This is a genomic window from Janthinobacterium sp. 64, assembly GCF_002813325.1.
GTDB lineage: Bacteria > Pseudomonadota > Gammaproteobacteria > Burkholderiales > Burkholderiaceae_D > Janthinobacterium.
On the sequence record NZ_PHUG01000001.1, the window covers coordinates 4,683,780 to 4,914,465 of the forward strand.

At 62.1% G+C, this 230,686-nt stretch carries 197 protein-coding genes, 3 tRNA genes, 3 rRNA genes, 1 other RNA gene, 4 pseudogenes and 1 riboswitch (2 of these 209 only partly in view); of the genes and pseudogenes, 117 read left to right on the forward strand and 91 right to left on the reverse strand.

Annotation, left to right across the window (positions count from 1 at the left end; genetic code table 11):
* Both ftsY and CLU91_RS20665 read right to left on the reverse strand, forming a co-directional pair.
* Positions 1–506, reverse strand: the beginning of a protein-coding gene (gene ftsY / locus CLU91_RS20660) for a signal recognition particle-docking protein FtsY (protein ID WP_100875624.1). 553 nt of this gene lie to the left of the window's left edge; 506 of the gene's 1,059 nt are visible here — the first part of the coding sequence; it begins with the start codon at positions 504–506; its stop codon lies off the left edge, out of view.
* A 164-nt stretch (positions 507–670) separates the two neighbouring features.
* A complete protein-coding gene (locus tag CLU91_RS20665) occupies positions 671–1,651 on the reverse strand; it encodes a MerR family transcriptional regulator (RefSeq protein WP_232730818.1) in 981 nt (326 codons plus the stop codon).
* 164 nt (positions 1,652–1,815) lie between these two features.
* Here CLU91_RS20665 and CLU91_RS20670 point away from each other — a divergent pair, with 164 nt between their 5' ends.
* The 10 genes from CLU91_RS20670 (at position 1,816) to CLU91_RS20715 (ending at position 11,460) form a co-directional block, all read left to right on the forward strand.
* Complete coding sequence (locus CLU91_RS20670; RefSeq protein WP_100875626.1) at positions 1,816–3,126, forward strand: NAD(P)/FAD-dependent oxidoreductase; 1,311 nt, start codon at positions 1,816–1,818, stop codon at positions 3,124–3,126.
* The gene (locus tag CLU91_RS20675) at positions 3,116–3,913 is read left to right on the forward strand and encodes a DUF1365 domain-containing protein (protein WP_100875627.1); all 798 of its coding nucleotides are present in this window, start codon (positions 3,116–3,118) and stop codon (positions 3,911–3,913) included. The genes CLU91_RS20670 and CLU91_RS20675 overlap by 11 nt, the downstream gene beginning before the upstream one ends.
* Complete coding sequence (locus CLU91_RS20680) at positions 3,910–5,145, forward strand: class I SAM-dependent methyltransferase (RefSeq protein WP_442906576.1); 1,236 nt, start codon at positions 3,910–3,912, stop codon at positions 5,143–5,145. The genes CLU91_RS20675 and CLU91_RS20680 overlap by 4 nt, the downstream gene beginning before the upstream one ends.
* A 2-nt stretch (positions 5,146–5,147) precedes the next feature.
* A complete protein-coding gene (locus CLU91_RS20685; RefSeq protein ID WP_100875628.1) occupies positions 5,148–5,696 on the forward strand; it encodes a chalcone isomerase family protein in 549 nt (182 codons plus the stop codon).
* The gene (locus tag CLU91_RS20690; protein WP_100875629.1) at positions 5,693–6,973 is read left to right on the forward strand and encodes an MFS transporter; all 1,281 of its coding nucleotides are present in this window, start codon (positions 5,693–5,695) and stop codon (positions 6,971–6,973) included. The genes CLU91_RS20685 and CLU91_RS20690 overlap by 4 nt, the downstream gene beginning before the upstream one ends.
* Positions 6,961–7,518, forward strand: a complete 558-nt coding sequence (locus tag CLU91_RS20695) for a DUF3833 domain-containing protein (RefSeq protein WP_100875630.1) — start codon at positions 6,961–6,963, stop codon at positions 7,516–7,518. Before CLU91_RS20690 ends, CLU91_RS20695 begins: the two co-directional genes overlap by 13 nt.
* The gene (locus tag CLU91_RS20700; protein WP_100875631.1) at positions 7,515–8,282 is read left to right on the forward strand and encodes an SDR family NAD(P)-dependent oxidoreductase; all 768 of its coding nucleotides are present in this window, start codon (positions 7,515–7,517) and stop codon (positions 8,280–8,282) included. Before CLU91_RS20695 ends, CLU91_RS20700 begins: the two co-directional genes overlap by 4 nt.
* Positions 8,279–8,737 carry a nuclear transport factor 2 family protein gene (locus CLU91_RS20705; RefSeq protein WP_100875632.1) on the forward strand — a complete coding sequence of 153 codons (459 nt, stop codon included), beginning with the start codon at positions 8,279–8,281 and terminating at the stop codon, positions 8,735–8,737. The genes CLU91_RS20700 and CLU91_RS20705 overlap by 4 nt, the downstream gene beginning before the upstream one ends.
* A 974-nt stretch (positions 8,738–9,711) precedes the next feature.
* Complete coding sequence (locus CLU91_RS20710; protein ID WP_100875633.1) at positions 9,712–10,782, forward strand: porin; 1,071 nt, start codon at positions 9,712–9,714, stop codon at positions 10,780–10,782.
* A 150-nt stretch (positions 10,783–10,932) separates the two neighbouring features.
* A complete protein-coding gene (locus tag CLU91_RS20715; RefSeq protein WP_100875634.1) occupies positions 10,933–11,460 on the forward strand; it encodes a hypothetical protein in 528 nt (175 codons plus the stop codon).
* A gap of 73 nt (positions 11,461–11,533) precedes the next feature.
* Here the strand turns inward: CLU91_RS20715 and CLU91_RS20720 are convergent, their stop codons facing one another.
* The gene (locus tag CLU91_RS20720; RefSeq protein ID WP_100875635.1) at positions 11,534–13,237 is read right to left on the reverse strand and encodes a thiamine pyrophosphate-binding protein; all 1,704 of its coding nucleotides are present in this window, start codon (positions 13,235–13,237) and stop codon (positions 11,534–11,536) included.
* A 208-nt stretch (positions 13,238–13,445) separates the two neighbouring features.
* Between CLU91_RS20720 and rnpB the strand changes: the two genes are divergently transcribed.
* From rnpB to CLU91_RS20805, 17 genes are all read left to right on the forward strand, one after another.
* Positions 13,446–13,807, forward strand: an RNA gene (gene rnpB / locus CLU91_RS20725) — RNase P RNA component class A.
* Between the two features lie 660 nt (positions 13,808–14,467).
* Positions 14,468–14,896: a division/cell wall cluster transcriptional repressor MraZ gene (gene mraZ, locus CLU91_RS20730; protein WP_100875636.1), complete on the forward strand. Its 429-nt coding sequence runs from the start codon at positions 14,468–14,470 to the stop codon at positions 14,894–14,896.
* A gap of 9 nt (positions 14,897–14,905) precedes the next feature.
* Complete coding sequence (gene rsmH / locus CLU91_RS20735) at positions 14,906–15,877, forward strand: 16S rRNA (cytosine(1402)-N(4))-methyltransferase RsmH (protein WP_100875637.1); 972 nt, start codon at positions 14,906–14,908, stop codon at positions 15,875–15,877.
* Positions 15,874–16,143, forward strand: a complete 270-nt coding sequence (gene ftsL / locus CLU91_RS20740; protein WP_034748894.1) for a cell division protein FtsL — start codon at positions 15,874–15,876, stop codon at positions 16,141–16,143. The genes rsmH and ftsL overlap by 4 nt, the downstream gene beginning before the upstream one ends.
* Complete coding sequence (locus CLU91_RS20745; protein WP_096233896.1) at positions 16,143–17,921, forward strand: peptidoglycan D,D-transpeptidase FtsI family protein; 1,779 nt, start codon at positions 16,143–16,145, stop codon at positions 17,919–17,921. The genes ftsL and CLU91_RS20745 overlap by 1 nt, the downstream gene beginning before the upstream one ends.
* 8 nt (positions 17,922–17,929) lie before the next feature.
* Positions 17,930–19,438, forward strand: a complete 1,509-nt coding sequence (locus tag CLU91_RS20750; protein ID WP_100875638.1) for a UDP-N-acetylmuramoyl-L-alanyl-D-glutamate--2,6-diaminopimelate ligase — start codon at positions 17,930–17,932, stop codon at positions 19,436–19,438.
* Positions 19,438–20,868: a UDP-N-acetylmuramoyl-tripeptide--D-alanyl-D-alanine ligase gene (locus CLU91_RS20755; protein ID WP_100875639.1), complete on the forward strand. Its 1,431-nt coding sequence runs from the start codon at positions 19,438–19,440 to the stop codon at positions 20,866–20,868. The genes CLU91_RS20750 and CLU91_RS20755 overlap by 1 nt, the downstream gene beginning before the upstream one ends.
* Before the next feature lie 2 nt (positions 20,869–20,870).
* Complete coding sequence (gene mraY / locus CLU91_RS20760) at positions 20,871–22,046, forward strand: phospho-N-acetylmuramoyl-pentapeptide-transferase (protein WP_071079386.1); 1,176 nt, start codon at positions 20,871–20,873, stop codon at positions 22,044–22,046.
* On the forward strand, positions 22,046–23,602 hold the full coding sequence (gene murD, locus CLU91_RS20765) for a UDP-N-acetylmuramoyl-L-alanine--D-glutamate ligase (protein WP_100875640.1): 1,557 nt from the start codon (positions 22,046–22,048) through the stop codon (positions 23,600–23,602). Before mraY ends, murD begins: the two co-directional genes overlap by 1 nt.
* Positions 23,602–24,813, forward strand: coding sequence for a putative lipid II flippase FtsW (gene ftsW, locus CLU91_RS20770; protein WP_100875641.1), 1,212 nt, complete (start codon positions 23,602–23,604; stop codon positions 24,811–24,813). Before murD ends, ftsW begins: the two co-directional genes overlap by 1 nt.
* The gene (murG, locus tag CLU91_RS20775) at positions 24,810–25,904 is read left to right on the forward strand and encodes an undecaprenyldiphospho-muramoylpentapeptide beta-N-acetylglucosaminyltransferase (RefSeq protein ID WP_100875642.1); all 1,095 of its coding nucleotides are present in this window, start codon (positions 24,810–24,812) and stop codon (positions 25,902–25,904) included. Before ftsW ends, murG begins: the two co-directional genes overlap by 4 nt.
* A gap of 10 nt (positions 25,905–25,914) precedes the next feature.
* Positions 25,915–27,318: a UDP-N-acetylmuramate--L-alanine ligase gene (gene murC / locus CLU91_RS20780; RefSeq protein ID WP_100875643.1), complete on the forward strand. Its 1,404-nt coding sequence runs from the start codon at positions 25,915–25,917 to the stop codon at positions 27,316–27,318.
* A 1-nt stretch (position 27,319) separates the two neighbouring features.
* Positions 27,320–28,288: a D-alanine--D-alanine ligase gene (locus CLU91_RS20785; RefSeq protein ID WP_232730819.1), complete on the forward strand. Its 969-nt coding sequence runs from the start codon at positions 27,320–27,322 to the stop codon at positions 28,286–28,288.
* A gap of 1 nt (position 28,289) precedes the next feature.
* The gene (locus CLU91_RS20790) at positions 28,290–29,102 is read left to right on the forward strand and encodes a cell division protein FtsQ/DivIB (protein WP_100875645.1); all 813 of its coding nucleotides are present in this window, start codon (positions 28,290–28,292) and stop codon (positions 29,100–29,102) included.
* 34 nt (positions 29,103–29,136) lie between these two features.
* On the forward strand, positions 29,137–30,369 hold the full coding sequence (gene ftsA / locus CLU91_RS20795; RefSeq protein WP_010394955.1) for a cell division protein FtsA: 1,233 nt from the start codon (positions 29,137–29,139) through the stop codon (positions 30,367–30,369).
* Positions 30,370–30,523: 154 nt separating this feature from the next.
* Positions 30,524–31,732, forward strand: a complete 1,209-nt coding sequence (gene ftsZ, locus CLU91_RS20800; RefSeq protein WP_100875646.1) for a cell division protein FtsZ — start codon at positions 30,524–30,526, stop codon at positions 31,730–31,732.
* 182 nt (positions 31,733–31,914) lie between these two features.
* Entirely contained in the window at positions 31,915–32,421 is a 507-nt protein-coding gene (locus CLU91_RS20805; RefSeq protein ID WP_100875647.1) for a peroxiredoxin, read from the forward strand.
* Positions 32,422–32,542: 121 nt separating this feature from the next.
* Here the strand turns inward: CLU91_RS20805 and CLU91_RS20810 are convergent, their stop codons facing one another.
* On the reverse strand, positions 32,543–33,310 hold the full coding sequence (locus tag CLU91_RS20810) for a class I SAM-dependent methyltransferase (RefSeq protein WP_100875648.1): 768 nt from the start codon (positions 33,308–33,310) through the stop codon (positions 32,543–32,545).
* 104 nt (positions 33,311–33,414) lie between these two features.
* Here CLU91_RS20810 and CLU91_RS20815 point away from each other — a divergent pair, with 104 nt between their 5' ends.
* Positions 33,415–34,188: a helix-turn-helix transcriptional regulator gene (locus CLU91_RS20815; RefSeq protein ID WP_100875649.1), complete on the forward strand. Its 774-nt coding sequence runs from the start codon at positions 33,415–33,417 to the stop codon at positions 34,186–34,188.
* 3 nt (positions 34,189–34,191) lie between these two features.
* On the opposite strand, the gene CLU91_RS20820 is transcribed toward CLU91_RS20815, so the two are convergent.
* The 8 genes from CLU91_RS20820 to nosZ all read right to left on the reverse strand — a co-directional run bounded on the left by CLU91_RS20820 (position 34,192) and on the right by nosZ (position 43,385).
* On the reverse strand, positions 34,192–35,232 hold the full coding sequence (locus CLU91_RS20820) for an FAD:protein FMN transferase (protein WP_100875650.1): 1,041 nt from the start codon (positions 35,230–35,232) through the stop codon (positions 34,192–34,194).
* A gap of 48 nt (positions 35,233–35,280) precedes the next feature.
* A complete protein-coding gene (locus CLU91_RS20825) occupies positions 35,281–35,598 on the reverse strand; it encodes a c-type cytochrome (protein WP_034748852.1) in 318 nt (105 codons plus the stop codon).
* Positions 35,599–35,694: 96 nt separating this feature from the next.
* Positions 35,695–36,216, reverse strand: coding sequence for a nitrous oxide reductase accessory protein NosL (locus CLU91_RS20830; protein WP_070305655.1), 522 nt, complete (start codon positions 36,214–36,216; stop codon positions 35,695–35,697).
* Positions 36,213–37,037 (reverse strand): ABC transporter permease, encoded by an 825-nt coding sequence (locus CLU91_RS20835; RefSeq protein ID WP_232730820.1) that lies wholly within the window; start codon positions 37,035–37,037, stop codon positions 36,213–36,215. Before CLU91_RS20835 ends, CLU91_RS20830 begins: the two co-directional genes overlap by 4 nt.
* A complete protein-coding gene (locus CLU91_RS20840; protein ID WP_100875651.1) occupies positions 37,021–37,974 on the reverse strand; it encodes an ABC transporter ATP-binding protein in 954 nt (317 codons plus the stop codon). Before CLU91_RS20840 ends, CLU91_RS20835 begins: the two co-directional genes overlap by 17 nt.
* Complete coding sequence (locus CLU91_RS20845; protein ID WP_100875652.1) at positions 37,943–39,244, reverse strand: nitrous oxide reductase family maturation protein NosD; 1,302 nt, start codon at positions 39,242–39,244, stop codon at positions 37,943–37,945. The genes CLU91_RS20840 and CLU91_RS20845 overlap by 32 nt, the downstream gene beginning before the upstream one ends.
* Complete coding sequence (locus CLU91_RS20850; protein WP_100875653.1) at positions 39,241–41,418, reverse strand: NosR/NirI family protein; 2,178 nt, start codon at positions 41,416–41,418, stop codon at positions 39,241–39,243. The genes CLU91_RS20845 and CLU91_RS20850 overlap by 4 nt, the downstream gene beginning before the upstream one ends.
* A 53-nt stretch (positions 41,419–41,471) precedes the next feature.
* Complete coding sequence (nosZ, locus tag CLU91_RS20855) at positions 41,472–43,385, reverse strand: TAT-dependent nitrous-oxide reductase (protein WP_100875654.1); 1,914 nt, start codon at positions 43,383–43,385, stop codon at positions 41,472–41,474.
* A 303-nt stretch (positions 43,386–43,688) separates the two neighbouring features.
* Here nosZ and CLU91_RS20860 point away from each other — a divergent pair, with 303 nt between their 5' ends.
* Complete coding sequence (locus tag CLU91_RS20860; protein ID WP_100875655.1) at positions 43,689–44,531, forward strand: DMT family transporter; 843 nt, start codon at positions 43,689–43,691, stop codon at positions 44,529–44,531.
* Between the two features lie 50 nt (positions 44,532–44,581).
* Positions 44,582–45,517 carry a UDP-3-O-acyl-N-acetylglucosamine deacetylase gene (gene lpxC, locus CLU91_RS20865; protein ID WP_100875656.1) on the forward strand — a complete coding sequence of 312 codons (936 nt, stop codon included), beginning with the start codon at positions 44,582–44,584 and terminating at the stop codon, positions 45,515–45,517.
* A 22-nt stretch (positions 45,518–45,539) separates the two neighbouring features.
* Here the strand turns inward: lpxC and CLU91_RS20870 are convergent, their stop codons facing one another.
* Positions 45,540–46,049, reverse strand: a complete 510-nt coding sequence (locus CLU91_RS20870) for a DciA family protein (protein WP_100875657.1) — start codon at positions 46,047–46,049, stop codon at positions 45,540–45,542.
* Positions 46,050–46,328: 279 nt separating this feature from the next.
* Between CLU91_RS20870 and secA the strand changes: the two genes are divergently transcribed.
* From secA to CLU91_RS20900, 6 genes are all read left to right on the forward strand, one after another.
* The gene (secA, locus tag CLU91_RS20875; RefSeq protein ID WP_100875658.1) at positions 46,329–49,097 is read left to right on the forward strand and encodes a preprotein translocase subunit SecA; all 2,769 of its coding nucleotides are present in this window, start codon (positions 46,329–46,331) and stop codon (positions 49,095–49,097) included.
* A gap of 154 nt (positions 49,098–49,251) precedes the next feature.
* Positions 49,252–50,490 carry a bifunctional glutamate N-acetyltransferase/amino-acid acetyltransferase ArgJ gene (gene argJ, locus CLU91_RS20880; RefSeq protein WP_100875659.1) on the forward strand — a complete coding sequence of 413 codons (1,239 nt, stop codon included), beginning with the start codon at positions 49,252–49,254 and terminating at the stop codon, positions 50,488–50,490.
* Positions 50,487–51,368, forward strand: coding sequence for an ATP-binding protein (locus CLU91_RS20885; protein WP_100875660.1), 882 nt, complete (start codon positions 50,487–50,489; stop codon positions 51,366–51,368). The genes argJ and CLU91_RS20885 overlap by 4 nt, the downstream gene beginning before the upstream one ends.
* Complete coding sequence (locus tag CLU91_RS20890) at positions 51,365–51,787, forward strand: NUDIX domain-containing protein (protein ID WP_100875661.1); 423 nt, start codon at positions 51,365–51,367, stop codon at positions 51,785–51,787. Before CLU91_RS20885 ends, CLU91_RS20890 begins: the two co-directional genes overlap by 4 nt.
* A 120-nt stretch (positions 51,788–51,907) precedes the next feature.
* Positions 51,908–52,117, forward strand: a complete 210-nt coding sequence (locus CLU91_RS20895; RefSeq protein ID WP_100875662.1) for a FitA-like ribbon-helix-helix domain-containing protein — start codon at positions 51,908–51,910, stop codon at positions 52,115–52,117.
* A gap of 3 nt (positions 52,118–52,120) precedes the next feature.
* Entirely contained in the window at positions 52,121–52,543 is a 423-nt protein-coding gene (locus CLU91_RS20900) for a VapC toxin family PIN domain ribonuclease (RefSeq protein WP_100875663.1), read from the forward strand.
* A gap of 18 nt (positions 52,544–52,561) precedes the next feature.
* Here CLU91_RS20900 and yacG read toward each other — a convergent pair whose 3' ends face one another.
* From yacG to CLU91_RS20940, 8 genes are all read right to left on the reverse strand, one after another.
* Entirely contained in the window at positions 52,562–52,753 is a 192-nt protein-coding gene (gene yacG / locus CLU91_RS20905; protein WP_034748814.1) for a DNA gyrase inhibitor YacG, read from the reverse strand.
* A gap of 18 nt (positions 52,754–52,771) precedes the next feature.
* Positions 52,772–53,527 (reverse strand): cell division protein ZapD, encoded by a 756-nt coding sequence (gene zapD, locus CLU91_RS20910; RefSeq protein WP_100875664.1) that lies wholly within the window; start codon positions 53,525–53,527, stop codon positions 52,772–52,774.
* A 62-nt stretch (positions 53,528–53,589) separates the two neighbouring features.
* Positions 53,590–54,237, reverse strand: a complete 648-nt coding sequence (gene coaE, locus CLU91_RS20915) for a dephospho-CoA kinase (RefSeq protein WP_100875665.1) — start codon at positions 54,235–54,237, stop codon at positions 53,590–53,592.
* A 22-nt stretch (positions 54,238–54,259) separates the two neighbouring features.
* Positions 54,260–55,129 (reverse strand): prepilin peptidase, encoded by an 870-nt coding sequence (locus tag CLU91_RS20920; protein WP_100876838.1) that lies wholly within the window; start codon positions 55,127–55,129, stop codon positions 54,260–54,262.
* A 106-nt stretch (positions 55,130–55,235) separates the two neighbouring features.
* Entirely contained in the window at positions 55,236–55,568 is a 333-nt protein-coding gene (locus tag CLU91_RS20925; RefSeq protein ID WP_100875666.1) for a helix-turn-helix domain-containing protein, read from the reverse strand.
* Complete coding sequence (locus tag CLU91_RS20930) at positions 55,565–55,912, reverse strand: type II toxin-antitoxin system RelE/ParE family toxin (protein ID WP_100875667.1); 348 nt, start codon at positions 55,910–55,912, stop codon at positions 55,565–55,567. Before CLU91_RS20930 ends, CLU91_RS20925 begins: the two co-directional genes overlap by 4 nt.
* Before the next feature lie 36 nt (positions 55,913–55,948).
* Complete coding sequence (locus CLU91_RS20935) at positions 55,949–57,145, reverse strand: type II secretion system F family protein (RefSeq protein WP_100875668.1); 1,197 nt, start codon at positions 57,143–57,145, stop codon at positions 55,949–55,951.
* A 73-nt stretch (positions 57,146–57,218) separates the two neighbouring features.
* A complete protein-coding gene (locus tag CLU91_RS20940) occupies positions 57,219–58,691 on the reverse strand; it encodes a DHA2 family efflux MFS transporter permease subunit (protein WP_232730821.1) in 1,473 nt (490 codons plus the stop codon).
* Positions 58,692–58,861: 170 nt separating this feature from the next.
* Between CLU91_RS20940 and CLU91_RS20945 the strand changes: the two genes are divergently transcribed.
* The gene (locus CLU91_RS20945) at positions 58,862–59,833 is read left to right on the forward strand and encodes a helix-turn-helix domain-containing protein (RefSeq protein ID WP_100875670.1); all 972 of its coding nucleotides are present in this window, start codon (positions 58,862–58,864) and stop codon (positions 59,831–59,833) included.
* A 114-nt stretch (positions 59,834–59,947) separates the two neighbouring features.
* The gene (locus CLU91_RS20950) at positions 59,948–61,111 is read left to right on the forward strand and encodes a hypothetical protein (protein WP_100875671.1); all 1,164 of its coding nucleotides are present in this window, start codon (positions 59,948–59,950) and stop codon (positions 61,109–61,111) included.
* Here the strand turns inward: CLU91_RS20950 and CLU91_RS20955 are convergent, their stop codons facing one another.
* From CLU91_RS20955 to cobT, 12 genes are all read right to left on the reverse strand, one after another.
* Positions 61,112–62,572, reverse strand: a complete 1,461-nt coding sequence (locus CLU91_RS20955; RefSeq protein WP_232730822.1) for a cobyric acid synthase — start codon at positions 62,570–62,572, stop codon at positions 61,112–61,114.
* Entirely contained in the window at positions 62,569–63,468 is a 900-nt protein-coding gene (locus tag CLU91_RS20960; RefSeq protein WP_100875672.1) for a cobalamin-binding protein, read from the reverse strand. The genes CLU91_RS20955 and CLU91_RS20960 overlap by 4 nt, the downstream gene beginning before the upstream one ends.
* Positions 63,465–64,451: a threonine-phosphate decarboxylase CobD gene (gene cobD / locus CLU91_RS20965; protein ID WP_100875673.1), complete on the reverse strand. Its 987-nt coding sequence runs from the start codon at positions 64,449–64,451 to the stop codon at positions 63,465–63,467. Before cobD ends, CLU91_RS20960 begins: the two co-directional genes overlap by 4 nt.
* A complete protein-coding gene (gene cbiB, locus CLU91_RS20970) occupies positions 64,444–65,397 on the reverse strand; it encodes an adenosylcobinamide-phosphate synthase CbiB (RefSeq protein WP_100875674.1) in 954 nt (317 codons plus the stop codon). Before cbiB ends, cobD begins: the two co-directional genes overlap by 8 nt.
* A complete protein-coding gene (gene cobU, locus CLU91_RS20975) occupies positions 65,391–65,957 on the reverse strand; it encodes a bifunctional adenosylcobinamide kinase/adenosylcobinamide-phosphate guanylyltransferase (RefSeq protein WP_100875675.1) in 567 nt (188 codons plus the stop codon). Before cobU ends, cbiB begins: the two co-directional genes overlap by 7 nt.
* A gap of 7 nt (positions 65,958–65,964) precedes the next feature.
* Entirely contained in the window at positions 65,965–66,591 is a 627-nt protein-coding gene (gene cobO, locus CLU91_RS20980) for a cob(I)yrinic acid a,c-diamide adenosyltransferase (protein WP_100875676.1), read from the reverse strand.
* Positions 66,588–67,361 carry an ABC transporter ATP-binding protein gene (locus CLU91_RS20985; protein WP_100875677.1) on the reverse strand — a complete coding sequence of 258 codons (774 nt, stop codon included), beginning with the start codon at positions 67,359–67,361 and terminating at the stop codon, positions 66,588–66,590. The genes cobO and CLU91_RS20985 overlap by 4 nt, the downstream gene beginning before the upstream one ends.
* 7 nt (positions 67,362–67,368) lie before the next feature.
* Positions 67,369–68,394 (reverse strand): FecCD family ABC transporter permease, encoded by a 1,026-nt coding sequence (locus CLU91_RS20990; protein ID WP_100875678.1) that lies wholly within the window; start codon positions 68,392–68,394, stop codon positions 67,369–67,371.
* Between the two features lie 131 nt (positions 68,395–68,525).
* Positions 68,526–70,517, reverse strand: coding sequence for a TonB-dependent receptor (locus CLU91_RS20995; protein WP_198521374.1), 1,992 nt, complete (start codon positions 70,515–70,517; stop codon positions 68,526–68,528).
* Between the two features lie 83 nt (positions 70,518–70,600).
* A riboswitch (cobalamin riboswitch) is annotated at positions 70,601–70,842 on the reverse strand.
* A 44-nt stretch (positions 70,843–70,886) separates the two neighbouring features.
* The gene (locus CLU91_RS21000) at positions 70,887–71,441 is read right to left on the reverse strand and encodes a histidine phosphatase family protein (protein WP_100875680.1); all 555 of its coding nucleotides are present in this window, start codon (positions 71,439–71,441) and stop codon (positions 70,887–70,889) included.
* Positions 71,442–71,447: 6 nt separating this feature from the next.
* Positions 71,448–72,254 carry an adenosylcobinamide-GDP ribazoletransferase gene (locus CLU91_RS21005; RefSeq protein WP_100875681.1) on the reverse strand — a complete coding sequence of 269 codons (807 nt, stop codon included), beginning with the start codon at positions 72,252–72,254 and terminating at the stop codon, positions 71,448–71,450.
* A 4-nt stretch (positions 72,255–72,258) separates the two neighbouring features.
* Entirely contained in the window at positions 72,259–73,299 is a 1,041-nt protein-coding gene (gene cobT / locus CLU91_RS21010) for a nicotinate-nucleotide--dimethylbenzimidazole phosphoribosyltransferase (RefSeq protein ID WP_100875682.1), read from the reverse strand.
* Between the two features lie 484 nt (positions 73,300–73,783).
* On the opposite strand from cobT, the gene CLU91_RS21015 reads away from it, so the two are divergent.
* The 5 genes from CLU91_RS21015 to rrf all read left to right on the forward strand — a co-directional run bounded on the left by CLU91_RS21015 (position 73,784) and on the right by rrf (position 78,954).
* Positions 73,784–75,314: ribosomal RNA gene (locus CLU91_RS21015) — 16S ribosomal RNA — on the forward strand.
* A 79-nt stretch (positions 75,315–75,393) separates the two neighbouring features.
* Positions 75,394–75,470: transfer RNA gene (locus CLU91_RS21020), tRNA-Ile, on the forward strand.
* Positions 75,471–75,495: 25 nt separating this feature from the next.
* Positions 75,496–75,571, forward strand: a tRNA-Ala gene (locus tag CLU91_RS21025).
* A 242-nt stretch (positions 75,572–75,813) separates the two neighbouring features.
* A 23S ribosomal RNA gene (locus CLU91_RS21030) occupies positions 75,814–78,703 on the forward strand.
* Positions 78,704–78,841: 138 nt separating this feature from the next.
* Positions 78,842–78,954: ribosomal RNA gene (gene rrf / locus CLU91_RS21035) — 5S ribosomal RNA — on the forward strand.
* Together the 16S, 23S and 5S rRNA genes with 2 tRNA genes alongside form the textbook arrangement of a ribosomal RNA operon.
* 357 nt (positions 78,955–79,311) lie before the next feature.
* On the opposite strand, the gene uraH is transcribed toward rrf, so the two are convergent.
* Positions 79,312–79,665: a hydroxyisourate hydrolase gene (gene uraH, locus CLU91_RS21040; protein WP_034754489.1), complete on the reverse strand. Its 354-nt coding sequence runs from the start codon at positions 79,663–79,665 to the stop codon at positions 79,312–79,314.
* Positions 79,666–79,786: 121 nt separating this feature from the next.
* Between uraH and puuE the strand changes: the two genes are divergently transcribed.
* The 10 genes from puuE to CLU91_RS21090 all read left to right on the forward strand — a co-directional run bounded on the left by puuE (position 79,787) and on the right by CLU91_RS21090 (position 95,737).
* Positions 79,787–80,740 (forward strand): allantoinase PuuE, encoded by a 954-nt coding sequence (gene puuE, locus CLU91_RS21045; RefSeq protein ID WP_100875683.1) that lies wholly within the window; start codon positions 79,787–79,789, stop codon positions 80,738–80,740.
* Between the two features lie 99 nt (positions 80,741–80,839).
* Positions 80,840–82,306 (forward strand): xanthine dehydrogenase small subunit, encoded by a 1,467-nt coding sequence (gene xdhA / locus CLU91_RS21050; protein ID WP_100875684.1) that lies wholly within the window; start codon positions 80,840–80,842, stop codon positions 82,304–82,306.
* 10 nt (positions 82,307–82,316) lie between these two features.
* On the forward strand, positions 82,317–84,662 hold the full coding sequence (gene xdhB, locus CLU91_RS21055; protein WP_100875685.1) for a xanthine dehydrogenase molybdopterin binding subunit: 2,346 nt from the start codon (positions 82,317–82,319) through the stop codon (positions 84,660–84,662).
* A gap of 9 nt (positions 84,663–84,671) precedes the next feature.
* Entirely contained in the window at positions 84,672–85,739 is a 1,068-nt protein-coding gene (xdhC, locus tag CLU91_RS21060; protein ID WP_100875686.1) for a xanthine dehydrogenase accessory protein XdhC, read from the forward strand.
* Between the two features lie 9 nt (positions 85,740–85,748).
* A complete protein-coding gene (guaD, locus tag CLU91_RS21065) occupies positions 85,749–87,065 on the forward strand; it encodes a guanine deaminase (protein ID WP_100875687.1) in 1,317 nt (438 codons plus the stop codon).
* A gap of 43 nt (positions 87,066–87,108) precedes the next feature.
* The gene (locus CLU91_RS21070) at positions 87,109–88,596 is read left to right on the forward strand and encodes an adenosine deaminase family protein (protein WP_100875688.1); all 1,488 of its coding nucleotides are present in this window, start codon (positions 87,109–87,111) and stop codon (positions 88,594–88,596) included.
* A gap of 531 nt (positions 88,597–89,127) precedes the next feature.
* Complete coding sequence (locus tag CLU91_RS21075; protein ID WP_100875689.1) at positions 89,128–91,551, forward strand: TonB-dependent receptor; 2,424 nt, start codon at positions 89,128–89,130, stop codon at positions 91,549–91,551.
* Between the two features lie 211 nt (positions 91,552–91,762).
* Positions 91,763–93,415 carry a bifunctional metallophosphatase/5'-nucleotidase gene (locus tag CLU91_RS21080; protein WP_232730823.1) on the forward strand — a complete coding sequence of 551 codons (1,653 nt, stop codon included), beginning with the start codon at positions 91,763–91,765 and terminating at the stop codon, positions 93,413–93,415.
* Between the two features lie 16 nt (positions 93,416–93,431).
* Positions 93,432–94,661 (forward strand): phospholipase D-like domain-containing protein, encoded by a 1,230-nt coding sequence (locus tag CLU91_RS21085; RefSeq protein WP_100875690.1) that lies wholly within the window; start codon positions 93,432–93,434, stop codon positions 94,659–94,661.
* Positions 94,662–94,669: 8 nt separating this feature from the next.
* A complete protein-coding gene (locus tag CLU91_RS21090) occupies positions 94,670–95,737 on the forward strand; it encodes a S1/P1 nuclease (protein ID WP_100876841.1) in 1,068 nt (355 codons plus the stop codon).
* A 26-nt stretch (positions 95,738–95,763) separates the two neighbouring features.
* On the opposite strand, the gene CLU91_RS21095 is transcribed toward CLU91_RS21090, so the two are convergent.
* Entirely contained in the window at positions 95,764–96,528 is a 765-nt protein-coding gene (locus tag CLU91_RS21095; RefSeq protein ID WP_100875691.1) for a DeoR/GlpR family DNA-binding transcription regulator, read from the reverse strand.
* Between the two features lie 85 nt (positions 96,529–96,613).
* On the opposite strand from CLU91_RS21095, the pseudogene CLU91_RS28550 reads away from it, so the two are divergent.
* Positions 96,614–97,198: pseudogene (locus CLU91_RS28550) on the forward strand (NUDIX domain-containing protein); the annotation flags it as partial.
* Between the two features lie 431 nt (positions 97,199–97,629).
* Here the strand turns inward: CLU91_RS28550 and CLU91_RS21105 are convergent.
* The 7 genes from CLU91_RS21105 to CLU91_RS21135 form a co-directional block, all read right to left on the reverse strand.
* Entirely contained in the window at positions 97,630–98,601 is a 972-nt protein-coding gene (locus CLU91_RS21105) for an ABC transporter permease (RefSeq protein ID WP_086145100.1), read from the reverse strand.
* A 4-nt stretch (positions 98,602–98,605) separates the two neighbouring features.
* Complete coding sequence (locus CLU91_RS21110) at positions 98,606–99,685, reverse strand: ABC transporter permease (protein WP_034754518.1); 1,080 nt, start codon at positions 99,683–99,685, stop codon at positions 98,606–98,608.
* Positions 99,682–101,211, reverse strand: a complete 1,530-nt coding sequence (locus tag CLU91_RS21115) for an ABC transporter ATP-binding protein (RefSeq protein ID WP_100875693.1) — start codon at positions 101,209–101,211, stop codon at positions 99,682–99,684. The genes CLU91_RS21110 and CLU91_RS21115 overlap by 4 nt, the downstream gene beginning before the upstream one ends.
* A gap of 81 nt (positions 101,212–101,292) precedes the next feature.
* Entirely contained in the window at positions 101,293–102,288 is a 996-nt protein-coding gene (locus CLU91_RS21120; RefSeq protein WP_100875694.1) for a BMP family lipoprotein, read from the reverse strand.
* 384 nt (positions 102,289–102,672) lie between these two features.
* The gene (locus CLU91_RS21125; RefSeq protein WP_100875695.1) at positions 102,673–103,575 is read right to left on the reverse strand and encodes a LysR family transcriptional regulator; all 903 of its coding nucleotides are present in this window, start codon (positions 103,573–103,575) and stop codon (positions 102,673–102,675) included.
* Positions 103,576–103,660: 85 nt separating this feature from the next.
* The gene (locus CLU91_RS21130) at positions 103,661–104,590 is read right to left on the reverse strand and encodes a pseudouridine-5'-phosphate glycosidase (RefSeq protein ID WP_100875696.1); all 930 of its coding nucleotides are present in this window, start codon (positions 104,588–104,590) and stop codon (positions 103,661–103,663) included.
* 1 nt (position 104,591) lies between these two features.
* Complete coding sequence (locus CLU91_RS21135; protein ID WP_100876842.1) at positions 104,592–105,749, reverse strand: carbohydrate kinase; 1,158 nt, start codon at positions 105,747–105,749, stop codon at positions 104,592–104,594.
* Positions 105,750–106,111: 362 nt separating this feature from the next.
* On the opposite strand from CLU91_RS21135, the gene xapA reads away from it, so the two are divergent.
* From xapA to CLU91_RS21170, 7 genes are all read left to right on the forward strand, one after another.
* Positions 106,112–106,951: a xanthosine phosphorylase gene (xapA, locus tag CLU91_RS21140; RefSeq protein WP_099760536.1), complete on the forward strand. Its 840-nt coding sequence runs from the start codon at positions 106,112–106,114 to the stop codon at positions 106,949–106,951.
* A 119-nt stretch (positions 106,952–107,070) separates the two neighbouring features.
* Entirely contained in the window at positions 107,071–108,264 is a 1,194-nt protein-coding gene (locus CLU91_RS21145; RefSeq protein WP_096233956.1) for a phosphopentomutase, read from the forward strand.
* On the forward strand, positions 108,261–109,220 hold the full coding sequence (gene deoC / locus CLU91_RS21150; protein WP_046685481.1) for a deoxyribose-phosphate aldolase: 960 nt from the start codon (positions 108,261–108,263) through the stop codon (positions 109,218–109,220). The genes CLU91_RS21145 and deoC overlap by 4 nt, the downstream gene beginning before the upstream one ends.
* A gap of 12 nt (positions 109,221–109,232) precedes the next feature.
* On the forward strand, positions 109,233–111,614 hold the full coding sequence (locus CLU91_RS21155) for an aldehyde dehydrogenase family protein (protein WP_442906578.1): 2,382 nt from the start codon (positions 109,233–109,235) through the stop codon (positions 111,612–111,614).
* 76 nt (positions 111,615–111,690) lie between these two features.
* Positions 111,691–113,013 carry a thymidine phosphorylase gene (deoA, locus tag CLU91_RS21160; protein ID WP_100875698.1) on the forward strand — a complete coding sequence of 441 codons (1,323 nt, stop codon included), beginning with the start codon at positions 111,691–111,693 and terminating at the stop codon, positions 113,011–113,013.
* Between the two features lie 82 nt (positions 113,014–113,095).
* Entirely contained in the window at positions 113,096–113,503 is a 408-nt protein-coding gene (locus CLU91_RS21165; RefSeq protein WP_100875699.1) for a cytidine deaminase, read from the forward strand.
* 19 nt (positions 113,504–113,522) lie between these two features.
* Positions 113,523–114,734: a nucleoside deaminase gene (locus CLU91_RS21170; protein WP_100875700.1), complete on the forward strand. Its 1,212-nt coding sequence runs from the start codon at positions 113,523–113,525 to the stop codon at positions 114,732–114,734.
* On the opposite strand, the gene CLU91_RS21175 is transcribed toward CLU91_RS21170, so the two are convergent.
* The 6 genes from CLU91_RS21175 to CLU91_RS21200 form a co-directional block, all read right to left on the reverse strand.
* Entirely contained in the window at positions 114,731–115,894 is a 1,164-nt protein-coding gene (locus tag CLU91_RS21175; protein WP_100875701.1) for a dipeptidase, read from the reverse strand. The two genes, CLU91_RS21170 and CLU91_RS21175, sit on opposite strands and share 4 nt — an antisense overlap.
* An 11-nt stretch (positions 115,895–115,905) precedes the next feature.
* The gene (locus CLU91_RS21180; protein ID WP_100875702.1) at positions 115,906–116,328 is read right to left on the reverse strand and encodes a VOC family protein; all 423 of its coding nucleotides are present in this window, start codon (positions 116,326–116,328) and stop codon (positions 115,906–115,908) included.
* A 160-nt stretch (positions 116,329–116,488) separates the two neighbouring features.
* Positions 116,489–116,758, reverse strand: coding sequence for a hypothetical protein (locus CLU91_RS21185; protein WP_100875703.1), 270 nt, complete (start codon positions 116,756–116,758; stop codon positions 116,489–116,491).
* A gap of 137 nt (positions 116,759–116,895) precedes the next feature.
* Positions 116,896–117,411, reverse strand: coding sequence for a hypothetical protein (locus tag CLU91_RS21190; RefSeq protein ID WP_096233963.1), 516 nt, complete (start codon positions 117,409–117,411; stop codon positions 116,896–116,898).
* A 91-nt stretch (positions 117,412–117,502) separates the two neighbouring features.
* A complete protein-coding gene (locus tag CLU91_RS21195) occupies positions 117,503–118,180 on the reverse strand; it encodes a TetR/AcrR family transcriptional regulator (protein ID WP_100875704.1) in 678 nt (225 codons plus the stop codon).
* A gap of 10 nt (positions 118,181–118,190) precedes the next feature.
* On the reverse strand, positions 118,191–119,648 hold the full coding sequence (locus CLU91_RS21200; RefSeq protein WP_100875705.1) for an aminotransferase-like domain-containing protein: 1,458 nt from the start codon (positions 119,646–119,648) through the stop codon (positions 118,191–118,193).
* A 199-nt stretch (positions 119,649–119,847) separates the two neighbouring features.
* Here CLU91_RS21200 and CLU91_RS21205 point away from each other — a divergent pair, with 199 nt between their 5' ends.
* From CLU91_RS21205 to CLU91_RS21240, 8 genes are all read left to right on the forward strand, one after another.
* On the forward strand, positions 119,848–121,164 hold the full coding sequence (locus CLU91_RS21205) for an aspartate aminotransferase family protein (protein WP_100875706.1): 1,317 nt from the start codon (positions 119,848–119,850) through the stop codon (positions 121,162–121,164).
* 84 nt (positions 121,165–121,248) lie between these two features.
* A complete protein-coding gene (locus CLU91_RS21210) occupies positions 121,249–122,751 on the forward strand; it encodes a CoA-acylating methylmalonate-semialdehyde dehydrogenase (RefSeq protein ID WP_100875707.1) in 1,503 nt (500 codons plus the stop codon).
* Between the two features lie 46 nt (positions 122,752–122,797).
* Complete coding sequence (locus CLU91_RS21215) at positions 122,798–124,165, forward strand: NAD(P)-dependent oxidoreductase (RefSeq protein ID WP_100875708.1); 1,368 nt, start codon at positions 122,798–122,800, stop codon at positions 124,163–124,165.
* The gene (preA, locus tag CLU91_RS21220; RefSeq protein ID WP_198521375.1) at positions 124,165–125,445 is read left to right on the forward strand and encodes an NAD-dependent dihydropyrimidine dehydrogenase subunit PreA; all 1,281 of its coding nucleotides are present in this window, start codon (positions 124,165–124,167) and stop codon (positions 125,443–125,445) included. Before CLU91_RS21215 ends, preA begins: the two co-directional genes overlap by 1 nt.
* A 134-nt stretch (positions 125,446–125,579) precedes the next feature.
* Entirely contained in the window at positions 125,580–127,064 is a 1,485-nt protein-coding gene (locus CLU91_RS21225) for an NCS1 family nucleobase:cation symporter-1 (RefSeq protein ID WP_100875710.1), read from the forward strand.
* A 21-nt stretch (positions 127,065–127,085) separates the two neighbouring features.
* Positions 127,086–128,477 carry a dihydropyrimidinase gene (hydA, locus tag CLU91_RS21230; RefSeq protein WP_100875711.1) on the forward strand — a complete coding sequence of 464 codons (1,392 nt, stop codon included), beginning with the start codon at positions 127,086–127,088 and terminating at the stop codon, positions 128,475–128,477.
* A 15-nt stretch (positions 128,478–128,492) separates the two neighbouring features.
* The gene (locus CLU91_RS21235) at positions 128,493–129,728 is read left to right on the forward strand and encodes a Zn-dependent hydrolase (RefSeq protein ID WP_100875712.1); all 1,236 of its coding nucleotides are present in this window, start codon (positions 128,493–128,495) and stop codon (positions 129,726–129,728) included.
* Positions 129,729–129,788: 60 nt separating this feature from the next.
* The gene (locus CLU91_RS21240; RefSeq protein WP_157814750.1) at positions 129,789–131,171 is read left to right on the forward strand and encodes a tetratricopeptide repeat protein; all 1,383 of its coding nucleotides are present in this window, start codon (positions 129,789–129,791) and stop codon (positions 131,169–131,171) included.
* Here CLU91_RS21240 and CLU91_RS21245 read toward each other — a convergent pair.
* Both CLU91_RS21245 and CLU91_RS21250 read right to left on the reverse strand, forming a co-directional pair.
* Positions 131,168–132,922, reverse strand: a complete 1,755-nt coding sequence (locus CLU91_RS21245; RefSeq protein ID WP_100875713.1) for an allantoate amidohydrolase — start codon at positions 132,920–132,922, stop codon at positions 131,168–131,170. The two genes, CLU91_RS21240 and CLU91_RS21245, sit on opposite strands and share 4 nt — an antisense overlap.
* A 73-nt stretch (positions 132,923–132,995) precedes the next feature.
* Positions 132,996–133,934 carry a LysR substrate-binding domain-containing protein gene (locus CLU91_RS21250; RefSeq protein WP_100875714.1) on the reverse strand — a complete coding sequence of 313 codons (939 nt, stop codon included), beginning with the start codon at positions 133,932–133,934 and terminating at the stop codon, positions 132,996–132,998.
* 131 nt (positions 133,935–134,065) lie between these two features.
* On the opposite strand from CLU91_RS21250, the gene CLU91_RS21255 reads away from it, so the two are divergent.
* The 10 genes from CLU91_RS21255 to CLU91_RS21300 all read left to right on the forward strand — a co-directional run bounded on the left by CLU91_RS21255 (position 134,066) and on the right by CLU91_RS21300 (position 146,031).
* Entirely contained in the window at positions 134,066–135,298 is a 1,233-nt protein-coding gene (locus CLU91_RS21255) for a urate hydroxylase PuuD (protein WP_100875715.1), read from the forward strand.
* Entirely contained in the window at positions 135,295–136,527 is a 1,233-nt protein-coding gene (locus CLU91_RS21260; RefSeq protein WP_100875716.1) for a M20/M25/M40 family metallo-hydrolase, read from the forward strand. Before CLU91_RS21255 ends, CLU91_RS21260 begins: the two co-directional genes overlap by 4 nt.
* A 63-nt stretch (positions 136,528–136,590) precedes the next feature.
* Complete coding sequence (locus CLU91_RS21265; RefSeq protein ID WP_100875717.1) at positions 136,591–137,952, forward strand: amidase; 1,362 nt, start codon at positions 136,591–136,593, stop codon at positions 137,950–137,952.
* 49 nt (positions 137,953–138,001) lie between these two features.
* Positions 138,002–139,372, forward strand: coding sequence for a paraquat-inducible protein A (locus CLU91_RS21270; protein WP_100876844.1), 1,371 nt, complete (start codon positions 138,002–138,004; stop codon positions 139,370–139,372).
* Complete coding sequence (locus tag CLU91_RS21275) at positions 139,365–140,996, forward strand: PqiB family protein (RefSeq protein ID WP_100875718.1); 1,632 nt, start codon at positions 139,365–139,367, stop codon at positions 140,994–140,996. The genes CLU91_RS21270 and CLU91_RS21275 overlap by 8 nt, the downstream gene beginning before the upstream one ends.
* A complete protein-coding gene (locus CLU91_RS21280; protein WP_232730825.1) occupies positions 140,993–141,589 on the forward strand; it encodes a PqiC family protein in 597 nt (198 codons plus the stop codon). The genes CLU91_RS21275 and CLU91_RS21280 overlap by 4 nt, the downstream gene beginning before the upstream one ends.
* Positions 141,590–141,636: 47 nt before the next feature.
* Positions 141,637–142,044, forward strand: coding sequence for a DUF2946 domain-containing protein (locus CLU91_RS21285; protein WP_232730826.1), 408 nt, complete (start codon positions 141,637–141,639; stop codon positions 142,042–142,044).
* 77 nt (positions 142,045–142,121) lie between these two features.
* Positions 142,122–144,245 (forward strand): TonB-dependent receptor family protein, encoded by a 2,124-nt coding sequence (locus tag CLU91_RS21290; RefSeq protein ID WP_232730827.1) that lies wholly within the window; start codon positions 142,122–142,124, stop codon positions 144,243–144,245.
* An 8-nt stretch (positions 144,246–144,253) separates the two neighbouring features.
* Positions 144,254–145,591 (forward strand): PepSY-associated TM helix domain-containing protein, encoded by a 1,338-nt coding sequence (locus tag CLU91_RS21295; protein ID WP_100876846.1) that lies wholly within the window; start codon positions 144,254–144,256, stop codon positions 145,589–145,591.
* A 56-nt stretch (positions 145,592–145,647) separates the two neighbouring features.
* Positions 145,648–146,031, forward strand: coding sequence for a hypothetical protein (locus tag CLU91_RS21300; RefSeq protein WP_100875721.1), 384 nt, complete (start codon positions 145,648–145,650; stop codon positions 146,029–146,031).
* Positions 146,032–146,044: 13 nt separating this feature from the next.
* Here CLU91_RS21300 and pcaD read toward each other — a convergent pair whose 3' ends face one another.
* From pcaD to CLU91_RS21340, 8 genes are read right to left on the reverse strand one after another with little or no spacing between them, the layout of a single operon-like run.
* Positions 146,045–146,827: a 3-oxoadipate enol-lactonase gene (pcaD, locus tag CLU91_RS21305; RefSeq protein WP_100875722.1), complete on the reverse strand. Its 783-nt coding sequence runs from the start codon at positions 146,825–146,827 to the stop codon at positions 146,045–146,047.
* 9 nt (positions 146,828–146,836) lie between these two features.
* A complete protein-coding gene (locus CLU91_RS21310; protein WP_100875723.1) occupies positions 146,837–147,622 on the reverse strand; it encodes a 1,6-dihydroxycyclohexa-2,4-diene-1-carboxylate dehydrogenase in 786 nt (261 codons plus the stop codon).
* Positions 147,623–147,625: 3 nt separating this feature from the next.
* Positions 147,626–148,645 (reverse strand): benzoate 1,2-dioxygenase electron transfer component BenC, encoded by a 1,020-nt coding sequence (gene benC / locus CLU91_RS21315; RefSeq protein ID WP_100875724.1) that lies wholly within the window; start codon positions 148,643–148,645, stop codon positions 147,626–147,628.
* A gap of 27 nt (positions 148,646–148,672) precedes the next feature.
* A complete protein-coding gene (gene benB, locus CLU91_RS21320) occupies positions 148,673–149,164 on the reverse strand; it encodes a benzoate 1,2-dioxygenase small subunit (protein ID WP_100875725.1) in 492 nt (163 codons plus the stop codon).
* Positions 149,161–150,537, reverse strand: coding sequence for a benzoate 1,2-dioxygenase large subunit (gene benA / locus CLU91_RS21325; RefSeq protein ID WP_100875726.1), 1,377 nt, complete (start codon positions 150,535–150,537; stop codon positions 149,161–149,163). The genes benB and benA overlap by 4 nt, the downstream gene beginning before the upstream one ends.
* A gap of 10 nt (positions 150,538–150,547) precedes the next feature.
* Entirely contained in the window at positions 150,548–151,468 is a 921-nt protein-coding gene (catA, locus tag CLU91_RS21330; RefSeq protein WP_100875727.1) for a catechol 1,2-dioxygenase, read from the reverse strand.
* Between the two features lie 35 nt (positions 151,469–151,503).
* A complete protein-coding gene (catC, locus tag CLU91_RS21335) occupies positions 151,504–151,794 on the reverse strand; it encodes a muconolactone Delta-isomerase (protein ID WP_198521376.1) in 291 nt (96 codons plus the stop codon).
* A gap of 10 nt (positions 151,795–151,804) precedes the next feature.
* Complete coding sequence (locus tag CLU91_RS21340; protein WP_100875729.1) at positions 151,805–152,914, reverse strand: muconate/chloromuconate family cycloisomerase; 1,110 nt, start codon at positions 152,912–152,914, stop codon at positions 151,805–151,807.
* A gap of 100 nt (positions 152,915–153,014) precedes the next feature.
* Between CLU91_RS21340 and CLU91_RS21345 the strand changes: the two genes are divergently transcribed.
* Positions 153,015–153,929, forward strand: a complete 915-nt coding sequence (locus CLU91_RS21345; RefSeq protein ID WP_100875730.1) for a LysR family transcriptional regulator — start codon at positions 153,015–153,017, stop codon at positions 153,927–153,929.
* A 13-nt stretch (positions 153,930–153,942) separates the two neighbouring features.
* Here CLU91_RS21345 and CLU91_RS21350 read toward each other — a convergent pair whose 3' ends face one another.
* The 3 genes from CLU91_RS21350 to CLU91_RS21360 all read right to left on the reverse strand — a co-directional run bounded on the left by CLU91_RS21350 (position 153,943) and on the right by CLU91_RS21360 (position 157,739).
* Positions 153,943–155,028 (reverse strand): porin, encoded by a 1,086-nt coding sequence (locus CLU91_RS21350; protein WP_100875731.1) that lies wholly within the window; start codon positions 155,026–155,028, stop codon positions 153,943–153,945.
* Between the two features lie 38 nt (positions 155,029–155,066).
* The gene (locus CLU91_RS21355; RefSeq protein WP_100875732.1) at positions 155,067–156,419 is read right to left on the reverse strand and encodes an MFS transporter; all 1,353 of its coding nucleotides are present in this window, start codon (positions 156,417–156,419) and stop codon (positions 155,067–155,069) included.
* 96 nt (positions 156,420–156,515) lie between these two features.
* On the reverse strand, positions 156,516–157,739 hold the full coding sequence (locus tag CLU91_RS21360) for a benzoate/H(+) symporter BenE family transporter (RefSeq protein ID WP_442906610.1): 1,224 nt from the start codon (positions 157,737–157,739) through the stop codon (positions 156,516–156,518).
* Positions 157,740–158,026: 287 nt separating this feature from the next.
* Here CLU91_RS21360 and CLU91_RS21365 point away from each other — a divergent pair, with 287 nt between their 5' ends.
* On the forward strand, positions 158,027–159,424 hold the full coding sequence (locus tag CLU91_RS21365; RefSeq protein WP_100876847.1) for a GntP family permease: 1,398 nt from the start codon (positions 158,027–158,029) through the stop codon (positions 159,422–159,424).
* A gap of 35 nt (positions 159,425–159,459) precedes the next feature.
* On the opposite strand, the gene CLU91_RS21370 is transcribed toward CLU91_RS21365, so the two are convergent.
* The 10 genes and pseudogenes from CLU91_RS21370 to CLU91_RS21410 form a co-directional block, all read right to left on the reverse strand.
* Positions 159,460–160,374 (reverse strand): hypothetical protein, encoded by a 915-nt coding sequence (locus tag CLU91_RS21370; RefSeq protein WP_157814751.1) that lies wholly within the window; start codon positions 160,372–160,374, stop codon positions 159,460–159,462.
* A 238-nt stretch (positions 160,375–160,612) separates the two neighbouring features.
* Positions 160,613–161,533 carry a fatty acid desaturase family protein gene (locus CLU91_RS21375; RefSeq protein ID WP_100875735.1) on the reverse strand — a complete coding sequence of 307 codons (921 nt, stop codon included), beginning with the start codon at positions 161,531–161,533 and terminating at the stop codon, positions 160,613–160,615.
* A gap of 10 nt (positions 161,534–161,543) precedes the next feature.
* Positions 161,544–162,662, reverse strand: a complete 1,119-nt coding sequence (locus CLU91_RS21380) for a hypothetical protein (protein ID WP_100875736.1) — start codon at positions 162,660–162,662, stop codon at positions 161,544–161,546.
* Entirely contained in the window at positions 162,659–163,318 is a 660-nt protein-coding gene (locus tag CLU91_RS21385) for a hypothetical protein (RefSeq protein ID WP_332870897.1), read from the reverse strand. The genes CLU91_RS21380 and CLU91_RS21385 overlap by 4 nt, the downstream gene beginning before the upstream one ends.
* A 55-nt stretch (positions 163,319–163,373) precedes the next feature.
* The gene (locus tag CLU91_RS21390; protein WP_100875738.1) at positions 163,374–164,366 is read right to left on the reverse strand and encodes a hypothetical protein; all 993 of its coding nucleotides are present in this window, start codon (positions 164,364–164,366) and stop codon (positions 163,374–163,376) included.
* Between the two features lie 17 nt (positions 164,367–164,383).
* Entirely contained in the window at positions 164,384–165,406 is a 1,023-nt protein-coding gene (locus CLU91_RS21395) for a glycosyltransferase (protein ID WP_232730828.1), read from the reverse strand.
* A gap of 235 nt (positions 165,407–165,641) precedes the next feature.
* Positions 165,642–165,902 (reverse strand): hypothetical protein, encoded by a 261-nt coding sequence (locus CLU91_RS21400; protein WP_442906611.1) that lies wholly within the window; start codon positions 165,900–165,902, stop codon positions 165,642–165,644.
* 22 nt (positions 165,903–165,924) lie between these two features.
* Positions 165,925–166,188: a hypothetical protein gene (locus tag CLU91_RS28295; RefSeq protein WP_198521377.1), complete on the reverse strand. Its 264-nt coding sequence runs from the start codon at positions 166,186–166,188 to the stop codon at positions 165,925–165,927.
* 182 nt (positions 166,189–166,370) lie between these two features.
* Positions 166,371–166,877 carry a hypothetical protein gene (locus tag CLU91_RS27955; protein ID WP_157814752.1) on the reverse strand — a complete coding sequence of 169 codons (507 nt, stop codon included), beginning with the start codon at positions 166,875–166,877 and terminating at the stop codon, positions 166,371–166,373.
* Between the two features lie 64 nt (positions 166,878–166,941).
* Positions 166,942–167,345: pseudogene (locus tag CLU91_RS21410) on the reverse strand (type VI secretion system baseplate subunit TssF).
* A 283-nt stretch (positions 167,346–167,628) separates the two neighbouring features.
* Here CLU91_RS21410 and tssK point away from each other — a divergent pair.
* Complete coding sequence (gene tssK / locus CLU91_RS21415) at positions 167,629–168,282, forward strand: type VI secretion system baseplate subunit TssK (protein ID WP_100875741.1); 654 nt, start codon at positions 167,629–167,631, stop codon at positions 168,280–168,282.
* A gap of 633 nt (positions 168,283–168,915) precedes the next feature.
* On the opposite strand, the gene CLU91_RS21420 is transcribed toward tssK, so the two are convergent.
* Positions 168,916–169,968 (reverse strand): hypothetical protein, encoded by a 1,053-nt coding sequence (locus CLU91_RS21420; protein WP_100875742.1) that lies wholly within the window; start codon positions 169,966–169,968, stop codon positions 168,916–168,918.
* 103 nt (positions 169,969–170,071) lie between these two features.
* Between CLU91_RS21420 and CLU91_RS21425 the strand changes: the two genes are divergently transcribed.
* Both CLU91_RS21425 and CLU91_RS21430 read left to right on the forward strand, forming a co-directional pair.
* Positions 170,072–170,500: a PGDYG domain-containing protein gene (locus CLU91_RS21425; RefSeq protein ID WP_157814753.1), complete on the forward strand. Its 429-nt coding sequence runs from the start codon at positions 170,072–170,074 to the stop codon at positions 170,498–170,500.
* Between the two features lie 69 nt (positions 170,501–170,569).
* Positions 170,570–174,460: a DUF4062 domain-containing protein gene (locus tag CLU91_RS21430; RefSeq protein WP_100875744.1), complete on the forward strand. Its 3,891-nt coding sequence runs from the start codon at positions 170,570–170,572 to the stop codon at positions 174,458–174,460.
* A gap of 216 nt (positions 174,461–174,676) precedes the next feature.
* Here the strand turns inward: CLU91_RS21430 and CLU91_RS21435 are convergent.
* Both CLU91_RS21435 and CLU91_RS21440 read right to left on the reverse strand, forming a co-directional pair.
* Positions 174,677–174,753 (reverse strand) — tRNA-Pro (locus CLU91_RS21435).
* A gap of 74 nt (positions 174,754–174,827) precedes the next feature.
* Positions 174,828–176,921 (reverse strand): AsmA family protein, encoded by a 2,094-nt coding sequence (locus CLU91_RS21440; RefSeq protein ID WP_100875745.1) that lies wholly within the window; start codon positions 176,919–176,921, stop codon positions 174,828–174,830.
* Positions 176,922–177,062: 141 nt separating this feature from the next.
* Between CLU91_RS21440 and CLU91_RS21445 the strand changes: the two genes are divergently transcribed.
* The 3 genes from CLU91_RS21445 to arsH are packed head-to-tail and all read left to right on the forward strand — an operon-like array spanning position 177,063 to position 178,574.
* On the forward strand, positions 177,063–177,416 hold the full coding sequence (locus tag CLU91_RS21445) for an ArsR/SmtB family transcription factor (RefSeq protein ID WP_232730829.1): 354 nt from the start codon (positions 177,063–177,065) through the stop codon (positions 177,414–177,416).
* Positions 177,413–177,835, forward strand: coding sequence for an arsenate reductase (glutaredoxin) (arsC, locus tag CLU91_RS21450; protein WP_100875746.1), 423 nt, complete (start codon positions 177,413–177,415; stop codon positions 177,833–177,835). The genes CLU91_RS21445 and arsC overlap by 4 nt, the downstream gene beginning before the upstream one ends.
* Before the next feature lie 10 nt (positions 177,836–177,845).
* Complete coding sequence (arsH, locus tag CLU91_RS21455; protein WP_100876849.1) at positions 177,846–178,574, forward strand: arsenical resistance protein ArsH; 729 nt, start codon at positions 177,846–177,848, stop codon at positions 178,572–178,574.
* A 50-nt stretch (positions 178,575–178,624) separates the two neighbouring features.
* Here the strand turns inward: arsH and ispB are convergent, their stop codons facing one another.
* A complete protein-coding gene (ispB, locus tag CLU91_RS21460) occupies positions 178,625–179,614 on the reverse strand; it encodes an octaprenyl diphosphate synthase (RefSeq protein ID WP_096234007.1) in 990 nt (329 codons plus the stop codon).
* 304 nt (positions 179,615–179,918) lie between these two features.
* Between ispB and rplU the strand changes: the two genes are divergently transcribed.
* From rplU to proB, 5 genes are all read left to right on the forward strand, one after another.
* On the forward strand, positions 179,919–180,230 hold the full coding sequence (gene rplU / locus CLU91_RS21465; RefSeq protein ID WP_038500602.1) for a 50S ribosomal protein L21: 312 nt from the start codon (positions 179,919–179,921) through the stop codon (positions 180,228–180,230).
* A gap of 53 nt (positions 180,231–180,283) precedes the next feature.
* The gene (rpmA, locus tag CLU91_RS21470; RefSeq protein WP_010395157.1) at positions 180,284–180,556 is read left to right on the forward strand and encodes a 50S ribosomal protein L27; all 273 of its coding nucleotides are present in this window, start codon (positions 180,284–180,286) and stop codon (positions 180,554–180,556) included.
* Between the two features lie 113 nt (positions 180,557–180,669).
* Positions 180,670–181,779, forward strand: a complete 1,110-nt coding sequence (gene obgE, locus CLU91_RS21475; protein WP_100875747.1) for a GTPase ObgE — start codon at positions 180,670–180,672, stop codon at positions 181,777–181,779.
* 12 nt (positions 181,780–181,791) lie between these two features.
* Entirely contained in the window at positions 181,792–182,202 is a 411-nt protein-coding gene (locus tag CLU91_RS21480) for a hypothetical protein (RefSeq protein WP_100875748.1), read from the forward strand.
* 27 nt (positions 182,203–182,229) lie between these two features.
* Positions 182,230–183,348: a glutamate 5-kinase gene (proB, locus tag CLU91_RS21485; RefSeq protein WP_100875749.1), complete on the forward strand. Its 1,119-nt coding sequence runs from the start codon at positions 182,230–182,232 to the stop codon at positions 183,346–183,348.
* A 58-nt stretch (positions 183,349–183,406) separates the two neighbouring features.
* On the opposite strand, the gene nth is transcribed toward proB, so the two are convergent.
* Genes nth through CLU91_RS27960 form a run of 3 tightly spaced genes read right to left on the reverse strand, consistent with a single transcriptional unit; the run spans position 183,407 to position 185,105 of the window.
* Complete coding sequence (gene nth / locus CLU91_RS21490) at positions 183,407–184,054, reverse strand: endonuclease III (protein ID WP_100875750.1); 648 nt, start codon at positions 184,052–184,054, stop codon at positions 183,407–183,409.
* Positions 184,051–184,785, reverse strand: coding sequence for an electron transport complex subunit RsxB (gene rsxB, locus CLU91_RS21495; protein ID WP_100875751.1), 735 nt, complete (start codon positions 184,783–184,785; stop codon positions 184,051–184,053). Before rsxB ends, nth begins: the two co-directional genes overlap by 4 nt.
* Positions 184,782–185,105: a hypothetical protein gene (locus tag CLU91_RS27960; RefSeq protein ID WP_157814754.1), complete on the reverse strand. Its 324-nt coding sequence runs from the start codon at positions 185,103–185,105 to the stop codon at positions 184,782–184,784. The genes rsxB and CLU91_RS27960 overlap by 4 nt, the downstream gene beginning before the upstream one ends.
* 43 nt (positions 185,106–185,148) lie before the next feature.
* Here CLU91_RS27960 and CLU91_RS21500 point away from each other — a divergent pair, with 43 nt between their 5' ends.
* The 3 genes from CLU91_RS21500 to CLU91_RS21510 all read left to right on the forward strand — a co-directional run bounded on the left by CLU91_RS21500 (position 185,149) and on the right by CLU91_RS21510 (position 189,310).
* On the forward strand, positions 185,149–185,889 hold the full coding sequence (locus tag CLU91_RS21500; protein ID WP_100875752.1) for a substrate-binding periplasmic protein: 741 nt from the start codon (positions 185,149–185,151) through the stop codon (positions 185,887–185,889).
* A gap of 126 nt (positions 185,890–186,015) precedes the next feature.
* Positions 186,016–188,580, forward strand: coding sequence for a TonB-dependent receptor plug domain-containing protein (locus tag CLU91_RS21505; RefSeq protein WP_100875753.1), 2,565 nt, complete (start codon positions 186,016–186,018; stop codon positions 188,578–188,580).
* 46 nt (positions 188,581–188,626) lie between these two features.
* The gene (locus CLU91_RS21510) at positions 188,627–189,310 is read left to right on the forward strand and encodes a DOPA 4,5-dioxygenase family protein (RefSeq protein ID WP_100875754.1); all 684 of its coding nucleotides are present in this window, start codon (positions 188,627–188,629) and stop codon (positions 189,308–189,310) included.
* Between the two features lie 64 nt (positions 189,311–189,374).
* On the opposite strand, the gene CLU91_RS21515 is transcribed toward CLU91_RS21510, so the two are convergent.
* The 4 genes from CLU91_RS21515 to CLU91_RS21530 all read right to left on the reverse strand — a co-directional run bounded on the left by CLU91_RS21515 (position 189,375) and on the right by CLU91_RS21530 (position 193,318).
* Positions 189,375–190,595, reverse strand: a complete 1,221-nt coding sequence (locus tag CLU91_RS21515; RefSeq protein WP_100875755.1) for a polyhydroxyalkanoate depolymerase — start codon at positions 190,593–190,595, stop codon at positions 189,375–189,377.
* Positions 190,596–190,869: 274 nt separating this feature from the next.
* Entirely contained in the window at positions 190,870–191,193 is a 324-nt protein-coding gene (gene fdxA / locus CLU91_RS21520) for a ferredoxin FdxA (RefSeq protein WP_010395176.1), read from the reverse strand.
* Between the two features lie 334 nt (positions 191,194–191,527).
* Positions 191,528–191,815, reverse strand: a complete 288-nt coding sequence (locus tag CLU91_RS21525) for a protealysin inhibitor emfourin (RefSeq protein ID WP_071079214.1) — start codon at positions 191,813–191,815, stop codon at positions 191,528–191,530.
* A 105-nt stretch (positions 191,816–191,920) separates the two neighbouring features.
* Entirely contained in the window at positions 191,921–193,318 is a 1,398-nt protein-coding gene (locus tag CLU91_RS21530; protein ID WP_100875756.1) for a hypothetical protein, read from the reverse strand.
* Between the two features lie 199 nt (positions 193,319–193,517).
* Here CLU91_RS21530 and CLU91_RS21535 point away from each other — a divergent pair, with 199 nt between their 5' ends.
* From CLU91_RS21535 to proX, 4 genes are all read left to right on the forward strand, one after another.
* The gene (locus CLU91_RS21535; RefSeq protein ID WP_100875757.1) at positions 193,518–193,802 is read left to right on the forward strand and encodes a polyhydroxyalkanoic acid system family protein; all 285 of its coding nucleotides are present in this window, start codon (positions 193,518–193,520) and stop codon (positions 193,800–193,802) included.
* Between the two features lie 572 nt (positions 193,803–194,374).
* Positions 194,375–195,607, forward strand: coding sequence for a glycine betaine/L-proline ABC transporter ATP-binding protein ProV (gene proV, locus CLU91_RS21540; protein WP_100876850.1), 1,233 nt, complete (start codon positions 194,375–194,377; stop codon positions 195,605–195,607).
* Complete coding sequence (gene proW / locus CLU91_RS21545) at positions 195,604–196,710, forward strand: glycine betaine/L-proline ABC transporter permease ProW (protein ID WP_100875758.1); 1,107 nt, start codon at positions 195,604–195,606, stop codon at positions 196,708–196,710. Before proV ends, proW begins: the two co-directional genes overlap by 4 nt.
* Before the next feature lie 9 nt (positions 196,711–196,719).
* Positions 196,720–197,778, forward strand: coding sequence for a glycine betaine/L-proline ABC transporter substrate-binding protein ProX (gene proX / locus CLU91_RS21550; protein WP_100875759.1), 1,059 nt, complete (start codon positions 196,720–196,722; stop codon positions 197,776–197,778).
* A 150-nt stretch (positions 197,779–197,928) separates the two neighbouring features.
* On the opposite strand, the gene CLU91_RS21555 is transcribed toward proX, so the two are convergent.
* On the reverse strand, positions 197,929–198,183 hold the full coding sequence (locus tag CLU91_RS21555; protein ID WP_034760268.1) for an acyl-CoA-binding protein: 255 nt from the start codon (positions 198,181–198,183) through the stop codon (positions 197,929–197,931).
* Positions 198,184–198,381: 198 nt separating this feature from the next.
* Positions 198,382–198,738: an FKBP-type peptidyl-prolyl cis-trans isomerase gene (locus CLU91_RS21560; RefSeq protein WP_010395194.1), complete on the reverse strand. Its 357-nt coding sequence runs from the start codon at positions 198,736–198,738 to the stop codon at positions 198,382–198,384.
* A gap of 196 nt (positions 198,739–198,934) precedes the next feature.
* On the opposite strand from CLU91_RS21560, the gene CLU91_RS21565 reads away from it, so the two are divergent.
* The 6 genes from CLU91_RS21565 to CLU91_RS21590 all read left to right on the forward strand — a co-directional run bounded on the left by CLU91_RS21565 (position 198,935) and on the right by CLU91_RS21590 (position 207,092).
* Entirely contained in the window at positions 198,935–199,906 is a 972-nt protein-coding gene (locus CLU91_RS21565; protein ID WP_034760259.1) for a YVTN family beta-propeller repeat protein, read from the forward strand.
* 2 nt (positions 199,907–199,908) lie between these two features.
* Complete coding sequence (locus tag CLU91_RS21570) at positions 199,909–200,757, forward strand: polysaccharide deacetylase family protein (protein ID WP_442906580.1); 849 nt, start codon at positions 199,909–199,911, stop codon at positions 200,755–200,757.
* A complete protein-coding gene (locus CLU91_RS21575; protein WP_100875760.1) occupies positions 200,754–201,794 on the forward strand; it encodes a sterol desaturase family protein in 1,041 nt (346 codons plus the stop codon). The genes CLU91_RS21570 and CLU91_RS21575 overlap by 4 nt, the downstream gene beginning before the upstream one ends.
* Positions 201,794–202,621: an EI24 domain-containing protein gene (locus CLU91_RS21580; RefSeq protein ID WP_100875761.1), complete on the forward strand. Its 828-nt coding sequence runs from the start codon at positions 201,794–201,796 to the stop codon at positions 202,619–202,621. Before CLU91_RS21575 ends, CLU91_RS21580 begins: the two co-directional genes overlap by 1 nt.
* A gap of 31 nt (positions 202,622–202,652) precedes the next feature.
* Entirely contained in the window at positions 202,653–203,438 is a 786-nt protein-coding gene (locus tag CLU91_RS21585; protein ID WP_100875762.1) for a competence/damage-inducible protein A, read from the forward strand.
* 525 nt (positions 203,439–203,963) lie between these two features.
* Positions 203,964–207,092 carry a transglycosylase domain-containing protein gene (locus CLU91_RS21590; RefSeq protein WP_100875763.1) on the forward strand — a complete coding sequence of 1,043 codons (3,129 nt, stop codon included), beginning with the start codon at positions 203,964–203,966 and terminating at the stop codon, positions 207,090–207,092.
* Between the two features lie 51 nt (positions 207,093–207,143).
* On the opposite strand, the gene CLU91_RS21595 is transcribed toward CLU91_RS21590, so the two are convergent.
* Positions 207,144–207,749 (reverse strand): glutathione S-transferase family protein, encoded by a 606-nt coding sequence (locus tag CLU91_RS21595; protein WP_100876852.1) that lies wholly within the window; start codon positions 207,747–207,749, stop codon positions 207,144–207,146.
* Positions 207,750–207,879: 130 nt separating this feature from the next.
* On the opposite strand from CLU91_RS21595, the gene CLU91_RS21600 reads away from it, so the two are divergent.
* Positions 207,880–209,223: a TAXI family TRAP transporter solute-binding subunit gene (locus CLU91_RS21600; RefSeq protein ID WP_100876853.1), complete on the forward strand. Its 1,344-nt coding sequence runs from the start codon at positions 207,880–207,882 to the stop codon at positions 209,221–209,223.
* A gap of 1 nt (position 209,224) precedes the next feature.
* Here the strand turns inward: CLU91_RS21600 and CLU91_RS21605 are convergent, their stop codons facing one another.
* From CLU91_RS21605 to CLU91_RS21615, 3 genes are all read right to left on the reverse strand, one after another.
* A complete protein-coding gene (locus tag CLU91_RS21605; protein ID WP_100875764.1) occupies positions 209,225–209,509 on the reverse strand; it encodes an XRE family transcriptional regulator in 285 nt (94 codons plus the stop codon).
* Positions 209,506–209,856 (reverse strand): type II toxin-antitoxin system RelE/ParE family toxin, encoded by a 351-nt coding sequence (locus CLU91_RS21610; protein ID WP_100875765.1) that lies wholly within the window; start codon positions 209,854–209,856, stop codon positions 209,506–209,508. The genes CLU91_RS21605 and CLU91_RS21610 overlap by 4 nt, the downstream gene beginning before the upstream one ends.
* A 143-nt stretch (positions 209,857–209,999) precedes the next feature.
* Positions 210,000–210,461, reverse strand: coding sequence for a rhodanese-like domain-containing protein (locus CLU91_RS21615; protein ID WP_100875766.1), 462 nt, complete (start codon positions 210,459–210,461; stop codon positions 210,000–210,002).
* Positions 210,462–210,846: 385 nt separating this feature from the next.
* Here CLU91_RS21615 and glnA point away from each other — a divergent pair, with 385 nt between their 5' ends.
* The 6 genes from glnA (at position 210,847) to CLU91_RS21645 (ending at position 218,166) form a co-directional block, all read left to right on the forward strand.
* Positions 210,847–212,262, forward strand: a complete 1,416-nt coding sequence (glnA, locus tag CLU91_RS21620; protein WP_071079202.1) for a type I glutamate--ammonia ligase — start codon at positions 210,847–210,849, stop codon at positions 212,260–212,262.
* A gap of 145 nt (positions 212,263–212,407) precedes the next feature.
* On the forward strand, positions 212,408–212,917 hold the full coding sequence (locus tag CLU91_RS21625; protein WP_306823174.1) for a DUF4124 domain-containing protein: 510 nt from the start codon (positions 212,408–212,410) through the stop codon (positions 212,915–212,917).
* Positions 212,918–212,922: 5 nt separating this feature from the next.
* Positions 212,923–214,011: a nitrogen regulation protein NR(II) gene (gene glnL, locus CLU91_RS21630; protein WP_100875767.1), complete on the forward strand. Its 1,089-nt coding sequence runs from the start codon at positions 212,923–212,925 to the stop codon at positions 214,009–214,011.
* Between the two features lie 48 nt (positions 214,012–214,059).
* Positions 214,060–215,550, forward strand: coding sequence for a nitrogen regulation protein NR(I) (ntrC, locus tag CLU91_RS21635; RefSeq protein WP_100875768.1), 1,491 nt, complete (start codon positions 214,060–214,062; stop codon positions 215,548–215,550).
* A gap of 142 nt (positions 215,551–215,692) precedes the next feature.
* Positions 215,693–216,658, forward strand: a complete 966-nt coding sequence (corA, locus tag CLU91_RS21640) for a magnesium/cobalt transporter CorA (protein WP_100875769.1) — start codon at positions 215,693–215,695, stop codon at positions 216,656–216,658.
* Positions 216,659–216,792: 134 nt separating this feature from the next.
* The gene (locus CLU91_RS21645; RefSeq protein ID WP_100875770.1) at positions 216,793–218,166 is read left to right on the forward strand and encodes an ATP-binding protein; all 1,374 of its coding nucleotides are present in this window, start codon (positions 216,793–216,795) and stop codon (positions 218,164–218,166) included.
* A 15-nt stretch (positions 218,167–218,181) separates the two neighbouring features.
* Here the strand turns inward: CLU91_RS21645 and CLU91_RS21650 are convergent, their stop codons facing one another.
* Positions 218,182–219,810 carry an NAD(P)/FAD-dependent oxidoreductase gene (locus CLU91_RS21650; protein WP_100875771.1) on the reverse strand — a complete coding sequence of 543 codons (1,629 nt, stop codon included), beginning with the start codon at positions 219,808–219,810 and terminating at the stop codon, positions 218,182–218,184.
* 239 nt (positions 219,811–220,049) lie between these two features.
* On the opposite strand from CLU91_RS21650, the gene CLU91_RS21655 reads away from it, so the two are divergent.
* Together CLU91_RS21655 and CLU91_RS21660 are read left to right on the forward strand one after the other, a co-directional pair.
* On the forward strand, positions 220,050–220,856 hold the full coding sequence (locus tag CLU91_RS21655; protein ID WP_100875772.1) for a sel1 repeat family protein: 807 nt from the start codon (positions 220,050–220,052) through the stop codon (positions 220,854–220,856).
* Positions 220,857–221,214: 358 nt separating this feature from the next.
* A complete protein-coding gene (locus CLU91_RS21660) occupies positions 221,215–224,289 on the forward strand; it encodes a TonB-dependent receptor (protein WP_100875773.1) in 3,075 nt (1,024 codons plus the stop codon).
* A 225-nt stretch (positions 224,290–224,514) separates the two neighbouring features.
* On the opposite strand, the pseudogene CLU91_RS21665 reads toward CLU91_RS21660, so the two are convergent.
* Positions 224,515–224,706 (reverse strand): annotated as a pseudogene (locus CLU91_RS21665) (RsmE family RNA methyltransferase); the annotation flags it as partial.
* A gap of 2 nt (positions 224,707–224,708) precedes the next feature.
* Here CLU91_RS21665 and CLU91_RS28555 point away from each other — a divergent pair.
* Both CLU91_RS28555 and CLU91_RS21675 read left to right on the forward strand, forming a co-directional pair.
* A pseudogene (locus CLU91_RS28555) lies at positions 224,709–224,903 on the forward strand (hypothetical protein); the annotation flags it as partial.
* A 581-nt stretch (positions 224,904–225,484) separates the two neighbouring features.
* Entirely contained in the window at positions 225,485–228,325 is a 2,841-nt protein-coding gene (locus CLU91_RS21675) for a TonB-dependent receptor plug domain-containing protein (protein ID WP_157814755.1), read from the forward strand.
* 105 nt (positions 228,326–228,430) lie between these two features.
* On the opposite strand, the gene CLU91_RS21680 is transcribed toward CLU91_RS21675, so the two are convergent.
* Entirely contained in the window at positions 228,431–229,156 is a 726-nt protein-coding gene (locus CLU91_RS21680) for a 16S rRNA (uracil(1498)-N(3))-methyltransferase (RefSeq protein ID WP_100875775.1), read from the reverse strand.
* Between the two features lie 531 nt (positions 229,157–229,687).
* Here CLU91_RS21680 and CLU91_RS21685 point away from each other — a divergent pair.
* A protein-coding gene (locus CLU91_RS21685) for a TonB-dependent receptor (protein WP_100875776.1) crosses the window boundary here: on the forward strand, positions 229,688–230,686 show its 5' portion. It continues 1,740 nt past the right edge of the window; only the first 999 of its 2,739 coding nucleotides appear in the window; it begins with the start codon at positions 229,688–229,690; its stop codon lies beyond the right edge, outside the window.

Sequence of the window (230,686 nt, forward strand, 5' to 3'; positions counted from 1 at the left end):
ATGGTGGTAGTCTTGCCGGCGCCATTCACGCCGGAAATCATCATCACCAGCGGCTTGTGGCGGCCCAGCTCGAAGCGTTTTTCCAGTGGCGAGAGCAGCTCGATCAGCAGCACCTTGAGCGCGGCCTTGACGGCGGCGGCGTCGAGCAGCTTGTCTTCCTTGACCTTCTTCTTCAATTCCGTGAGCAGGAATTCGGTGGCGTCGATGCCCGCGTCGGACATCAGCAGCGCCGCCTCCAGCTCTTCGTACAGGGCCTCGTCGATCTTCGCGCCGACGAACAGCACGGATAAAGTATTCGAGGTTTTCGACAGGCCGGCCTTCAGGCGCGTCATCCACGATTTTTTCTCGGGTTCGGCGGCCACGATCACGGGCACGAGCTCGGCCGGCGCGCCGCTCAGGGGCATAGCGGCAGGCTGCGGTGCAGGCGGCGTGGCGGCGGGAAGGACGAGGGGCTCGGCTGGCGCAGCCTCGGGAGCGGTGGGTTTTTTCTTGAAGAAACTAAACATGGATGTGTGGTGGCGGGTGCTGACCTAAGGCCCGGCGGCGCCGGACACTGTGTTACGGGCTATTCTACCAGAGCGCGCCCGGCCCTTCATGCTTTACTGTTCGATTGGCAACATTGCGCGGCTATCCACGGAGATCGCCGCAATTGCCGCGCTTTCCAGCCGGATCAGTGGGTTTGCAGGGCCTGCGCCTGATGGCGGCGGCGCCAGTCGGCGATGCTTTGGTCGACTTGCCGCAAGTCCAGTACATGCAAAAAGGCTGGCGGCTGCTTGTATAGGACTGGACTGCGCCCGCCAGCCCACAATTCCATGCTTGGTGGCAAGCTTGCATGCAACTGTTGCAAGCTGTCTCGCGTCTGTCGTTGCTTGCTGGCGCTGGAAAACGATAGCGCCACGATATCGGCCCGCTGCGCGCGGGCGGCCGCGACGATATCCGTCAGCGGCGTTTCCACGCCCAGTGACATGCAATGGGCGCCGGCCGCCGCGCACAGCGCCTCGGCCATCAGCAGCCCCAGGCCATGACGCTCCTGCGGCAAGGTGCTGAGGACGATGCGCGGCGAGCGCGTCGACGGGCTGCTTGCTTGTGGCAGGGAAAAGATGGCGTGGCGCATCACCGTCTGCAAGGTTTCGCTATACAGATGTTCTTCATACACGGCCAGCTCGCCGCAAGCCCACGCTTCGCCCACCATGCCCGTGAGGGGGGCGATGACGTCGATGGTGAAGTTTTTCAAGCCCAGCACGGCCAGCGCCTGGCGCAGCGCGTCGCCCAGTTCCGCCATCTGGTGGCCACGGCACAGGGACAAGTAGTGTTCGAGCTGGGGTGCGGACGTGGACGGCGCCGCGTTGCCGGCGCTGGCCAGCTGCTGCAATTGCACGGTGCTGTGCTGCATGATTTTTCCCGGACGAAATCCGAGGTCCAGCAGGCGCTTGACCACGCGCAACTTCTGCACTTGCTCGGCCGGGTAGCTGCGTTCGCCAAAGGCGTCGCGCTGGGGCTGGGGAAACGCGTAGCGGCGCTCCCATACGCGCAAGGTTTCCTTGGCCAGTCCGGTATCGCGTTCGACATCGCTGATGCTGAAGGCGGAAGTGGGTTGCAGGTCAGTATCCATACCAGGGTGGCTTTGCTCGCTTGCGGAAGAACGTGGCATGCATTTTACGCCTTCCGCCGCCCCATACCAAATAGCTGAATCCGATTGGAAATTGCCAGCGTATAAGTTTTTAACGGCCGAGAGCGCTCATTGACATAAATCAATATTTCATCGATTATCCATGGGGCTTATTTGTCCTGGACAAACTTAACACAGGTGTACTCATGAAAATTGCCGTCGTCGGAGCAGGAATTGCAGGATTGTCGTGTGCCTATCGCCTGGCGCAAGCGGGCCAGGACGTGACCTTGTATGAGGCGGGCGACTATTTTGGCGGCCACAGCCATACGGTCGACGTCACGCTCGATGGCGTCACGCATGGCGTCGACACGGGTTTTCTCGTGTTCAACCACGCCACGTACCCGAACCTGGTGCAACTGTTTGATGAACTCGGTGTCGAGGCGGCCGACAGCGACATGTCGTTTTCCGTCAAAATGCCGCTGGGCACGGCGTCCGATGCGCGCGTGCTGGAATGGGCGGGCGCCAATTTCGATACCGTGTTTACCCAGCGCAGCAACCTGCTGCGCCCCGCCTTTCTGCGCATGCTGCGCGATATTCTGCGCTTCAACCGCCAGGCCAGCGCCCTGGCGACGGCCAGCGTGCCGGCGCCAGCTCTGTCGCTCGGCGAATTCCTTGACCTGCACGGCTATGGCGAGGAATTTCGCCACTGGTATCTGCTGCCGATGGCCGCCTGCATCTGGTCGTGCCCGGCGCGCCAGATGCTGGCCTTTCCCTTGGCCACTTTTATCCGTTTCTGCCACAACCATGGCTTGCTGCAAGTGAGCGACCGGCCGCAATGGCGCACGGTGCGGGGCGGATCGCGCGTGTACGTGGAAAAACTGCTGGCAGGCATCCCGCAACAGCGCCTGGCTTGCCCCGTGCTGGCCGTGCGCCGCCAGCCGCACGATGGCGCGCGCATGGTCGAGCTGCATACGGCCGCCGGCGTCGAGCATGTCGATCACGTGGTGCTCGCTTGCCACAGCGACCAGTCGCTGGCCCTGCTGGCCGATATCCGCGACGACGAGCGCTCTGTGCTCGAAGCCGTGCGCTACCAGCCGAACCGGGCTGTGCTGCATACGGATGCCTCGTGCCTGCCGCAGCGCCGCCGTGCCTGGTCGGCCTGGAATTACCAGGGCCGGCCGGCTGCGCAAGGCGAGGCGCCGCAAGTGTGCGTGCATTACTTGCTGAACCAGCTGCAACCCTTGCCGTTCAGCACGCCCGTCATCGTTTCGCTCAATCCGCTCGACGAACCGGACCCGGCGTCCATCCTCGACGAATTTTCGTATGCCCACCCCGTGTTCGATGGCGCGGCCATTGCCGCCCAGGCGCGCCTGGCCGGTTTCCAGGGCGCGCAGCACACGTGGTTCGCGGGCGCCTGGACGGGCTATGGTTTCCATGAAGATGGCTTGAAGTCGGGCCTGGCCGTGGCGCAAGCGCTCAATGGCATGGCGTCGGCGGAGCTCGGCCATGCCGCGTGAGCCATCGCCGCCCGTGCCGCCGCAGTCCCAGCTGTGCCTGGGACGGGTGCGCCATGCGCGGCTGCGCCCGCGTGCGCATGCTTTTAGTTACGGCATGTTTTATCTGCGTCTGCCCCTGCGCAGCCTGGGCGCGCACGATTTTCCTGCCAGCTTGATCTCGCGCAATGGCGCCAATGTGCTGTCCTTCCGCGACAGCGACCATGGCGATGGCGCGACGCCGCTGCTGGACTGGATCGACGGCCTCTTGCACCAGCATGGAGTGACGGATGCGGGTGGCGAAATCTGGCTGCAAACCATGCCGCGCCTGTGCGGCTATGTCTTCAACCCCGTCAGTTTCTGGTTTTGCCACCGGCCGGATGGCGCGCTGCGCGCCGTGGTCTGCGATGTGCGCAATACCTTTGGCGAGCGCCATCTGTACTTGCTTGAGCAGGGCGGCGCCATCGCCTATGGCAGCGAGTTGCGTGCCAAGAAGATTTTCCATGTGTCGCCGTTTTGCAAGGTGGAAGGGCAGTACCGTTTCCGTTTCCTGCGCAACCAGGACAAGGATAGCGAGCGCCACCTTGCCCGTGTCGATTATGACGACCTCGACGGTCCGATTCTGCAGACGAGCTTGTCCGGCGCGGCGCAGCCGCTGCGCGATGGCGTCATCGCCTGGGCCTTGCTGCGCTACCCCCTGATGACGTTCGGCGTGATGGCGCGCATCCATTGGCAAGCCTTGCGCCTGTGGCTGCGCCGCGTGCCGTTTTTCAGCAAACCCCACCCTCCACAAGAAAAGGTGTCCCGATGAGCTCCGATTCCCTGCCGACCGGCCTGCAGGCGCGCGCCAGCGTCCGTCCCGACCACACGCACCTGGACGTGCCCGCTTCCGCGCGCATGATTCTGCGCATGCTGGAAAAATTGCAGCATGGCGCTCTGCGCCTGCGCACGCCTGACGGCAGTATCTTGCTGTACGGCGACGGCAGCCATCCCGTCACCCTGGACTTGCACAACTGGCGGCTGTGCTCGGCCGTGCTGCGTTCGGGCGACATCGGCTTTGCGGAAACGTTCATCGCCGGCGACTGGCGCACGGACAATTTGCCGGCTTTGATCGAATTGATGATACGCAACCGCGCGCAGATTGAGTCGCTGATCTACGGCAACTGGTGGGGCAACCTCGTCTACAAGCTGCGGCATTTGCTCAACCGCAATTCGCGCGCCGGCAGCAAGAAGAATATCCACGCCCATTACGACATCGGCAACGCCTTTTATCAGCTGTGGCTGGACCCATCGATGACGTATTCGAGCGCGCTGTTTACCGAAGGAGCCAGCCTGGAGCAGGCGCAGGGCGCGAAATACGCGCGCATCGCCAATCAACTGCAACTGCAGCCAGACGCCAGGGTGCTGGAAATCGGCTGTGGCTGGGGCGGCTTTGCAGAAACGGCGGCGCGCGACCACGGCGCCCACGTGACGGGCCTGACCTTGTCGACCGAACAGCTGGCGTACGCGCGCCAGCGGCTGCACGATGCGGGGCTGGCGGGGCAGGCCGATTTGCAACTGTGCGATTACCGCGACAGTGCCGGCCAGTACGACGCCATCGCCTCGATCGAAATGTTCGAAGCCGTGGGGCAAAGCTACTGGCCCGGCTATTTTGAGTGCGTGGCGCGCAACCTGAAACCGGGCGGACGCGCTTGCATCCAGACCATCGTCATCGCCGACGAACTGTTCCAGCGCTACAGCAAGAGCACGGATTTCATTCAACAGTATATTTTCCCGGGCGGCATGCTGCCGTCGCCGGCCGAGTTTCGCCGCGCCGCCGAGGCGCAGGGCTTGCGCGTGGAAGACGCCTTCAGCTTTGGCCTCGATTACGCGCAAACCCTGCGCCAGTGGCGCGCCAGCTTCCTGGCCCAGCGCGCGGCGCTGGAAAAGCAGGCTTTCGATGGCCGTTTCCTGCTGACCTGGGAGTTTTACCTGGCGTATTGCGAGGCGGCCTTCCAGGCGCACAACACGGACGTGATGCAATTTACCCTGATCAAGGACTGACCATGCGCCGCCTGCTTGCCACTGTCGTGCTGTCCTTGACCATGTCCGCTGCGATGGCAGCGCCGCCTGCCTTTGTCGCCGCCGATGTGCCCGAAGCCCGCCTGGCGGGCGAGGGCGAATACACGTGGTTCGGCATGCGTATTTATCGCGCGCAACTCTGGGTGGGCGCGAACGGTTACCAGGGCGCCGCGTCCGAGACGGCGCCGTTCGTGCTGGAACTGCGCTATGCGCGCGCGCTTGACGGCAAGAAGATCGCCGAAGCCAGTTATGAACAGATGCAGAAAATCGGCGCCGGCACGCCGGAGCAGCGTCTGGCCTGGCTGGCCACCATGCAGCGCATTTTTCCTGACGTCAAGGAAGACCAGCGCATCGCGGGCGCCTACCGGGCCGGCATCGCGCCCGGCGTGCGCTTCTATCTCGATGGCAAGGTGCTGGCCGACGTGAGCGACGGCGACTTTGCGCGCGCCTTTTTCGCCATCTGGCTCTCGCCGTCGACCACGGCGCCGAAGCTGCGCGCGGCCTTGCTGCAGAGTGCGGCGCCACTGCCATGAGTAGCGGGGCCAGCGCTGTGACTTTGCCTGCCTTGTTCAGTTATGGCCTGTTCGGCTTGCCGCTGGCCATGCTGGCGCTGCCCATCTATATATATGTGGCGCCATTTTATGCGCAGCGCAGCAGCCTTGACCTGGCGCAGATCGGTGCCGTGCTGCTGGCGGCCCGCATCGCCGCCGCCTTCATCGATCCGGCCCTCGGCGCCTGGATGGCGCATGGCCGGCGCAGCTATGCCGTCTATGTCGGCGCCGCGCTGCCCTTGCTGCTGCTGGGCTTTGGCGCCCTGTTCCATCCGCCGTCCCTGTCGCATGGGGCAAGCCTGGCCTGGTTCCTGGCGGCCTTGCTGCTCGTCTACACCGCCTATGGCCTGGCCGGCATTGCGCACCAGAGCTGGGGCGCGGCGCTGAGCCAGGCGTCCACGCAGCGGGCGCGGGTGACGGCCGTGCGCGAAGGCTGCGGCTTGCTCGGCGTGATCCTGGCGGCAGGGCTGACCTCCGTGCTCGGCTATGACGGCTTGTCGCTGGCCTTTGCCGTGTGCCTGCTGGCGACGGGCGCGCTGCTGCTGGCGCGCGCGCCGCGTCCGGTTTTACGCCAAGGCACGGATGCGTTGCCCGCTGGCGCCTGGCGCCTTCCATTGCGCCAGCGCGCGTTCCGCTGGCTGTTTGCCGTCCTGCTCGTCAATGGCGTGGCGGCCGCCATCCCCGCCACCCTGTTCCTGTTCTTTGCCGGCGATTATCTGCGCCTGGGGCATTACGCCGGTCCGTTCCTGATCGTCTATTTTTGCGCGGCGGCCGCCTCGATGCCCGCGTGGGTGGCGCTGGCGCGCCGTTTTGGCGAGGCGCGCGCCTGGGGCGGCGCCATGCTGCTGGCAGCTGGCGTGTTTGTCTGGGCGTATGGCCTGGGCGCCGGCGCCGCCTGGGGCTTTGCCAGCATCTGCCTGCTGTCGGGTCTGGCGCTGGGTGCCGATCTGGCCTTGCCGCCGGCCCTGCTGGCAGGGCTGATCGGCGCGGCCGGCCATGCCGGGCGGCACGAAGCGGCGTATTTCGGCTGGTGGAACTGGGGCGTGCAAATGAGCCTTGCACTGGCGGCCGGCATCGCCTTGCCCCTGCTGGCCTGGCTCGGCTATGTGCCGGGTAGCAACAAAGGCTTGCCGGCCCTGTCTGTCGCTTACGCCTTGCTGCCCTGCGCCCTGAAACTGCTGGCCGCGCTGCTGCTATGGCGCGCGCCCCTGCAACATATATATACACAACCTTCGGAGACCCGCATATGCGCCTCATGACATATTGCAGACGCGGCGCCCTGGCAGCCTTGCTGCTGGCGCTGGCCGCCTGTTCCACGCCGCCCACCCCGGCCACGTACGCGCAGGAATTGCCAAAACTCGACCTGCAGCAGTACTTCAATGGCACGCTCGATGCCCACGGCATCTTCCAGGACCGCTCGGGCAAGGTGGTCAAGCGCTTCACGGTGGTGATGCGGGCCAGCTGGGCGGGCGAGATTGGCACCTTGGACGAGGATTTCACGTATTCGGACGGCAGCAAACAACGCCGCGTGTGGACCTTGCGCAAGACGGCGCCCGGGCGCTTCATCGGCACGGCGCCCGACGTGATCGGCGAGGCCGTCGGCGAAGTGGCCGGCAATGCCTTGCGCTGGCAATACGTGCTGGCGCTGCCTGTCGATGGCACGGTCTACCACGTCGATTTCGAAGACTGGATGTTCCTGATGGACGACAAGATCATGCTGAACCGCGCCGCCATGAGCAAATTCGGCTTCAGCCTGGGCGCCGTCACTTTATCGTTCAGCAAACGTCCACAGGCGGCCCCATGAATCGCAAGATTACCAGCTGGGCTGGCAAGCGCGTGTGGATCATCGGCGCTTCCAGCGGCATCGGCGCCGCGTGCGCCACCTTGTTGCTGGAGCAGGGCGCGTGCGTAGCCCTGTCGGCCCGCCACCGCGCCAGTCTCGAACGGTTGTGCGAGGGCCAACCGCTGGCGCAGGCCCTGCCGCTCGATATCACCGAGCCCGCGCAGCTGCGCGCCGTCTGCGCGCAATTGCAGCAGCAGTGGACGCATATCGACCTGATACTGGTGGTCGCTGGCGGCTATCAGGCCATGCGCGCCGATAGTTTCGATCTGGAGGCGGCGCAGGGCTTGCTGGCCCTGAATGTGGGCGGCGTCTTCAATTGCCTGGAGCAGGCCTTGCCGTGGCTGTTGCGCCAGGGCAGCGGCGGCGTCGGCATCGTCGCCTCGGTGGCCGGTTATGGCGGCTTGCCCAAGGCGCTGGCGTATGGCGCCAGCAAGGCGGCGCTGATCAACCTGACGGAGTCGCTGTACCTGGATTTGCATGGGCGTGGCATTGATGTGTATCAAATCAATCCCGGCTTCGTCGCCACGCCGCTGACGGCGGACAATGATTTCACCATGCCGGCCCTGATGACGGCGCACGACGCGGCCGCCGCCATGCTCGACGGCATCGAGCGGGGGCAGTTCCACATCCACTTTCCCAAGCGCTTTACGAATACCCTGCGCCTGGCGCGGCTGTTGCCGTACCGCGCCTATTTCTGGCTGATCCGCAAGGTGACGGGCGTATGAATACAAGCATGCCGGACACGACGGAACGTTTGGAGGAGGCGCTGGCGCGCCTGGTGGCGTTTTACGAGCACCTGCGCATCGACAACCTGGCGCAACTGGGCGCCGTGTACGCGCCGGATGCCCATTTCAAGGATCCGTTCAACGAGGTGCAGGGGCATGCCGCCATCCTGGCCATCTTCGAGCATATGTTCGTGCAAGTCGATGCGCCGCGGTTTGTCGTGCTGGAAAGCCTGGGGCAGGGGACGCAAGCGTTCCTGACGTGGGAGTTTCGTTTCTGCATGAAACGTCTGGTATCTGGCGAACAGTGTATTCGTGGCGCCACTCATGTGCGCTTCGATGCGCAGGGACGGGTGGTCTTGCACCGCGATTACTGGGATGCGGCGGAAGAATTGTATGAAAAACTCCCTCTGCTGGGCGGTTTCATGCGCCTGCTCCGGCGCGCAAGCCGGCGTTAAGCTTGTTTCTTGATGGTTCTAAGCAAAAAAACAAAAAAAGAAAAAGTAAATTGTGTGAAATCGGGCGCAGAAAAACTTGATTTCGGTCAATGTGTCGTTTTTTTGACACAAATTTGTCAAAATATTGAGAAGGCAACATTGTAAGAAATTGTTTCAATTGATGCGCAATTTGCAAGCAAGAGTCGTCCTCATGCGTTCCTGGCGGGTCGCTGGCGCATGCGCTGGTAAACGTGGAAAACATGTATATGTGAGCAATTTAAATTACCGTAAAGTCAGTAATTTCATTGTTACTCTGGCTATTTTTTGGGCGCCTACGCCGACGCGTGAATTGGCGCCTACGCCCCTGAATAATGCGGCGCCGCACCAAAACAGGGCGCATTATTTCCCGTTTTTGGGCATCCGGCAGCAAACATTGGCGATGCCGTGTATGCTTCGTTCCGTTTATCCATTATCGCCTGACAAATTGTGCGCTTTGTCGCGTAAGTCTTGGAGGGCAAATGATGGGTAAAGCATGTTGACGTTTTAATCACTCGCCTGATACTGTTGCACTAATACAACGGGTGCCAGCAAGCCATGCGCTATGATGGAATGGTCAATCAGGCCCATGCATTGGTTGGCAAGGGGCACTGGCTCTGTCGCGTAGTACGGTTGGCGATGGTCGGGATGCCTGAAAAAGCCCTCGGCCTGGTACCGGAAGTAACATGTTGGAACTTGATGGAATGTGAAACGGTCGTTATAGTGCCGCTTCCGGTGCCGTTTGAGCACCGAACCGGCGCACGAATGACGGTCGTTATGCAGCCTTCAAGCTTATCGGTGCAATAGCGTGCCGATACCGATATGAATGTTCCTCTGACCGGAACAGCAATGTGGCAGGTGGAGACCTTGCCCTCACTCATAAAAAGCGCTCTGTTAGAGCGCAGCTCGAGATGCATAGGCTGTATTACTTTTTGCTTCAAAAATTAAAGGAAATCGCAATGAAAAAAACTCTGATCACCCTGGCAGTCCTGGCAGCAGCCACTGGCGTAGCCCAAGCTCAATCGAGCGTTGTTATCTACGGTACCGTTGACGCTGGTTTCGTCAGCGAGCGCGGCGGCAAAGCTGGCTCCGTGAATAAACTGGACAGCGGCGTTGCTTCGGCTTCCCGTATCGGCTTCAAAGGCACCGAAGATCTGGGCAGCGGCCTGTCGGCTCTGTTCGTTCTGGAAGCTGGTTTCGGCGTTGACAACGGTAAGCAAGCTAAAGAAGGTTCCTTGTTCAACCGTCAATCGTACATTGGTCTGAGCAGCAAAACGGCTGGTACGCTGACCCTGGGTCAACAATACACGCCTTGGTACAACACCCTGTCGAAAGTTGCTGATCCATTCGCAGTGGGCTACGCTGGTTCCGCCAAGAACTTGTTCCCATCGAAAGCACTGACCCGCACCAGCAACACCGTGCTGTACACCTCGCCAAACTTCAACGGCTTTGATGCTGACGTGGCTTACACCTTCGGCGAGCAAGCTGATTCGAACAAATACGGCAGCCAAATCGGCGCGTCGGCTGGTTACTCGAACGGTCCTTTGAACGCACGTCTGGCTTACAACACGACCAGCAACGAAACCGCTAACAACAACCAAGGTAGCGCACGTAACTGGTTGGCTGCAGCTAACTACGACTTCACAGTTGTTAAAGCTTACGCCGCATACGGCGTGAACAAAGGTGCCAATAGCGGCATCCGTAACAACGGCGATGTTAACGCATTCAACTACATTTCGGCAGCTACTGGCGATGACAGCACCAACCTGCTGATCGGCGCAACCGTACCTGTTGGTCCAGCTGGCACCGTGATGGCTTCGTACATCAAGACCAACGACAAAACCCGCGCCAATGCTGATGCTGATCAATGGGCACTGGGCTACTCGTACGCTCTGTCGAAGCGCACCAGCACCTACGCTTCGTACGCTAAAATCAAGAACAAAAACTTCGCAGGCTACACCGTTGGCAACAACAGCGAAGTTGGTTCGGGCGACAAAGCCTTCAACGTTGGCGTTCGTCACTCGTTCTAATAGTCGCGCAAGCGAAGCTTAGTACCGCTCTGGCATCCCTTCGGGGATGCTGCAAGCAAAGAAACGCGCTGTCTGGCTTCGGCCTGGCGGCGCGTTTTTGCATGGGCGGCGCCAGTTATAATGGCGCCGTTACTCAAGTAAAGGAATGCCATGTCTCCATACACTTCGCCGCGCCTGGCCACCCTGCTGGCCGCGTTGTTATTCGCTGGCGCCACGGGCGCGGCCTTCGCCGCCGTCAAGGGCAAGAAGCCGGCCGGACTGGAGCGCTACGGCGTGGCCGTCTACTCGGACCTGTGCCTGCAAAAGGATAGCGGCGAGATAGGCGGCCAGCGCGTGACCCTGCACCGCTTTGCCGAGGCCGACTCCGTCATCTATGAATTCACGGCGGGTGCTCTGAGCTGGCCCATCGTCGCCAACGACGTCAACCTCGATGCCGCCACGGGCGCCTTCGATTTCACCATCGCCGGTGCCGACAGCGAAGAGCGCACCATCGTCGGCAAGTTTTCCAAGGACGGGCAAACCCTGACCCTGGAAGGCGATTACTGCGGCGGCAATGTGCGCATGCCCATGAAACTGAGCCGCGTGCGCGATTTCGGCCGTCCCCTGAAAAACTGCACGCCCTGCCCGCCGGTGCCGCAAGCGCCTGCCGAGGCAAGCGCACCAATGCCCGCTGCCTGAACGATCATCGCTGTCAACAAGAAAAAGGCCCGGTATCGACCGGGCCTTTGTTGTTTTCAGTGTTGCAATGGGCTTACTTTGCCGCCTGTGCCTTTTCCGCCGTGGCGCGGATGGTGGCGAGCGTGGCGTTCGGCGTGATCAGGTTGCCGTCATAGCGCAGCTCGATCAACGCTGGCAAGTTGTGCGCTTTGGCGTGCGCCAGCGCCCGTTGCAGGGCTGGGGCGAACGCTTCCGTCGTATTCACCACTTCGCCATGCGCGCCGTACGCTTGCGCCAGCGCCGCAAAATCCGGGTTGTGCAGGGTCGTGCCCGAGACGCGGCCCGGGTAGTCGCGCTCCTGGTGCATGCGGATGGTGCCGAACATCTGGTTATTGAAGACGATGATGACCACGCCCGCCTGGTATTGCACGGCCGTGGCCAGTTCCTGGCCATTCATCATGTATTCGCCATCGCCGGCAAAGGTGATCACGGTGCGCTCCGGATGCACGATCTTCGCCGCCACGCCCGACGGCACGCCGTAGCCCATGGCGCCGTTCGTCGGCGCCAGCTGCGTGCGCATGCCGCCGTAGCGGTAAAAACGGTGGGCCCACGAGGCGTAATTGCCGGCGCCGTTCGTCAGGATCGTGTCGGCCGGCACTTGGGCCATGATCTCTTGCGTGACTTGCCACAGGTCCAGCGGCGCCTGGCCATCCTGGAAGATGGGCGGCTGCTCCTGGTAGGCGGCCAGCTCGGCCTTGGCTTCGGCCGGCGTGTGCTGCCAGGCGGAAGCGTCGACGGGGGCCATGGCGGCCAGCATGGCGCACGCTTGCGGCATGCCGCTGTTGATCATCAGCTCGGCCTGGTAAACGCTGCCCAGCTCTTCGGCGTCCGTATGGATGTGCACCAGGCGCTGGCGCGGCACGGGCGAATCGAATAAGGTGTAGCCGCCCGTCGTCATTTCACCGAGGCGCGGGCCGATGGCGATGACCAGGTCGGCATTTTTCACGCGCGCGGCCAGTTTCGGGTTGATGCCGATGCCGACGTCGCCGATGTAGTTCGGGTGTGCATTGTCGAGCAAGTCCTGGAAGCGGAAGGCGCAGGCGACGGGTAAGTGATTCGCTTCGGCGAACTGTTGCAGGTCGGCGCAGGCCTGCGGCGTCCAGGTGGTGCCGCCCAGCAAGACCAGCGGACGCTGCGCATCGGCCAGCATGGCGCGCAATTGCCGCAGTTGCTGTTCTGATGGCGATGCCTGTACCGGCTGGTAGGGGCGCGTGTCGGCGACGGTCGCCATGGAAATGAGCATGTCTTCCGGCAGGGCCAGCACGACGGGGCCGGGGCGGCCACTGGTGGCGACCTGGAAGGCGCGCGCCAGGTATTCGGGGATGCGCTCGGCGCGGTCGATCTGCGCTACCCACTTGGCCATCTGGCCGTACATGCGGCGATAGTCGATTTCCTGGAACGCTTCGCGGTCGACGAAATCATTGCCCACCTGGCCGATGAACAGGATCATCGGCGTGGAATCCTGGTAGGCCGTGTGCACGCCGATCGAGGCGTTAGTGGCGCCCGGTCCGCGCGTGACGAAGCAGATGCCCGGCTTGCCCGTCAGCTTTCCATAGGCTTCAGCCATGAAGGCGGCGCCGCCTTCCTGGCGGTTGATGATGAAGCGGATGCCCGAATCGTGCAGGGCGTCGAGCACGTCCAGGTAGCTTTCGCCAGGCACGCCAAAGGCGGTGTCGACACCGTGGATCTGCAGGGCATCGACCAGGATCTGGCCGCCGGTACGGGGTTGTTGCGTCATGTTCGGCTCTTTATAGTCTAGTGGGGTAGCAAAGAAGTGGGGCAAGCTGCTTGCATACGCTTGCATGCGCTTGCATGCAAGCAGCTTGCTCATTCTATGTGAGCCGATTTGGCCCGGCTTTTGAAATGGCGACACCGAATTACACAATCCCCCGACTGGCGTGCCGCGCTTTTGCAGAAACATGCTGTGGCGCGGTACAATGGCGGGTGAAGCAGGCCAGACAGTCGCTGGCCGGCGCAGCAATGCGCTGGCGGGAGGAAGGTCCGGACTCCATAGAGCGGGGTGACGGTTAACGGCCGTCCGCTGAAAGCCGACCTGGCGTACTTGTATGCCGGGGGAGTATAAGGCGAGGAATAGGGCCACAGAGACGAGCGTATTAAGTTACGGTGAAACGCGGTAACCTCCACCTGGTGCAATTTCAAATAGGCACGCGATGATGCTGCTCGCGGAGCGTGCGGGTAGAAAGCTTGAGCGTCCGAGTAATCTGGCGCCTAGAGGAATGACTGTCATAGCGCCAACCTGCAAGGGACGGCGCCGTAACAAAATCCGGCCTACCGGCCTGCTTCACTTGAATTCTTGCTCCCTGGTCTGCCGGGGAGTGTATCGGCCGCAGCGGTTTGCTTGCTGCGCGCCTCCCAAAAGCCCCCGCAAAGGGGCTTTTTTTGTTTCCAAAAGAATAGCATTCAGGATAAAGTTGTATATACAATTAAAATGAGCAATTGGTTAAGATTTCTTCTTCTCAATTAATTGCTGCGTTGCAAAAATAGTTAATCCGCATTTGGCCAACCCCGGAAAACAGGGCCGGTACGCGCCAAGGGCGAAATTTTTTTGCCTTAAACCAAGTCTTTTGCCGTGGCTGCTTGTTGTGCTGCCTGGAGGGTAAAAGTATTGTCATGTGTCAACTAACTGTAAAAAATTCAATTTTTACATTTCGTCTTTTTCGATGTTTACGGTAGGAAAACACATGTGTGCAGATGAGGTAGCACATTCACTATCTTTCATAAGTATCTAATTTATCGATATATTTTTATTTGAGACAGCTTCAACGATATGCGCTAAGTCCTTAATTTCATTAATAAAATTCCTGTTTTGCCAATCGGAAACCGCTTGACCACTATCTTTGCTTACTCTAAAGTGGGCAACTGTGTGAAAAAGTGTGTTTTTGTGGGAAATTTCCCCTTTTCATCATGATGCGCAAGCGTCGCAACCCAAGCTCAAAAAAGGTCTTCCGTGTTTCAAGGCGCGTCCGCAATCAATCTCGATGCCAAAGGCAGGATGTCTATCCCTGCCAAGCACCGTGACGCGCTGGCGATTCAATGCGAAGGCCGTCTGACCCTGACCAAGCACCCCGATGGCTGCCTGTTGTTTTTCCCCCGTCCCGTGTGGGAAAGCCACCGCCAGCAAATCGCCGCCTGGCCCATGTCGGCGCGCGCCTGGCAGCGCATCTTCCTCGGCAACGCCGTCGACGTCGAGCTGGACTCGGCCGGCCGCGTGCTGATCTCGCCCGAATTGCGCAACGCCGTGGGGCTGTCGCGCGAAGTCATGATGATCGGCATGGGCAGCCACTTTGAAATATGGGATGCCGCCAAGTTGGCTGAAAAAGAACAGCAGGCGATCGATGCCGGCACCCCCGATGTACTTTCCAATTTTTCTTTCTAAGGCTCCGTAATGACACAACTCACGGTGCCGGAATTTCAGCATCGCACGGTGCTGCTCGATGAAGCGGTCGATGCGCTCGACCTGTCGGGCGACCGCGCGCACGGCGTTTACGTCGATGGCACGTTTGGCCGCGGCGGCCATAGCCGATTGATCCTGTCGCGCCTGGCCGATGACGCGCGCCTGATCGGCTTCGACAAGGATTTGCAAGCCATCGCCACGGCCGAACAGATCGGCGACCCCCGTTTTGAAATTGTCCATGACAGCTTTGCCACCATGACGGCCAGCCTGGCCGCGCGCGGCGTGCAGCAGGTGGACGGCATCTTGCTCGACCTGGGCATCTCGTCGCCGCAAGTCGACGATGCGGCGCGCGGTTTCAGCTTCCGCAACGACGGACCGCTGGACATGCGCATGGATACGACGCGCGGCATCTCCGCGGCCGAATGGCTGGCGGTGGAAACCGAGCAGAATTTAGAGAAAGTGATACGCGATTATGGGGAAGAACGGTTTGCTTTTCAGATTGCAAAGGCGATTGTTGCTGGCCGGGCAGTCCAGCCAATTTCAAGCACACGACAGCTTGCCGGCATCGTGGCAGGCGCCGTCAAGACCCGCGAGAAGGGTAAGGACCCCGCTACCCGCACCTTTCAGGCAATCCGCATTTTCATTAACAAAGAGCTCGAGGATCTCGAGATCGGTCTGAACCAGGCGTATGCCTGCCTGGCGCCCGGCGCGCGCATGGCCGTGATCAGTTTTCATTCGCTCGAAGACCGCATGGTCAAGCGCTTCTTCGCCTCGAAGGCGAACGTGGAGCAGCCTGACCGCCGCCTGCCGATCCGCGCGGTCGACTTGCCGCAGCCGGAAATGAAGCTGATATTGAAGATGAAGCCGTCCGATGCCGAGATCGAGGGTAACCCCCGTTCGCGTTCGGCCGTGATGCGCGTGGCGCAGCGTTTGCCCATTCCGGTCAGTGGCGGCGTCCGATGACTGGCAAGCTGTGTGTCGTGCTGTCGGCCCTGCTGGTGTGCTGCGGCCTGTCGCTGGTGAACGCGCAGTACCAGTCGCGCCACCTGCTGATCGACCTGGAGCGCGCGCAAGCGCTGTCGCGCCAGCTCGACATCGACTGGGCACAACTGCAGCTGGACCAGTCCACTTTGGGCAAGCATGAACGCATCGAATCGATCGCGCGGCGCGACCTGAGCATGACGCCGCTGACGGCGGCGCGTACGCAATACCTGACGGAGGGCGAATAATGAAGTTGGGCGGTAACAGCAACGGCCGGGTGGCGGCATCGAAAGGCGTGCCATTCTCGAAGAACCCCGTACTGGCGGTGCGTCTGCCCGTCTGGCGTTCGCGCGTCGTGCTGTTCCTGCTGTTCTTCGCTTTCGCCGGCCTGGGCGCGCGCGCCCTGTGGCTGCAGGGCGTGTCGACGCAGTTCCTGCAAAAGCAGGGCAAGGCGCGCTACGAGCGCACGCTGGAGCTGCCGGCCACGCGCGGCAAGATCACCGACCGCAATGGCCAGGTGCTCGCCTCGTCCGTCCCCGTGAAAGCCATCTGGGCCATTCCCGACGACGTGCTGCAGGCGTCGCCCGAAAAAATCAATGCGCTGGCCGGCCTGCTGGAAATGAACGTCAACGAATTGCGCAAGAAGCTCGATTCGGACCGCAGCTTCGTCTACCTGAAACGCCAGGTCGAGATGGACGTGGCCGACAAGATTTCCAAGCTGGGCATCGACGGCATCGACGAACGCAAGGAATACAAGCGCTTCTATCCGCAGGGTGAAGTGATGACCCACGTGGTCGGCTTTACCAACGTGGAAGACGTGGGCCAGGAAAGCATGGAACTGGCGCAGCAGAAAACCCTCGTCGGCACCACCGGCAGCCGCCGCGTGATCAAGGACCGCCTGGGCCACATCGTCGAAGACATCGGCTTCATCCACGAACCGCACGACGGCAAGGACCTGACCCTCTCCGTCGACAGCAAGATTCAGTACATCGCCTTCACGCAGCTGAAGGAAGCGGTGGAAAAATTCAATGCCAAGGCCGGCGGCGCCGTGGTGCTCGACGTGCACACGGGCGAAGTGCTGGCCCTGGCCAACTACCCCAGCTACGACCCGAACGACCGCCGCAAGCTCACGGGCCAGCAGCTGCGCAACCGCGTCATGACCGACACCTTTGAGCCCGGTTCGACCCTGAAACCGATCACCGTCTCGCTGGCGCTCGATACGGGCAGAGTCAAGCCGGGCACCCTGATCGACACGGGTCCGGGCCGCTACACCATCGCCGACCGCACCATTACCGACACCAAGCCGCACGGCGTGATCAGCGTCTCCGAAATCATCGAGATGTCGTCGAACATCGGCACCTCGAAAATCGCGCTGGGCATGCCGTCGCAGGAAATGTGGGAAATGTTTACCAAGGTGGGCTTCGGCCAGCAGCCGAAATGGGGCTTTCCCGGCGCCGTGGCCGGCAGGGTGCGTCCGTATAAATCGTGGCGCCCGGTGGAACAGGCCACCATGAGCTACGGTAACGGCATTTCCGTCTCGCTGATCCAGCTGGCGCGCTCCTACATGATGTTCGCGCGCGATGGCGACACGATCCCCCTGTCGTTCCAGAAGGTCAATGAACTGCCCGTGGGCCAGCAAGTGATCAAGCCGAAGACGGCCGCCGACATGCGCGCCATGCTCGAACTGGTGGTCTCCGGCGCGCACGGCTCGGCCAAGCGCGCCCAGGTCGCCGGCTACCGCGTGGGCGGCAAGACGGGTACCGCCTATAAAGTGGAAAACGGCCGCTATGCGATGCCGCGCAAATACATCGGCTCTTTCGTGGGCATGGTGCCGATGTCGGCGCCGCGCTTCATCATTGCCGTGATGATCGATGAACCGACCGGCCCGGCCCACTATGGCGGCCAGGTTGCCGCTCCCGCTTTCGCGGCGATTGCGACCAACGCGCTGCGCGCGATGAACGTTCCGCCCGATTCCTCCGTTACCGAAATCGTGGTCCCGGCCAATGCCGGCCCGGAGGCCATGTGAAGTCACTCATGACCATACAAGACATCAGTTTGTGGATCAAAACGGCTGCCCCGTCCGGGCAGCTGACGTCCGATTCGCGCCGCGTGCAGCGCGGCGACGTGTTTTTCGCCTATGCGGGCGCCACGCATTTCATCGAAGCGGCCATCGAGCAGGGCGCCGCCGCCATCGTGCATGACGCCGTCGAATGGAACGCCGCATGGAGCGTGCCGCACCTGCTGGTCAGCGACCTGAAACGCCTGGCCGGCCCCGTGGCGCATGCTTTCTATGACATGCCCGACAGCGCCATGTTCAGCGCCGGCGTGACGGGCACGAATGGCAAGACCTCGTGCGCGCTATGGCTGGCGCAAGCGCTGGCGCGCCTGGGCGTAACATCGTCCGTCATAGGGACGTTGGGCGTGGGCCTGTGCAAGCCGCGCGGCGCCATCGAATTCGACGTCACCGGCTACACCACGCCTGACGCCGTGCTGCTGGCGCGCAAACTGGCCGCCATGCGCGACGCAGGGGCCAGGGCCGTCGCCATCGAAGTGTCGTCGATCGGCCTGGACCAGGAGCGCGCGGCCGGCATGCATTTTGATGTCGCCATGTTTACCAATCTGACGCGCGACCACCTTGACTATCACGGCGACATGGCGGCCTACGAGGCGGCCAAAGTCAAACTGTTCGACTGGCCCGGCCTGAAAACGGCCGTCATCAACCTCGATGACGCCATGGGCCTGCGCCTGGCGCGCCACGTGGAGGGCAAGCTGGCCGGTGAATATCCCGTCATCGGCTACACCTTGCAGGATGCAGCCAGCTTGCCCGACCTGCCGGGCGTGCTGATGCTGCGCGCCAGCCAGTTCCGCAGCCGCCATGCCGGCACCGACTTCCACCTCGAATGCGCGCTGGGCGTGGCGCTGGTCAAGACGCAACTGGTGGGCCACTTCAATATCAGCAACGCGCTGGCCGTGCTGGGCGCCTTGCTGGCGCATGGCACCGGCCTGCGCGCCGCCATCGACGGCATCGAATCGCTGCAGCCGGCTCCGGGCCGCATGCAGCAGGTGGGCGGCCAGGAAGCGCCGATGGTCGTCATCGATTATGCGCATACGCCAGACGCGCTGGAAAAAACCCTGGCTGCCTTGCGCCAGGTGGCGCAGGAGCGGGGCGGCCAGCTGTGGTGCGTGTTCGGCTGCGGCGGCGACCGCGATCCGGGCAAGCGTCCGCAGATGGGTGCCATCGCGCAGCTGGCCGATCACGTGCTGGTCACCAGCGACAATCCGCGCAGCGAAGACCCGCACGCCATCATCGCGCAGATCGTCGCCGGCATGCGTGCAGACGGCCCGCAGCCGCAAGCCATCGAAGACCGCGCCGCGGCGATCCTGTCGGCCATCAAGCATGCGGCCAAGCCGGACGTGATTTTGCTGGCGGGCAAGGGCCATGAGCCATACCAGGAAATCAAGGGCAAGAAACTGCCGTTCTCCGATGCCGACCATGCGCAGCTGGCCTTGTCCGCGCGCCTGACGATGATGAGGACGAACTGATGCGCGGCACCCTGACAGAACTGATGCAGGCGTTGGACGGCGCGCAGCTCACGGGCGACGCCGTTTTTGACGGCGTCTCCACCGACAGCCGCAGCGCCCAATCCGGTTCGCTGTTCGTCGCCCTGCGCGGCGAGAGTTTCGACGCCCACGATTTCCTCGACCAGGTGGCCGCGCGCGGCGTCGCCGCCGTGGTGGTCGAGCGCCTGCCCGCAGGCTGGGACAGCGCCAGGGTGCCGGCCATCGTGGTGACCGATACATTGGCCGCGCTGGGGCGCATCGCCAACCACTGGCGCCGCCGTTTCAATGTACCCGTCATCGGCGTCACCGGCAGCAATGGCAAGACCACCGTCAAGGAGATGATTTCGTCCATCCTGGCGGCGGCCTTTGGCGAAGAAGCGCGCCTGGCCACGCGCGGCAACCTGAATAATGAAATCGGCGTGCCATTGACGCTGTTCCGCCTGAGCGAGCAGCACAAGGCGGCCGTGATCGAGATGGGCATGAACCATCCGGGCGAAATCGCCCGCCTGGCCGCGATTGCCGCGCCGACGCTGGCGATGGTCAACAACGCGCAGCGCGAGCATCAGGAATTCATGCATACGGTGGAAGCCGTGGCGCGCGAGAACGGCGCTGCGCTGGCAGCCCTGGCCGACGGCGGCGTGGCCGTCTTCCCGCATGGCGATGAATATACGCCCGTGTGGCGCGAACTGGCCGGCGCGCGCGCCGTCATCACGTTCGGCCTGTCGAAAGAGGCCGACGTGAGCTGCACGCACCGCGCGGCCGAGGATTTTGGCAGCGACCTGTTCGTCAGCGTGCGCGCACCGGACGGCAGCGTGCGCCAGTTCTTTGTGGGCTTGCAGGCAGCGGGCGAACACAATGTGCGCAATGCGCTGGCGGCCGTCGCATGCGCAATCGGCGCCGGCATCGCGCCAGAACAGATCAAGCAGGGCCTGGAGGCGTTTTCTCCCGTGAATGGCCGCCTGCAGAAAAAACGTGCCGCCAACGGCGCCACCATCATCGACGACACGTATAACGCCAATCCGGATTCGGCGCGCGCGGCCATCGATGTGCTGGCGCAGGCCGCGGCACCACGCATCCTGGTGCTGGGCGAGATGGGCGAAGTCGGCACGCAGGGGCAGCAGTTCCACGAAGAGATCGGCGCCTACGCCGCCATCAAAGGCATCGAATACGTGCTGGCGACGGGCGGCCTGGCGCGCCATCTGGTGAATGCGGCGCAGGCTGCCGCCAGCCAGGAATCGGGCACGGTCGTGGAGTATTTCGAACAGTTCGACGGCTTGCTGGCGGCGCTCGATGCGCATTTGTCCGGCCGTTCGGATGCAACAGTATTAATCAAGGGCTCCCGCTTCATGAAAATGGAACGGGCCGTGCAGCATTTGATTGGTTCAAACAACAATAACAAGGAAGCTCACTAATCATGCTGCTCTGGCTCGCTCATTATTTCCAGGACGACATTGGCCCATTGCGGGTCTTTAACTTCATCACGTTCCGCGCCGTCTTCGCCACTCTGACGGCGATTTTGATTGGCCTGTGCGCCGGTCCCGCCGTGATCCGCATGCTCACGCGCATGAAGGTCGGCCAGGCCGTGCGCACGGACGGCCCGCAGACGCACTTGAAAAAACACGGCACCCCGACCATGGGCGGAGTGCTGATCCTGATCGCCATCGGCATTTCCACCCTGCTGTGGGCCGACCTGTCGAACCGCTTCATCTGGCCGGTCCTGATCGTCACCCTGGGCTTTGGCGCCGTCGGCTGGGCCGATGACTACCGCAAGGTGGTGCACCAGGACCCGGAAGGCATGCGTTCGCGCGAAAAATACTTCTGGCAGTCGCTGATCGGCATCGTCGCCGCCTTTTACCTGGCGTTTTCGGTTTCCGTGTCGGAACCCGACGCGGGCCACGTGTGGAATCTGATCTACGCCTGGGTGCAGTCCGGCTTCGCCATGGACCTGCCGCCGAAAGCCGACCTGATCGTGCCCTTCTTTAAAACCATCAGCTATCCGCTGGGCGTGTGGGGCTTCATCGCGCTGACCTATTGCGTCATCGTCGGCACCAGCAACGCCGTCAATTTCACCGACGGCCTCGATGGCCTGGCCATCATGCCGACCGTGATGGTGGGCACGGCCCTGGGCCTGTTCGCCTACCTGACGGGTAACGCCACGTATGCGCGCTACCTGTTCATTCCGCACATTCCGGGCGCCGGCGAACTGGTGATCTTCTGCGGCGCGCTGGCCGGTTCCGGCCTGGCCTTCCTCTGGTATAACACGCATCCCGCGAAAGTGTTCATGGGCGACGTGGGCGCGCTGGCACTGGGCGGCGCACTGGGCACCGTGGCCGTCATCGTGCGCCAGGAAATCGTCCTGTTCATCATGGGCGGCATCTTCGTCGTCGAAACGCTGTCCGTGATCATCCAGGTCGTCTGGTTCAAGTACACCAAGAAGCGCTATGGCGCCGGCCGCCGCGTCTTCCTGATGGCGCCCTTGCATCACCATTTTGAACAAAAAGGCTGGAAAGAGACGCAGGTTGTCGTGCGTTTCTGGATCATCACCATGATGCTGGTGCTGCTCGGCCTGACCACCTTGAAGCTGCGCTGATGATGTACGACGCTAAAACCGCACTGGTACTGGGCCTCGGGGAGTCAGGCCTGGCCATGGCCCTGTGGCTGGCCCGCAGCGGTGCGACCGTGCGGGTCGCCGACACGCGCGAGGCGCCCGAGCGCCTGGCCGCGCTGCAGGCTGCCGTGCCGCAGGCGCAGTTCATCGCCGGCGCCTTCACGGCCGAATTGCTCGATGGCGTAGACTTCGTCGCCGTCAGCCCTGGCCTGGCGCCGGGCCGCGAACTGGCGCACATCGCTCCGGCCGCAGTTGAAAAAAATATCCCCGTGTGGGGCGAGATCGAACTATTCGCCCAAGCGCTGGCCGCGCTCAAGGCGGAACGCGGCTATGCGCCGAAAGTCATCGCCATCACGGGCACGAATGGCAAGACGACGGTGACCAGCCTGGTGGGCCTGCTGTGCGAGCGCGCGGGATTGCTCACGCGCGTGGCCGGCAATATCAGCCCGGCGGCGCTCGACGTGCTGCGCGAAGTGCTCGATGCCGAACCTGTGCCCGTCGCCGTTGAAGAAGAGGACGAAGCCGCGCAAGCCGTCGCCAGCACCCTGCCGCAGGCGTGGATTTTGGAGTTGTCCAGCTTCCAGCTGCACACGACGTTCAGCCTGCAGGCCGATGCGGCCACGGTCTTGAACCTGTCGCAAGACCACCTGGACTGGCATGGCGACATGGCCTCCTATGGTGCCGACAAGGCGCGCATCTTCGGCGAGCAGACCGTGCGCATTTTGAACCGCGACGATGCGGCCGTCATGCACATGGCCGATCCGCTGGCCGAAACCATCACTTTCGGCACGGGCGAACCGGTGGAAGTGGACAGCTTTGGCCTGGTCAACGAGCGCGGCATCTTCTGGCTGGCGCAAGCCGTGCCCAGCGAAGAAGTGATCGAGAAAAAACGCAGGAAGAACGATCCGGCGCCGGAACCGGTGCCGACGATGGCGAAAAAACTGATGCCGGCCGACGCGCTGAAAATCCGCGGCCAGCACAATGCCTCGAACGCGCTGGCGGCGCTGGCCCTGTGCCGCGCCATCGGCCTGCCATTCGCGCCGCTGCTGCATGGCTTGCGCGAATACCAGGGCGAACCGCACCGCGTGGAACTGATCACGGCCGTGGGTGACGTCGAATACTACGACGACAGCAAGGGCACGAACGTGGGTGCGACGGTAGCCGCCCTGTTTGGACTGGGCAAGGCGTTTGGCGGCGCGGAACAGCGTCTGGTGCTGATCGCCGGCGGCGACGGCAAGGGGCAGGATTTCTCGCCTCTGGCTGAACCGGTCTCGCGCTATGTGCGCGCCGTGGTGCTGATCGGGCGCGATGCGCCTGCGCTGCGCGCTGCTCTGGAGCCGGCGGGCGTGGACATCGTCGATTGCAGCACCTTGCCGGAAGCCGTCAAGCGCGCCAGCGGCCTGGCGCTGGCCGGCGATGCCGTGCTGCTGTCGCCCGCCTGCGCCAGCCTGGACATGTTCAAGAACTATGCGCACCGCGCGCAGGTATTTGTCGACGCCGTGCGCGACATCGCGCTGGAAAACGGACAGGATATCTGATGGCCTTCCAACTGCCCTTCAGCTTTGGTTCCGGCTCGGCTGCCAAGCCGCTGGATAGCCGCGCGCGGCAATCGAAGATGATGGACTATGACAAGCCGCTGGTGTGGGTGGTCCTGCTGCTCATGTTGCTGGGCATGGTGATGGTGTATTCGGCGTCGATTTCGCTGTCGGACGCGCGCAAGTTCGCCGCCTACACGAACAATTACTTTGTCGTGCGCCAGGCGCTGTTCATCGGCGTGTCGGTGATTGCCGGCGCGCTGGTGTTCCGCATCCCCGTCGCCACCTGGCAAAAGATGGCGCCGTGGCTGTTCATCGGCACCCTGGTGCTGCTGGTGATGGTCTTGATACCGGGCCTGGGCGTGTCGGTCAACGGTGGCCGCCGCTGGCTGAACCTGCCGGGCCTGCGGCCGCAGCCGTCCGAGCTGATGAAGGTGGTGATGGTGCTGTACGCTGCCGACTACACCGTGCGCAAGCAGGAATACATGCACAAGCTGACCAAGGGCTTCATGCCGATGGCGCTGGCTGTGAGCTTCGTCGGCCTGCTGCTGCTGATGGAGCCCGACCTGGGCGCTTTCGGCGTGATCGTCTGCATCGCCATGGGCATTCTGTTTTTGGGCGGCGTCAACGCCATCTGGTTCGGCGGCATCGGCGCCATGCTGACGGCGATCTTCGTCACCATCATCGCCTTGTCGAAATTCCGCCGCGAGCGGTTTTTTGCGTATCTCGATCCGTGGCAGGAAGACAATGCGCTGAACAAAGCCTACCAGCTGACGCATTCCTTGATCGCCTTCGGGCGCGGCGAACTGTTTGGCGTGGGCCTGGGCGGTAGCGTGGAAAAGCTGCATTACCTGCCCGAAGCGCATACGGACTTCTTGCTGGCCGTGATCGGCGAGGAACTGGGCCTGGTCGGCGTGCTGGTCGTGATCGGCATGTTCTACTGGATTATCAAGCGGGCGTTCGACATCGGCCGCCAGGCGATCGCCATCGACCAGACCTTTGCGGGCCTGACGGCGAAGGGCATCGCCATCTGGATCGGCGTGCAGACCTTCATCAACATGGGCGTGAACCTGGGCCTGCTGCCGACCAAGGGGCTGACCTTGCCCTTGATGAGTTATGGCGGCACGGGCGTACTGATTAACTGTATCGGCCTGGCGATCCTGCTGCGCATCGACTACGAAAACCGGATCCTGATGCGCGGGGGCCGGCTATGAACAACGTGACGAACTTGAAAACGACAAAAAGACTGATGATCATGGCGGCCGGCACCGGCGGCCATATTTTCCCGGGCCTGGCGATTGCGCAGACGATGCGCGCGCGCGGCTGGGAAGTGAGCTGGCTGGGCACGACCCATGGCATGGAGCAGGACCTGGTGCCGAAGAGTGGCATTCCGATGGACGCCATCGCGTTCTCCGGCATGCGCGGCAAGGGCCTGGCGCACACGCTCAAGGGCGGCTTCAAGATGCTGGCCAGTTTTTTTGCCATCCGCCGTTTCATCGCCAGCCGCAAGCCTGACGTGGTGATGGGCATGGGCGGCTACGTCACCGTGCCGGGCGGCCTGATGGCGCGCCTGAAGGGCGTGCCGCTGGTGCTGGTCAATGCCGACGCGGCGCTGCTGTTGTCGAACAAGACGCTGGTGCCGCTGGCACAGCAGGTGTGCTTCGGCTTTCCCGCCGATTTCGGCAGCGCCGCCGGCAAGGCCGTCGTCACGGGCAATCCCGTGCGCGCCGAGATCCTCGCCATGGCGCCGCCGGCGTCCCGCTTTGCGGGCCGCAGCGGGCCGCTGCGCATCCTGGTGGTGGGCGGCAGCCTGGGCGCGAAAGCGCTGAATGACAATCTGCCTGCCGCGCTGGCGCTGATGCCGGAGGGCGAACGTCCGCTGGTGACGCACCAGTCGGGCAAGAAGAATATCGACGCCCTGCATGCCGCATATGCGCAGGCGGGCGTGCAAGCCAATGTGGTCGACTTCATCGACGACATGGCCAAAGCGTACACCGAGGCCGACCTGGTGATTTGCCGCGCAGGCGCGATCACCCTGTCGGAATTGACGGCGGCCGGCGTGGCCAGCGTGCTCGTGCCGCTGGTGGCGTCGACGACCAGCCACCAGCGCGACAACGCGCAATGGATGGCGAAACAAGGTGCGGCGATTCATCTGCCGCAGACGGAAATGAGTGCGGCGTCGCTGAGCACATTGCTGGCGTCCTTGACGCGCGATACCTGCCAGCACATGGCGCAAGCGGCACTGGCAGCAGGCAAGCGCGACGCCAATGAGGCGATCGCACACGTATTGGAAAAACTGGCATGAGGTTAGCTCTGTGAAGCATAAAGTAAACAATATCCACTTTGTCGGCATCGGCGGCAGCGGCATGAGCGGCATCGCCGAAGTGCTGGTCAACCTGGGCTACAAGGTGTCGGGCTCCGACCTGGGCAGCAATGCGGCGACGCAGCGCCTGGCGAGCCTGGGCGCGACCGTCATGCTCGGCCACGCGGCCGAGAACATCGGCGACGCCGATGCGGTGGTGACGTCGGGCGCCGTCCCGCAAGACAATCCGGAAGTGGTGGCCGCGCGTGCGCGCAAGATCCCGCTGGTGCCGCGCGCCGTGATGCTCGGTGAATTGATGCGTTTGAAACGCGGCATCGCGATTGCCGGCACGCACGGCAAGACGACGACGACCAGCCTGGTCGCTTCGGTGCTGGCGCAGGGCGGCCTCGATCCTACTTTTGTGATCGGCGGCCGTTTGACCAGCGCTGGCGCGAACGCCAAGCTGGGCTCGGGCGACTATCTGGTGGCCGAAGCCGATGAATCGGACGCCTCGTTCCTGAACCTGACGCCGATGATCGAAGTGATCACGAATATCGACGCCGATCACATGGATACGTACGAACACGATTTCGAAAAGCTCAAGCAGGCGTTCGTGCAGTTCACGCACCGTCTGCCTTTCTATGGCCGCGCCATGCTGTGCATCGACGATCCGCACGTGCGCGCCATCATCCCGTTCGTGACCAAGCCGGTCACCACCTATGGCTTCGCGCAGGACGCCGAAGTGCGCGCCATCAATGCGCGCGCCGTGGGCCTGGAAATGCATTTCACGGTGCTGCAGGAAGGCTATCCTGATCTCGACGTGGTGCTGAACCAGCCTGGCATGCACAATGTGCAAAATGCCTGCTCGGCGATCGCCATTGCGCGCGAAATCGGCATCGCCGACAGCGCCACGCAGCAAGGGCTGGCCGAATTTTCCGGCGTGGGCCGTCGCTTCACGCGCTACGGCGACGTGGCGCTGCCGAACGGCGGCAGCTTCGCCCTGGTCGACGATTTCGGCCATCACCCTGTGGAAACGGAAGTGACCCTGGCCGCTGCGCGCGCCGCCTATCCAGGCCGCCGTCTGGTGCTGGCGTTCCAGCCGCACCGTTACAGCCGCACGCGCGACCTGTTCGAGGATTTCGTGAAAGTGCTCGGTGCGCCCGACGTGCTGCTGCTGTCCGAAGTGTATGCGGCGGGCGAAGCGCCCATCGTCGCCGCCGACGGCCGCGCCCTGGCGCATGCGCTGCGCGCGCGCGGCAAGATCGAACCGATTTTCGTCGAGTCCATGCAGGACATGGCCGACACCATCATGAGCGTGGCGCGCGACGGCGACGTCGTGCTGACCATGGGCGCGGGCTCGATCAGCGGCATCCCGCAACAACTGACAACATATCAATCTCACACTGCAAAGGCCTGACGTGAACCAAGCTTCAGTTATCGACGTTAAACAATTGGGCAAGGTCGGCGTCCTGTTCGGCGGCAGTTCGGCCGAGCGCGAAGTGTCGCTGATGTCCGGCACGGGCGTGCTGGCCGCCTTGACAAGCCGTGGCGTGGACGCGCACGCGTTCGACACGGGCGAACGCAGCCTGGCCGAACTGGCCGCTGAACAATTCGACCGCGTCTTCATCGCGCTGCACGGCCGCTTCGGCGAGGACGGCAGCCTGCAGGGCGCGCTGGAGCAGCTGGGCATTCCCTACACGGGCAGCGGTGTGATGGCGTGCGCGGTGGGCATGGACAAGGTCTATACCAAGATGATCTGGCTGATGCACCAGCTGCCGACGCCACAGTACGCGGTGCTCGATGACAGCGCCGACCTGGCCAAGGTCGCCGCGGAACTGGGCTTGCCGCTGATCGTCAAGCCGCCGCATGAAGGTTCGAGCATCGGCATCACGACCGTCAACGAAGCATCGGCCTTCCAGGCGGCCTACGACATCGCCGCCGGTCTCGATGATTCGGTGCTGGCCGAGGAATTCATCAGGGGCCGCGAATTCACCGTCGCGATCCTGGGCAAGGGCGCCACGGCGCGCGCGCTGCCGCCGATCGAGATCGTCGCGCCGCAAGGCAATTACGATTACCAGAACAAGTACTTCACGGACGATACGCAGTATTTCTGCCCGCCGCAGCTGGACCAGGCGATCGTGGCGGAAATGGAGCGCATTGCCGTGGCAGCCTACCGCGCCCTCGGCTGCGAAGGCTGGGGACGGGTCGACGTGCTGATGCGCGCGGCCGACAGCAAGCTGTTCCTGCTGGAAGTGAACACCTCGCCAGGCATGACGGGCCATTCGCTCGTGCCGATGGCGGCGCGCGCGGTGGGCATCAGCTATGAAGACCTGTGCCTGGAAATCGTCGCTGGCGCGCGTTTGAAAATGCACAAGGGACAGCACTGATATGTGGCATGACGCTAAAAGCCTCAATACGACTGCCAACGGCTTGCTGGCCGCGGTTCTGGTCGTGTGCGTGGCGGCCGGCGTCTGGTGGGTGTCGCAGCGTCCCATGTTCGACCTGCGCACGATCAAGGTGGAAAGCGCGGACGACAAGGGCCTGCGCCACGTGAATTACCTGACCCTGCGCAGCGGCACTTTGGGCCGCATCAAGGGCAATTTTTTCACGACCAATCTGGAAAGCGTGCGCGGCGTGTTTGAATCGGTGCCTTGGGTGCGCCGCGCCAGCGTGCGGCGCGAGTGGCCGAACCAGCTGATCGTGGCGCTGGAAGAACACGAAGCGCTGGGCACCTGGGGCGAGGACGGGCGTTTGCTGTCGGTCAAGGGCGATGTGTTTACGGCCAATGTGGCCGAAGCGGAAGACGACCATGAGTTGCCGGCGTTTGCCGGCCCCGATGGCAGCGAGAAGGAAGTGCTGGCCACCTACGTGCAGCTGGCAAAGTGGTTTGCGCCGCTGAAGATGGTGCCGGAAACCCTGTCGCTGTCGAGCCGCTATGCGTGGACGGTGAAACTGGATAACGGCATGAGCGTGGCGCTGGGGCGTGAACAGAATCATACGACCCTGAAGGCGCGGGTCGACCGGCTGGTGGGCATCTACCCGCAACTGGCGAGCCGGCTGGAAAATATCGACACGATCGATATGCGCTACCAGAATGGCCTGGCGCTCAGTTCCGCCGGCCTGGTGATACCGGCCGAAGGCAAGGATGGCAAGCCAGTGATGAAGAAGAAAAACAGCAGTCCGCTTAAAAAACCGACTTAACTTAATAATTTAGCCCATACAGTAGGCGACAGAAATGACAAAAGACGCGAAAAACCTGATCGTCGGCCTCGACATCGGCACCTCGAAAGTGGTGGCGGTGGTAGCCGAAGTGATGTCCGACGGACGCCACGAAGTGATCGGGCTGGGCCAGCACGAATCGAAGGGCCTGAAAAAGGGCGTGGTGGTCAATATCGAGGCCACGGTGGAATCCATCCAGCGCGCGCTGGAAGAGGCCGAGCTGATGGCCGACTGCAAGATCCGCAATGTGTACGCGGGCATTGCGGGCAGCCATATCCGCAGCTTCAATTCCAGCGGCATGGTAGCCATCAAGGACAAGGAAGTGACGGCGACCGACGTGGCGCGCGTCATCGAGACGGCAAAAGCGGTTAACATTCCGACCGATCAGCAATTGCTGCACACGGTGCCGCAAGAGTTCATCGTCGACAGCCAGGAAGACGTGCGCGAGCCTATCGGCATGAGCGGCATCCGTCTGGAGGTGAAGGTGCATATCGTCACCGGCGCCGTGTCGGCAGTGCAGAACATCGTCAAGTGCGTGCGCCGCTGCGGCCTGGAAGTGTCGGACCTGATCCTGCAGCCGATGGCGTCCGCCGATGCGGTGCTCACGCCCGACGAGAAGGAACTGGGCGTGGTGCTGATCGACATCGGCGGCGGAACGACCGATGTGGCGGTATTCTCCGATGGCGCGATCCGCCATACGGCAGTCATTCCCATCGCCGGCGACCAGATTACCAACGACATCGCCATGGCCTTGCGTACCCCGACCGCGGAAGCGGAAGAAATCAAGATCCGCTATGGCGTGGCCAAGCAGGTCCTGGCCGACCCTGGCGAATCGCTGGAAGTGCCTGGCCTGGGCGACCGCGGCCCGCGCAACCTGTCGCGCCAGGCGCTGGCGGCAGTGATCGAGCCGCGCGTCGAGGAGCTGTTCGCGATGGTGCACCAGGTGGTGCGCGAATCCGGTTATGAGGGCGTGCTGTCGTCGGGCATCGTGCTCACGGGCGGCACCTCCATCATGCCCGGCATGGTGGAAATGGCGGAAGATATTTTCCTGAAACCGGCGCGCCTGGGCACGCCCGAGTATCGGGGCCAGCTGGCCGACGTGGTGCGCAGTCCGCGCTATGCCACGGTATTGGGCCTGCTGCTGGAAGCGAAGAAGCAATACTTGCGCGGCCACATTGTGACGCGTCAGGACGGCTCGGTGAAGGCAGTCTGGCAGCGCATGAAGGAATGGTTTTTAGGGAATTTTTAAGGGCCTGATTTACGCCCGGCAGTACAGGTTTTTTGGCAGCATCGCAGGTACACACACATAACTTTATTTTATATTTAACCGCAGTTTTCAATCTCCAGTTCTCCTACCAATATGAGGCCTGGCGCTTGGAAACCGCATCTGATAGGAGCACATCATGGAGTTCGATATGGTCGATAACACAGCTTTAGGTACCGTCATCAAGGTCGTCGGCGTCGGCGGTGCGGGTGGCAATGCAGTCCAACACATGATCAACAAAGGCATGTCGGGTGTGGAGTTCATTGCCGCCAACACCGACGCACAGGCCCTGTCGACATCGAAGGCGCACAACATCATCCAGATCGGCGATACCGGCCTGGGCGCCGGCATGAAGCCTGCCGTCGGCCGCCAGCTGGCCGAAGAATCGCGCGCACGCATCTCCGACGCGCTGCGCGGTGCGCACATGGTCTTCATCGCCGCCGGCATGGGCGGCGGCACGGGCACGGGCGCCGCGCCCATCGTGGCCGAAGTGGCCAAGGAGCTGGGCGCGCTGACTGTCGCCGTGGTCTCCAAGCCATTCTCGTACGAAGGCCAGAAGTGCATGGACATCGCCGACGAAGGCCTGGAGCAGCTCTCCTTGCACGTCGATTCGCTGATCATCATCCTCAACGAAAAGCTGGAAGAGATCTACGAAGACGAAAGCATGCTGGAATGGATGCAGCACGCCGATGATGTGCTCAACAACGCGGTGGCCGGCATTGCCGAGATCATCAACGTGCCGGGCCACATCAACGTCGACTTCAACGACGTGAAAACCATCATGGGCGAGCAGGGCAAGGCCATGATGGGCACGGCGACGGCGTCCGGCGTCGACCGCGCGCGCATCGCCGCCGAACAGGCTGTCGCTTCGCCGCTGCTGGACGGTATCGATCTGTCCGGCGCGCGCGGCGTGCTGGTCAACGTCACGGCCAGCCGTGGCCTGAAGGGTAAAGAGATCAAGGAAGTCATGGCTGCCGTGCGCGCGTTTGCCGCGCCGGACGCGTCGATCGCGCAAGGTATCGCCTACGACGATGCCATGGGCGACGACATCCGCGTCACCGTGGTGGCCACGGGCCTGGGCCGCGCCAAGAAAAACATCCAGCTGGTACCGCAGCAAGTGCTGCGCACCGGTACCCACAACAGCCCTTTGATCCCGTCGGCTGCCATGGGTAGCGCGCAAGCGGCGACGACGACGGTAGGCGTGGCTACGCCGGCAGCCGGTTTCGACGGCATGAAGGCGCCGGCAGTATGGCGCCGCGAATCGGCTTCCGAGCAAGTGCGCGCGATGGAAAAGAATGGCATGGAGACCTACGACATTCCCGCCTTCCTGCGCAAACAGGCTGACTAAGGTGGTTTGATGTATGCAACGACGACGGCGGCCCGAGGGTCGCCGTTTTTTTGCCGGTTGTTGACTTTTGACTTTGCCTTTCCGGCCATTTTCTGCACAAATACGGCAAGTCAGGCATACTATCGCGCAGTGTCGGCATCATGCCGGCAGCATCCTCAACCGACAGTACACAAGGAGTCAACATGACCATCAAGATCGGCGACACCCTGCCAGAAGGCACCCTGGCCGAATTCATCGAAAGCGAAACCGAAGGCTGCGCACTGGGCCCGAACACGTTCAACGTGCAAGACCTGGTCAAGGGCAAGAAGATCGCCATCTTCGGCCTGCCAGGCGCGTACACCCCGACCTGCTCCGCACAGCACGTGCCAGGCTACGTGCAGCACGCTGCCGACCTGAAAGCCAAAGGCGTCGATGAAATCTGGTGCATCTCCGTCAACGACGCGTTCGTGATGGGCGCCTGGGGCCGCGACCAGAAAGCCACCGGCGTGGTACGCATGATGGCTGACGGCAACGCCGCCTTCAGCAAGGCCCTGGGCCTGGACGCCGATTTCTCCAAGCACGGCATGGGCACGCGCTCGCAGCGCTACTCGATGCTGGTCGACAATGGCGTCGTGACGCAATTGAACATCGAGCAGGGCGGCAAGTTTGAAGTGTCGAATGCCGAGACCCTGCTGGGCCAACTGGCTTGATGGTCGGGGTCGGACCCTTCGGGTCGGACCCCAGCAATTGATGTAGGGTTAATGTCCGGCTAAAGCCTGCTGCCAACCCAAATCAAAATATGGGGTCGGACCCAAGGGTCCGACCCCATTTTTATTGCACCGACGGTTTCGTCGCCTCGAACATGGCCGCATCGATGCTGAACGAATAATCGTCCTGCAGCGCGAAATACTTGCGCGCTTCTTCGGGTGCGCCATCGAACAGGTTGCGGATCGCCGCTACGCGCTCGTTCGGCGTGCGCATGCGCGCCACCCACTCGTCGAACTGCATCGTCAGCTTCCATACGCTGCGCAAGCTGTGCGTGAATCCCGTGTTATCGAACTTGGCGCCCCACTCGCAGGTGCGGTAGTCGCGCACGTGCGACGCATCGCGCAGCATTTCCACCGCTTGCAAGGTGCTGTCGTACAGGGCCGTTTTCGGCGCGACGATGTCGACCACGAGCAAGGTGCCGTTCGGGCGCAGCACGCGCCACGCTTCCGCCAGCGCTCCCGCCACATCGTTCCAGTGGTGCGCGGAAAAGCGCGTGATGACCATGTCGAAGCTGGCGTCGGCAAACGGCAGGCGCGCCACGTCGCCCTGCTGCGTGCGGATGTTGTGCAAGCCGCGCTGCACTGTGGCGCAGTCCACCACGTCGAGCATGGGCTGCGCCAGGTCGTAGGCGACGACCGATTGCGCCACGGGAGCGACGGCAAAGCTGGCGTGGCCGGCGCCGCAGCCCAGGTCCAGCACCACCGGCTTGCCGTGGCGGCGCGCGCATTCCTGCATCAGCACCAGGTCGGCGCCTTGCGCATGTACCGCGCTGCTCAGGTAGGCATTCGCCGTCTTGCCAAACTGTTCGGTAACGACATCGTGCTGCTGCATGGTTTTCTCCTGGTGATGGGTGAGTTCCTGCAGAATAGGGATAAAATTATCCTGTAACAAGACCATAACTTATACTGGTATATCTACTACCATGCATCCCCGCCATGTCGAACAAACTTGCTGAATTCATCCGCGCCCGGCGCGAAGCCGTCACCCCCGCCATGGCTGGCTTGCCTGGCGGCGGGCGGCGGCGCACGCCGGGCTTGCGGCGCGAAGAGCTGGCGCAGCTGTGCGACGTCAGTCCCACCTGGCTGACGTGGCTGGAGCAGGGGCGGCCCGTGTCGGCGTCGGCCAAGATGCTGGCCCGCCTGGCGCAGGTGCTGCAGCTGAGCGCGGCCGAGCGCGCCTATCTGTTCGAGGTGGCCGACAAGCATGACCCCAGTCATGGGACGGGCGATGGCGGTGGACTTGCCAGCGCCGAACTGGCCGCCATCGTGTCCGCCATCGACGCGCCCGCGTACATCCTCGACCGCGCATGGAACGCCGTGGCGTGGAACGGGGCCGCGTCCACCTTGTTTGCCGGCTGGCTGCATGGCGGTGCGGCTGCGCCGAACCAGCTGCGCTTCATGTTCCTGGAGTCTGGCGCGCGCGATCTCGTCGTCGGCTGGCCCGAGCGGGCGCAGCGGCTGGTGGCGGAGTTCCGCGCCGATATCGGCCGCCACACGGACCAGGCGCCGCTGGCCGGCCTGATCGCGGAACTGGCCGGCGCCAGCCTTGAATTTCGCCAGTGGTGGGGCGCGCAGCAGGTGCAGGGCCGCGATGGGGGATTGCGCCGCTTCCAGCATGCGCAGCAGGGGCTGCTGGAGTTCAACCAGGTGACCCTGCACCTGGCGCGCCAGCATGAGCTGAAGCTGGTGATGCTGTTGCCGGTGTCGTAGACGTCACTCGCGTGCTTGCCAGGTCCCGGCGTGCTCGTGCCGCTCTGCACCTGCAATGCGCGCTTGCATGGCTGCTGTCATGTGGACATTGCGCTGGGCGTCAACCATCAGCACTTCTTTCAGGTCGAGTTTTTCCGCCATCGCTTGCCAGTCTCGGGGGCCGGTGATGAACAGCGGTTTGGAGTGGCCGTCCGAGCGCAGGCCAGGGTCGCGGCCGCCGCTGGCGATGATGGTGACCGAAGCGACCAGATCGATCGGGTAGCCGCTGCGCGGGTCGATGATGTGCGGGCGGCGCTTGCCGTCCTTCATGAAGTAGCGTTCATAGTCACCGCTGGTGCCGATCGCTTCGTTGTCGCGCAAAGCGATCTGCGCAACTGTCCCGGCGCCACGCGGATCGCGGATGCCGACCTGCCAAGGTCGTTCACCGGGCTGGCCGATGGCGATGACGTTGCCACCGATGTTGACCAGCGCCGCCTTGACGTGCGCTTCGCGCAGCAGCGCGGCGGCGCGGTCGAGCGCGTAACCTTTGGCGTAGCCGCCGAGGTCGATCATGACGGCAGGGTTGACGCTGCTGATGATGTTGCCGTTGTAGCGCAGGTCGGACAGCGATGGCCGCGCGTCGACCCAGCGCTTGATCTCGGCGGCCGGCGGTCCCTGCGCGCCGATGTCGTTTTTCTGGAAGCCCCACAGCCTGATCAGATGCCCAATGGTGGGGTTGAACAGCAGGCCGGAACGCACTGACAGCTTCTCGGCCGATTTTAGCAGGCCGACCATTTCAGCGTCGGCGCGCATTGGCTCGCCTTTGGCGATGCTGTCGTTGAGGGCGGTGAGCATGCTTGGCTCCCACGCGTGGAATTTACGGTGCAGGCGATCGAATTCTCTCAATACCTCGGCGCCAAGCAGGTCGGCGCGCTGCTGCGAACCACCGTAGATGGTGATGTCGACCGTGGTGCCGAACACGTGGCCCCGGGTTTTGTAGAGGCGTTCCTCGCCGGAACAAGCAGTCAGGAACAGCAGTAGCGCCAGCAGCGTGCGGGTGAACATGGAATGTCTCCGGGTGTGGCCGCCGCGCGCAGGCGGCGGCCAGCAGTTTTAATTGCTCTTGGCGACCATGTAGTCGACCAGTGCTTTCACTTCATCATCCTTCAGGCCTGGATTGCCGCCGCGTGGCGGCATCATTTTCACGCCGTTGATGGCGCTCAGGTACAGCGCCGGCTTGCCTTTGGCGATACGCGGTTTCCATCCCGCCTTGTCGCCAACCTTGGGCGCGCCCATGATGCCGCTGCCGTGGCAGGCCAGGCAGGTGGTGGAGTAGGTTTTCTCAACCTTGGCGGCGTCCGGCGCGGCGGCGGCGCTGGTGGCAGATGTGATGGCTGCCAGCATTGCTGCCAGTGCAAGTAGTTTCTTCATGGTCTGTCTCTTTTCAAAAGTAAGTCGGCAAATGCCGGGGTAAAAACGGACCGGCGCTTTCCGCCGAACGGCAATGCCGGCCCAGGCGGTGCTGCTTCAATGCGCCATGGCGTGCGTCGGCATGGCGCCGCTGGCTTCGTTCAGCAGGGCCGGCGTGATCTGCTTGAAGCGCAGCACGCGGCCGCCTTCCTTGCGAACAAACGCTTCCGCGTCCACCTGCCGGCTGAACGAGGCGATGGCCGGGCCCATCGAGCCCTGCGCCTTGCTGCCTAATACATAGAGCGCGTCGTGTGCCCCGATCCAGTGGCCTTGCGGCTGTTGCCAGTTGGCGCTGCCCATGTCCTGCACGTAGAAGGCGCTGGTGGCGCGACGCTGTTCCGGCGCCAGCATTTCACCGAGCAGTTCTTTTACGTCACAGAAGTAGCTGGTCTTGCCGTCGGCGAAGCGAACCTGCGCTTTCGGCCCAGGGAAGTCGCGCAGCAGCATGCCGTCCAGCGCACACGCGGCTTCGTCGGACGGATCAATGGCTGGCAGGTTGGTGGCGCTGTACGTGCAGGCGGCCAGCGCAAGGGTGGCCAGTGCGGCCAGCGCGCTCCTGCGCAGGTGGAAAATAGTCATGAAAATCTCCTGATTGCGATAAAAAACGGTAAAAAAATCCAGGCTAGCATCACGCCCGACAGCAGCGCCGGGTGGGTCCAGCCTTGCGGCATCACGGTGGCCAGCCCATACATGGCTTGCGCCTGGTCCGAGCTGAACACGTTCAGCAGGCGAAATACGTCGGCCGGGTTCAGCATCAGCATGGCGGCGAACAGGCCGCTACCGAGCTGGCCCTGGCTGAGCACCATCACCCCCATCAGCAGCAGGTCGAACACCAGCACGAACAGGAACCACAGCGCCAGTGCAATGCCGCTGGCGCGGACGCGGTCGCGGGTGCTGACCGATACCAGCATGGCAATGCTGAGGAAGGCCAGTCCCATCAGCACGGCGCTGGCGACGAATTGGGCGTAGCGCCAGCCCTCGGCCACAGTCAGTTGCGAGAACAGCGGCAGCAGGCCGGCGCCAAAGCCGATCGCGGTGGCGCTGGTGAGCGCCGCCGCCAGGCCGAGATATTTACCGAGCAGCACTTCCAGCGGCGTCACCGGCATCGACAGCAGCAGTTCCAGCGCACCGCGCTCACGCTCGCCGACAATCGCGTCATAGCCGAGTATCAGGGCGATCAGCGGCACCAGATAGATCACCAGGCTGGACAGGCTGGCGATAGTGGCGTCGATGCCGTGGAAACCAACCTGCCCCTGCTGGGCTGCGCCGAAGTAGGCGATGGCCAGCGCGAAGAAGGCAAACACCAGCGCCACGGCCAGCACCCAGCGGTTGCGCAGCCGGTCACGCCATTCTTTTGCGGCCAGCACGCCGACCTGGCGCCATTCAATGCGTGCGCGCATGAGTGCCTCCGTAGCCGAGAAATACTTGTTCCAATGTCGATTCCTGAATCGCGATGTCGTCGGCGCAAGCGGCCAGCTGGCGCAGCACCGCCATCTTGTCGGCCCTGGCGCAGCGCACGTGCAGCTGTTCGCCATGTTCCTCCAGCGCCAGCTCCAGCGGCAACGCGGCCAGCGCCGCGCGCACGCCCGCCTGCAGCGCAGGCGCAATCGTGGCGGTAATGGTCAGCATCCGGGGCGCATGGGTACCCGTCCGCAGCTGCCTCAGCGTGCCTTGCGCGGCCACCGTGCCGCTCTGCATGATGAGCAGCTGGTCGACCCTGTGCTCGATCTCTGCCAGGATGTGTGAGGTGATGACGATGGTGGCGCCGCGGTCCTGCGCGGTGCGCAAGATGGCGTAAAAGTCGGCGATGCCTTGCGGGTCCAATCCGTTGGTCGGCTCATCGAGGAAGATCAGGTCCGGCTCGCCCAGCAGAGCCTGCGCCAGGCCGAGCCGCTGGCGCATGCCCTTGGAGTACCCCTGTACCGGCCGCGCGGCGGCATGCGTCAGGCCCACCAGGTCGAGCAACGGTGCGCAAGCAGCGCGCGCAATGTGCTTCAAGTCCGCAAAAAAGTGCAGTACTTCCTGGCCACTCAGGTTATCGTAGGTGAGAAAACTTTCCGGCAGATAGCCGACGCGCCGACGCGTCTGGCGAAAGGCAGGTTCGGCCGCGTTCTGGCCCAGTACGTGCAGCGTGCCGGCGCAGGGCGTGATCAGACCGAGCATCAGCTTGAATAGCGTGCTCTTGCCGGCGCCATTGTGGCCGATCAGGCCGAACATGGCGCCATGGGCGATGTCAAAGCTGACGTCCTGCAGCACCGTGAGCGGGCCGTAGCGATGCCGGATGCCGCGCAGGCTGACGGCGGCTTCAGTTGTATTCGATGCGGGGAGCGATGTCATTCCATTTCTTCCAATTCTGTGAGAGCGGGCGCATGCGCGGATGGCGGTCGACTACGCTTGGCGCGCGCAGCAGCGGAAACTGACGCGCGGCAAAGCGCAGCGTCTGCAGCGCGGGGCTGGCGCCGAGCAGCTTGAGCAGCGGGTATTGCCAGTTCAGACGGTCAACCAGGTCGTTCGCTTCATACGCCACGTCACCCTGGCCGTCGCCGTTCTGGTCCCAGCCGTTGTAATTGCTCCAGTAGTTGCCTTCCTGTTTGCCCCATTCGACATCGCGCGCGGCAACAAAGCGCACCTGCTCCTGGTTGCCGATGAAGTCGTTGCCATCGACTTGGTTGTTCGACGAGCCGGCCGACAGGTGCACGCCGGTGCGGTTATTGATGATCAGGTTGTGGCGCAGCGTGTTGTACTCGGCGTCGTAGATGAAAAAACCACGGTCGTTGCCGGCCACCACGTTGTCTTCGATCAGCGAGTCCTGGATGGTGCGCAGCATGATGCCGTGATCGGTATTGCCCCACGCGATATTGCGGCGCACGGTCAGGCTGCGCACCTCCATCAGCGCCAGCCCGGCCCGGCTCAGATATACCTCGTTGTCTTCCCAGGTACTGTGGTTGGTGTTCATGTAGTGCGTGCCGTAGCGGACATGATGGATGCGGTTGTGGCGAAATTGCGCGTCGCGCGAGACGTCGACATAGATGCCGTCGCGGGTGCCGCTGATTTCGTTGCCGGTGACGCGCGCTCCGCGCGTGTCGTACACCTGGATGCCATTGCCGCGCTGCGCCGATTGCAGGTCGTGCCGGCCGGTGATGGTGTTGTTCAGCAAGCGCGCATCATCAACGCCTTGCAGCCAGATGCCGAACAGGTTGGCGACCAGTCGACAGTTGTTGATCTGTACGCGATGCGCGCCAGGCACGATATAAATGCCGGCGTTCTGCGCAGTGAGGTCCGCGCCGCTGTCGATCACGGTCAGGCCGATCAGGGTGACGTCGGGGGCGGTGATGCGGATGGTGTCGCCGTGCCCTCGGCCGCTGATGGTGGGATGGCTGCGCCCTTGCAGCGTCAGCGCCTTGTCGACCAGCACGTGTTCGTTATACCTGCCGGGTGCGATCAGCAGTGTGTCGCCTTTCTGCGCACTGGCGATGGCCGCATTGATCGACGTGCCCGGCGCCACTTCCAGCACGGCGGCGGCCAGGCCCGGCCCATAGCCGGCCAGTATGACTGCCAGCACCAGCGCGCGCAGCAGCGCCAGCAGGGTGGAAGGCGCCAGCCTCATGCGTCTTCCTTGCCTTGCGACGGCAGCGTTGAGCGCAAGCTGTCGAGCGTAAGGAAGTAGCCGTCGGCGCCGATACGCGTCAGCGCTTCGCCCTTGGCAGTGCGCCGCTTGCGCTCTTTCACCAGGGGTGGGCAGGCGTGATCGTCGTAGTACATCACCATGCAGTCCAGGCATAGCATGCATTCCATCTGATCGATTTTGCCTTGGCTGTCGATGGCGTGCGAGCCGCAACCGGCGGCGCAGGCGTGGCAGCTGGTGCATTCTGCCTTGCGCTTCAGACCGAACAGACGGAACTTGCCGGGCAGCGCCAGGCCCGCGCCCATCGGGCACAGGTATTTGCAGTAGGGGCGCTCGCTGAACAGCGACAGGCCCAGAATGGCGCCGATAAAGAGCCAGAATGGCCAGCTGCGGTTCCATACGCCGACCAGGAAAGTGGTCTTGAAGGGTTCGATTTCGGCCAGATGTTCGGCCGTCTCCATTGAGAACAGGGATACGCCGATCAGGCCGAAGAAGATGGCGTACTTCAGCCAGCGCAGCTTGTCGTGCAGTGGTTTTGGCAGCAGTTTCTGCCAGCGTTTCAGGCCGACGGCGGAACCGAGCTTCAGCATCAGGTGCTGCAGCGAGCCGAATGGACATAACCAGCCGCAGAACAGGCCGCGTCCCCAGATCAGCACCGTGATGATGATGAACCACCAGAACAGGAAGATGAAGGGATCGGACAGGAACAGCTCCCAGCGCCATTGATGGATCAGCGAATGGAGCCAGGTCATCATCTGCGTGATGCTGGGCTGCGCCTTCAGGTAGAAACCGATGAAGCCGGCGCTGATGATCCACAGCACCAGCCGCGGCCAGCTGATCAAAGGCTTGTGCTTGCGCGTCGACGCACGCACCAGCCGGTCGCGTCGTGCGTACCAGATGGCGGTAAACAACAGGGTGGCGACGAAGAAGCCGATTTGCGCAATCCGGTCCAGCCAGATGTTTTGCCACGCCGGGCGCGCCGTCACCACTTTCGGATGGCCGCCTTCCAGATAGCGGGCCGGCAGCCAGTAGGTCTGGTCGTAGTGGGTGAAGGTCTTGGCGCCCTTGGCGTCCAACTGATTGATCAGCAGCGTCAGCGTCCAGGGCCACGCCGGATTGAAGTGTTTCGAGCGGACGATGAAGATGCCCGATTCGCGGTATTGGGGCACATCGCCGGGCTGCAGGTGATACAGATTGAGATAGTCGGTATCGCGGAAGGTGTAGGTTTCAGGATCTTGCCGCACCTGGATGCGGTCGTAGATGCCGCCGCGCACAAAGCCCGAGCCCTTGAACGAGGTCTGGCCGCTGGCGATGACGAAGATCGCATGCTCGTCCGGCTTGAGGTCGCGCATCAGGCGCTGGTAGTTGTCCTCGCCCAGCAGGCTGTTGCCCAGCGTCGGCGTGTTGAGGTAGCCGAAGTAGAGATCGATGTAGTCGCCGCGTGCGCTGTCGGCGCCGACTTCGCGCGCGGTGATCGTCAGGCGGCCGACCGAGCCCTCGTCGGCCAGCTTGCCCCAGTTGAGGCGCTCGTCGAGCGGCGTGAAGCGGGCTGGCGGCCGCGCCGCCGCAGTGAAGATGCCGACCTGGCGGCCGATCTCATAGGCGCTGCGGGAAATTACCTGGTTCTCGGCGATGGCCGTCACGGTGGCGCCGCTGATGGCGTCCAATCCCACGCTGCCATCGCCGCCACGGCCAATTTCCAGCCTGGCGTCACCGCGCAGGCCGACATATTGTCCGATGAACTTGAGCAGCGCCGATTCCGGTATGCCGGCCAGCAGGATCGGTTCGGAATGCTTGATCACGCGCACGCCGGTAATGATGCCTGCGGTGTCCATACCGATCAGTGTAATGACTGGCTTGCCGGAATAGGCGGGAATGTCCACCACGTCGGTTGACAGGAAAACGTAGCCAACGAGCTTGCCGCCGGCGTCCAGCGCTTGCACATAGCGTGGAGAGCCCATGCGCTGCGAGAATCGCTGCGCTTGCGGCATCACGTCGCGGCAGGCGGCATGCGCGCACAGGTCGGCGCCGTGCAACAGTTCGGAGGAAAGTTCAGCGTCGTAGATGTTGGCGGCGGCGATGGGCGGCGCCAGCATAGCCAGTAACATCAAGCACGACGCCAGCGAATTGAACAAGGTTTTTAAAGTAGTCGTCATGGGAATATGCCATGCCGGCTGACGCATCAGCCGGCATGGACTTGCGGGACAACTCAGGCTTCAACCAGGAAACGGCTACGCATTTCCAGATGCAGGGCGTGGCAGAAGTGCGTGCAATACAACCAGAACGCACCGGCGTGATCGGCCTTGAAAGTGACCGACTTGGTTTCCTGCGGATTGACGATAAAGTTGATGTTGTAGGTCGGGATGGCGCAACCGTGGGTCAAATCTTCGACCTTGTCGTAGTTGGTCAGGGTGAGCGTGACTTCATCGCCTTTTTTGACCTTGATGACCGGCATGCTGAACGCCGGCGCTTGCGACATCAGACGCACATGCACCTTGTTGCCCTTGCGCTCGATGCCGGCGTTTTCCGGCGTGACGGCATTCGGGAAGTCGGTCATGGTGTGGATCTGGCGCGTCTTGACCACATCGCGGCGCACGATAATGCCATCGTGCGGTTCCGGGTAGGCAGTGTGATCGGCTATCAGCTTCATGCTGGCGCCGCTGATGTCGACCAACTGTTCGGTTTCAGGATGCAGCGGGCCGACTGGCAGGAAGCGGTCCTTGGAGAACTTGTTGCCGGAGTTAAGGTATTTGCCGTCAGCTTCCCTGGTCTCACCCATCGATGAGTAGTTATGGCCCGGCTGGTAGTGCACGTCCAGCTTCTCGATGATGACCTTGGCGTTTTTGTCGCCCTTGAACTGGGCAATGGCTGCATCCACATTCCATTTGACGGCTTGGCTGTCGAGGAACAGCGAGGTATAGGCGTTGCCCCTGCCGTCGAAGGCGGTGTGCAGCGGGCCGAGGCCGATTTCCGGTTCGGCCACCACGGTGTCGCGCGGATCCTTGACGTTACCGTCGAACCACTGCAGCACCTTGCTCAATTCAATCACGGTGGCGGTCGGCGACAGCTTGCCGGAGCAGACGAAGTATTTTCCGTCCGGGCTGGCGTTGACGCCATGCGGGTTCTTGCTAACCGGGACGTACAGCGAGATCGCGCTTTTAGGATCGGCGTTGGCAGCCTTGCGGCCATCGACCACGGGGACCTTGGAACTGCCGATGGTGGTGAACTTGCCTGCCTTGACCAGGGCCTCGACGCGTTCGATATGCAGGAACACGCAGGCATCGCGCTCGGCCGCCATCATGCCGTTCAGGTCGGCGGCGTTTTCGACGTTGTACTGGTTGCAGGCGGCCAGCTTGCCGTCGTACGAGGTGGCGCACAGATCCATATTGCCGTCAACGCGCACCTGCCACATCACTTCCATGGTTTCTGCGTTGACGCAGCTGAACAACGCACCCCACTTGTCCGGATTGTCCAGGTCGCGGCCGTCGTTCGGCAGCGGGATATGGAATTCGGCGCCGCAGAACACGCGGGTGGTGTAGTCAATCTTCTGGTCGACCGGATCGCGCTTGTCAGGGAACAGGCCGTGGAAGCCGGCCACATTCGGCAGTTCGGTGATCTTGTCGCATTCCATGGTGTCCATGCGGATGCGCGCCACGCGTGAATGCAGCTTGTCGTTGATGAACAGCCAGCGGCCGTCATACGTGCCGTTCTTGTAGCTGCCGTGGACGTGGTGGGTGTCGCCGGTGATGTATTTCAGCGTGCCGTCGGGCTTGGTGCCGATGATGGCTTTCGATTCATTGGTAATACCCCAGCCGACCATGCAATCGACGTTGAACACCGGGATGCGCTTGAGCGTGCGCCCGGAAGGCAGGCCGAGCACCCGCGCTTCGCCCGAATGGCCGGAACTGATGAAAGCATAGTAGTCGTCCAGCTGGCCTGGCGCGATCTCGGTGCCGTGGTGTGCGGCCGGTGCGGCAGCGCTCTTGCCGCCGGCGGCCGCTTCCTCCTTGCAGCCGGCCAGGCCCAGCGTGACGCCTGCCAGGCCCAGTGCGGCGCTCTTGCCGAGAAAGCCGCGGCGGCTCGACGGCGTGTCGTTGGTGGTATCTATCTTCTTGCTGTCCATCTCTCGTTCTCCATCGTTGCAAAATTATAAACAGGCATTTTACATACATCTTTTAAAAAAACGATGACGTAGATCAAGCATTTCAGGCGCCGCCGCCGCGATTGCGGCAGTACTTGATCCAGGCACTGTTTTCGTCGTCGCCCCTGATGAGCTGGCCGGCTTGCTATAATCAATCCCGGCAGCGTCTCCGCTGTGCTGGCTCCGGACGTCGCCATAATGACGTTCCCAGTGGTCCGCCCCGGGCCTGTCGCCAAGGAGCTTTCCCTGTCTTCTCGTCAAGAAAATCTGCACAGCATCTATGCGATGCTGATTGCGGTCGCCATGTTCTCGTGCATGGATACCGCCATGAAGCTGCTGTCTGCCCATTATCCCGCCACGCAGGTCACGGCGATGCGCTCGCTCAGTTCGTTGCCACTGCTGTGCGGCTACATGCTGTACCGCGGTGCGTTCAAGGGCATCTTGCGCATACGCTGGCCAATGCACCTGTTGCGCGCCGCACTCGGCATCGCCATGCTGACCACCTTTGCCTTCGGGCTGAAGTCGCTGTCGCTGGCCGAGGCATATTCGATCTTCTTCATCGCGCCGGCTTTGATCACGGCGCTGTCGGTGTGGGTGCTGAAGGAGCACGTGGGCCGCGGGCAGTGGGTGGCGATTGGCGTCGGCCTGCTGGGCGTGCTGGTGGTGCTGCGCCCCGAAGGCACCGGCTTCCTGTCGCTGGGCGGGCTGGCGATTCTGGTGGCAGCTGCCTGCTACGCCGTGTCGGCCATCAGCGCGCGCGTGCTGGCGCGCACCGACAGCACCGAGGCAATGATGTTCTGGCTGCTGACGCTGATGTCGATTGGCGCAGTAACGCTGGCGTGGAATATCTGGGTGCCTGTGCGTGCCGAACATGGCTCGATCTTGATGGTGCTGGCGCTGTCAGGCTTCTTCGGGCAGTTGGCGATCACCAAGGCTTTCAGCACCGGCAAGGCGTCAATCGTGGCGCCGTTCGAGTACACGGCGCTGGCCTGGGGCGTGGCGATAGACTGGCTGCTGTGGCAGGCGCTGCCGGATCGCTATACCTTGCTTGGCGCGGCGATCATTATCGCCAGCGGCATCTACCTGGTGCGGCGCGAGGCCGTGCATGTGGAAAGTGAGCATCCCTAGCATTTGTTTGCCGGTCAGCATTCCACGCCGCAACTGGATATAATCGTGCCATGTTAAAACAACGCACCATCAAACAATTGGTCCGCACCATCGGTGTCGGCTTGCACTCTGGCACCAAGGTCGAGCTGACCTTGCGTCCGGCCGCCATCGACACGGGCATCGTGTTTCGCCGCATCGACCTCGATCCCATCGTCGAGTTTCCCGCCAGCGCCATGGCCGTGGGCGATACGCGCATGGCTTCCGTGCTGATCAAGGATGGCGCCAGGGTGTCCACCGTGGAACACCTGATGTCGGCCGCGGCCGGCCTGGGCGTCGATAATATGTTCATCGACGTGAATGCGGAAGAAATTCCCATCATGGACGGCTCTGCCTCGTCCTTCGTCTACCTGCTGCAGCAGGCTGGCGTGGAAGAGCAGCCGGCGCCGAAGAAATTCATCAAGGTCATCAAGCCTGTGGAAGTGCGTCACGGCAAGGGTGACGCGGAGAAATGGGCGCGCTTGTCGCCATACGATGGCTTCAAGCTCGACTTCTTCATCGAATTCAACCATCCGGCCGTCGATGGCACGATGCAGCGCGCCTCCGTCGACTTCGGCGACGTGTCGTACGTGCATGACGTGGCGCGCGCGCGCACCTTTGGTTTCATGCAGGACGTGGAAAGCTTGCGCGGCATGGGCCTGGCGCGTGGCGGTTCGCTGGAAAACGCCATCGTCATGGACGAGTACCGCATCCTCAATGCCGATGGCTTGCGCTATGAGGACGAGTTCGTGCGCCACAAGATCCTCGACGCCATCGGCGACCTGTACCTGGTGGGCCACCCCTTGCTCGCCTACTACACGGCGCACAAGTCCGGCCATGCGCTGAACAACCAGCTGCTGCTGGCGCTGCTGGAGCAGCCCGATGCGTATGAAATCGTCTCGTTCGCCACGAACGAGGCGGCGCCGCAATCCTACTTACGCCAGATGGAACGCGAGTGGTCGCTGACGTAGATATGCGTTAGCGCCGTTATTCTCAGTCCTTTGGTTCGCGGTGGTGGCGGACCATGTTGCGCAGCGCCGCGATCAATTGCTCGTTCTGCTTCGACGCGGGCAGGGCCGTGCTCAGCTCTTCCAGGGCAGTCATGGCTTTTTCCGGCAAAACCAGCGAGCGCGTATGCACGATGGGCGCGATGCTCTTGATGACCTGCACTTTCAGCTTGATGCCTGAAATCTGCCAGCCCTTTCTTTCCAGTTCCCCTTGCAACTTCGGCAATTGCTGCTTGAGCTTGGCCGCGAGCGCCGCGTTCGGCGTGGCCAGCACCAGTTGGCCGCCCTCGAATTGCAGGATGTCGCAATGCTCGAACATGGCCGGCAAGGCCTTGGCGCAATCTTTTTGCAGGGCGGCCAGACGCGTCACGGTGGGCATCAGGGAGGCCATCGTGGCGTTGCCGCGCAGAAAATCGGTTGCGCCCGTGACGGCCGGGCCTGAACGGGCAAAGCCGTAGCCACGGCGCGGCGCCGGAGAATAAGTGGGAGTTCGCATGGCCGAAACATAGCACACTCGCCCGCGCATGACGAGTGCGGCGGCGGGTGCGGCGCAGGCGGGCGGGTCGTATTGCCTTACAGTATGGAAAATGTCCGCAATTTCTGCCATTTGTTTGTCATTAAGCTATTGTTATATGGCGCATTAGCCCAACCTTGGCGGGAACGCATGATAAAATCATCGTCTTTTGCCATAGTCGAACTCCGTGCGGTGACGCGATTGTTACCTCGTTGTCACCTACCGAGCTTTTTTTAACGGCGTTTTTTCAAGAATTCAAGCATGTCATTACTGACCCAGATTTTCGGTAGCCGCAACCAGCGGCTGCTCAAGCAATACCAAAAAACGGTACGCGAGATCAATGCGCTCGAGCCGGCCATCGAAAAGCTGTCGGATGCCGAGCTGCAAGCGAAGACGCCTGCCTTCAAGGAACGCATCGCCGCTGGCGAATCGCTCGATGCCTTGTTGCCGGAAGCATTTGCCGTCTGCCGTGAGGCCAGCAGGCGCGTCCTGCGCATGCGCCACTTCGACGTGCAGATGATCGGCGGCATGGTCTTGCATTTTGGCAAGATCGCGGAGATGGGCACGGGCGAGGGCAAGACCCTGATGGCCACCTTGCCAGCCTACCTGAATGCCTTGTCGGGCAAGGGCGTGCATATCGTGACCGTCAATGATTACCTGGCGCAGCGCGATGCCGAGACCATGGGCCGCCTGTATGCGTGGCTGGGCCTGTCGACTGGCGTGAACATGTCGCAGATGGAGCACAGCGCCAAGCAGCAGGCGTACAACTCCGACATCACGTATGGCACGAATAACGAATTCGGTTTCGACTTCTTGCGCGACAACATGGTCTACGAAGCGCGCGAGCGCGTGCAGCGCAGCCTGAACTTCGGCATCGTCGATGAAGTCGATTCGATCCTGATCGATGAAGCGCGTACGCCGCTGATCATTTCGGGCCAGGCCGAGAACCATACGGACCTGTATCACAAGATCAATGAAGTGCCTGCATTGCTGACTTTGCAGATCGGCGAAGAAACGCCGGACGGCAAGGGCAAGGTTGACGTGCCGGGCGACTATACCAAGGATGAAAAGGCGCACCAGGTGCTGCTGACGGAAGCCGGCCATGAAAAGGCCGAAGGCATCCTGATGGAAATGGGCCTGCTGCCGGAAGGCGCTTCGCTGTACGATTCGGCCAACATCACCCTCGTGCATCACCTGTATGCGGCGCTGCGCGCGCATGCGCTGTACTTCAAGGATCAGCACTATGTGGTGCAGAACAATGAAGTGGTGATCGTCGATGAATTCACGGGCCGTCTGATGACGGGCCGCCGCTGGTCCGATGGCTTGCACCAGGCCGTCGAAGCGAAAGAAGGCGTCAAGATCCAGAACGAGAACCAGACCCTGGCCTCGATCACCTTCCAGAACTACTTCCGCATGTACGCCAAGCTGGCCGGCATGACCGGTACGGCCGATACCGAAGCATACGAATTCCAGGAAATCTACGGCCTGGAAACGGTCGTGATCCCGCAAAACCGTCCGCTGCAGCGCAAGGACCGCCAGGATCAGGTCTACAAATCGTCGGCGGAAAAATACAACGCGATGTTGAACGACATCCGCGACTGCTACGAGCGCGGCCAGCCCGTGCTGGTCGGTACGACCTCGATCGAGAACTCGGAACTGCTGTCGGGCATCCTGACCAAGGCCAATTTGCCGCACAACGTGCTGAACGCGAAGCAGCATGCGCGCGAAGCGGAAATCATCGCCCAGGCAGGCCGTCCGAAAGCCATCACCATCGCCACCAACATGGCCGGTCGCGGTACGGACATCGTGTTGGGCGGTAACGTCGAAAACCAGATCAAGTTCATCGAAGCCAATGCTGAACTGAGCGATGCCGACAAGGCAGCCCAGTCGCAGACCTTGCGCGATGAATGGCAATCGCTGCACGACCACGTGGTCAATGCGGGCGGCTTGCACATCATCGGCACCGAACGCCACGAATCGCGCCGCGTCGACAATCAGCTGCGTGGCCGTGCCGGCCGCCAGGGCGATCCGGGTTCGTCGCGTTTCTACCTGTCGCTCGACGACGCGCTGCTGCGCATCTTCGCCGGCGACCGCGTGCGCGCCGTGATGGACCGTTTGAAAATGCCGGAAGGCGAACCGATCGAGGCAGGCATCGTCTCGCGTTCGATCGAATCGGCCCAGCGCAAGGTCGAAGCGCGCAACTTCGATATCCGCAAGCAATTGCTGGAATACGATGACGTCGCCAACGACCAGCGTAAAGTCATCTACCAGCAGCGTAACGAACTGCTGGAAACGACCGATATTTCCGAGATGATCGGCTCGCTGCGCCATGGCGTGTTCACCGACCTGGTGCACGAGTACGTGCCGCACGAATCGGTGGAAGAGCAGTGGGATATCAAGGGCCTGGAAAATACCCTGTCCAGCGAATGGCAGCTCGACTTGCCGTTGCAGCAAATGCTGGAAGCCGATGCAACCCTGACGGACGAAGAGATCCTGGAAAAAGTGCTGGTTGCGGCCGATGCCGTGTACCAGTCGAAGATCGATATCGTCGGCAAGGAATCGTTTGGCGGCTTCGAGCGCAATGTCATGCTGCAAAGCGTCGACAGCCACTGGCGCGAACACCTGGCGGCGCTCGATCACCTGCGCCAGGGTATTCACCTGCGCGGTTATGCGCAGAAGAACCCGAAACAGGAATACAAGCGCGAAGCGTTTGAACTGTTTGGCCAGATGCTCGACATGATCAAGAACGACGTCACGAAACACGTGATGACGGTGCGTATCCAGTCGCGCGAAGAAGTCGATGCGGCCGAACAGGCGATGCAGCAGTCGCACGTGGAAAACGTGCACTACCAGCATGCCGAGTTCGATCCGAACGCGGCGCCGGAAGAACTGCTGGCGCCTTCGGCAGGCGGTAACACGGACAACGTTGACGACATGAGCGTGAGCATGGGCGTCAAGGTCGGTCGTAACGACCCATGCCCATGCGGCAGCGGTAAAAAATACAAAGCTTGCCACGGCAAGCTAGCATAAGGCGGTTTGACAGCCTGAGCAAAAACGGAGACTGCGGTCTCCGTTTTTTTATGCCTTTTCAATTTGCGCGCGCGCATCTACCGGCGCGCATGTTCACCGGCGCCGCGAAGGCGCTACAATAGCGCTTCCATTTTCCCTCGCAGAAGAACTCACCATGGCCGTCAATTCTCCCAAGCCCGTCGCCGCCGACTTGAAAGCCGTCGCCGGCATTGAAATCGGTGTTGCCGAAGCCGGCATCAAGAAACCCAACCGCAAGGATTTGCTGGTATTGAAACTGGCGCCGACGGCCACCGTGGCCGGCGTGTTCACCCTGAACCGCTTTTGCGCCGCGCCCGTGCAAATTTCGAAAGCCAACCTGGCGGCAGTGACGGCTGGCGCCGCGCCTATCCGCGCGCTGCTGGTCAATACGGGCAACGCGAATGCGGGCACGGGCGAATCGGGCCTGGCCGACGCGCAGGCCAGCTGCGCCGCGCTGGCCGAGCTGCTGGGCTGCACGCCGCAGCAAATCCTGCCGTTTTCCACCGGCGTGATCCTCGAACCGCTGCCCGTGCAGCGCCTGGTCGCCGGCTTGCCGCAAGCCGTATCGGCCTTGACATCGGATAACTGGTTCTCTGCCGCCGAAGCCATCATGACCACCGACACGCAGCCGAAAGCCGGCTCGCGCACAGTCACCATCGGTGGCCACGCGGTGACCCTGACGGGCATCAGCAAGGGCGCTGGCATGATCAAGCCGAACATGGCCACCATGCTCGGCTTCCTCGCGTTTGACGCCACCGTGGCGCAACCGGTGCTGGACCAGCTGGTGAAGCAGGCAGCCGACAAATCGTTCAACTGCATCACCATCGACGGCGACACGTCCACCAATGACTCGTTCATGCTGGTGGCCACGGGTGCGGGCAGCCTGGTCATCGATTCCATCGACTCGCCGCACTATGCGGCACTGGCCGCTGCCGTGACCGAACTGTCTACGTTTCTGGCACAAGCCATCGTGCGCGACGGCGAAGGCGCGACCAAGTTCATGACGGTGACCGTGGAAGATGGCCGCAACGTGGAAGAGTGCCGCAAGATCGCCTATTCCATCGCCCATTCGCCGCTGGTGAAAACGGCCTTCTTCGCCTCCGATCCTAACCTGGGCCGCATCCTGGCCGCCATCGGCTACGCGGGCGTGGACGACCTGGACGTGGGCCAGCTGAATCTGTACCTGGACGACGTGTGGGTGGCCAAGAATGGCGGCCGCAATCCCGACTACCAGGAACAGGATGGCCAGCGCGTGATGCAGCAAAGCGAAATCACCATCCGCGTCAAGCTGGCGCGCGGCGATGCCACGGCCACCCTGTGGACGTGCGACCTGTCGCATGACTATGTGTCGATCAACGCCGACTACCGCTCATGACCGGCCTCGATCAATTCCTGCTGCGCGCGGAAAGCTTGCTGGCGCGCGTGGAAGCGATCCTGCCGCAGGCGACGCCCGCGCCGGACTGGACCAGCTTTGCTTTCCGCTGGCGCCGGCGCCAGGGCGCCGCAGCTTATTTGCAGGCCGTGGCCCACGTGTCGAACATCGCGCTGGATGACTTGCACAATATCGGCACGCAAAAAGCGCAAATTGAACAGAACACGCGCCAGTTCGTCGGCGGCCGTCCGGCCAACAACGTGCTGCTGACGGGCGCGCGCGGCACGGGCAAGTCCTCCTTGATCAAGGCTTGTCTGAACCAGTTCGCCGGCCAGGGCCTGCGCCTGATCGAAGTGGACAAGGCGGACCTTGCCGACTTGCCCGACATCGTCGACCTGGTGGCGGCGCGCTCCGAACGCTTCATCATCTTTTGCGACGACCTGTCGTTCGAAGAGGGTGAAAGCGGCTACAAGGCGCTGAAAGTGGCGCTCGACGGCAGCATCGCCGCGCAATCGGACAATGTGTTGATCTACGCCACCTCGAACCGCCGTCACCTGATGCCGGAACGCATGTCGGACAACAGCAGCTACAAGACGGACGACGATGGCGATCTGCATCCGGGTGAGACGGTGGAAGAGAAAATCTCGCTGTCCGAGCGCTTCGGCCTGTGGCTGTCGTTCTACCCGTTCAAGCAGGACGATTACCTCGATATCGCGGCGCACTGGCTCGCTTCGTTCGGTTGCACCGAAGAACAGATCGCGCAGGCGCGCGGCGACGCCCTGCGCTGGGCCTTGCAGCGCGGTTCGCGTTCGGGCCGGGTGGCGTGGCAATTCGCGCGCGATTATGCGGGAAAACTTCCTGCGGGAAAGTTGCCGCAATGAGCGAAGTGAAAATCAAGCCTGTGGACGTCGCCGTCGGCATCCTGATGAAGCCGAATGGCGACGTGCTGCTGGGCCAGCGCCCGGCCGGCAAGCCGTATGACGGCTATTGGGAATTTCCTGGCGGTAAAGTCGAAGCTGGCGAAGCCATTCTCGATGCCTTGAAACGCGAGTTTGTCGAGGAACTGGGGCTGTACATCGACAGTGCCGAAGCCTGGTGCGGCGTCGAATATGTGTATCCGCACGCCCATGTGCGCCTGCATTTCTATATCAGCCGTGAGTGGCGGGGCGAGCCGCAAAGCCTGGAAGGGCAGGCGTTCGCCTGGCAGGGCACGGTCGGCGTGGAACCCCTGCTGCCGGCCACCACTCCCCTGCTGGAATGGTTGGATGAGGTACGCCGGGAATCGCTGGCGCCTGCTTAATCCTTACTTGTGCCAGCGGGCAGCAGCATGCTGCGCGCTGGCGCAAGCTTTGCCGTGACTTTCCTTGTATCGCGCGCGCTATGCGCTACAGTGCTTTCATCACGCACTGGGGAGTCTCGCATGCCGCTGACACTGACCTTTACCGATACCGATGAATTGCTGATCGCCGCGCTGCACAAGCGTGCCCGCGCGCATGGGCGCAGCATCGAAGACGAGCACCGCGACATCCTGCGCAACGCCTTGCGGCCCCTGCCGAAGCGCCCGCTCGACGATATTTTGCGTGCCATGCCCGACGTGGGCTTCGATGCGGATTTCGAGCGCCGTTCCTGAGCCATGCCTATTGCTGGCTATCTGCTCGATGCCGATGTGATCGTTGCCGCGCGCAAGGGCGGCGCCGCGCCGGCAGGCGTGGCCGATTTTTTCGAGCGGGTGGCGCCCGAGGCGCGCTATGTGCCGGTGCAAGTGATTGCGCAGTTGCGTGCGGGCATACAGTGCTGCTGGCGGCGCGAAGCGGCGCTGGAAGCCCTGGCGCTGGAAGGCTGGCTGGAAGCCGTGCTGGCGGAATATGCGCCGCGGCTGCTGGAATTTGACCTTGATTGCGCGCTCGTGTGCGCGCGCCTGCATGGCCGCGCCCATGCGCACGGCATCGATGGACAGATCGCGGCGATGGGTATCGCCTATGGCTTGACGGTGGTCAGCGGCAGGCTCGACAGTTTCGCGGCGCAGGGGCTGCGCCTGGAAAATCCGTTTATTTGAGGCTTACTGCGTTGAGGCTTATTGCGGCTTGTTGTCTTCGTCCGCGAGCGGATCTTCAAACGGGTCGGCGGCGGGGATCGTGTATTTCTCTTCGGCCCAGGCACCCAGGTCGATCTGCTTGCAGCGTTCCGAGCAGAAGGGGCGGAATTTGTTGGCTTCAGTCCATTCGACTTTGGCGGCACAGGTAGGGCAGTTAACGACGGTCATGATGGGGCAAATAAGTAACAGTTAAAAATTACAGAGCGTGAGCTCGAACGGAACGTCGACTTCCAGCGGCTTGGGTTTCAAATCGCCACCCTGGGTAGTGAAGCGCACCCACAGCATGTATTTGTTGGCGGAAATTTCCGGGATGGCGCCGCTGTTTTCATCGAGACTCAGGCGCAGCATCTGATACACCTTGCCTTGCAGCATTTGCTGGTAGCTGCCGCCATTGGCGATCAGTTTAACGGGTCCGCCGGAATCGCGCAGCAGGCGCAAGACCAGGGCCAGGGCATCGAACAGCGGAGCGAGCGGGGCGAACCAGGCGTGGATATCGGTCAGACGCTGCTCGGAGCTGCGTTTTTGCCAGGCAAAATACGACGGCAAGTCGAATTCGCAGGCGCCGCCCGGGATGATGGTGCGGCCGCGGATGCTCATCAGCCATTCATTGTCGCGGATATTCTGGCCCGTCTTGCCTTGCGCCGCCACCAAGGCGCCGCTGACACTGTCGAGTTCACCGAGGATGGCGTCCAGGGTTTCCGGCTCCACATTCGGATTGCTGCGGTAGCCGAGCAGGCTTTGACGCTGGCGCTCGAGTTCCTGCAGCAGGTCAGACTTCAGATCGGCGCGGCCGGCCACTTCGAGCATGTCGAAAATGGTTGCCAAGGCAACATGGTGTTGCATTGCATGCTCTTGCTGGATGAAGAACTTGAATTTGTCGTACAGGTCTTCCAGACGCAACAAGGTACGTATGCGTTCGTTGAAAGGGTATTCGTAGACAATCAAAATAATTCCCTTAAGTAAGGACCTGCAAACAATCCCGTGATTTTGAACCAAGCGTCGACAAATTACAAACGTTGCGGGGCCATTCCGGCCATTCTTTTTGAAAATGCCAGATATAAATCGTGCAACTGGGCAATCTGCGGCGCCAGGGCCGCCAAATCGCCATTGTTGTCGATCACATCGTCCGCCGCCGCCAGGCGCATGGCGCGCGTGGCTTGCGTGGCCATGATGGCTTTGACTTGTTCTTCCGATAAGCCATTGCGCGCCATCACGCGCGACACTTGCAGGCTTTCCAGGCAATCGATGACCAGCACGCGGTTGACTCTTTCCACCCAGCCGCCGGACTCGACGAGCAGGGGCACGGCAAAGATCACGTAGCTGCCCGTTGCTGCTTCGGCGGCCGCCAGGGTGGCCTGGCGGATGCGCGGGTGCAGGATGGCTTCCAGTTTCGCCTTGGCGGCGGCATCGGCAAACACCAGGTTGCGCATTTTTGTGCGGTCGAGGGCGCCGCGCGCGTCCGCGTAGCCGGGGCCAAATTCCGCCACCAGGGCCGGCATGGCGGCGCCATTCGGTGCCGTCAGGCTGTGCGCGATCAGGTCGGTGTCGACGATGGTGGCGCCGCGCGCGGCGAACATATCGGCCACCGTACTCTTGCCGCAGCCGATGCCGCCGGTGAGGCCGACGCTGAAAAAGGGGGCGTTTTGTATGTGCATGTATGTTTTCAAAGGAAGGCCATCAGCCGGCCAGGCCCAGCGTCAGTTGTGACAGGGGCGTGCGGTACAGCAGGGCGATGAAACCCGCCGCCGCCAGGTAGGGGCCGAACGGAATCGGCTTGTCGCGCCCGCGCTTGGCAAACACGATCAGGCCGATGCCGACCACGGCACCCACCAGCGACGACAACAGGATGATCGTCGGCAGCATAGTCCAGCCCAGCCACGCACCGAGCGCCGCCAGCAATTTGAAGTCACCATAGCCCATTCCCTCCTTGCCTGTCGCCAGCTTGAAGGCCCAGTACACGGCCCACAGGGCCAGGTAGCCGGCGGCCGCGCCGATGACGGCGTCTTGCAGCGGCACGAAAGTGCCATTGATGTTGACCAGCAAGCCCGCCCACAGCAGGGGGAAGGTCAGGTCGTCGGGCAGCATTTGCGTATCGGCATCGATGAAGGTCATGGCGATCAGCAGCCAGGCAAACACGAGCGTGGCGAGACCCGTCCAGCCGCTGCCGAAGTGCCAGATCAACAGGGCCGACAGCGCGCCCGTCAGCACTTCCACCATCGGGTAGCGCACGGAGATGGGGGCCTTGCAGGCGCTGCACTTGCCGCGCAGCAGCAGGTAACTGAGGACGGGAATGTTTTCCATGGCCGTGATGCGGTGGCCGCAAGCGGTACAGTTCGAGTGTGGCAGCATCAGGTTGTAGCGGTCCGTATGCGGCAAGGGCAGGCCGCTTTCTTCCGCCACATAATTATCGGATTCGCGCTGCATCATTTTCGGCACGCGGTAGATCACCACGTTGAGGAAACTGCCGACGATCAGGCCGAACAGGGCGGCGACGAGGGCGACGGGCACATTGCCGGGGGCGGCGAACAGCAGGGTATCTTGCAGCATGGTGGATGGGTCTGAGGTGATGATGTTGCCGCGCAAACATTGCCTGGCACTGCCGCAGTGTAAAACATCTGCCGATGCATGGGGGTAATAAAGGTCTTGCCTGCTTTTATGCGATCAGGAATTCCACGCGTTTTCCCGTTCTGGCGAGCATGTCGACCAAGGCATCGATGGTGAACTTGGGCGTTTTCTTGTTAATGACATCGGAAACACGGGGCCGCGTTATCCCGAGTATGTGGGCGGCATCGGCCTGCTTCAGGTTTTCCGTATTGATCCACAGGGCCAGTTCGGCCATCAATTTTTCCTTGATGGCGACCTTGTCCGAAATGATGCGCTTCGACCGCGCCTGGAGTTCGGCGGCTTCGCCGGGCTCAAAACCCAGATCGCTAAAAACGTTCGCGCCAACAGCGGTGACGTGCGCTGATTTGGTGTCGATACTCATTTCTTGCTCCTTTCCTTGCACACCGTTTTGTAGCGGGCAATCGCAATATCTTTATCTTGTTTTGCCGTGGTATTGGTTTTCTTCTTGAAGCAGTGCAAGACATAAATGGCTTCCGGGAACTTCGCGACATACATCACCCGGAACCAGCCGTCATTCAAATTGATAATAATTTCCCTGGTGCCTGCACCCACCTCGTCAAATGGCTTCCAATGATCGGGTTCCAGTCCCGCTTGAACCAGGCTGAGCTGGTGACCAGCCTCCCTGCGCGCATTCGGAGGGAAAATATGGTCATTTCTGAGATCGTTCAGGGAGCTGCCGCGCCAGTCAATGGGTCTTTCCAGCATGTCGCTCTCCTTAGTGTATCAAATTTTATACACTTGTCAAATCACCGCCCCCAGCTTGAAAATCGGCAAATACAGGGCGATCACGAGGGAACCGACGAGCACACCGAGCACGACCATCAGCGCCGGCTCCAGCAGCGTGGAAAGGGTGGCCACCGTGGCGTCGATGTCGGCCTCGATGATGTCGGCCGCGCGCGAGAGCATGGCGTCGAGCGCGCCTGATTCCTCGCCGATCAGGGCCAGCTGCGTCAGCAGCGGGGGGAACACGGCGCTGTGTTCCATGGCCAGGGCCAGGCTGCCGCCGGCGCGGATTTCGCGTTCGATGCGCGTCGTCGCTTCCTGGTACAGCGCGTGGCCGGAGGCGGCGCCCACCAGGCTGAGCGAGTCGAGCAGCGGCACGCCGGCGGCAAACATGGCGGCCAGGGTGCGCGTCCAGCGGGCGATTGCCGCCTGGCGCAGGAGCGGACCGAAGACGGGCAGGCGCAGCGCCCGCAATTGCGTGTCGCGCCGTAAATCGGGCCAGCGGCGCCAGGCCAGGTGCAACAGCAGGCACGCGAGCACGAGCCCCGCCAGCAAGGCCAGCCAGTAGCGGACAACAAAGGCGGACACGCCCATGACGAGCAGGGTAGGCAATGGCAACGGCGCGCCGAAGCTGTCGAAGACCTGGCGGAAGGCGGGCACGACCACACTCATGATGATGGCCGTGACGACGATGGCGACGAGCACGATGAGCAGCGGATACATCAGCGCGCCGCGCACTTGCCGCCGCAGGGCGATGGCCTTTTCCTGGTGCGTGGCCAGGCGCGCCAGCAAGTCCTGCACGATGCCGGCCTGTTCGCCGGCCGCCAGCAGCTTGCAATACAGCTCATCGAACAGCAGCGGGAACTGGCGAAATGCCTGCTGCAGGCTGCTGCCCGCTTCGATGTCGCGGCGCAAGTCGCGCATCAGCTCGGTGACGGCGGGTTTGGCGTGGCCCTTGCCGGCGATGTCGAAGGCGTGCAGCAGCGGCACGCCGGCCGCCATCATGGTCGACAACTGGCGCGTGAACAGGGCGATATCTTTGCGCGTGATGGCCTTGCCGGGTGCGGCGCGCACAGCCTGCACCCGCTTGGCCAGGATGCCCTGGCGCCGTAGCGCGGCTTTGGCCGCGCTGGCGTCGGCGGCGCGCACGATGCCATCGACCGCCTGGCCGTGGCGGTCCGTGCCCTTCCACGCAAAGCGCCGCTCGGCCGCCATGTGCACCTCCTGCCGTCACGGTAGCAGCGCCGGGCAAAAGCACCAGCGGCGCTGGCGGCAAGCTTGATGTGGCTCAGCCCTTGTTGGTTTGTACTTCCGTCTGGACAACGGCCTGGGCCTTCACGTCGGCCGCATCGTCCTCGTCGCTGTCGGTGCCCTTGCTGATGCTTTCGCCATCGTCGCGGCGCAAGGTCCAGAAGGTCAGCGAAGACAGCACCGTCAGCGCGGCCAGGGTCAAAAAGGTGTGGTGCAGGGCCGTGCTGAGCATGGCGCGGTCCGACTGCGGCATGTCGCCCAGGTACCAGCCCGTGATCAGCGAACCGAAGGCCAGGCCAAAGCTCATCGACAGTTGCTGCATCGAGCTGGCGATGGTGCTGGCCATGCTCGAATCGCTCTTGTCGACGTCGGCATACGCGATGGTATTCATGCTGGAAAACTGCAGCGAATTGAAAAAGCCCATGCACAGGCTGATGCCGACGATCACGTACAGGGGCGTGCCCACGCTCACCTGCGAAAACATGGCGATGGTGACGCCGATCAGCACCGTGTTCACGATCAGCACCTGGCGGTAGCCGAAGCGGGCCAGCACGCGCGCGGAAATGAATTTCATGCCCATGGCGGCGGCGGCCGACGGCATCATCAGCAAGCCCGACTGCCAGGCGGGCAAGCCCAGGCCCAGCTGGTACAGCAGCGGCAACAGGAAGGGCAGGCCGCCCACGCCCAGGCGCGTGACGAAGCCGCCCACGACGGAGACGCGGAAGGTGCGGATCTTGAACAGGGTCAGGCGCAGCAGCGGGTGCAGCACTTCGCTCGAATGCCAGGCATATGCGGCCAGCAGGCTGATGGAAATGAACAGCAGCACGGCAAACGAGGTGCCGTCGATGCGGTGTTCGCCAAAGATTTCCAGCAGCCACGACAGCAGCGCGATGCCCGTGCCGAACAGCACCAGGCCGATCAGGTCCAGCGGACGGGGTTTGTCGCCATAGTAATCGGGCATGTAGCGGTGCGCCAGGTACAGCGCTGCCAGGCCGACGGGCACGTTGACGAAGAAAATCTCGCGCCACGACAGCCAGTGCACGATCAGCCCGCCCACCGTGGGTCCTAGCAGGGGCCCGATCAGGGCGGGGATGATGACGAAATTCATGGCCGCCAGCAATTGCGACTTGGGAAAGGTGCGGATGATGGTGAGCCTGCCCACCGGCATCATCATGGCCGCGCCCACCCCTTGCAGCAGGCGCGCGGCCACCAGCATGGGCGCATTCACGGACAGGCCGCACAGGATGGAGGCGAGGGTAAAGATGGCAACGGCGGCGGAAAACACGCGCCGCGTGCCGAAGCGGTCGGCCATCCAGCCGCTGATGGGGATGCATACGGCCAGGCTCAGGATGTAGCTGGTGACGACGGCCTTCAGGCTCAGCGGCGTCACCTGCAGGCTGGCGGCCATGGCGGGGATGGCGGTGTTGACGATGGTGGAGTCGAGTTGCTCCATGAACAGGGCGGTGGCGACCACCCAGGGAAGGTAGCTTTTAATCGGGGAACTGGTCATGGATGCGAGCCTGAGGAGGAAAAACGGAGCCGACAGTACGACGAATTGTCACATAAATGGCGCAGGCGTGCCGCCCGCTCCCCTTGGCCTGCCGTGATTGCCATGTTGACATGGCTTGTGCCGCGCAGCACAATGCCGCCATTGCCGGATGAAAGTGGATTCATTGCACCATGAGAGAGTTGAATCACCTGATCCTGAATTTGTATGGCAGTGCCCAGGAATGCACAACGGGCGAGTTTCAGGGACAGGCGCTCGATATGCTGAGACAGACGCTGCCCTTCGATTCCGCCGCCATCATCGCCGCCTCTTTTTCCCCGGACATGGCGATTTCGCTGCACAGCCTGCATATGTATCAGCAACCGATCGAGAAACTGGCCGATCGCAAGGTGCTCGTCAGCCCCGACACCATCCTGGCCGATGCCTGCCGTTCACGCGGCCGCTGCGTGACGATGGAATCGGTCGACATCGATCCGCGCTACCTGGACTTGCATGCCTACTGCAAGAAATACGCGATTGCCCACAGCATGGTGCTGATTTCACCGGCCACCCATCACGCCAACCTGGATCTGATTGCGTTGTGGCGGGCGGGGCCGGAACGTGCCTATTCCGCTGCCGAGACTGAGCTCGGTAACCTGTTGTTGCCGCACCTGACCCAGGCGCAGGCGATCAACAGCCGTTTGTTCCGGGCGCCGGACGTGGAGCCGTCACCCGGCAGTGTCCGCTTGCTGGCCAGCCTGAACGGCTGCCTGCAATATGTGGAACCGCTGGCCGCCGACATGTTGCAGCGGGAGTGGCCCGAGTGGGATCCACCCATGCTGCCAGCACACTTTGTTGAAGAACTGCGGCGCCCAGGTCAGGGTCTGTATGCGGGGAAAACCCTGCTGGCGCGTGTGACGGAGTGGGGCGGCTACCTGTATGTCCAGTTGACGCGGCGTCCGGCGGGGCGGCCGCTGACCGGCGTCGAAGAGGCGGTGGCGCGCCTGGCGGCCAGTGGCCTCAGCTACAAGGACATTGCCAGGCGGCAAGGCGTATCGCCTGCCACGGTCAGGAATCAGTTGCACAGCGTGTATGCCAAGCTCGATGTGGGCAACAAGACGGCATTGGCGGCGGCGCTGGCCGTGCTGACCGAGATGTTGCCGTAGAAAGTCTATAGAACAATTGTCCTATAGCAATAATTTCTGTTCTGATCTAGCATGAGCGCTGTCGTTGTGGGGCCTGTTGCCCGCAATTTGTCCTGGAATCCTGGAAAGTCACTGATGAAGAATGCAATTTCGATCGTTTTGTTGGGCGCGGCCCTGTCCGCATGCGGTGGCGGCAGCGATAGCGGCACGCCGGAAACCCCCGCCAAGCCACCCGTCGTGGTGACGCCTCCCGTCGTTCCCGTCGTCCCCGCCGACAGCGTGACGGTGGCATCGGAAGCCGTGGCGAAAGAGGCTGGCCTGAGTGTCATTGCCGGTGCCAGTGCTGACGAAAGCGTGTATGACGTGGCCGCCGATATCGGCGACACCTGGCGCATCACGTTTGACAGCGTCAAGAAAACCTATGTCATCCGTGTCTTGTCGACGCAGTTCGGCTTGAGCGATCGCAGCGGCACGTTCAGCGCTACCACCACCGGCAATTTGACCACCTATACGGGAACAGATTTCAGCGTTACCGTCGATGCGCGCACGCGTCTGCTGTCGGGCAATATCAAATTAGGCAACATGGTCTCGACCGTCAGCGGCAGCGGCTATGCGGTGGGTGACGTGGCCAAGCTGGCTGGCAACTATATTTTCCTGGGGTCCATGCGCAATGCCTCGAACGGCGCTTTCCCTTTCCATCCGAAAGGCACTCTCAAGATCGCAGCCGACGGCGCGGCCCAACTGTGCAATGGCGGCGTGTTCAACGCGCAAGGCGTGTGCTCTGCGGTATCGCCGCAGCTGGAAGCGGAAAACGCCAGCCTGACCCTGGTCAAGGATGCGAAGACCGGCTTGCTCGTCGCCCGCCAGGGTGGCCAGGACTTCGGCATCGTGCACGTGCATGCGGGAGACCGGGGGCTGGCGCTGTTCATCGACCGCTACGGCCGCAACCAGGAAAACGTCATGCGCGTGGGCACCATCGTGGCCGCCAAACAGCAGAAGATCGGCACGGAAATCAACGGCAGCTATGCCTGTGCGGCGCAGGGCATCAGCGCGAACATGGTCGTTGCCGGCAGCACCGCCACCCTGACGAATAACACGACCGGCAAGACGCATGCGGAAACCATCACCGTCAACAAGCTGGGCCTGGGCGCGCAAGCCGTCGATTTCGATGGCGTCGCCGTGTTCAAGGACCCGGCCGACGTGCCGGCCGACTATTCGATGTTCATGCCAGTGTCGTCGAGCATGGCAGTCGAGTTTTCGACCGACCGTTCGTACATGGGCATGTGCCTGAAAAAATAGTCAGCGTTTGATGTGCTCCAGGGCGGCCAGCAGAGGCAGCGCCGCGTCGGCGATGCACTCCAGGCTGGCCTCGCGCAGGGCGGCGGTGTCCACCGTGTGGCTGGAGTCCAGCCCCGCCCAGCGCAGCAGCGCCGAACATGCGGCGGGCGTGTCGAACATGCCGTGCAAATAGCTGCCGAGGATTTGCCCGTCGCCCGATACGGCCCCTTCCGGCCGTCCATCGATGACGAACGCAGGCTGCCGCAGGGCGGCGCCCTGCGAGACGCCCATGTGGATTTCATAGCCTGCCACGGGCGCATCATCCGCGCCGGCAAACGCGCAGTGGCCACGCACCTGTTCCAGCCGCTTGTCGCTTGTCAGCTCCGTCACCATATCGAGCAGGCCCAGTGCCTTCGATTCTCCAGCAACCCCTTCCACTCCCAGCGGGTCGTGTACGGCCAGGCCCAGCATCTGGAAGCCGCCGCAGATGCCAAGTATCTTGCCGCCATAGCGCAGGTGCTTGGCCAGATAGGCGGGCCAGCCCTGCTGCTGCAACCAGGCCAGGTCAGCGCGCGTGTTCTTGCTGCCGGGCAGGATCACCAGGTCGGCCGGCGGAATCGGCTGCCCTTGCTGGATGAATTGCAGGTCGATGCCGGGATGGGCGCGCAGCGCATCGACGTCCGTGTGGTTGCTGATGCGCGGCAGTTGCGGCACCAGCACCTTGAAGGCGCCGCGTTCTGTCTGCATCGCGTCGACGGCGTCTTCCGCATCGAGGAACAGGCCTTGCAGATAGGGCAGCACGGCCAGCACGGGCTTGCCGGTCTGCTGCTCCAGCCAGTCGATGCCCGGTTGTAGCAGCGAGATGTCGCCGCGGAAGCGGTTGATGACAAAGCCGAGGATGCGCGCGCGCTCGCTGTCGGACAAACACGCCAGGGTGCCGATGATGTGCGCGAAGACGCCGCCACGGTCGATATCGGCCACCAGAATCACGGGACAGTCGACGGCTTCGGCAAAGCCCATGTTGGCGATGTCGCGCGCGCGCAAGTTGACTTCGGCGGGGCTGCCGGCGCCTTCGACGATGACGGCGGCATATTGCTGGCGCAGTCGCGCGTACGATTCGAGCACGGCGCCCAAGGCGATGGTCTTGTATTGCTGGTAGTCGCGCGCATCCATCTCGGCGCGTACCTTGCCATGGATGATTACCTGCGCCCCCGTGTTCGAGGACGGTTTCAACAGTACCGGGTTCATGTCCGTGTGCGGCGCGATGCCGCAGGCCAGCGCCTGCAAGGCTTGCGCGCGGCCGATTTCTCCGCCGTCCGCCGTCACGGCGCTATTCAAGGCCATGTTTTGCGGCTTGAACGGTGCTACCGTCACGCCGCGGCGCATCAACAATCGGCACAGCGCGGCCACGACCGTGCTCTTGCCCGCATCCGACGTCGTGCCCTGCACCATCAGGGCGGGAAACGGCGCCTGCGCCTTCATGGGACAGCTTTCGTCCGGCGCTGGCGGGCCACTTCCAGCTGGTCGCACATGGCGGCCGTGCCTTCGATCATGCGCGGGCCGGCGCGGTTGAGCAGGTCGCCATTCAGGCGGAACAGGTTATTCTTGCGCACGGCCGTCATCGATGGGAAGGCGCGCCACATGGCCAGGCCGCCTTCGCTGCGCGGATCGCTTTTTTCGCTGGTGCCGAAAATGACTTCCGGATCCTCCTGCAGCACGCCTTCCGGCGTGACGACGGGCGCCACCACCTTCATCGCTGCAAACACATTCTGGCCGCCGCACACGCGCATGGAGTCGCTGATGATGCTCGCACCGCTCAAGGTGTACAGGGGCTTGTCCCACACCTGGTAAAACACGCGCACGGGCGGGCGCTGCGCATACTGGGCCGTCAGGCTGGCCAGTTTGGCGCGCAGCTGGGCGGCGGCCGGCTTGGCGATTTTCTCCGTGCCCATCAACTGGCCCAGGCGCTCCATGCTGTCGGGGATATCGGCCAGCTTGCGCGGCTCGCTGTGATAGATCGGCACCTTCAGCTGGCGCAGCATGGCGATCTGGCGCTCGGCGCTGCCATGCATCCACACGACGATCAGGTCCGGCTTCATGGCGATGATGCGCTCCATGTCGTACTGGCGGTTGTCGCCTACCTGCGGCAGTTTCTTGGCCGCTTCCGGGTAGTCGCTGTAGCTGACGACGCCGGCGATTTTCTTGCCGCCACCGGCTGCGAACAGCAGTTCCGTCACGTGCGGCGCCAGCGCCAGGATGCGTTGCGCGGGCCTGGCCAGGGTGACGGTATTGCCGTCGTCGTCACGCACGCTGATGGCGGCGTGCGCCTGGGTCGAGATCAGTCCCGCCAGCAGCAGTGCTGTTTTCAAGTGGTTCATAGCTTCTTCCATGTGGTGAGGGCCTGCTGCAGGCGCAGCCAGGCGTGTTCGTCGGGGGGCAGGCCCAGGCGGATGCCGTGGGCCGCGTGGCGGAACAGGCGCACCCAGATGCCGGCTTCCGCCATATGGCGCCAGAACGCTTCGGCGCGTGCTTCCGGCCACCACTGAAACAGCGCCGTGCCGCTGCTGGCGATGCCGTGCGCGGCCAACAGCTGATGCAAGCGGGCGCCTTCGCCGCGCAGGCGTTCGCGCATCGCTTCCTGCCAGTGCGTGTCGGTGAGCGCAGCCAGTGCCACCTGCTGCGCCGGGCCGCTGACGCTCCACGGTCCCAGCATGTCGGCCAGTTGCACCAGCAGGGCGGGATGGGCGGCGACAAAGCCCAGGCGCAGTCCCGCCAGGCCAAAGAATTTGCCCACCGAACGCAGCACGATCAGGCCCGGTTGGCCTGTGTGCGGCCCGAGGCTGGCGTGCGCTCCCGTATCGCCAAACGCTTCGTCGACCACCAGCCAGCCGCCGCGCGCGGCCAGCTTGCCAGCCCATTCCCGTAGCAGTGCGGGAGCGATGCGCTCACCCGTGGGGTTGTTCGGATTGCAGATGACCAGCACGTCGCAGTGGTCGACGGCATCGGCCAGCTGCGCATACGGCACTTGTCGCAATTCGTGACCGTGCTGGCCCCAGTGGTGCGCGTGTTCCGCGTACGACGGCGCGGCCACCACCACGCGCGATGGCGCGCGCAGCCGGGGCAAGGCCTGGATGGCGGCCTGCGTGCCCGCCACGGGCAGCATGGCTGGCGCGTCGTAGTACGCGCAGGCGGCAGCGCCCAGCGCGGGATCGGCTTCCGGCAGCCGGTGCCAGGCGTTGGCGTCCGGTGCTGGCGCTGCATACCAGTGCGGGTTGATGCCGGTCGACAGGTCGATCCAGCCGGCGATGGGCCGTCCATATTCGCGCGCGGCGTCGCGCAGGTTGCCGCCATGTTCAAGCAAGGTATTTTCCCTTCAGGTAGAACAGGCTCGCCAGCAGCGCCATCCAGATCAGCCACAACACGGCCGTCTCGGCCACCAGGCGCCAGGCGCGGTCGATGTCGCGCGCTTCGGCGGGACGGCCGCTGCCCAGCGGCGGGCGGCGTTCCAGTTCGCCGTCGTAGATGGCGTCGCCGCCCAAAGCCAGGCCCAGGGCGCCGGCGCCGCTGGCCATGACGGGCCCCGCGTTCGGACTGCCCCAATTGGGGGCCTGCGTGCGCCAGCAGTGCCAGGCGCGCTGCTTGTCCGCCATGGTCTTGCCCAGCATGACATAGGAGATGGCCGTCAGGCGCGCCGGCAGGTAATTCAAGACGTCGTCGATGCGCGCGGCGCAGCAGCCGAACCAGTCATAACGTGCGTTGCGGTAGCCCCACATGGCGTCGAGCGTATTGGCCAGCCTGAAGAGCACGGCGCCGGGGCCGCCCGCTACGGCAAACCAGAACAGGGTGCCGAAGACGGCGTCGTTGCCGTTTTCCAGCAAGGATTCCGTGCTGGCCTTGGCCAGGCTGGCCGCGTCGGCGTTGGCCGTGTCGCGGCTGACGATGCGCGCCGTCAGCAGGCGCGCGTTGTCCAGGTCATCGATGGCCAGGGCATCGGCGATCGGCTGATTGTGGTCGCGCAGGCTGCGCAAGCCCAGGCATAGATACAGCAGGAAGACGTGCAGGGCCGCACCGGCCAGGCCGCACAGCCACCAGGCCGCATAGCTGATCGGCAGCACGGCCAGCGACCACGCCAGCGCGCCGCGCAGCAAACGCCCACGGCCCCGGTTCAGCAGGCGTTCAAGCGCGCTGGCGAGGCGGCCAAAGCCCACCAGTGGATGCCAGCGGCGCGTTTCTCCCAGCAGCAGGTCGAGCAGCACGCCGGCCGTCATCAAGGCGGCCAGCATGGGCAGCGACAGGCCGCTCAGCATGGGCCGCCTTTCAGGTGCAGGGGCAGGCCGGCGGCGACAAACACGGCCCGGTCGCAGATGGCCGCCACGGCCTGGTTCAAGCGGCCCGCTTCATCGGTGAAGCAGCGCGAGATGGCGCCATACGGCACGATGCCCATGCCCACTTCATTCGATACCAGCACAATGTCGCAAGCTGTGTCTTCGATTTCCGCAAGCGCATACAGCAGGTGCGCGCGCTCGCTGTGGAACAGTTCGGGCAGCGCGATGTCGCCCACGTCCGGATAGGTTTCGCCGCTGGAAAACATCAGGTTCGTCAGCCACAAGGTCAGGCAGTCGACCAGCAGCAGGCGCCCGGGCAGCGCTTCCCGCAGGATGGCGTCGCCCAGGCGCAGCGCTTCTTCCAGTGTCGTCCATTCGGCCGGGCGCTGCGCACGGTGATGCGTGATACGCGTGGCCATCTCGCCGTCGCCCGCTTGCGCGGTGGCGATATAGACGACTTCCTTGCCCGACTCGCGGGCCAGCTTTTCCGCATGGGCGCTCTTGCCGGAACGGGCGCCGCCGAAGACCAGGGTGCGCGTCATGGCGCCGTTACCACTCGGTGCCGATTTGCGCGCCGATACCGGCCGCGTACGCATGCTTGACGACGGCCATCTCGGTGACGGTGTCGGCGATGGCGATCAATTCGTCCGGCGCGCCGCGGCCCGTGATGACCACGTGCTGCATGGCTGGGCGTTCCAGCAGGTCGGCGATGACTTGATGCACGTCGAGGTAGTTGTACTTGAGGGCGATATTGAGTTCGTCGAACAGCACCAAGCCGTAGCTGGGGTCGGCCAGGAAGGTTTTTGCCTGCTCCCATGCCAGTTCGGCTTTTTCGATGTCGCGCTCGCGGTTCTGCGTTTCCCAGGTATAGCCTTCGCCCATCGCATGAAAACTGATTTCATCGGGGAAGCGGCGCAGGAATTTTTCTTCGCCCGTCGACATGGCGCCCTTGATGAACTGCACCACGCCCACCTTCATGCCATGGCCCATGGCGCGGATGGCCATGCCGAAGCCGCTCGAACTCTTGCCCTTGCCATTGCCCGTATTGACGATGATGATGCCGATTTCCTTGTCGGCCTTGGCGATGGCCGCGTCGATGATGGCTTTTTTTCTTTCCATGCGCACGCGGTGGCGTTCGTTGATGGCGGCGGTGTCCGCGTTGATGTTGTCGCTCATTGTTGATCCTCTTTGGGTATGAATATCTTGCGTTTGCCGTGGGTGATGATTTCGATTGGGTGGCCCAGGTAGTCGCCCAGGATGGAGGCCTGCATCACCTCGGCCACGGGGCCGGCCAGCCAGCCGCCGTCGCCCATCAGCAGCAGCGCATGGGTCGAGACGCTGTGCGCCAGGTTCAGGTCATGCCCCACCATCACCACGGTTTTATCCTGTTCGCGGCACAGCTTGGCCAGCAGGCCCATGACGCTGACCTGATGCGCCAGATCCAGCGCATTGGCCGGTTCGTCCAGCAGCAGCAAGGGCGTATCCTGCGCCAGCATGGCGGCGATCGCCACGCGCTGGCGTTCGCCGCCGGACAGGCTGCGCACGTCGCGCTCGGCCAGGTGTTCTACTTCCATCGATGCCAGCGCCGCCATGGCGATGCGCTGGTCGTCGCTGCCTTCCCAGTAATGGTTGTCGTGATACGGGTGGCGCGCCGACAGCACGGTTTCGATGACGCGGTACGAGAACGCATCGTGGCGCGCCTGCGCCAGGAAAGCCCGTTCGCGCGCCAGTTCGTCGAGCGGCCAGTCGATCAGGGCGCGGCCCTGTATCGTCACGTGGCCCGCATCCGGTGCGCGCAAGCCGGCCAGCGCGCGCAGCAAGGTGCTCTTGCCCGCGCCATTGCGGCCGATGACGCTCCAGCATTCGCCATCCCTGATGTGCCAGGTGAGGTTTTCCACCAGGCAGCGCGTGCCTGCCTTCAGGCCCAGTTGGTAGGTGCGGATCATGCTTGTTTCATCCTCTGCGCAAGCGGTGCAATTGGTACAGGAAGACGGGTGCGCCTATCATGGCCGTGACGACGCCGACGGGCAGTTGCAACGGCGCCAGCACGGTACGCGCCAAGGTATCGGCCAGCACCAGGAAGGTGCCGCCGGCCAGCGCGGCGGCCGGTATCAGCAGGCGATGATCGGGGCCGCAGGCAAAGCGCAGTGCGTGCGGCACGATCAGGCCGACAAAACCCACGCTGCCGGCGCTGGTGACGGCGCTGGCCGTAAGCAGGCCGGAACAGAAGAACAGACCTTTGCGCAACGCGCCCACGCGCACGCCCAGGGTGCTGGCCGCTTCCGCATGCAGCGCCATGACGTTCAGCGAGCGCGCGCAGCGCAGCGCGAAGACCAGGGCGCCGGCCAGGACCAGCCAGGGCATCAGCCGCGCGGGCGCGCCGGCCAGGTCGCCGATCATCCAGAACACCATGCTGCGCAAGCGGCTTTCCGGGGCAATCGACAGCATCAGGGTGACGATGGCCATGCAGGCCGAGGCCAGGATCACCCCCGTCAGCAGCAAGAGCGAGGCGCCGCCTTCGGCAGCCGTGCCGCCGCGCAGGTCGCGCCGGGCAAAGAAGTACAGCAGCATGGAGACGCCGACGGCGCCGGCAAAGGCGGCCGCGTCGACCACCCACAGCGCGCACATGAACAGCAGCGCGGCCAGCGCGCCGACGGAGGCGCCGGCGGAAATGCCCAGCACATACGGGTCGGCCAGGGGATTGCGCAACAGCGCCTGCATCATCAGGCCCGCCAAAGAGAGCGCCGCGCCCGTGACAAAGGCGGTCAGCGCGCGGCCCAGGCGCAGATCGAGCAAAGTGGCGGCGAGGGTATCGGTCTTGCCCTGCACCACATGGAACAGGGCGGAAGGCAGGTCGGCGAGCGGAATCGCGATCGAACCGATCATGCCGGAGAAAATCAGGCTGGCAATTGCGCACACGATCAGCACCGTGAGGATCACGGTGGCGCGGTGGCGCATGTTGCGGAAAAATGGGTGCATGTACTGCCTTAGGTGAAGCGGGAGCGGTGCAAGTGGCTGCGGACTTCCTCAGTAGCGTTGACGGGGCGTATACAAAAAATGGCCCGCATGCGGTTGCGCGTACGGGCCATTGTAATCATCTCCGGGCCGATTTAGAAATCGTAGCGTGCCGAGAGTTTCATCTGACGGCCATTGCTAGGATAGATGCCGCCTTTGCAGCTGAAGGCATTGGTGAAGTATTGCTTGTCGGTCAGGTTCAAGGCATTGACCGCCACTTCCCAGGCGCCGAACTTGCGTGCATAGCGGGCATCGAACGTCGTGAACGATGGCACCTTGGCATTGCAGGTATTGGCAAAATCGCTGCCATAGCGCTGGCTGTCCACCCATTGCGCGCCGATGTCCGCGCTTTGGCCATCTTTCGGTACCCACGACAGGCGTGCCGACAGGGTGTTTTTCGGGATCAGTGTCAGTTCCTTGCCCGAGTTGACGCCTTCGGTGAAAGTCGCTTTCACGTGCTGGTAATGACCGCTGACTCTCCAGTCAGCCGCGATGTTGGTGCTGGCATCGAGTTCGAAGCCTTGATGTTTGGTCGGATCCAGATTGGTGTTGGCCCCGCCAAATTGACCTACAGTCGGATCGTAATAGATCTCGTTGGTCAGTTTGTGGCGGAAGACGCGTGCATCGACCTTGACGATGCTGTTGTTGTAGGTCGCGCCCAATTCCAGGTCGTGCGAGGTCTGGCCTTGCAAGGGCTTGTTTTCCACCGGCGTGTAGCCGTTTTCATCAGCGTTAGCCACGCGATAGCTCTGGCCAGCCTTGGCATACAGATTTACCTGCGGTACGACGTCGAAGCTGCCTTGCACATCCCAGGCATTGAAGTTCTGCTTGATTTTGTAGGTGGCCGTGGTGAACGGTACAGGATCGACCGAGTTCTTGTCGAACGTTTCATGGCGCACACCGGCGGCGAGGCGGAAGTTTTGCGGGCCAGCGAATTTCAGTTCATCGCGCACATAGATTGCCTGCGATTTCTGCTTTGCCTTGGCTTGGGAGTACGAAGCGTCGACCGCCAGATCCCACTTGATGAAGTCGGCGCCGGCGACGATTTCATTGAGCATGCCGTCGAACTGGCCCAGGTGGCGCAGACGTGGCGAGAACTGGTTTTGCTTGGTTTTGCGCTCGGATGCGGAAGGGCCGAAGCTGCTGAAATAGGTGGACTTGGCCGTTTTTTCGCGATGCGACAATTCTGCTGCCAGATCAATGGTGCCCAGGCGGCCTTCGGCGAATGCGGTGTAGCGGTCGCTGTCGACCGAACCGAAATCTTTCGGTGTTTTAGTCTGGCGTGGATTGTCTTCAAACTGTGCCAGTGTGATCGAGCCAGGGAGGCGGCTATCCTGGCGCGTGCTGTCGATACGCACACCTGCGCGGACATCCTTGTCCTGCCATTGCGCGCCGCCGCCGAAGTTGGTCTGTTTGTATTCGTTATTATCGCGATAGTTGTCGGTTTCCTGCTTGCCAACAGCGGCATCGAGAGTGACGTTATTCCAGGTCTGGGCGACGGAGCCGCGCACTTCGCGCTGGCCCAACTGGCCCACTTCCGCAAAGACGGTGCCACGGCCAGCTTGCTTGCCTGGACGTTTGGTGACGATGTTGATCACGCCGCCCGTGGCGCCGTCGCCGTACAGGACGCTGCTGCCGCCGCGCGTGATCTCGATGCGTTCCACGCTATCGATGGGAATGCTGGCCAGGACTGGGTCGGTCAGCTCATTTTCCGACAGGCGCACGCCATCGAGGACCACGACCGTGTTCTGGCTGGCGGTGGCGCCGAAGCCACGCAGGTCGAGGGTAAAGTCAGGGCTGCCGGTGAGGCTTTGACGGCCATACACGCCGCCGATCTTGCGGATCGCCTGGTTCACATCGCTGATGCCCGCGCGGCGGATTTCATCGGCCGTGATGACGGTGGCACCGATCGGCTGCAGTGCCGGATCGCTGTTGAAGCGCGAACCCGTCACGACGATCTGGTCCAGCGTCTTGTTCGCGGTTTGCGCGAAGGCGGGAGCGGCAGCGATGAAGCACAGGGAAATGGCGGAAACCAGGGCGCGCGGCGCCATTGCCGGCGCGCGGCGGTGTAATACGGGAGCAGTCATGATATCGTTTTCTTCGGAAAAAGCATCCGGCTCGCGTCCCCGCAAGCCAGATTCAACGGAAGGTGCGGCACCCGGCAAGGCCCGCACTTCCACCTGTCCTGGCCGGTATCCGGGCTGGCAAGTACCGCTATCCCACCTTCCCATGCTCGATGATTGCAAGCACAGTGGTTGTCAGAGATAGCTTGTCGCCCGCTTCCTGTCGGGAGGGGCGACACTTGCTTACCGTTGCGGGGGCAGCACACGCTCGCCGCGGGAGCGGCATCGTGTTTCCCGTTTAACTGCGCTCATGGACATGAGCGCGGGCACCAAAACCCGGCCATTATACGTGCAGCAGGCGTAGACTGAAATGGCTGGCTGGCCGCTTCGATATCAGAAATCGACGACGACCGTCGCGCCGTAGGCGATTTTATGGGCGGAACGGGCGGCCAGCAGGGCCGCTTCCTCCAATGGCAGCCGGGCTTGCAGTGCCGACAGCAGGCGGATGGTGCCCGCGTGGCAGATGATGATGGCCGTTTCGTGTTGTTCACGCAACAGATCGCCTAAAAATGCATCGACGCGGGCGGCCATCGCCAGCACATTCTCACCCCCGCCGGGACGGTACCAGGCCAGATCGGCGGCCCAGGCATCGATGTCCGCGCGTGCAATGGCGTGCCAGGGCTGCATTTCCCACGCGCCGAAATCCATCTCGGCCAGCCGCGCGTCGAAGTGCAAGCAGCTGGAAGGCAGGTCTTGCGCCAATGCTGACGCCAGGCCGGCACAGCGGCGCAGCGGGCTGGCATACAGCGGCACGCCGGCCGGCAAAGTCGCTTGCAGGCTGGCGCGCACCGTGGCCATTTCGTGCGGCGCCACCGCCACGTCACTGCGGCCATAGCAGGTGCCGCTGGTTACTTGCGGCGTGGGGTGGCGAACGAGGATCAGGCGCATGTTTGTTTAGTAGAAGCGCAATGGAGGCTGGAAACTGGAGAGGATGGCCAGGTAAATCGCCACTTCCGCCAGTTGCTGTACTGCGCCCAGACAGTCGCCCGTGTAGCCTTGCAGGCGGTGCTGGCATTTGCGGCCCAGCCAGAATGCGGCAGCTGCCGCCGCCACGACGGCAAAGACCAGCGTGGCCCAGTTAACTATCCCCAGCACGCCGCAGGCGATGGCGGGCAACAGGGCGCAGGTAGCGGCGATGATGAATTCTCCCGTAGTCATTTCTTGCGCCATCGGCTTGGCCTTGCCTTCGTCGCGCGCGTAGTCCATGAGCCAGATCAGCGAGACGGCGGCCAGGCGCGACAAAGGATGGGCGATGAACAAGGTCGCCACCACGGTGGCAGGTGGCGTTGAGGCGAGCGCCGCGCACTTGATGGCCAGCAGGCAGATGATGCCGATGGCGCCATATGCGCCGATGCGCGAATCCTTCATGATTTCCAGCACCCGCTCGCGCGTCATGCCGCCGCCGAAACCGTCGCACATGTCGGCAAAGCCGTCTTCATGGAAGGCGCCCGTCAGGTAAATGCCGGCGGCGACGGCCAGCAGCACGGCTATCGTCGAAGGCAGGAGCCAGCTGGCCAGCAGATACGCGGCGCCACTGATGGCCGCCACCACGACGCCGACCAGCGGAAAGTAGCGCGAGGCGTGCTGCAGCCAGGCCGGCTCGAAGCCCACCCAGCGCGGTATCGGCAGGCGCGTGAAGAATTGCAGCGCGATGAAGAACAGGCGGCACTGATGGATGGCGGCGGAAACGGGATTGGTCATGGTCTTAGTCTGGCATGGACTTTTCGCTGACCTGGGCCGAGGCGAAGGTCGCCATTTCGCGCATGAAGTTGACGGCCGCGTGCAGCAGCGGCAAGGCCAGCGCCGAACCCGTGCCTTCACCTAGGCGCAAATCGAGATGCAGCAGCGGACGCGCACCCAGGCTGGCGAGCAGCTGGCGATGGCCGTTTTCATCGGAGCAGTGCGAAAACACGCAGTAATCGAGGATGGCCGGCTGCAGACGGGCTGCCACCAGCAGGGCGCTGCTGACGATGAAGCCATCGATCAGCAAAATCATGCGCCGTTCGGCCGCTTTCAGCATGGCGCCGGCCATCATGACGATTTCGAAACCGCCAAAGGTGGCCAGCACGTCGAGTGGTTCGTTGGCTGCCGCATGATGCGCGACGGCCGCTTCGATTACCTGTTGCTTGTGCAATATACCTTCCTTTGACAGGCCGGTGCCGGCGCCCACGCAATCGGCGACCGGGGTTTGCGTCAGCTTGTGCATCAGTGCCGCGGCAGCGGTGGTGTTGCCGATACCCATTTCGCCAAAGCCCAGCACATTGCCGTCCAAGGTGGCGGCCAGGTCCATGCCCGTCTGCATGGCGGCCAGGCATTGTTCCTGGCTCATGGCGGGTTCGTTGGCAAAGTTGCGGGTGCCGGGAGCTTGCTTGCGGTCCAGCAGACCGTCGCGCGGGCCGAAATCGTGGTTCACCCCGGCGTCTACTATATAGAGGGCGCAATCTGTCTGGCGGGCAAAGACGTTGATGGCAGCGCCGTTGGCCAGAAAATTTTCCACCATTTGCCAGGTCACGCTTTGCGGATAAGCGGAAATGCCTTCGGCGACGACGCCATGGTCAGCCGCAAAAACGATGATGGCGGGCTGGTGTAGTGCCAGTTGCGTGCTTTGCTGGATCAGGCCGATCTGGCGAGCCAGCGTTTCCAGTAGCCCCAGACTGCCCAGCGGCTTGGTCTTGCTATTGATGGCATGTTCGAGTGCGCTGGCCAGTGCGGGATTGGCGGTGGGGGTGATGTGTGGGATAGGCATGGGAGTCAAGGTGGGTGAGGCAGGGGATTGTTGGCGCTACGATATCACACAGCAATATTTGCTAAGCTGCAAAATAGCACTTGCAGGGCACGCGGGGCAGGGCTATAATTCGCCCCCTCGCTGAACGACGCATGCAAATGCCGAGTGAGACGAGAAAAGAAGGAGTTGACGGATGTAGTGAAATGCTTCATACTCTTCCTTCTTCGCAGCTGACAAACACAACGCTTTGTCGATAGCGCGAAAGTAGCGCCGAATACAGTTCTTTAACAATTAACAGTCGATAAGTGTGGGCATTTGATGTAAGTGCAGCGCTGCGCAAGCAGCGTAAAACTTAAAATATCAAATGTTCACAAGAAATAATGAAATAGGCGCTACGAAAGTAGTGGCCTGTCAGTTTTTTGAGTGAGCAAATCTTTTGCAATGCAAAAGATTTGGATGGTAGTGATACTGTCCGACCTGTCAGAAATGACATTAAACAGAGATTAAACTGAAGAGTTTGATCCTGGCTCAGATTGAACGCTGGCGGCATGCCTTACACATGCAAGTCGAACGGCAGCACGGAGCTTGCTCTGGTGGCGAGTGGCGAACGGGTGAGTAATATATCGGAACGTACCCTAGAGTGGGGGATAACGTAGCGAAAGTTACGCTAATACCGCATACGATCTAAGGATGAAAGTGGGGGATCGCAAGACCTCATGCTCGTGGAGCGGCCGATATCTGATTAGCTAGTTGGTAGGGTAAAAGCCTACCAAGGCATCGATCAGTAGCTGGTCTGAGAGGACGACCAGCCACACTGGAACTGAGACACGGTCCAGACTCCTACGGGAGGCAGCAGTGGGGAATTTTGGACAATGGGCGAAAGCCTGATCCAGCAATGCCGCGTGAGTGAAGAAGGCCTTCGGGTTGTAAAGCTCTTTTGTCAGGGAAGAAACGGTGAGAGCTAATATCTCTTGCTAATGACGGTACCTGAAGAATAAGCACCGGCTAACTACGTGCCAGCAGCCGCGGTAATACGTAGGGTGCAAGCGTTAATCGGAATTACTGGGCGTAAAGCGTGCGCAGGCGGTTTTGTAAGTCTGATGTGAAATCCCCGGGCTCAACCTGGGAATTGCATTGGAGACTGCAAGGCTAGAATCTGGCAGAGGGGGGTAGAATTCCACGTGTAGCAGTGAAATGCGTAGATATGTGGAGGAACACCGATGGCGAAGGCAGCCCCCTGGGTCAAGATTGACGCTCATGCACGAAAGCGTGGGGAGCAAACAGGATTAGATACCCTGGTAGTCCACGCCCTAAACGATGTCTACTAGTTGTCGGGTCTTAATTGACTTGGTAACGCAGCTAACGCGTGAAGTAGACCGCCTGGGGAGTACGGTCGCAAGATTAAAACTCAAAGGAATTGACGGGGACCCGCACAAGCGGTGGATGATGTGGATTAATTCGATGCAACGCGAAAAACCTTACCTACCCTTGACATGGCTGGAATCCCCGAGAGATTGGGGAGTGCTCGAAAGAGAACCAGTACACAGGTGCTGCATGGCTGTCGTCAGCTCGTGTCGTGAGATGTTGGGTTAAGTCCCGCAACGAGCGCAACCCTTGTCATTAGTTGCTACGAAAGGGCACTCTAATGAGACTGCCGGTGACAAACCGGAGGAAGGTGGGGATGACGTCAAGTCCTCATGGCCCTTATGGGTAGGGCTTCACACGTCATACAATGGTACATACAGAGCGCCGCCAACCCGCGAGGGGGAGCTAATCGCAGAAAGTGTATCGTAGTCCGGATTGTAGTCTGCAACTCGACTGCATGAAGTTGGAATCGCTAGTAATCGCGGATCAGCATGTCGCGGTGAATACGTTCCCGGGTCTTGTACACACCGCCCGTCACACCATGGGAGCGGGTTTTACCAGAAGTAGGTAGCTTAACCGTAAGGAGGGCGCTTACCACGGTAGGATTCGTGACTGGGGTGAAGTCGTAACAAGGTAGCCGTATCGGAAGGTGCGGCTGGATCACCTCCTTTCTAGAGTTTGCACGAATCAGTCATGATTCACGCATCAAATGTTCACACTTATCGGCTGTTAATATAAAGAACAGCATTTGGGGCTGTAGCTCAGCTGGTTAGAGCACCGTGTTGATAACGCGGGGGTCGTTGGTTCGAGTCCAACCAGCCCTACCAGTTTCTGTAGTCTGGAAATACCCTAGGGGGATTAGCTCAGCTGGGAGAGCACCTGCTTTGCAAGCAGGGGGTCGTCGGTTCGATCCCGTCATCCTCCACCAAAAGTTCAAACGTAAATCAGTGCAGAGAGTGCGCCGGGATTTAGGTTTGGTCTTTTCGAGATCAAGTGCTGTATGTTCTTTAACAATCTGGAAGAAGTAAAGATTATTTATTGATCGGTTTGCCGTAAAAAGCGAATCGATGGGTAATGATTGTATGTATCAACAAACAAGCAACAACGTTGTACTTTCTTATCCCTGTAGCGCTCTTTGATAGTTTCGATTATCAGAGGCTAACGTTATAGGGACAAGCGAATAAGTGCACATGGTGGATGCCTTGGCGATTACAGGCGATGAAGGACGTAGTAGCTTGCGATAAGCTGCGGGGAGTGAGCAAACACACTTTGATCCGCAGATTTCCGAATGGGGCAACCCACCCTTTTAGGGTATTGCATACTGAATACATAGGTATGCAAGGCGAACGCGGCGAACTGAAACATCTAAGTAGCTGCAGGAAAAGAAATCAACCGAGATTCCCAAAGTAGCGGCGAGCGAAATGGGAAGAGCCTGTACGTGATAGTCGGACTGATAGAAGAATCCTCTGGAAATAGGAACCGTAGCGGGTGATAGTCCCGTATTCGAAATCAGACCGGTGGTACTAAGCGTACGACAAGTAGGGCGGGACACGTGACATCCTGTCTGAATATGGGGGGACCATCCTCCAAGGCTAAATACTCGTAATCGACCGATAGTGAACCAGTACCGTGAGGGAAAGGCGAAAAGAACCCCGGAAGGGGAGTGAAATAGATCCTGAAACCGTGTGCATACAAACAGTAGGAGCGGACTTGTTCCGTGACTGCGTACCTTTTGTATAATGGGTCAGCGACTTACATTCAGTGGCAAGGTTAACCGAATAGGGAAGCCGTAGAGAAATCGAGTCCGAATAGGGCGATCAGTCGCTGGGTGTAGACCCGAAACCAAGTGATCTACTCATGGCCAGGATGAAGGTGCGGTAACACGCCCTGGAGGTCCGAACCCACTAATGTTGAAAAATTAGGGGATGAGCTGTGGGTAGGGGTGAAAGGCTAAACAAACTTGGAAATAGCTGGTTCTCTCCGAAAACTATTTAGGTAGTGCCTCAAGTATCACCATCGGGGGTAGAGCACTGTTATGGCTAGGGGGTCATTGCGACTTACCAAACCATTGCAAACTCCGAATACCGATGAGTGCGAGCTTGGGAGACAGACGTCGGGTGCTAACGTCCGGCGTCAAGAGGGAAACAACCCAGACCGCCAGCTAAGGTCCCAAAGATTGGCTAAGTGGAAAACGAAGTGGGAAGGCTAAAACAGTCAGGATGTTGGCTTAGAAGCAGCCATCATTTAAAGAAAGCGTAATAGCTCACTGATCGAGTCGTCCTGCGCGGAAGATGTAACGGGGCTAAGCCAGTCACCGAAGCTGCGGATATTGTTCTGTGATTTATCACAGATATATATGGTAGGAGAGCGTTCTGTAAGCCTGCGAAGGTGTCTTGTAAAGGATGCTGGAGGTATCAGAAGTGCGAATGCTGACATGAGTAGCGATAATGGGGGTGAAAAGCCTCCACGCCGTAAGCCCAAGGTTTCCTGTTCAACGTTCATCGGAGCAGGGTGAGTCGGCCCCTAAGGCGAGGCAGAGATGCGTAGCTGATGGGAAGCAGGTTAATATTCCTGCACCGTCGTATGATGCGATGGGGGGACGGATCGCGGAAGGTTGTCCAACTGTTGGAATAGTTGGTTTTTGGCTCATAGAAGGCGCTTAGGCAAATCCGGGCGCGGAATTCAAGGGGTTGAGACGAGTGAACTTGTTCACGAAGCAATCGGAAGTGGTTCCAAGAAAAGCCTCTAAGCTTCAGTCATACGAGACCGTACCGCAAACCGACACAGGTGGGCGAGATGAGTATTCTAAGGCGCTTGAGAGAACTCGGGAGAAGGAACTCGGCAAATTGGTACCGTAACTTCGGGAAAAGGTACGCCCCGGTAGCTTGACTGGTTTACTCCAGAAGGGTGAAAGGGTTGCAATAAACTGGTGGCTGCGACTGTTTAATAAAAACACAGCACTCTGCAAACACGAAAGTGGACGTATAGGGTGTGACGCCTGCCCGGTGCTGGAAGATTAAATGATGGGGTGCAAGCTCTTGATTGAAGTCCCAGTAAACGGCGGCCGTAACTATAACGGTCCTAAGGTAGCGAAATTCCTTGTCGGGTAAGTTCCGACCTGCACGAATGGCGTAACGATGGCCACACTGTCTCCTCCCGAGACTCAGCGAAGTTGAAATGTTTGTGATGATGCAATCTACCCGCGGCTAGACGGAAAGACCCCATGAACCTTTACTGTAGCTTTGCATTGGACTTTGAACCAATCTGTGTAGGATAGGTGGGAGGCTTTGAAGCGGGGACGCTAGTTCTCGTGGAGCCAACCTTGAAATACCACCCTGGTTTGTTTGAGGTTCTAACCTTGGTCCGTTATCCGGATCGGGGACAGTGCATGGTAGGCAGTTTGACTGGGGCGGTCTCCTCCTAAAGTGTAACGGAGGAGTTCGAAGGTACGCTAGATACGGTCGGACATCGTGTTGATAGTGCAATGGCATAAGCGTGCTTAACTGCGAGACTGACAAGTCGAGCAGGTACGAAAGTAGGACATAGTGATCCGGTGGTTCTGTATGGAAGGGCCATCGCTCAACGGATAAAAGGTACTCTGGGGATAACAGGCTGATTCCTCCCAAGAGTTCATATCGACGGGGGAGTTTGGCACCTCGATGTCGGCTCATCACATCCTGGGGCTGTAGCCGGTCCCAAGGGTATGGCTGTTCGCCATTTAAAGTGGTACGTGAGCTGGGTTTAAAACGTCGTGAGACAGTTTGGTCCCTATCTGCCGTGGGCGTTGGAAATTTGAAGGGGGCTGCTCCTAGTACGAGAGGACCGGAGTGGACGTATCTCTGGTGTACCGGTTGTCACGCCAGTGGCATTGCCGGGTAGCTAAATACGGAAGAGATAACCGCTGAAAGCATCTAAGCGGGAAACTTGCCTTGAGATGAGATTTCCCAGAGCCTTGAGCTCTTTGAAGGGTCGTTCGAGACCAGGACGTTGATAGGCTGGGTGTGGAAGTGCAGTAATGCATTAAGCTAACCAGTACTAATTGCCCGTACGGCTTGTCCCTATAACCTTAGCAGGTACAGAGGATAAGACGGTACAACGTTGCGTGTTTGTTGATACTACCAGTCATTACCCCAATCTTTGCTTCTTCCAGATTCAGGCTTTGTCGCTCCATTGAGGACAAATGCCAGTACAAGTTATGCCTGATGACCATAGCAAGTTGGTCCCACCCCTTCCCATCCCGAACAGGACCGTGAAACAACTTTGCGCCGATGATAGTGCTGCAACCAGTGTGAAAGTAGGTTATCGTCAGGCTTGTTATACGCAGTAAGAGAAAAACCCGTCAAGAAATTGGCGGGTTTTTTTTCGTCTGGTGGTTTGTCGGCTTACGCGCTGCGCGCTAAACCGACCTACGTCCATTTGATGCCGGGTAGCCGGTAGGTCGGATTAACGTGAAACAACCGTAGTGATGGCAAAGACTGCCCCCTCGCCAGCAATATATTGCAGCGATGCAAGAAAGTGATAGTGTAATTCTCGTCATCTTGCCAAGCGTCACCCCTGACGCCTCTAACTCGACCGGCGGGAATTACATGTTTCATTATATGGGGTGGCGGAAAATCCGCCATGACCGTTAGCGTAGCGTAATCCGACAACATTGTTGGCGTCGTGGCATCAGCTACCGCGATAAGTCGAATACGACCATGGCGACACCACCAGCGGCACATGGTAATTCTCATCCGTATGCGCAATGCCAAATGAAAGCGTTACCAGGTCGATGAAGCGGGGCGAGGGCAGTTCCACGCCTTGGGCGGCGAAATAGTCGCCTGCGTTGAATACCAGTTCGTACTGGCCCGCCTTCATGCTGTCGCCTTCCAGCAAGGGCGTGCTGCAACGGCCGTCGCTGTTCGTCATATCCATCTTCAATAACACTTTGCCTTCCGGCGCGACGGAAAACAGCGCCACCTTGACGCCGGCTCCCGGCCTGCCGTGGGCGATATCGAGTACATGCGTGCTGAGTTTTCCCATTTGCTATCCTGTATATAGGGTGAGTGAATGTGCTTATCGTGTAAATCATATACCGGCGACTGCGCCTGGCTATATGATTGGGCATATAGCCAACATTGTCCTCCTATAGGCGCGCCTCCGCATGAACAATTACGAAGATTATCCACGCGACTTGATCGGCTATGGCCGCACGCCACCCCATCCCCAATGGCCGGGCAAGGCCCGCATCGCCTTGCAATTCGTCCTCAATTACGAGGAGGGGGCGGAAAACAGCGTGCTGCATGGCGATCCCGCGTCGGAAACGTTTTTATCGGAGATGATCGGTGCGGCCGCATTCCCTGCGCGCCACCTGAGCATGGAGTCGATTTATGAGTATGGTTCGCGCGCCGGATTATGGCGCTTGCTGCGCATGTTCGAGGAGCGGCGCCTGCCGCTGACCGTGTTTGGCGTATCGATGGCCTTGAAACGCAATCCGGAGGCGGTGGCCGCCTTCCAGCAACTGGGGCATGAAATCGCCTGCCATGGCTTGCGCTGGATTTCCTACCAAAACATGGACGAGGCGACGGAACGCGAACACATGCGCGAGGCCGTGCAGATCATCCGCGAATTGACGGGGACCGCCCCGCAAGGCTGGTATACGGGGCGCGATTCGCCGAATACGCGCAAACTGGTGGTCGAGCATGGCGGTTTTCGCTATGACGCCGATTATTACGGCGATGACTTGCCATTCTGGGAAAAGGTGGCCTATACGGATGCGACAGGCGCGGCGATCCTGCAGCCGCAGCTGATCGTGCCCTACACCCTGGATACGAACGACATGCGTTTTGCCGCCATGCAGGGCTTTAATTCGGGCACGCAGTTTTTCGATTATCTGAAGGATGCCTTCGACGTGCTGTACGCGGAAGGCGATCCGAACGGCTTGAATCAGCCGAAGATGTTGTCCGTAGGCTTGCATTGCCGTCTGGTAGGACGGCCTGGACGGGCGGCAGCACTGGCGCGCTTCCTCGACTATGTGCAGGGCCATGAACAGGTATGGATCACGCGCCGCATCGATATTGCCGAACACTGGCATGCGACGCATCCATTCCAGGAGTAAGCTCTATTGAGATGGGATGATAAGTAAAATCAGTCTCTGCATATAGTTGTCCCATATGCCGGTGTTAATCTCCTATACTGGGACTATACCGAGGCCAGCATGTCAGAACCGATCCGCTTTTATTATCGTGGTGCCGTACAGGAAGTACGCAACGCCGCCCCTACGCAGACTGTGTTGCAGCACCTGCGTGAGGATTTGCATTGCACGGGTACCAAGGAAGGCTGTGCCGAAGGCGATTGCGGCGCTTGCACGGTGGTCATCGGCAGCCTGGTCGATGGTCAGGTGGAGATGAAGGCCGTCAACGCCTGCATCCAGCTCACGCCCACGCTCGATGGCAAGGCCATGTTTTCCGTGGAAGACTTGCAGCAGCCCGATGGCGCCCTGCACCCGGTGCAGCAAGCGATGGTCGAATGCCATGGTTCCCAGTGCGGCTTTTGCACGCCCGGTTTTGTCATGTCCTTGTGGGGCATGTATCTGCAGAAAAACGGCGAAACGCCCACGCGCTGCGAAATCGACGACAGCCTGTCTGGCAATCTGTGCCGCTGCACGGGCTACCGGCCCATCATCGACGCTGCCAAACGCATGGGCGAATTGCCGCACGTCACGTTCGACCGCGATGCGTTACGCGTGCAATTGCAGGCGCTGCAGCGTAGCAGCGTGACTACGTATGAACATGGCGGCCAGCACTTCCACGCGCCGCGCAGCATCGATGAACTGGTGGCGCTGCGCGCGGCAAAGCCGCAAGCGTGTCTGCTGGCCGGCTCCACCGACGTGGGTTTGTGGGTCACCAAGCAATTGCGTGACCTGGGCGACATCATTTATCTGGGTAACGTGGCGGCGCTGAAAACCATCGCCGTGGACGATGGCAAGCTGCACATTGGCGCCGGCGCCAGCCTGAACGATGCCTATGCAGCGCTGTGCCAGCATTATCCAGATGAGCTGTCTGAACTGTGGCAACGCTTTGCTTCCTTGCCGATTCGCAACGCCGGTACCTTGGGCGGCAATGTGGCCAATGGTTCGCCCATCGGTGACTCGATGCCGTGGCTGATCGCGCTGGGTAGCGAGATCATGCTGCGTGGACCTGCTGGCCAGCGCATCATGCCGCTGGAAAACTTCTATCTTGGTTACCAAAAGAAGGATCTGCAGCCCGGTGAATTCGTCGAAGCCGTGCGCGTACCCTTGCCGCGTGCCGATGTGCATTTCCGCACGTATAAACTGGCGAAACGTTTTGACCAGGATATCTCGGCTGTATGCGCCGCGTTTGCCTTCCAGCTCGACGGCGAGCGCATCATCGATGCGCGCATCGCCTTTGGCGGCATGGCGGCCACGCCGCAGCGCGCCGCGCAGACGGAAGCGTTTTTGCTGGGACAAGCCTGGACGGAAGACAACCTGGTCATTGCCATGCGCTTGCTGGCCGACGATTACGCGCCGCTGTCCGACATGCGCGCCTCGAATACCTACCGCATGACGACGGCACAAAACCTGTTGCGCCGCTTCTGGCTGGAAACACGCCCCGGTGCGCCGCTGCTGCGCATTGCCGTCAACGCCTATGCTTGCCGCGCCTGAAAGGACCAGCATGAACCATCCTGCCACGCCCGAATTGCAAGCGGCCGCCTGGGCCGCCGTGGGCAAGCCCAGCCCGCATGAATCGGCGCAATTGCATGTGCTGGGGCAAGCGACGTACACGGACGACATCGCCGAATTGCAAGGCACCTTGCACGCGGCACTGGGCCTGTCGCAAAAGCCCCATGCGCGCATCACGGCCATGGATTTGTCGGCCGTGCGCGCTGCTGCCGGTGTTGTCGCCGTCTACACGGCGCAGGACATTCCCGGCACCAATGATTGCGGCCCCATCATCCATGACGACCCCATCCTGGCGGCGGAACTGGTGCAATACGTGGGCCAGCCCATCTTCATCGTGGTGGCCGATACGCATGATCATGCGCGCCGCGCCGTCCGCCTGGCGCAGCTGTCGTACGAGGAATTGCCCGCGATCATGACGCCGCAGGCGGCCAAGGCCGCGCAATCGTATGTGCTGCCGCCGATGCAGCTGACGCGCGGCAACTACCAGGCCGCGTTCGAGGGCGCGCCGCATGTGGTCAAGGGCCAGCTGTATGTGGGCGGACAGGAACAGTTTTATCTGGAAGGACAGATTTCCTACGCCATTCCGAAGGAGGCGCAAGGCATGCTGGTGTTGTGTTCGACCCAGCATCCGAGCGAGATGCAACACGTGGTGGCGCATGCGCTGGGCGTGCATTCGCACAACATCACGGTCGAATGCCGGCGCATGGGTGGCGGTTTCGGCGGCAAGGAATCGCAGTCGGCCCTGTGGGCGGCGGCGGCATCGATTGCGGCGGCGAAACTGAAGCGTCCCGTGAAATTGCGCGCCGACCGCGACGATGACATGCTGGTGACGGGCAAGCGCCACTGTTTTTACTATGAATACGAAGTGGGTTACGACGACGATGGCCGCATCCTTGCCGCCAAGGTCGACATGACCACGCGCGCCGGCTACTCGGCCGACCTGTCCGGCCCCGTCGCCACGCGCGCCGTCTGCCACTTCGACAACACCTACTATTTGTCCGACGTGGACATCCGCGCCGCCTGCGGCAAGACGAATACGCAGTCGAACACGGCTTTCCGGGGCTTTGGCGGGCCGCAAGGCGCCATTGCCATCGAGTACGTGATCGATGAAATCGCCCGCCACTTGCAACGCGACGCGCTCGATATCCGACTGCTCAATTTCTATGGCCGCAACGATATAGAAGGGCGCAACGTCACGCCGTATGGGCAGAAAATCGTCGACAACGTGATTCATGAACTCGTCGCGGAACTGGAAGCGAGCAGCGATTACCGCGCGCGCCGCCTGGCCATCGATGCCTACAATGAGGCCAGCCCCATCCTGAAGAAGGGTCTGGCATTCACGCCCCTGAAATTCGGCATCGCCTTCAACGTCACGCATCTGAACCAGGCCGGTGCGCTGGTCCACGTGTACGTGGATGGCTCCGTGCTGGTCAACCATGGTGGCACGGAAATGGGGCAGGGCATCAATACCAAGGTCATGCAAGTCGTGGCGCACGAGCTGGGCCTGGATCTGGACAAAGTACGCGCCACGGCCACCGATACGAGCAAGGTGGCGAATACGTCGGCCACGGCGGCCTCCACCGGCGCCGACCTGAACGGCAAGGCGGCGCAGGATGCGGCGCGTCAGATCCGTGAACGCCTGGCCGATTACGCGGTCAAACTGTATGGCGGCGATGCGGCCTGTGTGCGCTTCTTCGACAACCATATCCACGTGAATGGCCATGTCGTCGTGTTTGCCGAACTGGTGCAGAAGGCTTATCTGGCGCGGGTGCAACTGTGGTCGGACGGTTTTTATGCCACACCCGGCCTGTCGTGGGATGCGAAGACGATGATGGGCCATCCGTTTTCGTATTACGCGTATGGCGCGGCCGTGGCCGAAGTCGTGGTCGATACCCTGACGGGCGAATGGAAACTGCTGCGCGCGGACGCCTTGTACGATGCGGGCCAGTCGCTCAATCCCGCGATTGATCTGGGTCAGGTGGAAGGGGCATTTATCCAGGGCATGGGCTGGCTGACGACGGAGCAACTGTGGTGGAATGCGGCGGGTAAGCTGATGACGCACGCGCCGTCGACCTATAAAATTCCTGGCATTTCCGATTGCCCGGAAGACTTCCGTGTGAACCTGTTCCAGAACCGCAACGTGGAAGACAGCATCCACCGCTCGAAAGCCGTGGGCGAGCCACCATTACTGCTGCCGTTTTCCGTGTTCTTCGCCATCCGCGACGCCATTTCCAGCGTCGGCCATCACGCCGTGCAACCACCACTCAATGCCCCCGCCACCAGCGAGGAAATCCTCAAGGCGGTCATGGCCGTGCAAGCGGTTTGCGCTAGCGCCTAGGAGCAGAAGATGAGCGACTGGCTGACAGCAATCGACGATGACACGCAGGCATCCGTGCTGGTGACGGTGGCCCTGGTGGAAGGTTCCGGGCCGCGCGAGGCGGGCGCGAAGATGCGCGTCACCCTCGATGGTCAAATGGACACCATCGGTGGCGGCCACCTGGAATTGCGCGCCGTGGAAATTGCCAAGACCATGCTGGCCACGGGTGACACGCATGCGCGGCTCGAACGTTTCGCGCTCGGTCCCAGCCTGGGGCAATGCTGTGGCGGCGTCGTCCACCTGGCTTTTGAATATGTCGATGCCAGCCTGAAAGCATTGCTGGCCGCCTTGCGCGAACGCCGCCAGCAAGACAGCTGGCGTTTGACGGCGCTCGACGGCGAGAGCGCGTCGGTTCTGTTCGATGCCGCCGGTCACTTGATCGCCGGCATGCCCGGCCAGGCGCCCGATACGTTTTCCCGCGAACGCACAACCCACGTCGCGCAGGGCAGTGAAGGGCGGCGCTGGCTGGTCGACCCGTGCCTGGCGCCGCGCGCCCACCTGACCTTGTTCGGCGCCGGCCACGTGGGCGCCGCCATCGTGCGCGCGCTGGCCCACTTGCCCTGTACTATCACTTGGGTCGATGAACGCGACGACATGTTTCCGTCCCATATGCCAGCTAACGTGCGCATCGCCGCCACCGATACGCCCGAGGAATTTGTCGCCATGGCGCCGCCGGGCGGCAGTTTTCTCGTCATGACGCATAGCCATGCGCTTGATCAACGCTTGACGCAAGCCATCATGGCGCGCGAGGATGCGGGCTGGTTCGGCTTGATCGGTTCGCACACGAAACGCAAGCAGTTCGAGCACCGGCTGCAGGCGCGCGGCGTGCCGGATGAGCGCATTGCCGCCATGGTGTGTCCGATCGGCATGCCCGGCATCCGCAACAAGGCGCCAGCCGTGATCGCCGCCTCCGTTGCCTGTCAATTACTCATGGTGTGGGAGGAAGCCGCCAGCGCGGCCCTGGCCGCACCGCTGCGGCTGGTACCTGCCAGCGCGCCATCGCGACGCAAGAAACGCGCCGCCATTCACCCGTTATAGAAAGAAGTCATGCCGATTGTTCCTGCCATATTGCAAGCTTACCGTGCCAGCTTGCTGCACTTCCACGCCGATCCCGCCTTCAGCGAGGAGGCGCACGCCTGGCATGCGGACGGCTTGCTGATCGTGGCCGATGGCAAGGTCGTGGCGGCCGGCGATTCCGCGCAACTGCTGGCGACTTTGCCGCCCGGCACCGAGATCGTCGATTACCGCGGCAAGCTGATCGTGCCCGGTTTCATCGATACCCATCTGCACTTCCCGCAGACGGAAATGATCGCCTCGCCCGCGCCCGGTTTGCTGCCGTGGCTGGAAACGTACACCTTTCCCACCGAGCGCGCGTTTGAAAATCCCGAACATGCGCGCAACGTGGCCGAGTTTTTCCTTGATGAACTGCTGCGCTGCGGCACCACGACCGCCATGGTGTATGGCAGCGTGCATCCGCAATCGGTCGATGCCTTCTTTGGTGCCAGCGAGGCGCGCGGCTTGCGCATGGTGGCGGGCAAGGTCATGATGGACCGCAATTGCCCAGAGTTCCTGCGCGACACGGCCGAGTCGGGCGCGCGCGACAGCGAAGCGCTGATCCGGCGCTGGCACAAGCATGGCCGCTCGCTGTACGCGATCACGCCGCGTTTCGTGCCGACATCGACGAATGAACAGATGCACCTGGCGGGCGAGCTGGCGCGCGCCTATCCGGATACGTATTTGCAGACCCACGTGTCGGAAAACGAGGATGAATGCCGCTGGGTGCGCGAATTGCATCCGCAGGCGCGCAGCTACCTCGATGTGTATGACCAGTACGGCATGCTGCGCCCGCGCGCCATGTTCGGCCATTGCATCTGGCTCGACGAGCGCGACCGCGCGCGCATGGCGGAAACATCGTCGGCGGCCGCCATTTGTCCGACATCCAACCTGTTCCTCGGCAGCGGCCTGTTCGATTTCGAACGGGCCGATGCGGCGAAAGTGCTGCTGTCGCTGGCCACCGACGTGGGCGGCGGCACCTCGTTCTCAATGTTGCAAACCATGAACGAAGCCTATAAAGTAGCACGCTTGAAAGGCAGCTATCTGCCCGCCTTGCGCATGTTTTACCTGGCGACTCTGGGTGCCGCGCGCGCCATGCAACTGGAAGGCACGCTGGGCAATTTCACGCCGGGCACGGAAGCGGATTTTATCGTGCTCGACAAGCAGTCGACGCCGCTGCTCGAACGCCGAACGGCTGCTTGCCAGAGCCTGGAGGAATTGCTGTTTGCCTTTGCGCTGCTGGGCGACGACCGCGCCGTGGCCGCCACCTATTCAGGCGGGCAATGCGTGCATGTGCGGGGGCAGGGCTGACCTACCCGTTGTTCAACACGAATTATCCTGAGCGAGAACGCGAATGCACATAAAACTCACTGGCCTGGCGCTTGGCGCCGCGCTGGCATTGACCGGAACGGCGCAGGCCGCTCCGTCTTCCAATGAAGCGGCCACCGCGCGCCATTTTGCCGCCCTGGTGTCGGGCGCGCAGCCGAAGACAGCCGAGCTGAGCCTGTTCTTTTCCATGATGCCCAAGGGCGGCGACTTGCATCACCATTACTCGGGCGCCATTTACGCCGAGCAATTCCTTGACTGGGTCGACAAGGAAAACTATTGCGTCAACAAGACGACGTATCGCATCGAAAGCAACAAGGACGTCGTGGCGGCCGAGCGCGCCAAACCGCCCGCGCAGCGCGGCTGCCTGTCGTCCACGGAAGTGTTTGCGGATGCGGGCCTGTATGCGGAGTTGCTGCAGCGCTGGTCGACCAAGGATTTCTATAACCACGGCGCCATCCAGACGCCGCCGGACCGCACTTTTTTTGACACCTTCGGCTACTTTGGCCCCGTGGCGTCGAGCAACACGGCCGACGGCCTGAAAACCCTGAAGCAGCGCGCCATCGCGGAAAACCTCAGCTACATCGAGACGATTTTCGAACTGTCGCCATTCGTGCAAAACGCGCAGTTCGACCAGCAAGTGCTGGCGCCGGGCTTGCAGCCGGCAGCGTTGCAAGCCGTGCTGGCCAACTGGACAGGCAGCCTGGAACAGGATGCCAGCTTCCAGAAAAGCATCACCGCCTACAACGACAACGTCAACGCCAGCAGCGCCGGCATCGACGATGCGAACTTCACCATGCGTTACCAGGCGTATGTGCTGCGTTTCCTGTCGCCATCGCAAGTTTTTTCCTCGATGGTGGCCGCCTTCAAGGCAGCGAGCCTGAATCCGCTACTGGTGGGCGTAAACATCGTGGGCCAGGAAAGCGTGAACGTATCCATGCGCGACTACAGCCTGCACATGGAAATGTTCAAATTCCTCAAGGCTAAGTATCCGAACGTCAAGATCGCCCTGCATGCGGGCGAGCTGGCGCTGGGCATGGTGCCGCCGGAAGGCATGGCTTTCCATATCGCCGAAGCCGTCGATGTGGCCGGCGCGGACCGTATCGGCCATGGCATGGATATCGCGTACGAGCACAATGCGCTGGCGACCATGCAAAAGATGCGCGAGCGCGGCATTCCCGTGGAAGTGAATCTGACCAGCAACGATTATATTCTCGGCATCAAGGGCCAGGCCCATCCGATCACCCTGTACCGCAAATATGGCGTGCCCTTCGTGATCTCCACCGATGACGCGGGCGTGTCGCGCAATACCCTGTCGAACGAGTACGTGCTGTTTGCCAGCCAGTACAAGACCGATTATACGGAAATCAAAAAGCTGTCCTACAACAGCCTGCGTTATTCGTTTTTGGCTGAAGCCGACAAGCAGCGTTTGCTGAAAGCGCTCGATGCCCGTTTCAGCCGTTTTGAAGCCTTGATCGCAAATAGTGATCGCAAAGCAACTGTTGTAAAACCGTAAAAGTATTTCACATCTCCTGCCTGCCACGCGACCGCAACTAGCGGTCGCGTAAGCTCCTGATCTTCATAGTTACAAAACCCTCCTTTTATCGTTTTTGTTGTGCCTTTACGACAAAAAATGATGCGCTGGTAGTGCTTTCTTGCAATTATTTTCTGAAACAATTTCCAAATGTTGCCGCTCATCTATAATTTCGCCCCGATGAGGTGAGCTTGCTCGGTTGATACAAAAAATGCGGCTTCCAGCGGTGATTTATATTTTTTATATATAAATTATTAAAAAAAAACGTATTTGTCAGCCTACAGACCTTAATGCATAGTTGGACGGCGAAGAGTTGAATAAGTCATTTTTGCTATCGCTTTTGTGACAATTCAGGATGTCTAGCGGCTCCTGTCACATTGCGGTCATATCCGTGTAACGGATTTGAAATATTCGATCTTTATACTGCCGTGTCTAGTTGGATAGTTTCCGTGTTTCACCACAATATAAGCAAGTCAAAATCTTGTAAGTTACAACACACTCTAGGGGGTTCAAATGCAGTTCATTCAACAACCAAAATTGCGACTAAGTATGATCGCAGTGGCATGCCAACTGGCTTGCTTCGGCATCTCTACTGCGCATGCGCAAAGTGCTGAAGGCACGGTGTCGCCATCGACGGTGACCGTCACAGGGAAAAAAGTTGGTATGGGCTTGATGGTGCAGGAAGATGCGCCAAAGGCACGCAGTACCGTGACGGCTGAGGAATTGGCAAAACAGCGTCCAACCGGCAATGCATATGACGCCTTGACCCTGCTGCCATCGGTGAACACCTATGGTTACGATGCGACCGGTCTGTTTGGCGGTGGCTTGGCCATGCGCGGTTTCAACAGCGATCAGATCGGCGCGACTGTCAACGGCGTGCCTGTGAATGACTCCGGCAATTTCGCTGTATTTCCACAAGAATATGTAGACCAGGAAAATACTTGCTCGCAATTTGTGACCCAAGGTTCGACCGACGTCGATTCCCCGCAAGTGGGCGCAACTGGCGGTAACTTTGGTATTACTACCTGCGATCCAGAAGATAAATTCCGTGTACGCGTCATGCAGACCCTGGGCCAACTGAATCTGGCCAAGTCGTATGTGCGTGTGGATACCGGCCGTTTTGCCAATGACAAAGCCAAGGCATTCATGTCGGTGTCGAATGCGCAAGCGGATAAATGGAAAGGCAAGGGTAAAGCCGATCGTACCCACGTTGACGTTGGCTTCAATTACGACTGGAATCGTTTTAATTACATCCACGCCTCTATCGGTTATAACCGCGCGATTAATAACAACTTCCGCTCGCTTACGCTGAAAGAGCTGGCCACCGAAGGTTACGACGCTGATTACAGCTCCACTTATGCTGGCCAGGCTGCACTCAGCCCAGGCAAGGCAAGTGCTTCTGGCGCACAAGCAGGCACTGGCCAGCCAGCCGCTTACTACAAGCTGGCCCTGAATCCCTTTGAAAACGTCATCGCGTCGGCGATCGGTAAATTCCGTCTGGCCGAAGATCTGGATCTGAAAGTCGTACCTTACTACTGGTATGGTTTCGGCACTGGCGGCGTGCAGCAAAACACGCTGAAAGAAGCTGGCGGCTTCCTCAATCCGGTCACCGGCAAGATCGCCGCAAGCAAGGATGTGAACGGCGACGGCGACAGCCTCGACACCGTATCGATCTATCGCGGCAGCCTGACCCGTACCCATCGTCCTGGTGTCACGACTTCGATCACGTATAACGTTGGCGATCACCAGATCCTGGGTGGCATCTGGTACGAGCGTGCGAATCACCGTCAAACGGCACCTGGTCAACTGGTCAATGCAGATGGCTCCGCACCGGATATCTGGCTGCGCAACAACCTGATTACCCGTCCGGATGGCACCTTGTATCAAAACCGCGATTGGGAGACGATCAGCACGGCTTACCAGGCGTTCTTGCAAGATACCATCACCTTGATGGACAACAAGCTGAATATTAATATCGGCGTGCGTGCTCCATACATCAAGCGTGATTTCACCAATAACGCCAGCGAAGGCAGCAATTCGCAAACCACGTACAACGTGTCGAAGACTTACTCGGATGTGTTGCCGCAATTGGGCGCGCGTTACCGTGTTACTAACGACGACCAGATCTTTGCCAGCTTGGCGAAGAATATGCGTGCGCCAAACAACTTCGTGCTGGCACCGAACAACCCACCGTACGTGACCGTGACGAATGGTGTTGCCAGTATCGTCAAGGACGTCAAGCCTGAAGTGTCGTGGAGCCTGGACGTTGGCTACCGTCATCAAACCAAAGACATTTCGACTTCGCTGACCGCTTTCTACACAGACTTTAAAGATCGCCAGGCAACCGCAATCGATCCAAACACGCTGACCAGCCTGACGACCAACGTAGGCAAAGTGCGTAACAAAGGTATCGAACTGGAAGTCGGTAACACGCCGATCAACGGCTGGTCGGTGTATGGTTCGCTCGGCTACTTGAAGACCAAGATGGAAGATGATCTGGCCGTGGTCGCCAAAACCGTCAATGGCAAAACCATTGTTGGTTATGCACCAACCGCTGGCAAGAATTTCTCCCTGTCGCCTAAGCTGAAAGCCGGTTTGAGCGCTTCTTATGAAACCAACGCCTGGTATGTTCGCGTAAAGGCCCGTTACACCGCATCGCAATTCGCTACTCTGGTGAACGACGAGGAAGTACCTGCGTACACCCTGGTTGACCTGGATGCGGCATATCAGCTGCCAACTTTCGGCATGTTCAAGAATCCCAAGCTGACCTTGAATGTATCGAATTTGTTGAACCGTGAGTACCGCAATCCAAGTTCCGGTACTGGTATTGGCGCCAATGATATCGTTACGGCTGCCGGTACGTTCGCCGGTCGCGCACCAACTTACTACATGGGTGCGCCGCGCTTTGCATCGGTCACCCTGCGCGTCGACTTCTAAGCATGGCTGTCAACTTCGTAGCTGCCCTGCCGGGCAGCACGGAGTTGTTTCTACCAGGCTGAGATAGCAAGAGTACAGGCCTTCGGGCCTGTTTTTTTATGGGTAAGGATGTTTCACCGTCTTTGCCATTGGCGTCGCCCTGTCCAGGAGTCTCCGCATGATCCCATCCCTTTCCCCCCACCGGCCTTCATCGAGCTTGCCACATATGTTCATGCTTGCCCTCTTGATGACCGGCTGCGCCACCCATCCCGCGACGCCCGTCGACATCAACCTGGTAGCCCTGAACGACTTCCACGGCAACCTCGATCGCAGCAAATTTACCTACACGAGTGTTGCCGATGCCGGGCGCAAGACGGTGCAGGCGGGCGGCATCGATACCTTGTCCGGCGCCTTGAAGGCCTGGCGGCGCGAAGATGCGCAGCTGATTTTTGTCGGCAATGGCGACCTGGTCGGTGCCAGCCCCGCCATGTCGGCGCTGTGGGCCGACGAACCGAGCATCGTGGCCATGAATATGCTGGGCATGAAAGCCAGTTCCGTCGGCAACCATGAATTTGACCAGGGCAAGGTGGAATTGTTGCGCCAGCAGCGCGGCGGCTGCGAGTCCCCACGCGCCGACAAGGCGTGCAAGTTCACGCCCGATTTCAAGGGCGCCAGCTACACCTATATGGCGGCCAATGTGATCGACACGCAAACGGGCAAGACGCTGCTGCCCGCCTACCGCATCGAAGAAGCGCATGGCGTCAAGGTGGGCCTGATCGGTGCCGTGCTGAAAGATACGCCATCCGTGGTGACGGCCGCCGGCATTGCCGGCCTGCAGTTCGGTGATGAAGCGGATGCCATCAACGCCACCTTGCCGCAGTTGCGCGCGCAGGGCGTGGGCGTGTTCGTCGTGCTGCTGCACCAGGGCGGCGAGACGAGCGAAGCCGTCGACCAGCCTGACTGCAGCGGTCTCAAGGGCGAAGTGGTCGACGTGGTGAAACGCCTCGATCCGGCGATTCAACTGGTCATCAGCGGCCATTCTCACCAGGGCTATTTGTGCCGTGTCGATGGCCGCCTCGTGACGCAAGCGCAGATGGGCGGTCACATGTTGACGCGCATTAAACTCAAGGTCGATCCCGTCAAGAATGCCGTCGTCGATGCCAGCGCGCACAACGTCGTCATGTTGCCGAACATGTTTGAGCCGGACCCGGCCGTCGCTGCCTATCTGGCATCGGTGAAGCAGCGCAGTGCGGCCGAATTGTCGCGTCCCGTGGCCGCCATCGCCGTGCCGAACGTGGGCCGCAGCACCAAGGGTAGCGGCGCTTCCGCGCTGGGCGACCTGGTGGCCGACAGCACCCTGTTCGGCGCGCGCGCCGCCGGTGCGCAAATCGGCCTGATGAACAATGGCGGCATCCGGAAGGACCTGGAAGCGGGCGCCGACCTGATGACGAACGTGGGCCAGAACCAGGCAGTTGTCCCGTTCGGCAATACCCTGATCGTCGTCAGCCTTTCTGGTGCGCAAATCCGTACCTTGCTTGAGCAGCAGTGGCCGGGCGCGGTAGCGGAAGACAACAACCTGTTGCAAGTGTCCGAAGGTTTTACGTATCGCTGGGACAGCACGCAGCCGCAAGGCCAGCGCGTGCTGCCGGGCAGCATCATGCTCAATGGCATTGCTCTTGAAGACAATCAACAATACCGTGTCGCTGCCAACAGTTTCCTCGCCGGCGGCGGCGACCGCTTCACCGTGCTGGCGGCCGGCACGCGCCGGCTCGACACGGGCGTGCGCGATATCGATGCCTTCAGCAATTACCTGATCGCCCGCGCGCGCGCCGGCAAGCCCGCTGGCAGCGCCACGGCAGCGGGTCGCATCGTGCGCGTCAACTAATTTACAAGGAATAACCATGCGTCGTTTATCTGTTTCCCTGCTCGTCACGACCCTGTTCGCGGGCACGGCCCACGCCGATTTCACCATTCCCGGCTTTGAGCTGGTGCACACTTCGCCCGTGGAAACCACGTTGACCAATCCCGACCTGCGCGAGCCCGTCGCCGTATGGACCGAGCTGTTCGATGGTGCAAAGAAAGAGATCGTCATCGCCCAGTTCTACGCAGTCAGCAAACCGGGCACGGCTTTTGAAAAAGTGCTGGCCAGCCTGACGGCTGCCGGCCAGCGTGGCGTGAAGATCCGCTTCCTGCTGGACCAGAAGGGCGTGGGCCTGTCGGAAGCGGCGACCATCGCGCAGATCAAGGCGATTCCCAACCTGGACTTGCGCCTCATCGATTTCAATAAAGTCACGGGCAACGGCATCGTGCATGCGAAATACCTGGCCGTCGATGGCCAGGTGGCCTACATCGGCAGCCAGAATTTCGACTGGCGCTCGTTCGAGCACATCCATGAGACGGGCTTGAAAATCACGGAAGCCGCCATGGTCAGCCAGGTGCAGGCGATCTTCGAACAGGATTGGCAAGCCCAGGCATTGACGTCGCAAGGCAGCCGCGCCACGGTACTCAACAGCAAGGTCGTGCCAGCCAATTACGCGCAAAACGCGTTCCTGCTGGCCAGCCCGAATGCGTACAACCCGGCCGGCGTGGGCGATTCGGAAACGGGCTTGCCCGCCTTGCTGGCGCAAGCGCAAAGCGAAGTGCGCATCCAGCTGCTCGACTACGCGCCGCTGTCCTACGGCCCGAACCGCACGCGGCCGTACTACGCCGTGATCGACAACGCCGTGCGCGCCGCCGCCCAGCGTGGCGTGAAAATCAAGCTGATGGTATCAAGCTGGAACACGGAAGCGCCGGCCATCGCCTACCTGAAAAGCCTGGCCCTGGTGCCGAACGTGGACATCCGCATCGTGACGATTCCCACGGCCTCGACGGGTTTCATTCCCTTCGCGCGCGTGATCCACAGCAAGACCATGAGCATCGATGGCAAGCTGGCCTGGGTTGGCACTAGCAACTGGGCGGGCGGTTATTTCGACTTGTCGCGCAACCTGGAAGTGGTGTTGCGCAACGACGCCATGGCGCAACGCATCGCCGCGCTGCATGAGCAGACGTGGAGCTCGGCCTACGCGCAGCCGATCGACATCAACAAGCAGTATCCGAAGCCGGCCAAGGCTGCGCCGCAAGGCAAGGAGTAATGGTGAACATGAAAAAACTGCTGAGTGTGCTGGCGCTGGGCGCCGCTTTTGCTTCCGGCAACGTCCTGGCCTGGGGCAATGACGGCCACCGTGCCGTGGGCGCCATCGCCGATCAATTGCTCAAGGGTAGCGCCGCACAGGTGCAAGTGGCGAAGTTGCTGTTGCCCGGCGAAAGCCTGGAAAAGATCGCCAACTGGCCCGATTGCGTGAAGGGCACGTATTGCGGCCCGCAATCGCCGGAAATGCTGACGTATGTGGCGGCGAACCCGAAACACGGCGAATACCACTACACGAACGTGCCGTTCCAGAACGCGCACTACCATGACCATGGCGTGGGCACGGCCGATGACGATATCGTGCAGACGCTCAAGCAGGCGATCCTGGTGCTGCAGGGCAGGGCTGATGCGGCCAGCAATCCGCACGGCTTCAGCCAGCGCGAAGCACTGATTCTGATTACGCATCTGGTCGGCGATATCCACCAGCCTTTGCATGTGGGCAATGCGTTTCTTGGCAAGGATGGCCAGTTTTTCGTGCCCGCCACGCAGGCGCAGATCGATGACGTCGCCATTTTCAATGCACGCGGCGGCAATGACTTGCTGCTCGACGATGCGAAGATGACGGCCTTGTCCGACGCCGTGATTCCCCCGCCGCTGCCGGCGGAAGAGGGGGTAACAAAAGCTCCCACCTATCCGAAGTCGCCCACCAAGCCCCTGCATTCCTACTGGGACACGACCGTGGTCGACTACGCCATGCGCCGCCTGAGCACGCGCACGCCGCAGCAGTTTGCGCGTACCGTGATCGCCAGCGCACCGGTGGTGAGCACCAATAGCGGCGACCCTGTCACCTGGCCGTATCAGTGGGCCGATGCCGCGCTGGCGGCCTCAAAAATTGCTTTCACGGACGTGGTGGCCGGTCCCGCCACGCAGCAGACCAGTCGCAAGGGCGATGTCTATAACGTGTGGAGCTTGACGGTGCCGGACAATTATCCCGTGCCCAGCTCGGCGCTGGCGAAGCAGCAGCTGAGCGAGGCGGGCTATCACCTGGCCGCCGTGCTGCAGGCGATCTGGCCGCAGTAAAGTAAAAACGGCCTGCGGGCCGTTTTTTACGCCAGGATCACATTGATGCCCATCTCGCGGTAAGGCGCGAGCAGGGCGTCGTCCACGTCGCGGTGCACGATGATGTCGTTGACCTGGCTCAAGGGCGCGATTTGGAATGGCGAGGCTGTGTTGAACTTTTCCGGCGAGGCCAGCACGACGGTGCGGCTTGACGCGTCGCTGAGCGCGCGTTTCACGCACGCTTCTTCATAATCGCCGGTGGTGATGCCCGTTTGCGGATGCAGGCTGGACACGCCCATGAAATACAGGTCGGCGCGGATGCGGCCGATGGCTTCCACGGTCGCCGCGCCGACACCGACGATCGAGTGCTTGTACAGGCGCCCGCCCAGCATCAGCACTTCGATGCCAGTATGATTCACCAGTTCGACGGCAATCGACGGACTGTGCGTGACGATGGTGGCGCGCAAGTCGCGCGGCAGCTGGCGCGCCAGTTGCACGGCGGTCGTGCCGCCGTCGAGAAACACCACTTGTCCCGTTTGTATCATGGCGCCCGCGGCGCGGCCAATGGCGGGCTTGGCTTCGGGCGAGATCTGTTCGCGCCCCGCAAACGGTGCCAGCGCGGGCGAGCGCGGCAGCAAGGGCAGGGCGCCGCCATGCACGCGCTCCAATAATCCCTCTTTTGCCAGCTCGCGCAAGTCGCGCCGTATCGTGTCTTCCGACAAGCCCAGGGCGTCGCTGACGGCCCTGGCGACGAGCTGGCCTTCGCGCTGGAGCAAGTCCAGCAGGTATTGTTTGCGTTGCTGTGTCAGCATGGTTTTTCTTGTATTTTCTTGATATTGCACGAGTTTGCATGATAAAGTCGGCGAAGGCAAGTACATGCAAGCACACGGAGACACTATGCGCGAAGAAAACAGCAAGCAGGAACGGGTTCGCATCCAGCAGGTGCAGACCCTGTCGCACGACTGGTATCTGCTGCAAAAGACCACGTTCGACTACCTGCGTCACGATGGCGAATGGCAGACGCAGACGCGGGAAACCTACGACCGCGGCGATGGCGCCACCATCCTGCTCTACAACAAAGTCCAACGCACGGTGATCCTGATCCGCCAGTTCCGTTTCCCCACGTATCGCGACGGCCACGATGGTTTCCTGATCGAATCAGCGGCCGGCTTGCTGGAAGAGGCCAGCGCGGAGCAGCGCATCCGCGCCGAGGTGGAAGAGGAAACCGGTTACCGGGTGGGGCAGGTGCACAAGGTCTTCGACGCCTTCATGAGTCCCGGTTCCGTCACGGAGCGCTTGCATTTTTTTGTCGCCGAATACGACCCGGCCAGCCGCATCGGCGACGGCGGCGGCCTGGCGCATGAGGGCGAGGACATTGAAGTGCTGGAATTGTCGCTGGCGCAAGCAATGGGGATGGTGGCCGATGGCCGCATCTGCGATGGCAAGACCATCATGCTGCTGCAGCATGCGCAGTTGCACTTGATGCCGCCGGTACAAGAGATGCGGCATGGCATGCAGATCCTCGTTGCCGGCCCGTATCGCTCCGGCACGGGCGACGATCCCGCCCTGATGGCGGCGAATGTGGCGGCCATGCAAGCCGTTTGCCTGCCCCTGTATGCCAAGGGACACATGCCCGTGCTCGGTGAATGGCTGGCCTTGCCCATGCTGACGCTGGCGGGTTCCACCCGGGTGGGCGACGCCGTATATGAAGACCTGTTCCACGCACATGCGACGCGTTTATTGAGCCACTGCGATGCGGTGCTGAGGGTAGGCGGTGCGTCTGGCGGGGCCGACCAGATGGTGGCCGTGGCGCGGGGCCTAGGATTACCCGTATTTTTCTCGCTGGACGCAATTCTTCAGGCGTAAAAAAGCGAAGCCCGCGGGCTTCGCTTTCGTATCAGGCCAAGTCAGACTTAACGAGACTTTACAAAGGGGATGCCGATGGCTTTCGGGGCAATAGACTTGGCCATCAGCCCAGCCAGCACGATCACGGTAACGACATACGGCACCATCTGGATCAAGGAGCCGGGGATGCGGCCCACGACGGGCAAGTCCACGCCTTCGATCTGGATCTGGATGGCGGCGAAGAAGCCGAACATCAGACAGCCGAGGAAGGTGTAGACGGGGCGCCAGTTGCCGAACACCATGGCCGTCAGGGCCAGGTAGCCGGCGCCGGCCGACATGTCGCGCAGGAAGAAGCCGCTTTGCACGATGGCAAGATAGGCGCCCGAGAACGAACACAGGATGCCGGCCACGAGCATGGCCAGGTAGCGCGTCGCTTCCACGCTCACGCCGGCCGAGTCGGCCGCATGCGGGTTTTCGCCGCAGGCGCGCAGGCGCAGGCCGAAGCGCGTGTGGTACAGCAGCCAGTGCACGAGCGGGATCAAGAGGAAGGCCACGTAGACGAGTATGGAATGGCCGCCGATCAGGTGGGCGTAGACCCAGCCGATGAAGGGGATATGCTCCACGTACTGCGTGCCCGGCAAGACGACGTCGAACAGCCGCGCCGAACCGAGGTCGGGCGTGCGGCCGCCTTGCTGGAAGAAAAATTGCGCCAGAACAAAGGTCAGTCCGCTCATGGCGATGTTGATCGCCATGCCGGCCACCAGCTGGTTGCCCTTTTGCGTGATGCTGACGTAGGCCTGCAGCAGGGCCAGGGCGACGCAGACGAGCATGCCGGCGGCCATGCCGTAATACGGGTTTTGCGTCGTGTAGGCCACGGCGGCGGAAGCGAAGGCGCTGGCCAGGATCTTGCCTTCCAGGCCGATGTCGATCATGCCGCTGCGTTCGGCGAACAGGCCGGCCATGGCGGCAAAGATCAGGACCGGCGCATTGCGCACGGTCGATACCAGGATGCTGGCGAAATGAAAGTCGTCGAGTGTCATGGTGTTAGCCTTTGGTGCGCTTGAGCAGGGCGGAAATGGCCGGTGCGTAGAAGTTTTCCATGGCGCCGCAGAACAGGATGATCAAGCCCTGGATGAAAATGAACGTTTCCGTCGGGATATTCGGTTTTTCCAGCGACAAATCAAAACCGCCCTGTATCAGCGCGCCGAACAGCACGGCCGACAGGAAAATGCCGACCGGATGCTGGCGGCCCATCAGGGCGATGGCGATGCCGATGAAGCCGGCGCCACCCACAAAATTGAGCGACAGATAATGCGTCGAACCCATGATGGAATTGACGGAGCCGAGGCCCGCCAGCGCGCCGGAGATCAGCATGACGATGATGATCATCTTGCTGATCGACACGCCCGCATAGTGGGCCGCGTGCTTGTTCAGGCCCGTGGCGCGCAGCTTGAAACCCCACGACGAGCGCCAGACCATCACGCCATAGATCACCAGCGCGGCGATCGCCAGAATAAAACTGATGTTCAGCGGCGTGTCGCCCAGTGAGGGGAACCAGGTGGAGAGGCGCGGCATTTCACCGCTTTCCGCAAACACGCGGCTGGCCGTGTTCTGCTCGCCCGGCGGAATCAGGTACTTTACGATGATGAAGTTCATCAGGCTGGCGGCGATGAAGTTGAACATGATGGTGGTCACCACGATGTGGCTGCCGCGCTTGGCTTGCAGGTAGCCGGGCAAGAAGCCCCACAGCGCGCCGAACAGGGCTGCACCGATCATGGCGGCAGGAATCAATAGCCAGGCGGGCAGGGTCTGGTCGAAGGCCAGCATGGCCACCGTCAAGCCCAGGCCACCGATATACATCTGGCCTTCGGAACCGATATTGAACAGCCCGGCCTGCATCGCCACGGAGACCGACAGGCCCGTGAAAATGAAGGTGCTGGCGTAGAACAGCGTGTAGCTCAAGCCTTCCGGATTGAGGATGGCGCTGTGGACGAGGATGGACAGCGATTCGGCCGGGTCTTCGCCCAGCATATAAATCACCAGGGCTGCGACCAGCAAGGCCGACAGCAGGTTTAACATGGGCATGACAAAGGCTGTCGCCCAGCGTGGCAAGTCGTTATTCATGATTTATGCATTCCCCCCATCAACAGACCGATGCGGGTGGTATCGAATTCTTCAATTTTCAGTTCGCCGGTGATGCGTCCGCCACACATGACGAGAATGCGGTCGGCCAGCGCCCGCACTTCTTCCAGTTCGACGGACACCAGCAGGATCGCCACGCCCGCGTCGCGCAGGGCCAGCAATTGCGTATGGATGCTTTCGATGGTGCCGATATCGACGCCGCGCGTGGGCTGGCCCACCAGCATCAGTTTCGGCTTGGCCAGCACTTCGCGCGCGATGACCACCTTTTGCTGGTTACCGCCTGACAATAAACCGATGCGCAGGTCAGGATTGGCCGGGCGCACGTCGAAGGTCTTCAGCAGTTCCGCGCAGCGGGCGCCGATGGCCTTGAAGTTGAACAGTCCCCAGCGGTTTTTCAGGCGGTCCTGGTAACCGAGGATGGTGTTTTGCATGACGGAGAAATTCTTTACCACGCCATCGCGCAAGCGGTCTTCCGGAATGTGGGCGATGCCCAGCTCGCGGAAGGCCAGCGGCAAGCCGTCGGCGTCAGTGCGTTTGGCAAACGGCAAGTCCTGGTCCAGGAAGCGCAGCTTGCCCGACGTCGGCAAGCGCATGCCGGACAAAATTTCCAGCAGTTCGCTCTGGCCATTGCCGGACACGCCCGCGATGGCGACGATTTCGCCGGCGCGCAAGTTGAAGCCGATGTCGGCCAGCAGCTTGACCTGTTGCGCGTCGGCCAGTTGCAGGCCGTCCACTTCCAGCACCGTGGCGCCCGGATTGTACGGCGCGCGCGGCAAGTGGCTCTGGATGGGGCGGCCCACCATCATGTTGGCCAGTTCCTCTTTCGACGTGCCGGCGGTGGCCACGGCGCCCACCACCGTGCCGCCGCGCATGACGGTGACGTTGTCGGTGATTTCCAGAATCTCTTGCAGCTTGTGCGTGATCAGGATGATGGTCTTGCCTTGCTCCTTGAACAGGCGCAGGATTTCAAACAGCGATGCCGTTTCCTGGGCCGTCAGGACGGCCGTCGGCTCGTCGAGGATCAGGATGTTGGCGCTGCGGTAAATCTGCTTGAGGATTTCCACGCGCTGCTGCGCCCCGACGGAGAGGTCTTCGATCTTCGCCAGCGGGTCGACGTCGAGGCGGTAGCGCGCGCAAATGTCGCGCAGCTTGGCTTCCGCTTCCGTGCGGTGGCTGGCCAGGCGAAAACCGCCTTCCGTGCCCAGCATGATATTGTCGAGGACGGTGAAGTTCTCGACCAGCATGAAATGCTGGTGCACCATGCCGATGCCGAGATTGATCGCTTCCTGGCTGTTGCGGATAGGCTGTACTTTTCCGTCGAGCAAGATTTCTCCGCCGTCGGCACGGTAATACCCGTACAGGATGCTCATCAAGGTCGATTTGCCGGCGCCATTTTCCCCCACCAGGCCATGGATGCTGCCCTTGGCGATGGAGAAACTGACGTCGGCGTTCGCCTTCACATGTCCAAACTGCTTGGAAATGCTGCGAAATTCTACTGCTGGCTGCATAGGTTCATAACTGGATAGTTTCATGGAAACGCGCCGCGCGGAGACAGGCCCCGGCGGCGCGCTAGAAGATACGGAGAAAAATTAAACCGGGCAGCTGCTGCCGACGCGGTAATCGATCACTTTGATCTTGCCATCGATAATGTCCTTACGCGCTCCCAACACGCGCTTTTCGATTTCCGGCGTAATCAACTTGCGGTTGTTGGCGTCGAGCGCCCAATCCACGCCGCCTTCTTTCAAGCCTTTATAGCTGACGCCACCCTTCCAGGTGCCGTTCTTGACTTCCATGAAGCTGTCATACACCGTGTTGTCGACGCGCTTGACCATCGAAGTCAAGATGCTGCCCGGGTACAAACCATTCTGGTTCGAATCGACGCCGATGGCCAGCTTGCCTTTTTCCTTGGCCATTTGCAGGGTACCCATGCCGCTGCCGCCGGCCACGGCGAAGACGACATCGACGCCGCGCTCGAATTGCGAGCGGGCCAGTTCGCCACCCTTGGCCGGGTCATTCCAGGCGCCGGACGTGGTGCCGACCATGTTTTGCGTGATTTCCGCTTTCGGATTGATGGCCTTGACGCCTTGCGCGTAGCCGCAGGCGAAGTTGCGGATCAGGGGGATATCGATGCCGCCGATGAAGCCGACTTTCTTGCTCTTGCTGGCCATGGCTGCCGCCACGCCCACCAGATAGGAGCCTTCTTCTTCCTTGAAGACGACGGAATTGACGTTGTTGCCGGCGGCCTGGCCGTCGATCAGCACGAATTTCACGTTCGGGAATTCTTTGGCGACTTTTTGCACGGCTTGCGTTTGCGCAAAGCCGATGGCGGCGATCATGTCGAGTTTCTTGCGGGCCAGGCCGCGCATGACTTGCTCGGCTTGCGTATCGCTCGATGCCTGCACTTCGATGAAGGAAATGCCCGTGTCTTTTTTGAAGCGCGAGGCACCTTCGAAAGCGGATTGGTTGAACGACTTGTCGAACTTGCCGCCCGCGTCATACACGACACCCAGTTTTGGGGTAGCCGCGGACGCTTGAGCAGTCAGGAATACGGCTGCGATCGTCAAACTAAATTGTGTAAGTTTCATGAATTGGCTCCTGGAAGATCGATATTGTATATTTTTTATAGGTGAAACATATAATTTGGGGCCGATTTAGCCTGTTTTTGATGCACGAGCTGATACTTCCTTATCAACATTGCACTGTATTGCACAAGATCATTGCTAGCCTCGTGTGCTTTCATGCCGTCAGTGTAATGCTCATGCAACAGTCGCGCCCCGTCTCTTTTATGGGTACAACATCGAATGCGGTTGCCGGAGCAGGCTGGGATGCGCCGTCAGTGGACGGGCACGGCAAGCACGGAACCGGCGCCGCGATGGGCGTCCGGATCACTATGCATCATGCCAGATATGTATGACAAATACGTTTTTGTTTATGTATTTATATGCGGCGCATATAAATAGGCGCTGGTGTCAGGCTGATGGGGGATTGATGATATTCAAAAAGGCCCGCACGACGGGAGCGTCGTCCAGCGTGGTGTAGCTGATGTACAGATTGGCCGATGGTGGATTGGTCTTGATCGGCAGGAAGACCACGCCGGGCCAGCCGATGCGGCTCGTCGTTTCCGGCACCAGGGTCACGCCCAGGCCCGCACCCACCATGGCCAGCAGGGTCTGCGGTTCGCTCGCTTCCTGGAAAATCACGGGTTCGAAACCGGCATTGATGCAGCATTGCACCAGGTAGCGGGGAAACGCGGATTTGTCGAGGTTCAGGGTGAGCATGGGCTCATGGGCGATGTCGATCAGCTCGATGGACGTGTTTTTCGCCAGCGGATGGTGTTCGTTGACGGCCACGCAGACGTTTTCGCGAAAGCACAGTTCCTGGCGCAGGTTGTCGTGACGCAAGTCGTCGTCATTGAGTTTCGGTTCGCGCCAGAAACCCACGTCGATCTGTTTGGCGCGCAAGGCTTCGTATTGCACCGTGGGACCGAATTCATGGATGGTCCAGCTGACGCGGGGAAATTTGGTCTGGAATTCTTCCAGCAGGCTGGGGATGGGGCCCCACATGGCCGAGCCGACGATGCCAACGCGCAAGCGGCCCACTTCGCCACGGTCGATCTGGCGGATGGTGTCGATGGTCATGCGCATCTTGGCCAGCAGTTCGGCCGCTTCATTCATCAGTGCCTTGCCCGCCACGGTCAGCTCGAACGTGCGCGTGGTGCGCGCAAACAGGCGTACGCCCAGTTCGCTTTCCAGTTTCATGATCTGCTGGCTCAACGGCGGCTGCGAGATATGCAGGCGCTCGGCGGCGCGGCTGAAGCTTTTCTCCTCGGCAACGGCAAGAAAATACTTTAACTGTTTCAGATCGATGGACATGCTTTCCTTGGCGTTGCGTGGTGCTAGGCGATGGAACGGCGCGCGAACCCGTGAAGGTGCGCGCGCTTTCTTTACAGCGGTCCTATTATCGTGCCACGACTGCCTGCATGGCAATGGCCAGTGCCGTACCGACTTGGGCATTGTGCTTGACCAGCGCGATATTCGTCGCCAGGCTGCGGCCGTCCGTCAGTTGCTTGATGCGCGACAACAGGAATGGCGTGACTTGCTTGCCCTTCACGCCGCCCGCGTCCGCTTCCTGCAGCGCTTGCGTGGTGATGGCATCGATCTCTTCCTTGGGCATCGCTTGCGCGGCCGGCACCGGGTTGCTGACGATCACGCCGCCTTTCAAGCCCAGCTGCCATTTCGTGCCGATGAAGGCGGCCTGTTCGGCGGCCGTATCGAGGCGGAAATCGGCCTTGAAGCCGCTTTCGCGCGTAAAGAAGGCGGGGAAACCTTCCTGGCCCACGCTGATGACGGGCACGCCGTGGGTTTCCAGGTATTCCAGGGTCAGGCCGATGTCGAGGATGGATTTGACGCCCGCGCAGACGACGGCGACCGACGTTTGCGCCAGTTCCTGCAAGTCGGCGGAAATATCGAAGCTCGTTTCCGCGCCGCGGTGCACGCCGCCGATGCCACCCGTGACGAACACGGAAATGCCGGCCAGTTCCGCGCAGATCATGGTGGCGGCCACGGTGGTGGCGCCCAGCTTGCCTTGCGACAAGACGTACGGCAAGTCGCGGCGGCTGACCTTCATGGCGTCGGGCGAGGTGCCCAGCAATTCCAGCTGTTCGGGCGACAGGCCCACGCAGATCTTGCCGCCGATGATGGCGATGGTGGCCGGCACTGCGCCGCCATCACGGATGATCTGCTCCACTTCGCGCGCCATTTCCACGTTTTGCGGATACGGCATGCCGTGCGAAATGATGGTCGATTCCAGCGCCACGATGGCCTTGCCGGCGGCGCGCGCGTCGAGCACTTCTTGCGAGAACAAGAGGAAATTCTGTAATTGGGTCATGTCAGTCCTGTTGAAAGAGGGTAGGTGGGGGCGGCGCCAGATCGGCGTCGTCGATGTTGTCGAGTGCGCCGGCGGAAATCTGGGGCGAGACGGTGGCGGCCGATTCCAAGGTCATGGCGGCCAGCTTCAGGCCGCGCCGGCATGCCAGTTTCAAATCGCTGCTGTCGTGGTACAGCGACCAGCAGACGGCGGCGGAAAACGCGTCGCCGGCGCCCGTCACGTCGACGGCGTCCACTTCGCGCGCGGCCAGGTGGACGATGGGCGCGTCCAGGCTGTCGCCGTCCGTGAAATACACGCCTTCGCTGCCGCAGGTGACGACCACCTGGCGCGCGCCCTGGCGCTGCACTTCGCGGCAGGCGGCGCGCAGGTCCGCCGCCGTGGGCAGGGCCCGCGCCACGCGCGTTTCCAGTTCGCCCCGGTTGAGGATCAGCAGATGCAAGCCCGTCAGGTCTTGCGGCAAGTGCGCCATCTTCGGCTGCGAGACGGCGACGATGACGAGCGGCGTCGCGTGCGCCGCATCCTGGCGCGCATCGGCCAGCAGGGCCTGCACGCTGTCGTGGCCCAGGTTCAGGTCGCAGACGGTGAGGGCGGCGGCGGCGCGCTGCGGCTGGCGGCTGTGCAGAAAGGCCGGGGTCAGCTGTTCGTAGAGTTGCATATTGGCCATCGCCAGCAACATTTCGCCATGTTCGTCGAGCACGGCCGTATAAGTGCCGCTGCTGGTATTGCTCAGATGCAGGCTGCCGCGCATGTCGATGCCCGCGTCTTCCGCGTGCGTCTGCAGCGCGTGACCGGCCGCATCGTCGCCCAGCGCCGTCAGCAGGGCCACGGGAATCGCCAGGCGGGCCAGGTTTTCCGCGATGTTGCGGCCGACGCCGCCAAACACTTCTTCCGAGCGCACGGGATTCGAGGTGCCCATCTGTAAGGTCGCCAGGGTGCGCATCTTGCGGTCGAGGTTGGCGGCGCCTATGCATAGCACGGGGCGGCTGTCGGGCAGCACATAGGCGCGCCCCAGCAGGCGCCGCTCGCGGATCAGGCCGGCGATGTGGCCGGCGACGGCCGAGCGCGACAAGCCCAGTTCGCTCGCCAGGTCTTGCTGCGAGATGAAGGGGTTGTTGCGGATCAGCGTGTACAGCTGGTCTTTTTTATTGGTATCGGTCACAGGGTTTTCGCTGACGTTTAAACATTTGTCCGAAACTGTAAACATTTGTCTTTGCAGTGTCAAGCCTGTGTCAAGCCTGCATGAAAAACCTTCGTATGGAGCTTGTATGCATGCATTTCCCGGGCATGGCGGGCTTGGGCTAGCCTCGACTATAATATCGGCCATTTATATTTGAATTGTATAAATGGGCAAGAAAAATGGTATTTGCCATACATATTCCGTTTGATGCATAGTGGCGGCAAATAGTGGCAATACGCATTTCGATATACCTGTAACACCATACATACCCGATACCTGGGCCGCAGCATCTTGCACTGCCGCGCAGGCTGCAACCATCATCATTAGTCAATCAGAGGATAACCATGTCGAACAACACCCCTTTCCACGCCGCCGAAATCATCCGTGCCCGCGCTCCTGAAAATTTCAAGCCGCGCGTGGCGATGATCCTCGGCTCCGGCCTGGGCGTGTTGGCCGAGCAGATGACGGACGCCGTCAGCATCAGCTTTGACGAATTGCCAGGCTTCCCGATCAGCACCGTGCACGGCCATGCCGGCGAACTGGTGATCGGCACCCTGTCGGGCGTCGCCGTCGTCTGCATGAAGGGCCGTGGCCACTTCTATGAAGGCTATGGCATGGGCGTGATGACGAGCGCCATCCGCACCCTGAAGCTGCTGGGCTGCGAAATGCTGTTCGTCACCAACGCTGCCGGTTCCCTGCGCCCTGAAGTGGACGCCGGCAGCCTGGTGGCCATCAGCGACCATATCAACCTGCTGCCAGGCACGCCGATGGTCGGCCCGAACGACGACCGCTTCGGCCCGCGCTTCTTCAGCATGGCCAACGCCTACGATGCCGATCTGCGCAACCTGGTCAAGGACACGGCAGCCGCCAACGGCATCACCCTGCACGAAGGCGTGTTCGTCGCCTACCCTGGCCCGAACTTCGAAACGGCCGCCGAAATCCGCATGATGGCCCGCCTGGGTGCCGACACGGTCGGCATGTCGGTGGTGCCGGAAGTGGTCTCGGCCCGTCATTGCGACCTGAAAGTGGTGGGCGTATCCGTCATCACCAATCTGGCCGAAGGCATGTCGCCATTCGCCCTGTCGCACGAACAAACCTTGAAATACGCGGCCATCGGTGCAAAAGACCTGGTCAAGCTGATCCTGGCTTTCCTGGCGACCGTATCGGCTACGCCGCAAGCCTAAGCACTTTTTTTACGCAGTAGCGGCGCGCCGGCCACCGGCGCTGCCGCGCGGCAGGCCTGGAAAATCCGGCCTACACTGTCCGCATCATCTTTGCATCACTCCATAAAGCGAGCCTTATCATGTCACGCGCATTTATCCTCCTGCTTGATTCCTTCGGCCTTGGCGCGACGCCAGACGCCGCCAAGTATGGCGACGCAGGTGCCAATACCTTTGGCCACATTGCCAGCACTGTCGCCAAAAGCGGCAAGACCTTGAAACTCCCGAACATGGAACGCCTGGGACTGGGCGCCGCCGCCCACCTGGCCAGCGGCGAATGGGCCACGGGCTTCGACCAGCGCGACGGCTTTACCGGTGCCTACGGCGCGGCGCGCGAGCGCTCCACCGGCAAGGACACGCAGAGCGGCCACTGGGAAATCGCCGGCGTGCCCGTCGAATTCGACTGGGGATATTTTCCCCGCACCACGCCGTCGTTCCCCGCCGACCTGACCGACAAACTCAAAGCCCTGTCGGGCGTGCCCGGTTTCCTCGGCGACTGCCATGCCTCGGGCACGGACATCATCAACAAGCATGGCGACGAGCACGTCGCCACCGGCAAGCTGATCATCTATACCTCGGGCGACTCGGTGATGCAGATCGCCGCGCACGAAGAATCGTTCGGCCTCGAACGCCTGTACGCAGTGTGCGAAATGGCCTTCAAGCTGGTCGAACCGTACAACATCGGCCGCGTCATCGCCCGCCCGTTCACGGGCAGCAACGGCAACTACACGCGCACGTCGAACCGTCACGACTATGCGGTGGCGCCGCCAAGCAAGACCCTGCTCGACCACGTCAAGGATGCGGGCGGCGAAGTCGTCGGCCTGGGCAAGATCAGCGACATTTTCGCCACCCAGGGTATTTCCAGGGTCGTCAAGGGCGTCGACAACATGGCGCTGTTCGAAGCGCTGTTGAAGACGGCCGATGAAGTGCAGGACAAGTCGCTCACCTTCGTGAACTTCGTCGATTTCGACCAGGCTTTCGGCCACCGCCGCAACGTCGAGGGCTATGCCGACGCGCTGCGCGAAATGGATGGTCGCCTGCCGGAATTCATGGCCAAGCTCAAGGAAGGCGACCTGGTCGTGATCACCGCCGACCATGGCTGCGACCCGACCTGGCACGGCTCCGACCACACCCGCGAACACATACCGATGATCTTCTTCGGCCCCGGCGTCGCCCCGCGCGCGCTGGGTATTTCCGAGACCTTCTCCGATATTGGCCAAACCCTCGCCAAACACCTTGGCGTACCACCACTTGCTAATGGAACCAGCTTGTTATGACACTCATGCACCCCGAATTCAAGCGTAACGAGGCCGTTGGCCTCGACCTGGGCTGGATCAACCAGATCCGCGTCAACCGCGCCGCGACGGACCGCCGCGCGGCCAGCCTGGCGAACCGCCGTACGGTGAAAAAGGAATACCAGGCCGCCTGGCTGGTGAAAGCCATCCAGATGATCGACCTGACCACCCTGGGCGGCGACGATACGCCGGGCCGCGTGGAACGCCTGTGCATGAAGGCCATGCGCCCGCTGCGCGCCGACCTGATGGATGCACTGGGCCTGACTGAACTGAGCACCGGCGCCGTGTGCGTGTACCACGAGATGATCCAGCCTGCCGTGAAAGTTATTCAGGGCCGCTTGCCCATCGCCGCCGTGTCGACCGGTTTCCCGGCCGGCCTGACGAGCATGGAAACGAAGCTGCGCGAGATCGAACTGTCGGTCGCCGCCGGTGCTTCCGAGATCGATATCGTCATCACGCGCCAGCACGTCCTGAACGGCAACTGGCAAGTGCTGTACGACGAAATGCTCGCTTACCGCAAGGCGTGCGGCGAAGCCCACGTGAAGGCGATTCTCGCCACGGGCGACTTGCTGACCATGGAAAACGTGGCCAAGGCGTCGTGGGTCTGCATGATGGCCGGCGCCGATTTCATCAAGACTTCCACCGGCAAGGAGGGCGTGAACGCCACCATTCCCGTGGCCCTGACGATGGTGCGCACGATCCGCGAATACCACGAGCAGACGGGCTTCCAGGTGGGCTTCAAGCCGGCCGGCGGCGTCAGTTCGGCCAAGAGCGCGCTGCAATACCTGACCCTGATGAAGGAAGAATTGGGCAACGAATGGCTGCAGCCGCACCTGTTCCGCATCGGCGCTTCCAGCCTGCTGACCGACATCGAGCGCCAGCTCGAGCACTACGTCACCGGCAGCTACTCGGCCAATCATCGTCACGCACAACCTTAAAGCACATTCGTCATGACTACAATTAACGAGATTCTCACTACTATGGACTACGGCCCTGCTCCCGAAAGTCAAAAAGAAGCACAAGCGTGGCTCGACGGCCACCAGCGCACATTCGGTTTGTTCATCGACAATGCCTGGAGCGCGCCGGCCGAACTGTTCGCCTCGACCAATCCGGCCGACGGCACGCAACTGGCCGAACTGACGCAAGCGACCGACGCGGACGTCGAACGCGCCGTGGCAGCGGCGCGCCGCGCGCTGCCCGTCTGGCAGGGCATGGGCGGCCACGGCCGAGCGAAAGTCATGTACGCGCTGGCCCGTTTGCTGCAAAAGCATGCGCGCCTGTTCGCCGTGCTCGAAACCCTGGACAACGGCAAGACCATCCGCGAAACGCGCGATATCGACCTGCCGCTGGCCGCGCGCCATTTCTATCATCACGCTGGCTGGGCGCAGCTGCAATCGGAAGAATTTGCCGACTACCGCGCCGTGGGCGTGGTGGGGCAGATCGTGCCGTGGAATTTCCCCCTGCTGATGCTGTCGTGGAAAATCGCCCCGGCCCTGGCGGCCGGTAACACGGTGGTCTTCAAGCCGGCCGAATTCACCTCGCTCACCGCCATGCTGTTCGCCGAATTGTGCGTGCAGGCGGGCGTGCCGGCCGGCGTGGTCAACATCGTCACCGGTGACGGCCGTGTGGGTTCTGCCATCGTCAACCATCCTGGCGTCGACAAGATCGCGTTTACGGGTTCCACCGAAGTGGGCCGTTTGATCCGCATAGCGACGGCCGGCAGCGGCAAGAAGCTGTCCCTCGAATTGGGCGGCAAGTCGCCGTTCATCGTCTTTGAAGACGCGGACCTGGATGGCGCCGTGGAAGGCCTGGTCGATTCGATCTGGTTCAACCAGGGACAAGTGTGCTGCGCCGGATCGCGCCTGCTGGTGCAGGAATCGATCCAGGAGCGCTTCCTGAACAAGGTGCGCGCGCGCATGCAAAACCTGCGCCTCGGCTCGCCGCTGGACAAGTCGATGGACGTGGGCGCACTGGTTGACCCCGTGCAGCGCCAGCGCATCGCCGCGCTGGTCGACTCGGCCCGCGCCGAAGGCTGCGACGTGTGGCAACCGGCGTGTGAATTACCGGCTGACGGTTCTTGGTTCCCGCCGACCCTGATCACGGGCGCGTCGACCTCGGCCGCCGTGGCGCAGGCTGAAATCTTTGGCCCCGTGCTCGTGGCCATGAGCTTCCGCACGCCGCCAGAAGCGGTGCAGCTGGCGAACAACACGGTGTACGGCCTGGCCGCCAGCGTGTGGACCGAGTCGATCAGCCTGGCCCTCGATATCGCGCCCGCCATCAAGGCTGGCGTGGTGTGGATCAACAGCGCCAACCAGTTCGATGCCGCGTGTGGCTTCGGCGGCTACCGCGAATCGGGCTTCGGCCGCGAAGGTGGCCGCGAAGGCATGCTGGAATACATGACGGCCCTGGCCGAAGATGCGCGTCCGGCCCTGCCGGTGGTCGAAGCGAAAGCCAAGAGCAACGCGAAGCCGGCGCCAGCCGATCCGTTCGCCATCGACCGCACGGCCAAGATGTACATCGGCGGCAAGCAGGCGCGCCCTGACAGCGCCTACAGCGCACCTGTGTTCGGCGCGAATGGCGCCTTGCTGGCCGAAGTGGGCGTGGGCAGCCGCAAGGATATCCGCAACGCCGTCGAAGCGGCGCATAAAGCGTCCGGCTGGACCAGCGCCACGGCGCACAACCGCGCGCAAGTGCTGTACTACATCGCCGAAAACCTCGCTGCGCGCGCCGACGAATTCGCCGCCCGCATCGCCGCCATGACGGGCAATAAAAATCCCGAGAAGGAAGTGCAGGCATCGATCGAACGCCTGTTCTACTACGCCGCCTGGGCCGACAAATACGACGGCTTGGCGCACCAGCCGCCCACCAAGGGCATCACCGTGGCGCTGAACGAAGCGGTCGGCGTGATCGGCATCGTCTGCCCGAACGAAGCGCCTTTGCTTGGCTTCGTTTCGCTCGTCGCCCCGGCCATCGCGCTGGGCAACCGCGTGGTGGTGGTACCGTCGGAAGCGCATCCACTTTCCGCGCTGGACCTGTACCAGGTGTTCGATACGTCCGACCTGCCGGGCGGCGTCGTCAACATCATCAGCGGTAACGCCGATGAACTGGCGCGCACCCTGGCCACGCACGCCGACATCGACGCCGTCTGGCGCCATGACGGCTCGCTTGACGGTTGCGCGGAAGTCGAGCGCCTGTCGGCCGCTACCCTGAAGCGCACCTGGGTCGGTGGCGCCAAAGGCCGCGACTGGTACAGCGCCGCGCAAAGCGGTGGCCGCGCCGTGCTGGCGCATGCGTCGCAAGTGAAAAACGTGTGGATTCCTTACGGCGTCTGATAAGCAACTAGCGTTGCAAAGCTGGGGTCAGAACCGTAGGGACTGACCCCAAATTTATTATGATCGGAGTTAAACCATGTTTTTAACCCAGGAAATCATCCGAAAAAAGCGCGACAAGGGCGTGCTGAGCGCCGAGGAAATCCAGTTTTTCGTGCGCGGCATCACTGACGGCAGCGTCAGCGAAGGCCAGATCGCGGCGCTGGGCATGGCCGTCTATTTCAACGACATGAACATGGACGAGCGCGTCGCATTTACCCTGGCCATGCGCGATTCCGGCCAGGTGTTGGACTGGCGCGCGCTGAACCTGCCTGGTCCTGTCGTCGACAAGCATTCGACGGGCGGCGTGGGCGACGTCGTCTCCCTGTTGCTGGGCCCCATGGTCGCCGCGTGCGGCGGCTACGTGCCGATGATCTCGGGCCGCGGCCTGGGTCACACGGGCGGCACCCTGGACAAGTTCGACGCCATCCCCGGCTATTGCACGGTGCCGGACAATGCACTGTTCCGCAAGGTGGTCAAGGAAGTTGGCGTGGCCATCATCGGCCAGACGGCACAGCTGGCGCCGGCCGACAAGCGTTTCTACAGCATCCGCGACGTCACCGCCACGGTGGAATCGGTGGCCATGATCACCGGCTCCATCCTGTCGAAGAAACTGTCGGCCGGGCTGGACGCGCTGGTGATGGACGTGAAAGTGGGTAGCGGCGCCTTCATGCCGACCTACGACAAATCGGTGGAACTGGCCGAGAGCATCGTCGCCGTCGGCAATGGCGCGGGCATGCAGACGTCGGCGATTCTGACGGACATGAACGAGTCGCTGGCGCCGTACGCGGGCAATGCGCTGGAAGTACGCGGCGCCATGGATTACCTGACGGGCCGTTCGCGTCCCGCGCGCCTGCACGAAGTCACGTTGTCGCTGTGCGCCGAGATGCTGGTGCTGGGCGGCCTGGCTGCCACCGAAGAGGACGCGCGCGTGAAATTGACGGCGGCCCTCGATTCGGGCGCAGCGGCCGAGCGTTTCTCGCGCATGGTGTCCGCGCTGGGCGGCCCGGCGGATATCGTCGAGCATCCGGACAAGCACCTGGAAACAGCGCCAGTCATCGTGCCGGCACCGGCGCTGTCGGCCGGTTTTGCCAACGTGCGCGATTGCCGCGCCATCGGCCTGGCCGTGGTGGCCCTGGGCGGTGGCCGCCGCCGTCCGACCGACAGCATCGATTTCGCCGTCGGCCTGACGGACCTCGTGGGCCTGGGCGAGCAAGTGGCCGTCGGCCAGCCGCTGGCCATGGTGCACGCGCGCACGCAAGCGGCAGCGCAGCAAGCCGTCAAGGAAATCCAGCAAGCGTATGCCATCAGCGCGGTGGCGCTGGCGGGCAATCCGGTGATTTACCGTACGATACGACCTTAAACTAAACCCAGCAGCAGATGCCGGGGTCGTACCCTCAGGGTACGACCCCGGCATCTGCTGCTGGGGTTGAAAAGAAAATTAAATGAACAACCAAGAACTGATCGCCGAAGCCAATGCCGGCCGCGAACTGGCGTATGCGCCATATTCGCGTTTCAAGGTGGGCGCGGCATTGCTGTGCAAGGATGGCCGCGTCTTCCGTGGCTGTAACGTGGAAAACGCCGCGTATGGCCTGTGCAACTGCGCCGAACGCACGGCGTTTTTCAGCTCCATCGCGCATGGCTGTAAACCGGGCGACTTCGCCAAATTGGCCGTCACGGGCGACACGGCTGAACCGATTTCGCCATGCGGCGCCTGTCGCCAGGTGATCTTCGAGATGGGCGGTGCCGACCTGCCGGTCATCCTGACGAACCTGAAAAACGATGTCATGGAAGTGACGGCGGGCTGGCTGCTGCCGCACGGCTTCGGCAATTCCGACCTGGACATGAAGTAACTTAGGCAATGGCACCAGCTTGAACAAGACGATCGACATCCAGGCCGCCGTGGCGATCGCCGCGGCCGAAGCCATGGCAGCGAAGACGCAGGGCACCTTCGGCGTGGGCGGCGTGCTGCTCGACGGCGCCGGCAACGTGCTGCAATCGATGCACAACAACGTCGTGCGCCAGGGCCTGGTGTTCGATCCCACGGCGCATGGCGAGCGCCAGCTGGTGGACTGGTATTTTGCCGAACGGGCCAAGGGCACGTCCTTGCCGCCGCCGGGGGAACTGACCATCGTCACCTCGCTCGACCCGTGCTGCATGTGCACGGGGGCGATTCTGGCGGCCGGCTTCAACGTGGTGGTGGCCGCGCCGGACGTCAAGGCAGGCATCAATTACGATGGCAGCGCCACGTTCACGACCTTGCCGGCGCCGCTGCAGGCGCAGGCTGGCCGCAGCTTTTGCTACCCGGCCGTGCGCGGCGCCACCGAGTATGCACGCCTGCCGTCCGGCGCCGCGCCCAAATCTTTTTTCATCGGCAAGAGCATCCACGAGGCGACGCAGGCACTGTGCTCGCTCGTGTTCGAAGCGACATCGGCGCAGGTGATGCAGTTGCTGAACGCGGGCGACGACGTGCCCTTGCGCGATCCGGCCACCTTGCCGTCCGAGCATGCCGTGGTGCGCGCCTTGCGCCGCCGCTATCCCGATGCACTGACTTACCGTTGCGCGCCGCATGCGCCCGACGCGGGCCTGGCACCGTTCCTGCAGGCGGCCATGGAGCAGGATGCGCGCGATGGCGGCCAGGGCGACGCTGCCGCCTTGCTCGATTCCTTCGGCAACCTGCTGCTGTGCATGCCGGGCAAGTTGAGCGAATCGGCCATCCGCACGCCGTTCATGGAGTGCACGCGCCAGTATGCGCAGCTGCGCTTTGAATTGATGGCGAGCGCCGATCCTGCGCGGCAGGAAGAAATCAAAAGCTACCTGGGCCATCCCAAGCACGGCACCTTCGTGCTGGCCATCGGCCCGGACGACAGCGCCGCCAGTTTCATGACCCTGGGCGCCTATGGTTCGACCATGGAAGGCGCGCTGCCGGAGAATAATCCCGCACAATTCCAGTACGTGCGCCCCGCCATGGCGCAAGACGCGCTGCTGGCGCTGTGCGACGCCATGCCGCCGCTGTACCGCAAGCTGATACGCATCCGGCCGCGCCAGGTGGCGCACCAGGCGTTGATCAGCGCACTGGGCTAGGCGTCGTCGTCGGGCAGGTTCTTGAGTAAAAAGTCGCGCACGTTTTCGCCCGCCACGCGGCGAACTTGCGCCTCCGACAGGCCCGCGTCGAGCAGCGCCTGCGTCAATCGCGGCAAGCCCGTCGCATCGATGGCCGTGGTGACGGCGCCGTCGAAGTCCGAGCCATAGGCCACGTGGTCGGCGCCGATCAGTTTTACCGTGTACTTGATGGCGCGCGCGATGGACGCGACGTCCTTGCCGCAGACGGCCGTATTCCAGAAACCGATGCCCACCAGGCCGCCCTGGGCGGCGATGCGTTTCAATTGTGCGTCGCTGAGGTTGCGGCCGTTGGCGCAGGTGCCGCGCACGCCCGTGTGCGACACCATCACGGGGCGTTTCGCCATCGTCAATACGTCGTCGATGGTGGCCGGCGAGGCATGCGCCAGGTCGACGATCATCTTGCGCTCTTCCATGGCGCGCAGCCATTGCTTGCCCAGCGGCGTCAGGCCGCCTTTTTTCAGGCCGTGCTGGGAGCCGGACAGTTCCGTGTCGAAGAAATGCGTGGGCGCGGCCATGCGGTAGCCGGCCCGGTACAAGGTATCGAGATTGTCCAGCTTGCCTTCGAGCGCGTGCGCGCCTTCCAGTGTCAGCCAGCCGGCCAGCAGGGCGGGATCCTGTTCGCGCGCGGCGATGAAGCTGCGCAGCTGGGCGCGGCTGCCGATCACGCGCACTTTGCCATCGCTCCTGGCTGCTTGCTGGCGCAGCTCGTTAGCCTGGTAAGTGGCGCGCGCCAGCAGGCTGTTCCAGGTGGCGGGCGGCAAGCCTTGCGCCACGACCAGGGCCGTGATGTTGTCCGTGTCGCTGCCATTGCGCTCGATATTCATCTTGCGCGGCGTCTTGGTGACGACGGAAAACGCTTGCAGCGCCACGTTGGCCCGCTGCAGGCGGGGGAAGTCGACATGCCCGCGCTGGCTGTCGCGGTTCAGATTGCGTTGCCACAGCAGGCTGTCGGCGTGCAGGTCGGCGATCCACAGGCTCTGGTGCAGGGCCGTAGTGGCTGCCGATGGCGCCTTGCCGGACGGCGGGTGGACACGGTTGAGGTGCTCGTCGACGAGGACGGGAGCGGACAGGAAACCGCCAACCAGCGCGAGGCTGGCGGCGGCGAGGGTACTGATAATCATTGTTCTCCGTTTTACCATGGGTCGTAGGTGCCCAGGCTCCAGATATGGCCTTCCGGGTCGCGGCAGGTAAAGCCCCGTCCGCCGTAATCTTCATCCTTGATGTCGAGCACGATCTCGGCGCCGGCTTCACGCGCGCTGCGGTAGACGGCATCGGCATCGCTGACGACCAGGTAGCAGTTTTGCGTGTTGGCGCCGCCGATGTCGCCGGGAAGTTTCATCAGGCGGCCATAGTCGCTGTCGAGGGCCGGCGCCACCATGACCATGCCGTTGCCGAAGCTCAGTTGCGCGTGGGCGACCCCACCGTTGCCGTCAGGCACGATCAGTTGTTTTTCAAAACCGAGCGCCTTGCATAGCCATTCGATGGCGGTGGGCGCGTCGCGGTAGCGCAGGCAGGGAATGGTCGTGCCGGTTGTAGCTTTTGCTGTCGTGGTCATCAGAAAACTCCTATGGCTGAGGGGGAGTAGCTTTGATCGTCTATTCAGCGTAGCGTTCCGTCTCCAAACCTTCCATCGGAATGGGTTTGATGCCCGTCAATGCTGCGCGCACTCATAGTGCCATAGAACCATCATTGCACTCTTGCCACGACGCAAATTTTTATTGCGGTGACTGCGAAGAGTTCGCTGCCTTCGTGTCCGTGCCTGTATCGTCGCTGTTGCTTGCCCATCTCAGCAGCATGACGAGGGCAAACAGCATGATGGCCAGTGGCAAGATGGTGATCAGGAACGCCAGGCCCAGGCAGCACGCCAGCAGCATGGGCCAGGACATGGCGCGCAGGGCGGCCATGCCTTGGTGCGCGTAAGCGCACAGTTCGCTCCAGAAAGCGCTGAAGGATGTGCTGCCCGGTGCCGAATTGATGTCTTTCATGCCGTTCTCCTGTGGTTGCCGCTGCCGTATGCAGGCTGGCGATGAGTCCACTATAGGCAAAACCTTGCTGCCGGGCATCACGTATGCGACGAATGGCAGGAATGGTGGACCAAACGGCAACAAACCGGGACAAACGGCTATTCAAACACCTTGAGTTTCAGCTGGAAACTGAGCGCGCCATACAGGCGGTCCTTGTAGGACGGCACGATGGCGATATTCACGCCCACGCGCTGGTATTCATAGCTGATGGTGGGGACCAGGGCCGGAAACCAGCCGCCATCGCGCATCTTCGGATAGCCGCTGAAGCCGCCAACGACGGCGCCGATGCGCAGCGGGCCCACCTTGATCGGCTGGTAGTACACGCCCAGGTAGTTCGAGTAGGCGCGGTCGCTATTGTAGAAGCGGCCGGCCGTGACCGACGCAACCGTGGAAAAGCGGTATTCGGCGCCCAGGCCCGGATTGCTGTCGTTCAGGTTCTTGTCGCGCTGAAAGTGATACGAATAAAAGCCCGCATTGAGCCAGGTTTCGCTCAGCGGCTGATTGTCTATCATGCCCACTGTCTGCGCCTGTGCCGTGGATGCCAGTGCCAGCAGCGCCGCGCAGGCGACCTTGCCCAGCAATGACGCGGTGCGCGCCGATGACCATTGTTTCATGCCTGTTCCTTATCCTGTCGCTATGGCGCCGCGATTGCAAACGCTCCAGCGCGCCATGCTATCACTGCCAGATTGTTCCTTGGAAATTTCATCATGCGCCGGGTATTGCCGCGGGCAGGGCGATGGCCGCCTGCACCATGTGCGTGAGCAGGATTTCGGCATCTTCGTAATCCTTGCGCGTGAGCTGCTTGCGATCCAGCACCAGGGCCATCTGCGCCGAAAAATCCGCATACGATTGCGTCATGGCCCAGATGGCAAACATCAGGTGCGTGGCGTTCACGGCGGCGATCCGGCCTTGCGCGATCCATTCTTCGAAGACGGCGATATCCTTGCGCAGCAGGGGCACGACCCGGTCGCGTATCTGCGCGCCGTACAGGGGCGCGCCATTGATCACTTCCAGCGCATACACGCGCGAAGCCCACGGCTGTTCGCGTGAAAAACGCAGCTTGGCGCCGATGTACGCGCGCAGCACGTCGCGCGGTTCGTCGTGTTCATTGGCCAGCGATTCCATGCGTGCCAGCCAGTCGTCGAGCACGTCGTCGAGCACGCGCTGGTACAGCAGCTGCTTGGACGGAAAGTAATACATCAGGTTTTGCTTCGACAGGCCGGCCCGCTCGGCGATGGTGGCGATCGACGCGCCTTCATAGCCGCTTTCTGCGAATGCGCGCACGGCTTGCTCCAGGATGTCCGCTTCCAGGCGATCGCGGTTTTGCAGGCGCCGGCCGCCGGCATTTTTCACGGGAAGGGCAGGGGATTTGTCGCTGGCCATGGCGGATTCTTTAGCGTGGGCGTATCGATTGCAGGAAGGCTTGCAGCACGGGGGTATCGGTGTAGGCCACGTTGAAGCGGAACCACACCGTCTCGGGCGCGCGCAGCATGAAAAATTCGTTCGGCGACAGCAGGATGCCCGCCTTCAAAGCCATGTCGGCGATGACCTTGCCATTCCATTCCGGCGTCTGGATAGTGGGCCAGCCGGCGCTGACGAACATGCCGCCGCGCGGTCGCGCCACGGGCGCCATGCCCGTTTGCGCCAGGCAGTCGATGCTGCGCTCGCGGGCCGCATCGAGCTGCGCCACCAGCCGTTCCACCATGCGCTTGTAGGGCCGCGCGGACACGGCGTGGTAGACGGCGCGCTCGTTGATTTCCGACGTCGTCAGTCCGGCCAGCATTTTCACGCGCACCAGTTCGGCCACCAGCGACGGCGAGGCGCAAATCGACCCCACGCGCAGCACCGGCGACAGGGTCTTGGAAAAACTGCCCACGCGGATCACGCGGCGCAAGCCATCCATGGCCGCCAGCGATGCTTCGCCGCGCGCCGCCAGTTCGCGGTAGATATCGTCTTCCACCAGCCAGAAATCGAATTGCTCGGCCAGCGCCAGCAGACGGTGCGTTTGCGCCTGGCTGAGCGATGTGCCGAGCGGATTTTGCAGCACCGTGTTGACGAACATGAGCTTCGGTTGCGTGCGCGCCGCTTCAACGGCCAGCGCATCGAGATCGAGGCCCGCCTCGCTGCGCGCAATGCCGACGGGGATGCAGCCGTGGTGGCGGATCAGCGATTGCAGATTGCTGTAGCCGGGGTCTTCCACCAGCACCGTGTCGCCTGGCTTGGTCAGGCTGCGCAGGATCAGGTCAAAAGCATGCGTGGCGCCGTGCGTCAGCAAGACCTGGTCCGGCTCCACCTGGAACAGCTCTTCCGTCAGGCTGGTGGCCAGGTGCTGGCGCAGCGAGGGAAAGCCGAGCGGGTGGCCGTAGCCGCGCAATCGGCTGGCGGGAATGCGCATGGCCTGACGCACGGCATCGAGCACGGTCGCCTCGCCATACATCTCGGGCGGCAGCCACCCGGCGCCCACGGGCAGGGCGTCGGACACGCCCGAATACAGGTCCGGCGTGAGCGCGTCGATGGCGGTGGGACCCGCGTGTACGGTACTCTGCGGTGTAGCGGCGATATCGTGGCGCGCGACGAAATAGCCGGAGCCGCGCCGCGACGACAGCAAGCCCAGGTTGACCAGGCGGTCATACGATTCGACGACGGTAAACGTCGATACGCCATTGCAGCGGGCGAACTGGCGCACGGACGGCATGCGCGTGCCGATACGCAGGGCGCGGCTGCCCACCATGACGCTGATGGCGATGACGATCTGCTCGACGAGGCCGCCCTTTTTCTGACGGTCGATGTCCAGCACGGGCCAGCCGCTTGCTCGCTCGGGGGCATCGTCTGTGCTGTCGCTGTGCTTCACGGTGGCTCCTTATGCTGCCTTGCACAAAACTGTAGTGGTTTTTCGACCTGTACGGTTGGGGTACTTTGCCGTTTGTGTATCTGTGCCATTGGAGATGGCCTGTCTATTATTACATCAGCTTTTTGCCAACTGGTAAATTATTTTACGCTTCGTCAAAAACGATCCTGGCGCCGCGCCAGCCCATCCCAAGGAGAAGATCATGAACGAAACAAGGCCGGAATCGATGTCGGCATTCTGGATGCCGTTTACGAACAACCGCGATTTCAAGGCCAACCCGCGCTTGCTGGTGTCGGCCGAAGGCATGTATTACAAGGACGTCGATGGCAACGCCATCCTCGACGGCACGGCGGGACTGTGGTGCGTGCCGTGCGGCCATGCGCAGCCGAAAATCGTCGGCGCCATCCGCGAGATGGTGGGCCAGCTGGACTTCGCGCCCACCTTCCAGATGGGCCATCCGGCCGCCTTCGAGCTGGCGGAAAAACTGATGGATTACACGGGGCATAAATTTGGCCACGTCTTCTACACCAACTCCGGCTCCGAAGCCGTCGACACGGCGTTGAAGATCGCGCTGGCCTACCACCGGGCGCGCGGCGAGGGCGCGCGCACACGCCTGATCGGCCGCGAACGCGGTTATCACGGCGTGGGCTTTGGCGGCATTTCCGTGGGCGGCATCGGCGGCAACCGCAAGACCTTCGGCCCCCTGCTGCCCGGCGTGGACCACCTGCCGCACACGCACAACCTGGACAAAAATGCCTACACGGTGGGCGAGCCCGAATACGGCACCCACCTGGCCGATGAACTGGAACGCATCGTCGCCCTGCATGACGCGTCGACGATTGCCGCCGTCATCGTCGAACCGGTGGCCGGCTCCACGGGCGTGCTGATCCCGCCGAAAGGCTATTTGAAACGCTTGCGCGAGCTGTGCACCAAGCACGGCATCCTGCTCATTTTCGATGAAGTCATCACGGGTTTCGGCCGCATGACGACGCCGTTCGCGGCTGATTATTTCGACGTCGAGCCGGACCTGATGACGACGGCCAAGGGCCTGACCAACGGCATGGTGCCGATGGGCGCCGTGTTCAGCAAAAAGTATATCCACGACGCCTTCATGGACGCGCCACCGGGCATCGAACTGTTTCACGGCTATACGTATTCCGGCCACCCGCTCGCGTGCGCCGCCTCGCTGGCGACCCTGCAAGTGTTCGAGGAACAGGACATCCTCGGTCACGCCAAAGCGATGCAGGCGTATTGGAGCGACGCCGTGCATTCATTGAAAGGTTTGCCGCACGTGATCGACTTGCGCAGCATCGGCCTGATCGCCGGCATCGAACTCGATTCCATCGCCGGCAAACCGGGTACGCGCGCCTTCAACGCCTTCAAGCAAGCCTTCGCCGACGGCGTGCTGATACGCACGACGGGCGACATCATCGCCCTGTCGCCGCCGCTGGTGCTGGAAAAACAGCATGTCGACGAGCTGTTTGGCAAGCTGGCCAAGGTACTCAAAAATCTCGATTGAACTACAAACCCAAGAAAACCTGGGGTCGGACCCTCAGGGTCCGACCCCGGCGCTTGATTCGGGTTTAACAATAGAAAGTGCATCATGACTGATCTCGACACGATTACCCACTACATCAACGGCGCCAAAGTCGACACCCACAGCGGCCGCTACGGCGACGTCTACAACCCCGCCCTCGGTGTACCCGTCGCGCGGGTCGCGCTGGGCACCGTGGAAGACGTCGACGCGGCCGTGCAAGCCGCCGCCGCCGCCTTTCCTTCCTGGTCCGCCACGCCGCCGTTGACGCGTGCCAGGGTCCTGTTTCGCTACCTGCAGCTATGCCAGCAGCACACGGACGACTTTGCCGCCATGCTCACGCGCGAGCATGGCAAGACCTTTGCCGATGCGCAGGGCGAAGTGGCGCGCGGCATCGAGATGGTGGAGTTTGCCGTCGGCATTCCGCAATTGCTGAAGGGCGAATTCACGGACCAGATTTCGCGCGGCATCGACGCCTGGTCCATGCGCCAGGCGCTGGGCGTGGTGGCCGGCATCACGCCATTCAACTTCCCCGTGATGGTGCCGATGTGGATGTTCCCCGTCGCTATCGCCTGCGGCAATACCTTTGTATTAAAACCGTCCGAACGCGATCCGTCGGCGTCCCTGCTGCACGCGAAACTGCTCAAGGATGCAGGTTTACCCGACGGCGTCTTCAACGTGGTGCAGGGAGATAAAGTGACGGTCGATGCCTTGCTCGACCACCCAGTCGTGCAGGCGATCAGCTTTGTCGGCTCGACGCCGATTGCCGAATACATCTATGCGCGCGGCAGCGCCAGCGGCAAGCGCGTGCAAGCGTTGGGCGGCGCGAAGAACCACATGGTGGTGATGCCCGACGCGGACATGGACATGACGGTCGATGCGCTGATCGGCGCGGCCTATGGTTCGGCGGGCGAGCGCTGCATGGCCATCTCGGTGGTGGTGGCCGTGGGCGACGCGGGCGACAAATTGATCGATGCACTGGCAGGGCGCACGGCCGCACTGAAAGTGCGCGACGGTATGGAAGATGGCGCGGAAATGGGCCCCGTCGTGTCGCTGGCCGCCAAGCAGCGCATCGAAAAACTCATCGCCTCGGGCGTGGAGCAGGGCGCGACGTTGGTGGTCGATGGCCGCAACCACGTGGTGGCGGGCCGCGAGAACGGCTTCTTTGTCGGTGGTACTTTATTCGACCACGTCACGCGCGACATGAGCATCTACAAGGAAGAGATTTTCGGCCCCGTGCTGTGCGTGCTCCGGTGTCCTGACGTGGTGCATGCGGTGGAGCTGATCAACGCCAACGAGTATGGCAACGGCGTGGCCATCTACACGCGCGACGGCGGCGTGGCGCGCGAATTCGTGCGCCAGATCCAGGTCGGCATGGTGGGCGTCAACATCCCCTTGCCTGTGCCGATGGCCTTCAACAGCTTTGGCGGCTGGAAGCGCAGCATGTTCGGCGATCACCACGCGTATGGCCCCGAAGGCGTGCGTTTCTACACGCGCCACAAAGCCGTGATGCAGCGCTGGCCGAACACGGCAAGCGCTGGTGTGGAATTTGCTTTTCCCCAGATGAAGTAAAGGTTTCAAATCACAAGCCGGCCGCACATAACAAGAGGAATACGCGATGATCGAGTCTTTGAACTATTTGCCGCATCCCACCCTGCCCAACGAGGAACTGGCGGGCCACTTCACGGACCTGGCACCGCCGCTCACGGCGCGCCAGGCGGCCATCGAAAGCGCCCGCTGCCTGTATTGCTACGACGCGCCGTGCAGCCGCATCTGCCCGTCGGAAATCGACGTGGCCAGCTTCATCCGCAACATCCACGACAAGAACATCAACGGCGCGGCCGCCGGCATCCTGAAACAGAATATCCTGGGCGGCAGCTGCGCCAGAGTCTGTCCGACGGAAATCCTCTGTGAAGACGTCTGCGTGCGCAATCACGACGCCGAGGGCCAGCCTGTGAAAATCGGCCTGTTGCAGCGCTACGCCGTCGACCACATGCATTTTGCACAGCACCCGTTCAGGCGCGCGGCTGCCACCGGCAAGACGGTCGCCATCGTCGGCGCGGGTCCGGCTGGGCTGTCGTGCGCGCACCGCCTGGCCATGCTGGGCCACGACGTGGTGATCTTCGAAAAGGAAGGCAAGGCGGGTGGCCTGAATGAATACGGCATCGCCAAGTACAAGCTGACGGACGACTTTGCGCAAAAGGAAATCGACTTCCTGCTCGATATCGGCGGCATCGAGATCCGATGTCGCCAGGTGCTGGGCGAGAACCTGCAACTGCGCGACTTGCATGCGCAGTATGACGCCGTCTTCCTCGGCCTGGGCCTGGGCGCCAGCCGCAAGCTGGGCCTGACGGGAGAGGATGCGCCGGGTCTTTTGGCCGCCGTCGATTACATCGCCGCGCTGCGCCAGGCCGACGACCTGGCCGCGCTGCCCGTGCCGAAACGTGCCATCGTGATCGGCGCCGGCAATACGGCCATCGACATGGCCGTGCAAATCCAGCGCCTGGGTGCCGAGGAAGTCACGCTCGTCTACCGGCGCGGCTTCGACGCCATGACGGCTACCCACCATGAACAGGAGATCGCCAAGGCGAATCAGGTGCGCATGCTGACGTGGGCCCAGCCGCAGCAGGTGCTGCTCGACGCGGCTGGCAAGGTGGCTGGCATGCGTTTCGAGAAAACGCGCATGCAGGGCACGCATCTGGCAGGGACGGGCGAAACGTTCGACGTGGCGGCCGACGCCATTTTCAAGGCCATCGGCCAGAGCCTCGACAGCGGCGTGCTGCATGACCCGATGGCGTCGCTGCTGCAGCGCGAAGGCGACAAGATCGCCGTCGATGCGGGTTTTCGCACGGTGCTGCCGGGGATTTACGCGGGCGGCGACTGCGTGGCGCCGGGGCAGGACTTGACGGTGCAAGCCGTCCAGCATGGCAAGCTGGCCGCACTGGCCATCCATTCCGATTTATTCAATAAAGTGGAGGCTGCATAATGGCTGATCTCAGCATCGAATTTTGCGGCATCAAGTCGCCGAATCCCTTCTGGCTGGCGTCCGCGCCACCGACCGACAAGGCCTACAACGTGGTGCGCGCGTTTGAGGCGGGGTGGGGCGGCGTCGTGTGGAAAACCCTCGGTGAAGACCCGGCCGCCGTCAACGTCTCGTCGCGCTATTCCGCCCTGTATGGCAAGAACCGCGAAGTGGTGGGCTTCAACAATATCGAGCTGATCACCGACCGCTCTCTGGAGATCAACCTGCGCGAAATCACGCAGGTGAAAAAGGACTGGCCCGACCGCGCCATGATCGTCTCGCTGATGCTGCCCTGCGAAGAGCACTACTGGGCCGACATTTTGCCCAAGGTCGAGGCGACGGGCGCGGACGGCATCGAACTCAATTTCGGCTGCCCGCACGGCATGCCGGAGCGGGGCATGGGCGCGGCCGTGGGCCAGGTTCCCGAGTATGTGCAGATGGTCACCGCCTGGTGCAAGAAGCACAGCAAGCTACCCGTCATCGTCAAGCTCACGCCGAACATCACGGACGTGCGCATGCCGGCGCGCGCGGCCAAGGCGGGCGGCGCGGACGCCGTCTCGCTGATCAACACCATCAATTCGATTACCTCGCTGGACCTGGACCGCATGGTGGCCTTGCCCATCGTGGGCGGCGCCAGCACGCACGGCGGTTATTGCGGCGCGGCCGTCAAACCGATCGCCCTGAACATGGTGGCGGAAATCGCCCGCGATCCGCAGACGCGCGGCTTGCCCATTTCCGGCATCGGCGGCATCGGCAACTGGCGCGACGCGGCCGAATTCCTCGCCCTGGGCGCCGGCTGCGTGCAAGTGTGCACGGCCGCCATGCTGCATGGTTTTCGCATCGTCGAGGAGATGAAGGATGGCTTGTCGCGCTGGATGGATGAAAAGGGCTATGAACGCATCAGCGACTTTTCCGGCAAGGCCGTGGCCAACACGACTGACTGGAAATACCTGGACATGAATTACCAGGTCATCGCGCAGATCAACCAGGACGACTGCATCAAGTGCGGCAAGTGCTATGTGGCTTGCGAAGACACCTCGCACCAGTCGATTGCGCAACTGATCGACGCCGCCGGCACGCGCACGTATGAGGTGATCAAGGACGAATGCGTGGGTTGCAATCTGTGCGAAATCACCTGTCCGGTGCAGGGCTGCATCACGATGGTGCCGCAGGCCACGGGCAAGCCATACATGAACTGGACGCAGGATCCCAGGAATCCACGGACACTGGCGGAAACGGCGTAGGGCACGTTTTTTGCGTACGTTTATTTTATAAACTGTTAGCTGTCTTTGCAGTAAGCTAGACTGCCGCAGTTTACACAATGCCGTATCCCTGGCGTCATTCAAGATGCCGGCGGCCTAACCGATGGAGAATACCTGTGAACCACGACTATTCAGGCAATACGCAGCTGTGGAATGAAGATCTTGCGCCCACCACGGCAGCGCAGCGCACCTGGCGCTGGTATCACTTTGCCGCGCTGTGGGTGGGCATGGTGATGTGCATTCCTGCCTACACCCTGTCGGCCAGCCTGATCGACAGCGGCATGTCCGGTTACCAGGCCGTGCTCACGGTATTTCTCGCCAACGCCATCGTGCTCCTGCCCATGCTGCTGATCGGCCATGCGGGCACCAAGTACGGCATCCCGTATGCCGTGCTGGCGCGCGCCTCGTTTGGCACCATGGGCGCGCGCGTGCCGGCGCTGATGCGCGCCATCGTCGCCTGCGGCTGGTACGGCATCCAGACCTGGTTCGGCGGCCAGATGATCTACACGCTGATGGGCGTCTTGATGGGGCATGAACTGGGCGGCGATAAGATCGCGGGCCTGGGCATCAACGCCAGCCAGTTGCTGTGCTTCCTGGCTTTCTGGGCCATCCAGTTCTATTACATCCTGCACGGCATGGAGTCGATCCGCAAGCTCGAAACCTATACGGCGCCCTTGAAAATCCTCATCTGCTTCGTGCTGCTGTACTGGGTGCACAGCAAGGCCGGCGGCGTGGGCGCGCTGCTGGACCAGCCATCGCAGTTCATCCCGGGCGGCAAAAAGGCGGGCCAGTTCTGGAGCGTCTTCTGGCCATCGCTGACGGCCATGGTGGGTTTCTGGGCCACCCTGGCATTGAACATTCCCGACTTCACGCGCTTCGCCAAGACGCAGCGCGACCAGGTGATTGGCCAGTCCGTCGGCTTGCCCGTGCCCATGGGATTGCTGGCCATGCTGGCCGTGATCGTCACTGCCGGCTCCGTGGTCATGTACGGCAAGGCCATCTGGGACCCCGTCGACCTGGCCAGCCGCATGACGGGCGCCGCCGTGCTGGTCGCCCTGATCATCCTGCTGATCGACACGGTCAGCGTCAACCTGGCGGCCAACCTGGTGGGCCCGGCATACGACTTTTCCTCGCTGGCGCCGAAGCAGATTTCGTACAAGATGGGCGGCTACATCACGGCCTTCATCGCCATCGTCATGATGCCGTGGAAGGTGCTCGAATCGACGCAGGGCTACATCTTCACGTGGCTGATCGGCTACTCGGCCCTGCTGGGCCCCATCGCAGGCATCCTCATCGTCGACTATTATTTTGTGCGCAAGACGCAGCTCGACGTCAAACAGCTGTACCGCGATGACGGCGTCTACTCGTATGGCAATGGCTGGAACATGGCGGCGCTGATCGCCTTTGTCATCGCCGTGCTGCCGAATATCCCGGGCTTTCTGAACGCTGCCTTTCCCACGGCGTTTCCCGACGTGGCCGAAGGCTTTAAAACCATCTACACCTACGCCTGGTTCGTGGGCGTGGCCATCGCCGCAGTCGTCTACGGCGTCATGATGAAGGGCAAGGTGGCGGCACGCGTGCAGCAGGCGCCGCAGTCCTGATCTTTTCGAGAAGGAGACAAGATGACTACATTGATACGTGGCGGTACCGTCGTCAACGCCGACCGCGCGTTTCGCGCCGATGTGCTGATCGAGGGCGACACGATTGCCGCCGTCGGCGAGAACTTGCCGGTGCCGGTGGGCGCTACCGTGATCGACGCGGGTGGCCTGTACGTGATGCCGGGCGGGATCGACACGCACACGCACATGAATTTGCCCTTCATGGGCACCGTGACGTCGGACGATTTTTTCACGGGCACGGCGGCGGGACTGGCCGGCGGCACCACCACCATCATGGACTTTGTCATTCCCGCGCCCAAGCAGTCGCTGATCGAGGCGTATCACCAGTGGCGCGCATGGTCGGCCAAGGCGGCCGGCGACTACACCTTCCACGTGGCGATCACCTGGTGGAGCGAGCAGGTTCATGAAGAGATGGGAGTGCTGGTGCGCGAGCATGGCGTAAACAGCTTCAAGCACTTCATGGCCTACAAGAACGCCATCATGGCCGACGATGAAACGCTGGTGAAAAGCTTTACCCGCTCGCTGGAGCTGGGCGCGCTGCCCACCGTGCATGCGGAAAATGGCGAGCTGGTTTTTCAATTGCAGCAAGCCTTGCTCAAGAAGGGGATCACCGGGCCGCAGGCGCACCCGCTGTCGCGTCCACCGGCCGTGGAAGCGGAGGCGGCCAACCGCGCCATCGCGATTGCCAATGTCCTCAATACCCCCGTGTACATCGTGCACGTCTCGTGCGCCGAGTCGCTCGACGCCATCACGCGGGCGCGCGCCAACGGCCAGCGCGTATATGGCGAAGCGCTGGCGGGCCACCTGGTGATCGACGACAGCGTGTATCAGAGCGATGATTTCGATTATGTGGCGGGCCACGTCATGAGCCCGCCGTTTCGCGGCAAGCACCATCAATCGGCACTGTGGCACGGCCTGCAAAGCGGCAACCTGCACACGACGGCCACCGATCACTGCACCTTTTGCGCCGGGCAGAAGGCGGCCGGCAAGGATGACTTCACGCGCATCCCGAACGGCTGCGGCGGCGTCGAGGAACGCATGGCCGTGGTGTGGGACGCTGGCGTCAATTCCGGCATGCTCACGCCGTCCGAATTCGTCAAGGTCAGTTCCACCAACGCGGCGCAGATCTTCAATATGTATCCGCGCAAGGGCCTCATCGCCGCAGGCAGCGATGCCGACATCGTGCTGTGGGACCCGCAGGGCACGCGCACCATTTCCGCCGCCACGCAGTTCGCCAAAGGGGGCTTCAACGTCTTCGAAGGTCGCACCGTGCGCGGCATCCCCCGCACCACGATTGCCGCCGGCAAGGTGGTGTTCCACCAGGGCGAGCTGACGGCCGTCGAAGGGGCAGGGCGCTATATCGAGCGCCCCGCGTTTGCCGCCACCACCGCATGAAGTCAGGAGACAATAATGGATGATCTACGCATCAATGGCGAACGGCTGTGGGCAGCCCTGATGGAACTGGCGCAGATCGGCGCGACAGCGAAAGGCGGCGTCAAGCGCCTGGCCCTGACTGATCTGGACAAACAGGGGCGCGACCTGGTGGTACGCTGGGGCACGGAGGCGGGCATGAGCATCACCATCGACCAGATCGGCAATGTCTTCATGCGCCGCGACGGCACCGACAATACCCTGCCGCCCGTGATGACGGGCAGCCATATCGACACGCAGCCCACGGGCGGCAAGTTCGATGGCAATTACGGCGTGCTGGCGGGCCTGGAAGTGGTGCGTACCCTGAACGACCTCAATATCAAGACGCGATCGCCCATCGAGGTGGCGTTCTGGACCAACGAGGAAGGCTCGCGCTTCGTGCCCGTGATGATGGGTTCCGGCGTCTTTTGCGGCGCCTTCTCGCTCGAAACCGCGTATGCGGCGAAAGACACGGAAGGCAAAACGGTGGGCGAGGAGCTGGCGCGCATCGGATACAAGGGCGAGCAGGTGCCGGGAAATCACCCCATCGGCGCCTACTTTGAAACGCATATCGAACAGGGTCCCGTGCTGGAAGACGCCGATAAAGTCATCGGCGTGGTGCCGGCCGTGATGGGACTGTCCTGGTACGATTGCGTGGTGAGGGGCATGGAAGCGCATGCTGGTCCCACGCCCATGGGTTTGCGCAAGGACGCGCTGCAGGTGGCCACCGTCATCATGCAGGAAGTCGTCGCCATTGCCAACCGCTACCCGCCGTATGGACGCGGCACGGTGGGCATGGTGCAGGTGTTCCCGAACAGCCGCAACGTGATCCCCGGCGAAGTGACATTCAGCATCGACCTGCGCAATGTGAACGATGAACTGCTCAACACCATGCATGGCGAGATCACGGCTTTTATTGACGCCACGCGCGAAAAAACAGGCTTGGGCATTTCACTGGAAAGGGTGTCCTATTACCCGCCATGCCCGTTCCACCCCGACTGCGTGGGCGCCGTGCGCAATGCCACCGCAAAGCTCGGTTATTCCGTGATGGACGTGGTGTCGGGCGCCGGCCACGACGCCATCTACGCGGCCAGGCTGGCACCGGCCGGCATGATCTTCGTGCCGTGCAAGGACGGCATCAGCCACAATGAAATCGAGGACGCCAGGCCCGAGCACCTGGAAGCGGGCTGCAATGTGCTGCTGCACGCGATGCTGGAGCGGGCCGTGGCCGTCTAGCTGCGCTAGCGCGGCGCGGCGGTGCTATGCTGGGCGCCTTGCGATCAGGGGCAACCGGCAATGAGCACTCTCCATTTCGATAACGAAGTCAACCCTGCCGCCGTGCATGCGGCGCGCGGCGGCGAGCTGCTGGCCAGTGGCGATGCGGCCGGCGCCGAAACCTGTTTCCAGCAGGCGCTGGTCTTCGACGCCGGGCATGTATTCGCCCTGGCCAACCTGGCCTGGATGCGTGGACAGGAAGGCTTGCTGGCAGAAGCGGAAAGCTATTACCTGCGCGCGCTGGCGCAAGCGCCCGATGACGTGCATCTGCTGCAGAACCTGGGCGCGCTGCTGATGACGATGCGTCGCCCGGTGGAGGCCGAGCGCATCGACCGGCGCGTGCTGGCGCTGGCGCCGGAAATGCCTTCCGCCTGGTCCAACCTGGGCGCGCTGCTGGCCGCCATGCAGCGCGAGACCGAGGCCGAACGCTGCTACCGCCATGCCATCGCACTCGATGGCGACTACGCCAATGCGCGCTACAACTTGTCGTATCTGCTGCTGCGCCAGGGCCGCCTGGCGGAAGGCTGGCAGATGCTCGAAGCGCGGCCGCAGCCGACCATGTTTGGCGCGTATTTTCGCTTTCCCCGCTGGCAGGGCGAGCCGCTTGCCGGCCAGTCGCTGCTGATCTGTCCCGAGGCGGGCATGGGCGACATGCTGCAGCTGTGCCGCTATGCATCCTGCCTGCGCCAACTGGGCGCGGCGCGCATCTCGCTGCTATGTCATGCGCCGCTCAAGACGCTGCTGCTAGACCTGCCGGAGATAGACGAAGTATTCGCCATCGGCGAGACCGTGCCGGACGACGGCTGGAATTACTGGGCACCGATCCTGAGCCTGCCCGGTCTATGCGGCACCACCCTGGAGACAATTCCGGCCCAGTTGCCGTATCTGTGGGCGCAGCCGCAGGCCGTCGCGGCGTGGCGTGCGCGCCTGCCGGCGGCACCACTGCGCGTGGGCCTGGCCTGGCGCGGCAATGCGCAATTTGAAAACGACGATGCGCGTTCGCTGGCCACGCTCGACGTGCTGGCGCCACTGAGCGCGGTGGACGGCGTGCAGTTTGTCAGCCTGCAGAAGGGTGCCGGCGAAAATGACACATCGGCATCACTCGCCCTGGTCGCCGGCGGCGCGGCGCTCGGTGATATGGCCGATACGGCGGCGCTGGTCGCCAACCTGGACCTGGTCATCAGCGTGGATACGGCCGTGGCCCATCTGGCCGGGGCGCTGGGCAAGCCGTGCTGGCTGCTGCTGCCCGACTACCTGCCGGACTGGCGCTGGATGGCCGGGCGCCTCGATACGCCCTGGTATCCCACGATGCGGCTGTTCCGCCAGCCTGCGACAGGTGGCTGGCAACCCTTGATTGGCCATCTTGCGCAGGAACTGGCGCGCTGGCGCCAGGCGCACGGCTAGGCTTTTGGCTGGAAATTCCGCAAGAAATGCAGCAGGGCTTGCGCCGCGATGTCGGCGTCGTCTGCCGTCATGGTTTCCAGCGGGTTGTGGCTGATGCCGCCATTGCCGCAGCGCGTAAACAGCATGGCCACGTCGGTGATGGCGGCCATGGCCATGGCGTCGTGGCCGGCGCCCGACAGCAGCGCGTATGGTTCGATGCCGACCGATTGCACGGCTTGCGCCAGCTGCGCCATCAGCCAGGGCGCGCACGGCGCCGCGCGCGCCGACAGCAGCAGTTCCAGCTGGTACTCGATCTGGCGCCGCGCGCAGATGGCGGCGATGCCATCGAGGATGTCGTCGACGGCCGCCTGGCGTACCGCGTCGCTCGCTGCGCGGATATCGAGCGACAGGGTGCAGGCGCCGGCGATCACGTTGACGGAGCCGTTGGGCACCTGCAGCTGCCCCACGGTACCCACCAGCGCCTCGCCCTGGTTGCAGCGCTGTTCCACCAGCAGGATGATTTCGGCCGCCGCGCTGGCCGCATCCTTGCGCATGCTCATGGGCGTGGTGCCCGCGTGGCTGGCCACGCCGCCAAGATTGAGCAGGTAGCGCGAGCTGCCGGCGATCGCCGTGACGATGCCCAGCGGCAGGTCGCGCTCGAGCAGCACGGGGCCCTGTTCGATATGCACTTCCACGTAGCCGAGCAAGCTGGCAGGGTCGCGCGCGATGGCGCCGATGGCGCTCGCCTCGTGACCGGCGGCGGCCAGCGCGTCGCGCATGCTCACGCCATCGGCATCGACCTGCTCCAGCAGCGACACGTCGAACCTGCCCGTGACGGCCGTGCTGCCCAAAAACGTGCTCTTGAAGCGCACGCCTTCTTCCTCGGCGAAGCCGACCACCTCGAAGTGGAAGGGCAGCTTTTCGCCCCGTTCGTGCAGGTGGCGCACGACGGCGATCGGCAGCACGATGCCCAGCCGGCCATCGTACTTGCCGCCGTTGCGTACCGTGTCGTAATGCGATCCCGTCATCAGCGTCTTTGCGCCGGGTAGGTCGGACAGATAGCGGCCGACCACGTTGCCGACGGCGTCGATGTGCACCTGCATGCCGGCCTCCCGCATCCAGTCGGCCAGCTGCGCGGCAGTTCTCTGGTGCGCCGGCGTCAGGTAGGCGCAGGTCAGGTTGTAATCGCTGTCGCTCCAGCCGGCCAGCGTTTCCGCGTGCTGCATGATGGCCGGACCGAAATCGAGGCGCACGTCGAACAGCTCGTTCAGGCGCAGCTCGGCGATGCGCTTGATCTGCCGCAGCGATTCGGCCAGTTCATCGGCGCGCCGGTTCTTCAGGCGCCGCGCAAAGGTGCTGATGATGTCCTGGCGCGTCAAACCCTCGCCCGTCGGGCCCTTGACGGCCAGGATGAAGGGGAAGCCGAACCTGGCGTTGTAGTCGCTATTGAGGCGCTGCAGGGTGGCAAATTCGTCGGCGCTGCACCGGTTCAGGCCGGACTTGGCCTGTTCGCGCGTCGATTCCATCGTCAGCTGTCCCGCGACGGCGGCCTTGCCGGCCAGTTCGGGGTGGGCGCGTATCAGCCCCAGTTGTTCTTCGGACGAGGCCACGGCCAGCACGCGCTGCAATTCCGTCTTGAGCGCCGTCAGGCTGGCAAACGGCCGCGCGGCAGCTGCGCGCTGGGCGATCCAGGGCGAATGTTCGTAGATGCCATGCAGCCGTGCGATAAAATCGGCCTGGCTGCCGGCGTTCAGGTCTGAAAGGGTGGTCATGGTTTTCCGATCATGCAAGCGGTGATGATAGCGCCCCGTTCCTGTCTCCATTATATGCGCGTGCTGATAGCGGCTATCGCTGCACCAGCGCCTTGGCGGCCGCGCTGACCTGGTCGCGCAGCCATTTGTGCTCGGGCGCCTGGTGCACGCGCTGGTGCCACAGCTGGTAAAAGCGCATCGGCGGGAATTTCAAGGGCACGGTATACGTTTTCAGCGGCAGGGTCTTTTCATAGAAGCGCATGAACTGGCGGCCCGTGGTCAGTACCAGGTCCGTCTGCGTCAGCATGTAGGGGATCAGGCCGAAATATGCCGATTCCACCACCACGTTGCGCTGCAGGTTTTGCCGCTCCAGGAAGGAGTCGATCACGCCGTGGTAGCCCGGCATCATCTGCGACGGCGCCACGTGGGGCAGGCTCAGATAGTCGTCGAGCGTCATGGCGTCGCTGGCCGTGCGGCGCGCATAGGCGTTTTCCGCATGCATGGCGCAGACGATGGGGTCTTCGAACAGCTTCGAAATGTGCAGATGCGCGGGCGGCTCGTCCCAGTTGGCGATGACCAGGTCCAGACCTCCGTCGGACAATTGGCGGATATGGTCGATGCCCGGTCCCAGGCTGTGCAGCACGACGCGGCTTTTCGGCGAACCGCGGCGCAGCAGAGCCACCACGTTGGGCAGGAACTGGCTGTCCAGGTAGTCGGGCGCGGCGATATGGAAGGTGCGTGCCTCTTCCTGCGCCACAAACGGCGTCTTCTTGATGAACAGGCTCTCCGTCTGGTCGAGGATGCGCTTGGCCGGATTGAGCAGGCTTTCGCCATGCTGGGTGGGCACCATGCCGCGCGCGCCGCGCACCAGCAGCGGATCGCCCGTCAATTCTCTAAGCTTGCGCAGGGAGGCGGAAATCGACGGCTGCGGCTGGTTGAGTTTCAGCGCCACGCGCGAGACATTCTTTTCCACCAGCAGCAGGTAGAGGATGCGGATCAGGTGCAGGTCGAGGTGTTGCGGCAGGCTGGACATGGGCTGGTGGCTCTGTTGTATATCGAATCGAATATGTCAAATATACGATATTTTTCATGTGAAGGGCGGTAAATCCGTTTATCTTGTGTAGATTGGCACGAATATGGGTTCGGTCTGACTAGAGGAAATTTATGGAAGTATTTGCCTACCTGATTCCGTACGGCCTTGAGTGGCTCAACCTGATCGTCCGCTGGCTGCACGTCATCACGGGCATCGCCTGGATCGGCGCTTCCTTTTATTTCGTCTGGCTCGACAACTCGATCCGCCCGCCCGCACCCGGTTCCGAGCTGGCGAAGAAGGGCGTGTCGGGAGAACTGTGGGCCGTGCATGGCGGCGGCTTCTACAACCCGCAAAAATATCTGCTGGCGCCCGCCGAATTGCCGAAGGAACTGCACTGGTTCAAGTGGGAAGCGTATTCCACCTGGCTGTCCGGCTTTGCGCTGCTGACCATCGCGTATTACTTCAATGCCCAGGCCATGATGATCGACAAGGCCGTGGCCGATATCTCCAGCGGCCAGGCCGTCGGCATCGGCATCGCCACCCTCGTCATCGGCTGGACCGTCTACGACCTGCTATGCCGCTCGAAGCTGGCGCAGTATGAATTGTGGTTCGGCGTGACGGTGTTTGCGCTGATCGTCGGCGCCGCCTACGTGCTCACGCATTTGCTCAGCGGGCGCGCCGCCTACATCCACGTGGGCGCCATGATCGGCACCATCATGGTGGCCAATGTACTGATGCTGATCATTCCCGGCCAGCGCAAGATGGTCGAGGCCATGGCCGCTGGCAAGCTGCCCGATCCGAAGCACGGCCTGAAGGCCAAGCAGCGCAGCGTGCATAACAATTATTTTACCTTGCCGGTGCTGTTCATCATGATCAGCAACCACTACGCGATGACTTATCGCAACGACCACGCATGGCTGGTGCTGGCGCTGATCATGGCGGCCGGCGTCTTCATCCGCCACTTTTTCAACCTGCGCCACAAGGGCCGTGTCGAGTGGCGCTATCCGGCCATCGGCGTGGCCTTGCTGCTGGCCGTGGCCGTGGCCATCGCGCCGAAAGCGCCGGTGGCCGTGGCGGCCGCACCGGCGGTGGACCCTGTCGCGCAGTTCAAGAGCGTGCATGCCATCATCGCCCAGCGCTGCGCCACCTGCCATTCGGCCCAGCCCACGCAAGCGGGCTTCGCCACGGCGCCGGCCGGCATGATGCTCGATAATGAAACGCAAATCCGCCAGCACGCGGCGCAAATCTACAAGCAGGCCATCGAATTGAAGGCCATGCCGATCGGGAACCTGACCAATATGACGGAGGCCGAGCGCAGCGAGCTTGGCGCCTGGCTGCAACAGACCATGCAAGGAGCAAAATGACGACGCACGCAGAAAAAATCACGGCCTGGATCGACGACCACTTCGACGAAGAAATCGCCTTTTTACAGCAGGTGGTGCAGCAGCCGACGGATACGCCGCCCGGCAACAACGCGCCGCATGCGGAGCTGGTGGCCCAATTGCTGCAGGCATATGGCTGGCACGCCGAAAAGCACGCCGTCCCAAAGGACCAGGTCGAGGCGTATGGCATGCAGAGCATCACCAACCTGATCGTGCGCCGGCCTTATGCTGCGGGCGGGCCGACCGTGGCCCTGAACGCGCATGGCGACGTGGTGCCGCCAGGCGACAACTGGACGTATCCGCCGTATGGCGGGCAGATCGACGGCGGCTATATGTATGGCCGCGCGACGGCCGTCTCGAAAGGCGACTTCGCCACCTATGTGTTTGCCGCGCGCGCGCTCGAAGCCTTGGGCATTGCGCTCAAAGGCCAGCTGGAACTGCATTTTACCTACGACGAGGAATTCGGCGGCTTGCTGGGGCCGGGCTGGCTGCTGGAACAGCAACTGACCAAGCCCGATTTCGTCATCGCCGCCGGTTTCAGCTACGGCATCGTCACGGCGCACAACGCCTGCCTGCAGCTGGAAATCACCGTGCATGGCAAGTCGGGCCACGGCTCCATGCCGGAGACGGGACACGACGCGCTGCAGGCGGCCAACAAGATCCTCAACGCCATCTATGGGCAGTTGCCGGAGCTGAAAAAGATCAAATCGAAAGTCGCCGGCATCGACTCGCCCACCATGCTGGTGGGACGCATCGATGGCGGCACGAATACCAATGTGGTGCCGGGCAAGGTGGTCATGAAGATGGATCGGCGCATGATCCCGGAAGAAGACCCGGTGGCGGTGGAAGCGCAGGTGCGCGCCCTGATCGAAGACGCCGTGCGGGGCGAGCCTGGCATCCGCATCGAGATCCGCCGCCTGCTGCTGTCGCACGCGCTGCGCCCCTTGCCTGGCTCCGAACAGCTGGTCGGCAGCTTGCAGAAGAATGCGCAAGCCATCCTTGGCGAAACGATTCCCGCCGTCGGCACGCCGCTGTATGCGGATGCGCGCCTGTATGGCGAGCGTGGCATCCCCGCCGTGCTGTATGGCGCCGGTCCGCGCACGGTGCCCGAGTCGAATGCGAAGAAGGCCGATGAGCGCCTGGCGCTCGATGATTTGCGCAAGGCCAGCAAGATCGTCGCCCTGACCCTGCTGGACTTTTTGGGCGCCTGACAGGGCGGCGGCCATGCCGCCTGCATCCGGTAAGATGCATGCCTGGACAATCGCGGAGGCAGCATGGATGTGACTGGCAAGACGACGATAAGGGAACTGGCGGCCGAGCTGGCCGCCGGCCGCATCACCAGCGTGGCGCTGACCGAGCAGATGCTGGCGCGCGCCGAGGCGCACCGGGTGCAGGGCGGCCATGCCTATGTCAGCCTCGATGGCGAACAGGCGCTGATGGAGGCGCGGGCCAGCGATGCGGCGCGCGCCGCCGGCATCGTGGCCTCGCCGCTGGCCGGCGTGCCCATTTCCATCAAGGACCTGTTCGACGTCAGGGGGCAAACCAGCAGCGCCGCCTCGCTGGCGCTGGCCGACGCGCCGCCCGCCGATGCCGATGCGCTTGCCGTGGCGCGCCTGCGCGCGGCCGGCGCCGTCCTGCTGGGACGCACCAACATGAGCGAATTCGCGTTCTCCGGCCTGGGCTTGAATCCCCATTACGGCACGCCGCGCAATCCGCACGACGGCGCGCGCGTGGCGGGCGGCTCCACCTCGGGCGGCGCCGTCACGGTGGCCTTGGCGATGGCGGCCGGCGCACTGGGCACGGACACGGGCGGCTCGATCCGCATCCCGTCCGCGTTTTGCGGCCTGACGGGCTTCAAGCCGACGGCGGCGTCCGTGCCGCTGGCCGGCACAGTGCCGTTATCTCGCTCCCTCGATTCGGCCGGCCCCATCGCGCGCAGCGTCGACTGCTGCGCCATTCTGTACGCGGCCTTGTCGGGCCATGACATCGGCGCGCAGGCGCCGGCACTGCAAGGCTTGCGCTTCGGTTTTACCCTGGACTACGTCGGCGCGCACGTGGCGCCGCAGGTGCAGCTGGCTTTCGATGCCGCGCTGGAGCAGCTGCGGCAAGCGGGCGCCCTCGTGGAACAGTTCGATTTCCCCGAATTGCTGGAGCTGCCGACGATCAATGGCGGCGGCGGCCTGGTGGCGGCCGAGGCCTGGCACTGGCACAGGGCGCTGCTGGAAGAGAAGGGCGCGCAGTACGACCAGCGCGTGGCGGCGCGCATCCGCCGCGGCCAGCAGCAAGGCGCGGCGGACTACATCGATTTGCTCGATGCGCGCGTGCGCCTGACCGCCATCGCGAAGCAGCGCCTGGCGCCATTCGACGCCTGGCTGATGCCCAGCGTGGCGATTCTGGCGCCGGAAGTCGCGCCGCTGGAAGCGGATGACGCCACCTTCTTTGCCACGAATGGCCTGGCGCTGCGCAATGCCAGCGTGATCAACTTCCTCGATGGCTGCGCCTTGTCCCTGCCCTGCCATGCGGACGGCGAGCTGCCCGTCGGCCTGGGCATTTGCGGCCTGGCCGGCGCCGACGATCAAGTGCTGCAAATCGGCCGGGCCGTGGAAGCGCTGTTGCGCGGGACAGCAAAAGAATAGTGCCGTAGTGCAGGAAAATGCCAACTCTGTCATGATGGCTGGCATTAACATGGGAAAGTCGCGCTTCGGGCGCCGGCAAACTTCAACTGTGCACCGATACGACCTGATTAGCTGTCATGACTGCGGCGTGTTGTACCGCAAACGTCCGCTGCGTCCACGCGAAAAGGCGCGCTGCATCCGTTGCCGCTCGGTGCTATACCGGGGCGCGCACGCGCGCGGCGCATCGGCCGAATTGAGCAAGGTGGTGGCGCTCACCCTGGGCGCCGCCCTGGTCTTCCTGATCGCGCAGTTTTTTCCCATCGTTGAACTCGACGTCAATGGCCTCACTTCCAGCGCCACCTTGCTCGGTTCCATCCGCGTGCTGTGGTACGAGCAGATGCACATCGTGGCGACGATGGTGTTCCTGTTTACCATCCTCTTTCCCGCCATCGAACTCGCTTCGCTGCTGTATGTGGCGCTGGGCTTGCGCGGCGGCGTCAAGGTGCCCGGTTTTAACCGCGTGCTGCGCGCCGTGCAGACGGCGCGCGAATGGGGCATGACGGAGGTGCTGATGATCGGCATCCTGATCACCGTCGTCAAGATGACCAGCCTGGCCACGGTGCTGCCGCAACCGGGGCTGTTCGCGTTTGGCGCGCTGACCCTGATGCTGGCCATCGTCGTCTCGTTCGACCCCAAGGCCCTGTGGAACCTGGGCGACGACCTGACGCGCCAGGCGCTGCCCGGCATCCGCTACAAGGCCTTCGCACCGGGCGAGAAGGTCTTGCCCTGCCACGCTTGCGGCCTGGTGGCGCCGCCGCTGGGCAAGGGCAAACATCTGGCGTGCGTGCGCTGCGGCACGGCCCTGCACGTGCGCAAACCGGACAGCATCAACCGCACCTGGGCCTTGCTGATCGCCGCCATGATCCTCTACATTCCCGCCAACCTGCTGCCCGTGATGGTGACGCAATCGCTGTTCGGCGCGCAGGACGACACCATCATGAGCGGCGTGGTGCTGTTCTGGACCAGCGGTTCGAAAGGCCTGGCCATCATCATTTTCATCGCCAGCGTGGTCGTGCCGATGTTGAAACTGGGCGTGCTGGCGCTGCTGGCGTTCACGGCGCAGCGGCGTTCGCGCTGGCGGCCGCGCCAGCGCACCATCTTGTACCGCATGGTCGAATTCATCGGCCGCTGGTCCATGCTCGACATCTTTGTCGTCACCCTGACGGTGGCGCTGGTGCGCTTCAAGTCGCTGGCCGTGATCACGGCCGGCCCAGGCGCGCTGGCCTTTGGCGCCGTGGTGGTGCTGACCATGCTGGCGGCGATGCAGTTCGACCCGCGCCTGATCTGGGACCCTGTCGACGACAAGGCGGCCGAGGATGAAAAACGCAGCAGTGCGGCAAATACCGGAAACAATACAGTGATTGGAGAACAGCATGGCTGACAAAGAAACGGGCGACCTTGCCGAAACCGGCGCACGGCCTCTGCCCGAACCCGACGTGGATCCGGCCAGCCGCTGGCTGCCGTCACTGGTGTGGCTCATTCCGCTGCTGGCTGCGCTGATCGGCGCCGGGCTGGCCGCCAAATCCATTCTCGACCAGGGACCCACGGTGACGGTCAGTTTCAAGAGCGCCGAAGGCCTGGAGCCGGGCAAGACCAAGGTCAAATACAAGGATGTCGACATCGGCCAGGTGCGCGCCATCACCCTGGGCGAGGACTTGAGCAAGGTGCTGGTGACGATCGACATGAGCAAGGAAGCGCGCCGCTTCGCCACCGCCGATTCGCGCTTCTGGGTGGTGCGCCCGCAGATCGGCGCCAGCGGCGTGACGGGGCTGGGTACCTTGCTGTCGGGCGCCTACATCGGCGTCGACACGGGCAAGTCGGAAGCCAAAAAGGACAACTTCGTCGGCATGGAAAATCCGCCCGCCGTGGCCGGTGACCAGAAGGGCAAGCTGTACACCCTGCATGCGGACAGCCTCGGTTCCGTCGACGTGGGTTCGCCCCTGTTCTTCCATCGCCTGCGCGTGGGCAAGGTGGTCAGCTTCGCGCTGGACAAGGATGGCAACGGCATCACCATGTCGGTCTTCGTGAATGCGCCGTACGACCAGTTCGTCGGCAAGAACGCGCGCTGGTGGCATGCCAGCGGCGTCGACGTGCGCTTGGATTCCAACGGCTTCAAACTGAATACGCAGTCGCTGGCGGCCATGCTGGTGGGCGGCATCGCTTTCGAGGCGGAAAACGGCCGCAAGCCCGAAGAACCGGCGCCGGCCAATTCCAATTTCCGTCTGGCGGCTGACGAGGCCAGCGCCATGCGCGAGCCCGATGGTGAAGCCATTACCACCGTATTCTATTTCGACCAGTCCCTGCGCGGCTTGCAGCCCGGCGCCACGGTGGACTTCCGCGGCATCGTGCTGGGCGAGGTGCGCTCGGTCGGCATCGAATTCGACCCCGTGAAAAAGAACTTCCGCATGCCCGTTACCGTCAACCTGTATCCGGCCCGCCTGGGCATGCGCTTCAAGGCCGCCGTCGACGATGCGGAAGGATCGGCCGGCCACCAGCTGCTCGAACGCATGGTCAGCCGCGGCTTGCGCGCTCAGCTGCGCACGGGCAACCTGCTCACCAGCCAGCTGTACATCGCGCTCGACTTCTTCCCGAAAGCGCCGAAGGTAGCGCTGGACTTGAACAGGTATCCGCTGGAAGTGCCGACCGTGCCCAATACCCTCGATGAACTGCAGACGCAGATCGCCAGCATCGCCCGCAAGCTCGATCAGGTGCCATACGCGGAGATCGGCAACAACCTGAACGCCACCATCAAGCAGGCCAATACCCTGTTCAAGCAGCTCGATGGCCAGGTGGTGCCGGAAATGCGCGATACCCTGACGGCGGCGAAGCAGACTTTTGGTTCGGCTGAACAGGTGCTGCAAAAGGATTCGCCGCTGCAGTCGGACGTGCGCCAGGCCTTGCAGCAGCTGACGCAAACCCTGCAATCGCTCAATGCCTTGTCGGATTACCTGGAACGTCATCCCGAGTCCCTGATCCGCGGTAAAAAAGGAGATGAAAAAAAATGATGAAACCGATTTTTGCCGCGCTGCTGGCTGGCAGCCTGCTGGGCGCCTGCTCCACGCCCCAGCCCGAGCATTTCTATACGCTCAGCGGCGGCGCCGACGCGCAGCCGGCCAAACCCGTCAAATACTATGTCGAGGTGCTGACCGTCAGCGTGCCGCAGCAGGTGAGCCGCAACCAGTTTGTTGTGACGGCGCCGTCGGGCCGCATCGAATTGCTGGAGCAGCAGCGCTGGGCCGGGCCGCTGGCCGGCGAAATCGGCCAGGCCCTGTCGACGGCCGTGACGAACGACCTGGGCGCCATCGATGTGTTCCGCACGCCGCATCCCGACAACCTGCCCGTGTACCGCATCAGCACCAATGTGCAGCGTTTCGAGTCCGTGATGGGCCAGTATGCGCTGATCGACGCCGTCTGGAGCGTGCGCCAGCTGGCCAGCAACAAGGTGGTCACTTGCCGCACGGTCGCCAATGAAAAGGTGGGCGCCGGCTACGATGAACTGGTGCTGGGCCACCGCCGCGCCGTGGGCCGCATCGCCGCCGATACGGCCAGCGTGGTGCGCGCTTTTGACAACGGCAACGCCGCCTGCCCTGCCGCCTGAGCCGCTTTTCGCTACCCAGTCCCGGCGGCCGCTGGTAAAATGCGGCCATGGGAATGACCTTGTTCACGCGCCGCTTTACCGCCTGGATCGCCTGTTTCGCGATCCTGCTGGCGGCGCTCGCGCCATCGATTTCCCAGGCCGTCGCCAACGCCAAGCAGGAATCCGGCTCCGGCTGGGCGGAAATCTGCTCGGTGGCCGGTATCCGTTTTGTCCAGCTTGATCAGGCCGATGACGGCGCCGCCGATGGCAAGTCTGGCGGCAAGGCCATGCAGATGGAGCATTGCGCCTTCTGTTCCACGCATGCGGGTTCCGTCGGCCTGCCGCCCGCCAGCCCCGTGCTGCCGCTGCCTGTGGCCAGCGGTACGGCGATTTTCCCATCCCTGTACTACCAGTCCCCGTCACCGCTGTTCATCTGGTCCACGGCGCAGTCGCGCGCGCCGCCCACCCTCGTTTAAGTTTTTGCCTTTCCAATGCTGGCGCTGTCCACCTTGCGGTGTGACGCGCCGCATCCGCACACTTAAACGAGAATCACATGAACAAGACATTATTGGTGCTGGCCGCTGCCATCACCGTCGCTTACCCGTGCGCGCAGGCGCAGCAATTTGACCAGACTGACCACGCCATCGACACCGTCGTCGTTTCCGGCTCGCGCGCGCAATCGTGGCTGTCCGAGACGCCGCAAGCCATCGGCGTCGTCAATGCCAAGACCCTGGAACGCGACAAGCCCAAGACCATGGGCGATATCCTCAACCGCATCGCCGGCGTGTACTGGAACGACCTGGGCAACGAGCAGCACAGCATGAGCATCCGCCAGCCCATCGGCACGAATGCCGTCTACCAGTACCTGGAAGACGGCATTCCCATCCGCCCGCTGGGCGTCTTCAACCACAACTCGCTCAATGAAATGAACATGGCGGGCGCCAGCGGCGTGGAAGTGGTGAAGGGCGCCGCTTCCTCGCTGTATGGCAGCAATGCCGTGGGTGGTGCCGTCAATTTCCTGACGGCCGGCGCCAGCGCCACGCCGGCGGCCAAGGTGGGCGTGCGGCGCGACAGCGTGGGCGGTTTCACCCGCTACGATACGTCCGCCAGCGATACCTGGGGCCCGCTGGGACTGCGCTTTTCTCATTACAGCTCGCGCCGTTCGCGCGACAACTGGCAAGAGTACAGCTATGGCGACAAGGATTCGTTCTCGCTGCGCGCCGACTACGCGCTCAGCCCCACGTCGCAGCTGCGCGCCACCCTCGTCCACACGGATCTCGATGCGGCCATGACGGGCAGCCTGTTCGAGAACGATTACCGCAATAATCGCGGCAAGAGCCTGAACACGTTTAGCTACCGCAAGGACAAGACCACGCGCATGAATCTGGCGTGGGAGGGCGCGACGACGGCCAGTGGCATGAGCACCGTCACCGTGTTTACGCGCAAGAATGACCATGGGCAGATTCCCGCGTATTCCATCGGCAGCTGCGCAGGCATGCTGTGCAAGGGCGTCATCAACAACAACCACGTCGATTCGCTGGGGCTGGACGTGAAACACCAGCAGGAATTCGCGTGGCTGCGTACACGCCTGATCGCCGGCGTGTATGTGGACAAGAGCGACAATCCCTTCGTCAGCGACAATCTCTCCATCGTGCGCGATGCCGCCACGGGCCGCTACCTGCGCTACACGCTGGCCAATGCCAGCAATCCGCAGGGCGTGCGCGACTACCAGACGGACATCCTCAATACGGCCGTCTTCGCGCAATGGGAGTTCTCTCCGCTGCCTGGCACGCGCGTGGTGCTGGGCGGCCGTTCGGACGCCATCCGCTACGATTACCACAACAAGCTGGCGCCAGGTGGCAGCGCCAGTTACGGCGCGCCCGACGAGTCGCGCAGCTTTTCGCATGTGAGCCCGAAGCTGGGCGCCACCTACGCCATCGGCCAGGCGGGCAGCGCGTATGCGAACGTCAGCCAGGGTTTTACGCCGCCCGAGGTCAGCCAGCTGTATGGCAAGACGGGCATCGCCGACCTGCAGCCGTCCGTCTACAACAACTATGAACTGGGCTTGCGCTGGGCCTTTTTGCAGGGCCGCTTGAAGCTCGACGCGGCCCTGTACCGCCTCGACGGGCGCGACACCATCGTCAGCTATACGCTCTCGCCGGGGAATAGCGAAAACCGCAATGCGGGACGCACGCGCAGCGAGGGGCTGGAGCTGGGCCTGAACTACGACAGCGGCCCGTTCGACGCGCGCTTCGCCACGGCCATCGCGCGCCACCGCTACCTGCGCTACCAGGTGTCCGCCAGCCTCGATTACAGCGGCCGCAGCATGCCGCAGGCGCCGCGCGACATCACCTCGATCGAGATCGGCTACAAGCCCGTGGCCGGCGCGCGTATCGCGCTCGAAGCCGTGCACCAGGGCCGCTACTGGATGAATAACGCCAACACCGTGGAGTACAAGGGGCACGCACTGCTGAACCTGCGCGCCAGCTATCAGGTCGCGCGCGGGCTGGAAGCGTGGGCGCAGGTGCGCAACCTGGCCGATAAGCGCTATGCCGATTCGGCCAGCAGCAGTTATTCGGGTGTGGGCAATTACGCGGCCAATACGCAGAACCAGTACACGCCCGGCGCGCCGCGCAGCGTGATGCTGGGCCTGGGCTATACCTTCAACGCACTGTGAGGATGACCATGGACGATCACACCTTTCTCATCGCGCGGCGTAAAAGCCTGTACTGGCGCATCCACTTCTGGGCCGCGCTGATCGCCTCGCCGTTTGCGCTGGTGGCCACCCTGACGGGCATGCTGTATGTGTTCACGCCGCAGATCGAGGCCAGGCTGTACCAGCACCTCGACCATGTGGCGCCGCAAGCGTCGATGCTGCCGCTGGACGCCGCCGTGGCGGCAGCCGAACGGGCCGCGCCGCGCGGCTGGGCGGTGCAGCACGTGGTGCCGCCGTTCCAGGCCAACGATGCGGTGCAGGTGGCGTTTGCGCCGCCCGGTGGCGCGCAGGATGAGCATGCGGGCCATGGCATGCCGGTAAAGGTCAAGCCGAAGTTCGGCCTGCCCGCGCAAGCCATCATCGTGTATGTGAATCCGTATGACGCGCGCGTGCTGGGCAGCCTGGCCAGCAGCGAGCGTTTCGGCAACTGGGCGAAAAAACTGCATTCGCATCTGCTGCAAAACGATGGCTGGCGCTGGATGATCGAGCTGGCCGCCAGCTGGCTGATGGTGATGCTGGTGACGGGCGTGGTGCTGTGGTGGCCGCGCGGCGCCCAATCGGGCTTGCCGAAGCGGGGCGCGCGGGGGCGCAATGGCTGGCGCCAGTGGCATGCGTTCCTTGGCGTGGCGCTCGGTATTGTCAGCGTCGTGATCCTGACGACGGGGCTGACGTGGAGCCAGCAGGCGGGCGGGCGCATCCGCGCGCTGCGCGACGCCAGCGGCCAGGCGCCGCCGCCCGTGCCGCGCGGCCTGCATTCGACCGAGGCGGGCGCTCCGCTCGACTGGCAGGATGCGTGGAAGGTAGCGCGCAGCCATGCACCGGCCATCGCCGTGCAATTGACGGCGCCGGCCAGCCAGGACGATGTGTGGCGCGCCACCATGGCCGACCGCAGCCAGCCCACCTTGCGCTTCGACCTGCTGTTCGACGCCTACAGTGGCAAGCCTTTGTACTTTGCGGGCTGGGAGGCGCAGACGGCGTTCGGCAAGGCCACGGCCATCGGCATTCCATTTCATCGCGGCGAATTCGGCTGGTGGAACCAGGCCTTGCTGCTGCTGTTCGGCGCCAGCGTGCTGTTCTCGCTGGTGTCGGGCTGGGTGATGTTCTTCAAGCGCCGCCCGCCAGGTTCGCTGGGCCTGCCCCGGCTGCTGCCGGGCGCCTGGACGTCGCCTTCCGCGCTGGCCTGGCTGGCGGCGGCCACCATGTGCGCGCTGATGCCGCTGCTGCTCATTTCCGGCGGCATGCTGGTGCTGCTGGAACTGTTCCTGGCGAAATGCGGTGCGCGTATCGGCACGATGCGACTGCGCTAGAATAAGGGGCGCGGCCAGGCTCGTTGCCATGGGCCGCACCTTTGCAATGGCTGAACATGGTATTCATCGACTTTCCCGCCTTGTCCGCACTGGCCGCCGCGTCGGCGCTGGTGACCAAAAAATGCAGCTGCTGCGCCGTCCCGCTGGACGCCTGGCAACGGCTGCCCACTTCGCTGGAGCTGGACCGCTTTGAAGAAATCGGCACCCTGCGCGAAGACCCGTACGAGGAACCGACGTTTGCCGAGTACCACCCGCACGGCACGCGCTATGACAGCGCAGACGCGCCCGTCGCGCCGCGCTACTATCCCGCCAACCTGAGCCAGGTGGCGCGCTGCCTTGACTGCGGCCGCCACTACCTGCGCTACAACGAGGCGGGCGGCTATTTCACGGAGCTGCGCATCCGCGCGCTGCGCCCGGAATTGCTGGCCGACGCAGCGTGATGCGTCGCCGGGTTTAGTCTGCGCGCAGGAAATCGAGCAGTCGTCCCGTAATGGCCAGTTCCGCTTCGATGTTCGACAGGTGCGACGCGTCGACCGTGGCCAATTCCGCATGGAAGATAGCCTGCTGCATCAGCAAGGCATCGGCGATGGTGGTGACGGGATCGAGCGTGCCGGCGATGATCAGCGTGGGCGCGGCGATGTCCTGGATGGCGCCGCGCAGGTCGGCCTCGGCCAGCGCGTCGCAGCAGCTGGCGTAGCCTTGCGGATCCTGCCGGCGCAGCTTGTCGAGCATGGCGGCGATGGTGGCCGGGCGCGCGGCGATGAATTCCGGGCTGAACCAGCGTCCGGCCGCACCGTCCGCGATGGCGTCGAGTCCTTCCTGGCGCACGCTGCGCGCGCGGGTGGCCCACCCTTGCTGCGTGCCGATTTTGGCGGCCGTATTGGCCAGCACCAGCTTGTGCAGGCGCTGCGGCGCGTGGATGGCCAGCCATTGTCCGATCACGCCGCCCATCGACAGGCCGCAGAAATGCGCCTGGCCGATCCGCAGGTGGTCGAGCAGGCCTGCCACATCCTGGCCCAGCATCTGCACGCTGTAGGGGCCGGGCGGACTGGCCGAGGCGCCATGGCCGCGCGTGTCATAGCGCAGCACGTGGAAGTGCGGCGCCAGTGCTTCGGCTTGCGCATCCCACATGGACAGGTCCGTGCCCAGTGAGTTCGACAGCACTATGCAGGGTTTGTGCGGATCGCCTTCGCTGCGGTAATGCAGCGATAGTCCATTGATGTCTGCGATTGGCATATGCGCCCCTTATCCCTGATCGCCGCCACCGACAGGCAGCACGCTGCCCGTGATGTACGACGCTTCATCCGAGGCGAGAAACAGGATCGCGCCCACTTGTTCATCGATGCTGCCGTAGCGGTGCATGGCGCTGCTGGCGATGGTCTGGTCGACGATGCCCTGGTACCAGCGCAGTTCCTGCTCATTGAGGGGCGTGCTGTTGCGCGGAATCGCGCGCGGCGGCGCTTCCGTGCCGCCCGTGGCGATGGCGTTGACGCGGATGCCGTGTTGCGCGTTTTCCAGCGCCAGGCTGGCCGTCAGCGCATTCACGCCACCCTTGGCTGCCGCGTACGGCACGCGGTAGATGCTGCGCGTGGCGATCGACGAGACATTGACGATGGCGCCGCCGCCCTGTTCCAGCATGGCCGGCAGCACCGCGCGGCAGCACCAGAGAGTGGGGAACAGCGAACGGCGGATTTCCGCTTCGATCTGTTCTTCCCGGTAGACCTCGAAAGGCTGTGCCCAGATGGTGCCGCCCACATTGTTGATCAATACGTCGATGCGGCCGAAATCGGCCATGGCCAGTTCGGCCAGCTGGCGCGCGCCCGCATAGTGTTCCAGATCGGCCTTGCAGACGCTGACGCGCGCCCCCAGGGCAAGCGCTTCGGCGGCCACCTGTTCGACCAGATCGGCGCGATCGGCCAGTACCAGCTGCGCGCCTTCGCGCGCGGCGCGCAGCGCGACGCCGCGGCCTATGCCTTGCGCTGCGCCCGTTACCAGCACGACCTTGTTGGAAAATCGTTGACGATCACTCATTGTTCACGCTCCGCTGCTTGCCGAGAATTTCTCGTAGTAGAAGTTGGCGGGTGTCACACCCGTCTCATTGAGCCAGTTGCGCACCGCATCGACCATGGCGACGGGGCCGCACAGGTACACATCGACATCGCCGCCGTTCATCCATGCCGGCTCCACGTGGGCCGTCGCATAACCCTTGCGCGCATGCGCGCTGTCGGCGGCGGCCACGCAGGTGATATAGGAAAACTGTGGATGCGCGCCGGCGATGCGGGCAAGCTGTTCCAGTTCCACCAGGTCGTGTTCATTGGTGACGGCGTAGACCATGCGCACGGGCTGGGGAAAGCCGTGCGTGGACAGGGCGCCCAGCATCGACAAAAAGGGTGCGATGCCGGTACCGCCCGCCAGCAGCAGGACAGGGCGTTGCACGGGTCGCAGGTAGAAGCTGCCATAAGGACCGGCGAAGCTGGCCGCTGCGCCCGGCTGGGCCGCGTCGCTCAGGTAGCCGCTCATCTGTCCGCCGGGAACATTGCGCACCACGAACTGTGCCTGGGCCGCGCCCGGGGCCGAGCTGAACGAATACGAACGCGTCAGGCTGGTGCCCGGAATGGCCACGTTGACGTACTGGCCCGGCAGGAAGTCGAGCGCGGCAGGATCGGCCAGGTCGATGGCAAACGAAATCGTCGATGGCGACAGGTGGCGTACCGCTGCCACCGTGCCGGCGTGGCTGGCCACGGCCGTCTTGCAGGCGGCGGAGGTGGCCGGGATCTTCACCACGCAGTCGGAAGTGGGGCGCATCTGGCAAGCCAGGATATGCCCTTGCGCCGCTTCTTCCGGCGTCAGCGCATCCTCGATATAGCTCGACGCGGGCAAGTCGTAGCTGCCCGACTCGCAGTGCCCGCGGCAGGTGCCGCAAGCGCCGTCGCGGCAGTCGAGCGGGATGTTGATTTTCTGGCGATAAGCCGCATCGGACAGCTTTTCATTGTCGTTACATGAAATGAAGCGGGTGATCCCGTCTTCGAATTGCAGGGCGATGTTATGGCTCATCGTCGGTCTCCTTGCTGGTGAAGCTTGTTAAATGTGGTACACGTCGATGACCTGGTTGATGTAGTCGTTTTTCAGGACGACATATTTGTTCAGGATCAGCGGCTGTGCACCGGAAAAATCGATGACGTAGCGCGACATGCCGAAATAGCTGTAGTCGCGCTTGTAGCGATGGCTCAGCGTGTGCCAGTTGAAGCGCACCGTGCAGATGGCGCCGTCCTGGCTTTCCAGCTCGATGTTGGCGATGTTATGGCTGGTGCGCGTGTCCGGCATGGTGGCGCTGGAACGCTCGGTCTTGATGCGGAAGACGCGGTCTTCCAGGCCCTGGCGGGTCGGATAGAAGATCAGCGAGATTTCGCGCTGCGGATCGGTGACCAGGGTGTCGTCATCGTCCCAGGCCGGCATCCAGAACTGCGCATCCGGGTGATAGCAATCGAGCCAGTCGTCCCATTGTTCGTCGTCCAGCAGGCGGCTTTCGCGGTACAGGAAACTGGCGATGTCGTGCTGCGCGATGGCGGTCATGGCTGTTCTCCTTCTGCCGCCAGCGCCCGTTTCATGACGTCGAGCCAGTAGCGGTGCTGTACCGTGTACAGGCCTTCATCCTCGGTGCGCGCGCCACTCATGATTGGCTCCAGGCCGATTTCCTGTGCCGCCGCGTCGGCGCCGGCGATCCAGTGCGTGGCGCCGCGGCACATGTCGTTCCATGGCATGGCGCTGCCTGCATAGCCTTGCTGGCAGGCGCGGAATTCTTCCAGGTCGTCCGGCGTGGCCATGCCGCTGACGTTGAAGAAGTCTTCGTACTGGCGGATGCGCCGCGCACGCGCTTCGTCGTCCTCGCCCTTCGGCGCAATGCAGTAGATCGTCACTTCCGTCTTGTCGACGGAGATCGGGCGCAGCAAACGGATTTGCGAGCCGAACTGGTCCATCAGGTAGACGTTCGGATACAGGCACAGATTGCGCGAACGGCTGATCATCCAGTCCGCCGTCGGCTTGCCGAACTGGCGCGCGTAGTCCGCGTGGCGCGCGAAGTTGGGCCGGTCTTCCGGATTCGCCCATTGCGTCCACAGCAGCATGTGGCCTTGCTTGAAGGCGTAGAAGCCGCCGCCCTGGCGGCCCCAGTTGCCCGCATCCATGGCGCGGATCTTGTCTTCGCGCTGCGCCGCCTGCTCCTTGCGGCGGTTGGTGGTGGCGGCATAGTTCCAGTGCACGGCCGAGACGTGATAGCCGTCCGCGCCATTTTCCGCCTGCAGCTTCCAGTTGCCTTCGAAGGTATAGGTGGAGGCGCCGCGCAGCACTTCCAGGCCGTCCGGCGACTGGTTGACGATCATGTCGATGATCTTGCCAGCCTCGCCGAGGAATTCTTCGAGTGGCGCCACATCGTCGTTCAGGCTGCCGAACAGAAAACCCTTGTAGTTGGCGAAGCGCGCGACTTTTTTCAGGTCGTGCGAGCCTTCCTTGTTGAAGCATTCCGGATAGCCCGCGTTCTCCGGGTCTTTTACCTTCAGCAGCTTGCCGCTGTTGTTGAAGGTCCAGCCGTGGAACGGGCAGGTGTAGGTGGCCTTGTTGCCCCGCTTGTGGCGGCACAGCTGCGCGCCGCGATGGCTGCAGGCGTTGATGAAGGCGTTCAGCTCACCTTGCCGGTTGCGCGCGATGAAGACGGGCTGGCGGCCGATATGCGTGGTGTAGTAGTCGTTGTTGTTGGCGATCTGGCTTTCATGCGCCAGATAGATCCAGTTGCCTTCGAAGATGTGCTTCATCTCGAGTTCGAACAGCGCTTCATCGGTGAAGGCGCTGCGGTGCAGGCGGTGGTCGCCGCTCGCCTGGTCTTCGACCAGCAGGGCGTCCAGGTCGGGCGCCGCCGCCACGGCGGGCCGGTAGGGGTGGATGGGGATCATGGCATCACCTTCAGGCAGCAGCGCGGCTGCGGTCGACTTGCGAGGTCGGCGCCGTGGCCGTTTCCGCATACAGGTGGAAATCGAAGTCGATCGAGGCGAACGGCTGCTGCAGGTCTTTCGCGGCCAGGGTTGCCGGGTCGCTGATGCGCGTCACGGCCGGCACCAGGCCTTCGCGGCTGGCGAAGGCGAAGTCGTCCCACAGGTATTCATCGCCATCGATGTTGATCTGCGTGGTCAGCTGGCGCTGGCCGTCGGCACTGATGAAAAAGTGGATGTGGGCAGGGCGCTGGCCATGACGGCCCAGCAGGTCGAGCAGGCGCTGCGTGCTGCCGCCAGGAGGACAGCCGTAGCCCTTGGGCATGATGCTGCGGAACTGGTAGCGGCCCTGTGCATCGGCGTAGATGGTGCGGCGCAGGTTGAAGGCCGACTGGCTCTGGTCGAAGTACGAATAGTTGCCCAGCAGGTTGGCATGCCAGACTTCCACCTTGGCGCCCGGCAGCGGCTTGCCCTGCTGGTCGTAGACGGTGCCCTGCATCAGCAGCACTTCTGCCTGCGCGCTTTCGCTGCCGTCGTCAAGACGGGCAAAGCCTTCGCTTGCGGGGGCGCCGGCGACATACAGCGGACCTTCGATGGTGCGCGGCGTGCCGCCGTTCAGGCCCGCCTTGGCTTCGGCTTCGTCGGCGCGGATATCCATGAAGCGCTCCAGGCCCAGGCCCGGCGTCAGCAGGCCCAGTTCGTGCGAGGCGCCGGCCTGGGACAGGAAATCGAGACCGGTCCAGAATTCGGCGGGCTGGATGTCCAGGTCTTCCATGGCCTTGCACAGGTCGCCTACCAGGCGCAGCACGATGGCTTGCACGCGCGGGTTGGCGGGGCGGATGGCGGCGTCGACGATCCAGCTTTTTACCAGGGTATCGATGTCATTGTGTGTCATGTTTGTCTCCTCTGTTGGGAATGATGCTGCGGTGATTAAAGGTCGTTGGCGCGGATCGAGGATGGATGCCGGCACAGCGGCGTCACTTCGATCTGCATGTAGGGGTACAGCGGCAGCGACAGCAGCAGCGCGTGCAGCTCTTCGTTGCCAGCCACGTCGAAGATGCTGACGTTGGCGTACTGGCCGGCGATGCGCCACAGGTGGCGCCACTGGCCCTGTTCCTGCAGGCGCTGCGCCAGCGCCTTTTCTTCTTTTTTCAGCAAGTCGGCCCGGTCGGCCGGCATGTCGGGCGGCAGTCTTACATCCATCCTCACGTGGAACAGCATGGCAATCTCCTTATTGGCGCGCCAGGCGGCGCAGTTTGTCGGTGTCTATCTGTACGCCCAGTCCGGGGCCGGTGGGCACCTGCAGCATGAAGTCGCGGTACACCAGCGGTTCGCGCAGGATTTCCTCGGTCAGCAGCAGGGGGCCGAACAATTCCGTGTCCCACGACAGGTCGGCAAAGGTGGCGCACAGGTGGGCGCTGGCCGCCGTGCCGATGCTGCCTTCGAGCATGGTGCCGCCATACAGGCCGATGCCGGCCAGCTGTGCCACGGTGGCCACTTGCTGCGCGGGGATCAGCCCCCCCGACTGGGTGATCTTGACGGCATACACGTCGGCGCTGCCGGAGCAGGCCAGGCGGAAGGCGTCGCCGGGGCCGTGCAGCGCCTCGTCGGCCATGATGGCGACGTCGAAACGGGCAGCCAGGCGGCCCAGCGCGGCCGTGTTATCGGCGCGCACCGGTTGTTCGATCAGGTCCACGCCGCCATCCTGCAGTGCGGCGATGCCGCGCATGGCATCGAGTTCGCTCCATGCCTGGTTGACGTCGACCCGCACGCTGGCCGCGTCGCCCAGGGCGCGCTTGATGGCCAGCACGTGCGAGACATCGTCAGCCACGCTGCGCGAGCCGATCTTCAGCTTGAAGATGCGGTGGCGGCGCAGTTCCAGCATCTGCTGCGCTTCGGCGATGTCCTGCGCCGTGTCGCCGCTGGCCAGGGTCCATGCGACAGGCAGCGCATCGCGCACGCGGCCGCCCAGCAGTTCGCTCAGCGGCACGCCCAGGCGCTGGCCCTGCGCATCGAGCAAGGCTGTCTCGATCGCGCATTTGGCAAAGCGGTTGCCCTGGATGGTCTTGCGCACTTTCGCCATGGCCATGGCCACGCCGCTCGCCTCCATGCCGACCAGCAGGGGGGCGATATGCGTGTCGATATTTGTCTTGATGCTTTCCGGGCTCTCTTCGCCATAGTTCAGGCCACCGATGGTGGTCGCTTCGCCCCAGCCCTCGATGCCGTCGGCGCAGCGTACGCGCACCAGCACCAGCGTCTGCGACTTCATGGTGGCTACCGACATCTTGTGCGCGCGGATGGTTGGCACGTCGGCGAGGATGGTTTCTATGCTGAGTATCATATTTAATTTGTATAATGTGAGCAGGTATGTGTACGATATTCCCCGTTACACCCCACGTCCAACACTGTTTTGGTATGGTTTCAATACTTAAAAGGTATATATGGAGCTGCGTCACCTGCGTTATTTCGTCGCCGTCGCGGAAGAGAAGAATTTCACGCGGGCCGCCGAGCGCCTGCACATCGCCCAGCCGCCCCTGAGCCGCCAGATCCAGCAGCTGGAAGAAGAGCTGGAAGTGCAGCTGATCGAAAAGGGATCGCGTCCCTTGCGCCTGACCGAGGCGGGACGCTTCTTTCATGCGCATGCGCAGGAGCTGCTGGCCAAGGCCGCCGACCTGAAGACCATGACCCAGCGCGTGGGCAAGATCGAGCGCACCTTGTCGATCGGCTTTGTCGCCTCCACCCTGTATGGCCTGCTGCCGGAGATCGTGCGGCGCTTTCGCGAACGCTATCAGGCGGTGGAGATCAGCTTTCACGAGATGACCACGATGGAGCAGCTGCAGGCATTGAAGGAAGGCCGTATCGACGTCGGCTTCGGCCGCCTCAAGCGCGAGGATGCCGCGATACGCCGCATCGTGCTGCGCGAGGAGCCGCTGATCGTGGCGCTGCCCATGGGGCACCGGCTCGCCGCGCAAGCAGGGCCGCTGAAGATGAACGACCTGCTGCACGACCCGCTCATCGTCTATCCGAAGTCACCCCGTCCCAGCTTTGCCGATCAGGTGCTGGCCACCTTCCGCGACCGCATGATCGTGCCGGAACAGGTGATCGAGGTGCGCGAACTGCAGATCGCCATCGGTCTGGTGGGCGCCGGCCAGGGCATTGCCATCGTGCCCGACAGCCTGCAGGGCATGAAGCGCAACGACGTGGTGTACCGCGCCATCGACGACCGGCGCGCCGTATCGCCCATCATCTTCAGCGTGCGGCTGATGGACCGCTCGGAAGAACTGTCCAACATGCTCAGCGTAATCTATGAGATCTACGACGCCTGCAAGCTGCCGCACGTGAAGGAAATGCTCTGACGCGGCAACGGGGTTAGAACGCGTGGCGCACGCCCATCAGCACGCCGGACTGGTTCAGCCCCGCGCCCACGGTACCGCCAGCATCGAGGGCGATGGCGGCACCGCCCTTGTTCTGCATGCGGCCCAGGGAGGCGTGGACGGCCGTGCGCTTGGACAGGTAATAGGTGGCGCGCAGCACCGCCAGATTGGATGCCTTCGGGCTGTCCTTGACGTCCAGGCGCGACAGCTGGCCATCGAGCTGCCACGGGCCGTCGAAGGTGTAGGACGCGCCCAGGTAATACAGGCCCAGGCGGCTGTCGCTGGCCGCATCGATGCGGCGCTCGATGGCGCCGCCGCCGATCTTGGTTTGTCCCAGCACCGCGTAGCCATTGAGCGAAATGCGCCGGTCGGTATCGGTTGCGCGCAGCAGGCCGTTGGCCGCGCCGGGGCCGCCGCGCAGCTGGTCGTACGATGCCGAGGCGCCCCATGTCCTGGTATCCCAGGCCAGCATGCCCGTCACCTGGCGGCAGGCGCGCGCATTGCCCGGCACTTCCCCCGCGCAGCCGGTGGCGGCCGGCCCGCCCGCCGAAGATGCATCGCGCCCGAAGCTGTAGGTGGCGCCCACCGTCAATTCCTTGAACACGCCCAGGTAGCCGATGGCGTTGTCGCTGCGCGCATTGGGCAGGTACAGATCGAGGCTGCTGATGCTGAAGATGTTGGGCCCGATGATGTCCGACCTGGCGGTGGCGAGGAAGGTCATGTTCACCTGCCGGCCCAGCATCAGCTGGCCGTAGGCATTTTTCAGGCCGACATAGGCGGCGCGGCCGAACAGGCGGTTGCCCTGGCCCGTTGTGCCCGTGTCGGCGCCGATGCCCGTTTCCAGGGCGAAGATGGCTTGCGCGCCGCCGCCCAGGTCTTCGCTGCCGCGAAAGCCGATGCGCGAGGGCAGCGAGGCCGTCAGCGACGGCATCTTGACGATGCTGTCGCCGGCGGCATTGGCATTGGTGGTGTAGGCCACGCCCAGGTCAAGCAGGCCGTACATGGTTACTTGCTGGGCCTGTGCACCCGTGCTCAGGCATCCTGCCGCGATCAGTGCCGTGCAGGCGGTGGTGTTGTTCATGCTGGTCTCCGTTGTTGTCGTAAATGTAGTCGTGCTTATCATTGAACGGCGCGCGCGCGTGGCGGCATCGCCGGTGCCGCTTGCACCGAGGCCGAACGGCCATGGCGTATCAGCGATACGGCGATGACGGCGATGGCCGCGGGGATGGCGATGGCCATGAAATTCTGTTCCAGCGGCAGCGCCATGCCGACCAGCGTGCCGATGGCGATGGGCGCCAGGATGGCGCCGCTGCGGCCCACGCCCGATGCCCAGCCGATGCCGGTCGAACGGATCGCCATCGGATAGAACTGGCCCGCATAGGCATAGGTGACGATCTGCGTGCCGATGGTCGAGGCGCCGGCCAGGCCCACCAGCAGGAACAGCAGTTCGGTCGGCACCTTGAAGCCAAGCAGCGTAATCGACACGGCCGCCAGCGCGTACATGCCCATCAGCACATACTTGATGTTGAAGCGGTCCGCCAGCCAGCCGCCGCCGACGGCGCCGATGACGGCGCCGAAATTCAGCACCAGCACGAAGGTCAGGGCCGAACCGAGGCTGTAGCCGGCGCTGGCCATCAGCTTGGTGAGCCAGGAGCTGAGCGCATACACCATGAACAGGCACATGAAAAAGGCGATCCAGAACATCGCGGTGCTGAAGCCGCGTCCATCCTGGAACAGCTTGCCGATGGGGGCGCTCTCGGCGCGGTCCTGCGCGGGCAGGGCGAAGCGGTCGCCCGCATCGGGACGATACGACGGCTCCATGCGCGCGACGATCTGCTTGAGTTCATCGAGGCGGTTTTCGCGGATCAGGAAGGGCATCGATTCGGGCAGCGTTTTCAGGATCACGGGTATCAGCAGCACGGGCAGGCCGGCGGCCAGGAAGACGGACGACCAGCCATAGGTTTCCAGCAGTCCCTTGCCCAGCAACGCCGCCAGCATGCCGCCCACGGCATAGCCGCTGAACATCAGGGTGACCATGGTGGCGCGGATTTTCTTCGGCGAGTATTCCGTCATCTGCGCCACCACATTGGGCATCACCCCGCCGATGCCCAGCCCTGCCAGGAAGCGCATGGCGCTGAAGGTGTACGGGTCGTGCGTGAAGCCCGCCGCCGCCGTGAAGACGCTGAACAGCGCGATGCAGATGGCGATCGCCTTGCGCCGTCCGATGCGGTCGGCGATGGTGCCGAGGAAGATGGCGCCAAACATCATGCCGAACAGCGCGGAACTGACCATGAAGCCCGCGTTTTGCGCCGTCACGCCCATGTCCTTCATGATCGAAGGCAGGGCGATGCCGGCCACGGCCAGGTCATAGCCGTCGCAGATGATGATGAGGGCGCACCACAGCAGCACTCCGGCATGGAAGCGGTTGAAACGGGCCTTGTCGGATAATTCGTGTACGTCGATATGTCGCATGATGCAAGTCTCCTGGGTGTTGTTGTGGGGTGTGGAGGGCCAGCCGCGCGGCCGGATGGGCGTGCGGGTGTGGTGAAGGGAAGTACGGGATGTGCGTCAGGAGGGGCGCGCGGCCTGCCGCCGCCCGGCATGCAGGAGCCAGCAGGCCAGCATGCCGATCAAAATGCCCCAGAAGGCCGAGCCCAGGCCCAGGAAACTCATGCCCGAGGCGGTGGCAAGGAAGGTGATGACGGACGCTTCGCGGTGGTCTTCGGCCGCCGCGATGCCGGCGAGGTTGACGGTGATGGCGCCCAGCAGTGCCAGGCCGGCCAGGGTGGCCACCAGTTCGCGCGGCAGGGCGGCGAACAGCATCACCAGCGAGCCGCCGCACAGGCCGGCGAGCAGGTAGAACAGGCCGTTGGCCACGCCGGCGATGTAGCGCCGCGCGGGATCGTCGTGCGCATCGCGTCCCGTGCACATGGCTGCGGTGATGGCGGCGATGGCGATCGTGATGCCGCCCGCGCAGGCCACGGCCAGCGAAGCGATGCTGCTGGCCGTGAGGATGGGGCGCACCGGGCTGTCATAGCCGGCCCCGCGCAGCACGGCCATGCCGGGCAGGTACTGGCCGGTCAGGGTGGTCAGCACCAGCGGCAGCGCCAGGCTGAAGGTGCCGGCCCACGACCAGGTGGGCGCGATGAAGTGCGGCGTGGCCAGCTCCAGCGTGATGCCGTCAAAGTGCGTGTGGCCGCCGGCCCAGGCCAGCAGCGCGCCGCTGAGCAGCAACAGCACGATGCAGTAGCGCGGCAGCAGGCGCTTGAACACCAGGTAGGCGGCGATCATGCCGCAACTGAGGAGCGGCAGCGAGCCGATGGATTTGAAGGCATTCAGGCCAAATGGCAGCAAGATGCCGGCCATCATGCCGCTGGCAATGCCTTTGGGGATGAGCGCCATCAGACGGTCGAACTGGCCCGTCACGCCGATGGCCAGCAGAATCAGCGCGGCCGTCAAGTACGCGCCCACCGCTTCGCTGACCGGCATGGCGGGAAACAGGGTGATCAGGAGCGCCGTGCCGGGCGCGGACCAGGCCGTGATGACGGGGAGGCGCAGCTTCCAGCTGAGGAAAATGCCCGCCAGCCCCGCGCCGATGGAAATGCCCCAGACCCAGGAGGCAAACATGGCATTGCTCATGTCCGCCGCCTGGGCCGCCTGGTAAAAAATCGCCAGCGGACCCGCATACGACACCAGCACGGCCATGAATCCGGCGGCCACGGCTGATACTGACCAGTCGGCCAGACGCAACCCGCCGGCGGCCTGGCCGCCGTCGCGCGGTTCCGGCTGCAGCCTGGCTGCGTGCTGCTGTGGTTTTATGCTGTGCGGCAAGATATCACCTTGATTGTTATCTGATATATATAGAATAGATAACTGGTGCGGTGGCGTCCAACACCGATTGGGTATCCATTCGATACTTAAAAGGTATGCGTCTGGGCAGCGATCACATGCGCCGGGAAAGCGCCCGCCGTGTTTGCACCTGCGCAGAAATTGACATGGCCAATAGGAAAACGCCACAAATCGTGGTACTTTTTGCATGGTTGCTGGTCGATAAATTCTTGCGCAGAGGTCCGAACGACATGTCTTTTCTGATAGTACTGGCCGCCCTGGCCTTCCTCATGCTGGCCGCCTACCGTGGCTACAGCGTGATCCTGTTTGCTCCCGTGGCCGCGCTGGGCGCCGTGCTGCTGACCGACGCGTCGGCAGTGGCGCCCGTGTTCAGCGGCATCTTCATGGAAAAGATGGTGGGCTTTATCAAGCTCTACTTTCCCGTGTTCCTGCTGGGCGCCGTGTTCGGCAAGCTGATTGAACTGTCCGGCTTTTCCCAGTCCATCGTGGTGGCCGCCATCCGCTACATCGGCCGCTCGCGCGCCAATGCCGTGATCGTCGCCGTGTGCGGCGCCCTGACGTATGGCGGCGTATCGCTGTTCGTGGTGGTGTTTGCCGTGTATCCGTTTGCGGCCGAACTTTACCGCCAAAGCAACATCCCCAAGCGCCTGATGCCGGGCGCCATCGCCCTCGGTGCCTTCAGCTTCACCATGGACACCTTGCCCGGCACGCCGCAGATCCAGAACATCATTCCCACCACTTTTTTCCAGACCACGGGCTGGGCCGCGCCCTGGCTGGGCACCATCGGCGCCGTGCTGACGGTGGCAACGGGCCTGGCCTACCTGGAATGGCGGCGGCGTTCGGTGATGGCCAGCGGCGAAGGCTATGGCGGCGATACCGAGCCGGTCGCCCCGGCCGACCCGGCGAATCTGCCGTCGCCGCTGCTGTCGCTTGCGCCGCTGTTGCTGGTGGGTGTGGCCAATTTCCTGCTGACGCATGCGATACCGCGCTGGTATGGCGCCAGCCACGTCATCACCAGCGATGAACTGCCGGGCCTGCATGCGCCCGTGACCACCTCGATCAGCGCCGTGGTCGGCATCTGGGCCGTCGAAGGGGCCTTGTTGCTGGGCATTTTGCTGGTATGCGCCACCGCCTTCGGGCGCATCAAGGATTCCTTTGCCGAAGGCACGAAAACCGCCGTCGGCGGCGCCCTGCTGGCCGCCATGAATACGGCCTCCGAATATGGCTTCGGCGGCGTCATTGCCGCGCTGCCCGGTTTTATCGCCGTCAGCAATACGCTGCGCAGCGTGCCCGACCCGCTGGTCAATGCGGCCGTCTCGGTGACGGCCCTGGCCGGCATCACGGGGTCGGCCTCGGGTGGCATGAGCATCGCGCTGGCCGCCATGTCCGACAGTTTCATCGCCGCCGCGCACCAGGCCCACATTCCGCTCGAAGTGATGCACCGCGTGGTGGCCATGGCCAGCGGCGGCATGGACACCTTGCCGCACAACGGCGCCGTCATCACCCTGCTGGCCGTGACTGGACTGACGCACCGGCAGTCGTACCGCGATATTTTCGGCATCACCGTGATCAAGACGGGCGTCGTGTTTTTGGTGATTGCTACCTACTATCTGACCGGGCTGGTGTGAGTCATCGGTTTGCGGACGCGAGGATTGCACCAGGGTTAAGGGTGATCGATTGCTGGAACATGATCGACAACTTGCACGGTTAATTCGCCTATCGGCACTCGCCGTGCAGAACCGCTGACCGGCTCGAACAGCACGATAGCGGAAGGTGTCGAGACGACCACCCGACCAATTGCCACCCGGGTAGCATCCTTGAAAAGCGCAACGCAGTTGGCTGTCGAGATGACAGGCACAGTCTTTTTTCGCGGGGTGGACAACATCTGCAGCAGCGCCGCATGCGCTCTGACGGGCTCGCAAGTGGCGGGGCTGATTACAAACTTCCTGAAGTAGTGGGTTCCCAGTTGCATGCCAAACATGGGGACGATGGAAATCAGGATCACGGTGAATATGAGACCACCGGTAAGCAAAAATGGACTAATGAATATGAATCCGCCAAATAAGCCCGATTTGATCACCCCCTTGGCCAATAGGCGGCCGCTTGAGTCATGCTTGGTCGGGCGCCCAAAATAGCGCCAGAAACTATTCGGTCCCATGAGTGTTTTGGCTTGGCGGGTTCCTGAGTAAAGCAGGGCGTATATAAAAATGAACATGCCCGCTGTCGCCACAAGACTGGGTTGCCAAGCCTGTTTAAGCATCGGCTGCCATTTGATTGCATCGATTCCCAACACCGCGGAAATCATGGCGTATACCGATAAGCCGAGGAGATCCAATGCGGATGTATAGACTGTCTGGTGTGGTATGCCAAATGTCGTTTCAACCGCCATGGCGACGCCATAACCAAGCAATGTAAGGGTCAGGCTGATGGCCGAAATGATCGTGATACCCCATGTCATGTTGTTGCTGGCCTTCTTGACAGCGTTGCTATTGTCACGTGACAGCCTGGTGCGCATGGCGCCAGATGCCGTACGCTTGCCTTGATTCACCTGAGGTGTTCGTGTCATGCTTGGGCGCATTATCATGCTCCTTGTTGGGGTGCTTGGCGTCTGTTTCCTGATGCCTGTGTGGACTGCTCCGGCTGCTTTGGCGGATGATTCATCATGGTAATGACGCCTTCTCAGAAAGTTCCATCGCCCAACGAACTGATTTGTGACGCGAAGTCAGGCAAGGAGAGGTGCTGACGGCATTGGCGGTGCTGGTCGGGGTGAGCGGATACGAATCTCAATTGATCGTGTACGAACGCAAAGCATGCGGTCAGTGTTCAGCAGTTTGCTTGAGTTGGCTGACGTCTCTCAGCACCTGTCCATATGATCGATACAAGTTGGCCGCCGGCAGACGGCCTTGTTGTGCCATTAGTGCATGCACCTGCTGCAGGCGATAGAAGGGTACGCGTGGATATTCATGATGCTCGATATGGTAATGGATACGATGTGGTCCGACGAAAAAAGTTTGCCAGCTGCGCCGTACGACGGTACGCGCACTGAATCGCTGATCTTCCGACGCCCGGTAGCCGGCATGCTCGGTGATCGCGCGTATGCGCCCGAACAGTGGTAGCAAGGTCAGCGCTGGCAAGATCCAAAGCCCGACATACAGCGCTGCATGTCCCGCCGCCGCGAGCAGGCCGATCATCACGCCCTGCACCGCAACGATGCTGGCGATTGCGTAGAACCGCTTGCCGTGGCCGGCAGTCTTGTGCGGATTGCGGCCACGCTGCCTGGCGCGCACCAGCTTGCGCGCGCTGAGGAAGTACCCAATGCCGGTGGCATCTTTGAACAAACGCCACACCAATTCCCTACGCGTTACGGGGTAGTCGTCAATGCCGAATATGGTGGCGACCGGATCGTCGGCCACCATTGGCGCGCGGTGATGCTGCAAGTGCCCGCTGCGATAAAAATCCATCACCAGCAGCAGTGGCGCTGCCGCGAACAGCTGGCCGGCGATGTCGTTCAGGCGCCGATGCGACAGCAGGGTGCCGTGAGCGCTTTCATGCATCAGCACGGCTAGCGCGAGCTGGGTGCGGGCGATCAGTATCGCGCTCAGCAGGAGCACCAGCGGATGGGAAAAGCGGATAGCCGCGACGAAGCAGGCAGCAATCAGCGCCCAGTCAAGCGCGACGGCGAGTAGTGCGCGCGGATTGCTGATCGTTGTGAGATGCGCCGGTAATGGGGGCTTCATGATGGACGCCTCATCGTTGGACAGACCGCGCAGCCAGCTGGTACAGCACCGCTACCCAGCTCTGCAGGCGTGCGCCGGCTACCGCGCGGCCGTCCGGCGCAGGCAAGCTTGGGGTGTTTTGTAGCAGATCGGCGCACGCGCTGCACAGGTCGTGGGCGAACGTGGCCGCGTCGCCGCGCCAGACGACGATGCGATGTGCCAGCCCCAGCGCCGCCGCGCGCGCTGCGTTGATTTTCTGCTCCGGCTGCTCGGTTAGCACCAGCACGATGGGCCGGCCGTAGACCAGCGCCACCGACAACGCCGCCATGCCGGGTGCCGAGACGATCAGGTTGCTGGCGGCAGCTTGCCGCACCCAGTCGGCGTCCTGCGCCTGCCATCGCGCGCGTCCGGCATAGCCTTCGCCGACCAGCGTTGCGTGCATGCCGGCGAGACCCAAGCCTGTTTCAATGCCATCGGCCAGGCAGGGGTCGCGGAAATGGGGATTGAGGTAGACGGCAGCGCACGCCTGCGCGCGCGGCACTGTGGCGTCGAACAGCGCGGCCACAACGACCGGAGTCGGCAGGCGGAATGTGGCGCCGTCGCAAGTCGCCTCGTAGCTGAAGTCGTGCTCAATGCGCGCTAGGCTGGCGTTGATCTGCCATCCGACGATGCGATGGAACAGGCGTGACAGGATAGCTGGTAGTCGCCCGGAAAAATTGTTTTGGACCGCCTGCCGCAAGCTGGCGCCGTAGACGTGTACCACCTTGCCCCGCCATGCCGGCATGCAGCCCATGAACAGCAATGCCGGGTGGAAGGAGTCGTTGATGATTAAGTCCGCGCTGCGCAGAGCGACGCGTAGTTGCATCATGTCGCGCCACATCCGCGACGGTCGGAACAGATAGTTGGCGATATTTGCGTCGGTTTCTGCGGGCAGCATGTTTTGCCGGGTGTCGAACTGGACTGCGTAGTGGCGCGACAGCAGGTGGGCAGTGATGCCGAAGCCGGCCAGGAAAGCGACCCCTTCGTCCGATGTGGTCAGTACGTCGACATCGGCGCCGCATTCGCGCAACGCATGCGTGAGTAGTTGCGCGCGCATCAGGTGGCCGCGGGCGTCGGCCGTTGCCAGATAGCTCACCTTGATGGTGTTCATGGACGTGCGGGCCACAGCCGCAACGCGGCGCCGGCCAGATACATGATGAGCGCGCTGGAGACGCCCCAGGCACGGTCGATGGCGCGAATCTCATCGAGCAGCGATGCCAGGCTCCCGTGTTCGGACGGCAGCACCAGACGCGCCAGCGTATGCTGGCACAAGCGCACGTGGCGTTCTTCATCGCTCAGCACGCCAACCAACAGCGGATATAGCGGATGAACTGCGCCAATCAGCGCGCAATGGCGCCGCAGAACGCGGGTGAACGTCTGTTCGGCGCACAAGCCGATAGCGAACGCCGGGATGAGGTGGCCTGCGGAAAAGCTGGTAGCGTAGCGATGCGCGAGTGTGCGCCATTGCGCGATCTTGCGCAGGGTGAGCGCATCGGGCCGCGCGGACAAAGGCATCGGCGCTATCCCGCCCCGCGCCGTTAGCGCAGCGGCAAACAGCGAAGCATGATGCCGTTCGTCCGCCAGGTGCTTTTCCATTTGTCGCACCAGCCAGGCCGGCGGCTGGCCCAGCAGGTCAGACTGCAGCGCGATTTCGCTGGCCTCTTCGCCAATCAGGTAGATACGCAACAGCAGCCGTTCACCGGCCACGCTGGCATGCAGTTGGCGCAGGGCGGCACGCTTGATGCTGTCGACCCAGCGTGCCTGCATGGCCGGCAAGCCGCATAGTGGCGGCGCTGCCAGGCTGGCCGGCAGCGGCCATCCATCAGCGTGCAAGCGCATCGCCTGCCGCCAGTTGATTGCCCAGCACCAGCCCGATAAAGTTTTGCTGCAGGAAAGCCGCCGCCGCATCGCCGGCCCCGGCAAAGGCCTGTTGCTGGTCGCCGTAACGCAGGTAGCCCTGGCCGTGCACGGCGCCGATGGTCAGCTTGTCGCGCGCGGCGAAGCCACGCTTCATCAGCTGTTTGAGCAGCGGCTGGTCGCTCAGGCCGTACAGGAACAGTTCGCGCTGGACCACGTGGTCGGGGATTTTGCCGGTCAGCGCTTCGAGCTCGAATGACCAAGTGCCGTGCGCCAACAGGGCGCCGGGGTTGCCGGCGCTAGGCGGATCGCTGCGCAACCGTGCGCGCATCACCGGCTTGGCTACCTTGGCCGCACCGAGCGCGATGGTGATGTCGGGATCGCCCGTGTTCGCGCTGCGGTTGTCACGTACCTGCACCAGGTGGCTGGACAGGCGCGCTGCCAGGGCGGGATCGGACACCAGCTTTGTGGCTTGCTCGAACGATACCAGCACACGTCGGCCACTTGCTGCCGGCACGTCCACGAGATAGGGGTCGATGCGTACCGCGCTGAACGCCCCCTTGACCGGTGTATGCGCATGGCTGCTGACGGACCAGCCGTCTCCGGATTTGCTCAGTATCAGATGGACGCTGACCGGTACGCGACGGCCCGCTTCATCCAGTGCCGAGCCTTGCAACAGCACGTCGCCGACGATGGTTTTTTTGTCATAACTACGAGCGTTGTTGAAGTGGATCTGGTGCGAGCTAGTGTCGACTGCTGCCGTGGTAGCCTGGTCGTCGAGGCCGATGCGGTTGCACATCTCGGCGCGCATGCTCACCTCGGGTAGCGGGCAGCCGCTGCTTGATGCAAAATAGTGAACGCCGCGTCCCTCCAGGTCGGTGGCGCCGGCGCTAAAGGTCAGCGCCATCGCGCTCAAGGCTGCCCATTGCAAAGTGGTGTAGGAACGGTGCAACGTCATGCTAGGGTTTCCCGTGGTTAGCGTTCATGGTAGGACAGCGACTGTGCGTCGGCGCCCTCGGCGGCTGCGCTGCGGATACCCAGGCCCCGGCACAGTGCGCCAAGCATGTCCAGCCCGGAAAAAATTCCGATCAGGGTGACGGCCGACACCCAGCGCAGGCCGCGCACCGGCGCTGCATCCTGATGGTTGAGCGCGCGCAGGCTGTACCACAGCCGCGCCGTCAGCACGCAGAGCGGTCCGACAGGGCCGCTATGACCCAGCCATTGCATAGACCTTGGCAGATAGGTGCGCACCAGGTGGGGCGTCAGGCCGAGCGTGTCCTGTCCGCGCATCCAGCGCAATTTGAGCAGCTCGAAGCGGGTATCGGGCAGCTTGTGCTCGGTGTGTGCCCGCGCCGCGTAGTGCAGAGCCACGCCAGCAGCTTGGAGGCGCAGGCCCAGCACCTGACAGTGCGCGCGGTACACGCCGTCGAGTGGCTGATAACGGTGCTGCGCGAACAGCTCGCGCAAGAACACCACGTTGTTGGCGTAGAAGTTGCGCGTCGCGCGCGCTTGCAGCCGGCTGGGGAAGTACATGAAGTCAATCGTGGTGAGGGCGGTGCCTGCCACGGTGGCGGCGTAGCTGGTACGGCCGGCCACCACTGCCGGTGGCGCTGCGTCCGCCAGCGGCGCGATCAGCTGTTCAAGCCAGTCGTGTTCGGGCTTGCAGTCGGCGTCGGCGAAGCAGACGTAGTCGCAGCGGTCGGCATGGACGGCGTCGAAACCGTCGTTCTTGGCCTGGTAGTCGCCGGTGCTGGCATGGATCCGCACGAAGTCGATGCTGCGGCCTGCCAGGCGCTCCGCGCTTGTGCGAATGCGCTCGCACAAGCCGTCGTGCGTGACGACCACTTGCGCGAGTGCGCTCAGTGCTACGCTCTGTTGCGCCAGCAGGCCGATCACATGCAGCAGGCTGGCGCCGGCCGCATCCAGGCCGGCGCCGCCGCGCAGGTTATTCGTCTCCAATACCAGAGCGGTACGCGCGGCAACGTGTTCATGCGGCATATTGTTTTCCATTGCCCAAACAAGACGAGGGCCGTTAATTGCTCAAATCGGTGCACCTTTGCGTGACCGGCCCTTCAACTCTACCCAGATGAGGCTGCTAATCCAGCCAAGCTGCAGGCGTACGGATTGTCTATTCCGAGATGCCATTTTGCTTTGCCAGTTCCGAACCCATTTTGTTTTTGGACAAGATCATCATGAGTTTTCCCCATTTGGCTAACGGTCACTGCACGGGCGTTCATTGATGAGAGGTCCCCGCATATAGATGCCAAGGGCCAGTTATCCCACTGTGGCACTGGCCTTGCCGATGAGCGAGCATCCGCATGCCGTCTTGCAGCCATGTATGGACACCGGAATCCCCCCGGCGGAGCAGCAATGATTTATTGAAGCCATGCGGCGCGCCACCGGGATAGCGCTGTGGGCACATGACTTCGTCGCCTAGTCGCGCAATCGCCTTGCCACCGATATCGTGTGTGGGTGAGCCGAGGCATATATCCATCGTTGTCGTAATTTTTCCATGGCTAAACAACAGGGATGCCAGGTTTTCGGTCAACGTAGAAGGGCAGTAGCTGACTTGTCAGTTGAGTTCCCGATTTTTTGCTGTTCGCGTTTATAGAAGCGCTTTCCCGCCATTTTTGAAACGTATCCGCCATATCCCCAAACTGTGCCGGTCCCGCCATCCCGGAGCACTGACTAAACAACTCACTGCGCAATTGAAACGCCACATTCTTCGCCTCGCTCAACACGTTGAGTTCGCTGTCCAGGGCCATGCTGCGCAAATTCAAGTGGCCCTTTCGTGCTCCACCTTCATTGTTTCGCTCATGCCGGCCTTGCGGGCCAGGTCATAGGTCGGTAAATCCATGCTGTCAGTCTCCCCGGGGGGGCAGGATAAACACATACATCGGCTTCAGATACGCGCTTCGAATTGCAGGAAGGTGATGATGTTCAAGAGCATGCGGACTCCTGTTTATTGACCAGTATTGGAGTCGGAGTTGCCTTCCTGCCTGGACCAAGCGGGACGCTTGTCTTCCGGAACGTCTGCCTGGAAAATAGAGTCAATATTTTGCAGTGTATTTGCGTCATATAGCATGAGAGTACCTGCAAAATGCCTGCCTCCACAATCAATAGCGACCTGCTTTCCTCCCATCCAGAACCAATAATCCCGGATGAACGGTTCACACTTTATATATCGAAGCCTGCTATTTCTATAAATTGCAAGTTGACTGGAACTTGGCCCTACATCTCCCTCCGCAATCCATGAATTTAACACTAGCCATGCTGCGGAATGCTTATCTGGCGCTAAGGTTGCTCTTGCTGCACGGCCATTTTTTGTTATCTTTTTATCTCGGCCGTCAGGAAAAATAATATGAATGTTCTTTGCAGTGTCGATGTAGATGGATTCAAATTTATTGATATTTATTGAGTGACAATTTGATGTAAATATTATCAAAGCGATTGATATTAATTTTTTCATTATTCAGCTCCTGAATATTTCACCTGACGTCTGGTTCCATTTACACCGCCGAGTATCCATACTTTTACCACAGCCGCTCCAGCGCCAAGAGAGGAATCCGGGTGCAGGCAGGCCAAGGATCCATCTCGGTACCGCGCGGGATGGTCAGCACCGGCGCCTCGCCCGCCGACTTGATGGAAGGATACGTGGCGCGCACTATCGAGCAGGAGGGGAAGGGCCTGATGTATTGCGGAAACAGCGTTTCGAGCAGCGCTTCGGTCAATTCAGGATAGCTGTCGTCGAGCCGCTTCGCCACGCGCGCGGACAGCAGCGCGACGGACTGTATCAATTGTTCGACATGCGGGTCCGGGCAAGTGTCGTCGCCCAGTTGCAGGGCGCCGCCCACCCTGGATAGCGCTCGTAAAATTCGCGGCCGAGGCGGCGCAGATACACCAGTTCACGCTTGAAATACGGCAGCAGGTCTTCCATCAAGCTCTCCTTGCCCCTCACGGACGAAAGCCGTGCGCAGATGTTCAAGTATCAATCAAGCGATGGCGAATATGTTGCGGTTGCGCAATAATGGTGGCAGTGGGGGGGGGCTCATCGTCATCGTGGCAACGGCCAGGCTGGGGACCTTTCTTGCGAAAACTCAATGAGTTTCCTAAATGCAGCGTCAAACGCTATCGACGAGCAATCTGGGCGAGCTGCCCGCAGATGAGCAAAGCTTTGTCTTTTACGCGGCTCTGCCGGTCGTCAAGGCAATGGCGGCAGCCTGGCCAGCTGCGAAGCCCCGTACGATGACACCCGCTACGCACCATTCGATGCCCAAACGCTGGACCTCTACACCGACGCGCTCAGCACCAACGTTTTCTACATGAGAAAAAAACTGCGGCTGCTGTCGCATCTCGATATGCGTGACGCCTACGACTGCATTCCGCTAGTCAAGGTGCGTCGCAAGGAGGACTGCACCTTTGAAATCGACCCGACGTTCATGGCACCGAGCGAACTGCTCGATACGGTGGTGTCGTCCAGATACGTCGTCATTCCTCTGACCTTCGACAAGGAGCAAGGCCCTTATCATCAGGGAAAAGTCGACGCCACGCTGCTGGACCGGAAAGCTGGGCTGTACCTTGCCGTCACCGCCAATATGCCGGCGCTCAATCTGGTCGCGGAGGTGCCGCGTCAGTTAAAAATCGCATCGCCCCACGACATCGCGGCGTTGATTCGTAGTGCCTTGCCCGGACTGCAATTGGTGCACATGGCCCAGGTGCCGATGGAAGTGCCGGTCCGCCCGAATGCTTATTATTTCTCGATCGATCACCGCGGCGAGCTTTACGAGGCGATGATGAAGGCCCAGGCGATAGCCATTTATGCACCCGGCACCTTCACAGAACTGCGGATGGAGTTGTTCGCCATCACCGATTAGAGTGTCATTTCCACCCGTGATACATCTCATTACAAATGATGATTGGCGAAATATGGCGCGGTGCAGCATAATCGACCTGTCTCCTCCAACTCCTCCAAGAATTGGATTCAACCCGCCCTCAGTTGGCGGTTTTTTTTTGTCAAATTGAATGCTGAGCGCGTCGATGGATAGCCACCCCGCTGCATGAATAGCTGATTGTCATGGCAGGGAGAGCAGACCCCAATGTCGGGCACCGTGATGGCCATCATGCTGGCACGTTGCGCCGCGTGGCCACGGCCCTATTTCTGTCCGCATGGTCCTCGACACAACCGCCGGCAGTGCCTGCGCAGGCGTAATGCTGGATGTCCTGACGGCGGCGATGAACAATGGCGCCTGGCCCGGCGCTACGAAGGCCGCCTGCTGCACGCATGATATTTACTGTGCGGCCTATTCTATTCCTTCCAACCCTTCCATCCGTATATTTGTATGCCAGCGGATGACCGGTTACGTCCCGCTGAAGCCTTGCGTGCCGGTTTCAGTTCGCGCCGTCGGGCGTGTCGTCGCAGGTGCAGTTTAGTGACCGCGATCGTGTTGGTGGCGCCGTGGCTGGTGTACCGCCGCCGCTGTTGCGTTCACCCAGGAAGCGGCCTGTCCTCACACCACTTGCACATCCTTGTCCCGCAGCGTGATGTGCCAGCCCACGGCCTCCTGCATGATCAACTGGACGAACGCCGCCACCTGTTTTTCCAGTTCGCCGAGCATCCCTGCCGGCGTCGCCAGCACCTGCTTTTCGAGCTCGCCGAGCGCTGCCACCATGTTCTTCGACTGTTCGGACAGCTTGTTGAATTCGCCGGCGGCGAGGATGCCGTGGCAGGTCGCAGCCAGCGCCGGGAATAGCGCTGCCAGCACCGAGAGCAGTGGGTGGTGCAGGAAGAAGTGCAGGCCGCAGGCGGCGAGCGTCAGGTAGAAGCACACCGTGGCCGTCGTGTGCACGCGGTGGTGGATGTGGTGGTAGCGATGCGAATTGTTGACGTGATAGGCATGCTGGTACCGCACCACGCTCAGAAAGTGGGCGCGGTAGGCGTCCACGTACGCCGGGTTGGTGGCGGCGACCGGGCAGCGCTCCGCCAGCGCGCGCAGCGTCGTGGCGGTCTCCGCGTGATCCGGCCCCGCGCCTTTCAGGATGTCGTCCGCATACAGCACCTTGCCCGGGAAGCCCAACATCAGGTCGAAGTAGCGCACGTGTTCCGCGGCCAGCCTGGCCTGGCCCCAGCGGCGGCGCCAGCCTTGGCTCAGGTTGCGCAGTCCGAGGGCGCGCAGGCCCCGGATCACGCGGCCTTCGTGTTCGAGCTGGTCGCGGCCGTACCAGTGGATCAGCATGATCGCGACGATGCAGCTGATCTCCAGGATACTCAGCGGGATCGCCAGCACGTGCAGCATGTGCTGGGACAGTAGGCCGCTGAGCGGTACGAGCGCCAGCACCACGGCGGCGAAGCCCAGCGCGAAGTTCAGCAGGAAGGCGCCGCGGTAGCGGTTGCCGTAGATGCCGGCTTCCGCCTCGAAGTCGCGTGGTGCGACGAGCAGCGGCGCGCCCGTCAGCGGTACCATCGCCGGCGACGGCACCACCGGCTTGCCGCCGAGGCGGTCGCGGAACGCGAAGAAGACTTTGGCGTAGAGACGGTCGATGGAGTTGGGTTTGTGGGTCAAGTGGCACCGGTTGGCAGGATGAGAGAGATTCCATTATAGTCAGGTTTATGCCTTACAATAAATGTCAACAGCGTCGCTGTATTTTTTTCGATCGGGACCATGCATGAACGCGAGCGACACAGACATCACCACCTGGCCGGACGTGCGCGAGGCCTGCAAGCTGCCCGTGCCGGTGGATGTCCGTTTCGCGGCGGCGGCAGGCATCTGCGACACGCTGGAAGGACCCGTGTCCTTCGCGCCGGGCGATCCGGTCCTGACCGGCACGCGAGGCGAACACTGGACCATGCAACGCGCGCGCTTCGACCGCACGTACGAGCCGCTGCCCGGCACGTGCGGCGGCGAGGACGGCGATTATCGCAAGCGGCCCGCCACAGTTCATGCGGTGCGCCTGCAGTCCCCGGCGGACATCGCGCTGGGCAGCGGCAACGGCGTGCTGCACGGCGAGGTCGGCGACTGGCTGGTACAGTACGGGCCGGGCGATTTCGGCATCGTCGCCGCGGCAATCTTCGACGAAACCTACCGCTTTCTCTGAAAGCGGAACGACGGCCATGCACGGTAACGGCGCGGCCAAACGATCCATCCAACGCCCCGAATTCCACCCATGTCCCTTTCACTGATCGCCTGGAATCCTCGTCTCGACCTGCGCGCACAGCCGCTCGCCGATTATTGCTATCCGCAGGCCGCATCGGCCGACCCGATGCCCACCGATCTCGCCGTCGTGCGGGACCGGCCAGGCAACGCGCCGCTGCTGGCCTGCGCGGTGGCAGACCTGCCTGCGGACGCGGCTGATGCGCTGCCGGCCGGTGGCGAGCCGGACGACCGTCTGCTGCAGCCTGCGCCTGGCCAGTTGTGGCGCGTGCCGGCCGCCGTCTTCGAGCGGTATTTCAGGATCGATACCGCGCTGGACCCGCATATCCGCGTGTTCCTCTCGTCCACGTTCCGCGACATGCTAGCCGAGCGCAACTTCCTGGCGACGCAGGTGCTGCCGGCGGTGCGACAGCTGTGCGTGCTGCGCGGCGTGCAGTTCACCGAGATCGACCTGCGCTGGGGCATTACGGAAGAAGAGGCGCGGCGCGGCGACGTCACGCACCTGTGCCTGCGCGAGATCGATCTGAGCCGCGAGTCGCGGCCGTTCTTCGTCGGCCTGTGCGGTGAACGCTACGGCTGGGTGCCGGGCGCGCAGATGGTCGGCGCGGTGCTCGATACGCATGACTTCGGCGCCGCGCTGCCCGAGGCGCTGCTTGAGGCGTCCGTGACCGAGCTCGAATTCCTGTACGGCCCGCTGCGCGACATGGCGTGCGGGAATGGCGCGCTGGTTTACCTGCGCAGCCCGGACCTGACGATGGAGCTGGCAAAGGCATCCAGAGCGGACGGTACGCCGTTCGAGGAGCTGGTCGCCGGCTTCGGCGAAAGCACGCCGGCCGCACGGGCGGCGCAGGCATCGCTGAAGGCGCGGCTGCGCGACGCGCACCTCGTGCGGATCGACGGCTATCGCACGGTCGCGCAGGCCGCCGAGGACATTCAGCGCATGCTGTTCGCGGAAGTCGAGCGCCTGAACCGCGGTGCGCCCAGCATGCCGCAATGGCTGATCGCGAAGCGCCTGGCTGAGCATGCGATGCCGCGCGCCGCCGAGGCGGCGTGGCTGTCCGGATGGGTTTCCCGGCCGACCGCAGGCGGCGCGGACAATCTGCTGCTGCTCGCCGGCGAGGCCGGCATCGGCAAGTCGTCGCTGCTGGCGTACTGGATGCGCGACCACGGCCGCGCGCATCCGGACGTGACGTTCCTGTTCTACCCATTCGTCGGCGGGGGCGGCTCGACGCCGCTGGAATTCATCCATTTCATGTTGCAGGCGCTGCACATCAACGGCGACGAGTTCGCTTCGCTGAAAGCGGAGCACATTGACGTGCAGGTCGCCGTGCTGCACCAGTTGCTCGCCGCGAGGGAGGCGCCGCTGGTCGTCATCGCGGATGGCATCGAGGTGTTGGGCGACGAGCGGCAGACGTCGCTACAGTGGATTCCCGCCGGGCTGGCGTCGCAAGTGAAACTGGTGATGTCGAGCAGCCTCCCGGAACACGAGGCCAGCCTGGCCAAACGCGGCTTCACGGTGCGCCGCCTGGCGGGGTTCGACGAAGCTGAGGCGGACGCCTTCATCTCGCATTACCTGGCGCGCTTCGGCAAGCGCCTGCCGGAGGATTCGCGCAGCCAGCTGGCCACCGCGCGGCTTGGCGGCAATCCGCAGTTCCTGCGCATCGTGCTGGACGAACTGCGTTTGGACGCCAGCCACGAAGGTCTTGGCGAACGGCTTGCATCGTTCGCGGTCTGCGCAACGCGCCGTGAGCTGTGCGTGGCGATCGTCGCCAGCTGGCGGCAACGCGCGCTTGCGAGCGGCTTTGAGGCGAACTTCCTGCACACCATCCGCGAGCTGCTGGCGAGCGTCGACGGCTTGCCGGAACCGGTGCTGCGCCACCGCCTCGGCTTGACGAATGCGGATGCGTCGCGCGTGCTTGGTTTCGTGTATGCGCACTTTCTGCGGCCGGGCGGCCGAATAGGCATCCCGGACGGCGATTGGCGTCAGGCGCTGGTCGGCCTGCTTGGGGCGACGCCGGCGGACATCGTCTCATGGCGCATGGCGCTCGTCGAGGCGCTGTGCGCCATGCCGCAGGATCTCGTCGAGCCGAAGTTCGCCGCGTATGAATTCGCGCGGCAGTTCGTGACGGTGCTGCGCCAAGGCGCGCCGGCCGACCGCTTGCGCCACCTCGCCTGGATCAAGGCGATCGCCTTCGAGCGCGGGCGGATCTGGCCGATCGTCGAACACGCGAACGAGAATTTGCCTATCCTGTGGGGCGCGCTCGGCACGGACCGCGAGGCGTTCGATGAAGCGTTTGCGGCATGCGCGGCCAATGCGGCGGCCGGCTCGATTGATCGCGAGGCGCTGGAAAATGCCGTGTTCGTGCTGCTCGAATACCAGATTTTCTGGCGTGCCGCGCGGGCTTGCGGCCGGCTGGCACTGGACGCCGCCGTGGCCGTGAACGACGAGCAAAGCGTGCGCGCCTGCGCCGAGATGCTGCTGAAGTCCCTGGCGCAGGACGCGCTCGCGTTTCGCCAGGAGGCCGAGGGACTGATGCATGTGCTGGTCGACGGCCTGGGCGATCGCTCTGGCGTGCCGATCACGCTGGCGCGCCAGGCGGCCGAGGCGCAGCGCCTGTTCGCCAAGGTGGCGCTCGAATGCGGCGAATTCGAATTGGCCGGGCATTTCGCGCGGCAGGCTTCCCTCGAATACCACCTGCTGGTGGAGCGCCTATCGGAGGACGATGAGCAGGGCGGCGTCACGCGCGAGCTGCTGTCGAGTACCGCGCACGCGGACAACGTCGCCGCGCGGGTGCTGCGCGAGATGAAGCGGGCGGACGAATCCCAGGCCTTCTACCACTCGGCGATCAGCTTGTGGTCCCTTGCGTTCTCGACCGACAATGCGCGCGTACTGACGGCCCAGTATGAGCGGGCGGACGTGTTGATCGACTGTGGTCCCGAGCACTATCCAGAAGCTCGCGCCCTGCTGGAGATGGTGATCGCGCAATCGGAGATCATCGGCACGGGTGGTGGCCACAATACGCTGTACGAAGCGTACCGCTCGCTGCGCAAGCTGTACGACCGCGAGGGGCGCTACGACCTTGCGGTCGCGGCCATCGAGAAGGCGATCGCATTGCAGCAGCAGACGGACGACTACGTGGAAGGCGATGAAATCGGCCTGGTCTACGATTACGGGCTGACGCTGTTCCGCGCGGAGCGGTATCGCGAAACGCTGCGGCAGGGCGTAAAGGTCGTACGCATCAGCCTCGCGTCTCGCCGGCCGAGCGAGCTGCAGATGCTGGCCGGGTCGGCCGGGCTGCTGCAGATAAGCCTCGACCGGCTCGAGGAACACACATTGCTGTTCTTTCTGATGCGGGCGGCGAACGTGGAAATCGAACATCGCCACCGCAGCGGCGGAATGCCCGAGAGCCGGGCCGTGCGTCTGTGGCGCCAGGGGACTGCCGACATGGAAAGCCAGATGGCCCAGGAGCTGCGGGACGTGCCGATTCCGCCGCTGACCGAGGTGCTAGGAAGGATAGATGCATATCTGTCGGGCACGGATACCGGTGGCGGATCCGCTGGCAAGTCAACGGCCGATGCTGGCTCCAGCATCGCTAGCTCATCCCTGCCACCGGCAGGCGGCACAGCGCCACGGCCGCAACAGCCGCCACGGCCGCAACAGCCGCTCGGCATCGTCGCGAAGTCGGGTCAGCGCTGTCCCGAAGATGGTGTCTGGCACGCCACTCTGCCAGCCGGCGTGACGGCCTCCCACACGAAGCGGCAGTTCCGCAGCGGCGAGACGTTGCCGGACCTCGAACTCATCAAGTCGCGCCCGCTGCGCTGGCTGGACCTGATGCTGGGGGAGCGCACCGAGATGCGTGGCGTGGAATGGACGCTGGCGGACTATCTGCCGCCGAGGCATTGAATCGACGTATGCAGGCGGCTGGCCTGCGAGGTCACCGCGTGCGTGCATGACCGGCTGCGTGCTGTTGAAGTCGGAGAGGTGTGTCGGCCCGAGAAATCGAAAGATACAGCGCCCCTCAGGAGTCGCTTCCCTCATTTGCCACGAAAGGGAAGGGCGAAAAACCGTCAAAACCACATTTGTGAAACCTGAAAAAACCTTGATTTAGCAGGGAATTCTTGGTCGGGGTGAGAGGATTCGAACCTCCGGCCTCTGCGTCCCGAACGCAGCGCTCTACCAGGCTGAGCCACACCCCGCTTTCCTTCATTACAGCAGATGGCGGGGCGGCTTTCAAGCGGCTGCATCAAGGTATATTTCGGTCTATTCCGGTCTATTTCTTTTCCTGCTGGGCCTTCTTGATTTCCGCTTCGCTGACTTTTTTTGCCGGTGCATTCGTTGCCGGTGAAGTCGGCGCCTTGCGCGTGGCGTTCGCTTGCGCCATGACGGCGGCGCAGTCCGTATCGGGCGCCTTGTCGACGTTGACCAGTGGCAGCAGGGCGGCCAGCGGCGTGACGACGGTGGCCAGCGCCACGGCGGCGCCGGCTTTCAGGGCCAGCGGACCTTTTTGCGGGCCCACGTCCGGGTTCTTGAACGTGCCTTTCGCGTACAGCGGCGTGCGCAAGGTGATGATGCGGGCGCCCTTGGTGCGGGGGCGCACGTCGAGGTCCAGGGTTTCGGTGGCCAGGTTGACGTTGCCCGTGACATTCACGACGGCCGTGTCCGTGTCGAGCACGAAGCGGCGCACGTCGGCCTGACCATTCGTGACGGCGAAGTCGCTGGCCAGGCAATTCAGGTGGACTTGCTTGTCGCCGAATATTTTCACGAAGACGGCGTTGGCCAGGTTCAGGCCGGCCAGTTCCAGCATGAACTGGCTGACGGAGCCTTCGCTGACGGTGGCCGCCAGCTCGCCATTGGCGCTGGCCAGCATGGCGGAAATGGAGTTGCCGTGGCCCGTCAGTGCCGCGTCGCCATACACTTCGCCAAAACTTGCTTGCATCGATTGCAGCTTCGGAAACAGCTCGCGTATCTTGAGGTGGCGGGCCGCTACCTTGGCTTGCGCGGCGATGGTTTTTTGACGGCCATCGAGCGTGATGTTCGAGGTGATGTCGCCACCGGCCATGCCAAAGTTAAGCGGCGTCAGACTCAGTACCTTGTCTTTCATGTGGATGTTGGCGACGACATCGTTGAGCGGGATATCGTGCGTGCGCACCAGTTTCTTGCCCTTGAATTTCACGTCGGCGTCGAGCGCATTCCATTTGGCCGTGTTGAACTGTTCCACGGGCAAGGCTTTGTTGTCGGGCTGCACGGGCGACTTGCCGCGCGCCTGTTTCTGCGCATTGCTGTCGGCGCCGATGGTGGGGCCCAGGTCTTCCAGGCGCAACTGCTGCGACGTTACTTCGCCACGCAGCAGGGGGCGCGGCTGGCGCGGCAAATACTGCAGGGTGCCGGCCAGGTCGCTCTGGCCCACCGTGCCCTTGAAGTGTTGATAGGTCCAGGTCCAGCTGGCGCCATCCTTCTTGCCCAGCAAGCGGCCCTTGGTGGCGTAGTCCGGCGTTTCCGGCAGCAACACGCCCGTCAGCGGGTACAGGTCGGCCATGCTGGCGCCAGCCAGGCTCAGCTGCAAATCGATGCCGGACAGCGAGCGCGGGTCCGTCAGGGTGCCGGCGATGCTGGCCTTGTTCTTGCCCAGCACGGCATGCGCCTGCACGGGATAGACGGTGTTGCTGTCGGTCAGGGACAGCACGGCGCCCGCCTTGCCGCCGCCCGTCACGGGCGCCTTGCGGTAGCTGCCGCCCAGGGAAAATTCAATGCCGTATTTCTGCACGGGGGCGCTGTCTGGCGCGTCGCCCGGCGTGGCGTCGGGTGCCGTCGAGCTGACCTTGGCGCGCAAGTCCAGGTCCAGTCCCTCGTCGAGGTAACGGATGGCGCCGTCGCCAAAGGCCATGCGCTGGATTTCCACGTCCCATGCCGAAGGACCGTTGTCTTTCAGGGTCCAGCTATTGCTGCCGTCGGCGCGCTGCTGCAGGGCGATCTGCGGCGCCTCCAGCGCCAGGTCCGTCAGTACCACGCGATGCTGCAGCAGGGGCAGCGGGTGGAGGGCCACGTCGATGCGTTTCGCGCTGGCCAGTTGCGGGCCGGCCGTGGCCCAGTCCGGGTTACTCATGCGCACGTCCTGCGCGCTGATGACAGGACGGGGCACATAGCGGCGCCAGCCCGGCTCCGTTTTGAGGCCTTGCTTCCATTTCACTTGCAAATCGCCGCCGATGACGAAGCTGCGGCCCGTGCTTTCCGATACCTTCTCGTTGATGTAGGGGCGGGCGCGGTTCCAGTCGAAGGTCAGCACGACGATGGCGAGCAGGGCCAGCAGGGCCAGCAGGGCGGCCAGGCTCCAGCCGAGGATTTTCAAGGGTGTCGAGCGTGTCATGGGGATGCCAATCGCAGTGATTTGTCATCACGGTAGACCGATAGGCCCTGTCGGTCGGTGCGCTGGGTTACGTACGCACCGCGATTGCTGGCATTGATTCCATAATTCGATTATTATTGAAGTATGGAAAATGAAAACGCAATGCCGCTGCAAGCGGGGCCGCTGACGAGCACGGCCGCCATCGCGGCGCTGGCGGCGCTGGCGCAGGAATCGCGTCTGGCCGTGTTCCGCCTGCTGGTGCAGACGGGGCCGCAGGGTATGGCCGCGACGAAAATCGCCGAGGCGCTGGCCATCGCGCCCTCGTCGCTGTCGTTTCACCTGAAGGAACTGGCGCACGCCGATCTGGTGACGGCGAGCAAGGCGGGCCGCTCCATCATCTATGCGGCCAACTATGCGGGCATGAACGGCTTGCTGGCCTTTTTGACCGAAAACTGCTGCGCGGGCGCTTCTTGCTGCGTCAGCGAACCAAATTTACCGAAGGAAACGACGACATGACGATCACGATCTATCACAACACGGCTTGCGGCACCTCGCGCAATACCCTGGCCCTGATCCGCAACACGGGCGTCGAGCCTATCATCATCGATTACATCAAGCAGCCGCCTTCGCGCGAGGAACTGGTCGATCTGATCAAGCGCGCTGGCCTGTCCGTGCGCGCTGCAATGCGCGACAAGGGCGCCCTCTACGACGAGCTGGGCCTGGCCAATCCTGCACTGAGCGACGCTGCCCTGCTCGATGCCATGCAAGCCCATCCTGTTTTGATCAACCGCCCCATCGTCGTCACGGAACTGGGCGTGCGCCTGTGCCGGCCGTCGGAAAAAGTGCTGGAGATCCTGCCGCTGCCGCAGCAAGGCGCGTTTGCCAAGGAAGATGGCCAGGCTGTCGTGGGCGCCGACGGCAAGCCGGTGGCCTGAGATGGACGAGCTGGCCAATGAGTTACCGAATATCAGCGCCGCGCACCTGGATGTGCCGGATCTGGATAAATTGGCGCCGGTCAACGTTTCCACGCATGCGCCGCGCATCCTGCTGCTGTACGGCTCCTTGCGCGAGCGCTCGTACAGCAAACTGCTGACGCTGGAAGCGGAACGCATCCTGCGCCACTTTGGCGCCGAGACGCGCGTGTTCGATCCGCACGGCTTGCCCATGGTCGACAGCGTCTCGCCCGAGCATCCGAAAGTGCAGGAGCTGCGCGCGCTGTCGCTGTGGTCCGAAGGGCAGGTCTGGTGCAGTCCCGAGCGGCATGGCGCCGTCACGGGCGTGTTCAAATCGCAGATCGACTGGCTGCCGCTGGAAACGGGCAGCGTGCGGCCCACGCAGGGACGCACCCTTGCTGTGATGCAAGTGTCGGGCGGTTCGCAATCGTTCAACGCCGTCAACGGCTTGCGCGTGCTGGGACGCTGGATGCGCATGGTCACCATTCCGAACCAGTCGTCGGTGGCCAAGGCGTATCAGGAATTCGACGATGCGGGCCGCATGAAGCCGTCGCCGTACTACGAGCGCCTGGTCGACGTGATGGAGGAATTGTACAAATTTACTTTGCTGGTGCGCGACCGCCGCGATTACCTGGGCAGCCGCTACAGCGAACGGCTGGAGGCGGAGCCGGCCATCGTGCAGGCATTGGCCGGCGCGGCGATGGAGCATGAGCGGCAGTAATAAAAACGGCGCCATCGGCGCCGTTGTCTTTGCTGTAACGTAAACCGTGATCAGTGATTGCGGTCCACGGCAAACGAACACAGTTGCAGCATGGATTGCTTGTAGACGCTGTCCGGCCAGCCGGCGATGGCATCGGCGGCACGCTGGCCGGCGATTTCCGCCTGCTTGCGCGTGTAGTCGAGGGCGCCGCTGCTGGTGATGGCGGCCAGGATGGCGTCGAAATGCTGCTCGTCGCCCTGCTCGATGCAGCTGCGCACCAGTTCGCGTTGCTCCGGCGTGCCGTTTTCCATCAGCCAGATCAGCGGCATGGTCGGTTTGCCTTCGCGCAAGTCGTCGCCCACGTTCTTGCCGATTTCGGTGGCGTCGCCTGCATAGTCGAGCACGTCGTCGATCAGCTGGAAGGCCGTGCCCAGCGAGCGGCCGTATTCGGCAGCCGCTTCGATATCGTCTTCGCTGGCGCCGGCGATCAGGGCGCCCAGTTGCGCCGACGCTTCGAACAGCTTGGCCGTTTTCGAGCGGATGACGTTCAGGTAGCTCTCTTGCGTCACGTCCGGATCGTGCATGTTCAGCAACTGCAGCACTTCGCCTTCGGCGATCACGTTGGTGGCGTCGGAGAGGATTTGCATGACGCGCATATTATTGAGCGAGACCATCAGCTGGAACGAGCGCGAGTGCAGGAAGTCGCCCACCAGCACCGAGGCCGCATTGCCGAACAGGGCATTGGCCGTCTGGCGTCCGCGGCGCATCGACGATTCATCGACGACATCGTCGTGCAGCAGGGTGGCGGTATGGATGAATTCGACCACGGCAGCCAGTTCATGGTGCGCCGTGCCGCGATAAGCGTGGGCATTGGCCACCAGCAAAATCAGCACGGGACGGATGCGTTTGCCGCCTGCACTGATGATGTATTCAGCGATCTGGTTAATCAGAATCACGTCGGAGTGCAGTTTTTGGCGGATCACCGTATTGACTGCGTCCATATCGGCGGCAATCGTTTGCACGATGGTGTTTTGGTTAACGTGTTTGTTAGCGTCAGACAAGGCGAACCTGCATTAGATTGTGGGTGCGGCGATTATACGACAAGGCTTGCGCGAGCGTGATGTTTGCCTATGACTGTAGAGCAATTGTTTGACCTTGTTGGCACTGGCGCGTGCTTTTCTGTCCGCCTGGCGCAAGCCTGACATGATGGTCAGGTTGTCGACATACCACGATCATCAAGCTTTGTGAATAGTTTTTGACGCAATTTCTCAGTCCGTGTATAATCGCTGGTTCCCCCTGTTGTGTACGGCTTGCTTTGCGTGGCAGTGGGACAAATTCTTTCAACATTTGATGAGGTTTCAAATCATGTACGCGGTCATAAAAACCGGTGGCAAACAATACAAAGTTGTCGCTGGCGAAAAACTTAAAGTAGAACAGATACCGGCAGACATTGGTTCCGAAATCACCATCGATCAAGTTCTCGCAGTAGGCGCGGGCGACACCATTAAATTTGGTGCGCCATTGGTCGAAGGTGCAACGGTACTGGTTACGGTTGTGGCGCATGGTCGCCATGATAAGGTCAAAATTTTCAAGATGCGTCGTCGTAAGCATTACCAAAAGCATCAAGGCCATCGCCAGAATTTTACCGAAATCCAAATCGTTTCGATCAACGGCTAATCGCCGCTGTTTGACGCAGTTTGTCTACATAATCAGCTATCAAGGAGTCTTAAATGGCACATAAAAAAGGCGGCGGCACAACGCGAAATGGCCGTGATTCAGAATCAAAACGTCTGGGCGTTAAAGTCTACGGCGGCCAAGCTATCAATGCTGGCGGCATCATCATTCGTCAACGCGGCACGCCAGTGCGCGCCGGCGAAGGCGTAGGCATGGGCAAAGACCACACCTTGTTCGCGTTGATCGCGGGCAAAGTGAAGTTCGTTGTCAAAGGTGCTGGCTCGAAGCAATTCGTGACCGTTGTACCTAACGCAGCAGTACCAGCGTAATTCATCGCGGGGCGCCAGGTCGCTCCGCCGTGATCGCATGATGTAAGGCGCAAGCCTTCAATCGAAAGGCTCTGCCCAAGGTAGAGCCTTTTTAGTTTTATGGCGGCAAAATTATGAAGTTTATCGACGAAGCAAAAATCGAAGTCATCGCGGGCGATGGCGGCAACGGCTGCGCCTCTTTCTGCCGTGAAAAATTCCGGCCTTTCGGCGGTCCCGATGGCGGCGATGGCGGCAAGGGCGGCACCATTTGGGCAGTCGCCGACCGCAATATCAATACGCTCGTCGATTTCCGCTTCTCCAAAATGCACAAGGCTCGCAATGGCGAGCCTGGCCGTGGCGCAGATTGCTATGGCAAGGGCGCCGATGACATCCATCTGCGCATGCCGGTCGGCACCTTGATCATCGACAACGCGAGCGGCGAAATCCTGGCCGATCTGACCGAGCACGGCCAGACCGAAATGCTGGCCAAGGGCGGCGAAGGCGGCTGGGGCAATATCCACTTCAAGTCCTCGACCAACCGCGCGCCACGCCAAAAAGGCGAGGGCAAGGAAGGCGAACGCCGCGAACTGCGCCTGGAACTGAAAGTGCTGGCCGATGTAGGCCTGCTGGGCATGCCGAACGCCGGCAAGTCGACCTTCATTTCGGCCGTCTCGAACGCGCGTCCGAAAATTGCCGATTACCCATTTACCACCCTGCACCCGAACCTGGGTGTGGTGCGCGTGTCGCACGAGAAGAGCTTTGTGATCGCCGATATTCCCGGCTTGATCGAAGGCGCTTCCGAAGGCGCGGGCCTGGGCCATCAATTCCTGCGTCACTTGCAGCGCACGGGTCTGCTGTTGCACATCGTCGACCTGGCGCCATTTGAAACCAACGTCGATCCTGTCAAGGAAGCCAAGGCGCTGGTCAAGGAACTGAAGAAATACGACGAGTCGCTGGTCGACAAGCCGCGCTGGCTGGTGTTGAACAAGCTCGACATGGTGCCGGAAGAAGAGCGCAAGAAGCTGGTGAAGGACTTCCTCAAGCGTTTCGCCTGGAAAGGTCCCGTCTTCGAGATCTCTGCGCTGAACCATCAGGGTTGCCCGGAACTGGTAAATGCGATTTATCAACATCTGGAAGCGAAGAAACACAGCGAAAGCCGTGCCGAAGAAACGCAGATGACCGAAGAAGCACGCGGTATCTCGTCGATCGACCCGGATGATCCGCGTTTCAAGATCCTCGACTAAGGCTGTATCCTGATGTCGGTACAGATGGCCGCTGCCGCGTCTTCGCGCAAGCAAGCGTGGCAGCGCCGTGTATTGCATCTGATCGCGTATGCTTACGGGCTGAGCGTGGTCGCCTGCCTGCTGTTCGCCGATGAGTTGGCGGCCGGCATGGGCATCTTCCTCAATGGCGTCAATGGCTACAGCCAGTTCTACGCCTCCCATGTCGGTGTCTGGGGCGCTACCGCGCTCCTGGCGCTGTTCGCAGCACGGCAGGGCGAACCGCCCATCCTCGGCGATATCACTGCAATGTTGGTCCTGGCGCAGCCCGCCGGCCGTTTGTATGCGGCCATCAGTTTCGGCTTGCCCCAGGGTTTTGTGTTGTTCATGTGCGCAATCGAGCTGACGGCGGGGCTGGCCTTGCTGCTGCTGCGTCCTGCGCGCTGACGTCTATTAAGTGAAGAGCGCCGCCCCATGGATTCCGTGATTCAAAAAGCTACCCGCATCATCATCAAAGTCGGCTCCTCGCTGGTCACCAACGATGGCCGCGGACTCGACCATGCCGCCATTGCCCGCTGGGCTGCGCAGATTTCCGGCTTGCGCGCGCTGGGCAAGGAAGTCGTGCTGGTCAGCTCCGGCGCCATCGCCGAAGGCATGCTGCGCCTCGGTTTCGAGCAGCGCCCCACCGATATCCACGAATTGCAGGCCTGCGCCGCCGTCGGCCAGATGGGCCTGGCGCAAATCTATGAAAGCAGCTTTCGCGCCCACAGCCTCGGCACGGCGCAAGTGCTGCTCACGCACGCCGACCTGGCCGACCGCGAACGCTACCTGAACGCCCGCTCCACCCTGACGACCCTGCTGCGCCTGGGCGTGGTGCCGATCATCAATGAAAACGACACCGTCGTCACCGATGAAATCAAGTTCGGCGACAACGATACCCTGGGCGCCCTGGTGGCCAACCTGATCGAGGCCGATGCACTGGTCATCCTGACCGACCAGCACGGCCTGTTCTCGGCCGACCCGCGCAAGGACCCGAACGCCTGCCTGATCACGCAAGGCATTGCCGGCGATCCGGCCCTGGAGGCGATGGCTGGCGGTGCCGGCAGCAGTCTGGGGCGTGGCGGCATGCTGACGAAAATCCTCGCCGCCAAGCGCGCCGCCAAATCCGGTGCGCATACGATCATCGCCTGGGGCCGCGACAGCGACGTGCTCAGCCGCCTCGCCCAGGGCGAAGCAATCGGCACGCAGTTGCTGGCGCAAACGGGACAGTTGACGGCGCGTAAGCAGTGGATGGCCGATCACTTGCACACGGCCGGCGCCGTCGTGCTCGATGCGGGCGCCGTGCAAAAGCTGCGCCAGGAAGGCAAGTCGCTGTTGCCGATCGGCGTGACGGGTGTAAATGGCGAATTCGGCCGCGGCGCCGTCATCACCTGCGTCGATGCCGACGGTGTGCCCGTGGCGCGCGGCCTGTCCAACTACACGAGCGGCGAAGCGCGCCGCATCATGCGCAAGCCCTCCACTGAGATCGAGGCGATTCTCGGCTACATGGAAGGCCATGAGCTGATTCACCGCGATAATATGGTGTTGCTGTAAATGCTTGCTTGCAGGCAGTAGAATGTCAAAACGGCCCCTGTGGGCCGTTTTTTTTGCTTTACACCACGGCCGGCATCGGCGACTTGTCCTTGTAATCGCACAGGTCGGCAATCATGCAGTTCCAGCATTGGGGCTTGCGCGCCGTGCAGGTGTAGCGGCCGTGCAAGATGAGCCAGTGGTGGGCGTCGTGCAGGAATTCCTTGGGTATGAATTTCAACAGTTTTTGCTCGACGATATCGACATTCTTGCCTGGCGCGATGCCGGTGCGGTTCGAGACGCGGAAGATATGCGTGTCGACCGCCATCGTCGGTTCGCCAAACGCCGTATTCATGACCACATTCGCCGTCTTGCGGCCCACGCCGGGCAAGGCTTCCAGCGAGGCGCGGTCGCGCGGCACTTCGCCGCCGTGCTGCTCCAGCAGGATCTGGCAGGTGGCGATGACGTTTTTCGCCTTGGTGCGGAACAGGCCGATGGTGCGGATGTAGCTGGTCAGCTCGTCCACGCCCAGGGCCAGTATCTTGGCTGGCGTATTGGCGACCGGATACAGCAAGCGGGTGGCTTTGTTGACGGACACGTCGGTTGCCTGCGCCGACAGCAGCACGGCGATCAGCAGCTCGAACGGCGTCGTGTATTCGAGTTCCGTTTTTGGCGACGGATTGGCGGCGCGAAAGCGCGTAAAGATTTCCAGGCGTTTGGCGGCGTTCATGCGTCTTTTTTCGGCGTGTTGGGGGCGGGCGGTTCGGTCTGTGCGGCGGCGCTGGCGGCGGCCTTGGCGCGCGCGCGCTCCATGGCGGCGGCGATGATGGCGCGCTTGCGTTCCTTCTCCGCCTGTTCATCGGGCGTGACGGGTGTTTCCTGCGTCACTTCCTGCATCTTGGCGACGGCCTTGGCGGCCAGGCGCGCTTCGTTTTCTTCGCTTTCGCGGCGCAGTCGCTGCGTGCGGAAATCGTGGCGCGCGCGCGCATCGTCCGCCTCGGCCTGGCTCCAGGCATCCCAGCCCGTGGCGTCGCCGCTGACGGGGTACATGACGATGCAGTCGACGGGGCAGGGCGCCACGCACAGATCGCAGCCCGTGCACAGATCGGTGACCACCGTATGCATCTGCTTGGCGGCGCCGACGATGGCGTCGACGGGACAGGCCTGGATGCACAGGGTGCAGCCGATGCACAGCGATTCGTCGATATAGGCGACAGATCGCGGACGTTCGAGGCCGTTGACAGGGTTAAGTGGAATGACTTTTTTGCCCAGCAAGCCGGCCAGGCGCACGATGCCCTGTGCGCCGCCCGGTGGGCACTGGTTGATGTCGGCATTGCCGGCGGCAATCGCTTCCGCATACGGGCGGCAGCCGTTGTAGCCGCATTTGGTGCATTGCGTTTGCGGCAGCAAGTCTTCGATCTGGTCGGCAAGTGAGGGAGGGGCAGGATGCGGCACGGTCATCTTCGATACGGTAAAACGCCATTATCGGCCATCCGGCGCGCGCACAAGTAAAAACCTGTTTCGTGAGAGGGATAAGGTGCGCCATGGCGAGCTGTTGCAGGCGCGCCGCAATCGTATTTTATTTCCTGTGGGAATGTCAAAGTGAAAATAAACAACTTTGCAATTTCTTTTTTTTGTGGGAGCATGATTTTTATCAAGCCTGTGATCAAAAAAACCGACCGCCAGTCCTGTTGCCGCGCCAGCATTGCAAGGTGCGCCAGGCCATAGGAGCCAAACATGCGTTTCCTCCGGACAGTTGGTTTGCCCTTCTGTTTGCTCATGCACTCTGCACTTGCCCTTGCGCACGGGCAGGCAGGATCTCCCATGGCGGTGCCGGGCGCTGCCAGTTCGCGCATCGTCCGTTTCGCGGCGGAAGACTGGCCGCCCTTCATTTCTCACAGCCTGCCTGCCGATGGCATGTCGGGCGCCATGGTCAGCGCCGTCTTCGAGCGTCTCGGCTATACAGTCAGGTATGAATATTTCCCCTGGAAGCGCGCCATGCAGTTCGGCCTGGCCAGTCCCCGCTACGCCGGCTTCCTGGCCGTCTGGCGCACGCCCGAACGGGAAAAACTCTGCCACTTTTCTGTTCCGGTTGGCAATACACAGGGGGTGTTGGCCTACCTGAAGGAGGATGGCGCGCCCGGTACCACCCTGGCCGAACTGGGCCAGCTGCGCATCGGCACCGTGGCCGGTTATTCGAATGGCGAGCAGTTCGATGGCATGGTGGCGCGTGGCGAACTGAAGACGGAAGAGGGCTTGAACGACGCGACGAATCTGAAGAAACTGTTCATCAAGCGATATCGCGTGATCGTCATCGAGCGCCACGTTCTGCAGCACTTGCTGATGGGACGCAACTTCAGCAAGGCCGAGCGGGAACGCATCGCCATTATCGATACCGTCTTCAAGGAGCGTCCCGTGCATGTGTGCTTCCAGCGCACCGCAGACGGCGCGGTGCAGCAAAAGCGCTTCAACGAGGCAGCGCGCGATATCGACACGGCCCGCCTCGAACGCGATTACTGGAAGCGGCTCGACCAGAGCCTGGCGACGGCTCCACCGCATCTCTGATCTGTCGCGCCACTGTTGTTCGTTGCCAAAACGAAATATCTAAATACGAAACCATTCGTTCTTGTTTGTTTGTCCATCCTTTAGTCTGCAACCACTGTGTTGACGACTTTGAAAGGATGTTTTCGTATGCTGGAACTGATACACAAGCACTACCCCGCACCCCGTCTGCGGCAACTGGCGCACGCCGTCTCGGTGGCCTTGCTGGCGCTGGCAGCGCCCGGCGTGGCGCATGCGCAAGCGGCGCCGGATGGCGCTGGCGCGTTGAGCGTAGCGCCGCTCGATGCCGTCATCGTCACGGGCGCGCGCGGCACGGGCCGCACGGTGGCCAACAGCGCCGCCCCGATCGACGTGATCAGCGCGCAGCAATTGCTGGCCACGGGCAAGTTGAATTTGCTCGATGCGCTCGATACGGCCTTGCCATCGTTTAACTTGCCGGCCCGCGTACAGCCGGACCTGGGCAGCATCGTGCGCGCCGGGCAGCTGCGCAACCTCGACCCATCGCATACCCTGGTGCTGGTCAATGGCAAGCGCCGGCATACGACGGCCATCGTCAATGAAGATGGTTTTCCCGGTTCCGTCGCCACCGACCTGGCCCTGATCCCCACGGGCGCCATTGCCCGCGTGGAAATCCTGCGCGACGGCGCCTCGGCCATCTACGGCTCCGACGCCATCGCCGGCGTCATCAACATCATCCTGAAAGCGGATGACAAGGGCAGCTTCAGCACGCTGCTCGGTTCCACCTACGATGGCGACGGCACGAACGGTTCCGTGCGCATCGATGGCGGCACGCGCCTGGGCGAACACGGCTTTGCCCACTTCGGCGCCGAAGTCCAGCGCCAGGGCATCGCCGTGCGCAACTTCGGCCTGAATCCCGGCTATCTGTCGTATCCGGCCGTGCGCAACAGCGATGGGCAACTGGTGAAATTGGGGCCGAATAACAGCTTGCCGGCCGGCGCTACGCCGAACCCGGCCGAAGCGAACCGCAACAGCAATCCATGGCGCAATACGGGCGTGCCGCAAAGCACGACCGCCTCGCTCAGCGCCAACGTCGGCTATGACGTGTCGAACGCGGTGCAACTGTACGGCTTCGGCACGTATGCGCACCGCAATGCCCGCTCGGCGCAGAATTTCCGCCTGCCCAATACCATTTTCAATAACAACAAAGGCTTGCTGGCCGTGTATCCGGACGGCTTCACGCCGTATGAAACGACAAGCGAAAACGATGTTGCGCTGACGGGCGGCATCAAGGGCGAGACGGCGGGCTGGTCCTGGGACCTGAGCACGACGTATGGCCGCGACGATATCGACGTGGGCGTGGAGCACTCGGCCAATTACTCGCTGACTTATCCTGGTGGCAAGACCGATTTTGACATCGGCAACCAGCGCTACAGCCGTTCGACGACGAATGCGGACGCGCGCCGTCCCGTGCCACTGGGATTGAGCGAGCCGGCCGACCTCAGCGTCGGCCTCGAGTATTCGCATGAAACGCAGCAGCGCAGCCCGGGCGAGCCCGCTTCCTGGCAGGGCAGCGGCTCGTCGGCGCTGGCCGGCTACCTGCCCGTCGATGCGTCCGACACGGCGCGCCACAGCTATGCCGCGTACATCGGCCTGGGCGCCAAACTGACGCCGCAATGGCTGCTCGACACGGCCTTGCGCGCCGAGAAATATTCGGATTTCGGCAGCAAGACAACGGGACGATTGTCCGCCCGCTATGACGTCACGCCCACGGTCGCCGTGCGCGGCACCGTCAGCAACGGTTTCCATGCGCCCAGCCTGGTGACGCAAGCGTATTCGAACACGTCCGACCATGCGGGCGTTCCCTACACACTGGCCCAGCCGAATTCGGCCGCTGCCCGGGCCTTGGGCGCGCAAGCGTTGAAACCGGAAAAATCGACGAACCTGTCGGCCGGGCTGACCTTCAATCCGACGCCGACCCTGCGCCTGGCCCTTGATGCGTATCAAATCAAGGTCAGCGACCGCCTGGGCGTGTCGTCGAACATCGGCATCGACCGCAGCTCGGGCGTGGCGCTCGACGGCAGCGGCCGGCCGCTGACGGCGGCGCAAGCGGGCGTCATTGAAAACCTGCTGCGTTCGGCCGGTTTGACGGTCGGCAATGGTCTCGTCGCGCATTACTTTGCCAACGTGGGCGATACGCGCACGCGCGGCATCGATTTCACGGCGGAAGATGTGCTGCGCGTGGCCGAGGGCAAGCTGCGCTGGACGGCGGCGGCCAATTTCAACCATACGAGTCTGCTGGGCAAGGCGGCACTGCCGGCCGTGCTGCAAGGCTTGCCGAATATCGGCACCCTGAGCAAGTCGGCCGAGTACGACTTGCTGTACCGGGCCCCGCGCGACAAGGAGATCCTTACCCTGGCGTATGAAAGGGCGGGTTGGACGTTCAACCTGCGCGAGACGCGCTACGGCAAGCTCAAGCGCCTGAACGCCATCACGGGCGGCGATTACCAGCTGAAAGCCGCTTTCGTGACGGATGTCAGCGTCGGCTACGACGTCAGCAAGCGCATCAACGTGACGGTGGGCGCCAACAATGTCTTCGACCAGAAGCCGGGCCAGTTGCCGCGCGCAGCGCGCAGCGCGTCGAGTCTGGCGCAGTACACGGGCGCGTATGACAACTCGGGCCCATTGGGCGTATTGGGCGGCTACTACTACGCCCGCGCCACGGTTCACTTTTGATCTGCCGTCTTTACCTCCACACTTATCATCAAGAACAGGAAATGCCATGTCTGACAACACGCAACACGCGGCCATCGATCTGGAATGGGCCAATCTCCTCTCACCGCAACGCCGCACGGTCTTGCGCGGCGGCGGACTGGTGGCGGCGCTGGCCGCTTCCGGCCTGGCGGGAACGGCCCTGGCGCAAGATGGCGCGGTAAAACGCGTCAAGCCGCCACCTGGTAAAAGCCCGTGGGGCGAGCATACGGATACGGCGCCCACGCCGCGTCCCGTTAGCGTGCGTCCGGGCGAGGAAACCTTGCCGGGCAAGCCGCGCGCCTACACGGATATCGAGAGTTATCACGCGCATATCTATTTTGATGAAGACAGTTACCAGAAGGCGGCGCTGATACGCAAGTGGGCGGCCGAACGCTTCCAGATCGAACTGGGCGACTGGAACCTGGAGCCGCGCGGCCCGCACGTGACGCCCTCGTTCTATTTCGGCTTCACCAATGATTTTCTGCCTGTGATCGTGCCGTGGCTGCAGCTCAACAGCCTGGGCTTGACGATATTGATCCACCCGAATACGGAAGATCCGCGTGCCGACCATCTGTATTACGCCCTGTGGGTGAACCGTTCGCAACCCGTGAATGGCTATGCGATGAAGAAGCCGGGGCCGGGCGAGCCGCGAGTCGAGCAGATCTTTGTCAATACGCGGCCGACAGTGAAAATCGAAACGTCGCGCGCATGAGCTGGGCATAAAAAAACGCCACGCAGTGTGAACTGGCGTGGCGTTTTCATGGAGATGCTGTGTATTAGCCGTGTTTCTGGATGAATTCGCCGATTTTCGGGCAAATGATCTCGCGCCAGCGGCGGCCCGAGAAGATGCCGTAGTGGCCGCATTTCGGCGCCACGAAGTCTTGTTGCATCTCGGCTGGGATGCCGGAACACAAATCATGCGCCGCCTGCGTCTGGCCGGCGCCGGAAATGTCGTCCAGTTCGCCTTCTACCGTGAACAGCGCCACGTTCGTGATGTCTTGCGGACGCACCAGCTGGCCGCCCACTTTCCAGGTGCCCATCGGCAGGCTGAATTCCTGGAACACCGTTTTGATGGTTTCCAGGTAGTACTCGGCCGGCATGTCCAGCACGGCGTTGTACTCGTTGTAGAACTGGCGATGGCCTTCCGCCGGTTCGTCATCGCCCGTCACCAGGTGCATGTAGAACTCGCGGTGGCTTTGCGCGTGGCGGCCCGGATTCATGGCGATGAAACCGGCGTGCTGCAGGAAGCCCGGATAGACCTTGCGGCCAAAGCCCGGGTAGTTCGGCGGTACCGCGTAGATCACGGTGTTTTCAAACCACGAGAATTTCTTTTCCGTCGCCAGGTTGTTCACTTGCGTGGGCGAGCGGCGCGGATCGATGGGGCCGCCCATCATGGTCATGGTTTTCGGCATGTGCGGATCTTTGGCCGTCGCCATCAGCGAGATGGCAGCCAGCACGGGCACGGTCGGTTGACAGACGGAAATCACGTGCAGGTCGGGCGCCAGCAGGCGGATGAACTCTTGCACATAATAAATGTAGTCGTCCAGGTGGAACGGGCCTTCCGTCAGCGGTACCATGCGCGCGTCCGTCCAGTCGGTGATGTAGACATCGTGCTCGGCCAGCAAGCCGCGCACGGTGTCGCGCAGCAGGGTCGAGTGGTGACCGGACAGGGGGGCAACCAGCAAAACTTTGGGCTGTTGCAAACCAGTGGTTTCTTTTTTGAAGTGAATCAGGCGGCAAAACGGTTTAGTGACGACAACGTGTTCGCGGATGTCGACGCTCTCGCCCTGGACGAGAACGGATTTGATGTCGAATTGCGGTTTTTCGTAGTCTTTGCCAAGGCGGTACATCAGCTCGTAGCCGGCTGCGATGCGTTGCGAAAACGGAGTGTGGGCCAGTGGGGAAACCGGGTTGGTAAATAACTTGGAGGACATGTCTGCCCATTGCATCACCGGAGTGAGGAAAGAGCGTTGCAGTTCGTGCAGTTGGTAAAGCATATAGAGTCCTTGTTTAATTCCAAGCGCCAATATCGGCTCAAATATCATAATCCAATTTTACGATATTTGTTGAGGACAAAATGTGCTTTACCACGCATAGGTCCATAGTTTGCGCATCGATGTGACAGCGCGCCACACTTGCGTGGATAGACCTGCAACGATGTTTTAAAAGCAAAAAAAGCAGCGTTTCCGCTGCTTTTTGTACATTTATTTGCCGCTACGCCCGGCGGGGAGGGTGATCCCCGCTGGAATGACCGCCGCAACTGCCGTGCGCTTAGCGCACCAGCATGTCGAGCTTGTCCTTGACGTCCTTGTATTGTTCGGCTTCCGGCAAGGCAGCCTTCGTCTTGGTGATCGAAGGCCAGTTGCGGGCCAGGTCGACGTTGATCTTGATAAAGGCTTGCTGGTCGCCCGGCACGTCTTCTTCCGCGAAAATCGCGTTCACCGGGCACTCTGCCACGCAGACGGCGCAGTCAATACATTCGTCCGGATCGATCGCCAGGAAGTTCGGGCCTTCCCGGAAACAATCTACCGGGCAGACATCGACGCAGTCGGTGTAGCGACAGGCGATGCAGGATTCGGTGACAACGTGGGTCATAACAGTCCTATCAATTTTTGGGGGAGGTGCTGTAGCGCCTGCAGGAACCTCGGCGGCGCATACTAAAGCAAAGCATTGTATTTTAAGGCAATTCGCTATTTCTCACAAATCCCGCTTATATACAATACGTATAAGCAAATTCATTTTTTCGCGTTGCCGTTGCCGCGCAGAGAGTGCAATTCAGCGACTATCGGGGACGTTGCCATGACGAACGCGGCAAGAAAGCGACAGTCGCCCGATGCGGCAGGGTGCAGGACGGGCCATGTGTTGACTTGCCGTGTGGTGTTTTTGTTTTACTCAAATCAAGATAGACACCAAATACATGCCAGAAAAATCAGGCGCTGGCACGTATTTGCGTCAGCAACTGTTGCCAACGTGCATTTTCAGCACTGCCATCCTCGGCAAACGTGATGGTGCGGCGCGCGGTGGGCGCGTCGACGGTGATCTGCCAGCGGGGGATATCGGCACCCAGCTGTTCGCCCGTGGCTTGCTGATGGGTGAAAAAGCCGCTGCTGGCCAGTGCCGCTTCCAGCCCGGGGCCAGCCGGATGGGCTTGGGTATCGATGTCATATTGTTCGCTCAGGCCGGCAAAGCCGCCGCTGCTGCGGGCTGAAATTTTCATGCTGTTCCTTGTTGTGGGTGGTGGTGTGACGCGCCACGGCCTCCCGCTGTTCGGGCTGGCTTGACGCGGGCGCACTGGTGCGTTGCTGCACTGTGTACTGCACGTTTACCGGGCGCCGTAACTGCGGCACCAGGCGGCCAGCGCTTCGCGCTCCGCTTCCAGCAATTGATCCGACTCGCTGTATTCCGCATGGTTCATGGTACCGCAGCAGGCGCGCCTGTCTTGCACTGCGTCGTCCCCGTCGACGACGTCGGCGGCAAAGCTCATCTGGCCATCTTCTGTCATGGCATTGGCCTTGAGCACTTCGCGTACGGTAAAGCTGTTGCGGATGTAGTCCAGATAGGCATCATTGCCGTCGGCCGCGGCGATCGTCAGCATGTGGCCAGCCACATCGGCATACGTGGCGGCTTGCTCGGGCGATGCTACCAGGGCGCGCAGGACGAGGCTGCGCAGGTAGTCGCCGCAGCGGTGCAGCACGGCCGCGTCGTCTTCCAGCTGGGGGGCGCGTTCATGGGCAAAGATGTCGGCCAGGATGTCGTAGATGGCGCCCGTAAACACTTGCGAGATGGCGTGCACTTCCGTGCCTGCTTCCGACAACTTGATGTCGTTGTCGGCATTGCGCAAGCCGTTCGGCCGGCCCAGGGCCAGGCCGAACTGTTCCGCCAGGTCGGCCAGAAACGTTTTATCGTGCAGGTCGGACTTGGTTTGGGCGATCACCGCTTCCACCTGGTCCAGCTGCGACAGGGCCAGGAAGATGGCCGTCAGGTCGCCGAACGATTCGTGCAAGCCGCCCGTTTGCGGCGGATTATTGCTGAGCAGCCAATTCGGTTTCAGGCCATCGAGCACGGCGTGCCCCGTTTCATGCGAAACGATGTCGAGCGAGCGGCAGGTGTAGACGCGCTCGGTGGCGCCGCTGGGAATGAAGTCGCCGAACTTGAGCGCCTTGTCGCTGCGGCTGTAATACGCGTTCATGACGTTGGGCAAGCCGTGCGGGAACACGCGCAGCGGTGCCGTATTGCTGGTGCTATTCCATTGCCAGGGCAGGGGCGGCGCCGTGTCGTTGCTGGCCAGCGCGCGCTGGTACATGGTGAGCGTCATGCGCACGATGGCAAAGGTGTGCACGGCATCGAACTGGTCTGTGTTGGGCGAGACGATGAAGTCGCCGAAGGCATTCGGGCTGACCTGCGCGATGCCCGGTTCGCCAAACGTGATGCGCGCGTCGCGCGGGCCTTGCAGGATCAGGCCCGGCAAAAAGCTCTTGCGCGTGCCCAGTTCGCTGACGGACGGGTCTTGCTTCCAGATCAGCACGCGCGAACCGACGGGCACGGCGGCCAGATTGCGTGCCGTTGCCTCGCTCAGGCGGGGCGGGCCCGGCTGCAAGGTCAGTTGCGCATTCTTGCGGTGCAGGCGGTACGGCGCCGAGGGGGTCGGGACGTAGCCGACGGGCAGGGACACGCATTTGGTCAGCACGGCTTCGACCGGCACGATGACTTTCTGGTCCATGGTAGCTCTCCAAGATACGCGCAGCTGGAATGGGAATAGTCGTCCCGCTTCGGCGTGTCCGGTTTGATACCGCGCAAACGAGACGCGGACGGCGGGCGTTTTTTGCCAGTCCAGTGCCTGCTGCGGCCGCGCCTGCCGCATCGTGGCTGGTATGATGCTGGCCGTATGGCCCCCGTTTTTATAATAAAAGGATCGTTTGATGGCGGATATAAATATAGTTCAGCAACATAAGCTGACAGCAGAAAAGGCGCGTGAAGCGGCGCAGCAAGTGGCTGACAAGCTGGCACAGGAATATGACCTGGCGTGCGCCTGGGATGGCGATGTGCTGCGCTTCGAGCGCAGCGGCGTCGATGGGTCGCTGACCCTGGAAAAAGAGCAGGCGCAACTGCAAATCAAGCTGGGCTTCATGCTCAGCGCCTTTGCTTCCACCATCGAAGGCAAGATTGCCGAGAAGATGCGCAAGGTGTTTGCCGAGCCAGTTTGATCCGCTTGTCTGGCGCCATGTTTGGTGCTAGGGAACGTGTTGCGGTGATGGGCGAAAAGACGATGAAAACACGTCGCTTTTCGCCTTTTTCACGTCTGACTGTACGCTGGCGAACATTGCTATCACATTTCTATTTGGAAAGCTATTGGACTTTGGTGTCTTTTTACGTTATACTTGAGTCATATTTACAACAGCTACACCGCGTTTCACCCTCTGCTTCGCAGTACTCCCACTCACTCAGTGGTGAATAATTCTTCGGGTTTTACACCCGCATCCATTTAAAAGTAGCTTGGTCGATTTTTTTTCGGTCAAATACATTTGGTGCCATGTATTTGCATGGCGCTAGCGTTGTTAAAAGTCCTGAACCACAGCCTCTTTTAGCACGCACACGGCACCCCGGCACCGGCTTTGGCCATCCGCTGGTCACACGCGTGTCACCCCCTGTTATCTGTCGCTCCCGTGCGCTTTTTGCGCCGTGGCGTAGCCGACGCAGCAGGGTTTGCTGATTCCCGCCGCAAGCTGGCAGCTTGCTGGGTTTCATTCCATTCGTCAAATCGAGGGAGAACCACATCGTGGCAAAACAAATCATTATCGACCATGTATTCAAAGTGTTCGGCGACAAGCCAGAAGAAGCACTTGAACTCGTTCATCAAGGCGCCAGCAAGCAGGACATCCTGGCCAAGACCGATTGCACCATCGGCGTTTTCGACGCCACCTTTACCATTGAAGCGGGCGAGATCTTCGTCATCATGGGCCTGTCCGGTTCGGGCAAGTCGACCCTGGTGCGCATGCTGAACCGCCTGATCGAGCCGACCGCCGGCCGCATCCTGATCGACGGCAACGACATCAACACCTTGCCGGACGCCCAGCTGCGTGCCCTGCGCCGCAAGGACATCAGCATGGTGTTCCAGTCGTTCGCGTTGCTGCCGCAAATTACCGTGCTCGACAACACTGCCTTCGGTATGGAACTGGCGGGCATGCCCAAGGCCGAGCGCCATGCGCTGGCCCAGCAAGCGCTGGAGCAGGTGGGCCTGGACGGCTACGGCGCCAGTTATCCCGACGAATTGTCGGGCGGCATGCAGCAGCGCGTGGGCCTGGCCCGTGCGCTCGCTTGCGATCCATCGATTTTGCTGATGGATGAAGCGTTTTCCGCGCTCGATCCGATTATTCGTACGGAAATGCAATCGGAACTGCTGCGCTTGCAGCAAATCAAGCGCCGCACCATCGTCTTCATTTCGCATGATCTCGACGAAGCCATGCGCATCGGCGACCGCGTCGCCATCATGAAAGACGGCCACGTGGTGCAAGTGGGCACGCCGGAAGAAATCCTGCGCAAACCAGCCAACGATTACGTGCGCAACTTCGTGCGCGGCGTCGATGCGGCGGCCGTCTTCAAGGCCAGCGATATCGCCCGCAAGAGCCAGATCGTCGTGTCGGAATCGCCGAGCCGCGGCTCGCGCGCCGCGCTGTCGATGCTGGAAGAGCAGGATCGTGCGTTTGCGTATATCGTCAATCCGCAGCGCAAGTTCCTTGGCGTCGTGTCGGCCGATTCGCTGCGCAGCGCGCTCGACGGCCATGTTGGTCCGCTGGGCCTGGCGCATGCCTACCTGCCCGACGTGCAAACCATCAATGCAGATGAGCCAGTCGCCGGCCTGTTCGGCCAGGTGGCGCAACTGCCTTACGCCGTCCCTGTGGTGGCCGATGACGGCAGCTTCCGCGGCGCCATCAGCAAGACAACCTTGCTGAAGTTCCTCGACCGCGACACGCCAGCCATAGCCGAACAACAACAGAAAGGACAAGCATGAACCCAAGCACCGTTTCCACAGTAGAAGCTGTTGTTGAACAGCCAGCCGCGCAAATCAATCCCTGGGCGCTGACGCCGCCGACCGACGCCAGCACCGCCTGGCTGGACGCCGCCGCGCCTGCCGTGCAGCCGGAACATGCGACCGGCTTTCACCTGACGCAGATTTTCGACGGCTCGCTGCCGCTGGAAAGCTGGATCAATCAGGGCCTGGGCTGGGTGGTCGCCCATTTCCGTCCTTTTTTCCAGGCCGTGCGCGCGCCGATCGACAGCGTGCTGTCCGGCGTGGAAGGCGTGCTCCTGGCGGCCCCGTCGCTGACGGTGATCGCCATCATCGGCTTGCTGGCGTGGCAATTTACCAGCCGCACCCTGGCCATTGGCACCGTGCTGGCGCTGCTGGTCGTGTCGATGCTGGGCATCTGGCCGGAAGCCATGACGACCCTGTCGCTGGTGCTCACTTCCCTGGCGTTCTGTCTGGCCATCGGCTTGCCGTTGGGTATTTTCCTTGCCAGCAGCGACCGCGCGCAGAATATCCTGCGCCCCCTGCTGGACGCCATGCAGACGACGCCTGCCTTCGTCTATCTGGTGCCGGTGGTGATGCTGTTTGGTATCGGTAATGCGCCAGGCGTGATCGTGACGATCATCTTTGCCCTGCCGCCGCTGGTGCGCTTGACCAACCTCGGTATCCGCCAGGTGCGTCCCGACCTGATCGAAGCGGCCCGCGCCTATGGCGCCTCGCCGTGGCAGTTGCTGACCCGCGTGCAGTTTCCGCTGGCCATGCCATCGATCATGGCCGGTATCAACCAGTCGCTGATGCTGTCGCTGTCGATGGTCGTGATCGCCTCGATGATCGCCGTCGGTGGCCTGGGTCAGATGGTGCTGCGCGGTATCGGCCGCCTGGATATGGGCCTGGCAACCGTCGGTGGCCTGGGCATCGTGCTGCTGGCCATCACCCTGGACCGTTTGACGCAAGCAATGGGCCAGCCACGCCGTGGCGTGCGCCACTGGTATCAGACGGGTCCTGCCGGTTTCGTGCTGCGCCTGGTGCGCGGCAATACGACGAAAAATAATGTTGCACAGCAAGCAACGCTGGCCAACGCACAATAAAGGAAGCACATGCATCAAATTGACAATTTTAAAGTGACGCAAAAATCGCAACGCAAGTTCCAGCTGTTTTCCGCCCTGGCCATCGCCGCCCTGGCCCTGACCACCAGCCTGGCCATGGCGCAGACGCCGGCCGTGGCCGCCGATGCGCTGCCCGGCAAGGGCGTCAGGGTACAGCCGCTGCAAAGCTCGATCGCGGAAGAAACCTTCCAGACCATGCTAGTCGACAAGGCCCTGGAAAAGCTCGGCTATGAAGTGCAGCCGATCAAGGAAGTGGAATACCCGACCGCGCATATTGCGATTGCCAACGGCGACGCCACCTTCATGGCCGTGCACTGGGACCCGATGCACAAGGATTTCTATAACAATGCGGGCGGCGACGCCAAGCTGCTGCGCACGGGCCAGTATGCGGGGCCTGCCGCGCAAGGTTATCTGATCGACAAGGCGACGGCGGAAAAGTACAACATCACGAATATCGACCAGTTGCGTGATCCCACCCTGGCCAAGCTGTTCGACCATGATGGCGATGGCAAGGCCGACTTGACGGGCTGCAACCCTGGCTGGGGCTGCGAAGCGCTGATCGAGAAGCACATGGATGCGTACAAATTGCGCAAGACGGTCACGCATGTGCAGGGCAGCTATGCAGCCCTGATCGCCGACACCATGGGACGCTACAAGCGTGGTGAACCGATCCTGTACTACACGTGGACGCCGTACTGGGTCAGTGGCGTGCTGGTGCCGGGCAAGGACGTGGTCTGGCTGAAAGTGCCATTCTCGGCCAATCCGGAGAACGTGAACACGCGTCTGGACAATGGCAGCGATTACGGCTTTGCCGTCAACACGGCGCGTATTGTTTCTAACAAGGAATGGGCGCAGAACAACCCGGCGGCGGCCAAGCTGTTCGAAGTGATGCAACTGCCCGTGGCCGATATCAATGCGCAGAACGAGCGCATGCGCCGCGGCGAAAGCACGCAAGCCGATATCGCGCGCCATACGGCCGGCTGGATCAAGTACCACCAGCAAACATTTGACGGCTGGATCGCGCAGGCGCTGGCGGCAGCTAAAAAGTAAGTTTGCGGCTGATACAGGCGTAAATACAGGCGTAAAAAAAGTGGCTACCGGTTTGGTAGCCACTTTTGCATTTTCAGCCTGTTTTGGTGGTTTTTGGTGAGTTTTCAGGCGTTTTCGGCCTGTTTCTCTGCCAAACGGGCTTTCTCGCGCTTAATCCTTCAAGTCTTCGATCAGGTCGATGTATTGCTGCTGCGCATCTTCCTTCGAGGTGCCGGCCAGGGCCGCCCAGGCATCGAACTTGGCGCGGTTGACGAAGTCGGTCATGCCAGGACGCTCGCCCGTGGCGTCGCCGCTCGAGGCTTGCTTGAACAAGGCGTAGATTTTCAACAAGGTCATATTGTCCGGACGTTCGGACAGGGTCTTGGAATCGAGCTGCGCTTGTTCGAATTGCTCTTGTAAACTCATGATGGCTCCTGTGTGCTGATGGAATCGCTGGAAAAGTGCGGCAGGCCCGGCGGAGTGGCCACCGTGCGTGCTGCAGTGCCTGACATCATAGTGAAAAAAGCGCGCCGTGCATTAGAGGACACACTCAAAACAAAAACGCCGCCGCTGCGTGAACAGGGGCGGCGCCGGTACAGTCGCTTCAGCGCTGCGCAGTCTGTTTTATACGCCCAGCAGTTCGACGTCGAAAATCAGGGTGGCGTTCGGTGGAATCGCGCCGCCGGCGCCGCGTGCGCCATAGCCCAGTGCTGCCGGGATGATCAGTTGGCGCTTGCCGCCCACTTTCATGCCTTGCACGCCTTCGTCCCAGCCTTGAATGACGCGGCCTGCGCCCAGCGGGAATTCGAATGGGTCGTTGCGGTCCTTGCTCGAATCAAATTTCGAACCGGCGCTGCCGTCGTCGTTTTGCAGCCAGCCCGTGTAATGCACGACAACATTGTTGCCGGCTTGCGCTTCAGCGCCTTCGCCGACGACGGTATCGATGTATTGCAGGCCGGAAGCGGTAGTGGTGGTGGTCATGATAATCCTTGTGTAGGCGATGAAAGCTTCAGATTGTAGAGCAATGAGTTGCAAAGCGCCATTCCAGGCGCGGGACAGGGAAAAAGGGGAAATGACGGCGATGTGTGGCTGCCTGCAGCATTTAAGGGGGATTTCACACAATAAATACAGTGTTCCACGTAAAATGCCTGTTTTGTATTTAACAGTGATTTCTTCCATGTTCCGCAGTCTACGCCGCCTTGTTTTTTCCTCGCTGTGCCTGGTTTCCGCAATATCGACGGCGCAAGCCGAAGTGGTGGTGGTGCTCAATTCCCGTGATGCTACGGTGCAACTGCTGGACCAGAAAACCTATGCTCCCCTGTCCACCTTTGCCGTCGGCAAGGAACCGCACCATCTGATGGAAACGCCGGACGGCAAGTCGCTGATCGTCGCCAGTTCCGTCGGCAACGAGCTCATTTTCCTCGACCCCGTGTCGGGCCAGATCCAGCGCCGCATCAGCAACATCCTCGATCCGTATCAGATCGGCTTTTCGCCGGACCAGAAGTGGTTCATCTCGAATTCGCTGCGCCTGGACCGCATCGACCTGTATCGCTACGACGGCAAGAACCTGACCCTGGCCAAGCGCATCCCGCTGCCGAAACTGCCCAGCCACATGGCGTTCACGGCCGACAGCACCATGGCTTTCATCACGCAGCAGGGCAGCAACCAGGTCAGCGCCATCGACCTGGCCACGCAAACGGTGAAATGGACGATGCCTGTCGGCCCCGCGCCAGCCGGCATCACGATGACACCCGATGGCAAGCATTTGCTGGTCGGCATCATGGGCAGCGATTACGTGGAAGTGATCGACTGGCGCACGCAAAAGACCGTCAAGCGCATCAAGGCGGGCGCCGGCACGCACAATTTCCGCGCGCTCGGCGACAACCGCATGACCTTCGTGTCGAACCGCGTGTCGAACACCATCAACATCATCGACCAGCAAACCTTGGAAAACGTGGGCACCATCAATGTGCCTGGCGGCCCGGATTGCATGGAAATTACCCCGGACGGCAAGACCATGTGGGTGACCCTGCGCTGGATCAAGAAAGTGGCCGTGATCGACTTGACCACGCGCAAGGTGATCAAGACCATACCGGTGGGCCGCTCGCCCCATGGCGTGTATTTCGCCACCCACTCGCCGCGCATGTGATGATGCCGCGCCTTATTCTGAGCGGCGGCGTGCCCGCCATGCTGCTGTGTGCCAGCGCCATGCTGCCACCCGCGCATGCCGCCGCACCGGCGCCGGCAGCCCAAGCCGCACAGGCTCCGGCCGTATCTTCGGCCTCGGCCGCCTGCAAAGGCACCATCTACATGACGTTTGACACGGGTAGCCAGTCGCAAGCGCAACTGATCGCCGACGTGCTCAAGCAACGCCATGTGAAGGCAACCTTCTTCCTGGCCAATGAAAAGACCACGCGCGGCGACTATTCGCTCGATCCGTCCTGGGCGCCGTATTGGAAAGCCAGGGTCGCCGAAGGCCATGCGTTCGGCACGCATACGTTTGACCACGTGTACTGGAAGAAGGATCTGGCCAACGGCTTGATCCAGGTCAAGCCCCAGTTCGGCAAGGACGGCGGCAAGCTCGCTTCCTTCACCGACAAGCAGTTCTGCGAGCAATTGCGCCGCGTCGATACGCGCTTCCAGGAGCTGACCGGGCATAAGCTCGATCCGTTCTGGCGCGCGCCGGGCGGCTATACGTCGCCTCGCACCCTGGCGGTCGGCAGCGCCTGCGGCTACCAGCATGCGGGCTGGGCGCCAGCCGGCTATTCCGGCGATGAGCTGCCCAGCGACAAGTATCCGAACGCCATGTTGCTGAAAAAAGCGCTGGCCAACCTGCGCAGCGGCGACATTTTCATTGCGCACATGGGCATCTGGTCGCGCAAGGATGCATGGGCGCCGGCCAACCTCGACGCCTTGATTTCCGGCTTGCAAGACAAGGGGTTCTGCTTTGCCACCCTGCGCGAGCATCCTGCCTACGCGCAGAAGAAGGGCCAGCCATGATCGCCGCCGATATCCTCGGCTACGTCACGCCCGCCATCGACACGGTGGTCGACGCTTTTGGCGTGGCGCAAGGCTGGCTGTTCCAGACTGTGGTGAATCCCCTCGTGTACCACCTGGGCTTTGGCGAATTCACGGAAGAAGCGTTCGAAGGCACGGAATGGCTGCTGATCGGCCTGTGCGAACTGGTGCTGCTGTTTCTCGTGCTGCGTCCGCTCGAAGCCTGGATTCCCGCGCAAAAGATCACCGATCCGCGCGCCCGCTGGAACGATTTTATGTATACCGTGCTGCACCGCATCGGCCTGTTTTCTGTCGTGGTCTTCTTCACGCTCGATCCGCTGATGGATGCATTCGCGGGCGCTTTGCGTTTCGATAATATCCATCCATTCAACCTGGAATCGCTGTTGCCCGGCATCAGTCCCTTGCTCAGTTTTATCATTTATTTTGTGATACTGGACTTCGTCGACTATTGCTACCATCGGGCTTCGCACCATTTCGGCTGGTGGTGGGGCTTGCACAGCCTGCATCACAGCCAGCAAAACATGAACTTGTGGAGCGATGACCGCAACCACTTGCTCGACGATTTTTTACGCGACGTGGTGATGGCCCTGGTGGCGCTCGGCATCGGCGTGCCGCCGGGCCAGTATGTGCTGCTGGTGTCGGTATCGCGCATTCTGCAAAGCTTGCAGCACGCGAATGTGAGGATACACTTCGGCCGCATCGGCGAGCGGCTGTTGATCTCGCCCCGTTTCCACCGCACGCACCATGCGATCGGCGTGGGGCACGAATCGAAGGGCAAGGGCAGCATGGGCGGTTGCAACTTCGGCGTGGTCTTGCCGATTTGGGATATGCTGCTGGGCACCGCGAATTTCTCGGCCGGCTATGCGCGCACGGGCGTGCGCGACCAGCTGGCCCGCATCGATAGCGATGGCGTGGGCCGCCCCGGACGCGAGTATGGCCGCGGCTTCTGGCAGCAGCAATGGCTGGGCCTGCGCCGCATGGTGGAATTTGCAGGAATCAAACGAAAAGGACGCCGTTGATGCGTAATGTGTTGAATTCGTATGGCCGTGCTTTCCTGTCGCAATTGCACGGCAGGATATTGCTGTTGAGCGTCGCGCCTTTCATCCTCTCGCTGGTGCTCTGGGGCGGATTGCTGTATGTGGGCTTGCAGCCGCTGATCGACAGCCTGCATGCGCTGTTCACGCAGTACGATTTCTTCCGCACCAGCGGCCAGGTGCTGTCCACCTTTGGCCTGGGCGTGCTGAAAGCCGTGATCGTGCCGCTGATCGCCATGTTCATGCTGCTGCCGCTGATGATCTTGACGGCGCTGATCTTCATGGGCCTGTTCGCCATGCCGGCCATCGGCCGCCACATCGGCGGACGGCACTTTCCGCAACTGGACAAGAAACATGGCGGCAGCCTGCTCGGCAGCGTGGGGACATCCCTGGCGACATTCCTGCTGTTTATCCTGGTCTGGGTGCTCATGCTGCCCCTGTACGCGTTTCCGCCCGCCGCACTGGTGGGGCAAGCCGTGCTGTGGGGCTGGCTGACCTACCGCGTGATGGCGTATGACGCCATGGCCGACTACGCCAGCGTGGAAGAGCGCCACGCCATCATGCGCACGCAGCGCTGGCCCCTGCTGGCCATCGGCATGGTGTCCGGTGCGGCTGGCGCCGTGCCGGGCATGCTGTGGATGGGCGGCGTGATGTCGGTGGTGTTCTTCCCCTTCCTGGCGGCATTCGCCATCTGGCTGTATGTGCTGATCTTTATCTTTACGGGCCTGTGGTTTCAGTATTACTGCCTGGAAGCATTATCGCGTTTGCGGGGCGTACGCGGCATGACCGACGTGGCGCCAGCCGACGCCTGACCATTATTATCGAATTCTACGAGGAAGCTTCATGGCTATCGGATTGATCATCATCGGCGACGAAATCCTGTCGGGCAAGCGCACTGACCAGCATTTCCCGAAAGTAGTGAGCATGCTCAAGCAACGCGGCTTGCAGCTGAGCTGGGCGGAATACGTGGGCGACGAGCCGGCCCGCCTGGTTGCCTTGCTCAAGCGCAGCTTTGCCAGCGGCGACATCGTCTTCAGCTTTGGCGGCATCGGCGCCACGCCGGACGACCATACGCGCCAGGCAGCTGCTGACGCGCTGGGCTTGCCGCTGCTGCTGCATCCGCAGGGCAAGCTCAATATCGAGCAACGGATCACGGAAATGGGAGCCGAGGCGGGCGTGCCGGCCGATTTGAACTCGCCGGAAAACCTGCACCGCCTGAAAATGGCGGAATTTGTTGAAGGCGCCGAGCTGATTCCGAATCCGTACAACAAGATTGCCGGCTTTGCCGTGCGCGAACATTATTTCGTGCCCGGTTTTCCCGTCATGTCCTGGCCCATGATCGAATGGGTGCTCGACACGCATTACAGCCATTTGTTCAATCAGGTGCCGCACGCGGAACATGCCTTGCTCGTGTATGAAACGGCCGAATCCCTGCTGACGCCGCTGATGGTGCGTCTGGAAGCGGAATTTCCACTGATCAAGGTGTTCAGCCTGCCCAGCGTGGGCGATGCGCAGACGCGCCGGCATATCGAACTGGGCGTCAAGGGTGAACCCGCGCAGGCGACGGCCGCCTTTGCGGACATGTGCGCCGCGCTCGATACCTTGCGGGCGGAATACACCACCATCTGACATGCTGCCAGCCCGGCGCCGGCGGCTTTTTTGCCGGCGTCCAGCCCGCCTTGCATCTTAGAGCCTATCCCAGTAGGGAGCGTCTTCTGCTGGCAGCGCATCAGGAGCGCGGACAAGGCGTGAGGAGGACGCGTGGCGAGCCACGCAACGACGATCAACGCAGTCCCCGCTTCTGAGGGGCGCCAGCAGGGGATGTATTCATCTACTGGGATAGGCTCTTAGTACGCAAGCGTACGTTCCAAGACGTTGTTTTTTTGCGAAAATCTTTAATGAAGCAAGATTTTTGTGCGCGCTCGTCAGTCGTTTTCATGCCGATGTGGTGGAATGGTGAACAGGGACCCGGCGTGTCGAATCCGGGGTCGCCTGCCTGTGCAGTAACGTGTTTTTTTGATTCACCGGTATGGACATCATGTTAAGCAAGCTTTGTTGTGACCGGCTCTGGCCGGCCCTCGTCTTATCCCGCGCGGAGCGGTATCGCTACCGCATTTTCCGCGCCGTCCAAACCCAACCTTACCCCAGCATCCCATGAAAGACACAGGCGTCAATCTGGCCGCGCAAGAGCGGCCCCCTTCTGATCCACTCACCGACACGGGCGCCGAGGCGCCGCCGCCGGCGAGCCCGCCAAAGAAGCGCCGTTCGCGCATCTGGCCCATCTTTGCCATCATCGTGCTGGCGCTGATCGCCGGCGTGGCGTGGTTCGTCATGCGCGAAGTGCGCAGCTCGGCCCTGCAGGCCGAGTTTTTCACGCGCCTGGACCGCCAGCTGGCGTTCAAGGTCGAGCCCGGCCCCGCACCGGCGGGCGCCATCCGCTATCCGCAGCACGGCCCCTATGACGAGCGGCTCGGCTATGCCAGCCTGCCGGACTTCATCACCAAGCTCAATGCGCGCGATTATGAAGTGACGGCGCAGGCGCGCATGTCGCCGAAGATGGTGCAGCTGGTCGACCGGGGCATCTTTGCCACGTATCACGAGAAAAACCGCGCGGGACTGACCATCCTCGATTGCCGCGCCGCGCCGCTGTTCGCAGCCAGCTATCCCGAGCGCATGTTCGACGGTTTCGCCGAAGCGCCGCCCGCGCTCGTGCAAAGCCTGCTGTTCATCGAAAACCGCGAATTGCTGGACCCTGGCACGCCCGAGCGCAATCCCGCCGTGGAATGGGACCGCCTGAGCAAGGCCGTCCTCGACAAGGCGCTGAACCTGTTCGGCGGCCACCGCGGCGGTGGCGGCAGCACCCTGGCCACGCAGATCGAAAAATACCGGCATTCGGAAGACGGGCGCACCAGTTCCATGCAGGACAAGCTGATGCAAATGATTTCGGCCAGCCTGCGCTCGTACCAGGATGGCGAAAACACCATGGAAGCGCGGCGCAAGATCGTCGTCAACTACCTCAACACCGTGCCGCTGTCGGCCAAGAGCGGTTTTGGCGAAGTCAACGGCATCGGCGACGGCATGTGGGTCTGGTATGGCCGTCCGTTTGCCGAAGTGAAAACTTTGCTCAAGGGTAATATGGACCAGCCGGGCAGTGCGCTGGCCTACAAGCAGGCGCTGAGCCTCTTGATCGCGCAGCGCCGTCCTTCGCATTACCTGGTGGCCGGCGGCGCCGACCTGGAAGAATTGACCAACAGCCATCTGCGTCTGCTGGCGCAAGCGGGCGTGATTTCGCCGCAGCTGCGCGATACGGCCATCGCCGAAAAGCTGCGCCCGTCGACGGCTTCGGGCGTGCAATCGGAAGCGTCGACTTCGTTCGTCACGCGCAAGGCCTCGAATGCCGTGCGCAATCACCTGGCCAGCATGCTCGGTGATCCGCGTTTGTACAACCTCGACCGCCTCGACCTGAAAGTGGTCAGCACGCTCGATGCGCAGGCGCAAAACGCCGTCACCAAGGTCTTGCGCGAATTGCGCGATCCGGAAGTGGCGAAAGCGGCCGGCTTGACGGGCAAGGGCATGTTGGGCAATGGCGATCCGGCCAACGTGGTCTACAGTTTTACCTTGCTGCAGAAGGGCGAGCAGGCCAACTTGCTGCGCGTGCAGACCGATAACTACGACCAGCCGCTCGACATCAACGAAGGCGCCAAGCTGGACTTGGGTTCCACTGCCAAGCTGCGCACCCTGGTGACGTATATGGACATCATCGACCAGTTGCACCAGCGCTACAGCGGCATGAATGCTGCCGAGCTGAGTAAAATCACCGTCGATCCGAAGGACATGCTGTCGCAGTGGGCGATTGCTTATCTGAAACCGTTGGCGCTGGGCGAGGCGCGCAACCTGCCCGCCATGCTGGCGGCCGCCATGGAGCGCAAATATTCGGGCAACCCGGGCGAAGGCTTCTTCACGGGCGGCGGCTTGCACCATTTCGGCAACTTCTCCAAGCTCGACGACAGCCGCATCATGACAGTGCAGCAGGCGCTGCGCCAGTCGACCAACCTGGTGTTCGTGCGCCTGATGCGCGACGTGGCCCGCTACTACATGTTTTCGCGTCCCGATTCCTCGGCCTCGCTGCTGGCGGACGCCGATGATCCGCGCCGCGCCCAGTACCTGAGCCGTTTTGCCGACAAGGAAGGGCGCGAATTCCTGCACCGTTTCTATCAGAAGTACCGCGGCAAGAGCGTCGACGAGCAGGAAAAGATTTTGTTGGCCAGCATCCGCCCGACCCCCGTGCGCCTGGCCAATATCTTCCGCACCGTCAATCCGAAGGGGACCGTCGCGGAATTTGGCGATTTCCTCAACGCCAACCTGACGTCGCAAAACGAAGTGCCGCCCGAGCGCGTGGCCAGGATGTACCAGCAGTACGCGATGGAAAACTGGTCCTTGGCCGACCGCGGCTATCTGGCCAATGTGCATCCGCTGGAACTGTGGATGGTGGCGTATCTGCGCCAGCACGAAGGTTCCACCCTGTCGCAGATGGTGGCGGCCAGCGAGAAGGAACGCCAGGAAGTGTATAAATGGCTGTTCAATACGCACCGCAAGCATGCGCAGGACCGCCGCATCGCCAACTTGCTGGAAGTGGAAGGGTTCCTGGAAATCCACCGCCAGTGGAAGAAGATGGGCTATCCGTTTGACTCGCTCGTGCCCTCCTACGCGACCACCCTGGGCGCGTCGGCCGACCGTCCCGCCGCGCTGGCCGAGTTGATGGGCATCATCATCAACGATGGCGTGCGCAAACCGAGCGTGCGCATCGATTCCATGCATTTCGCCGCCAACACGCCATATGACACCATGGTCAAGCGGGGCACGAAGGTGGAAGCGGAGCAAGTTCTGTCGCCGGACGTGGCGAAAGCCGTCGCCAAGGCCATCCGCGAAGTGGTGTCGGACGGCACGGCGAAGCGGGCCAAGACGGCATTCGTCGGCGCCGATGGCGTGCCTATCCCGATGGGCGGCAAGACGGGCACGGGCGACCAGCGTTTCGACGTGTATGGCGCCGGTGGCCGCCTGATCGAGTCGCGCTATGTGAACCGTTCGGCCACGTTCGTCTTCAATATCGGCGAGCGCTTCTATGGCAGCATGACGGCGTATGTGCGCGGGCCGGAATCGAAAAACTACGATTTCACCAGCGCCTTGCCCGTGCAACTGCTGGTGTCCCTGGCGCCGAGTTTGATGCCGCTGATCGAGGCGCCTGCGCCGGCCGAAGGCGTGGCCAGGCAGTGCACCAATTAACCGCATGCAGATTTAGCAAAACGCCAGCTTCCATGCTGGCGTTTTTTCTTGCTAGCCGGCAAACACGGCCGTTTTATCATCCAGGCGCGCATGGTAGGCGGCGATGGCAGGGTAGTCGGGACGTTGCATCGGCGCCATCAGCCAGCGCTTGACGGACAGACCCAGCACGATATCGGCCAAAGTAAACTGTTCGCCGCAGACGAAGGCGCCCGTGCGCTGCAACTGCTGTTCCAGCACGCCCATCATCTTGTTCCAGCCGGCGATACCGGCCGCCAGCTGCGCCGCATCCTGGTGCGCCGGGCTGTGGCGCACCAGCGACATGAAGGCGTAGCGCCAGCTGTTGTTCAAGTCTCCCATTTGCCAGTCCATCCATTTTTCCACTTCCGCGCGGGCGCGGGGCGTGCTTGGCAGCAAGTCGTCGCGGCCCGCCTGGGCGCACAGGTAGCGGCAAATCGTGTTCGATTCCCACAGCACCAGGTCGCCATCGAGCAGCACGGGCACCATGGCGTTCGGGTTCAAGGCCAGGAAGGCGGGGTCGTCGGTACTGCGAAAGCCGCTGCCCCAGTCTTCGCGTTCGTAGGGCAGGTCGAGTTCCTCGCACGTCCACAAGACTTTGCGGACGTTGATCGAGGCGGCTTTTCCAAGAATTTTCAGCATGCGGGGCTCCATGGGCAGGTGGTCGATCCTGCACTGTAGCGGATTTGGCCGCGCCGCGCCGGTGAAAGTGCCTTGCATAGTTGAGGTTTTCTTGGCATCGTAGCCACCCATGAAACCTATGCGCCACCACATGTCCAAAATCCTCGCGTTCAGCCGCTTTTCCGTGCGCGATTTTCTCGCCACCGCCGGTCCCACCTTGTTGCTGGTCGGCGCGTTTTGCGCGCTCGCTTACTGGCTGGTCGACCCGGCGCCGCCGCGCCAGGTGAGCCTGTCGACGGGACAGGACAATAGCGCGTATGAGGAATTCGGCAAGAAATACGCAGCCACCCTGGCCAAACACGGCATCAAGGTGAGCTTGCAGCCATCGCTGGGCTCGCAGGAAAACCTGCAGCGCCTGAACGCTGGCAAGACCGATATCGCTTTCGTGCAAAGCGGCTCGACGGAACACGACGATGCCGAGCGCCATGGCCTCATTTCCCTGGGCAGCCTGTTTACGGAACCCGTCTGGCTGTTCCTGCGCGAAGACAAGGCCGTGACGGAACTGACGCAACTGAAAGGCATGAAGATCAACCTGGGGCCGGAAGGCACGGGCGTGCCGGGCCTGTTCCGGCAGTTGCTGTCCGTCAATGGCGTCGAAGCGAAGGAATTGACGGTGAGCGACTTGCAGAACACGCCCGCCACGGTGGAGTTGCTGGAAGGGCGCATCGACGGACTCGTGTTCAGCTCGGCGCCGGAAGCGCCGCTGATCCAGATGCTGCTGCAAACGCCGGGCATCAAGCTGTTTGATTTTTCGCAAGCGGAGGCGTATACGCGGCGTTTGCCTTTCCTTACGCATGTGGTCTTGCCACGCGGTATCGTCGACCTGGGGCAGAACATTCCCGCGCAGGATTATCATTTGATCGCGCCGACCGCCACCCTGGTCGCGCGCGAAGACTTGCATCCGGCCTTGATCGACCTGTTCGTGCAGGCGGCGGCCGGCATTCATGGCGGCACGGGCTGGTTCCAGCAGCAGGGGCAATTCCCGTCCGCGCGCTACACGGAAATTCCCGTGGCGCCCGAAGCGCTGAAATTCTACAAGGATGGCGCGCCCGTGCTGCAGCGCTACATGAGTTTCTGGCTGGCCAATTTCTTTGACCGCATGTGGGTGCTGGTGGTGGCGCTCGGTGCCTTGATATTGCCGCTGTCGCGCGTGGTGCCGCCCTTGTACGTGTGGCGCATCCGTTCGCGCGTTTACCGCTGGTATGGCCAGTTGCGCACGGTGGAGCAGGCGCTGGAAGACGTGCCGCCAGAGCAGCGCGCGCACGTGTATGCGGAGCAATTGAAGCGGCTTGACCAGATCGAGGAAATGGTCAACCAGATCTCGATTCCCCTGTCATTTGCCGATGGCTTGTATGGCTTGCGTAGCCACATCAACTTCGTGCGCAAGCGCATCTTGACCTTGATGGGCGAGCATCAGCCGGCAGACTCAAACTAAGTCAAACTAAGGTGATCGACAGCTTGCGCCCCACCAGCGCAGCAGCGCGCTCCAGGGTGGAGAGGGTCACGTCGCTGCCGGGGTCGAGCAGGCGGTCGAGCTGCGAACGGCTCGTCTGCAACAGCGCCGCCATGCGCGTCTTCGACATCGCTTGTTCCTGCATCGCCTGCGTCAGTTGCCAGGCGATCACTTCCTTGATGGCGCGGTTTTGCGTTTGCTCGAAAATGCCTTCTTCCTTGAGGAAGTCGTCGAGACTGCTGCCGAGGTGCGGAGCGGTGGCGTTCATGTCAATTCCTTGTAGCGTTTGCGGGCCAGCGCCAGGTCGTCATCGGGCGTGGCGCGGGTTTTCTTGATAAAGCCGTGCAGCGCCACCAGGCAGTCGCCGTGATGGCAGATCAGCACGCGCGCGATGCGGTTGCCGGGCAGGCTGCTGCGTACTTCCGACAATCCTTGCCCCAAATGGCGGCACAGGGGCATGCCGACGGGCCAGCGCCATTGCGCATGCATCAAATCCTGCCCGATCACATGGCGCTCTTCGATGGGCAACGATTTGAGCCAGTCGCGCACGGGTTCGCCGCCATTGCCGTTCGCATAGAACAGCAGGGTAATCTGCCGCAAGCCGGAAGCATCCATGACGCACCTCTACGTTGTACTATATAAGGTACATGTTCGCAAGGAGAATTTGCGCCGCAGTTGAAAAAATCGGGCGCGCATGGATGGTTGTAGCCGATGGCGGGCCGCAAGGTGGCCCGCCAGATCAAACACTGTTCAGATAGTCAGGCGCCCAGCCACGGCAAGCCGGCCTTGCACCAGCCGCCGATCTGTTTGCGGTGGCCGTCGGCGTCCTTGTCGCCTTCGAAGCCTTCGAGGATGTCGAAGCAGTTGATATAGCCGTGCTCGGTCGCCAGCTTGGCGGCATGGCGCGAACGCACGCCGGAGCGGCACAGGAACAGCAGCACCTCGTCCTTGCCGCCTTGGCCGGCCAGCTGCTGCATAAAATCGGGATTCGGCACGCCGCCCGGGTAGGTGGCCCACTGCACTGCACCATGCTGGGTATCGGCGATGTCGACCCGGCCCACCCAGTCGCGCTCGGCATTCGTGCGCACATCGATGAGCTTGACGGATGCGTCCAGTTGCAGCAGCTCGTACGCTTCCTGCGGCGTGACGGCGCCGGCATACGGCGTACCTTCATTGGCCCGGCTGCGGGCGGTGGTCAGGATGTCGGCGGCGGTAGTCATGGCGTCCTCGATGAAAGTGGGGTGGTGTGGTCGATTATAGTGCGCCGTCCGCGCCCCGCAAACGGGAAACCATGGTGCATCGCGTGTGCACCACAACGAGGCATTTTTCAGAAATCGACATAAAATGCACGATAATGGTGCGTTATTCGTTTTTTGCACTTGCATAGTGCATTCTTGATTTGACGCAAACCCTGCCTGGACATCACGGGCGGGAAAACTTTCATTGGGATAGCCGGGTTTTGCCCCTGGCGGCCAGCTCTCTTCTGGAGCTGGCATGGAATCTGCTATGATCCTTATGAGTTTTGGTGGCACGCAATGTTTGCTTCGCTTCATCAGCCCAGACGCACTAAGGTCGGCTCACCCCACATTCATTTAGGAGATACGCATGGCAATGACAGCCGCAGAAGTCTTGAAGATGGTAGAAGAAAACGAAGTCAAATTCGTTGATTTCCGCTTTGCTGATACCCGTGGTAAAGAGCAGCACGTGACGGTTCCCGTGTCGCACTTCGACATGGACAAATTCGAGTCGGGCCACGCCTTTGACGGTTCTTCGATCGCTGGCTGGAAAGGCATCGAAGCGTCCGACATGATCTTGCTGCCGGATCCAAACACGGCCAATATCGACCCGTTCATGGAAGAAACGACCTTGTTCATGCAGTGCGACGTGATCGAACCGTCGGACGGCAAGGGCTACGACCGCGACCCGCGCTCGATCGCGAAACGCGCCGAAGCCTACCTGAAATCGTCGGGCATGGGCGATACCGCCTACTTCGGCCCTGAGCCAGAATTCTTCATCTTCGACAGCGTGCGCTGGAAGATCGACATGTCGGGCTGCTTCGTCAAGATCGGTTCGGACGAAGGTTCGTGGTCGACCGGCAAGGACATCGAAGGCGGCAACAGCGGCCACCGTCCTACCGTCAAGGGCGGCTACTTCCCCGTGCCACCAGTGGACAGCTTCCAGGACATGCGTTCGGAAATGTGCCTGATCCTGGAGTCCTTGGGCATCCCGGTTGAGGTACATCATCACGAAGTCGCTGGCGCAGGCCAGAATGAAATCGGCACCCGCTTCTCGACCCTGGTCGAGCGCGCCGACTGGACGCAAAACCTGAAATACGTGGTGTGGAACGTGGCGCACAGCTATGGCAAGACCGCCACCTTCATGCCGAAACCTATCGTTGGCGACAACGGTTCGGGCATGCACGTGCATCAATCCGTATGGAAAGATGGCAAAAACCTGTTCGCTGGCGACGGCTATGCTGGCCTGTCCGATTTCGCCCTGTACTACATCGGCGGCATCATCAAGCACGCCAAGGCACTGAACGCGATCACCAACCCGGGCACCAACTCGTACAAGCGTCTGGTACCAGGCTACGAAGCTCCAGTGAAACTGGCGTACTCGGCGAAAAACCGTTCCGCCTCGATCCGTATCCCGCACGTGGCCAATCCAAAAGGCCGCCGCGTCGAAGCGCGCTTCCCGGATCCACTGGCGAACCCGTACCTGTGCTTCGCCGCACTGCTGATGGCTGGCCTGGACGGCGTTGCCAACAAGATCCATCCGGGCGAAGCCGCCTCGAAAGATCTGTACCATCTGCCACCAGAAGAAGACGCACTGATCCCGACCGTGTGCGCTTCGCTGGAAGAAGCACTGGAAGCCCTGGACAAGGACCGTGAGTTCCTGACCCGTGGCGGCGTGTTCAGCGATTCCATGATCGACGCTTACCTGGAACTGAAAATGCAGGACGTGCAGCGCATGCGCATGACCACGCATCCTGCCGAGTTCGACATGTACTACTCGCTGTAATGGCGCCATGCCGGCAACGTGCCGGTAGTGAATGAAAAACGCGGGTGAGGCGATGGTCTTGCCCGCGTTTTTTGTTATGGCGCCACTGGGCGGTGTTGTATAGTCGCCCCAGGAACGATGCGGCACGAGCCGACAGGAGTGAAGATTGACCAAGCATTACAGAATGGCGCTGATGGCAGGGTTGCTGGGCGCGGCGGCACAGGCGCACGGGCAGTTGTATGTCTGCGCCGATGCGCAGGGACACAAGACGTATACGGACAAGCGGGCTGGCGCGCATTGCCAGCTGCTCGATTTGCCGGGCGCCATGACGGAGCCGCCACGCAAGACGGCGCCGCTGGCCGGTGCGCCTGCGCGGCCCGCCACGCAGGCGGTGGCCACGGCGGCGCCCGCCGCTGGCGCGTTTCCCAAGGTTGATGGCGCCGAGCAACGGGCGCGCGACCTGGACCGGCGCCAGATCCTGCAGGATGAATTGCGCAGCGAAGAGCAGAAACTGGCGGCCCAGCGCCTGGAGTTCAACGAGGGCCAGCCTGAACGCCAGGGCAATGAACGCAATTATGCCAAGTACCAGGAAAGGGCGGCGCAGTTGAAAGAGAATATCAACCGGACGCAGCAGAACGTCGAAGCCCTGAAACGCGAGATTGCGAATATTCGGTAAAGCACATGACAATAGACAACCATTCCAGCCGTCCCGCCCACCTGGCCGGCCTTGATTTGCTGGCCTCGGCCGTGATCCTGCTCGATGGCGATGGCCGCATCAGCTATGCCAACGCGGCGGCGGAAAACCTGCTGGAAAGCTCATTGAAGGCCCTGTCGCGGCAAAAGCTGACGGCGCTGTTCCTCAACCCAGAGGAGCTGGCCGGCATCTGCGCGCAGGCGCTGGAACACAAGTTTTCCGATTTGCGCCAGGACCTGAGCCTGGAACGCCTGGGGCGCGATCCGCTGCGCGTGCACAGCATCGTCAGCGCGCTCGACGCGCCGCGCGACGGCGTGCTGATCGAGCTGCGCGAAAACGTGCAGCAATTAAAACTCGACCGCGAGGAGCGCATCCTCGACCAGAGCCAGGTCAACAAAGAGCTGATCCGCAACCTGGCGCATGAAATCAAGAACCCGCTGGGCGGCATCCGCGGCGCGGCCCAGCTGCTGGAGCTGGAATTGCCGGCCCTGCACCTGAGCGAGCTGCGCGAATACACGCAAGTCATCATCAAGGAAGCGGACCGCCTGCAAACCCTCGTCGACCGCCTGCTGGCGCCGCACCGCCGCCCGCATATCGTCGGCGACGTGAATATCCACGAAGTGTGCGAGCGCGTGCGCAGCCTGATCCTGGCCGAGTTTCCCAGTGGCCTGACCATTTCGCGCGATTACGACGCCTCGATCCCCGAGTTTCGCGGTGACAAGGAACAATTGATACAGACCGTGCTCAATATCGCGCACAACGCGGCGCAGGCCCTGGCCGAGCGCATCGAAGCGGGCGACGCGGAGCTGATTTTCAAGACGCGCGTGGCGCGCCAGGTGACCCTCGCCAAGGTCCGCTACAACCTGGCATTAGACTTGCATATCATTGACAATGGACCGGGCATCGCACCCCAGATCCGCGACCGGATTTTCTACCCGCTGGTGTCGGGCAGGGATGGCGGCAGCGGGCTGGGGCTGACCTTGGCGCAAACCTTCGTGCAACAGCACCTGGGCGTGATCGAGTGCGAAAGCCGGCCTGGATACACCGATTTCAGGATCGTTCTCCCCTTGCCATAAGCGAGGAAGTATCCCACTCATGAAATCCATTGCGGGACGCACACACTAATGAAGCCAATCTGGATAGTTGACGACGACGAATCAATCCGCTGGGTGCTGGAAAAAGCCCTGGCGCGGGAAAATCTCGCCACCAAGAGTTTTGCCAATGCGCGCGATGCCATCGCCGCACTGGAATTTGACACGCCGCAAGTGCTCGTGTCCGATATCCGCATGCCGGGCGCGTCCGGCCTGGAATTGCTGCAGACGGTCAAGTCGCGCTTTCCCGGCTTGCCTGTCATCATCATCACGGCCTTTTCCGACCTCGATTCGGCCGTCGCGGCCTTCCAGGGCGGCGCCTTCGAATACCTGGCCAAGCCGTTTGACATCGACAAGGCTGTCGAGCTGATCCGCCGCGCGCTGGAAGAAAGCCTGCGCGAGACGAGCGTCGAATCGGGCCCGTCGGAAACGCCGGAAATCCTCGGCCAGGCGCCCGCCATGCAGGAAGTGTTCCGCGCCATCGGCCGGCTGTCGCAATCGAATGTCACCGTGCTGATCACGGGCGAATCCGGTTCCGGCAAGGAACTCGTGGCGCGCGCGCTGCACAAGCACAGTCCGCGCGCGGCGCAGCCCTTCATTGCCCTCAATACGGCGGCGATCCCGAAGGATTTGCTCGAGTCCGAACTGTTCGGCCATGAACGCGGGGCGTTTACGGGCGCGCAGACGACGCGCCGGGGCCGCTTCGAGCAAGCCGAGAACGGCACCCTGTTCCTCGATGAAATAGGCGACATGCCGTTCGACTTGCAGACGCGCTTGCTGCGCGTATTGTCCGACGGCCATTTCTACCGCGTCGGCGGCCATCAGCCGATGAAGGCCAACGTGCGCGTCATTACGGCCACGCACCAGAACCTGGAGCAGCGCGTGCGCGACGGCCTGTTCCGCGAAGACTTGTATCACCGCCTGAACGTGATCCGGCTGCGCCTGCCCAGTTTGCGGGAGCGGCGCGAGGATATCCCCATCCTGGTGCGCCACTTTCTGGTGCAAAGCGCGCGCCAGCTGGGCGTGGAAGCCAAGCGCATGAGCGAGCCGACCATGCAATTTCTCAGCGGCCTCGATTTGCCCGGCAATGTGCGCCAGCTGGAAAACCTGTGCAACTGGATCACCGTGATGGCGCCGGGCCAGACGGTGGAAATCAAGGACTTGCCGCTGGAATTGACGCAGGGGCAGGGCGATGGCGTGGCCACTGCGGCGGCGGCCGAGGCTGCACCGGCGGGCGTTGCCCATGCGCACGGCGGCCAGGTCTTCGAAGCGGCAGCGCCCGTCAATGGCGCGCCGCCGGGCTGGATCGGTTTACTGGAATTGCAGGCGGCCGGCATGCTGGGCGCGGGGCAGCAGGAAGTCATGGCCGTGCTGGGACGGCAATTCGAGTCGGCCCTGATCAAGACGGCGCTCAGGCATACGCACGGGCGCAAGAACGACGCCGCCGTGCGCCTGGGCATCGGCCGCAACACCATCACGCGCAAGATCTCCGAACTGGGCATCGACGGCGCCAAGGACGATTGATCTATCTTCCGGATGGGACGTCTGTCCCGTCCGCGTTCCCTCCCGGCGTTTCTTGCACGCCACAACACCCACAGCAGGCGATAAGGTAAGCTGGCGCCTGCCGGACTGTTTCGTCCGGTCTTAACTTTCATTGTGGAACTGTATGCTGATTAACTGCGTGGCCTATCAGGATGGCAAAAAACTGGCCGACTTGCCGATTGACGATATCAGCGATTACGTCGAGCGCCCCGATTGCTTCGTCTGGGTGGCCCTGCTCGACGCCACGCCGGTCGAGTTGAAACAGATGCAGCACGAGTTTTGCCTGCATGAACTGGCCGTCGAGGATGCGCAGCGGGGCCACCAGCGTCCGAAGATCGAGGAATATGGCGATTCCCTGTTTGCCGTCGTGAAAACCGTGGAAATGGTCGAGAACGAACTGGTGCTGGGCGAAGTCGACATTTTTGTCGGCGCCAATTACGTGCTCTCGTCGCGCAGCAACAGCTCGCAAGGTTTTCTCGGCGTGCGCGCACGCGCCGAGCGCGAACCGCACCTGCTGCGCCAGGGCTCGGCCTTCGTGCTGTACGCGCTGATGGACGCCGTCGTCGACCGATACTTTCCCGTGCTCGACGCACTGGAATCGGAGCTGGAACTGATCGAGGACCGCATCTTCGACCGTGGCACCGAGCGCGACAATATCGAACGGCTGTATCAATTGAAACGCAAGGTCATGGTCTTGCGCCACGTGGTGGCGCCCCTGATGGAGGCGGTGGGCAAGCTGCACGGCGGGCGGGTGCCGCCGCTGTGCCACGATACCCAGGAGTATTTCCGCGACGTGCACGACCACCTGGCGCGCATCAACGGCACGCTCGACACCATCCGCGACACCATCAGCACGGCCATTCAGGTGAATCTGTCGATGGTGGCCATCGACGAGAGCGAAGTGAACAAGCAGTTGGCGGCCTGGGCGGCCATCTTCGCCGTATTTACCGCGTTTGCCGGCGTGTGGGGCATGAATTTCAAGTTCATGCCGGAGCTGGACTGGCAATACGGCTATCCCGTGGCCGTGGGACTGATGAGCTGCGTCTGCGGTTATATGTATTACCTGTTCAAGCGTTCCGGCTGGCTGTAAAAAATTCCTGCGTATCTGTATTATTGAACAATAGTCAGGGGTACAATCGCGGCAGGTCCGCTGGGGCGGGTCATGGCTGAGAATTGCCGCGCCGGCAGCTGTGTTGGCGCTTGCGGTGCCGTGCAGGAGCATTCATGAGTATTCCGTTGTTCGATGTGAATTCGCAAGAACCCCTGTTCGATCCCGAGCAGCGGCGCACCCTGGCGGAGGCGGCCCTGCGCTCGATTACGGCCTCGACGGCGCACGCCCGTGGCGACGACTTCCTGCGCATCCTTGTCAAGGACCTGGCCGAAGCGCTCGACGTGCACTATGTGATCGCCGGGCGCCTGGTACGCCTGGACGATGGCAGCGAAGGCATCCGCACCCTGGCCCTGTGGGGCGGCGACGGCTACCAGCCGAATATCGAATACAGCCTGCAGCACACGCCTTGCCAGGACGTGACGTGCCAGAGCATGTGTTTTCATGGCAGCGATATCCAGCGTCGCTTTCCATTCGATAGCCTGCTGGTCGACATGCGGGCGGAAAGCTATGTCGGCATGCCGCTGATCGATACCGATGGCAAGACCCTGGGCATCCTGTCGGCCATCGACACGCGTCCCATCGATGAAAACAAGCGCTTGCTGGCCTTGCTGCTGCTGTCGATCTTTTCGGCCCGCGGCGCGGCCGAGCTGCAGCACCAGGAGCGCACCCAGCAGCTGGAAGAAATCGTGCGCGTGCGTACCGAATCGCTGCTGGCGGCGCAAGCGAACCTGATCGAGCAGGAACAGATGGCGGCCCTCGGCTCGCTGGTGGCGGGTGTCTCGCATGAAGTCAACACGCCCATCGGCGTGGCGCTGACGGCAGCGTCGAGCATGGGCAGCTATGCCGATCAGCTGGTGCAGCTGCTCGGTGGCGCCAAGGTCAGCCGCGCCGAACTGATCGACATTGCCGAATCCCTCAAAGGCGCAGCCGCCTTAATCGAGCGCAACCTGGCGCGCGCGGCTGACCTGATCGGCAATTTCAAGCAGCTGGCCGTGGACCAGGTCAGCGAATACGTGGCCGACCTGGCGCTGCACGATTATGTGCATGGCCTGGTGTCGGCGCACAGTCCGGAACTGCGCAAGGCGGCGCTGGGCGTGGAACTCGACATCGCGCCCGATTGCCAGGTGCGCCTGGCGGCCGGGAAATTGTCACAAATTCTCTCGAACCTCTTGATGAACAGCGCCCGCCACGGCTATCCGCAGGGTGGGCCGGGACGCATCACGATACGCGCGCGCATCGAGGCGGACGAAGATGACGCGGCCTTGCGCTGGCTGCTGCTGGAGTTTTCCGACGATGGCGTCGGCCTGGCGCCCGCCGTGCGCGAGCATATGTTTGAACCGTTCTTCACCACCAAGCGGGGCCAGGGCGGCTCCGGCCTGGGCATGCACATCGTCTACACCATCGTGCAGCAACTGGGCGGCCAGGTGTGCGCCATCGACTGCACGCCCGGCTGTCATATACAGATCAGGCTGCCGCTGGCCTCCTGATCTGCTGTACCGGCTTCAGGCGGCTGCCATCGACAGCGCCACCGCCTCTGCCACCTTGATGCCATCGACGGCCGCCGACAGGATGCCGCCCGCATAGCCGGCGCCTTCGCCGGCGGGGAACAGGCCCCGCGTGTTCAGGCTTTGCAGGTTGTCGTCGCGGCGCTTGATGCGGATCGGCGATGAAGTGCGCGTTTCCACGCCCGTCAGCACGGCGTCGGCCTTGTAGTAGCCCTTGATTTGCTTGTTGAATGCCGGGAACGCTTCACGCATGGCCGTGATCGCGTACTCGGGCAGGGCCGGTGCCAGGTCCGTCAGGTGCACGGCCGGCTTGTACGACGGCACCACGCTGCCGAACTCCGTCGAGGCGCGGCCAGCGACGAAGTCGCCGACCAGTTGGCCAGGCGCATCGTAGTTGCCGCCACCGAGGGCGAACGCGCGCTCTTCCAGGTCGCGCTGCAGGGCGATGCCGGCCAGCGGGTCGCCCGGATAGTCGGCTGGCGTGATGCCGACGACGATGGCACTGTTGGCGTTGCGCTCGTTGCGCGAATACTGGCTCATGCCGTTCGTCACCAGGCGGCCTGGTTCCGAGGCGGCCGCCACTACCGTGCCGCCGGGGCACATGCAGAAGCTGTAGACGGAGCGGCCATTGCTGGCGTGGTGCACCAGCTTGTAATCGGCCGCACCCAGAATCGGGTGGCCGGCGCTGGGGCCAAAGCGGCAGCTGTCGATCAAGGATTGCGGGTGTTCTACGCGGAAACCGATCGAGAACGGCTTGGCTTCGATGTACACGCCGCGGCGGTGCAGCATCTCGAAGGTGTCGCGTGCGCTGTGGCCGATGGCCAGCACGACGTGGTTGCTGGCGATGGTTTCGCCATTGTCCAGCACCACGCCGCGCACCTGGCCGCCGTCGGCGCCCGGCACGATGTCGAGATCGACCACTTTGCTGCTGAAGCGGTATTCGCCGCCCAGCCGTTCGATATTGGCGCGCATTTCTTCCACCATCTTGACCAGGCGGAAAGTGCCGATGTGCGGCTTGCTCACATACATGATTTCTTCGGGCGCGCCGGCCTTGACGAATTCCGTCAGGACCTTGCGGCCGTAATGCTTGGGATCCTTGATCTGGCTGTACAGCTTGCCATCGGAAAAGGTGCCAGCGCCGCCTTCGCCGAACTGCACGTTCGATTCCGGGTTCAGTTCGCGCTTGCGCCAGAAGCCGAAGGTGTCGACCGTGCGTTCGCGCACCTGCTTGCCGCGTTCCAGGATGAGGGGGCGCAAGCCCATCTGTGCCAGGATCAGCGCCACGAACAGGCCGCATGGTCCCGTGCCGATGACGATGGGGCGCGCTTCATGCGTGTGGCCGGCCAGCTGTTCGCCGCCGGCGACGAATTTATAGTCGGTATCGGGCGCGGGCATCAGGTGGATATCGTGGCCCAGGCGCGCCAGCACGGCCGCTTCATTCTTGACGTCCACATGCAGCGAATAAATCAACACCACGGCGCTGCGCTTGCGGGCGTCATAGCTGCGCTTGAAGACGGTATAGCCGAGCAGGTCGGTGGCAGCGATGCCGAGGCGGGTCAGGATGGCGGCAGGCAGTGCTGCGTCGTCGTGTTCGAGGGGGAGTTTTACTTCGTTGAGTCGCAACATGGTGTGTATTTTTAAAAATTGCAGGGCTCCGTATCTAGCGGAGAGTCTGTGAGGCGCCGTGCACGGCAGCGTCAGGGCGCTATTTTACCCGCATCGACCGGGCGTGGCGGGTTGCCGCAGCGGGTGTGGTATTTGGTGATAATTCACAATGGGAAATGTGTCAACATTGCGTTCGGCCTCGGGTATCTCGCCCGGCTCGTGCTGACGGCCCCATTCCCCCGACCTGACTGGATGAAACAATGAAGACACTCCCCCTGGCGTTTCTGCTGTACGTCGCCTGCGCCCCGGCCGCCGCTGCCGACCTGGCCGAGGCGCAAAAATTGTGGGACAACAAGGAATTCGCGCGCGCCTTCCAGGATTTCAGCGAGCTGGCCGGCACTGGCAACAGCGCCGCGCAACTGCAGTTGGGCGAAATGTACGGCTTCGGCGAAGGTACGGCTGAGGACGTTGGCAAGGCAGCCTACTGGCTCGGTAAGGCCGCCGCCGCTGGCAATCCGGAGGCGCCGCAGTTACTGGCCTTGGTGCAGGAGCGCGCCGCGCGCAAGACCGAGATCGCCTACTACGTGGCGCACTTCGACGGTGCCGCCGTGGCCTATGCCAGGTACGCTTGCGGGCGTCCGGCGTTCCCGGCCGTGTCGACGAATAACGCCGACATCGGGGCCGTCAACGCCGCCGTGCGCGCCTGGCACGATTGCTACGGCCGCTTCGTGGACGGCTTGAACGACGCCATGCCCGTCACCAAGACCATTCCGCCCGGCCTGCTCAAGCTGATGAGCAACGCGGAGTTCGTCAGCGCAGGAGCGCTCATCAGCGCGACCTACACCCGCATTGGCGCCGATGCCCAGCGCGTGGCCGAGCAGATCCTCGCAGAGAGCGAGGCGTGGAAGGAGGCCACGAACGCCTACGTAACCAAGAGCAACCAACAATTGCAAGCCAAGCTGGAAGCGGACGCGCTGCTGTACCAGCGCAACCAGCGCGAACTGGAGGAGGGTAGGCAAGCCAGCACGGCCAGGGAGAACGCAATGAAAAAAGTCCCTGCGAAGTAGGAATCGGTTTCAGTGTCGCCGAATGTCCGCGCTGCTTTTTTTAAATTGACAGTGGATAATTTTTCGCACCTCTGCACCACATTGGTGAAATCAGTAAATCATATGGCTTGTTGGCGGCCTATCTGTTGTTTCTTTGCATTACGATTGTCGTATTGTTGACAGTGATTGTTTGCTCATGTTTCTATGAACGTCTGGTCGGATGTTTTTTCTGTATCGAATCTGATCGGCGGGCCAGCTCACCGGCGGCCAGGAAGGAAATTGAGACATCCTTTACCGACGTGTTGTGCGACGTGATTGTGAGTACACAAACTTAGCCAAGCTTATCTATCAGAGAAGCGCAAAAAAAATAGGAAATCACATGTTGAGAAAAACAGTATTGGTACGCGCCCTGTCAATCGCGTTTAGCGCTGCGGCGCTGAGCGTCGCAGTAACGCCTGCAGCGATAGCTCAGTCGAACGCGGCTGGGTCGATTTTTGGCCGCGTTGACTCGCCGGCCGGCGCTACCGTCGTCCTGCTGAACACGGACACGGGCGCGAAGCGCTCGGTGACGCCAGACGCTGCCGGGCGCTACACGGCCAGCGGCATGGCCCCGGGTCACTACAAGATTGACCTGATGCGCGATGGCGCGGTCGTTTCCTCCACCGAAACCGACGTCATCGTTGGCCAAGGCGTGGACGCATCGTTCGCTGCTGCCGCCACCGCCGTGCAAGCGGTCCAAGTGACGGGCCGGCGCAGCCGGATCGACGTTTCCAGTTCGAACAATGGCGCCACCTTCACTGCCAAGGAATTGGCCAAGCTGCCGATCGCCCAGACGGTTGACGCCATCATCCAACTGGCACCGAACACCACCCGCGCCGACTCCCGTTACGCTGCTGGTGCCTCCTTCGGCGGCGGTGGCGCGTCCGAAAACGCGTACTACATCAACGGTTTTCCGACCACCAATCCGCTGACCCAACTGGGCGCTTCGGAACTGCCCTTCGGCGCGATTGCCCAGGCGCAGATCCTGACCGGCGGCTTCGGTGCCGAGTTCGGCCGTTCGGTCGGCGGCGTCGTCAACGTCACCACCAAGAGCGGAACCAACAACTGGGAATTTGGCGCCAGCGCCAGCATCACGCCGAACAGCTTGCGCTCGAAGCAAAAGGATAGTTATTATCCGGTCACCGGCGCGGCCGAAAACAAGGCCACCGACGGCACCCTGTTCCGGAAAAACTCGACGAATAGCCAGACCGAGAAGAGCTACGGCGCCTATCTGGGCGGTCCGATCATCAAGGACAAGCTGTTCATGTTCTTGGCCATAGAAGCGAAGAAGAACGACAAGGAAAACACCAACGCGGACAGCTCTGCGGTAGGCACCCGCACCTCGCCAGCGAACGGTTCGACGGGCTGGGAATCGCGCCAGGACACGGTGGACCGTTATTTGGCCAAGTTCGACTGGAACGTGACCGATAACCATCGTCTCGAATTGACGTTGATGGGCGACACAGGCAAGGAAGACCGTCAATTGTCCGGCTACGACTACGCCAACGGCCAGCGCGGCCCCATGACCGCGTCGCAGCACTACAAGAACAACTCGGCCTATGGCCCGTCGGTGGGCGCGGAGACGCAAATCCTCCGCTACACGGGTAATCTGACGGATGCGTTGACCGTCAACGCCCTGTTTGGACGCAGCAAGACGCCCAGCAGCAACCGCTACGACCAGGTCGGCTCTGCCCCTGTGGACAAGTTCCAGGTCATCGCCGACAGTAACGTCCGGGCGCCAGGCTTGAACTACTCCAGCCCGCAACTCTTGAGCGGCTCCGTCGCCAGTAACGATTCGACCAGCAAAATCACCTCGAATCGCCTGGATCTCGAATACAAGGTGGGTAGCCACACCCTGCGCGCAGGTCTGGACAACAACAAGCTGACTTCAAGCGACGTGGGTGACTACTACGGCGGTGGCGGTATTTGGCGCTACGCCAAGGCTAAAAGTGGCACGGCGAATGTCGCTTTGGGCCCTGTCACCACCACCACCACAGCCAATCCGAATGCCGGTGCGCTGGCGGCGCAAGGTTATTATGTCAGCAAGCGTTTGCAAAACAGCCTGACCGATGCCAAGTCCGAGCAAACTGCCCAGTATCTGGAAGACCGCTACCAAGTGACCAAGGATGTGCTGGTGACGGCAGGCCTGCGTAACGAAGGCTTTAAAAACGTCAACGGCGCCGGCGAAACATTCTTGGAAGTGAAAAGCATCATTTCTCCGCGTTTGTCTGCCGTATGGGACGTGCATGGCGATGCTTCGCTCAAAGTGTTCGGTAGCGCCGGCCGCTACGCGTTGCAGATTCCGACCCATCTGGCCGTACGTGGCGGTAGCGCTTCGGTGCTGACGCGCCAAGGCTTCACCTACACAGGCACCGACCAGTATGGCCAACCGACCGGCTTGATTGCGATGGCGCCGGCCTATTCGGTCAACAATGAATTGGGCCAGCCGAAGGATCCGAAGACCGTAACGGCGACGGACATCAAGGCAACCTACCAGGACGAGATTACGCTGGGCTTTGAAAAAGCGTTTTCGCCTAGCCTGAATTTCGGCGCGAAAGTGACGTATCGCCAATTGAAGGCGACTATTGATGACTATTGCGACACGCGTTTGATCGACGCCTACGCCGTGGACCATAAAATCAATACGGACAACTACGCCGGCTTCACCTGCGCGTCGTTCAATCCTGGTAAGGACAATACCTTCCTGGTCGATTACGCCGGTACCCGCTCGAACTACACGGTGGTCAGCCTGACCAAGCAACAACTTGGTTTCGATGACGCGAAGCGCACCTACACGGCACTCGACCTGTTCGCTGAGCACCCATTCCGCAATGGTTGGTATGGCCGTGTCAACTACACCTGGTCGCGCAGCAAGGGCAATACCGAAGGACAGACCCGTTCGGACAACGCGCAAACCGACGTCGCCGCCACATCGACCTGGGATAACCCGGAATTGATGGTCGGCGCGAACGGCTTGCTGCCGAACGACCGCGAACATCAGATCAAGGCATTCGGCTTCTACGAGTTTGCTACTGAATGGACCGTCGGTGCGAATGGCTTGCTTGCCTCGGGTCGTCCGAAGAATTGCTTCGGTTGGAATCCGAACGTGCCTGGCGAGGTGGACTATAGCTCGGTCTACTTCTACTGCGATAAGCCTGTTCCACGCGGTACCTCGGGCCGTCTGCCGTGGGACGTGCGCCTGGACATGAATCTGGCTTACCGTCCGCAACTGGTGAAGGGGCTGACCCTGAAGGTCGATGTCTTCAACTTGTTCAACAAGCAAACGGCGCAGACCATCGACGAGACCTACAACGTCGACAGCACAACCAGCATCTCGCCAACCTACGGTCGCGTCATCAGCTACACGGCGCCACGTGCGGTCAAGCTGACCGCTGAGTACAACTACAAGTTCTAAGCGACTTGCGCCACGGCGCGGACGGCAGCGATGCCGCCCGCGCCTGGCGACAAAAAATCCGCCGGCGTGAGCCAGCGGGTAATGAGATGGTCACCTTCCACCCTATAAGTTACTAAACTTATAGGGTGTTTTCATTTCTGAAGGCGCCATCATGGAAAACGTCACGCTGCAGGCCTGTTCCGGAGCGCACTGCATGGTCCGGCATCGGTCCGATCACGGCCAGCGCTACATGCCGTCCCACAATGGGCCGAAGGTGGCCAGCGCCGTCAGGTCCGCCGTTTCCGTGCGCAGGATGCGCGGCCCCATGGACAGTCCGATTGCACCGGCGGCCAGCGCCGCTTTTTCTTCCGCTTCCGAAAATCCCCCTTCCGGCCCCACCATCACGGTGATCGCTTGCGGTACAGGTACTCGACGAGCAACGGAGCGCCGCTATCGCTTCCTGCGTAGAAAAGAAGGAAAACATCGCCGCGCGCAAGGCTGGCCAGAACGCCATCCAGGCACTGGCCTCATCGCTGCCAGAACTGCTCGGCAGCTTGGCCAACCTGACCGGTTTGAACCTGAGCAACTGGAAAGAGTGCGGGGCCGTGCGTTCGGGCCAGCCTGGCGACCAAATTTTTACGCATCAGTGATTGCTTTGCCGGATCTTGCGTCGGTGCCGTGCGGCCGGCTTTGGTTTCCTGTGCCCCAATGGTCACTGCGCGCCCGCAATTGCATGGAGCGCCTGCAGTCCTGCATGGTGCTTTCATTGTGTTGTTTTATGTGCGTGAAGGTGCGAAGCAAGCATTTCTGATTGACAACATTGCAGCGTCATGGTCAACTGGAATGCTTGTGGTGGCTTTTATAGCTATAGCTGCCCGAGTCCCTGCTTATGCGCGTTGCTCACTCCTCTCCCGGTGCCACTTGTTGTGCACCTGCCACTTTGCTTGTCCCTGTTCTACGTATGTAAAAATCCTTACTGTTGTAAATAAGTGTAACTTCTATGGATATATTTGACAATTTAGGTAGGGAAATGTTCTAGTGTATCCACTAGGCAAAATGTCCATCACATTTTGTAAAAACAAGCCGGGGGTGAACGGCGATCCTAGCTCGGGTTGCCAAGGAATTGAACCCACAGTTCCTTGGTCAACAGTCAGTTCTATAAGAGCAAGCTGTGAGAGTGGCTTGTACGGAGAAAAAATTGGTTAAGAAAATTGTATTGAAACGTAGTGTCGTTGCAGTAGCACTTACGCTGGCATCGTCCCACATGGTGGCGATTGCGCAAGAGGTGTCCGCCGACCCCGCCGTGCAAAAAGTGCTGGTGACCGGATCGAACATTAAACGTTCCGAAAAGGAAGGTTCCTCCCCGGTCCAGACTCTCAATGCCAAGCAGATCGCCGCGACTGGCGCCAACACTGTATCTGAGCTGTTGCACTCGATCCCCGCCTTCGGCTCGGGCTCCTCGGTGGACGTGACGGACGGCGGTTTCTCGCGCGGTGCGGCCACGGCGTCGCTGCGTGGCCTGGGTTCGTCGTCTACACTGGTCCTGTTGAACGGCCGCCGCATCACGGCATCCGCTTACGCCGACCCGAATCAGGGCAAATCGGCGGTCTATGACTTGAACAGCATTCCGGTTTCCGCGATTGAACGCGTTGAAGTGTTCAAGGATGGTGCCTCGGCTGTGTACGGTTCCGACGCGATCGCCGGTGTGGTCAACTTCATTACCAAGACCAATTACACGGGTGCTGAATTGACTGCCAGCATCAGTGCCAACGATGATGGCGAGTTTGCACGCCAGAATCTCAGTGGTATCTTCGGCTTCGGCAAGGACCGTTTCAACGCTTTCGTCAGCTTCGACGTTGCCAAGCGCGACAGCACCTTGATCAAGAACGTCAACGACGTTGAAAAAGGCATGTACGCGGACATCAACGGTCGCCTGAACCCGTTTGCGAGCAGCCTGACCACGTCGCCTTTCTTCTATGCCGAGCGTACGCCGGGCGGCAATAACTTCGCCAATACGTACGCCTTGCGCGCACAGGTCAAGAACCGCCTGGATTGCCCGGTCTCGGAGCAAATCACGGGCGACCGCGCACTGCACAACCTGTCCGCAACGGATACGCTTGTTGGCCGTACCTTCTGTAATTTCAACACCAACGATTACGCGGAAGCGCAAAGCGAAGGCAAGGACGCCAACGTGCTGTCGCGCGCCACGTATGAAATCACGCCGAACATGACCGCGTTTGCGGAAGTGGGCTATAGCCGTTCGGAACGCACCTATCTGCGCGTGCCAACGGCATTCCGCAGCGTGTCGGCTTCGACGGTATTCCTGCGTGACGCTGCTCCGCAGAAATTTCAGTTGATCTTGCCTGTGGGCCACCCTGACAATCCGTTCCCGACGCAGCGCTCCGCAGTCGGCTACCGTGTCAGCGCTCCTGGCGGCGCCGTCAACACCAATGAAACCTACCGCGTGCTGGCCGGTTTGCGCGGCACCGTCGGCGAATGGGATTGGGAAACGGGCCTGCTGTGGAATCGCGCCGAGCGCGAAGAGCAGTGGTTTGGCCAATTGTATCGTCCAACCCTGGAAAAAGTAATGACCCAGGGCTGGACTCTGGCTCAAGTCAACGCCGATCCTACTGTGACGCGTGACCTGACCAACCGCGGTTTTGCCCAGGTTGCCCAGGTTGATGCCAAAGCCAGTACTGCCTTCGGCCAGCTGGGCGGCGGCCAGGTAGGCGTGGCGTTTGGTGCTGAATTCCGTCAAGAAAAAATCGGCCTGACACCGGACATGGCAACGCAGCGCGGCGAGATCGTCGGCCTGGCCAACTCGATCGCCGATGGCGAACGCAAGGTCAGCTCCGCCTTCTTTGAAGTACGTACGCCGTGGACCAAGAACTTTGAAATGGACTTTGCTGGCCGTTACGACAAATACCCTAACCTGAAGGGCAATTTCGTACCTAAAGTGGGCGGCAAGCTGACGGTCAACGATCAAGTTGCCATCCGCAGTACCTACGCGGAAGGTTTCCGTGCTCCTGCACTGACGCAAGTGTCGCCAGGCGGCGTGCAGTCTTTCCAGACTGTCACGGATTCGCTGCGCTGCCCGGATGGTGTCAATCCAGTCGCCGGCGCGGATAAGACCGATTGCGCCAAGGGTATTTCCAGCCTGTCGGCAGCAACGCCTGACCTGCGTCCTGAAAAGTCGAAGAGCTACTCGCTGGGCCTGATCCTCGCGCCGACCAAAGACATCGACGTGCTGATCGACTACTACCGCATCAAGAAGGTCGATGAGACCGCCTTGTTCAGCGCGCAGTACATGATCGAACACGCTGACCGCTATCCAAGCAGCGTTGTGCGCGACTCCAATCCAGCCAACCAGTTGGTTGATGGCAGCGGCAAGCCGATCGCCAATAGCGGCCCGATCTATCAGGTCAACCGTTCGTATGTGAACCAGGGCAGCACAGAGGTGAAGGGTTTGGACGTTGAAGTCGCCTTCCGCAAATCGCTGGGCGACATGGGTCGTCTGACCGCCAACCTGAACTGGAGCTATCTGATCAGCTTCAAGCGCGCCGAGCGCCCAGGTGAGGTGGCGACCAATACCGCAGGCTCTGCAGGTGGTCTGTCGGACTGGGCAACGTCGGTGGGCGATAACCCGAAGAACCGCGCCAACATGTCCGTCAACTGGACGCGTGGCGATCACTCGCTGACCACTTCGGTTGATTTCGTTGGTCCGGTATCGTTGCTGCGCCGTAGTGACAATGACGTGGTCTACGAGAAGCCATACTGCCAGTACGGCACGGGCCAGCCTTCGACCGCATACGGCCTGGAAGGCTTGCCGAAGTTCAGCAACTACATCACGAACTGCGACGTGAAGAGCTGGACCACGACCAACCTGGCCTACTCGTACACGGGTTTCAAGGACATGACCTTGTCGTTCAACATCAAGAACCTCTTTGATGTGAAAGCGCCATACGATCCACGTTACCCGGTTGAAGGCTTCAACTCCCAGATGCACAACGGTCAAGGCCGTTACTTCCGCGTGAGTGCCAACTACCACTTCATGTAATCGATCCTTGCTGTCGTGCCTGCACGCCGGCATACAGGCATGTCTGGTATAAAAAAGCCACCCGATTTGTAGTCGGGTGGCTTTTTTCATGCAGGCGCTGCTTTTTTACATGCCGCCCCACAAGGCGCCCAGGGTGGCCAGCGCCGTCAGGCCCGCCGTCTCGGTGCGCAGGATGCGTGGCCCCATCGACAGGCCGATGGCGCCGGCGGCCAGGGCGGCTTTTTCTTCCGCTTCCGAAAACCCGCCTTCCGGTCCCACCATCACCGTAATCGCTTGCGGCGGCTGGTGACGCGCCCAGTCGGCCAGCGACTGCTGCGCGCGCGGCGTCAGGATGACGCGCTTATGCAAATCTTGCTGGCTGGTCCAGCTATTGAAGTCTTGCAATGGCGCCAGCTGGGCCAGCCGGTTGCGTCCGCATTGTTCCGAGGCGGAAACGATGATGCCTTGCCAGTGCGCGAGCTTTTTCTCGGCCCGCTCGCTGGACAGGCGCACCACGCAGCGCTGTGCCGCCAGCGGCACGATGCCCGCCGCGCCCAGTTCGATGGCTTTTTCGATGATCCAGTCCATTTTCGAGGCTTCCGGCAATGCCTGCGCCAGGGTCACGGCGTATGGCAGTTCCGCTTCGCGCGCCGTGTGGGACTTCAGTTCGGCGCTGGCGCGTTTTTTCTCGACGTTGCACAAGACAGCCGTGTACTCGCCGCCCTCGCCATTGAAGACGGTGATGGCCTCGCCCGGCACAAGGCGCACCACGTGGACGTGGTGGGCGACGGCGTCGGGCAGAGCGATGGTGGCGCCTATGGCGAGTGGTTGGGGACAGAAAAAACGCGGCATGCAACATCCTGGCGGAGAGAATCAATGGGAGGTGCCGCGCCGCGCGCGGGTAGGGCGCGCGCGGCTGCGACTCGAGGTTGCAATTTTAGTGCCGCTGCGCGCGGTCGGGTGAAATTCTTGCCGCTGCGCTTGCGCGCGGTGCATCCGGGGCGGGAAAATGTGTGGAGATAGCAAGCTGACTAAAAACGAAATGTTGTTTTTTGATTTTATAAACCATTGCATAATTGACAGTGATGCTTTTAGCATGGTTATATGACTATACAAGTTGTGTTGAACGACATCAATTGTTACCGGCAATGTGTCCGTGATGTGATTCGGTATGGCATGGGGAGACGCCGCACGTTTCAATGCCTGGGTGAATGACCCCGGGCGCGATGCAGCCAGCTTAAATTGGTTGGAAAAGCATGACGCGGTAGCTGTAACGGGAGGGCCTTGCAGTTTTTCGCAAGACCATGAGAGATTTAAGTGATTATAAAAATATAAACTAATCGCTTATCAAGTGATATCAGGGATCATGAAAAGGAATAAATTATGATGTGTCGCGAAAAAAAGAGTGTGCAGGTGGTGAGATTGGCGTTGGCCGCGTTCGCCGGCGTTGCAACGATGAGCGTGCACGCGCAGGAGGCGATCGATGCGCCGGTGCCTAAGGTGCAGCGCGTCGAAATCACCGGTTCGAGTATCAAGCGCATCGAAGCCGAAGGTATTTCCCCGATCACCGTGATGACGCGTGAATCGATCGCCCGCTCGGGCGCGACGTCGGTGCTGGACCTGATGCGCAACCTGACTGCTGCGGGCGGTAACGGCGGTGAGCTGGCGACATCGGGTTCCTTCCGCAACGGCGCCACCAGCGTCTCTCTGCGCGGTCTGCCGACCCTCATCCTGTTGAACGGCTATCGCCTGCCGGCGTCCGGTTCGGACGAGTACAGCGGCCAGACCTCGGTCGATCTGAACGCCATTCCGCTGTCGGCCATCGAGCGCATCGACGTGCTCAAGGACGGCGCCTCGGCCATCTACGGCACCGATGCCGTCGGCGGCGTCATCAACTTCATCCTGCGCAAGGATTACCAGGGCTTGACCCTCGACGCCAGCACCGGTTCGACCACCTATGGCGACGGGCAAAACCATAAAGTGTCCGTGTCCGGCGGTTTCGGCGACCGCGACGCGCAGAAATTCAACGTGACCTATTCGGCCTCGTACGAAAAAACCAGGGCCATCCACGGTGTCGATCGCGATTGGGCGAACAGTACCGATTTCACCGGCCACAAGGGCGGCCTGTATCAGGGTGGCGTCTACGGCGCCAAGGGCCGCGATCCCGGCACCATATCGCTGGGCGGTTCGCAGCGCATGGCCGATCCGGAGTGCGACGCGGCCCACAGCAAGCCCTATCCGGATGCGCCGGAATGGGTGGCTGCGCCGAATCGCAGCTCTTGCATGTATTCCGCCGCTGAGTCGATAGACCTGGTGCGCCCGTCCACACGGTACGGCGGGGCGGTCACGGCGAACTGGGATTTGACGCCGGATGTGTCGCTG

Coding starts and splice junctions, on each gene's coding strand:
- CLU91_RS20665 (WP_232730818.1), bottom strand. CDS start 1,651: ATGCCACGTTCTTCCGCAAGCGAGCAAAGCCACCCTGGTATGGATACT.
- CLU91_RS20670 (WP_100875626.1), top strand. CDS start 1,816: ATGAAAATTGCCGTCGTCGGAGCAGGAATTGCAGGATTGTCGTGTGCC.
- CLU91_RS20675 (WP_100875627.1), top strand. CDS start 3,116: ATGCCGCGTGAGCCATCGCCGCCCGTGCCGCCGCAGTCCCAGCTGTGC.
- CLU91_RS20680 (WP_442906576.1), top strand. CDS start 3,910: ATGAGCTCCGATTCCCTGCCGACCGGCCTGCAGGCGCGCGCCAGCGTC.
- CLU91_RS20685 (WP_100875628.1), top strand. CDS start 5,148: ATGCGCCGCCTGCTTGCCACTGTCGTGCTGTCCTTGACCATGTCCGCT.
- CLU91_RS20690 (WP_100875629.1), top strand. CDS start 5,693: ATGAGTAGCGGGGCCAGCGCTGTGACTTTGCCTGCCTTGTTCAGTTAT.
- CLU91_RS20695 (WP_100875630.1), top strand. CDS start 6,961: ATGCGCCTCATGACATATTGCAGACGCGGCGCCCTGGCAGCCTTGCTG.
- CLU91_RS20700 (WP_100875631.1), top strand. CDS start 7,515: ATGAATCGCAAGATTACCAGCTGGGCTGGCAAGCGCGTGTGGATCATC.
- CLU91_RS20705 (WP_100875632.1), top strand. CDS start 8,279: ATGAATACAAGCATGCCGGACACGACGGAACGTTTGGAGGAGGCGCTG.
- CLU91_RS20710 (WP_100875633.1), top strand. CDS start 9,712: ATGAAAAAAACTCTGATCACCCTGGCAGTCCTGGCAGCAGCCACTGGC.
- CLU91_RS20715 (WP_100875634.1), top strand. CDS start 10,933: ATGTCTCCATACACTTCGCCGCGCCTGGCCACCCTGCTGGCCGCGTTG.
- CLU91_RS20720 (WP_100875635.1), bottom strand. CDS start 13,237: ATGACGCAACAACCCCGTACCGGCGGCCAGATCCTGGTCGATGCCCTG.
- rsmH (WP_100875637.1), top strand. CDS start 14,906: ATGACACAACTCACGGTGCCGGAATTTCAGCATCGCACGGTGCTGCTC.
- ftsL (WP_034748894.1), top strand. CDS start 15,874: ATGACTGGCAAGCTGTGTGTCGTGCTGTCGGCCCTGCTGGTGTGCTGC.
- CLU91_RS20745 (WP_096233896.1), top strand. CDS start 16,143: ATGAAGTTGGGCGGTAACAGCAACGGCCGGGTGGCGGCATCGAAAGGC.
- CLU91_RS20750 (WP_100875638.1), top strand. CDS start 17,930: ATGACCATACAAGACATCAGTTTGTGGATCAAAACGGCTGCCCCGTCC.
- CLU91_RS20755 (WP_100875639.1), top strand. CDS start 19,438: ATGCGCGGCACCCTGACAGAACTGATGCAGGCGTTGGACGGCGCGCAG.
- mraY (WP_071079386.1), top strand. CDS start 20,871: ATGCTGCTCTGGCTCGCTCATTATTTCCAGGACGACATTGGCCCATTG.
- murD (WP_100875640.1), top strand. CDS start 22,046: ATGATGTACGACGCTAAAACCGCACTGGTACTGGGCCTCGGGGAGTCA.
- ftsW (WP_100875641.1), top strand. CDS start 23,602: ATGGCCTTCCAACTGCCCTTCAGCTTTGGTTCCGGCTCGGCTGCCAAG.
- murG (WP_100875642.1), top strand. CDS start 24,810: ATGAACAACGTGACGAACTTGAAAACGACAAAAAGACTGATGATCATG.
- CLU91_RS20790 (WP_100875645.1), top strand. CDS start 28,290: ATGTGGCATGACGCTAAAAGCCTCAATACGACTGCCAACGGCTTGCTG.
- ftsA (WP_010394955.1), top strand. CDS start 29,137: ATGACAAAAGACGCGAAAAACCTGATCGTCGGCCTCGACATCGGCACC.
- ftsZ (WP_100875646.1), top strand. CDS start 30,524: ATGGAGTTCGATATGGTCGATAACACAGCTTTAGGTACCGTCATCAAG.
- CLU91_RS20805 (WP_100875647.1), top strand. CDS start 31,915: ATGACCATCAAGATCGGCGACACCCTGCCAGAAGGCACCCTGGCCGAA.
- CLU91_RS20810 (WP_100875648.1), bottom strand. CDS start 33,310: ATGCAGCAGCACGATGTCGTTACCGAACAGTTTGGCAAGACGGCGAAT.
- CLU91_RS20815 (WP_100875649.1), top strand. CDS start 33,415: ATGTCGAACAAACTTGCTGAATTCATCCGCGCCCGGCGCGAAGCCGTC.
- CLU91_RS20820 (WP_100875650.1), bottom strand. CDS start 35,232: ATGTTCACCCGCACGCTGCTGGCGCTACTGCTGTTCCTGACTGCTTGT.
- CLU91_RS20825 (WP_034748852.1), bottom strand. CDS start 35,598: ATGAAGAAACTACTTGCACTGGCAGCAATGCTGGCAGCCATCACATCT.
- CLU91_RS20830 (WP_070305655.1), bottom strand. CDS start 36,216: ATGACTATTTTCCACCTGCGCAGGAGCGCGCTGGCCGCACTGGCCACC.
- CLU91_RS20835 (WP_232730820.1), bottom strand. CDS start 37,037: ATGCGCGCACGCATTGAATGGCGCCAGGTCGGCGTGCTGGCCGCAAAA.
- CLU91_RS20840 (WP_100875651.1), bottom strand. CDS start 37,974: ATGACATCGCTCCCCGCATCGAATACAACTGAAGCCGCCGTCAGCCTG.
- CLU91_RS20845 (WP_100875652.1), bottom strand. CDS start 39,244: ATGAGGCTGGCGCCTTCCACCCTGCTGGCGCTGCTGCGCGCGCTGGTG.
- CLU91_RS20850 (WP_100875653.1), bottom strand. CDS start 41,418: ATGACGACTACTTTAAAAACCTTGTTCAATTCGCTGGCGTCGTGCTTG.
- nosZ (WP_100875654.1), bottom strand. CDS start 43,385: ATGGACAGCAAGAAGATAGATACCACCAACGACACGCCGTCGAGCCGC.
- CLU91_RS20860 (WP_100875655.1), top strand. CDS start 43,689: ATGCTGATTGCGGTCGCCATGTTCTCGTGCATGGATACCGCCATGAAG.
- lpxC (WP_100875656.1), top strand. CDS start 44,582: ATGTTAAAACAACGCACCATCAAACAATTGGTCCGCACCATCGGTGTC.
- CLU91_RS20870 (WP_100875657.1), bottom strand. CDS start 46,049: ATGCGAACTCCCACTTATTCTCCGGCGCCGCGCCGTGGCTACGGCTTT.
- secA (WP_100875658.1), top strand. CDS start 46,329: ATGTCATTACTGACCCAGATTTTCGGTAGCCGCAACCAGCGGCTGCTC.
- argJ (WP_100875659.1), top strand. CDS start 49,252: ATGGCCGTCAATTCTCCCAAGCCCGTCGCCGCCGACTTGAAAGCCGTC.
- CLU91_RS20885 (WP_100875660.1), top strand. CDS start 50,487: ATGACCGGCCTCGATCAATTCCTGCTGCGCGCGGAAAGCTTGCTGGCG.
- CLU91_RS20890 (WP_100875661.1), top strand. CDS start 51,365: ATGAGCGAAGTGAAAATCAAGCCTGTGGACGTCGCCGTCGGCATCCTG.
- CLU91_RS20895 (WP_100875662.1), top strand. CDS start 51,908: ATGCCGCTGACACTGACCTTTACCGATACCGATGAATTGCTGATCGCC.
- CLU91_RS20900 (WP_100875663.1), top strand. CDS start 52,121: ATGCCTATTGCTGGCTATCTGCTCGATGCCGATGTGATCGTTGCCGCG.
- coaE (WP_100875665.1), bottom strand. CDS start 54,237: ATGCACATACAAAACGCCCCCTTTTTCAGCGTCGGCCTCACCGGCGGC.
- CLU91_RS20920 (WP_100876838.1), bottom strand. CDS start 55,129: ATGCTGCAAGATACCCTGCTGTTCGCCGCCCCCGGCAATGTGCCCGTC.
- CLU91_RS20925 (WP_100875666.1), bottom strand. CDS start 55,568: ATGAGTATCGACACCAAATCAGCGCACGTCACCGCTGTTGGCGCGAAC.
- CLU91_RS20930 (WP_100875667.1), bottom strand. CDS start 55,912: ATGCTGGAAAGACCCATTGACTGGCGCGGCAGCTCCCTGAACGATCTC.
- CLU91_RS20935 (WP_100875668.1), bottom strand. CDS start 57,145: ATGGCGGCCGAGCGGCGCTTTGCGTGGAAGGGCACGGACCGCCACGGC.
- CLU91_RS20940 (WP_232730821.1), bottom strand. CDS start 58,691: ATGACCAGTTCCCCGATTAAAAGCTACCTTCCCTGGGTGGTCGCCACC.
- CLU91_RS20945 (WP_100875670.1), top strand. CDS start 58,862: ATGAGAGAGTTGAATCACCTGATCCTGAATTTGTATGGCAGTGCCCAG.
- CLU91_RS20950 (WP_100875671.1), top strand. CDS start 59,948: ATGAAGAATGCAATTTCGATCGTTTTGTTGGGCGCGGCCCTGTCCGCA.
- CLU91_RS20955 (WP_232730822.1), bottom strand. CDS start 62,572: ATGAAGGCGCAGGCGCCGTTTCCCGCCCTGATGGTGCAGGGCACGACG.
- CLU91_RS20960 (WP_100875672.1), bottom strand. CDS start 63,468: ATGAACCACTTGAAAACAGCACTGCTGCTGGCGGGACTGATCTCGACC.
- cbiB (WP_100875674.1), bottom strand. CDS start 65,397: ATGCTGAGCGGCCTGTCGCTGCCCATGCTGGCCGCCTTGATGACGGCC.
- cobU (WP_100875675.1), bottom strand. CDS start 65,957: ATGACGCGCACCCTGGTCTTCGGCGGCGCCCGTTCCGGCAAGAGCGCC.
- cobO (WP_100875676.1), bottom strand. CDS start 66,591: ATGAGCGACAACATCAACGCGGACACCGCCGCCATCAACGAACGCCAC.
- CLU91_RS20985 (WP_100875677.1), bottom strand. CDS start 67,361: ATGATCCGCACCTACCAACTGGGCCTGAAGGCAGGCACGCGCTGCCTG.
- CLU91_RS20990 (WP_100875678.1), bottom strand. CDS start 68,394: ATGCACCCATTTTTCCGCAACATGCGCCACCGCGCCACCGTGATCCTC.
- CLU91_RS20995 (WP_198521374.1), bottom strand. CDS start 70,517: ATGACTGCTCCCGTATTACACCGCCGCGCGCCGGCAATGGCGCCGCGC.
- CLU91_RS21000 (WP_100875680.1), bottom strand. CDS start 71,441: ATGCGCCTGATCCTCGTTCGCCACCCCACGCCGCAAGTAACCAGCGGC.
- CLU91_RS21005 (WP_100875681.1), bottom strand. CDS start 72,254: ATGACCAATCCCGTTTCCGCCGCCATCCATCAGTGCCGCCTGTTCTTC.
- cobT (WP_100875682.1), bottom strand. CDS start 73,299: ATGCCTATCCCACACATCACCCCCACCGCCAATCCCGCACTGGCCAGC.
- uraH (WP_034754489.1), bottom strand. CDS start 79,665: ATGGGAAAACTCAGCACGCATGTACTCGATATCGCCCACGGCAGGCCG.
- puuE (WP_100875683.1), top strand. CDS start 79,787: ATGAACAATTACGAAGATTATCCACGCGACTTGATCGGCTATGGCCGC.
- xdhA (WP_100875684.1), top strand. CDS start 80,840: ATGTCAGAACCGATCCGCTTTTATTATCGTGGTGCCGTACAGGAAGTA.
- xdhB (WP_100875685.1), top strand. CDS start 82,317: ATGAACCATCCTGCCACGCCCGAATTGCAAGCGGCCGCCTGGGCCGCC.
- xdhC (WP_100875686.1), top strand. CDS start 84,672: ATGAGCGACTGGCTGACAGCAATCGACGATGACACGCAGGCATCCGTG.
- guaD (WP_100875687.1), top strand. CDS start 85,749: ATGCCGATTGTTCCTGCCATATTGCAAGCTTACCGTGCCAGCTTGCTG.
- CLU91_RS21070 (WP_100875688.1), top strand. CDS start 87,109: ATGCACATAAAACTCACTGGCCTGGCGCTTGGCGCCGCGCTGGCATTG.
- CLU91_RS21075 (WP_100875689.1), top strand. CDS start 89,128: ATGCAGTTCATTCAACAACCAAAATTGCGACTAAGTATGATCGCAGTG.
- CLU91_RS21080 (WP_232730823.1), top strand. CDS start 91,763: ATGCTTGCCCTCTTGATGACCGGCTGCGCCACCCATCCCGCGACGCCC.
- CLU91_RS21085 (WP_100875690.1), top strand. CDS start 93,432: ATGCGTCGTTTATCTGTTTCCCTGCTCGTCACGACCCTGTTCGCGGGC.
- CLU91_RS21090 (WP_100876841.1), top strand. CDS start 94,670: ATGAAAAAACTGCTGAGTGTGCTGGCGCTGGGCGCCGCTTTTGCTTCC.
- CLU91_RS21095 (WP_100875691.1), bottom strand. CDS start 96,528: ATGCTGACACAGCAACGCAAACAATACCTGCTGGACTTGCTCCAGCGC.
- CLU91_RS21105 (WP_086145100.1), bottom strand. CDS start 98,601: ATGACACTCGACGACTTTCATTTCGCCAGCATCCTGGTATCGACCGTG.
- CLU91_RS21110 (WP_034754518.1), bottom strand. CDS start 99,685: ATGAATAACGACTTGCCACGCTGGGCGACAGCCTTTGTCATGCCCATG.
- CLU91_RS21115 (WP_100875693.1), bottom strand. CDS start 101,211: ATGCAGCCAGCAGTAGAATTTCGCAGCATTTCCAAGCAGTTTGGACAT.
- CLU91_RS21120 (WP_100875694.1), bottom strand. CDS start 102,288: ATGAAACTTACACAATTTAGTTTGACGATCGCAGCCGTATTCCTGACT.
- CLU91_RS21125 (WP_100875695.1), bottom strand. CDS start 103,575: ATGTCCATCGATCTGAAACAGTTAAAGTATTTTCTTGCCGTTGCCGAG.
- CLU91_RS21130 (WP_100875696.1), bottom strand. CDS start 104,590: ATGACCCAATTACAGAATTTCCTCTTGTTCTCGCAAGAAGTGCTCGAC.
- xapA (WP_099760536.1), top strand. CDS start 106,112: ATGTCGAACAACACCCCTTTCCACGCCGCCGAAATCATCCGTGCCCGC.
- CLU91_RS21145 (WP_096233956.1), top strand. CDS start 107,071: ATGTCACGCGCATTTATCCTCCTGCTTGATTCCTTCGGCCTTGGCGCG.
- deoC (WP_046685481.1), top strand. CDS start 108,261: ATGACACTCATGCACCCCGAATTCAAGCGTAACGAGGCCGTTGGCCTC.
- CLU91_RS21155 (WP_442906578.1), top strand. CDS start 109,233: ATGACTACAATTAACGAGATTCTCACTACTATGGACTACGGCCCTGCT.
- deoA (WP_100875698.1), top strand. CDS start 111,691: ATGTTTTTAACCCAGGAAATCATCCGAAAAAAGCGCGACAAGGGCGTG.
- CLU91_RS21165 (WP_100875699.1), top strand. CDS start 113,096: ATGAACAACCAAGAACTGATCGCCGAAGCCAATGCCGGCCGCGAACTG.
- CLU91_RS21175 (WP_100875701.1), bottom strand. CDS start 115,894: ATGATTATCAGTACCCTCGCCGCCGCCAGCCTCGCGCTGGTTGGCGGT.
- CLU91_RS21180 (WP_100875702.1), bottom strand. CDS start 116,328: ATGACCACGACAGCAAAAGCTACAACCGGCACGACCATTCCCTGCCTG.
- CLU91_RS21185 (WP_100875703.1), bottom strand. CDS start 116,758: ATGAAAGACATCAATTCGGCACCGGGCAGCACATCCTTCAGCGCTTTC.
- CLU91_RS21190 (WP_096233963.1), bottom strand. CDS start 117,411: ATGAAACAATGGTCATCGGCGCGCACCGCGTCATTGCTGGGCAAGGTC.
- CLU91_RS21195 (WP_100875704.1), bottom strand. CDS start 118,180: ATGGCCAGCGACAAATCCCCTGCCCTTCCCGTGAAAAATGCCGGCGGC.
- CLU91_RS21205 (WP_100875706.1), top strand. CDS start 119,848: ATGAACGAAACAAGGCCGGAATCGATGTCGGCATTCTGGATGCCGTTT.
- CLU91_RS21210 (WP_100875707.1), top strand. CDS start 121,249: ATGACTGATCTCGACACGATTACCCACTACATCAACGGCGCCAAAGTC.
- CLU91_RS21215 (WP_100875708.1), top strand. CDS start 122,798: ATGATCGAGTCTTTGAACTATTTGCCGCATCCCACCCTGCCCAACGAG.
- preA (WP_198521375.1), top strand. CDS start 124,165: ATGGCTGATCTCAGCATCGAATTTTGCGGCATCAAGTCGCCGAATCCC.
- hydA (WP_100875711.1), top strand. CDS start 127,086: ATGACTACATTGATACGTGGCGGTACCGTCGTCAACGCCGACCGCGCG.
- CLU91_RS21235 (WP_100875712.1), top strand. CDS start 128,493: ATGGATGATCTACGCATCAATGGCGAACGGCTGTGGGCAGCCCTGATG.
- CLU91_RS21240 (WP_157814750.1), top strand. CDS start 129,789: ATGAGCACTCTCCATTTCGATAACGAAGTCAACCCTGCCGCCGTGCAT.
- CLU91_RS21245 (WP_100875713.1), bottom strand. CDS start 132,922: ATGACCACCCTTTCAGACCTGAACGCCGGCAGCCAGGCCGATTTTATC.
- CLU91_RS21250 (WP_100875714.1), bottom strand. CDS start 133,934: ATGTCCAGCCTGCCGCAACACCTCGACCTGCACCTGATCCGCATCCTC.
- CLU91_RS21255 (WP_100875715.1), top strand. CDS start 134,066: ATGGAAGTATTTGCCTACCTGATTCCGTACGGCCTTGAGTGGCTCAAC.
- CLU91_RS21260 (WP_100875716.1), top strand. CDS start 135,295: ATGACGACGCACGCAGAAAAAATCACGGCCTGGATCGACGACCACTTC.
- CLU91_RS21265 (WP_100875717.1), top strand. CDS start 136,591: ATGGATGTGACTGGCAAGACGACGATAAGGGAACTGGCGGCCGAGCTG.
- CLU91_RS21270 (WP_100876844.1), top strand. CDS start 138,002: ATGGGAAAGTCGCGCTTCGGGCGCCGGCAAACTTCAACTGTGCACCGA.
- CLU91_RS21275 (WP_100875718.1), top strand. CDS start 139,365: ATGGCTGACAAAGAAACGGGCGACCTTGCCGAAACCGGCGCACGGCCT.
- CLU91_RS21280 (WP_232730825.1), top strand. CDS start 140,993: ATGATGAAACCGATTTTTGCCGCGCTGCTGGCTGGCAGCCTGCTGGGC.
- CLU91_RS21285 (WP_232730826.1), top strand. CDS start 141,637: ATGGGAATGACCTTGTTCACGCGCCGCTTTACCGCCTGGATCGCCTGT.
- CLU91_RS21290 (WP_232730827.1), top strand. CDS start 142,122: ATGAACAAGACATTATTGGTGCTGGCCGCTGCCATCACCGTCGCTTAC.
- CLU91_RS21295 (WP_100876846.1), top strand. CDS start 144,254: ATGGACGATCACACCTTTCTCATCGCGCGGCGTAAAAGCCTGTACTGG.
- CLU91_RS21300 (WP_100875721.1), top strand. CDS start 145,648: ATGGTATTCATCGACTTTCCCGCCTTGTCCGCACTGGCCGCCGCGTCG.
- pcaD (WP_100875722.1), bottom strand. CDS start 146,827: ATGCCAATCGCAGACATCAATGGACTATCGCTGCATTACCGCAGCGAA.
- CLU91_RS21310 (WP_100875723.1), bottom strand. CDS start 147,622: ATGAGTGATCGTCAACGATTTTCCAACAAGGTCGTGCTGGTAACGGGC.
- benC (WP_100875724.1), bottom strand. CDS start 148,645: ATGAGCCATAACATCGCCCTGCAATTCGAAGACGGGATCACCCGCTTC.
- benB (WP_100875725.1), bottom strand. CDS start 149,164: ATGACCGCCATCGCGCAGCACGACATCGCCAGTTTCCTGTACCGCGAA.
- benA (WP_100875726.1), bottom strand. CDS start 150,537: ATGATCCCCATCCACCCCTACCGGCCCGCCGTGGCGGCGGCGCCCGAC.
- catA (WP_100875727.1), bottom strand. CDS start 151,468: ATGACACACAATGACATCGATACCCTGGTAAAAAGCTGGATCGTCGAC.
- catC (WP_198521376.1), bottom strand. CDS start 151,794: ATGCTGTTCCACGTGAGGATGGATGTAAGACTGCCGCCCGACATGCCG.
- CLU91_RS21340 (WP_100875729.1), bottom strand. CDS start 152,914: ATGATACTCAGCATAGAAACCATCCTCGCCGACGTGCCAACCATCCGC.
- CLU91_RS21345 (WP_100875730.1), top strand. CDS start 153,015: ATGGAGCTGCGTCACCTGCGTTATTTCGTCGCCGTCGCGGAAGAGAAG.
- CLU91_RS21350 (WP_100875731.1), bottom strand. CDS start 155,028: ATGAACAACACCACCGCCTGCACGGCACTGATCGCGGCAGGATGCCTG.
- CLU91_RS21355 (WP_100875732.1), bottom strand. CDS start 156,419: ATGCGACATATCGACGTACACGAATTATCCGACAAGGCCCGTTTCAAC.
- CLU91_RS21365 (WP_100876847.1), top strand. CDS start 158,027: ATGTCTTTTCTGATAGTACTGGCCGCCCTGGCCTTCCTCATGCTGGCC.
- CLU91_RS21370 (WP_157814751.1), bottom strand. CDS start 160,374: ATGCGCCCAAGCATGACACGAACACCTCAGGTGAATCAAGGCAAGCGT.
- CLU91_RS21375 (WP_100875735.1), bottom strand. CDS start 161,533: ATGAAGCCCCCATTACCGGCGCATCTCACAACGATCAGCAATCCGCGC.
- CLU91_RS21380 (WP_100875736.1), bottom strand. CDS start 162,662: ATGAACACCATCAAGGTGAGCTATCTGGCAACGGCCGACGCCCGCGGC.
- CLU91_RS21385 (WP_332870897.1), bottom strand. CDS start 163,318: ATGCAGGCACGCTGGGTCGACAGCATCAAGCGTGCCGCCCTGCGCCAA.
- CLU91_RS21390 (WP_100875738.1), bottom strand. CDS start 164,366: ATGACGTTGCACCGTTCCTACACCACTTTGCAATGGGCAGCCTTGAGC.
- CLU91_RS21395 (WP_232730828.1), bottom strand. CDS start 165,406: ATGCCGCATGAACACGTTGCCGCGCGTACCGCTCTGGTATTGGAGACG.
- CLU91_RS21400 (WP_442906611.1), bottom strand. CDS start 165,902: ATGGATATATGCCTCGGCTCACCCACACACGATATCGGTGGCAAGGCG.
- CLU91_RS27955 (WP_157814752.1), bottom strand. CDS start 166,877: ATGAAAAAATTAATATCAATCGCTTTGATAATATTTACATCAAATTGT.
- CLU91_RS21425 (WP_157814753.1), top strand. CDS start 170,072: ATGAACGCGAGCGACACAGACATCACCACCTGGCCGGACGTGCGCGAG.
- CLU91_RS21430 (WP_100875744.1), top strand. CDS start 170,570: ATGTCCCTTTCACTGATCGCCTGGAATCCTCGTCTCGACCTGCGCGCA.
- CLU91_RS21440 (WP_100875745.1), bottom strand. CDS start 176,921: ATGACACGCTCGACACCCTTGAAAATCCTCGGCTGGAGCCTGGCCGCC.
- CLU91_RS21445 (WP_232730829.1), top strand. CDS start 177,063: ATGCCGCTGCAAGCGGGGCCGCTGACGAGCACGGCCGCCATCGCGGCG.
- arsC (WP_100875746.1), top strand. CDS start 177,413: ATGACGATCACGATCTATCACAACACGGCTTGCGGCACCTCGCGCAAT.
- rplU (WP_038500602.1), top strand. CDS start 179,919: ATGTACGCGGTCATAAAAACCGGTGGCAAACAATACAAAGTTGTCGCT.
- rpmA (WP_010395157.1), top strand. CDS start 180,284: ATGGCACATAAAAAAGGCGGCGGCACAACGCGAAATGGCCGTGATTCA.
- obgE (WP_100875747.1), top strand. CDS start 180,670: ATGAAGTTTATCGACGAAGCAAAAATCGAAGTCATCGCGGGCGATGGC.
- CLU91_RS21480 (WP_100875748.1), top strand. CDS start 181,792: ATGTCGGTACAGATGGCCGCTGCCGCGTCTTCGCGCAAGCAAGCGTGG.
- proB (WP_100875749.1), top strand. CDS start 182,230: ATGGATTCCGTGATTCAAAAAGCTACCCGCATCATCATCAAAGTCGGC.
- nth (WP_100875750.1), bottom strand. CDS start 184,054: ATGAACGCCGCCAAACGCCTGGAAATCTTTACGCGCTTTCGCGCCGCC.
- rsxB (WP_100875751.1), bottom strand. CDS start 184,785: ATGACCGTGCCGCATCCTGCCCCTCCCTCACTTGCCGACCAGATCGAA.
- CLU91_RS27960 (WP_157814754.1), bottom strand. CDS start 185,105: ATGAGCAAACAGAAGGGCAAACCAACTGTCCGGAGGAAACGCATGTTT.
- CLU91_RS21500 (WP_100875752.1), top strand. CDS start 185,149: ATGGCGGTGCCGGGCGCTGCCAGTTCGCGCATCGTCCGTTTCGCGGCG.
- CLU91_RS21505 (WP_100875753.1), top strand. CDS start 186,016: ATGCTGGAACTGATACACAAGCACTACCCCGCACCCCGTCTGCGGCAA.
- CLU91_RS21510 (WP_100875754.1), top strand. CDS start 188,627: ATGTCTGACAACACGCAACACGCGGCCATCGATCTGGAATGGGCCAAT.
- CLU91_RS21515 (WP_100875755.1), bottom strand. CDS start 190,595: ATGCTTTACCAACTGCACGAACTGCAACGCTCTTTCCTCACTCCGGTG.
- fdxA (WP_010395176.1), bottom strand. CDS start 191,193: ATGACCCACGTTGTCACCGAATCCTGCATCGCCTGTCGCTACACCGAC.
- CLU91_RS21525 (WP_071079214.1), bottom strand. CDS start 191,815: ATGAAAATTTCAGCCCGCAGCAGCGGCGGCTTTGCCGGCCTGAGCGAA.
- CLU91_RS21530 (WP_100875756.1), bottom strand. CDS start 193,318: ATGGACCAGAAAGTCATCGTGCCGGTCGAAGCCGTGCTGACCAAATGC.
- CLU91_RS21535 (WP_100875757.1), top strand. CDS start 193,518: ATGGCGGATATAAATATAGTTCAGCAACATAAGCTGACAGCAGAAAAG.
- proW (WP_100875758.1), top strand. CDS start 195,604: ATGAACCCAAGCACCGTTTCCACAGTAGAAGCTGTTGTTGAACAGCCA.
- proX (WP_100875759.1), top strand. CDS start 196,720: ATGCATCAAATTGACAATTTTAAAGTGACGCAAAAATCGCAACGCAAG.
- CLU91_RS21555 (WP_034760268.1), bottom strand. CDS start 198,183: ATGAGTTTACAAGAGCAATTCGAACAAGCGCAGCTCGATTCCAAGACC.
- CLU91_RS21560 (WP_010395194.1), bottom strand. CDS start 198,738: ATGACCACCACCACTACCGCTTCCGGCCTGCAATACATCGATACCGTC.
- CLU91_RS21565 (WP_034760259.1), top strand. CDS start 198,935: ATGTTCCGCAGTCTACGCCGCCTTGTTTTTTCCTCGCTGTGCCTGGTT.
- CLU91_RS21570 (WP_442906580.1), top strand. CDS start 199,909: ATGCCGCGCCTTATTCTGAGCGGCGGCGTGCCCGCCATGCTGCTGTGT.
- CLU91_RS21575 (WP_100875760.1), top strand. CDS start 200,754: ATGATCGCCGCCGATATCCTCGGCTACGTCACGCCCGCCATCGACACG.
- CLU91_RS21580 (WP_100875761.1), top strand. CDS start 201,794: ATGCGTAATGTGTTGAATTCGTATGGCCGTGCTTTCCTGTCGCAATTG.
- CLU91_RS21585 (WP_100875762.1), top strand. CDS start 202,653: ATGGCTATCGGATTGATCATCATCGGCGACGAAATCCTGTCGGGCAAG.
- CLU91_RS21590 (WP_100875763.1), top strand. CDS start 203,964: ATGAAAGACACAGGCGTCAATCTGGCCGCGCAAGAGCGGCCCCCTTCT.
- CLU91_RS21595 (WP_100876852.1), bottom strand. CDS start 207,749: ATGCTGAAAATTCTTGGAAAAGCCGCCTCGATCAACGTCCGCAAAGTC.
- CLU91_RS21600 (WP_100876853.1), top strand. CDS start 207,880: ATGTCCAAAATCCTCGCGTTCAGCCGCTTTTCCGTGCGCGATTTTCTC.
- CLU91_RS21605 (WP_100875764.1), bottom strand. CDS start 209,509: ATGAACGCCACCGCTCCGCACCTCGGCAGCAGTCTCGACGACTTCCTC.
- CLU91_RS21610 (WP_100875765.1), bottom strand. CDS start 209,856: ATGGATGCTTCCGGCTTGCGGCAGATTACCCTGCTGTTCTATGCGAAC.
- CLU91_RS21615 (WP_100875766.1), bottom strand. CDS start 210,461: ATGACTACCGCCGCCGACATCCTGACCACCGCCCGCAGCCGGGCCAAT.
- glnA (WP_071079202.1), top strand. CDS start 210,847: ATGGCAATGACAGCCGCAGAAGTCTTGAAGATGGTAGAAGAAAACGAA.
- glnL (WP_100875767.1), top strand. CDS start 212,923: ATGACAATAGACAACCATTCCAGCCGTCCCGCCCACCTGGCCGGCCTT.
- ntrC (WP_100875768.1), top strand. CDS start 214,060: ATGAAGCCAATCTGGATAGTTGACGACGACGAATCAATCCGCTGGGTG.
- corA (WP_100875769.1), top strand. CDS start 215,693: ATGCTGATTAACTGCGTGGCCTATCAGGATGGCAAAAAACTGGCCGAC.
- CLU91_RS21645 (WP_100875770.1), top strand. CDS start 216,793: ATGAGTATTCCGTTGTTCGATGTGAATTCGCAAGAACCCCTGTTCGAT.
- CLU91_RS21650 (WP_100875771.1), bottom strand. CDS start 219,810: ATGTTGCGACTCAACGAAGTAAAACTCCCCCTCGAACACGACGACGCA.
- CLU91_RS21655 (WP_100875772.1), top strand. CDS start 220,050: ATGAAGACACTCCCCCTGGCGTTTCTGCTGTACGTCGCCTGCGCCCCG.
- CLU91_RS21660 (WP_100875773.1), top strand. CDS start 221,215: ATGTTGAGAAAAACAGTATTGGTACGCGCCCTGTCAATCGCGTTTAGC.
- CLU91_RS21680 (WP_100875775.1), bottom strand. CDS start 229,156: ATGCCGCGTTTTTTCTGTCCCCAACCACTCGCCATAGGCGCCACCATC.